General features: G+C 64.7%; 206 protein-coding genes, 1 other RNA gene, 1 pseudogene and 1 riboswitch (2 of these 209 running past the window's edge). Of the genes and pseudogenes, 111 read left to right on the forward strand and 97 right to left on the reverse strand.

Features of this window, described 5'->3' with window-relative positions:
- On the forward strand, window positions 1–65 hold the 3' end of the coding sequence (locus tag BLV07_RS02365; protein WP_091879100.1) for an ATP-dependent helicase. It extends 2,509 nt beyond the left edge of the window; the window shows 65 of its 2,574 coding nt (coding positions 2,510–2,574); its start codon lies off the left edge, out of view; its stop codon occupies window positions 63–65.
- A gap of 27 nt (window positions 66–92) precedes the next feature.
- Here BLV07_RS02365 and BLV07_RS02370 read toward each other — a convergent pair whose 3' ends face one another.
- A complete protein-coding gene (locus tag BLV07_RS02370; RefSeq protein WP_091879103.1) occupies window positions 93–422 on the reverse strand; it encodes a hypothetical protein in 330 nt (109 codons plus the stop codon).
- Between the two features lie 558 nt (window positions 423–980).
- Here BLV07_RS02370 and BLV07_RS02375 point away from each other — a divergent pair.
- The 8 genes from BLV07_RS02375 to BLV07_RS02410 all read left to right on the forward strand — a co-directional run bounded on the left by BLV07_RS02375 (window position 981) and on the right by BLV07_RS02410 (window position 6,751).
- Window positions 981–1,271: a type II toxin-antitoxin system HicB family antitoxin gene (locus tag BLV07_RS02375; RefSeq protein ID WP_091879105.1), complete on the forward strand. Its 291-nt coding sequence runs from the start codon at window positions 981–983 to the stop codon at window positions 1,269–1,271.
- Between the two features lie 89 nt (window positions 1,272–1,360).
- A complete protein-coding gene (locus BLV07_RS02380; RefSeq protein ID WP_091879108.1) occupies window positions 1,361–1,777 on the forward strand; it encodes a hypothetical protein in 417 nt (138 codons plus the stop codon).
- The gene (locus tag BLV07_RS02385; RefSeq protein ID WP_091879111.1) at window positions 1,777–2,445 is read left to right on the forward strand and encodes an OmpA family protein; all 669 of its coding nucleotides are present in this window, start codon (window positions 1,777–1,779) and stop codon (window positions 2,443–2,445) included. The genes BLV07_RS02380 and BLV07_RS02385 overlap by 1 nt, the downstream gene beginning before the upstream one ends.
- Before the next feature lie 174 nt (window positions 2,446–2,619).
- Window positions 2,620–3,138, forward strand: coding sequence for an Mpo1 family 2-hydroxy fatty acid dioxygenase (locus BLV07_RS02390; protein WP_176945338.1), 519 nt, complete (start codon window positions 2,620–2,622; stop codon window positions 3,136–3,138).
- A gap of 30 nt (window positions 3,139–3,168) precedes the next feature.
- Window positions 3,169–4,200, forward strand: coding sequence for an NAD-dependent epimerase/dehydratase family protein (locus tag BLV07_RS02395; RefSeq protein WP_091879117.1), 1,032 nt, complete (start codon window positions 3,169–3,171; stop codon window positions 4,198–4,200).
- Between the two features lie 27 nt (window positions 4,201–4,227).
- On the forward strand, window positions 4,228–4,854 hold the full coding sequence (locus BLV07_RS02400; RefSeq protein WP_091879119.1) for a methyltransferase family protein: 627 nt from the start codon (window positions 4,228–4,230) through the stop codon (window positions 4,852–4,854).
- Between the two features lie 240 nt (window positions 4,855–5,094).
- Window positions 5,095–5,304, forward strand: a complete 210-nt coding sequence (locus tag BLV07_RS02405) for a hypothetical protein (protein ID WP_091879123.1) — start codon at window positions 5,095–5,097, stop codon at window positions 5,302–5,304.
- Between the two features lie 142 nt (window positions 5,305–5,446).
- On the forward strand, window positions 5,447–6,751 hold the full coding sequence (locus BLV07_RS02410; protein ID WP_091879126.1) for a PQQ-dependent sugar dehydrogenase: 1,305 nt from the start codon (window positions 5,447–5,449) through the stop codon (window positions 6,749–6,751).
- Between the two features lie 2 nt (window positions 6,752–6,753).
- On the opposite strand, the gene BLV07_RS02415 is transcribed toward BLV07_RS02410, so the two are convergent.
- Entirely contained in the window at window positions 6,754–7,578 is an 825-nt protein-coding gene (locus BLV07_RS02415; RefSeq protein ID WP_091879129.1) for an aspartate dehydrogenase, read from the reverse strand.
- A 37-nt stretch (window positions 7,579–7,615) separates the two neighbouring features.
- Window positions 7,616–8,530: a LysR family transcriptional regulator gene (locus tag BLV07_RS02420; RefSeq protein ID WP_091879132.1), complete on the reverse strand. Its 915-nt coding sequence runs from the start codon at window positions 8,528–8,530 to the stop codon at window positions 7,616–7,618.
- Between the two features lie 153 nt (window positions 8,531–8,683).
- Between BLV07_RS02420 and BLV07_RS02425 the strand changes: the two genes are divergently transcribed.
- A complete protein-coding gene (locus tag BLV07_RS02425; RefSeq protein ID WP_091879135.1) occupies window positions 8,684–9,982 on the forward strand; it encodes an MFS transporter in 1,299 nt (432 codons plus the stop codon).
- A 20-nt stretch (window positions 9,983–10,002) separates the two neighbouring features.
- Window positions 10,003–11,076 (forward strand): tartrate dehydrogenase, encoded by a 1,074-nt coding sequence (locus BLV07_RS02430; protein ID WP_091879138.1) that lies wholly within the window; start codon window positions 10,003–10,005, stop codon window positions 11,074–11,076.
- 195 nt (window positions 11,077–11,271) lie between these two features.
- Here BLV07_RS02430 and BLV07_RS02440 read toward each other — a convergent pair whose 3' ends face one another.
- Together BLV07_RS02440 and BLV07_RS02445 are read right to left on the reverse strand one after the other, a co-directional pair.
- The gene (locus tag BLV07_RS02440) at window positions 11,272–12,207 is read right to left on the reverse strand and encodes a LysM peptidoglycan-binding domain-containing protein (protein WP_176945296.1); all 936 of its coding nucleotides are present in this window, start codon (window positions 12,205–12,207) and stop codon (window positions 11,272–11,274) included.
- Between the two features lie 180 nt (window positions 12,208–12,387).
- Window positions 12,388–12,867 (reverse strand): MarR family winged helix-turn-helix transcriptional regulator, encoded by a 480-nt coding sequence (locus tag BLV07_RS02445; RefSeq protein WP_091880303.1) that lies wholly within the window; start codon window positions 12,865–12,867, stop codon window positions 12,388–12,390.
- Window positions 12,868–12,980: 113 nt separating this feature from the next.
- On the opposite strand from BLV07_RS02445, the gene BLV07_RS02450 reads away from it, so the two are divergent.
- The gene (locus tag BLV07_RS02450) at window positions 12,981–14,189 is read left to right on the forward strand and encodes an ABC transporter substrate-binding protein (protein ID WP_091879144.1); all 1,209 of its coding nucleotides are present in this window, start codon (window positions 12,981–12,983) and stop codon (window positions 14,187–14,189) included.
- A 16-nt stretch (window positions 14,190–14,205) separates the two neighbouring features.
- Complete coding sequence (locus BLV07_RS02455; protein WP_091879147.1) at window positions 14,206–15,384, forward strand: cytochrome P450; 1,179 nt, start codon at window positions 14,206–14,208, stop codon at window positions 15,382–15,384.
- A gap of 27 nt (window positions 15,385–15,411) precedes the next feature.
- On the opposite strand, the gene BLV07_RS02460 is transcribed toward BLV07_RS02455, so the two are convergent.
- The gene (locus tag BLV07_RS02460; protein WP_091879150.1) at window positions 15,412–16,032 is read right to left on the reverse strand and encodes a CGNR zinc finger domain-containing protein; all 621 of its coding nucleotides are present in this window, start codon (window positions 16,030–16,032) and stop codon (window positions 15,412–15,414) included.
- A 129-nt stretch (window positions 16,033–16,161) separates the two neighbouring features.
- Between BLV07_RS02460 and BLV07_RS02465 the strand changes: the two genes are divergently transcribed.
- Window positions 16,162–17,013, forward strand: a complete 852-nt coding sequence (locus BLV07_RS02465) for an alpha/beta fold hydrolase (RefSeq protein WP_091879153.1) — start codon at window positions 16,162–16,164, stop codon at window positions 17,011–17,013.
- Window positions 17,014–17,027: 14 nt separating this feature from the next.
- The gene (locus tag BLV07_RS02470; RefSeq protein WP_091879155.1) at window positions 17,028–17,633 is read left to right on the forward strand and encodes a TMEM175 family protein; all 606 of its coding nucleotides are present in this window, start codon (window positions 17,028–17,030) and stop codon (window positions 17,631–17,633) included.
- Between the two features lie 22 nt (window positions 17,634–17,655).
- On the opposite strand, the gene BLV07_RS02475 is transcribed toward BLV07_RS02470, so the two are convergent.
- Window positions 17,656–18,375: a hypothetical protein gene (locus BLV07_RS02475; protein WP_091879158.1), complete on the reverse strand. Its 720-nt coding sequence runs from the start codon at window positions 18,373–18,375 to the stop codon at window positions 17,656–17,658.
- Window positions 18,376–18,662: 287 nt separating this feature from the next.
- On the opposite strand from BLV07_RS02475, the gene BLV07_RS02480 reads away from it, so the two are divergent.
- Window positions 18,663–19,586: an ABC transporter ATP-binding protein gene (locus BLV07_RS02480; RefSeq protein ID WP_091879161.1), complete on the forward strand. Its 924-nt coding sequence runs from the start codon at window positions 18,663–18,665 to the stop codon at window positions 19,584–19,586.
- Window positions 19,583–20,344 carry an ABC transporter permease gene (locus BLV07_RS02485; RefSeq protein WP_091879164.1) on the forward strand — a complete coding sequence of 254 codons (762 nt, stop codon included), beginning with the start codon at window positions 19,583–19,585 and terminating at the stop codon, window positions 20,342–20,344. Before BLV07_RS02480 ends, BLV07_RS02485 begins: the two co-directional genes overlap by 4 nt.
- A 106-nt stretch (window positions 20,345–20,450) precedes the next feature.
- Here the strand turns inward: BLV07_RS02485 and BLV07_RS02490 are convergent, their stop codons facing one another.
- Window positions 20,451–20,777, reverse strand: coding sequence for a hypothetical protein (locus BLV07_RS02490; protein ID WP_091880306.1), 327 nt, complete (start codon window positions 20,775–20,777; stop codon window positions 20,451–20,453).
- Between the two features lie 280 nt (window positions 20,778–21,057).
- On the opposite strand from BLV07_RS02490, the gene BLV07_RS02500 reads away from it, so the two are divergent.
- Together BLV07_RS02500 and BLV07_RS02505 are read left to right on the forward strand one after the other, a co-directional pair.
- On the forward strand, window positions 21,058–21,870 hold the full coding sequence (locus BLV07_RS02500) for a L,D-transpeptidase (RefSeq protein ID WP_091879167.1): 813 nt from the start codon (window positions 21,058–21,060) through the stop codon (window positions 21,868–21,870).
- Between the two features lie 124 nt (window positions 21,871–21,994).
- Entirely contained in the window at window positions 21,995–22,930 is a 936-nt protein-coding gene (locus tag BLV07_RS02505) for a glycerophosphodiester phosphodiesterase (protein ID WP_244550946.1), read from the forward strand.
- 113 nt (window positions 22,931–23,043) lie between these two features.
- Here BLV07_RS02505 and BLV07_RS02510 read toward each other — a convergent pair whose 3' ends face one another.
- A complete protein-coding gene (locus BLV07_RS02510) occupies window positions 23,044–25,323 on the reverse strand; it encodes a fused MFS/spermidine synthase (RefSeq protein WP_091879173.1) in 2,280 nt (759 codons plus the stop codon).
- A gap of 288 nt (window positions 25,324–25,611) precedes the next feature.
- On the opposite strand from BLV07_RS02510, the gene BLV07_RS02515 reads away from it, so the two are divergent.
- On the forward strand, window positions 25,612–27,222 hold the full coding sequence (locus BLV07_RS02515) for a phytoene desaturase family protein (protein WP_091879175.1): 1,611 nt from the start codon (window positions 25,612–25,614) through the stop codon (window positions 27,220–27,222).
- A gap of 288 nt (window positions 27,223–27,510) precedes the next feature.
- Here the strand turns inward: BLV07_RS02515 and BLV07_RS02520 are convergent.
- A pseudogene (locus BLV07_RS02520) lies at window positions 27,511–27,657 on the reverse strand (Flp family type IVb pilin); the annotation flags it as partial.
- A gap of 67 nt (window positions 27,658–27,724) precedes the next feature.
- Between BLV07_RS02520 and BLV07_RS02525 the strand changes: the two are divergent.
- A complete protein-coding gene (locus BLV07_RS02525) occupies window positions 27,725–28,612 on the forward strand; it encodes a 50S ribosomal protein L11 methyltransferase (protein ID WP_091880312.1) in 888 nt (295 codons plus the stop codon).
- 124 nt (window positions 28,613–28,736) lie between these two features.
- Here the strand turns inward: BLV07_RS02525 and BLV07_RS02530 are convergent, their stop codons facing one another.
- Window positions 28,737–28,916 carry a hypothetical protein gene (locus BLV07_RS02530; RefSeq protein ID WP_091879178.1) on the reverse strand — a complete coding sequence of 60 codons (180 nt, stop codon included), beginning with the start codon at window positions 28,914–28,916 and terminating at the stop codon, window positions 28,737–28,739.
- Between the two features lie 186 nt (window positions 28,917–29,102).
- Here BLV07_RS02530 and BLV07_RS02535 point away from each other — a divergent pair, with 186 nt between their 5' ends.
- On the forward strand, window positions 29,103–30,932 hold the full coding sequence (locus tag BLV07_RS02535) for an aminopeptidase P family protein (protein ID WP_091879181.1): 1,830 nt from the start codon (window positions 29,103–29,105) through the stop codon (window positions 30,930–30,932).
- 278 nt (window positions 30,933–31,210) lie between these two features.
- On the forward strand, window positions 31,211–32,485 hold the full coding sequence (locus BLV07_RS02540) for a multidrug effflux MFS transporter (RefSeq protein ID WP_091879184.1): 1,275 nt from the start codon (window positions 31,211–31,213) through the stop codon (window positions 32,483–32,485).
- Between the two features lie 180 nt (window positions 32,486–32,665).
- On the opposite strand, the gene ligA is transcribed toward BLV07_RS02540, so the two are convergent.
- The 20 genes from ligA to rsmH all read right to left on the reverse strand — a co-directional run bounded on the left by ligA (window position 32,666) and on the right by rsmH (window position 58,890).
- On the reverse strand, window positions 32,666–34,819 hold the full coding sequence (gene ligA / locus BLV07_RS02545; RefSeq protein WP_091879187.1) for an NAD-dependent DNA ligase LigA: 2,154 nt from the start codon (window positions 34,817–34,819) through the stop codon (window positions 32,666–32,668).
- Window positions 34,820–34,972: 153 nt separating this feature from the next.
- The gene (gene recN / locus BLV07_RS02550; protein ID WP_091879190.1) at window positions 34,973–36,646 is read right to left on the reverse strand and encodes a DNA repair protein RecN; all 1,674 of its coding nucleotides are present in this window, start codon (window positions 36,644–36,646) and stop codon (window positions 34,973–34,975) included.
- Between the two features lie 13 nt (window positions 36,647–36,659).
- A complete protein-coding gene (locus tag BLV07_RS02555) occupies window positions 36,660–37,550 on the reverse strand; it encodes an outer membrane protein assembly factor BamD (protein ID WP_091880315.1) in 891 nt (296 codons plus the stop codon).
- Window positions 37,551–37,793: 243 nt separating this feature from the next.
- Window positions 37,794–38,756 (reverse strand): UDP-3-O-acyl-N-acetylglucosamine deacetylase, encoded by a 963-nt coding sequence (gene lpxC / locus BLV07_RS02560; protein WP_091879194.1) that lies wholly within the window; start codon window positions 38,754–38,756, stop codon window positions 37,794–37,796.
- 361 nt (window positions 38,757–39,117) lie between these two features.
- Entirely contained in the window at window positions 39,118–40,911 is a 1,794-nt protein-coding gene (gene ftsZ / locus BLV07_RS02565; protein WP_091879196.1) for a cell division protein FtsZ, read from the reverse strand.
- 90 nt (window positions 40,912–41,001) lie between these two features.
- Complete coding sequence (gene ftsA, locus BLV07_RS02570; protein WP_091879199.1) at window positions 41,002–42,324, reverse strand: cell division protein FtsA; 1,323 nt, start codon at window positions 42,322–42,324, stop codon at window positions 41,002–41,004.
- Entirely contained in the window at window positions 42,321–43,349 is a 1,029-nt protein-coding gene (locus BLV07_RS02575; RefSeq protein ID WP_091879202.1) for a cell division protein FtsQ/DivIB, read from the reverse strand. Before BLV07_RS02575 ends, ftsA begins: the two co-directional genes overlap by 4 nt.
- A 351-nt stretch (window positions 43,350–43,700) precedes the next feature.
- On the reverse strand, window positions 43,701–44,687 hold the full coding sequence (locus BLV07_RS02580) for a D-alanine--D-alanine ligase family protein (protein WP_091879204.1): 987 nt from the start codon (window positions 44,685–44,687) through the stop codon (window positions 43,701–43,703).
- Between the two features lie 22 nt (window positions 44,688–44,709).
- Entirely contained in the window at window positions 44,710–45,630 is a 921-nt protein-coding gene (gene murB / locus BLV07_RS02585; RefSeq protein WP_091879207.1) for a UDP-N-acetylmuramate dehydrogenase, read from the reverse strand.
- Between the two features lie 4 nt (window positions 45,631–45,634).
- Window positions 45,635–47,038: a UDP-N-acetylmuramate--L-alanine ligase gene (gene murC, locus BLV07_RS02590; protein WP_091879210.1), complete on the reverse strand. Its 1,404-nt coding sequence runs from the start codon at window positions 47,036–47,038 to the stop codon at window positions 45,635–45,637.
- 123 nt (window positions 47,039–47,161) lie between these two features.
- Complete coding sequence (gene murG, locus BLV07_RS02595; RefSeq protein ID WP_091879213.1) at window positions 47,162–48,262, reverse strand: undecaprenyldiphospho-muramoylpentapeptide beta-N-acetylglucosaminyltransferase; 1,101 nt, start codon at window positions 48,260–48,262, stop codon at window positions 47,162–47,164.
- Window positions 48,263–48,380: 118 nt separating this feature from the next.
- On the reverse strand, window positions 48,381–49,532 hold the full coding sequence (gene ftsW, locus BLV07_RS02600; RefSeq protein ID WP_091879216.1) for a putative lipid II flippase FtsW: 1,152 nt from the start codon (window positions 49,530–49,532) through the stop codon (window positions 48,381–48,383).
- A 212-nt stretch (window positions 49,533–49,744) separates the two neighbouring features.
- On the reverse strand, window positions 49,745–50,149 hold the full coding sequence (locus tag BLV07_RS02605; protein ID WP_091879219.1) for a hypothetical protein: 405 nt from the start codon (window positions 50,147–50,149) through the stop codon (window positions 49,745–49,747).
- A gap of 2 nt (window positions 50,150–50,151) precedes the next feature.
- Window positions 50,152–51,552, reverse strand: a complete 1,401-nt coding sequence (gene murD, locus BLV07_RS02610) for a UDP-N-acetylmuramoyl-L-alanine--D-glutamate ligase (RefSeq protein ID WP_091879222.1) — start codon at window positions 51,550–51,552, stop codon at window positions 50,152–50,154.
- Window positions 51,553–51,562: 10 nt separating this feature from the next.
- The gene (gene mraY, locus BLV07_RS02615; RefSeq protein WP_091879224.1) at window positions 51,563–52,666 is read right to left on the reverse strand and encodes a phospho-N-acetylmuramoyl-pentapeptide-transferase; all 1,104 of its coding nucleotides are present in this window, start codon (window positions 52,664–52,666) and stop codon (window positions 51,563–51,565) included.
- Window positions 52,667–52,835: 169 nt separating this feature from the next.
- Entirely contained in the window at window positions 52,836–54,215 is a 1,380-nt protein-coding gene (locus tag BLV07_RS02620) for a UDP-N-acetylmuramoyl-tripeptide--D-alanyl-D-alanine ligase (RefSeq protein WP_091879227.1), read from the reverse strand.
- On the reverse strand, window positions 54,212–55,669 hold the full coding sequence (locus tag BLV07_RS02625; RefSeq protein WP_091879230.1) for a UDP-N-acetylmuramoyl-L-alanyl-D-glutamate--2,6-diaminopimelate ligase: 1,458 nt from the start codon (window positions 55,667–55,669) through the stop codon (window positions 54,212–54,214). The genes BLV07_RS02620 and BLV07_RS02625 overlap by 4 nt, the downstream gene beginning before the upstream one ends.
- Before the next feature lie 84 nt (window positions 55,670–55,753).
- Window positions 55,754–57,508, reverse strand: a complete 1,755-nt coding sequence (locus BLV07_RS02630; RefSeq protein ID WP_091879233.1) for a peptidoglycan D,D-transpeptidase FtsI family protein — start codon at window positions 57,506–57,508, stop codon at window positions 55,754–55,756.
- Window positions 57,505–57,897, reverse strand: coding sequence for a cell division protein FtsL (gene ftsL / locus BLV07_RS02635; RefSeq protein WP_091879235.1), 393 nt, complete (start codon window positions 57,895–57,897; stop codon window positions 57,505–57,507). The genes BLV07_RS02630 and ftsL overlap by 4 nt, the downstream gene beginning before the upstream one ends.
- Window positions 57,898–57,900: 3 nt before the next feature.
- Window positions 57,901–58,890 (reverse strand): 16S rRNA (cytosine(1402)-N(4))-methyltransferase RsmH, encoded by a 990-nt coding sequence (gene rsmH, locus BLV07_RS02640; protein ID WP_176945297.1) that lies wholly within the window; start codon window positions 58,888–58,890, stop codon window positions 57,901–57,903.
- A 444-nt stretch (window positions 58,891–59,334) separates the two neighbouring features.
- Between rsmH and BLV07_RS02645 the strand changes: the two genes are divergently transcribed.
- Window positions 59,335–60,198, forward strand: a complete 864-nt coding sequence (locus BLV07_RS02645) for an N-acetylmuramoyl-L-alanine amidase (protein ID WP_176945298.1) — start codon at window positions 59,335–59,337, stop codon at window positions 60,196–60,198.
- 155 nt (window positions 60,199–60,353) lie between these two features.
- On the opposite strand, the gene BLV07_RS02650 is transcribed toward BLV07_RS02645, so the two are convergent.
- Both BLV07_RS02650 and BLV07_RS02655 read right to left on the reverse strand, forming a co-directional pair.
- Entirely contained in the window at window positions 60,354–61,586 is a 1,233-nt protein-coding gene (locus BLV07_RS02650) for an RNA polymerase sigma factor (RefSeq protein WP_091879241.1), read from the reverse strand.
- Between the two features lie 76 nt (window positions 61,587–61,662).
- A complete protein-coding gene (locus BLV07_RS02655) occupies window positions 61,663–62,016 on the reverse strand; it encodes a YciI family protein (RefSeq protein WP_091879244.1) in 354 nt (117 codons plus the stop codon).
- A gap of 150 nt (window positions 62,017–62,166) precedes the next feature.
- Here BLV07_RS02655 and rnpB point away from each other — a divergent pair.
- Window positions 62,167–62,647, forward strand: an RNA gene (gene rnpB / locus BLV07_RS02660) — RNase P RNA component class A.
- Window positions 62,648–62,925: 278 nt separating this feature from the next.
- Here the strand turns inward: rnpB and BLV07_RS02665 are convergent.
- On the reverse strand, window positions 62,926–63,354 hold the full coding sequence (locus BLV07_RS02665) for a DUF983 domain-containing protein (protein WP_091879247.1): 429 nt from the start codon (window positions 63,352–63,354) through the stop codon (window positions 62,926–62,928).
- Window positions 63,355–63,433: 79 nt separating this feature from the next.
- Here BLV07_RS02665 and BLV07_RS02670 point away from each other — a divergent pair, with 79 nt between their 5' ends.
- Window positions 63,434–64,804: an aminotransferase-like domain-containing protein gene (locus BLV07_RS02670; protein ID WP_176945299.1), complete on the forward strand. Its 1,371-nt coding sequence runs from the start codon at window positions 63,434–63,436 to the stop codon at window positions 64,802–64,804.
- 22 nt (window positions 64,805–64,826) lie between these two features.
- On the opposite strand, the gene BLV07_RS02675 is transcribed toward BLV07_RS02670, so the two are convergent.
- On the reverse strand, window positions 64,827–65,087 hold the full coding sequence (locus BLV07_RS02675; protein ID WP_176945300.1) for a hypothetical protein: 261 nt from the start codon (window positions 65,085–65,087) through the stop codon (window positions 64,827–64,829).
- Between the two features lie 229 nt (window positions 65,088–65,316).
- Here BLV07_RS02675 and BLV07_RS02680 point away from each other — a divergent pair, with 229 nt between their 5' ends.
- Window positions 65,317–66,060: a sulfite exporter TauE/SafE family protein gene (locus BLV07_RS02680; protein WP_091880321.1), complete on the forward strand. Its 744-nt coding sequence runs from the start codon at window positions 65,317–65,319 to the stop codon at window positions 66,058–66,060.
- 97 nt (window positions 66,061–66,157) lie between these two features.
- On the opposite strand, the gene BLV07_RS02685 is transcribed toward BLV07_RS02680, so the two are convergent.
- From BLV07_RS02685 to BLV07_RS02700, 5 genes are all read right to left on the reverse strand, one after another.
- Window positions 66,158–67,564 (reverse strand): MATE family efflux transporter, encoded by a 1,407-nt coding sequence (locus tag BLV07_RS02685; protein WP_091879256.1) that lies wholly within the window; start codon window positions 67,562–67,564, stop codon window positions 66,158–66,160.
- A gap of 53 nt (window positions 67,565–67,617) precedes the next feature.
- Entirely contained in the window at window positions 67,618–69,417 is a 1,800-nt protein-coding gene (locus tag BLV07_RS02690) for an ABC transporter ATP-binding protein (RefSeq protein ID WP_176945301.1), read from the reverse strand.
- Between the two features lie 72 nt (window positions 69,418–69,489).
- A complete protein-coding gene (locus BLV07_RS47325) occupies window positions 69,490–69,654 on the reverse strand; it encodes a hypothetical protein (protein ID WP_176945302.1) in 165 nt (54 codons plus the stop codon).
- Between the two features lie 253 nt (window positions 69,655–69,907).
- Window positions 69,908–71,491, reverse strand: a complete 1,584-nt coding sequence (locus BLV07_RS02695) for a DHA2 family efflux MFS transporter permease subunit (protein ID WP_091879262.1) — start codon at window positions 71,489–71,491, stop codon at window positions 69,908–69,910.
- A gap of 199 nt (window positions 71,492–71,690) precedes the next feature.
- Entirely contained in the window at window positions 71,691–73,007 is a 1,317-nt protein-coding gene (locus BLV07_RS02700) for an HlyD family secretion protein (protein ID WP_091879265.1), read from the reverse strand.
- Between the two features lie 197 nt (window positions 73,008–73,204).
- Here BLV07_RS02700 and BLV07_RS02705 point away from each other — a divergent pair, with 197 nt between their 5' ends.
- Both BLV07_RS02705 and BLV07_RS02710 read left to right on the forward strand, forming a co-directional pair.
- Window positions 73,205–73,837 carry a TetR/AcrR family transcriptional regulator gene (locus BLV07_RS02705; RefSeq protein ID WP_091879267.1) on the forward strand — a complete coding sequence of 211 codons (633 nt, stop codon included), beginning with the start codon at window positions 73,205–73,207 and terminating at the stop codon, window positions 73,835–73,837.
- Between the two features lie 54 nt (window positions 73,838–73,891).
- Window positions 73,892–74,233 carry a DUF6665 family protein gene (locus BLV07_RS02710; protein WP_091879270.1) on the forward strand — a complete coding sequence of 114 codons (342 nt, stop codon included), beginning with the start codon at window positions 73,892–73,894 and terminating at the stop codon, window positions 74,231–74,233.
- 109 nt (window positions 74,234–74,342) lie between these two features.
- Here BLV07_RS02710 and BLV07_RS02715 read toward each other — a convergent pair whose 3' ends face one another.
- Window positions 74,343–75,554 carry an extensin-like domain-containing protein gene (locus tag BLV07_RS02715; protein ID WP_091879273.1) on the reverse strand — a complete coding sequence of 404 codons (1,212 nt, stop codon included), beginning with the start codon at window positions 75,552–75,554 and terminating at the stop codon, window positions 74,343–74,345.
- A gap of 470 nt (window positions 75,555–76,024) precedes the next feature.
- Window positions 76,025–76,894: a DUF2147 domain-containing protein gene (locus BLV07_RS02725; RefSeq protein ID WP_091880324.1), complete on the reverse strand. Its 870-nt coding sequence runs from the start codon at window positions 76,892–76,894 to the stop codon at window positions 76,025–76,027.
- A gap of 183 nt (window positions 76,895–77,077) precedes the next feature.
- Here BLV07_RS02725 and BLV07_RS02730 point away from each other — a divergent pair, with 183 nt between their 5' ends.
- Both BLV07_RS02730 and BLV07_RS02735 read left to right on the forward strand, forming a co-directional pair.
- Complete coding sequence (locus BLV07_RS02730) at window positions 77,078–77,869, forward strand: DUF2147 domain-containing protein (RefSeq protein ID WP_091879276.1); 792 nt, start codon at window positions 77,078–77,080, stop codon at window positions 77,867–77,869.
- A gap of 225 nt (window positions 77,870–78,094) precedes the next feature.
- Window positions 78,095–79,486 (forward strand): FecR family protein, encoded by a 1,392-nt coding sequence (locus BLV07_RS02735; RefSeq protein ID WP_244550960.1) that lies wholly within the window; start codon window positions 78,095–78,097, stop codon window positions 79,484–79,486.
- Window positions 79,487–79,736: 250 nt separating this feature from the next.
- On the opposite strand, the gene BLV07_RS02745 is transcribed toward BLV07_RS02735, so the two are convergent.
- Together BLV07_RS02745 and asd are read right to left on the reverse strand one after the other, a co-directional pair.
- Complete coding sequence (locus tag BLV07_RS02745; RefSeq protein ID WP_091879286.1) at window positions 79,737–80,297, reverse strand: NUDIX hydrolase; 561 nt, start codon at window positions 80,295–80,297, stop codon at window positions 79,737–79,739.
- A 63-nt stretch (window positions 80,298–80,360) separates the two neighbouring features.
- Window positions 80,361–81,224 carry an archaetidylserine decarboxylase gene (gene asd, locus BLV07_RS02750; RefSeq protein ID WP_091879289.1) on the reverse strand — a complete coding sequence of 288 codons (864 nt, stop codon included), beginning with the start codon at window positions 81,222–81,224 and terminating at the stop codon, window positions 80,361–80,363.
- A gap of 35 nt (window positions 81,225–81,259) precedes the next feature.
- On the opposite strand from asd, the gene BLV07_RS02755 reads away from it, so the two are divergent.
- Window positions 81,260–82,924: an aminotransferase class III-fold pyridoxal phosphate-dependent enzyme gene (locus tag BLV07_RS02755; protein WP_091879292.1), complete on the forward strand. Its 1,665-nt coding sequence runs from the start codon at window positions 81,260–81,262 to the stop codon at window positions 82,922–82,924.
- A 290-nt stretch (window positions 82,925–83,214) separates the two neighbouring features.
- On the opposite strand, the gene BLV07_RS02760 is transcribed toward BLV07_RS02755, so the two are convergent.
- The 3 genes from BLV07_RS02760 to BLV07_RS02770 all read right to left on the reverse strand — a co-directional run bounded on the left by BLV07_RS02760 (window position 83,215) and on the right by BLV07_RS02770 (window position 85,771).
- Window positions 83,215–83,874 carry a hypothetical protein gene (locus tag BLV07_RS02760; protein ID WP_091879295.1) on the reverse strand — a complete coding sequence of 220 codons (660 nt, stop codon included), beginning with the start codon at window positions 83,872–83,874 and terminating at the stop codon, window positions 83,215–83,217.
- Window positions 83,875–83,995: 121 nt separating this feature from the next.
- The gene (locus BLV07_RS02765) at window positions 83,996–84,685 is read right to left on the reverse strand and encodes a class I SAM-dependent methyltransferase (protein ID WP_036003432.1); all 690 of its coding nucleotides are present in this window, start codon (window positions 84,683–84,685) and stop codon (window positions 83,996–83,998) included.
- A 33-nt stretch (window positions 84,686–84,718) separates the two neighbouring features.
- Window positions 84,719–85,771 carry a glycosyltransferase family 4 protein gene (locus BLV07_RS02770; protein ID WP_176945304.1) on the reverse strand — a complete coding sequence of 351 codons (1,053 nt, stop codon included), beginning with the start codon at window positions 85,769–85,771 and terminating at the stop codon, window positions 84,719–84,721.
- A gap of 275 nt (window positions 85,772–86,046) precedes the next feature.
- Here BLV07_RS02770 and BLV07_RS02775 point away from each other — a divergent pair, with 275 nt between their 5' ends.
- Together BLV07_RS02775 and BLV07_RS02780 are read left to right on the forward strand one after the other, a co-directional pair.
- Window positions 86,047–86,763, forward strand: a complete 717-nt coding sequence (locus BLV07_RS02775; protein ID WP_091879300.1) for a L,D-transpeptidase — start codon at window positions 86,047–86,049, stop codon at window positions 86,761–86,763.
- 99 nt (window positions 86,764–86,862) lie between these two features.
- Window positions 86,863–87,297 (forward strand): c-type cytochrome, encoded by a 435-nt coding sequence (locus tag BLV07_RS02780; RefSeq protein WP_091879303.1) that lies wholly within the window; start codon window positions 86,863–86,865, stop codon window positions 87,295–87,297.
- Between the two features lie 68 nt (window positions 87,298–87,365).
- On the opposite strand, the gene BLV07_RS02785 is transcribed toward BLV07_RS02780, so the two are convergent.
- Both BLV07_RS02785 and BLV07_RS02790 read right to left on the reverse strand, forming a co-directional pair.
- Entirely contained in the window at window positions 87,366–87,647 is a 282-nt protein-coding gene (locus BLV07_RS02785) for a hypothetical protein (RefSeq protein WP_091879306.1), read from the reverse strand.
- Window positions 87,644–88,438, reverse strand: a complete 795-nt coding sequence (locus BLV07_RS02790) for a DUF899 domain-containing protein (RefSeq protein WP_091879309.1) — start codon at window positions 88,436–88,438, stop codon at window positions 87,644–87,646. The genes BLV07_RS02785 and BLV07_RS02790 overlap by 4 nt, the downstream gene beginning before the upstream one ends.
- Before the next feature lie 150 nt (window positions 88,439–88,588).
- On the opposite strand from BLV07_RS02790, the gene BLV07_RS02795 reads away from it, so the two are divergent.
- The 8 genes from BLV07_RS02795 (at window position 88,589) to BLV07_RS02830 (ending at window position 98,361) form a co-directional block, all read left to right on the forward strand.
- Window positions 88,589–89,809, forward strand: a complete 1,221-nt coding sequence (locus BLV07_RS02795) for a response regulator transcription factor (RefSeq protein ID WP_091879312.1) — start codon at window positions 88,589–88,591, stop codon at window positions 89,807–89,809.
- 29 nt (window positions 89,810–89,838) lie between these two features.
- On the forward strand, window positions 89,839–90,477 hold the full coding sequence (locus BLV07_RS02800; protein WP_091879315.1) for a Vgb family protein: 639 nt from the start codon (window positions 89,839–89,841) through the stop codon (window positions 90,475–90,477).
- Between the two features lie 141 nt (window positions 90,478–90,618).
- Window positions 90,619–92,187 carry a DUF4403 family protein gene (locus BLV07_RS02805; protein WP_091879318.1) on the forward strand — a complete coding sequence of 523 codons (1,569 nt, stop codon included), beginning with the start codon at window positions 90,619–90,621 and terminating at the stop codon, window positions 92,185–92,187.
- Window positions 92,188–92,291: 104 nt separating this feature from the next.
- A complete protein-coding gene (locus tag BLV07_RS02810) occupies window positions 92,292–93,401 on the forward strand; it encodes an ABC transporter ATP-binding protein (protein ID WP_091879321.1) in 1,110 nt (369 codons plus the stop codon).
- Between the two features lie 84 nt (window positions 93,402–93,485).
- Complete coding sequence (locus BLV07_RS02815; protein WP_091879324.1) at window positions 93,486–94,544, forward strand: ABC transporter substrate-binding protein; 1,059 nt, start codon at window positions 93,486–93,488, stop codon at window positions 94,542–94,544.
- A gap of 284 nt (window positions 94,545–94,828) precedes the next feature.
- Window positions 94,829–96,091 carry an ABC transporter permease gene (locus BLV07_RS02820; protein WP_091879327.1) on the forward strand — a complete coding sequence of 421 codons (1,263 nt, stop codon included), beginning with the start codon at window positions 94,829–94,831 and terminating at the stop codon, window positions 96,089–96,091.
- Complete coding sequence (locus tag BLV07_RS02825; RefSeq protein WP_176945305.1) at window positions 96,088–96,918, forward strand: ABC transporter permease; 831 nt, start codon at window positions 96,088–96,090, stop codon at window positions 96,916–96,918. Before BLV07_RS02820 ends, BLV07_RS02825 begins: the two co-directional genes overlap by 4 nt.
- 228 nt (window positions 96,919–97,146) lie before the next feature.
- The gene (locus tag BLV07_RS02830) at window positions 97,147–98,361 is read left to right on the forward strand and encodes an ABC transporter substrate-binding protein (protein WP_091879330.1); all 1,215 of its coding nucleotides are present in this window, start codon (window positions 97,147–97,149) and stop codon (window positions 98,359–98,361) included.
- A 130-nt stretch (window positions 98,362–98,491) separates the two neighbouring features.
- Here BLV07_RS02830 and BLV07_RS02835 read toward each other — a convergent pair whose 3' ends face one another.
- Together BLV07_RS02835 and BLV07_RS02840 are read right to left on the reverse strand one after the other, a co-directional pair.
- Entirely contained in the window at window positions 98,492–99,007 is a 516-nt protein-coding gene (locus BLV07_RS02835; RefSeq protein ID WP_091879333.1) for a PRC-barrel domain-containing protein, read from the reverse strand.
- A gap of 226 nt (window positions 99,008–99,233) precedes the next feature.
- Window positions 99,234–99,806 (reverse strand): hypothetical protein, encoded by a 573-nt coding sequence (locus BLV07_RS02840; RefSeq protein ID WP_176945306.1) that lies wholly within the window; start codon window positions 99,804–99,806, stop codon window positions 99,234–99,236.
- A 180-nt stretch (window positions 99,807–99,986) separates the two neighbouring features.
- On the opposite strand from BLV07_RS02840, the gene BLV07_RS02845 reads away from it, so the two are divergent.
- Both BLV07_RS02845 and BLV07_RS02850 read left to right on the forward strand, forming a co-directional pair.
- Window positions 99,987–100,727 (forward strand): response regulator, encoded by a 741-nt coding sequence (locus tag BLV07_RS02845; RefSeq protein WP_091879339.1) that lies wholly within the window; start codon window positions 99,987–99,989, stop codon window positions 100,725–100,727.
- A gap of 14 nt (window positions 100,728–100,741) precedes the next feature.
- The gene (locus tag BLV07_RS02850; RefSeq protein WP_091879342.1) at window positions 100,742–102,061 is read left to right on the forward strand and encodes an ATP-binding protein; all 1,320 of its coding nucleotides are present in this window, start codon (window positions 100,742–100,744) and stop codon (window positions 102,059–102,061) included.
- A gap of 6 nt (window positions 102,062–102,067) precedes the next feature.
- Here the strand turns inward: BLV07_RS02850 and BLV07_RS02855 are convergent, their stop codons facing one another.
- On the reverse strand, window positions 102,068–102,268 hold the full coding sequence (locus tag BLV07_RS02855; protein ID WP_091879345.1) for a hypothetical protein: 201 nt from the start codon (window positions 102,266–102,268) through the stop codon (window positions 102,068–102,070).
- A 229-nt stretch (window positions 102,269–102,497) separates the two neighbouring features.
- On the opposite strand from BLV07_RS02855, the gene BLV07_RS02860 reads away from it, so the two are divergent.
- From BLV07_RS02860 to BLV07_RS02905, 10 genes are all read left to right on the forward strand, one after another.
- Window positions 102,498–103,034, forward strand: coding sequence for a lytic transglycosylase domain-containing protein (locus BLV07_RS02860; RefSeq protein ID WP_091879348.1), 537 nt, complete (start codon window positions 102,498–102,500; stop codon window positions 103,032–103,034).
- 77 nt (window positions 103,035–103,111) lie between these two features.
- Window positions 103,112–103,240: riboswitch (TPP riboswitch) on the forward strand.
- The gene (locus BLV07_RS02865) at window positions 103,228–104,238 is read left to right on the forward strand and encodes an FAD-dependent oxidoreductase (RefSeq protein ID WP_091879352.1); all 1,011 of its coding nucleotides are present in this window, start codon (window positions 103,228–103,230) and stop codon (window positions 104,236–104,238) included. It overlaps the preceding riboswitch by 13 nt.
- Window positions 104,229–104,426: a sulfur carrier protein ThiS gene (thiS, locus tag BLV07_RS02870; protein WP_091879355.1), complete on the forward strand. Its 198-nt coding sequence runs from the start codon at window positions 104,229–104,231 to the stop codon at window positions 104,424–104,426. Before BLV07_RS02865 ends, thiS begins: the two co-directional genes overlap by 10 nt.
- A gap of 169 nt (window positions 104,427–104,595) precedes the next feature.
- Window positions 104,596–105,378 (forward strand): thiazole synthase, encoded by a 783-nt coding sequence (locus BLV07_RS02875; protein WP_091879358.1) that lies wholly within the window; start codon window positions 104,596–104,598, stop codon window positions 105,376–105,378.
- A complete protein-coding gene (locus BLV07_RS02880; protein WP_091879361.1) occupies window positions 105,365–105,973 on the forward strand; it encodes a thiamine phosphate synthase in 609 nt (202 codons plus the stop codon). Before BLV07_RS02875 ends, BLV07_RS02880 begins: the two co-directional genes overlap by 14 nt.
- Window positions 105,974–106,156: 183 nt before the next feature.
- Entirely contained in the window at window positions 106,157–108,055 is a 1,899-nt protein-coding gene (thiC, locus tag BLV07_RS02885; RefSeq protein WP_091879364.1) for a phosphomethylpyrimidine synthase ThiC, read from the forward strand.
- Between the two features lie 69 nt (window positions 108,056–108,124).
- Window positions 108,125–108,685: a hypothetical protein gene (locus BLV07_RS02890; RefSeq protein WP_143035337.1), complete on the forward strand. Its 561-nt coding sequence runs from the start codon at window positions 108,125–108,127 to the stop codon at window positions 108,683–108,685.
- Between the two features lie 40 nt (window positions 108,686–108,725).
- On the forward strand, window positions 108,726–109,238 hold the full coding sequence (locus BLV07_RS02895) for a mismatch-specific DNA-glycosylase (protein WP_091879369.1): 513 nt from the start codon (window positions 108,726–108,728) through the stop codon (window positions 109,236–109,238).
- A 440-nt stretch (window positions 109,239–109,678) separates the two neighbouring features.
- Window positions 109,679–110,326 (forward strand): glutathione S-transferase family protein, encoded by a 648-nt coding sequence (locus tag BLV07_RS02900; RefSeq protein ID WP_091879372.1) that lies wholly within the window; start codon window positions 109,679–109,681, stop codon window positions 110,324–110,326.
- 250 nt (window positions 110,327–110,576) lie between these two features.
- Window positions 110,577–111,272, forward strand: coding sequence for a glutathione S-transferase family protein (locus tag BLV07_RS02905; protein WP_176945307.1), 696 nt, complete (start codon window positions 110,577–110,579; stop codon window positions 111,270–111,272).
- 83 nt (window positions 111,273–111,355) lie between these two features.
- On the opposite strand, the gene BLV07_RS02910 is transcribed toward BLV07_RS02905, so the two are convergent.
- Window positions 111,356–111,790, reverse strand: coding sequence for a hypothetical protein (locus BLV07_RS02910; protein WP_091879378.1), 435 nt, complete (start codon window positions 111,788–111,790; stop codon window positions 111,356–111,358).
- A gap of 459 nt (window positions 111,791–112,249) precedes the next feature.
- Between BLV07_RS02910 and BLV07_RS02920 the strand changes: the two genes are divergently transcribed.
- The 3 genes from BLV07_RS02920 (at window position 112,250) to BLV07_RS02930 (ending at window position 113,544) form a co-directional block, all read left to right on the forward strand.
- Window positions 112,250–112,633, forward strand: a complete 384-nt coding sequence (locus BLV07_RS02920) for a RidA family protein (RefSeq protein ID WP_091879384.1) — start codon at window positions 112,250–112,252, stop codon at window positions 112,631–112,633.
- A 157-nt stretch (window positions 112,634–112,790) separates the two neighbouring features.
- Complete coding sequence (locus tag BLV07_RS02925) at window positions 112,791–113,051, forward strand: hypothetical protein (protein WP_091879387.1); 261 nt, start codon at window positions 112,791–112,793, stop codon at window positions 113,049–113,051.
- Between the two features lie 241 nt (window positions 113,052–113,292).
- Window positions 113,293–113,544, forward strand: coding sequence for a hypothetical protein (locus BLV07_RS02930; protein ID WP_091879390.1), 252 nt, complete (start codon window positions 113,293–113,295; stop codon window positions 113,542–113,544).
- 190 nt (window positions 113,545–113,734) lie between these two features.
- On the opposite strand, the gene BLV07_RS02935 is transcribed toward BLV07_RS02930, so the two are convergent.
- Window positions 113,735–114,220: a molecular chaperone DnaJ gene (locus tag BLV07_RS02935; protein ID WP_091879393.1), complete on the reverse strand. Its 486-nt coding sequence runs from the start codon at window positions 114,218–114,220 to the stop codon at window positions 113,735–113,737.
- 111 nt (window positions 114,221–114,331) lie between these two features.
- Between BLV07_RS02935 and BLV07_RS02940 the strand changes: the two genes are divergently transcribed.
- The 3 genes from BLV07_RS02940 (at window position 114,332) to BLV07_RS02950 (ending at window position 116,348) form a co-directional block, all read left to right on the forward strand.
- Window positions 114,332–115,099, forward strand: coding sequence for an SDR family NAD(P)-dependent oxidoreductase (locus BLV07_RS02940; RefSeq protein ID WP_091879395.1), 768 nt, complete (start codon window positions 114,332–114,334; stop codon window positions 115,097–115,099).
- A gap of 370 nt (window positions 115,100–115,469) precedes the next feature.
- A complete protein-coding gene (locus BLV07_RS02945; protein ID WP_091879398.1) occupies window positions 115,470–115,718 on the forward strand; it encodes a helix-turn-helix domain-containing protein in 249 nt (82 codons plus the stop codon).
- 108 nt (window positions 115,719–115,826) lie between these two features.
- Entirely contained in the window at window positions 115,827–116,348 is a 522-nt protein-coding gene (locus BLV07_RS02950; RefSeq protein ID WP_091879401.1) for a collagen-like domain-containing protein, read from the forward strand.
- A gap of 9 nt (window positions 116,349–116,357) precedes the next feature.
- On the opposite strand, the gene BLV07_RS02955 is transcribed toward BLV07_RS02950, so the two are convergent.
- Both BLV07_RS02955 and BLV07_RS02960 read right to left on the reverse strand, forming a co-directional pair.
- Window positions 116,358–116,570, reverse strand: coding sequence for a hypothetical protein (locus tag BLV07_RS02955; protein WP_091880329.1), 213 nt, complete (start codon window positions 116,568–116,570; stop codon window positions 116,358–116,360).
- A gap of 97 nt (window positions 116,571–116,667) precedes the next feature.
- Window positions 116,668–116,934: a DUF2277 domain-containing protein gene (locus BLV07_RS02960; RefSeq protein ID WP_091879404.1), complete on the reverse strand. Its 267-nt coding sequence runs from the start codon at window positions 116,932–116,934 to the stop codon at window positions 116,668–116,670.
- A 122-nt stretch (window positions 116,935–117,056) separates the two neighbouring features.
- Here BLV07_RS02960 and BLV07_RS02965 point away from each other — a divergent pair, with 122 nt between their 5' ends.
- From BLV07_RS02965 to BLV07_RS02975, 3 genes are all read left to right on the forward strand, one after another.
- Window positions 117,057–118,118 carry an alpha/beta fold hydrolase gene (locus BLV07_RS02965; protein ID WP_091879407.1) on the forward strand — a complete coding sequence of 354 codons (1,062 nt, stop codon included), beginning with the start codon at window positions 117,057–117,059 and terminating at the stop codon, window positions 118,116–118,118.
- Between the two features lie 166 nt (window positions 118,119–118,284).
- Entirely contained in the window at window positions 118,285–118,629 is a 345-nt protein-coding gene (locus tag BLV07_RS02970) for a hypothetical protein (protein ID WP_091879410.1), read from the forward strand.
- Between the two features lie 72 nt (window positions 118,630–118,701).
- On the forward strand, window positions 118,702–119,304 hold the full coding sequence (locus tag BLV07_RS02975; RefSeq protein ID WP_091879413.1) for an MSMEG_1061 family FMN-dependent PPOX-type flavoprotein: 603 nt from the start codon (window positions 118,702–118,704) through the stop codon (window positions 119,302–119,304).
- A gap of 180 nt (window positions 119,305–119,484) precedes the next feature.
- Here the strand turns inward: BLV07_RS02975 and bfr are convergent, their stop codons facing one another.
- The 3 genes from bfr to BLV07_RS02990 all read right to left on the reverse strand — a co-directional run bounded on the left by bfr (window position 119,485) and on the right by BLV07_RS02990 (window position 120,849).
- Window positions 119,485–119,973, reverse strand: coding sequence for a bacterioferritin (gene bfr / locus BLV07_RS02980; protein WP_091879416.1), 489 nt, complete (start codon window positions 119,971–119,973; stop codon window positions 119,485–119,487).
- A 133-nt stretch (window positions 119,974–120,106) separates the two neighbouring features.
- Window positions 120,107–120,379 (reverse strand): (2Fe-2S)-binding protein, encoded by a 273-nt coding sequence (locus BLV07_RS02985; protein WP_091879419.1) that lies wholly within the window; start codon window positions 120,377–120,379, stop codon window positions 120,107–120,109.
- Between the two features lie 161 nt (window positions 120,380–120,540).
- Window positions 120,541–120,849, reverse strand: a complete 309-nt coding sequence (locus BLV07_RS02990; RefSeq protein WP_091880331.1) for a hypothetical protein — start codon at window positions 120,847–120,849, stop codon at window positions 120,541–120,543.
- Window positions 120,850–120,980: 131 nt separating this feature from the next.
- On the opposite strand from BLV07_RS02990, the gene BLV07_RS02995 reads away from it, so the two are divergent.
- Window positions 120,981–121,304, forward strand: coding sequence for a hypothetical protein (locus tag BLV07_RS02995; protein ID WP_091879422.1), 324 nt, complete (start codon window positions 120,981–120,983; stop codon window positions 121,302–121,304).
- 212 nt (window positions 121,305–121,516) lie between these two features.
- Window positions 121,517–121,798 (forward strand): hypothetical protein, encoded by a 282-nt coding sequence (locus BLV07_RS03000; RefSeq protein WP_091879425.1) that lies wholly within the window; start codon window positions 121,517–121,519, stop codon window positions 121,796–121,798.
- A gap of 89 nt (window positions 121,799–121,887) precedes the next feature.
- Here the strand turns inward: BLV07_RS03000 and BLV07_RS03005 are convergent, their stop codons facing one another.
- Complete coding sequence (locus tag BLV07_RS03005; protein WP_091879428.1) at window positions 121,888–123,114, reverse strand: lytic murein transglycosylase; 1,227 nt, start codon at window positions 123,112–123,114, stop codon at window positions 121,888–121,890.
- 7 nt (window positions 123,115–123,121) lie between these two features.
- Window positions 123,122–124,771, reverse strand: coding sequence for an energy-dependent translational throttle protein EttA (ettA, locus tag BLV07_RS03010; protein ID WP_091879432.1), 1,650 nt, complete (start codon window positions 124,769–124,771; stop codon window positions 123,122–123,124).
- Window positions 124,772–125,004: 233 nt separating this feature from the next.
- Here ettA and BLV07_RS03015 point away from each other — a divergent pair, with 233 nt between their 5' ends.
- Window positions 125,005–125,220 carry a hypothetical protein gene (locus tag BLV07_RS03015; RefSeq protein ID WP_091879435.1) on the forward strand — a complete coding sequence of 72 codons (216 nt, stop codon included), beginning with the start codon at window positions 125,005–125,007 and terminating at the stop codon, window positions 125,218–125,220.
- Window positions 125,221–125,351: 131 nt separating this feature from the next.
- Window positions 125,352–126,314: a D-2-hydroxyacid dehydrogenase family protein gene (locus tag BLV07_RS03020; RefSeq protein WP_091879438.1), complete on the forward strand. Its 963-nt coding sequence runs from the start codon at window positions 125,352–125,354 to the stop codon at window positions 126,312–126,314.
- An 88-nt stretch (window positions 126,315–126,402) separates the two neighbouring features.
- Here BLV07_RS03020 and BLV07_RS03025 read toward each other — a convergent pair whose 3' ends face one another.
- On the reverse strand, window positions 126,403–127,602 hold the full coding sequence (locus BLV07_RS03025) for a L,D-transpeptidase family protein (protein ID WP_176945308.1): 1,200 nt from the start codon (window positions 127,600–127,602) through the stop codon (window positions 126,403–126,405).
- 199 nt (window positions 127,603–127,801) lie between these two features.
- Window positions 127,802–127,924 carry a hypothetical protein gene (locus BLV07_RS49685; protein WP_256477639.1) on the reverse strand — a complete coding sequence of 41 codons (123 nt, stop codon included), beginning with the start codon at window positions 127,922–127,924 and terminating at the stop codon, window positions 127,802–127,804.
- 43 nt (window positions 127,925–127,967) lie between these two features.
- Between BLV07_RS49685 and BLV07_RS03030 the strand changes: the two genes are divergently transcribed.
- Window positions 127,968–128,759, forward strand: coding sequence for a hypothetical protein (locus BLV07_RS03030; RefSeq protein WP_091879444.1), 792 nt, complete (start codon window positions 127,968–127,970; stop codon window positions 128,757–128,759).
- A gap of 179 nt (window positions 128,760–128,938) precedes the next feature.
- Here BLV07_RS03030 and sseA read toward each other — a convergent pair whose 3' ends face one another.
- From sseA to BLV07_RS03045, 3 genes are all read right to left on the reverse strand, one after another.
- Entirely contained in the window at window positions 128,939–129,793 is an 855-nt protein-coding gene (gene sseA, locus BLV07_RS03035; protein WP_091879447.1) for a 3-mercaptopyruvate sulfurtransferase, read from the reverse strand.
- Between the two features lie 204 nt (window positions 129,794–129,997).
- Window positions 129,998–130,411, reverse strand: a complete 414-nt coding sequence (locus tag BLV07_RS03040) for a rhodanese-like domain-containing protein (protein ID WP_091879449.1) — start codon at window positions 130,409–130,411, stop codon at window positions 129,998–130,000.
- Between the two features lie 242 nt (window positions 130,412–130,653).
- Window positions 130,654–131,829, reverse strand: coding sequence for a vWA domain-containing protein (locus tag BLV07_RS03045; protein ID WP_091879452.1), 1,176 nt, complete (start codon window positions 131,827–131,829; stop codon window positions 130,654–130,656).
- Between the two features lie 123 nt (window positions 131,830–131,952).
- On the opposite strand from BLV07_RS03045, the gene BLV07_RS03050 reads away from it, so the two are divergent.
- Together BLV07_RS03050 and BLV07_RS03055 are read left to right on the forward strand one after the other, a co-directional pair.
- Entirely contained in the window at window positions 131,953–132,198 is a 246-nt protein-coding gene (locus BLV07_RS03050) for a GlsB/YeaQ/YmgE family stress response membrane protein (RefSeq protein ID WP_091879455.1), read from the forward strand.
- A gap of 95 nt (window positions 132,199–132,293) precedes the next feature.
- Window positions 132,294–133,136 carry an AAA family ATPase gene (locus BLV07_RS03055; protein WP_091879457.1) on the forward strand — a complete coding sequence of 281 codons (843 nt, stop codon included), beginning with the start codon at window positions 132,294–132,296 and terminating at the stop codon, window positions 133,134–133,136.
- 1,486 nt (window positions 133,137–134,622) lie between these two features.
- On the opposite strand, the gene BLV07_RS03075 is transcribed toward BLV07_RS03055, so the two are convergent.
- The 4 genes from BLV07_RS03075 to BLV07_RS03090 form a co-directional block, all read right to left on the reverse strand.
- On the reverse strand, window positions 134,623–136,278 hold the full coding sequence (locus BLV07_RS03075) for a GMC family oxidoreductase (protein WP_091880335.1): 1,656 nt from the start codon (window positions 136,276–136,278) through the stop codon (window positions 134,623–134,625).
- A 120-nt stretch (window positions 136,279–136,398) separates the two neighbouring features.
- On the reverse strand, window positions 136,399–136,992 hold the full coding sequence (locus BLV07_RS03080; RefSeq protein WP_091879462.1) for a GNAT family N-acetyltransferase: 594 nt from the start codon (window positions 136,990–136,992) through the stop codon (window positions 136,399–136,401).
- Between the two features lie 138 nt (window positions 136,993–137,130).
- Entirely contained in the window at window positions 137,131–138,057 is a 927-nt protein-coding gene (locus BLV07_RS03085) for an SMP-30/gluconolactonase/LRE family protein (RefSeq protein WP_091879465.1), read from the reverse strand.
- A gap of 135 nt (window positions 138,058–138,192) precedes the next feature.
- Window positions 138,193–139,026 (reverse strand): AraC family transcriptional regulator, encoded by an 834-nt coding sequence (locus BLV07_RS03090; RefSeq protein ID WP_176945339.1) that lies wholly within the window; start codon window positions 139,024–139,026, stop codon window positions 138,193–138,195.
- A gap of 180 nt (window positions 139,027–139,206) precedes the next feature.
- On the opposite strand from BLV07_RS03090, the gene BLV07_RS03095 reads away from it, so the two are divergent.
- A complete protein-coding gene (locus BLV07_RS03095) occupies window positions 139,207–140,310 on the forward strand; it encodes a mandelate racemase/muconate lactonizing enzyme family protein (RefSeq protein ID WP_091879468.1) in 1,104 nt (367 codons plus the stop codon).
- Window positions 140,311–140,319: 9 nt separating this feature from the next.
- Here BLV07_RS03095 and BLV07_RS03100 read toward each other — a convergent pair whose 3' ends face one another.
- A complete protein-coding gene (locus tag BLV07_RS03100; protein WP_091879471.1) occupies window positions 140,320–140,679 on the reverse strand; it encodes a hypothetical protein in 360 nt (119 codons plus the stop codon).
- 184 nt (window positions 140,680–140,863) lie between these two features.
- Between BLV07_RS03100 and BLV07_RS03105 the strand changes: the two genes are divergently transcribed.
- Window positions 140,864–141,088: a hypothetical protein gene (locus BLV07_RS03105; RefSeq protein WP_091879473.1), complete on the forward strand. Its 225-nt coding sequence runs from the start codon at window positions 140,864–140,866 to the stop codon at window positions 141,086–141,088.
- 292 nt (window positions 141,089–141,380) lie between these two features.
- On the opposite strand, the gene BLV07_RS03110 is transcribed toward BLV07_RS03105, so the two are convergent.
- The gene (locus BLV07_RS03110) at window positions 141,381–142,037 is read right to left on the reverse strand and encodes a glutathione S-transferase family protein (RefSeq protein ID WP_091879477.1); all 657 of its coding nucleotides are present in this window, start codon (window positions 142,035–142,037) and stop codon (window positions 141,381–141,383) included.
- Window positions 142,038–142,205: 168 nt separating this feature from the next.
- On the opposite strand from BLV07_RS03110, the gene BLV07_RS03115 reads away from it, so the two are divergent.
- Window positions 142,206–143,429 (forward strand): polyhydroxyalkanoate depolymerase, encoded by a 1,224-nt coding sequence (locus BLV07_RS03115; protein WP_091879480.1) that lies wholly within the window; start codon window positions 142,206–142,208, stop codon window positions 143,427–143,429.
- Between the two features lie 34 nt (window positions 143,430–143,463).
- Here BLV07_RS03115 and BLV07_RS03120 read toward each other — a convergent pair whose 3' ends face one another.
- The 8 genes from BLV07_RS03120 to BLV07_RS03160 all read right to left on the reverse strand — a co-directional run bounded on the left by BLV07_RS03120 (window position 143,464) and on the right by BLV07_RS03160 (window position 155,965).
- A complete protein-coding gene (locus BLV07_RS03120) occupies window positions 143,464–146,793 on the reverse strand; it encodes an adenylate/guanylate cyclase domain-containing protein (RefSeq protein ID WP_176945309.1) in 3,330 nt (1,109 codons plus the stop codon).
- 310 nt (window positions 146,794–147,103) lie between these two features.
- Entirely contained in the window at window positions 147,104–147,619 is a 516-nt protein-coding gene (locus BLV07_RS03125; protein WP_091879486.1) for a hypothetical protein, read from the reverse strand.
- 371 nt (window positions 147,620–147,990) lie between these two features.
- Window positions 147,991–149,862, reverse strand: a complete 1,872-nt coding sequence (locus tag BLV07_RS03130; RefSeq protein ID WP_091879488.1) for an ABC transporter ATP-binding protein — start codon at window positions 149,860–149,862, stop codon at window positions 147,991–147,993.
- Between the two features lie 252 nt (window positions 149,863–150,114).
- On the reverse strand, window positions 150,115–151,041 hold the full coding sequence (locus BLV07_RS03140; RefSeq protein WP_091879493.1) for a 2-hydroxyacid dehydrogenase: 927 nt from the start codon (window positions 151,039–151,041) through the stop codon (window positions 150,115–150,117).
- Window positions 151,042–151,047: 6 nt separating this feature from the next.
- Window positions 151,048–152,376 carry an NAD(P)/FAD-dependent oxidoreductase gene (locus BLV07_RS03145; protein ID WP_091879496.1) on the reverse strand — a complete coding sequence of 443 codons (1,329 nt, stop codon included), beginning with the start codon at window positions 152,374–152,376 and terminating at the stop codon, window positions 151,048–151,050.
- Between the two features lie 40 nt (window positions 152,377–152,416).
- Entirely contained in the window at window positions 152,417–153,292 is an 876-nt protein-coding gene (locus BLV07_RS03150; RefSeq protein WP_091879499.1) for an ABC transporter permease, read from the reverse strand.
- A 3-nt stretch (window positions 153,293–153,295) separates the two neighbouring features.
- Complete coding sequence (locus tag BLV07_RS03155; protein WP_091879502.1) at window positions 153,296–154,246, reverse strand: ABC transporter permease; 951 nt, start codon at window positions 154,244–154,246, stop codon at window positions 153,296–153,298.
- A 27-nt stretch (window positions 154,247–154,273) separates the two neighbouring features.
- Window positions 154,274–155,965 carry a peptide ABC transporter substrate-binding protein gene (locus tag BLV07_RS03160; protein ID WP_091879504.1) on the reverse strand — a complete coding sequence of 564 codons (1,692 nt, stop codon included), beginning with the start codon at window positions 155,963–155,965 and terminating at the stop codon, window positions 154,274–154,276.
- Between the two features lie 218 nt (window positions 155,966–156,183).
- Between BLV07_RS03160 and BLV07_RS03165 the strand changes: the two genes are divergently transcribed.
- Both BLV07_RS03165 and BLV07_RS03170 read left to right on the forward strand, forming a co-directional pair.
- Window positions 156,184–156,816 (forward strand): cupin domain-containing protein, encoded by a 633-nt coding sequence (locus BLV07_RS03165; protein ID WP_091879507.1) that lies wholly within the window; start codon window positions 156,184–156,186, stop codon window positions 156,814–156,816.
- A gap of 152 nt (window positions 156,817–156,968) precedes the next feature.
- On the forward strand, window positions 156,969–158,837 hold the full coding sequence (locus tag BLV07_RS03170; RefSeq protein ID WP_091879510.1) for an ATP-binding protein: 1,869 nt from the start codon (window positions 156,969–156,971) through the stop codon (window positions 158,835–158,837).
- 208 nt (window positions 158,838–159,045) lie between these two features.
- Here the strand turns inward: BLV07_RS03170 and BLV07_RS03175 are convergent, their stop codons facing one another.
- Window positions 159,046–160,071 carry an AraC family transcriptional regulator gene (locus tag BLV07_RS03175; protein ID WP_091879513.1) on the reverse strand — a complete coding sequence of 342 codons (1,026 nt, stop codon included), beginning with the start codon at window positions 160,069–160,071 and terminating at the stop codon, window positions 159,046–159,048.
- A 187-nt stretch (window positions 160,072–160,258) separates the two neighbouring features.
- Between BLV07_RS03175 and BLV07_RS03180 the strand changes: the two genes are divergently transcribed.
- Entirely contained in the window at window positions 160,259–160,708 is a 450-nt protein-coding gene (locus BLV07_RS03180) for a cupin domain-containing protein (RefSeq protein ID WP_024339447.1), read from the forward strand.
- Between the two features lie 106 nt (window positions 160,709–160,814).
- Window positions 160,815–162,305: a flavin-containing monooxygenase gene (locus tag BLV07_RS03185; protein WP_091879516.1), complete on the forward strand. Its 1,491-nt coding sequence runs from the start codon at window positions 160,815–160,817 to the stop codon at window positions 162,303–162,305.
- Here the strand turns inward: BLV07_RS03185 and BLV07_RS03190 are convergent.
- Complete coding sequence (locus BLV07_RS03190; RefSeq protein WP_091880341.1) at window positions 162,290–163,015, reverse strand: GntR family transcriptional regulator; 726 nt, start codon at window positions 163,013–163,015, stop codon at window positions 162,290–162,292. The two genes, BLV07_RS03185 and BLV07_RS03190, sit on opposite strands and share 16 nt — an antisense overlap.
- A gap of 175 nt (window positions 163,016–163,190) precedes the next feature.
- On the opposite strand from BLV07_RS03190, the gene BLV07_RS03195 reads away from it, so the two are divergent.
- The 5 genes from BLV07_RS03195 (at window position 163,191) to BLV07_RS03215 (ending at window position 169,135) form a co-directional block, all read left to right on the forward strand.
- Window positions 163,191–164,093, forward strand: coding sequence for a VOC family protein (locus tag BLV07_RS03195; RefSeq protein WP_091879519.1), 903 nt, complete (start codon window positions 163,191–163,193; stop codon window positions 164,091–164,093).
- Window positions 164,090–165,697: a bifunctional 3-(3-hydroxy-phenyl)propionate/3-hydroxycinnamic acid hydroxylase gene (locus tag BLV07_RS03200; protein WP_091879523.1), complete on the forward strand. Its 1,608-nt coding sequence runs from the start codon at window positions 164,090–164,092 to the stop codon at window positions 165,695–165,697. The genes BLV07_RS03195 and BLV07_RS03200 overlap by 4 nt, the downstream gene beginning before the upstream one ends.
- Complete coding sequence (locus BLV07_RS03205) at window positions 165,694–166,542, forward strand: fumarylacetoacetate hydrolase family protein (RefSeq protein WP_091879525.1); 849 nt, start codon at window positions 165,694–165,696, stop codon at window positions 166,540–166,542. Before BLV07_RS03200 ends, BLV07_RS03205 begins: the two co-directional genes overlap by 4 nt.
- A 93-nt stretch (window positions 166,543–166,635) precedes the next feature.
- Window positions 166,636–167,961 (forward strand): MFS transporter, encoded by a 1,326-nt coding sequence (locus BLV07_RS03210; protein WP_091879528.1) that lies wholly within the window; start codon window positions 166,636–166,638, stop codon window positions 167,959–167,961.
- Window positions 167,962–168,064: 103 nt separating this feature from the next.
- On the forward strand, window positions 168,065–169,135 hold the full coding sequence (locus tag BLV07_RS03215; RefSeq protein WP_091879530.1) for a hypothetical protein: 1,071 nt from the start codon (window positions 168,065–168,067) through the stop codon (window positions 169,133–169,135).
- Between the two features lie 29 nt (window positions 169,136–169,164).
- On the opposite strand, the gene BLV07_RS03220 is transcribed toward BLV07_RS03215, so the two are convergent.
- Entirely contained in the window at window positions 169,165–169,956 is a 792-nt protein-coding gene (locus BLV07_RS03220; protein WP_091879533.1) for an ABC transporter substrate-binding protein, read from the reverse strand.
- A gap of 234 nt (window positions 169,957–170,190) precedes the next feature.
- Here BLV07_RS03220 and BLV07_RS03225 point away from each other — a divergent pair, with 234 nt between their 5' ends.
- Together BLV07_RS03225 and BLV07_RS03230 are read left to right on the forward strand one after the other, a co-directional pair.
- A complete protein-coding gene (locus BLV07_RS03225) occupies window positions 170,191–171,384 on the forward strand; it encodes an efflux RND transporter periplasmic adaptor subunit (protein WP_091879536.1) in 1,194 nt (397 codons plus the stop codon).
- 11 nt (window positions 171,385–171,395) lie between these two features.
- Window positions 171,396–174,554, forward strand: a complete 3,159-nt coding sequence (locus BLV07_RS03230) for an efflux RND transporter permease subunit (protein ID WP_091879540.1) — start codon at window positions 171,396–171,398, stop codon at window positions 174,552–174,554.
- Window positions 174,555–174,756: 202 nt separating this feature from the next.
- Here BLV07_RS03230 and BLV07_RS03235 read toward each other — a convergent pair whose 3' ends face one another.
- Window positions 174,757–177,018, reverse strand: coding sequence for a cation:proton antiporter domain-containing protein (locus BLV07_RS03235; protein ID WP_091879543.1), 2,262 nt, complete (start codon window positions 177,016–177,018; stop codon window positions 174,757–174,759).
- A gap of 403 nt (window positions 177,019–177,421) precedes the next feature.
- A complete protein-coding gene (locus tag BLV07_RS03240) occupies window positions 177,422–178,594 on the reverse strand; it encodes an MFS transporter (RefSeq protein ID WP_091879546.1) in 1,173 nt (390 codons plus the stop codon).
- Window positions 178,595–178,653: 59 nt separating this feature from the next.
- Between BLV07_RS03240 and BLV07_RS03245 the strand changes: the two genes are divergently transcribed.
- Entirely contained in the window at window positions 178,654–179,505 is an 852-nt protein-coding gene (locus BLV07_RS03245) for an AraC family transcriptional regulator (protein ID WP_176945310.1), read from the forward strand.
- A 182-nt stretch (window positions 179,506–179,687) separates the two neighbouring features.
- Window positions 179,688–181,040 carry a malonyl-CoA decarboxylase gene (locus BLV07_RS03250; protein WP_091879552.1) on the forward strand — a complete coding sequence of 451 codons (1,353 nt, stop codon included), beginning with the start codon at window positions 179,688–179,690 and terminating at the stop codon, window positions 181,038–181,040.
- A gap of 183 nt (window positions 181,041–181,223) precedes the next feature.
- On the opposite strand, the gene tarD is transcribed toward BLV07_RS03250, so the two are convergent.
- From tarD to BLV07_RS03280, 5 genes are all read right to left on the reverse strand, one after another.
- Entirely contained in the window at window positions 181,224–182,393 is a 1,170-nt protein-coding gene (gene tarD, locus BLV07_RS03255) for a D(-)-tartrate dehydratase (RefSeq protein WP_091879555.1), read from the reverse strand.
- Window positions 182,394–182,534: 141 nt separating this feature from the next.
- Window positions 182,535–182,777 carry a DUF3297 family protein gene (locus BLV07_RS03265; protein WP_035730878.1) on the reverse strand — a complete coding sequence of 81 codons (243 nt, stop codon included), beginning with the start codon at window positions 182,775–182,777 and terminating at the stop codon, window positions 182,535–182,537.
- An 11-nt stretch (window positions 182,778–182,788) separates the two neighbouring features.
- Complete coding sequence (locus BLV07_RS03270) at window positions 182,789–183,265, reverse strand: glutathione peroxidase (protein WP_091879564.1); 477 nt, start codon at window positions 183,263–183,265, stop codon at window positions 182,789–182,791.
- A 2-nt stretch (window positions 183,266–183,267) separates the two neighbouring features.
- On the reverse strand, window positions 183,268–184,668 hold the full coding sequence (locus BLV07_RS03275; RefSeq protein ID WP_091880345.1) for an amidase family protein: 1,401 nt from the start codon (window positions 184,666–184,668) through the stop codon (window positions 183,268–183,270).
- Between the two features lie 227 nt (window positions 184,669–184,895).
- Complete coding sequence (locus BLV07_RS03280) at window positions 184,896–185,153, reverse strand: DUF6894 family protein (RefSeq protein ID WP_091879566.1); 258 nt, start codon at window positions 185,151–185,153, stop codon at window positions 184,896–184,898.
- Window positions 185,154–185,415: 262 nt separating this feature from the next.
- On the opposite strand from BLV07_RS03280, the gene pqqA reads away from it, so the two are divergent.
- The 10 genes from pqqA to BLV07_RS03330 all read left to right on the forward strand — a co-directional run bounded on the left by pqqA (window position 185,416) and on the right by BLV07_RS03330 (window position 195,514).
- A complete protein-coding gene (gene pqqA, locus BLV07_RS03285; RefSeq protein WP_007595659.1) occupies window positions 185,416–185,496 on the forward strand; it encodes a pyrroloquinoline quinone precursor peptide PqqA in 81 nt (26 codons plus the stop codon).
- A gap of 129 nt (window positions 185,497–185,625) precedes the next feature.
- The gene (pqqB, locus tag BLV07_RS03290) at window positions 185,626–186,555 is read left to right on the forward strand and encodes a pyrroloquinoline quinone biosynthesis protein PqqB (RefSeq protein ID WP_091879569.1); all 930 of its coding nucleotides are present in this window, start codon (window positions 185,626–185,628) and stop codon (window positions 186,553–186,555) included.
- The gene (gene pqqC, locus BLV07_RS03295) at window positions 186,552–187,331 is read left to right on the forward strand and encodes a pyrroloquinoline-quinone synthase PqqC (RefSeq protein WP_091879572.1); all 780 of its coding nucleotides are present in this window, start codon (window positions 186,552–186,554) and stop codon (window positions 187,329–187,331) included. Before pqqB ends, pqqC begins: the two co-directional genes overlap by 4 nt.
- Window positions 187,332–187,343: 12 nt before the next feature.
- Window positions 187,344–187,655, forward strand: a complete 312-nt coding sequence (pqqD, locus tag BLV07_RS03300) for a pyrroloquinoline quinone biosynthesis peptide chaperone PqqD (RefSeq protein WP_091879575.1) — start codon at window positions 187,344–187,346, stop codon at window positions 187,653–187,655.
- Window positions 187,652–188,851: a pyrroloquinoline quinone biosynthesis protein PqqE gene (gene pqqE, locus BLV07_RS03305; RefSeq protein ID WP_091879578.1), complete on the forward strand. Its 1,200-nt coding sequence runs from the start codon at window positions 187,652–187,654 to the stop codon at window positions 188,849–188,851. The genes pqqD and pqqE overlap by 4 nt, the downstream gene beginning before the upstream one ends.
- Window positions 188,841–189,827: a prolyl aminopeptidase gene (gene pip / locus BLV07_RS03310; RefSeq protein WP_091879581.1), complete on the forward strand. Its 987-nt coding sequence runs from the start codon at window positions 188,841–188,843 to the stop codon at window positions 189,825–189,827. Before pqqE ends, pip begins: the two co-directional genes overlap by 11 nt.
- 13 nt (window positions 189,828–189,840) lie before the next feature.
- The gene (locus tag BLV07_RS03315; RefSeq protein ID WP_091879584.1) at window positions 189,841–190,518 is read left to right on the forward strand and encodes a DUF4286 family protein; all 678 of its coding nucleotides are present in this window, start codon (window positions 189,841–189,843) and stop codon (window positions 190,516–190,518) included.
- A gap of 327 nt (window positions 190,519–190,845) precedes the next feature.
- On the forward strand, window positions 190,846–192,645 hold the full coding sequence (locus tag BLV07_RS03320; RefSeq protein ID WP_091879587.1) for an FAD-dependent oxidoreductase: 1,800 nt from the start codon (window positions 190,846–190,848) through the stop codon (window positions 192,643–192,645).
- Window positions 192,615–194,462 (forward strand): 2-oxoacid:acceptor oxidoreductase subunit alpha, encoded by a 1,848-nt coding sequence (locus BLV07_RS03325; protein ID WP_176945311.1) that lies wholly within the window; start codon window positions 192,615–192,617, stop codon window positions 194,460–194,462. The genes BLV07_RS03320 and BLV07_RS03325 overlap by 31 nt, the downstream gene beginning before the upstream one ends.
- The gene (locus tag BLV07_RS03330) at window positions 194,459–195,514 is read left to right on the forward strand and encodes a 2-oxoacid:ferredoxin oxidoreductase subunit beta (RefSeq protein WP_091879593.1); all 1,056 of its coding nucleotides are present in this window, start codon (window positions 194,459–194,461) and stop codon (window positions 195,512–195,514) included. The genes BLV07_RS03325 and BLV07_RS03330 overlap by 4 nt, the downstream gene beginning before the upstream one ends.
- Here BLV07_RS03330 and BLV07_RS03335 read toward each other — a convergent pair whose 3' ends face one another.
- Together BLV07_RS03335 and BLV07_RS03340 are read right to left on the reverse strand one after the other, a co-directional pair.
- The gene (locus BLV07_RS03335) at window positions 195,515–195,964 is read right to left on the reverse strand and encodes a DUF4399 domain-containing protein (protein ID WP_091879596.1); all 450 of its coding nucleotides are present in this window, start codon (window positions 195,962–195,964) and stop codon (window positions 195,515–195,517) included. It abuts the gene before it with no gap.
- A 17-nt stretch (window positions 195,965–195,981) separates the two neighbouring features.
- A complete protein-coding gene (locus tag BLV07_RS03340; protein WP_091879599.1) occupies window positions 195,982–197,508 on the reverse strand; it encodes an SUMF1/EgtB/PvdO family nonheme iron enzyme in 1,527 nt (508 codons plus the stop codon).
- 321 nt (window positions 197,509–197,829) lie between these two features.
- Here BLV07_RS03340 and BLV07_RS03345 point away from each other — a divergent pair, with 321 nt between their 5' ends.
- The 6 genes from BLV07_RS03345 to BLV07_RS03370 all read left to right on the forward strand — a co-directional run bounded on the left by BLV07_RS03345 (window position 197,830) and on the right by BLV07_RS03370 (window position 200,592).
- The gene (locus BLV07_RS03345) at window positions 197,830–198,450 is read left to right on the forward strand and encodes a hypothetical protein (RefSeq protein WP_091879602.1); all 621 of its coding nucleotides are present in this window, start codon (window positions 197,830–197,832) and stop codon (window positions 198,448–198,450) included.
- 37 nt (window positions 198,451–198,487) lie between these two features.
- A complete protein-coding gene (locus tag BLV07_RS03350) occupies window positions 198,488–198,937 on the forward strand; it encodes a DsrE family protein (RefSeq protein WP_091879604.1) in 450 nt (149 codons plus the stop codon).
- 212 nt (window positions 198,938–199,149) lie between these two features.
- The gene (locus BLV07_RS03355; RefSeq protein ID WP_091879607.1) at window positions 199,150–199,473 is read left to right on the forward strand and encodes an ArsR/SmtB family transcription factor; all 324 of its coding nucleotides are present in this window, start codon (window positions 199,150–199,152) and stop codon (window positions 199,471–199,473) included.
- Window positions 199,470–199,889 carry an SRPBCC family protein gene (locus tag BLV07_RS03360; RefSeq protein ID WP_091879610.1) on the forward strand — a complete coding sequence of 140 codons (420 nt, stop codon included), beginning with the start codon at window positions 199,470–199,472 and terminating at the stop codon, window positions 199,887–199,889. Before BLV07_RS03355 ends, BLV07_RS03360 begins: the two co-directional genes overlap by 4 nt.
- Before the next feature lie 42 nt (window positions 199,890–199,931).
- On the forward strand, window positions 199,932–200,135 hold the full coding sequence (locus BLV07_RS03365) for a hypothetical protein (protein WP_176945312.1): 204 nt from the start codon (window positions 199,932–199,934) through the stop codon (window positions 200,133–200,135).
- 13 nt (window positions 200,136–200,148) lie between these two features.
- Complete coding sequence (locus BLV07_RS03370; protein ID WP_091880347.1) at window positions 200,149–200,592, forward strand: DUF1801 domain-containing protein; 444 nt, start codon at window positions 200,149–200,151, stop codon at window positions 200,590–200,592.
- A 373-nt stretch (window positions 200,593–200,965) separates the two neighbouring features.
- On the opposite strand, the gene BLV07_RS03375 is transcribed toward BLV07_RS03370, so the two are convergent.
- From BLV07_RS03375 to BLV07_RS03385, 3 genes are read right to left on the reverse strand one after another with little or no spacing between them, the layout of a single operon-like run.
- The gene (locus tag BLV07_RS03375; protein ID WP_091879616.1) at window positions 200,966–202,507 is read right to left on the reverse strand and encodes a SpoVR family protein; all 1,542 of its coding nucleotides are present in this window, start codon (window positions 202,505–202,507) and stop codon (window positions 200,966–200,968) included.
- Complete coding sequence (locus BLV07_RS03380; RefSeq protein ID WP_176945340.1) at window positions 202,504–203,781, reverse strand: YeaH/YhbH family protein; 1,278 nt, start codon at window positions 203,779–203,781, stop codon at window positions 202,504–202,506. Before BLV07_RS03380 ends, BLV07_RS03375 begins: the two co-directional genes overlap by 4 nt.
- Window positions 203,782–203,800: 19 nt before the next feature.
- Window positions 203,801–205,744: a PrkA family serine protein kinase gene (locus BLV07_RS03385; RefSeq protein ID WP_091879622.1), complete on the reverse strand. Its 1,944-nt coding sequence runs from the start codon at window positions 205,742–205,744 to the stop codon at window positions 203,801–203,803.
- An 807-nt stretch (window positions 205,745–206,551) separates the two neighbouring features.
- On the opposite strand from BLV07_RS03385, the gene BLV07_RS03395 reads away from it, so the two are divergent.
- The 6 genes from BLV07_RS03395 to BLV07_RS03420 are packed head-to-tail and all read left to right on the forward strand — an operon-like array spanning window position 206,552 to window position 214,076.
- The gene (locus tag BLV07_RS03395) at window positions 206,552–209,401 is read left to right on the forward strand and encodes a bifunctional transaldolase/phosoglucose isomerase (protein WP_091879625.1); all 2,850 of its coding nucleotides are present in this window, start codon (window positions 206,552–206,554) and stop codon (window positions 209,399–209,401) included.
- A 13-nt stretch (window positions 209,402–209,414) separates the two neighbouring features.
- Complete coding sequence (gene gnd / locus BLV07_RS03400) at window positions 209,415–210,413, forward strand: phosphogluconate dehydrogenase (NAD(+)-dependent, decarboxylating) (protein ID WP_091879628.1); 999 nt, start codon at window positions 209,415–209,417, stop codon at window positions 210,411–210,413.
- 28 nt (window positions 210,414–210,441) lie between these two features.
- Complete coding sequence (gene zwf / locus BLV07_RS03405; protein ID WP_091879631.1) at window positions 210,442–211,953, forward strand: glucose-6-phosphate dehydrogenase; 1,512 nt, start codon at window positions 210,442–210,444, stop codon at window positions 211,951–211,953.
- Window positions 211,950–212,699, forward strand: a complete 750-nt coding sequence (gene pgl / locus BLV07_RS03410) for a 6-phosphogluconolactonase (protein ID WP_176945313.1) — start codon at window positions 211,950–211,952, stop codon at window positions 212,697–212,699. Before zwf ends, pgl begins: the two co-directional genes overlap by 4 nt.
- Window positions 212,686–213,216 carry a gluconokinase gene (locus tag BLV07_RS03415; RefSeq protein ID WP_091879637.1) on the forward strand — a complete coding sequence of 177 codons (531 nt, stop codon included), beginning with the start codon at window positions 212,686–212,688 and terminating at the stop codon, window positions 213,214–213,216. The genes pgl and BLV07_RS03415 overlap by 14 nt, the downstream gene beginning before the upstream one ends.
- 47 nt (window positions 213,217–213,263) lie before the next feature.
- Window positions 213,264–214,076 (forward strand): HAD family hydrolase, encoded by an 813-nt coding sequence (locus BLV07_RS03420; protein ID WP_091879640.1) that lies wholly within the window; start codon window positions 213,264–213,266, stop codon window positions 214,074–214,076.
- 206 nt (window positions 214,077–214,282) lie between these two features.
- On the opposite strand, the gene BLV07_RS03425 is transcribed toward BLV07_RS03420, so the two are convergent.
- Together BLV07_RS03425 and malQ are read right to left on the reverse strand one after the other, a co-directional pair.
- Window positions 214,283–216,082, reverse strand: coding sequence for a glycoside hydrolase family 15 protein (locus BLV07_RS03425; RefSeq protein WP_091879643.1), 1,800 nt, complete (start codon window positions 216,080–216,082; stop codon window positions 214,283–214,285).
- Between the two features lie 30 nt (window positions 216,083–216,112).
- Entirely contained in the window at window positions 216,113–218,074 is a 1,962-nt protein-coding gene (gene malQ / locus BLV07_RS03430; protein ID WP_091879646.1) for a 4-alpha-glucanotransferase, read from the reverse strand.
- A 205-nt stretch (window positions 218,075–218,279) separates the two neighbouring features.
- Between malQ and BLV07_RS03435 the strand changes: the two genes are divergently transcribed.
- The 3 genes in view from BLV07_RS03435 to glgB are tightly spaced (at most 11 nt apart) and all read left to right on the forward strand, a layout consistent with a single transcriptional unit that may run on beyond the window.
- Window positions 218,280–220,229 (forward strand): maltotransferase domain-containing protein, encoded by a 1,950-nt coding sequence (locus BLV07_RS03435; protein ID WP_091879649.1) that lies wholly within the window; start codon window positions 218,280–218,282, stop codon window positions 220,227–220,229.
- An 11-nt stretch (window positions 220,230–220,240) separates the two neighbouring features.
- The gene (gene treS, locus BLV07_RS03440; protein WP_091879652.1) at window positions 220,241–223,534 is read left to right on the forward strand and encodes a maltose alpha-D-glucosyltransferase; all 3,294 of its coding nucleotides are present in this window, start codon (window positions 220,241–220,243) and stop codon (window positions 223,532–223,534) included.
- A protein-coding gene (glgB, locus tag BLV07_RS03445; RefSeq protein WP_176945314.1) for a 1,4-alpha-glucan branching protein GlgB crosses the window boundary here: on the forward strand, window positions 223,527–225,607 show its 5' portion. The gene runs 58 nt beyond the window's last position; only the first 2,081 of its 2,139 coding nucleotides appear in the window; the start codon lies at window positions 223,527–223,529; the stop codon falls past the right edge of the window. Before treS ends, glgB begins: the two co-directional genes overlap by 8 nt.

Below are 225,607 nucleotides of genomic sequence, written 5' to 3' on the forward strand. Positions count from 1 at the left end.
TCACCATCGCCTTCGACAAGGCCGGTGAGAAGAAGGTCGTGGACAGCTTTGTGCAGCGGGCGTGATCAGGCCCTGTAGACAAGGCGTTCCATTCAACCGTTCAAGATGTTCGCTCCCTGGTCGTAGATCAGCTGGTCGACGTGCCCGGCACCCGGTGCAATTTCGAGTCTCCAGCCCAGCGCGACGCCGAGGCTTTTGGCCAACTGGGTGCAATGTTCGAAATGCCAGAGACCACGGGCAAGGCGGTGCGGCCCTTGGGCCATCGCCTCGTCCCACCGCGGCAAATCGGGGGCGTCCGGGTCGTTGTCGGCATCGCCCAGCAAGATGACAAGGGAGCGCCCCAGATACCTCCGCAAATGACTTGTGTTGAGGCCAATCCCTCCCATGCCGTCTGGATAATCCATACTGAGGTTCGGCAGCATGTAGCCTCCGCAGTTGGCGGCAACGGCAAGGTCAACGGAAGCGGCCTCGTTGAGAGCGAGATAGCGCAGGACAAATTGGGCACCCGCGGAATTGCCGAACAGGCCGAAGGTGTCGCAGCTGGACCCGGTGAAATAGCCGGTCGATCACCCCGAAATTCCAATAATCGCGCGGCAGGAGCGAGTTGTCGGGTGGTGGCCGTCGCACGCCGCCGAAATTGTACGCGTGGACGCCTGGGAACTGGTCCGGATCGAACTCGGGCACCAGCACGATTTGCCCGTTGCGTTCGGCTTGCGGTGCGAGAAGATCGCGAAACTCCGCAGCGGCACGATCGACGCCATGCATCGCGATGATGATGCGCGTGTGCCGAGTGCTCGATCGAGGGCAAAACGAAAAGACCCGCATCGAACGTGGCGAGGGGGCGGCGCCGTCATCATGAAACACGAACGAGCCGGCGCCTTCAGCCAGAGTCAATTTGCTCAATTGCTTACCTCCCCAGATGCAGTATCCATAATTGAACCAAACCCAGCGGCACAACCTTCGGGGCCACCAGTCCTGCCATGCCTCACTACATCGCCATCATCGAGGATGCCGGCCCGGACGACGTCGTCGGCGTCTGGTTTCCGGACCTGCCCGGCTGCATCTCCGGCGGCGATGACGTCGACGAGGCCCTTGAGAATGCGCCCGAGGCGCTCGCGCTCTATGCGCAGGACCTGCTCGACGACGGCCGGCAGCTTCCTCCGCCGCGGACGCTGGCCGAGCTCGAGGCCGATCCGGAATTTGCCGACGATCTCAGGAACCACATGGTCGCCCGGATCGAATTTCCCTCCCGCGCGGATACCGCGGAGTGAGGACTGTTCGCCGCACTGGCCGGACTCTCGACAGTTCTGGTCCGAACAGCTCTTGACCATCGCGAACTTCCCCGTATCAGATGCAACCCATGGTCCGGGGCTCCATCACATTGATCGTGCTTGTATTGGGGATGCCGTCGCTTGCCGCGGCGGAGACCATGAGCTTTGGCGATTCGATCGGAAAACTGGCGGCGAGCTGCGGTGCGGAAATCGTCGCCAATTGCCGCGGCGTCAATCCCGATTCGACCCGGCTGAAGGAGTGCCTGTCGCGCAACCGCGACGTGCTGTCCCCGCAGTGCCAGAGCGACTATCTCGGCGTCTTCGACGCCATCCAGAAGCGCGTTGCCGCGCGCGTCACGGTGGCGAACGCCTGCCAGCGCGAAATCGTCAAGGTCTGCGGCGGCTCGACCAAGGAGACCAGCAAGTCGATCCCCTGCCTGGTCTCGACGCCAAAGGGCATCAGCAACAACTGCCTGAAGGCCGTCGACGACGCGGGGTATCGCTGATGCGCGCGAAGGGGCTCTCCACCGCCGGATTAGGAATCGCGCTGGGCTTCGTGCTGCTCGCGGGCGCGGCCCGCGCGCAGACGGCGGCGCCGACCCGCGACGACATCGTCGGCAAGCTCAACCATTTCGAGGAAGCCGCCGAGGTCGACCTTCCCGCGCTGAAGCAGCAGGTGATGGAGCGCGCCAAGGCCAGGATCAAGAACGATCCCGGTCCGGTGAACCGGCCGCTGATCGCGCCTGATCTCGCCAAGCTGCCTGCCTTCAACGCACAGATCCAGTTCGACGCCGACACGCCGATCATCCAGCCGGCATCCTACCAGACCGTCGGCCGCATCGCGGACGCGCTGGTTCATTCCTCGCTGCTGCCCTACACCTTCCTGATCGTCGGCCATGTCGAATCCAACTCGAAAACGCGCGAGGCCAATGCGATCCTGAGCCAGCGCCGGGCAGATGCGATCCGCGACGTGCTGGTGAACACGTTCAAGATCTCGACCAAGCGGCTGCATCCGATCGGCCTCGGCGAGGAGCAGCTTCTCGACCGGGCCAAGCCGACTTCGGCCGTCAACGGCCAGTTGCAGATCCTGACCTATGCCAAGCTGCCGGAGGAGCCTGCGCGTCCGGCTGCGGCACCTGCGCCTGCGGCGAAAAAGCCCGCCAAGAAACGCTGAGCGAACGCGGCTTCGCGCTGACGGAACCCTTTGAAGTTCTAGCCATTTTGTGATCTGTCTCACAGCGCAACAGCGCGGTCTCGCGCGACAATAGCGCCGGTTTGTGCACCGCCCTATCAGGTGCTATAGCCTCTGTTCGCCCCTTCCCCCGACCCCGTGCTGCATGAGACCGAAATGGGTGGCTTTTTTCAGCGCCAACTTGCCGTCTACGTCGAGTACCATCGCGATCCCCGGAACACGGCGATGCATGTGGTCGGCATCCTCCTGCTGTTCACCGGCGCTGTCATGCCGTTGACACTGGTCAAGCTGCCGCTGTTCGGATTCGATGTCAGCCTCGCGGTGATCCTGGCGCTGCCGGTTCTGATTTACTGGCTGCTGCTCGATCTGGGGCTCGGGCTCGGCATTCTGGCCGTCTCCATTGTGCTGTTTTCGATTGCGACCGCCATCGCGGCGCAAGTCAGCATTGTGGCGATGTGGGCGATTTTCGCCACGCTGGTCGTGCTCGGCCTCGCCGCGCAGACCATCGGCCACAAGGTTTTTGAGGGGCGCGAGGCCTCGTTGTTCACTTTTCCTTCGCATCTTTTGCTTGGGCCGATGTTCGTGATGGCAAAATTATTCATTGCACTGGGCTTCCGTCGCGACCTTGCCGCGATTCTGGGGCCTCTTCCGACCAATTCCCTTTCGACTCGATAACTTCCAGAAGCGAAACAGCAAACCGTCTTCATGGCTCTCGTACTGGTTACCGGTGGCAGCGGCTTCATCGGACATCATCTCGTAGAAGCGCTCCGCGCCCGTGGGCAGCGGGTGCGTGTTCTCGATGTTCGTCCGCCGGCCGCGGCGAACGCGGATGTCGAATATGCCCATGGCTCGGTGCTGGACCGCGATGCGGTCGATGCCGCGCTGGCCGGCGTCGATCAGGTCTATCACCTCGCCGGCCTGCCCGGCATGTGGGCCGCCAACAAGCAGGACTTTCACGAGGTCAATTGCCGCGGCACCGAGATCGTGCTCGCGGCCGCGATGAAGCGCGGCGTGTCGCGCTTCCTGCACTGCTCGACCGAATCGATCCTGTTCCCCTATTCCGACCTCAACGGTGTTCCCGCCGAGGAGGCGCTGCAGCCAGCCGATGCGATGCCCGGCGCCTATACGCGCTCGAAGTCGCTCGCCGAGCATTGCGCCGCGAAAGCCGCGGCCAGCGGCTTTCCGCTCGTGATCGGCACGCCGACCATGCCGATCGGCGCAGCCGACCACAATCTGACGCCGCCGACCGCGATGCTGTGGTACTTCCTCCAGAAGAAGGTGCAGCCGCATCTCAACTTCCTGGTCAACCTCGTCGATGTCCGCGACGTCGCCATGGGTCTCGTGCTGACCATGGAGCGTGGCCGCATCGGCCACCGCTACATTCTCGGCGGCGACTGCGTCCCGCTCGGCAACATCCTGCGCATGATGTCGGCGATGAGCGGCCGCCGGCAGTTTCCGGTCGTCGTGCCCGGCAGGATCGCCGAACTCTCCGCGATCATGCTTGAATACATCGCCGATCACATCACGCGCCGGCCGCCGAACGGCACCGCCGAGGGCGTGCGCATCGCGCTGGCCGCGAGCGATCTCTCGATCGGCAAGGCCCGCACCGAGCTCGGCTATTCGCCGCGTCCGATCGAGCCGGTCTTGCGCGAAACCATCACCCACCTTCTCGCCCGCGGCGGCCTGCCCGCCTCCGGCGCCATCGAGCATCACGCGCTCTCCTCGCGCGCGAGCTGAGCGCTCCGCCCAACGCAAAGAACCTTCATGTCCTTCGATTTCAGCAAGCTTCTCTCTGTCGCCTGGGGTGGTTGGACCACGACCTGGCCGACGCAACTGCTCGCCCTGATCTGGCTCGCCTGGCTCGCCAGCTGGGTCGGCGCCTCGTTCTGGCAGGGCCGCACCCAGAAGCAGGTGATGACGCTGGAGTCCGGCCGCTATCGGATCCCGATCCTGGTCGGCGGCATCCTGTTCACGCCGTGGACGGCCGAAGTGCTGAACGAGAAGCCGCTCTGGGTGTTCAGCAACACCGGCGTCTACATCACGGCCCTGATCGTGCTCGCCGGCATCTCCTTCACCTGGTGGGGACGGCTGCATCTCGGAAAATTCTGGTCCAACACCATCACCCACAAGGAAGACCATCGCGTCATCGACACGGGTCCCTACGGCATCGTGCGCCACCCGATCTACACCGGGCTGATCGCGGGCATGCTCGCGACCGGGATCGCGGTCGGCACCGTGACCGCGATCCTCGGCGCCATCCTGATCTCGCTCGGCATGTGGCAGAAGGGGCGGATGGAAGAAGTGTTCTTGTCCAAGGAGCTCGGCGAAGACGCCTACGGCGCCTATTGCCGCCGCGTGCCGATGATCATCCCGTTCCTGTCGCCGCGGTGACGAAGAGGCCGCCACATCCTCCGATGTCGTCCTGGCGAAAGCCAGGACCCATTACCCCAGGGAGGAGTTTGGCGGAGAGCCGCCGTCCGGTACTCCCACCGCGCCACAACCGATAGATTCCGCGGTATGGGTCCTGGCTTTCGCCAGGACGACGCTGTGGAGGCAGTGCGCCTCGCCGGGAACCGCCGCTCCCTGCCCCCGTTACCCCTCGAACCTGCACCACCCGCAGAGCATCGAGCCATGTCGGATGCCTACGATTATTTTCGCGAGCACGCGATTGCCGCCGTCCGCAAGGCGCGGGTGTTGCCGCCCGGGTGGCCGAAGCGAAAGCAGCGCACGGTGGCGCGGGTCTATCACCTCCCGTCCAAGGAGGCCGCGCTCAGACCGAACATCCGTCACCTCGATGATGTTCGCGCGGCACAGCGCCTCGAGCGGCAAATCGGCCGCTGATCTCCGCGCACAGCCCGTCGGCGTTCGTCCCATGCAAATTCGATCGGCTGCCATTCCAAGGGAATAGAGCCCGGCGGCATGCCGCACAGGTTGACGTCTGTCCCGTCAACCAGTTGGATGCGCGCGCACACAGGGGCTTCTCATGACGTTTTCAAGCATCTTTGCGCAGTTCGTTGCGCTCCTCGGCGGCATCGCGCTGCAATGGCGCAAGCTGTCGGGCACCGAGCCGGCACCCGCCTGGGGAGAGACGCCTGCGATCCCCGAGGCGAAACCGCAAGGCGCGATCCCGACGCTGAAGATGCCGACCGCGCGCGGCTGGAGCGAGGGCCAGAAGCCGACCGTCGCACCCGGGCTCAAGGTCGATGCGTTCGCGACCGGGCTCGATCATCCGCGCTGGATCGAGGTGCTGCCCAATGGCGACGTGCTGATCGCGGAAGCGACGCAGATCGCCGGCCCCCCGCGCACCGTGTTTCACTATGCGATGCAGGCGACGATGCGGCGCGCCGCAGCGCTCGGCGTTTCCGCCAACCGCATCACGCTCTTGCGCGACAAGGACGGCGACGGCGTCGCGGAGGTTCGCGGCGCCTTCATGGAAAACCTCAGCCAGCCGTTCGGCATGGCGCTGGTCGGCGACACCTTCTATGTCGGCAACACCGATGGTGTGATGGCGTTTCCTTACGTCGCCAATGCCGACCGCATCACCGCGCCGGGCAAGCGGCTCACGACCTTCAAGCCGGGCGGCCACTGGACCCGCAGCCTGCTCGCGAGCCCCGACGGCAAAAAACTTTATGCCGGTGTCGGCTCGCTCACCAACATCGCCGAGATGGGCATGGAGGTCGAAGAAGGCCGCGCCGCGGTCTACGAGCTCGACCTCGTCGCCGGCACGCATCGCATTTTTGGCGCGGGCCTGCGCAATCCCGTGGGACTCGCGTGGGAGCCAACGACGGACGTGCTCTGGACCGTTGTCAACGAGCGCGACGGCCTCGGCGACGAGACGCCGCCGGACTATCTGACCTCGGTGCGCGACGGCGGCTTCTATGGCTGGCCCTATTGCTACTGGGGCAAGACGGTGGACGACCGCGTGCCGCAGGATCCGGCGATGGTCGCCAAGGCGCTTCAACCGGACTACGCGCTCGGCGGCCACACCGCTTCGCTCGGCCTGTGCTGGATGCCCGCAGGGACCCTGCCCGGCTTCCCCGACGGACTGGTGATCGGCCAGCACGGCTCATGGAATCGCAGCAAGCTGTCGGGCTATAAGCTGGTGTTCATTCCGTTCGAGAACGGCAAGCCGTCCGGCCCCGGTCGCGACATCCTGTCGGGCTTCCTGTCCCCGGACGAGAAGGAATCCTACGGCCGCCCGGTCGGCGTCGTGATCGGCCCCGACAAGAAGTCGCTGCTGATGGCCGACGACGTCGGCAACGTGATCTGGCGCGTGACGGGGGCTTAAACTCAAGTCCCCACACACAACGTGGCGCGCTGCTTGCGCAGCAGCGCGATCACCGACAGTGCGGTGATCAGGCCGGTCTTGGGATTTTCGGACGGGATGTTCTCGATGGACATCGAGAAGCGAGCGGAATCCGCCTCGACCTCGATGCGATGAACGTTGCGCGTCACGGTCGGGTCAGCCCAGATCTGCACCTGCGTGCGGTCGGGCCCGACGCCTGCAAGCGACAGCGCGACGGCGACGTTGAGATTGGCCGGAAAACCCTTTGCGGCCTCGCGCGCGGTGCCCTCGAACAGCTTGAGCGGTTCGCGTAGCTTGTCGATATCGATATTGTTCTCGACGATGAACGGCGCGCCCTTCAAGCCATCGATCGGCTTGCGCGTCACCATCTTCACCGAATGAATGATGCCGATCGCGGCGGCATTGACGGCATCGAGCCCGATCAGCGCGCCGGTCGGCACGATGATGCGGCCACCATTGGCACGGGCGAGATCGACGAGATCGAAATTGTCGAGCAGCCCGCCGACGCTGACCACGACCGCGGCCTTGCCACGCCTGACCGCAGGCTCGACGATCTCGCGCAGATGCCGGCTCGGCGCACACTCCACCACTATGTCGGCTACTTCGCCGAGCTGGTCGATCGGCAAGACCCGCGGCGGGCGGCGCAGGCCGCCGAGAAACGCCTGATGCTTGGCGGGATCGCGCATGGCCACCGCCGACAGTGTCAGTCCTTCGATGCCCTGGTCGAGCGCGGTCGCGATCTTGGTGCCGATCGAGCCCAATCCCGCAATGGCAACCCGCAACTCGCCCGACGCTCTCCGTTCAGCCATCGCACCCACCTTTGATCCGAGCTTTCGTCATAGCGCCTCAGGCCTCCCGCGCATAGCTGCGCAGGCGCGCCTCCAGCACCGCCAGCATGGCGTCGCGGGCCGGATCGCGCGAGCCGCGCAGCCATGCGGCGGCGAGCGGCAGCCGGCCGACCGGGCCGACCTGCTTCGGCCGGAGCGGCACGAAGCGTACGCCCGTCACCGCCATCCGTGCGGTCCAGCGCGGCACGATCGCAACGCCGAGCCGGGTTGCGACCAGGTTGATGATGGTCTGCTTCTCATCGGCGACCTGCACCATGCGCGGTGTCAGGCCGGCCTGCTCGAACAGCTTCATCGTGAGGTCGTGGCTGTGTGGCCGCGAGCGGCGGTCCGGCACCAACATCGCCTCGTCGGCGATGTCAGCCAGCCTGATCGACGTCCTCTTGGCCAGCGGATGCCGCTGCGGGAACGCCACGATCGCCGTCTCCTGGAGTAGATCGCGAAATTCGAGCCGTTTGTCGGCGCGGTCGGGCGGACGCACGAAGGCGAGATCGAGGGCGCCGGTCAGGATCTTCGGCAGCAGCCGGATCGTCTTGTCTTCGAGGAGCTGCACCGCGATGTCAGGATGCTTGTCGCGGAAGTCGCGCAGCAGCGGCGGCAGCAATCCCGCGGCCGCGCTGTCGATGGCGCCGACGCGGAGCCGCCGCGCGCCTGCGCGTGAGCGGTTGCGCAAATTGCTCTCGACCGCCTCGACTCGGGCCAGGATGGCGCGAGCATCGCGCAGCAGCGTCGCGCCGTCCTCGGTGAGCGACACCGCGCGCGTCGTCCGCGCGAACAGCCGCGTGCCCAGATCCTCCTCGAGCAGCCTGATCTGGCGGCCGAGCGCGGAGGGCAGCATCTGGAGCTGCTGCGCCGCGCGGCCGAAATGCAGCTGTTCGGCCGCCGCCACGAAGCAGCGAAGCTGATGCAATTCCATTCGCCGGTCCTCTGATCCTCCCCATGATTATATCATTTTTTTGTATAAACCAGCGCCAATTGAGTCTGCAGCTTGCTCCCGCCTAGGCTCGTCGCCGGCATGGGCCCTCCGGCCCGCCGACACAACGATAAACCGGGATTGCAGGAGGCCAGGGTGGCGAGCGAGATTCAGACGCGCGTGCTGCGCAAGATCACCTTGCGCATCGTTCCCTTCATCATGTTGCTGTACTTCGTCGCCTTCATCGACCGCGTCAACATCGGCTTCGCGTCGCTGACGATGAACAAGGACATCGGCCTGTCGCCGGCGGTCTATGGCTTCGGTGCCGGCATCTTCTTCTGGGGCTATTTCCTGTTCGAGGTGCCCTCCAACATCATCCTGCACAAGATCGGCGCACGGATCTGGATCGCACGGGTGATGATCACCTGGGGCATGGTCTCGGCGGCGATGGCGTTCGTGCAAGGGCCGACCAGCTTCTACGTGCTGCGCTTCCTGCTCGGCGTCGCCGAAGCCGGCTTCTTTCCGGGCATCATCCTCTATCTGTCCTACTGGTTTCCGGCGCGCCAGCGCGCCGCGGTGACCGCGCTGTTCATGGCGGCCGCGCCGCTCTCGACCGTGCTGGGCTCGCCGATATCAGGTGCACTGCTGGAGATGGACGGAATGCTCGGCTTCAAGGGCTGGCAATGGCTGTTCGTGCTGGAGGCGCTGCCGGCCGTGCTGCTCGGCTTCGTCGTGCTGGGCTTTTTGACCGACCGTCCCGAGAAGGCGAAATGGCTTGCCGAGGACGAGCGGCGCTGGCTGGTCGAGACCATGAACGTCGAGACCACCAGCAAGGCCGCGACCGCAAGCCACAGCATCTGGCGCGGGCTCGCCGATCCCCGCGTGTTGGCGTTGTCGCTGATCTATTTCGGCACTTCGGCCGGCCTCTATACGCTCGGCGTCTGGGCGCCGCAGATCATCAAGCAGTTTGGCCTATCCTCGCTTCAGGTCGGCTTTCTCAATGCGCTGCCGGCAACGGCCGCCGTCATCGCCATGATCCTGTGGGCGCGGCACTCGGACCGCACCGACGAGCGCACCTGGCACGTTGTGTGGGCCTGCCTGATCGCCGCCGCGGGCCTCGCCTATGCTGGTCTCGCGGCCGGCATTGTCGCCGTGCTGGTCGCGCTGACGCTGGTCAATATCGGCATCTCCTCGGCAAAACCGCCGCTGTGGAGCATGCCGACGCTGTTCCTGTCCGGTCCTGCGGCCGCGGCCGGCATTGCCACCATCAACTCGATCGGCAATCTCGGCGGCTTCGTCGGTCCGGCGATGATCGGCTGGATCAAGGACCAGACCGGCAGTTTTGTCGGCGGGCTTTACTTCGTCGCCGGCCTGCTCGTTCTCTCTGCGGTCCTCACCCTGCTATTGTCGCGCGCGCAACCCGCGCCCGTCGAACCCGTCCCGCAATCCCACTGATCTCTCAACGGAGCATTCTCATGCGCACCCATTCGATCGCAGCCATTCCCGCCGACGGGATCGGTCCCGAGGTCATCTCGGCGGGAATCCGCGTGCTGGAGGCGCTGGCAAAACGCAGCGGCGACCTCGCCTTCAACGTCAAAACGTTCGACTGGGGCTCGGACTATTACAAGAAGCACGGCGTGATGATGCCGGCCGATGGGCTCACCGAGCTGAAGAAATTCGACGCGATCTATTTCGGCGCGGTCGGTGCGCCCGACGTGCCCGACCACATCACGCTGTGGGGACTGCGCCTGCCGATCTGCCAGGGCTTCGACCAATACGCCAACGTGCGGCCGACCAAAATTTTGCCGGGCGTCGCCTCGCCGCTGCGCAATGTCGGCGTCGGCGATCTCGACTGGGTGATCGTGCGCGAGAATTCGGAAGGCGAATATGCCGGCATGGGCGGCCGCGCCCACAAGGGCCTGCCGGAAGAAGTCGGCACCGAAGTCGCGGTCTTCACCCGCGTCGGCGTCACCCGCATCATGCGATATGCCTTCCAGCTCGCGCAGTCGCGTCCGCGCAAGCTGCTCACGGTCGTGACCAAGTCGAACGCGCAACGCCATGGCATGGTGATGTGGGACGAGATCGCGGCCGAGGTCGCCGGTGATTTTCCCGACGTCAGCTGGGACAAGATGCTGGTCGACGCCATGACGGTGCGCATGACGCTGCATCCGAAGAGCCTCGACACCATCGTGGCGACCAATCTGCACGCCGACATCCTCTCCGATCTCGCCGGCGCGCTCGCCGGAAGCCTCGGCGTCGCGCCGACCGGCAACATCGATCCGCAGCGCCGCTTCCCCTCGATGTTCGAGCCGATCCACGGCTCGGCCTTCGACATCACCGGCAAAGGCATCGCCAACCCGGTCGCGACGTTCTGGACCGGTGCGCAGATGCTCGAGCATCTCGGCGAGAAGGACGCGGCCTCGCGGCTGATGGCCGCCGTCGAGCGCGTCTGCGCCGCCGGCGTCCTGACGCCTGATGTCGGCGGCAAGGCGACGACGAAGGAAGTGACCGACGCCGTGATCGACGCGATTCACGGGTCGAATGTGTGAGGTCGTTGCCGCTATTGAGACTAGTCTTGCCGCTGGCTCCCTGCACCTCTCCCGCTTGCGGGAGAGGTCGCGCTGAAGGCGCGGGTGAGGGCTCTCTCCTCTCGGGGGTTCTCGCTTGTGGAGACACCCTCTCCCCAACCCTCCCCCGCAAGCGGGGAAGGGAGCGCACCGCCTTCGTGACTACGATTAGAAGCCCTACCTCCGCCCGGCTGGCGGCGGCATCGCCATCGCTGCGGCCGGCTCTGGCGGTGTCAGATGGCGCGGGACGATAATGGTCTGGCCGGGCGTGAGCTGCGCGTCCTCTGCAAGCGAATTGCTCTGCGCGAGCGACCACAGCGGCACGCGGTTGGCGGCGGCGATGCTCTCCATGGTGTCGCCGCGACGAACCGGCAGCCGAACGCCGCTGTCCCACAATTCAACCAGCGTATCGGCGGGCACGAGATAGCGCAGCGGCACGGCATCGGCCTGGGTCTGCGGTGGGATGCGCGGCAACTTCGTGACCATCTCGACGATCTGGCGATGGATGTCGTCGGACTTCTCGATGTTGATGTGCGAGACGCGCGCGTTTTCCTTCAGATCATAGCTGGCATAATGACCGCGAAAACCGGGCACGGCCACGACGTCGCCGCCGCCGAGCACGCTGTCGGACAGGAAGATGTTGATGAAGCGCTCGACATTGAGCGGCACGTCGCCGGTCGCATGCGCGGGATCGATGGCGATGACGAGGCTGATCGGGATGTTCTCCTTGGCCGCCATCTCGGCGATGACGATCGAGCACAGCCCGCCCATGGAGTGCCCGATCAGCACGATCGGCGCCGCCTTCTCCTTGTAGCTGGCGATGACCCGGTTGCCGATCAGCCGGCACAGGGTGAATTCGTAGACGTCGGCGGAGAAGCCGGCCTGCGTCAGCTTCTCGCCGAGCCGGTCCATGCCGGTCGAGAAGATCGGGCCCATGGCGCCGCGGAACAGATAAACCTTCGGCGGCGGCAATGGCTCGAACGGCGGTGGCGGCGGCGCGGCGGGGACGGCCGCAGTGGTCTTGGACTTGGCCGGTGAGGCCGCGGCCATGCCGCTGCTCAAGGCGAGCAGCGCAACCGCTGCCAGCACGACTAGTCGCCTCACATGAATCATCCGTCCAGCAGTCCCGCCACGGGGAGGCAGTGGCCTCCCCCGCGGGCTTAGTGACCACCGATTGGGTGGATTTTGGGGCACGGAACCGGCTGCAGCCCCTCCGAAACCCGTCGAGCTGCCGCGCCTTCGCGGGAGATGACAGCTTTGCGACGATCGGCCTCAGGTTGTCCCAGCGAGGGGCTAGAGCGGCAGAATCCGGTTCAGCAAGTCGAGCAGCGTACGCTGCTCGGCCTCGCTGAGCGGCGCCAGCATCCTTTCATTGTAGGGCTGCGTCAGCCTTGCCCCCTCGGCAATGAGCTTTGCGCCCTTTGGCGTCAGCATCAGTTCGACGGCACGGCGATCGGACTTCGAGCGGTTGCGCTTGATGAAGCCGGACGATTCGAGCTCGTTCAGGATCTTGATCAGGTTCGGCAGGCGCAGGCGGAGCACGCTGGCAAGGCTACTGGGGGGAACGCCAGGATTGTCGCGAATGACGGCGAAGATCGCATAGGTCGCGGGCGTCAGGCCCAAGGCGGCGAACTCCTCGTAGAAGCCTTCGAAGAATTTCAGCTGCGCAAGGCGCAGCATGAAGCCGGGCGTCCGCTGAAGCGCGCGCAGATCCAGCGATGTCTCCAATTGCTGAGCGGACTTCGCTCCGGGTCGTAACGCTTTCGAGCTCATGATCCTCAATCCACCGCGGCCGGCCATAAGCCAGCCGAATTGACACTCTCAAAAATAGCTATAAAATATAACTATTATTCAGCGGCACCAAGACCGCACATGGGAGGGAGACAATGAACAGCAAATTCCTGCATAAATTATGCATGTTGGCCGCGGTGCTGACGGCCGCACCGGCGTTCGCCCAGGATGTCGTGAAGATCGGCATCCTGAACGACCAATCGGGTCCGTTCGCGAGCTATCAGGGCATCGGCTCGGTCATCGCCGCCAAGATGGCGGTCGAGGACTATGGCGGAAAGGCCGGCGGCAAGCCGGTCGAGGTCGTCGCGGCCGACCATCAGAACAAGACCGACATCGGCATTGGCATCGCCAGGCGCTGGTACGAGAACGATGGCGTCGACGCGATCTTCGACATTCCGAACTCGTCGATCGCTCTCGCTGTCGCCGGCATGAGCACCGAGAAGAACAAGGTCTTCGTCGGATCGGGGGCCGGAACGGTGCTCCTGACCGGCGAGAAATGCACGCCGAACACCGTGCACTGGACCTACGACACCTACGCCTATGGGCGCGGCCTCGGCAAGGCGATCGTGCAACAGGGCGGCAAGAAGTGGTTCTTCATCACCGCGGACTACGCCTTCGGTCATGACCTGGAGAAGCAGGCGGCGGAGGCCGTGAAAGCATCCGGTGGCGAGGTGCTCGGCAGCGTGCGGCATCCACTGGGAACGGCCGACTACGCCTCGTTCCTGCTCCAGGCGCAGGCGTCGGGCGCGAACGTCATCGGCTTTGCCAATGCCGGCGACGACACCATCACGTCGATGAAGCAGGCCGCCGAATTCGGGCTGACCAAGGACCACAAGCTGGCCGGACTGATCCTCGGCATGAACGGCCTGCCCGCACTCGGACTGAAATTTGCGCAGGGCGCGCAGATCATGAACCCGTTCTACTGGGATCTGAACGACGGCACGCGTGCTTTCGCAAAACGTTTCGCCGAACGCATTCCTTCGAAGGCCTATCCGAACGACATGCAGGCCGGCGTCTATGCTTCGGTCATTCACTATCTCAAGGCAGTCGACAAGGTCGGCGGCGCCAAGGACGGCAAGGCGGTGGTGGCGGCGATGAAGCAGATGCCGACCGACGACCCGCTGTTCGGCAAGGGCTACATCCGCAAGGACGGACGCAAGATCCATCCGCTCTACCTTTTGCAGGTCAAGGCTCCCGACGAGTCGACCTCCGCCTGGGATCTGTTGAAGGTGGTCGCCACGGTGAAGGGTGAGGACGCGTTCCGCTCCGAGAGCGAAGGCCAGTGCCGGCTGACGAAACAATAGCCGTTGGGAGCTGACCATGAGCGGCATTGCATCGAGTCCGGTTGACCCGTTTGCGCCTGACTTCCTGATCGACCCCTATCCTGCCTATGAGGCGCTGCGCGCGCTCGGGCCTGCGTTCGCGCTGGAACGCTACGGCGTATGGGCCATGGCAGGCTATGCCGAGGTCGAGCCGGCCCTGAAGGACTGGAAGACGTTCATCAGTGGCGAGGGCGTCGGGCTGCACGGGATGAACCCCGCGCTGCCAAAGCCGCTCACGCTCCAGATCGATCCGCCCGATCACGACAAGGGCCGGCGGGTTCTCGGCCGCACGCTGTCTCCCGGCGTCGCAAGGAAGCTGCGCGAGACGTTTCAGCGGGAAGCGGAGAAGAAGGTGTCGGAGCTGATCGACAGAGGCTCATTCGATGCCGTTACCGATCTCGCCGAAGCCTATCCGATGAAGGTGTTTCCGGATGCGATCGGCATCCGGCCGGACGGCCGTGAGAAGCTGCTGGCCTGGAGCACGTTCGTGTTCGACAGCTTTGGCCCTGACAACGAGATGCTGGCCGGATCGCGCAAGGCAGGTCTCGCGGCCCAGAGCTGGATCATGGAATGTTGCGCGCGAGATGCGCTACGGCCCGACGGGCTCGGCATGATGATCTACCAGGCAGCCGACGAGGGTGAGATCACCGAGCATGAGGCGACGCATCTGGTGCGGCCGTTCCTCACTGCCGGGATCGACACCACCGTCAACGGCATCGGCAACACCCTGCTCGCGCTCGCCACCCATCCGGATGAATATCGCAAGCTTCACCACAGACCGGAGCTGGCGCGCAATGCCTTCGAGGAAGGCCTGCGTTACGATACACCGGTGCAGACGTTCTTTCGCACCACCTCGCGCGACGTCGAGATCGGCGGCGGCGTGATCCCGGCGCATCGCAAGGTGCTGCTGTTCATGGCCTCCGCCAACCACGATCCCGCGCGCTGGGACAGACCTGATAGGTTCGACGTCGAACGGGTCGCGACCGGCCATGTCGGCTTCGGCGCCGGCATTCACGCCTGCGTCGGCCAGATGATCGCGCGTCTGGAAGGCGAATTGATCTTCAGCGAGCTCGCAAGGCGCGTGAAGACCATCGAGCTCACGGCAGAGCCGAAGCGCAGGCTCAACAATTCCCTGCGCGGCCTTGCCAGCATGCCGGTTCGCGTCGCGGCGGCCTGACTGCGTCGCATGTAGCGCCGCGGTCGGTCACTGCCGGCTCTTGAGCCGGCTGCGGTGTGCGGCCTGCTTGGCCCGATTGCCGCAGATCGCCATTGTGCACCATCGCCGCGCCCGCCTTCGGGTATGGTCGGCGAACAGCATCGTGCAGTTATGACCCTCGCATGCCTTCACGTCGGAAAAATCCTCCTCGCAGACAAATTTCGCCAACGCTTCCCCGATCGGCAGCAGCAGGGATTCGGGTGATCGCCAGCGCCGCAACCTGAGCAGCGCAAGACCGTCACCCTGCTCACCGTTGCGCGGCACGATCTGCCTGAACGCCTCATCGCGCTCCAGGACGCCGTTCAGCGGGCCAAGCTCATGCAACGCCTTCGCAGTGAGCGGCCGGCCGGCGTGTGCCTGAACGAAACCGCGAAACCACTCACGCAAGGCACGGGCCTGAGCCGCGACCTTGTCGAGCTCGCCCGGCATCGCGCGCGCCTTCAGCGCGCGCAGCTCATCCGCCGGCACCAGCTTCGCCTGTGCCAGCCAGTCGACCAGACCTTCGCCATCGTCGAGCCAATCGACCGGCGTATCGACCGGTGTCGCCACCGAGTTGAGGAAATCAAGGCCGAGCGAGTCGGCGATGAACATGGCGGGCGGTCTGTCCATGAGCGGTCCCTGTGCGGTCCGAAAGCTGCGATTTAAGTAACCTCTAAAACGGCTATTGACAAGTTACGCCGCAGGTTAATAACCTCTAAGTATCGCTTGATCTGGTTATGCCAGCAATGGAGATCGGCCATGACCCCGACCACCTACCGCACCGCAGACGTCGATGGCTTCAAGGTGTTCTATCGCGAGGCCGGCCCCGCCGGCGCGCCGAAGCTCCTCCTGCTGCACGGCTTCCCTAGCGCGGGACACATGTTCCGCGACCTCATCCCGCAGCTTGCAGACCGGTTTCACATCGTGGCGCCGGACCTTCCCGGTTTCGGCCAGTCCGACATGCCCGCACGCGACACCTTCCGCTACACGTTCGACAACGTCGCGCGCGTGATCGAGCGTTTCACCGAAGTGGTCGGCTTCGATCGCTTCGCAATCTATGTGTTCGACTATGGCGCGCCGACGGGCTTTCGGCTGGCACTCAGCCATCCCGAGCGGATCACGGCCATCATTTCGCAGAACGGTAATGCCTATGAGGAGGGCCTCAGCGAAGGCTGGACTCCGATCAAGGCCTATTGGCTAGACCCTTCACCGTCCAATCGCGAGGCGCTGCGCGCCTTGCTCACGCCGGAGGCCACGCGCTGGCAGTACACGCATGGCGTTCCCGATCCGGCCGTGGTGTCGCCGGACGGCCAGAACCTCGACAATTTCTATCTCGCGCGCCCCGGCGCCGACGACGTGCAGCTCGATCTGTTCGGCGACTACAAGAGCAACGTCGCGCTCTATCCGTCATTCCAAAGCTATTTCCGCACTCACAAGCCGCCGTTCCTCGCGGCCTGGGGCAAGAACGATCCGTTCTTCATCCCGCCCGGCGCCGAGGCATTCAAGCGCGACAATCCCAATGCAGTGGTGCAATTCTTCGACACCGGTCACTTTGCGCTGGAAACCCATGCGAAGGAGATCGCGCAAAGCATTCGCGCGTTCTTGAAATAACGGAAGCTGTCGCCATGGCCCATGCGAGACGATCTCCGGAACGGCTCAGCGCATTTTCGGACGGCGTGTTCGCGGTCCTGATTACGGTGCTCGTGCTGGAGCTTCGTCCGCCGGAAATCCCGACCTTTGCGGCATTGCTGGCGCTGTGGCCGACGTGGCTCTCTTATGCCGTCAGTTACGTCTTCATCGCGATCGTCTGGGCCAACCATCACCATCTGATGCGCTATGCGAGCGAAGCGACGCCGCGACTGATGTGGTTCAACTTCGCGCATCTGTTCTCGGTGTCGCTGCTGCCGCTCTCCACCGCCTGGATGGCGGTGAGCGAGCTCGCACCGCAGCCGGTCGCGTTCTACGCCGCGGTGTTCTTCCTGGTGAACGCGACCTATGTCGCGCTGATCTGGGATCTCGTCGGACGAGCGCCGGACAACGAGGTCGCGCCGCGGGAGCGCAAGATCATGCGCGTCCGCTCGATCGTGACCCTCGGCGTCTTCGCGCTCGCGGCCGTGGTCGCCTTGCGCTTCCCTGTCGCCGGGCTTGCGATGTGTTGCTGCTGCCTGATCGTCTATCTGAGACCGGAGGCACCGGGTGCCGAGGACGGCACGCCGGACAAGTCCCAGTGAGACAGCACCGTGGCAGAAATCGCTAATTCCGCGCCGGAGCCGCTGCGGCCGCCGAGCGCGCCCGCCCGGGTGTGCCGGGTTGCGCGACTGGAGCTGCCGGGGCGCGCGAGCGCATGATCGCGGCGTCGATCTCGGCGATGACGCGACGCTGGATCGCCTCGTTCTTGTCGATCGAGATATGGCCGACGCCCGTGCCGCGTACGTCGACATTGTCGAGCTTGCCGCGCAGGCCAGCGGCAGCCCGCACCGGCTCGCCGGGACCATCGCCAATATAGATGTTGATGTAACGCTCGGCGCCGGTCGACAGCTTGGTCTTGAACACGGAGTCGAGGCCGATCGCGAGCTTCACGGGAACGCCGAGCTGGTTGAGCTTGGCGATCATGTCCGGCAGCGCGGTCGCGCCGGAGGAATGACCGACCAGGATGATGGTCTTGAGGCGGCCGGCCTTGTAGGCGGTCGCGGCTTCATCGGCGAGCGAGGACCAAGAGACGAAATTGGCGACGGTCACCGGGATGCCCTGCGCCTGGAGCCGGGCGCCGATCGTGTCGAGCCCAAGCGAGAAGATGTTGAGCACGCCCCGGAGCAGGTAGACATGCGTGGTCGCTGTCGCGGCCTGGCTCGGCGCGGCCTTGGCACCGGTCGGGCTGATGGCAACAACTGACAGCAGGAGCAGGGCCATCGCCCACACACGGAGGGCGGACAACTGGCTGGCGCCGGCGGTGTGACGGCCGTTCGGTCTCATCGATGTTTTCCCTGGGGACAATACGCTTCGCGATTGGCCGGAATCGTAGCCACGGCCTGCTCGCAGACGCAACAAAGAGCCGCGTGAGCGACAATCTTAGCCGCACGCCGTGACCATCGCGCAACACTTGCCTGAAACCTGCCACCGAAGGGCCGGTTTTGAGACCATTTTTCTCCGGGGAATTGCGGCCCGGCAAGGGCGTTCCTATCTCAGGGCTCCGCTGACCCGCCTTCGCGGCAGGTTCCAGCCTCCCTCCCCCAGCTTTTGCCCCTAGCCTTGCGGCCATCATGTCCTCCATCATTTCCGTCGCCAATTTGTCGAAGACCTATGGGTCCGACTTCAAGGCGCTCAAGAACGTCAATCTCGACATCAAGCGCGGCGAGATTTTTGCGCTGCTCGGGCCGAACGGCGCGGGCAAGACCACACTGATCTCCATCATCTGCGGCATCGCCAATCCGAGCGAGGGCCGCGTCCTCGTCGGCGGCGAAGACATCCAGACCTCCTACCGCAAGGCGCGCTCGCTGATCGGCCTCGTGCCGCAGGAGCTGCACACCGACGCCTTCGAGAGCGTGTGGGCGACGGTGAGCTTCTCCCGCGGCCTGTTCGGCAAGCCGAAGAATCCTGATCATATCGAGAAGGTCCTGAAGGACCTCTCGCTCTGGGACAAGAAGGACAACAAGATCATCACGCTGTCCGGCGGCATGAAGCGCCGCGTGATGATCGCAAAAGCACTATCGCACGAGCCGCAGATCCTGTTCCTGGACGAGCCGACCGCCGGGGTCGACGTCGAGCTGCGCAAGGGCATGTGGGAGGTGGTGCGCACCCTTCAGCAGTCCGGCGTCACCATCATCCTCACCACGCACTACATCGAGGAAGCCGAGGAGATGGCCGATCGCATCGGCGTCATCAACAAGGGCGAGATCGTGCTGGTCGAGGACAAGACGACCTTGATGCAGAAGCTCGGCAAGAAGCGGCTGACGCTGCATCTGCAGGGCAAGCTCGATGCGCTCCCGGACAGCCTCAAGCACTACAAGCTCGACCTCTGCGACAGCGGCGCGACGCTGGTCTACGATTACGACACCAAGGGCGAGCGCACCGGCATCACCAGCCTGCTCGGCGACCTCCGCACCGCCGGCATCCGCTTCAACGATCTCGACACGACGCAATCGTCGCTCGAGGACATCTTCGTCGATCTCGTGAGGACGTCATGAATCACCGCGCCATCCGCGCCATCTATCTGTTCGAAATGGCGCGCACCTGGCGCACGCTGCTGCAAAGCATCGTCTCGCCTGTGGTCTCGACCTCGCTCTATTTCGTGGTGTTCGGCGCCGCGATCGGCTCGCGCATCAGCCAGGTCGAGGGCGTCAGCTACGGCACCTTCATCGTGCCGGGCCTGATCATGCTCTCGGTGCTGACGCAGAGCATCGCGAATGCCTCGTTCGGCATCTACTTCCCGAAATTCACCGGCACGATCTACGAGATCCTGTCGGCGCCGATCTCCTATTTCGAGATCGTGCTCGGCTATGTCGGCGCGGCCGCGACCAAGTCGATCATCCTCGGCCTGATCATCCTCGCCACCGCCGGGCTGTTCGTGCCGCTGCACATCCATCATCCGGTCTGGATGCTGGCCTTCCTGGTGCTGACGGCGGTGACCTTCAGCCTGTTCGGCTTCATCATCGGCATCTGGGCCGACGGCTTCGAGAAGCTGCAGATGATCCCGATGCTGGTGGTGACGCCGCTGACCTTCCTCGGCGGCAGCTTCTATTCCATCGACATGCTGCCAGCCGGCTGGCGCACGGTGGCGCTGCTCAACCCGGTCGTCTATCTGATCTCGGGCTTCCGCTGGAGCTTCTATGAGATCGCGGATGTCAGCGTGTCCGTCAGCATCGGCATGACGCTGGCGTTCCTGGTGGCCTGCCTGGTCGTGATCTGGTGGATTTTCCGCACGGGGTATCGGCTGAAGAATTGATGGAGATACGTAGCCCGGATGGAGCGTCAGCGTAATCCGGGACCGTCGTAGCCTCATGCGACAGCAGCCCCGGATTGCGCTGCGCTCCATCCGGGCTACGACGACATCACCGATAGCAATGGAAGCGGTGGTAACCGTCATAATAGCCGTGGCAGCGGTGGCGGTAGTGACGGTGGGGAATGCCGAGCACGCCCTCGACAGCACCGACAGCGCCGCCGACACCGGCACCAACGACACCGCCGACCGCGCCGCCTACGGGGCCGGCAATCCGGTTACCTTCATAAGAGCCTTCCTGGGCGCCGCGCACGATGCCCTGGGCGTGGCCGGCTTGCGGTAGCGACAACAGCGCGAGCAGGATGGCGGCGGCTGCGAACAGCAGGCGGATGGGCAAACCGGCCGGCAATTGCGCGGCGGCGATACGGGCTTTGTTCATCTTCGATCCCAAAGGATGAATGGCAGCGAGCGCTGCCCTGTGAAGGATGGCCATGACCAACGCACCGAGCGGCCAAATGGTTGCGCCTTTGTGACGAATTGTCGGTGTTGTGAACGCACGTCCGGCTCGCGAAAATGTCAGCGCCGCCGCGAGCCACGCGGCACAAAGCGGCCTTGCTTACGCCCTGCATCGCGTTAACGATGGACGGCTAGGCCGCTGGAACGAAAGCCGGATTGCAGGCATAGTGCACGACGGGGGACGGAGAGCCGCGGCGCCTAGCATGAACAGGCCGGAGGCCAGAAGTCCGATGCGTTCGTTTTTGATTGCTTTCACCTCCCTGATGTTTTTGAGCGCGGGCGCCGCGCAGGCCAAGGTCGAGATCACCATCGACAAGGACAATCAGCAGATGACCGTCGCGGTCGATGGCGTCGCGCGCTATCACTGGCCGGTGTCGACCGGCATCCCCTCGCGCGAGACACCGAACGGCGCGTTCCGCGCCTTCCGCATGGAAGAGGATCACTACTCCAAGGAATTCGACGACGCGCCGATGCCGCACGCAATCTTCTTCACCAAGATCGGGCATGCCATCCACGGCACCGACTCGGTCGGCCGGCTCGGCTCGCCGGCATCGCATGGCTGCGTGCGGCTGTCGCGCCAGAATGCCTCGACGCTCTATGCACTGGTGCAGCAGCAGGGCGTGCTCAACACCACGGTGACGCTGACCGGCTCGGCGCAGGTGGCGCTGGCGCGCAATCCGCGCGGCCGCAACGCCAATGCAGTTGCCCGCGCGCCGCAGCCGGCCGAGGAGCAGTACAGCGCCGCCGGCGATCCCGTGAACCTGGCGCCGCCGGCGCAGCCCGCCCGCCGCTACATGCCGCAGGACGACAATTACATCTATCCGGCTGACGGCAGCGACACCGGCGCGCGCTATCCGGCGCCGCGCTCGGCCGGCCGCCCGCTGTATGACGCGCAGGTCTATCAGCAGCAGCAGCCGCGCCCCTATTACGACCAGGGCTATGGCCAGCAGGGCTCCTACTATCAGCCACAGCCCCGGCAAGTTTATCAGCCGCGCGGCTATTACTACCAGAACTGAGGCAGCCGTCTTCGTCACCGCCTTCGGCGGTCGGCACGAACAATAGATTGCTATTCGAGGCACCATGCCAACACGTGCCACGACCGCACTAGCTGTGCTCTGGGTTTTGATGGCGGGAGGGGCCATGGCATCGGATTTGGCCTTCGATCTCGAGGCGCATCGCGGCGGGCGGGCGCTGCTGCCGGAAAACACCCTGCCGGCCTTTGCCAACGCGCTGTCGATGGGCGTGGACACGCTGGAGCTCGACGTCGGTGTGACCGCGGACGGCGAAGTCGTCGTTTCGCATGAGCGCGGGCTCAATCCGGATCTCGCGCGCGGCCCCGACGGGGCCTACATCACTGCGCCCGGCACCCCGTTCGTGAAACTGCGGCTCAACGAGGTCAGGACCTATGACGTCGGCCGGATCCGGCCCGATAGCGCCTACGCGAGACAATTTCCTGACCAGCGCGCGATGCCGGGGACCCGCATTCCCACCTTGAGTGAGCTGTTCGCACTGGTGCGCAAATCCGGCAACACCCGCGTGCGCTTCAACATCGAGACCAAGATCGATCCGAACCATCCGGACCAATCTCTCGACCCGCAGGCTTTCGTCACCAGACTGCTCAGCCTGATCGAGGCCGAAAAATTTTCCGACCGCGTCATGATCCAGTCGTTCGACTGGAGGACGTTGCAGCTCGTGCAACAGCAAGCACCGAAGATACCGACGGTGTACCTCACGCTCCAGCGCGGCTCAGGCCAGACGGTGGCGCTCGACAAAGCCACCAACTGGACGGCGGGCTTCAATCCGGCCGATCACGGCGGCTCGCTGCCGCGGACGATCAAGGCCGCGGGCGGCGCGGTCTGGTCGCCATATTTTGGCGATGTGACCCCGGCGCTCATCTCGGAGGCCCGCGGAGTTGGACTGCGCGTTGTGGTGTGGACGGTCAACAAGCCCGAAGACATGGCGCGCATGATCGAGCTTGGCGTCGACGGCATCATCTCCGATAGGCCGGACCTGTTGCGGCAGATCGCCGCCGAGAAAGGAATTGCACTGCCGGCGGGCACGCCGGTGGAGCCGTAGAACCGACCCGCCTTGTAGCCCGGATGGAGCGAAGCGCAATCCGGGAGCAGTGCCCCGTCACGCCGAAGCGGCCCCGGATTGCGCTTCGCTCCATCCGGGCTACGAAAAGGTCCCTATTCCCCGTCCCTTAAGCGCCGATACAGCGCGCCCAGAATATTGGAATAGTCGTCGCTCCAGACCCGCACCCTGTCGTCAGCTTCGGTCTGCTCCCATGACTTCGAGGAGGCGAGCTTGCCGATGTCGGCCTCCTCCCGCGCAGAGATGACGACGTCGGTCGAGAAGATGTAATCGGAATCGCGCCCAGAATCCTCGTTGAAGACCCAGCTCGTGAGATCGTTGGCATCCGCAATGCCGACCACGACGGTCTCCAGATCGAGATGCCGGTTGGAGACGTGCATCACCACGGCACCGTGCGGGGCGAGCTTGTCCTTGTAGATCTTCATCGCCTCCTTGGTCGCAAGATGAATCGGGATCGCATCGGACGAATAGGCATCGACGATGATGAGGTCGTAGGCGCCGTCGGGCTCCTTTGCAAACGTGAGCCGCGCATCGCCGATCACCGGATTCAGATCCGGCAGGCAGTTCGAGATGTAGCGGAAATTTTTGGGGTCACGCGCCGCATCGACCATGGACTGGTCGATCTCGAAGAATTTCCAACTCTCCCCTCGCTCAGCAGCACAGGCAAGCGTGCCCGAGCCAACACCGATCGCGGCGACCTTCAGCGGCGCGCCCTTGCGCTCGCGGATCGCGCTGACGGCCTGACCGATGCCGCCGTCCTTGTGATAGTAGGTGATCGGCTCGGGCCGACCGGTGACCGGCGTGCCGTTACTGTTGCGGAAGCGCTCCGCGCCGTGGATCGTGGTGCCGTGCATCAGTACGTGGAAATAGCCGCCGGGCGTCTCCACGATCTTGTGCACCCCGAAGAAGCTTCGTACCGTGGTGACGCGCCCCTCGTCCGCGGGATAAACCCGGATCAACGCCAGCGCGAGTACAACGGTCGCAAAAATCTTCCAGCGGTCGGCGTTGAACGTCAACGCCAGCAGCGCGGCGAGCACGCCGACGGCGCCGGCCACCCAGACGCGGTGGTCCTCCAACCAGATCGAGAGCCCGCCTGTCGCATAGGACGGCACAACGAGCGCCGCCGCGAGCGCGGCGAGCGCCAGCCAATACCATCGAACGAGGCCGGCGAGGCGCTCGTTAGCAGGCGGTCGGCACAGCGCGGCAAGCGCAATCAGGATCGGATATTCGGCGATCCACGAGAAGGTGAACGGCGCGACGAGCCCTGCGAACAGGCCGCCAACCATGCCGCCGAACGACAGCGCGACATAGAAGCCGGTGAGATATTTGGCCGCCGGCCGCGTCCGCGCCAGTTCGCCGTGGCAGGCCATGGCGATGACGAAGAAACACAATTGATGACCGCCGAGCGTAAGCAGCAAATTCTGCTCCCCGCCGAAAGCCAGCAGGACAACCACGCCCGCGATCGCGACCGGCTGCAGCATCAGCATCCATTTGTGCCGCAGCAGCGGACGCGACTGGAACACGACGACCCAGGTGAGCAGATACAGCGACAGCGGCAGCACCCACAAAAGCGGCGCCGCCGCGACGTCGGTGGAGATGTGCGCGGTCACCGCGATGAGCAGGCCCGACGGCACCGCGGCCAGGAAGATCCAGCGCAGCCGCGTCACCAGACCAGGCGCCGGCGCATTCACCTCCTCCGTTCGCGCATCCGCCGCCGTCAGCTGCGGCGAGCGCAACAGCAGCATGCCGCAGCCAGCGATCAGCAGGATCAAGAGGCCATAGCCGGCGGTCCAGAACCGGTTCTGCGCGTGCAGCGTGAACATCGGCTCCAGCAGGAACGGATAGGACAGCAGCGCGAGGAAGCTGCCGATGTTGGAGGAGGCATAAAGGAAATAGGGATCGTGCCCGGCGGGATGGCCGGTGCGGACGAACCAGGCTTGCAACAGCGGATTGTTGGCGGCGAGCGCGAAGAACGGCAATCCGATCGAGACCACGAACAGGCCGAGCAGCCAGACCGCATAGCCCGAAGCGGGCGGCTCGCCGTAGGCGGAGGCGATTCCGAGCGGCAGCGTCGCGAAGGCCGCAACCAGCAGCACCAGATGCACTGCAACCGGAACGATGCGGTTTTTGACCTGCATCAACAGATGCGCATAGGCGTAACCCGCGAGCAGCAGCGACTGGAAGAATACCATCGCCACCGACCACACCGCCGGCGAGCCGCCGAGCCGCGGCAGCACCATCTTGGTGAACAGCGGCTGCACCGAGAACAGCAAGAGCGCACTGACGAAGATCGCGGCGGTGTAGACCGTCAGCAGCAGCCGGTTGCGCGAGGCAGACGATTGCTCCGTGGCGGCGGGTTGCACGATCGAATCCATGGGAGCTCCGGCAAAAGCGTTTTCCAGCGAAGTGGGCACCGGTTCGCGCGAGAAAACGCGTCGGACAATGCCCCCGGCGGGCGCCGGACGGGCGCAATGGAGCACAAGGCGCCTGAACGGGCAATAAAGCGTCGCGTGATGCGAGGAATGCTTGATATAGAGATGTCATTCCGGGGCGCCTCGACGAGGCGAACTGGGGTGCGCCACGGCGCACCTGAGAATCTCGAGATTTCGGGTCTGGTCCTTCGGACCATCCCGGAATGACAATGGAACAAATTTGAACCCTTCATGAGCGAAACCGACGTCGTCATCATCGGCGCTGGCCATAACGGCCTCACCTGCGCAGCCTATCTCGCAATGGCGGGCCTGCGCGTGCGCGTGGTCGAGCGCCGCAAGGTGGTCGGCGGGGCGGCGGTCACAGAGGAGTTTCACCCCGGATTCCGGAATTCGGTCGCGGCCTACACCGTGAGCCTGCTCAATCCGCAGGTGATCCGCGACTTGAATCTTGCGGAACAAGGCCTGCGCATCGTCGAACGGCGCGCGCAGAATTTTCTGCCCGCGCCGGACGGCAGCTATCTCCTCACCGGCGAGGGGCGGACGAAAGATTCCGTCGCGCGGCTGAGCGCGCATGACGCCGATGCGCTCGACGGTTTCACGCGCGAGCTGGAAGAGATCGCCGACGTGCTCAGGCAATTCGTGCTGCGCGCGCCGCCGAACCTGGTTGACGGCTTTGGCACGCGCGCGATCCGTGAGGCCATGAATGCGTTGAAGACAGCCAACATCCTGCGCGATCTCACGCTGGAGCAGAGCCGCAGCCTGCTCGACCTCTTCACCCGCTCCGCCGGCGAGATGCTGGACGAGCGTTTCGAGCACGACCTCGTAAAAGCGCTGTTCGGCTTCGATGCCATCGTCGGCAACTATGCCAGCCCCTACGCGGCGGGTTCGGCCTATGTGATGCTGCATCACGCCTTCGGCGAGGTGAACGGCAAGAAGGGCGTCTGGGGCCACGCCATCGGCGGCATGGGCGCGATCACGCAGGCCATGGCGCGCACCGCGCAGCACCGCGGCGTCGTGATCGACACCGACGCGGGCGTGCGCGAGATCATCGTCGAGCGCGACCGCGCGGTCGGCGTCGTACTGGAGAACGGCACGGCCATCCGCGCCAAATATGTCGCAGCCAACGTCAATCCGAAGCTGCTCTATACGCGGCTGATCGCGGCCGACGCCCTGCCCCACGAGTTCCTCGCGCGCATCCGGCACTGGAAGAACGGCTCCGGCACCTTCCGCATGAACGTGGCACTGGACCGCCTGCCCTCGTTCACGGCGCTACCGGATGAAGGCGATCATCTCACCTCGGGCATCATCCTGGCACCGAGCCTCGGCTACATGGACCGCGCGTATCTCGATGCGCGCGCGCAGGGCTGGAGCCGAGAGCCCGTCGTCGAAATGCTGATCCCCTCGACGCTCGACGACACGCTGGCGCCCGAAGGAAAACACGTCGCGAGCTTGTTCTGCCAGCATGTCGCACCAGAGCTTCCCGATGGAAAGTCGTGGGACGACCATCGCGAGGAGGTCGCCGATCTCATGATCGCGACGGTGGACAAATATGCCCCGGGCTTTGCGGCGAGCGTGCTCGGCCGCCAGATCCTCTCACCGCTGGATCTCGAACGGCAGTTCGGCCTTTTGGGTGGAGATATCTTCCACGGCGCGCTGACGCTGAACCAGCTGTTCTCGGCGCGGCCGATGCTGGGCCATGCCGACTATCGCGGCCCGCTGAAGGGCCTCTACCATTGCGGCTCCGGCGCCCATCCCGGCGGCGGCGTCACCGGTGCTCCGGGCCACAACGCCGCACAGGCGATTCTGAGGGATCACCGATCGCTGTTCGGAAGCCGTGGGTAGGTCTGTGGATGAGCTGTGGACAGGCTGTCGCGAGATATGTGGTCAAGAAGAGGATGCTCAGGGACGGGCGGGCGGGGCAGGCCTGGGGAAAGGCAGTGGAGAACCAAGGGGCAATTGCGGGAAGAGTCCGTGGATAGCCGTCGTACAAGCTGCGGACAACCTGTGGAGACCGCTTGAGAATCACGCCTAGCAAAAACGATCTCGCCCGCCAGGAGGCAATCCCCATCGCGGGTGTTAAGTCAAAAACAGCTTATGAAGTAGACCCGGCTGGGAAATGGGAGGCGGAAATTACTTCAAAGAGGTGCTAATCGAACCGAACTTCTCGTTCATCGTGCTGCCCAGGCTGTTCACCACGGTGGTGATCGCGAGCGCGATACCGGCTGCGATCAGACCGTATTCGATCGCAGTTGCACCGGACTCGTCCGACCAGAATCTGCGAGCCGCGACTTATGCTGAAAAATTGGGAACAAAAGTTCCAAAATTGAACCCGACGGAACCCAGGATGCAACCCTCCCCTACTCATCGCGCCAGCTTCTCGATCGGCAGCGAGGCCGCCGCCAGGCGTGTCGTCGACGTGCTCACCGAGGTGTTTTTCGAGGGGGATGCGGCGGTCGCCGCCTTCGAGCGGCCGGACGGCCAATGGGACGTCACGCTGCATTTTGCCGCCGCGCCGGACCAGGCATGCCTGCGCGAACTCGTTGCAACTTCAGCAGGAAATGAGATCGCGGAGACGCTCGCCTTCGATATCGTCGAGGCCAAGGACTGGGTCAAAGCGAGCCTAGAAGACCTCGTGCCGGTCCCGGCCGGCCGTTTCGTGGTGCACGGCAGCCATGACCGCGACCGGGTGGCGGCGAACAAGCTCAAGATCGAGATCGAGGCGGCGCTTGCCTTCGGCACCGGCCACCACGGCACCACCCGCGGCTGTTTACTGCTGCTTGACCATGTCCTGAAAAGCGCACGGCCGAGGCGCGTGCTCGACCTCGGCACCGGGACCGGCGTGCTGGCGATCGCCGCGGCCAAGGCGTTGCATCGCGCAGTGCTTGCCTCCGACATCGACCCACCGTCGGTGCGGGTGGCGACAGAGAATGCGGCGCTGAATGACGTTGGTAACCATGTGCGGGTGATCCGTGCCACCGGCTTCGCCGCACCGGATTTTGGCAAATGCGGTCCGTTCGACCTGGTGTTGGCCAACATCCTTGCCAATCCATTGCGGCAATTGGCGAGCCCGATGGCGCGGCATCTCGCGCCCGGCGGGCGCCTCATCCTCTCCGGCCTGTTGACTCATCAGGCCCCCGCCGTGATCGCCGCCTACCGCGCGCGCGGTCTCGTGCCGCTGCGGCATCTGCGGATCGAGGGATGGAGCAGTTTGTTGCTGCGGAAACTCTCGTAGGGTGGGTTAGCGTCAGCGTAACCCACCTCTTCTCTCGCAACGATCAAAGTGGTGGGTTACGCCTAGCGGACCGCGCTTCGCGCAACCGCTACACTAACCCACCCTACAAAATCTCGGCGCCGCGCTACTCCGCCGGCTTCTCGTCCTTGCGCATCGTGCGCTCATCCCGCAACGTCCGCCTCGCGCGGCGCTCGGCGAAACGATCGATCATCTGGCTGATGAGGCCGCGCGGCTTCTTCGGTGTCGCCACAATCGGGGCGCGACGCACCGGCGGCGAAATCTTCTCAAATGTGAACGATGCCATCGTGTGTCCCCTCGCCGTTGAGATGAACCACTTGCTCGAATTTCCCTGTTGTCCGGACGAAGCGCAACTGCCGCACCCTTTACTCCACTCCATTCGAATGGAACTATTTCAAGCACAGTCCATGCCAGATGCGACGCAAATGCGTCTAGATTGCGGACTGATCCCCATGATCCTAAAGTGATCCACATGTTCGAAGCGCACTTCCAGACATTCGAGGAGCCCGAGGCCGGCGTCGCATTGGCGGCGCGCCTTGCTGCACTCCGCGAAGAACTCGCCCGCCGCAAGCTGACCGGATTCGTGATCCCCCGCGCCGACCAGCAGCAGAATGAGTATGTGCCGCCGTCGGAAGAGCGGCTCGCCTGGCTGACCGGCTTCACTGGATCGGCTGGTTTGGCGGTGGTCCTGACCCAGGAGGCTGCGATCTTCGTCGACGGCCGCTATACGCTGCAGGCTGCCAAGCAAGTCGATGCGAAGGCCTGGGCGGTGGAATCGCTGATCGATCCGCCGCCGGAGAGCTGGGTGTCGGCGCACTTGAAGCCCGGCGACCGCCTCGGATTTGATCCGTGGCTGCACACTTCTTCAGCAGCCGAGCGCTTGTCCGCCGCCTGCGCCAAGGCGGGCGCTGAACTCGTTGCGGTCGACAGCAATCCGGTCGACGCGATTTGGCACGATCGACCGCAGCCTCCCCTCGCGCCGGTGACCGTGCACGGAATGCAACATGCCGGCCTCACTGAAGCCGACAAGCTGACACAGATCAGAGGCGAAATCGCCAAGCTCGGCGTCGATGCGCTGGTGGTGTCGGACAGCCATGCCGTGGCCTGGACCTTCAACATCCGTGGCGCCGACGTCGCGCATACGCCGTTGCCGCTGTCCTATGCGCTGGTGCCGAAGGACGGACGGCCGACGATCTTCATCGACCACCGCAAGCTCTCCAATCTCACGCGCGACCATCTCGAACAATCCGCCGACGTGCGCGAGCACGATACGATGGCGCCGACGCTGATGGCGCTGGCCAAGAGCGGCGCCGCAATCGCGCTCGACAATGCCACGGCGGCCGACGCGCTCAGCCGGCTGATTGCAGGCGCTGGCGGCAAGCCGGTGCGCGGCAGCGACCCGATTGCGCTGCTCAAGGCGGTGAAGAACGCGACCGAGATCAAGGGCACGAAGACCGCACATGTGCGCGACGCCGTGGCGCTGGCGCGCTTCCTCGCATGGATCGATCGCGAGGCGGGAAGCGGCAAGCTCACCGAGATCGACGCGGTCGAGGCGCTGGAGACGTTCCGCCGCGACACCGGCGCGCTGAAGGACGTTTCGTTCCCGACCATCTCGGGCACCGGTCCGAACGGCGCCATCGTGCACTACCGCGTCACCCGCAAGAGCAACCGGCGGATCGCACCCGGCGACCTGCTGCTGATCGATTCCGGCGCGCAATATGAAGACGGCACCACCGACGTCACCCGCACCATGGCCGTGGGCGAGCCGACGGCGGAGATGCGCGACCGCTTCACCCGCGTGCTGCGCGGCCATATCGCGATTGCGCGCGCGGTCTTCCCCGACGGCACCACCGGCGCGCAGCTCGACACGCTGGCGCGGCAATATCTGTGGGCCGCCGGCGTCGATTTCGAGCACGGCACCGGCCACGGCGTCGGCAGCTATCTCTCGGTGCATGAGGGGCCGGCGCGGATCTCGAAGCTCGGCACCACGCCGCTCAAGCGCGGCATGATCCTGTCCAACGAGCCCGGCTACTACAAAACCGACGGCTTCGGCATCCGCATCGAGAACCTCGAGCTGGTGGTCGCCCTCGACATCAACGGTGCCGAGAAGCCGATGAATGCGTTCGAGACGCTGACGCTGGCACCGATCGACCGCCGGCTGATCGATGTGGCGATGCTGAGCCGCGATGAGCTCGACTGGCTCAATGCGTATCATGCGCGGGTCAGGGCCGAGGTGCGGCCGGCGCTTGATGAAGCGACCAAGGCCTGGCTCGATCAGACAACGGCGGAGCTGAAGCCGTAAGTTCGGTGCGCATGGCGCTAGGCGATTTGCGCAACGCTGCCTGCTCCACTACAGCCGTCCCCCCGCGAAGGCGGGCATCGCCGCAGCTTCTCCGCATACGACATCTGTCTCTGGAATACTGGATTCCCCGCCTTCGCGGGGAATGACAGCGGAGGCCGGGGCGGTCATCGCGCCGTCATCATAACCATCCCGGAATCCGTATAGCCGCATTCCGAAACGCCGATATCCGTCTTGCACGAGCGCGCTACAGTCGATTCGAATTCGAAAGACGGATACGTATGCACGGCATGATCAGCAAGCCGCCGGGAGCGGCGACCAACCTCGCGACGTCGCGCTTGGTGCTCCTGCTCTTGGTGGTCATGACCGGGATCGCGCCGATCTCGCTTTACATGCTGGTTCCGGCGCTGCCGGTGCTGGCGACCAATTTCGGCAGCGACATCTCGATCGCGCAGATGACAGTGTCGCTCTACATGGTCGGCATCGCGCTGTCGCAGCTCATCATGGGGCCGCTGTCGGACCGGTTCGGCCGGCGCCCGGTACTGCTTGGAGGGCTGGCGCTGATGATAGCTGCCAGCGTCGCCTGCATCTTCGCGCAAAACCTGCCGCAGCTGATCGCCGCGCGCTTCTTCCAGGCGCTGGGCGGAGCCGCCGGCATGGTGGTGAGCCGCGCCATCATCCGCGACATCTACGAGCGCGATCGCGTCGCCTCGATGATCAGCCTCGTGGTCGCTGCCCTGATGATCGGACAGATGGTCTCCCCGCTCACCGGCGGCCTGATCGAGACCGCGTTCGGCTGGCGCGCGATCTTCTACGCCATCACGATCGCCGCGATCATCGTCGCCGTCGGCATCGCGGTGGCGCTGCCGGAGACGCGCCGCAGCCGCGCCGCCGGCAGCGGCTTTCGCGGCGACGTCGGCATCCTGATCCGCAACCGCGCCTTCGTCGGTTCCGTGATGTGCCAGGTGCTGGCCTCGCAGATCATCTTCACCTTCGCCGGTGGCGGTCCCTACATCGTGGTGACGCAGATGGGCCGCAGCAGCGCCGAATATGGCGCATGGTTCGCGACCTCGGGCTTTGCGTTCCTCGTCGGCAATCTGCTCTGCGTGCGCTTTGCGCCGCGGCACTCGCTGGAGAAGCTGATCTGGTTCGGGCTTGCGCTCCAGCTCTGCGGCAGCCTGCTGAACCTGATATGGAGCTTCGCCGGCTGGAACGAGGCGCCCGGCTGGCTGTTCGGCACGCAGATGATCGTGATGGCTGGCAACGCCTTCGTGATGGCGAATTCAGCCGCCGGCGCCATCAGCATCCGTCCCGAAGCCGCCGGCACCGCGTCGGGCGCAATGGGCTTCCTCCAGCAGGGTATCGGCGCACTGATGTCGCAATTCGGCGCCTATCTCGGCGGCCACTCCGCCACCACGCTGCCGCTGACCTCCGCGGTCCTCGCGATCTCGCTGCTCTGCGCCTGCACGATGATCTTCGTCGTCCCCCGCCGCGAAGTCATGGTCAGCGAGAAGCTGATTGAGCAGGCCGAGGAGGAAGAGACGGGGATGATGTGAGGGGGCGCGGGACCGTCCCCACCCTGGCTGTCATGCCCCGCCTAGTGCGCAATTGCGCACGGGGGCGGGGCATCCAGTACGCCGCGGCCTCTCGGTTCAATTACCACCGTCTCTGGAATACTGGATCGCCCGGTCAAGCCGGGCGATGACAGCGGAGTGAGTAGCACCAGAGCGTGAAGCTCACTCCCCGATCAGCTTCAGCCACTCGTCCTCGGTCAGTACCTTGACGCCGTGCTTGTTGGCTTCCGCGAGCTTCGAGCCGGCGCCGGGACCGGCCACCACGAGATCGGTCTTCTTCGACACCGAGCCCGACACCTTGGCACCGAGCCGCTCCGCGGTTGCCTTGGCCTCGTCCCGCGTCATCTTCTCCAGCGAGCCGGTGAACACCACGGTCTTGCCGGCGACGGCCGAATTGCTCTTCGGCTTCTCGGCGTCGACGATCTCGACTTCCTTGGACAGCCGCTCGACGATGCCGCGATTGTGGCTCTCGCCGAAATAGTCGGCGATGCTCTTGATGACGGTGTCGCCGATCTGGTCGAGCGCGTCCATGTCCGCCATCGCCTCCTCGTCGCCCTTGGCAACCTTGAGGCAGGCGTCGTGAAAGGCATCCCAGGAGCCGTAGCCGCGCGCCAGCGCCAGCGCCGTGGTCTCGCCGACATGGCGCATGCCGAGCGCATAGACGAAGCGCTCCAGCGCGATTTTCCGCCGGCTCTCGATGGCGCCGAACAGATTTCGCACCGACGTTGCACCGTAGCCCTCGATCTGTTCGAGCTTGAGTTTTGAGTTGCGCTCCTCCAGCGTGAAGATGTCAGCAGGCTCCTTCACCCACCCCTCATCGAAGAAATACTGGAGCTGCTTCTCCCCCAATCCGTCGATGTCGAAGGCGCGGCGCGAGACGAACAGCTTGAGATGCTCGATCTTCTGATAGGGGCAGGCGAACTCGCCGGTGCAGCGGGCGCGCGAGCCCTCCTCGCCGGTCGCCGTCTCCTCACGCGTGACGTCGGTGTGAAGCGGACACGGGCACTTCTTCGGAAAGTGAAATTCCTTGGCGGTCTTCGGCCGCTTGTCGAGGACGACGTCGACCACCTGGGGGATGACGTCGCCCGCGCGCTGAATCACCACCGTGTCGCCGATGCGGATGTCGCGGCCCTCGCGCAGCACCTCGCCCTTGTTGCCGATGCCCTTGATGTAGTCCTCATTGTGCAGCGTGACGTTCTGCACGATCACGCCCCCGACGCCGACCGGTTCGAGCTTGCCGACCGGCGTGAACGAGCCGGTGCGGCCGACCTGGATTTCAATGTCGCGCAGCACCGTCATGGCACGTTCGGCCGGGAATTTGTGCGCAATGCCCCAACGCGGCGTGCGCGAGACGAAGCCGAGCCGCTCCTGCCAGTCGATCCGGTCGACCTTGTAGACGACGCCATCGATGTCGTAGTCGAGCCTTGCGCGCTGCTCTTCGATCGAGTGATGGAACGCGAGCAGCTCCTCGATCGAGTGACACAGCTTGGTCAGCGGATTGGTCTTGAAGCCGCAACGCTCGAACCAGCCGATCATGCCGCTCTGCGTGCCCTCGGGCATCGCGCTCATCTGGCCCCAGGCATAGGCGAAGAAACCGAGGGGGCGCGAGGCGGTGATGGTCGGATCCTTCTGCCGCAGAGAGCCTGCGGCCGAGTTGCGCGGATTGGCAAAGATGGTGTCGCCGGCGGCCTTCTGCCGCTCATTGAGCGCCAGAAACGCCCTCTTGGTCATGTAGACCTCGCCGCGCACCTCGCAGATATCGGGGACGTTGCGGCCCTTCAGCTTCTGCGGCACGTCTTCGAGCGTGCGGATGTTGGCGGTGACGTCCTCGCCTACCGCGCCGTCGCCGCGCGTCGCGGCCGTGATGAGTTCACCGCCCTCATAGCGCAGCGACATCGACAGGCCGTCGATCTTGGGTTCGGCGGAGAAATTGACCTGGTCGTCGCCGAGCTTCAGGAAGCGCGCGATACGGCCGACGAAGTCGCGCACGTCCTCTTCGGCAAAGGCGTTGTCGAGCGACAGCATCGGGAGGGCGTGCCGGACCTTCCTGAAGCGGCCCGACGGCGCCGCGCCGACCTTCTGCGACGGCGACTCCGCGCTGACGAACTCCGGAAAGCGCTTTTCGATGGCGTTGAGGCGCTGCCGCAACGCATCGTATTCGGCGTCGGTAACGGTGGGCGCGTCCTCTTGATAGTAGCGCTCGTTGTGCCCCTCGATCTCGAGCGCCAGCCGCTTGTGCTCGACCTTGGCCTGCGTCTGGGTGAGGTCGGCGACGTCGCGAGGCGGTGTTGCTTTGGATTTTGCTGCTCTGGCCATGGTGCTTGGATACGACGGAGCGGGCGGGAGGGTAAAGGTGGTTACGTTTGCGTGCCCCGGGCGCAGCGCAGCGCTTCTTCGGCGGTGCGCTGCAGAGCCGGGGCCCATGCGCGGCATTCTGGGTCCCGGCTCTTCGGCCGGGACAAGAGAGCGTCAAGCCGTCGCCGCCTTGAGCAGCCGTTCTGCGGCTGCCCTGGCTTCCGCCGTGATTTCGGCACCGGCCAGCATCCGCGCGATCTCCTCGCGGCGGTGGTCGGCGGCCAGTGCATTGACGCGGGTGGCGACGCGCTTGCCCTTGTCGAGGGCGTCCTTGGAGATCAAGAGATGCTGGTCGGCGCGGGCGGCGACCTGCGGGGCGTGGGTCACGGCCATCACCTGCACCTTACCGGCAAGCCGCGCCAGGCGCCCGCCGATGGCATCGGCAACCGCACCGCCGACGCCGGTGTCGATCTCGTCGAACACCAGGGTCGGCGCCGAGCCGCGGTCCGACAGCACGACCTTGAGGGCCAGCAGGAAGCGCGAGAGCTCGCCGCCGGAGGCGACCTTCATCATGGGCCCCGGCTTGGTACCCGGGTTGGTCTGCACCCAGAACTCGACGCGATCGAAACCCTGCGGCCCCGGTGAGGCCTCGTCGGTCTCGACCTGGGTCATGAATTTTGCGCGTTCGAGCTTGAGCGGGGCGAGCTCGGCGTTGACGGCCTTGTTGAGCTTCTCCGCCGATTTCTGCCGCGCCAGCGACAATTTCTTGGCGGCGGCCGCATAGCGGCTATCTGCCTCGATCGCGGCCTGCTCCAGCTTCTTCAGCCGCGAGGCGCCGGCATCGATCAGCACGACGTCGGCGGCATATTTGGCGGCAAGCGCGGCGAGGCCATCCACCGGCGTCGAATATTTGCGTGACGCCGCACGCAAAGCAAAAAGCCGCTCCTCGATGCGTTCGAGCTCGGCAGGATCGAAATCGGTTGCGGCCAAGGCCGCCTGGAGATGCTGGTCGGCTTCCTCCAGCGCGTTGATCGCGGCGTCGATCGCCTTCACCGCCGGCTCGACCAGCGCTGGCGAGTTGACGCCGCGCCGTTCCAGCCGGCGCACCGCGGCCGACAGCGCCGCGACCGGCGAATGATTGCCGCCAACCGCCTCCTGCGCCTCGCGCAAATCGGAAGCGATCTTTTCGCCCTGCATCATGGTGGTGCGGCGCGAAGCCAGCGAGGTCTCTTCGCCGTCCTTGGGCGCGAGCTGCTTCAGCTCGTCGGAGGCATGGCGCAGATAATCGGCCTCGCGCGCGGCGCGCTCCATGCCGGCGCGATGCTCCTCAAGCTCGGTATTGGCGGTGCGGCGGGCGTCCCAGAGCGCTTCCACGGCGGCGACGTCCTTTTCGAGGCCGGAAAAGGCGTCGAGCAGGCGACGATGGGTGGCTGCATCGACCAGCGCGCGCTCGTCGTGCTGGCCATGGATCTCGACCAGGGCGGCACCGACCGCCTTCAGCGTCTGCACGCTGATCGACTGGTCGTTGATGAAGGCGCGGGTGCGGCCGTCGGCGAGCTGCACGCGGCGGAGAATCATCTCACCGGTGTCGTCCAGGCCGTTCTCGGCCAGGATCTTCGTCGCGGGGTGATTCTTGGGGACATCGAACATGGCGGTGACCTGCCCCTGCTCCGCACCGTGGCGCACGAGGCCGGCGTCGCCGCGGCCGCCGAGCGCCAGTGCAAAGGCATCGAGCAGGATGGATTTGCCCGCACCGGTCTCGCCGGTCAAAACCGCAAGGCCGGTGGCGAATTCGATATCGAGCCGTTCGATCAGGACGATGTCACGGATCGACAGACGCGCCAGCATGGAACCAAATTTCCTAGCCGAGACCCATCTTCTTGAAGGTCCGGCTGATCCAAGACCCCTGATTCTCGCTCGGTTCGAGACCGCCGGATTTTACAAGATTATAGGCGTCCTTGTACCAGCGGCTGTCAGGAAAATTGTGCCCGAGCACGGCCGCCGCGGTCTGCGCCTCGCCGACGATGCCGATCGCCATATAGGCCTCGGTGAGCCGGAACAGCGCCTCCTCGACATGGCGGGTGGTCTGGTACTGCGTGACGACGGTCTTGTAGCGGTTGATCGCCGCCGTGTAGTCGCGCTTCTGCGCGTAGTAGCGGCCGACATTCATTTCCTTGCCGGCGAGCTGGTCGCGCGCACCCTCGATCTTGGCCTTGGCCGAGGTGGCATATTCCGAGTTCGGATATTTGCGCACCACCTCTTCCAGCGCGGCGATCGCCTTCTCGGTACGGGCCTGGTCGCGGCTGATGTCCGGGATCTGGTCGTAATGCGAGGCGGCGATCAGGTATTGCGCATAGGCCGCATCCGGGCTGCCGGGATGCAGCGTGACATAGCGGGTGGCAGCGCCGATGCAGCCGTCATAGTCGCCGCCCTGGTAGGACGCATAAGCGGACATCAGCAGCGATTTGCGAGCCCACTCGGAATAAGGATGCTGGCGGTCGACCTCTTCGAACTTCTTGTTCGCCGCCTTCATGTCCTTCTTCTCGTTCATGAGGTACAGGCCCTCATTGTAGATCTTGTCGGCGGGCTCCTCGACGAAGGTGTCGTCCTTGGCGGTGAACTTGTCCCAGAGCGAGCCGGTGCCACAGCCGGCCAGCGGCAGCGCGAGCAGGATGAAGGTGACGGCGTGAAGCAGGCCGCGGGCTCGAGACGAGACCGGGAGATATCCGCGCGTCATACGCTGTGCCGACATGAGTTTTGCCTTGACGCCCTGTGATGCGGTGCCCGCCAGCCCATGAACCCCGTCATGGGCGCGAAATGTGACCGTGGTGCCTGCCATGCGACCACGCCGATCTATCCGAAAAACGATCTTTAACGAACCGGATAGGCAGGCATTTCGCCCGGATTAAGGCGAAACTGCCGCAATGCTAGTCGATCATGGTTACCAGGAATTTCCCGGGGGCAGTTGCAACCCGTACCTGCGACAACAGGTCCGTCAGGACACGTCCGGCCCGTAGGCCGCAGCGATCCGGCCACCGACGATGCCGCGACCAACTTCGCCCTGGGGACGCGTGGTGCGGCGGGCCGCTTCGCCCTCGACCACCCGCCAGGCGGTACGGTCGGCCAGCAGCGCGGTCAGGACGGCGTGGTTGAGCTTGTGGCCGCCACGCACCGAGCGGTAAGCGCCAAGCAGCGGCAGGCCGGCCAGCGCGAGGTCGCCGATCACGTCCAGCACCTTGTGGCGGGCACATTCGTCGGCGTAGCGCAGGCCCTCAGTGTTGAGCAGCCGCTCATCGTCGAACACGACGGTGTTGTCGAAGGAGGCGCCGAGGGCATAGCCGGCGCTCCAGAGCCGCGCGACATCGCCCATCAGGCCGAAAGTCCGAGCGCGGCCAACTTCGCGGCGGAAACGCTCGGCGCTGAGGTCGAAAGCGTAGCTCTGCTGGCCGATGACGGGGTTGGTGAAGTCGATTTCGACCTCAGCGCGGAACCCGTTGGCGTAGGGCCTGATCTCGCCGAAGGAATCGCCGATCTTGACCGAAATCGGCTTCAAAATCTGAATGAAGCGGCGCTGGGCCGATTGGGTGACGATGCCGGCCTGATCGATCGCCGCAATGAAGGCGGCGGCGCTGCCGTCCATGATCGGCACTTCGGGCCCGTCGATCTCGATCGTGGCGTTGTCGACACCCATGCCCCGCAGTGCAGCGAGCACGTGCTCGGCGGTGGACACCAGCGGGCCATCGCGATCGCCGAGGACGGTGGCGAAGTCGGTTGCAATCACCTGCTCGGCGGTGGCCTGAACTTCGCGGTCACTTCCCTCGAGTCCGGTGCGGACAAAAATAAAACCTGCGTCGACAGGCGCAGGCCCAAGCGTGAGAGTGACGGGAAGACCGGAATGAACGCCTACGCCTGCCACGGAGGCTTGCGCACGAAGCGTTGTTTGCCGGCTAAATTTCATCAGGAACCGCCCCACTACGACCACTGCGACTTATACGAGACCCGCCTGGCCGGTCAGTGCCGACGTCCCGCGAATCCGTATCCCCAAGTCACGGCAAACCATAGTCACTGCCCCAAACAGCGCCAACTCACGCTTTTTTACCGATTGTTACCCCAAACCTGCCGTATTCGCGCCAAGGCTTAACCAAATTGCGCCGAGGTTTGGGGCCATCATCGGCAGTTTTACTGAACCACCGAATGCGTAATTAATGATTTAAAATCAGTTGCTTGGCTGCGCAATCCGGATATGCACGGGACCAAAGGAAAGGTCCCGGCAAGCTTGTTGCCGGGACCTTTTTTCGTCTGCCTTATTGTAACAATCCTCAGGTCGCCTGCCGCCGCAGGAAGGCCGGGATATCAAGATGGTCGTCTCCCTGTGGCGCCGGCGCAACAGGCGCGGGGCGGCCATGCATGTCCAGGCCCTGCGGCGCGGGACGGCGAGCATACTCCGATACCGGTTCGGTAGCCGCGATCTGCTGCGCCACGGTCTTCTGCGGCCGGCGATCGGGCAGCGGCGGCATCGCGGGACCGGCGGTGCGAGCGGCGATCGGCGCTTCGCTCTCCTCGTCGCGACGGCCGAGGCCGACATTGGCGAGACGCTGGAGCAGCGACAGGCGGGTCTTCTGCGGGGTCTCTTCCTCGACCTCGCCGCGGGCCTGGCGAAGCTCGGCCTGGGCCGGCATCGGCAGTTCCTCGATGCGTGGCATCCGCGGCGCACGGACCGGTGCACGCTCGGCCTGCGGCGGGATGAAGGTTTCCGGCGTCATCGGCTCCTGCATGGCGAGCGGGGCCTGCTCGGGCTCCGGGAACAGGGTCGGCTTCTGCGCGATCGGGCGCACGGTGACATCGCCGTAGGTCTGCATCGGCGCGGGCGCCTGCGGGACGTCCGCGACGGCGGCGGCGATGGCGGCGAGCGCAGCACGCTCGACGTTCGGACGGGGCGCCGCAGCGGCCGGAGCCGGCGCGGCCGCCGGGACCTGCCCCTCCAGCTTCTGGGCGCGTTCGGCCAGACGCTGATTGTCGGCACGGAGCCGCGCGGTCAGGTCGGCGAGACGGCTCTCGGCAGCAGCGGCCGGAGCGGCAGCCTGCTGCGCCTGCGGTGCCGGGTTCGCGACGGGAGCGGAGGTCGCCTGGCTGTTGCGGGCGATCGCGGCCTGCTCGATGCCCGTGGCAACGACCGAGACGCGGATCAGGCCGTCGAGGGCTTCGTCGAAGGTCGCGCCGACGATGATGTTGGCGTCCTGGTCGACTTCCTCGCGGATGCGGGTCGCGGCTTCGTCGACCTCGAACAAAGTGAGGTCCTTGCCGCCGGTGATGGAAATGAGGAGGCCCTTGGCGCCCTTCATCGAGCTATCGTCGATCAGCGGATTGGCGATCGCGGCTTCCGCGGCGGTCAGCGCGCGCTTGTCGCCGGAGGCTTCGCCGGTGCCCATCATCGCCTTGCCCATCTCACGCATGACGGCGCGGACGTCGGCGAAGTCGAGATTGATCAGGCCTTCCTTGACCATCAGGTCGGTGATGCAGGCAACGCCCGAATAGAGCACCTGGTCGGCCATCGCGAACGCGTCGGCGAAGGTGGTCTTCTCGTTGGCGACCCGGAACAGGTTCTGGTTCGGGATGATCAGGAGGGTGTCGACCACCTTGTGAAGCTCGTTGATGCCGGCTTCAGCGGTGCGCATGCGGCGGCCGCCCTCGAAGTGGAACGGCTTGGTGACGACGCCGACGGTGAGGATGCCCATGTCGCGCGCTGTCTTGGCGATGACGGGGGCAGCGCCGGTGCCGGTGCCGCCGCCCATGCCGGCGGTGACGAACACCATGTTGGCGCCGGAGAGATGGTCGCGCAGCTCGTCGATCACCTCTTCCGCCGCCGCGGCGCCGACATTCGGCTGCGAGCCGGCGCCGAGGCCTTGGGTGACTGCGGTGCCCATCTGCACGATGCGCTGCGCCTTCGACATCGTCAGCGCCTGCGCGTCGGTGTTGGCGACCACGAAGTCGACGCCCTGGAGGCCCGCCGTGATCATGTTGTTGACGGCGTTGCCGCCGGCGCCGCCGACGCCGAACACGGTGATCCGGGGCTTCAGTTCGTGAATATCAGGAACATTGATGCTGATGGTCATGGTTGCTGCCTCTCGATCACGCGCGCGTGGGTTCGCCCCGGCCGGCGGCCGCGGGAGTTGGTGAAAATCGACAATTGCGGAAAGCGGTCATCAGAAGCCCTCGCGTAGCCATCGTCCGACCTTTCCAAAATATCCGCCGGTCCCTGTCTTGACCTGCTGCCGCGTATGCCGCGGTTCGACATGTTCGAGGTGAACATATTGCGGGTAGACGAGAAGTCCGGCCGGCACCGCGAACGCGGCATTCTTCGCCTCGTTGGGCAGCCGGCCGAAGCCGAGCGGACGTCCGACCCGCACGGGCCGGCCGAGAATCTGGGTGCCGAGTTCGACGAGGCCGGTCAGCTGCGAAGCGCCGCCCGAGAGCACGACGCGGCCGTTGGGCTCTGAGGCGAAGGGCGAATCCTTCAGCTTGTCCCGAACCATTTCGAAGACTTCCTCGGCACGGTGCTTGACGATGTTGGCGATAGTGGCGCGGGAGACGATCTGCGGCAGATCCTGCTCGTCACCGGCTGTCGGCACAGACATCAGCTCACGCGAGTCCGATCCGCCGGTGATGACGGTCCCATATAAAGTCTTGATTCGCTCGGCATCGGCAATGGTCGCGGAGAGTCCGCGTGCGAGATCCATCGTGATGTGTTGCCCGCCGACCGCAAAACCCGCCGCATGCACGAAACGGCCGCCGGAATAGACCGCGATCGTGGTGGTGCCGGCGCCCATCTCGACGACTGCGGCGCCGAGATCGGCCTCGTCGTCGGTCAGCACCGACAGGCCGGCCACATAGGGGCTCGCGGCCATGGCTTCGACATTGATGTGGCAGCGTTCCACCGCCAGCATCAGGTTCCGTGCCACGGTGGCGTCGCAGGTGACGACGTTCATGTCGACGCCGAACTGGTGCGCAACCATGCCGCGGGGATCGCGGATGCCTTTGACGCCATCGAGCGTGTAGCCGACCGGCAGGGCGTGCAGCACGGTGCGGCCTTCGCCGGTGGCATGGCGCATGCCGGTGGAGGTGACGCGGCTGACGTCGGCCTGAGTCACGGCGCCGCCGCGGATGTCGGCGGCGGCCTCGACCAGCTGGCCGGAGAGCCGGCCACCGGACACGGACAGCAGCACGGACTCGACCCGCACCTTGGCCATCTTCTCCGCGAGCCCGACGGCCTGGCGCACCGCCTGCTCACATTCGGTAAGATCGATCACCGCGCCGGCCTTCATGCCGCGCGACTGGATCTGGCTGTAGCCGATCAATTCCACCGCGTGGGTGCGGCCGCGCAACGCGTCGCTCGGCGGCGACGGCTTCAGCCGCGCGATCATGCAGGCGATCTTGCTGGTGCCGATATCGAGGCAGGCGACGATGCCGCCGCGCTTGTGCGGCATCGGGCGTGTCTTCGGCGTCTGGGTGCGATCGAGACCGGTCATGCGGAATCCCCGGCCTTCTTTTTCTTCTTGTCCTTGAACTGCTCCTCGCGCGCCTTGGCGGCGTCGTCGGACAGCTGCACCACCAGACGATCGGGCAGGCGCATGTCGACGGCGACGATGTCGCGGGAGAACAGCCTGTCCTCCTTGTCGAGCTTGGACAGCATCGCAAGGGCGTTGCCGACATCCTGCTCGGGCAGGCGGATGTCGAGACCATCCTTGAGCCTCAGGTTCCAGCGCCGCTCGCCGACGAAAATCGCGGCTTTCGTCACCGAATTGACCTGCGGATAGCGCGCCAGCAGGGCGAGGAAATCGCGGGCCTGGGTGTCGGCGCCCTTGCCGACCACGAGCGGCAGCGACAGGAAGCGGCGGGAGACATAGGGTTCGAGCACGGCGCCGTCATCGGCGATCACGGAGAGCCGGCCGGCCTCCTGCCACAGCGCGAACGCCTTGCGCTCGGTGAGCTCGATCATGAGCTGGCCCGGATAGAGCTTCAGCACGGTCGCGTCCGCGATCCAGGGATTGGCCTTGAGCTTGTCGCGCACCGCGTCGGCGTCGAGGAACAGCAGCGAGGAGCGGCCGCTGACGCCGCCGATCGCGAGGATCTCGTCCTGGGTGAGCTGCTTGCGGCCGTTGATCACGACGGAGGTGATGCGGAAGCCGGCGGAATTGGCCAGCGCGTTGCGGGCGTCGTTGACCGCAGTGATGAAATCCTGGAGATGGCCGCCCTTGACGATGCCGAAGCCGCAGCTTCCGATCAGGAGCAGCACGGTCATGCTGATCCCGACCCGGTGCGGCAGATAGCGCTCGACCAGCGCGACCATGCGCGGCGGCGGTTCGCGCTCGACGATGGCCTTGGTCTTGGCCTTGTCCTTGGCGGCGGCGCGCGCCGCCTCGAGTCTTTCCTGGCGCTTGTCCTGCACCCACTCGCGCAGAAGCACGACCGCTCCGATAGCGGCCGCCTTCAGGTCAGCTTGGGGCCTCAGCGATCTCAGAAACGACCGGGTGAGGCTTCCTGCACCATCCATTGCACGAGCTCGTCAACAAGTTTGGCCGCGACATCGCGCGGGTCCTGGCGAACATGACGTCTCGGACTTGCCGGGCCGGGTGCTGGTCTTCAGCAGAAGAAAACCTCTCCCCTTCAAAGCGTTCGCTGGAGGTGACATCACCGCAAACAGCTCACGCGCCGGCAGCCAAAGCGCCATATGCGCCGCCAGCGTTAACCTTCGGACGTCCTGGTAAACAAAAGGTAAAATTCGTTAACGCGGGATGCTTTTTGCCCCGCGATATCTGGCATTTATGCCGCGATATCCGGCATTTTACCGGTTTTTGACCCCAAATCGGGCCGTTTCGGCCTTTCGGCCGTTAACCAGTCCTAATTATTTCCGGGCCCGCTGCTCGGCGAGCTCGATCAGGCCACGCAGGAAGTCGACGAACGCGATGCCCTCGGCCTTCAGCGCCTTGGGGTAGAGCGAAGAGTTCGTCAGCCCGGGGAGCGTGTTGGTCTCGAGATAAACGAGGCCCCTGTCCGAGACGATGAAGTCCGAGCGGGAATAGCCGGCACAGGACATCGCCCGATGCGCCGCCATCGCCTGCTCCTTCAGCGCGGCGGTGATCTCGGGTGCAAAACGGCCGGGGCAGATCTCCTGGGTCGACTTCAAAAGATATTTCGCGGCGTAGTCGAAACTGCCCTCGCCCGGAATGATCTCGATCGGCGGCAGCGCGATGATCGAGCCATCGGTGCGCTCCAGCACGCCGCAGGTCGCCTCGACGCCGGCGACGTAGGGCTCGATGACGTACTCCTCGTGCTTCGCCGCGTTGCGGACGGCGACGAGATCCTGCTTGGCGTTGACGAAGATCAGGCCGTAGCTCGATCCGTCCCGCGCCGGCTTTGCGATCAGCCGACCATATTCGGCGAAAGCCTCGTCAATGTTGTCGAGCGCGACGTTTGCCGGCGGCGTCACGCCGCCGAGCGCGGCGAAATGCTTGGCAGCGATCTTGTCGAAGGCGAGATGCGAGGAGGCCGAGCCCGATCCGGTGAAGGCCACGCCGCGCGCCTCACACATCACCTGCAATTCGCCGTTCTCGGCGCGCCCGCCATGCAGGCCGAGCACCAGCACCCGGCCTTCCGCCTTGGCCTGGTCGAGCGCCTGCGCCAGCGGGATGCCACGCGTGCCGGGCTTGAACTCGTCCTCGAACGGACGGGCATGTTCGAGCAGTTGTTTCGACTGCACGACATGCACCCTGTCCTCGACATCCCACCACCACAGATCGGCCTCGGGCAGCGCCTGATGCAGCGCCTGGGCTGAGGCGACCGAAACCAGACGTTCGCGGTTGGAGCCGCCGAAGAGGATGGTGATGCGCATGTGCTCTCGTCGCCTGTCCAGGTTAGCCGGGAATTCCGATCCGCTTGATTTCCCAGTGTAGCTCAATTCCGGAATTCGCTTTCACGCGTTCGCGCACCGTCTCGCCCAGCGTCTCGATATCGTGCGCGGTGGCCTCGCCGGTGTTGATCAGGAAATTGCAGTGCATCTCCGAGACCTGCGCACCGCCGACGCGCAAGCCGCGGCAGCCGGCCGCGTCGATCAGCTTCCAGGCGGAATGGCCGGGCGGATTCTTGAAGGTCGAGCCGCCGGTCTTCTCGCGGATCGGCTGCGCTGTCTCGCGATGGGTCTGCACCTCCGCCATGCGCGCGCGGATCGCATCACTATCCCTGATCTCGCCGCGAAAGCGCGCGGAGGTGAAGATGATGGAGGGATCGACGCCGCTGTTGCGGTAGACGAACTTCATATCGGCGTTGGAGAACACGTGCTTGCTGCCGTCGCGCGCGACGCCCCTCGCCTCGATCAACACGTCCTTGGTCTCCCCGCCATTGGCGCCCGCATTCATGCGCAGCGCGCCGCCGATCGTGCCGGGAATGCCGAAATAGAATTCGAGCCCGCCGATATTGGCGGAGACCGCAACTTCCGCCACGCGCTTGTCGAGCGCCGCCGCGCCCGCGGTGACGATATCGCCGCTCGCGCTCGTCTCGCCGAAGGCGCGCGGTGCGAGACGAATCACCACACCCGCAATGCCGCCGTCGCGCACGATGAGGTTGGAGCCGACGCCGACGACATAGACGGGAATGTCGGACGCGAGATGCGCGAGGAAGTAGGCGAGGTCGTCCTCGTCAGCCGGGGTGAACAGCACCTGTGCCGGACCGCCGACGCGAAACCAGGTGAGCTCGGCGAGCGACTGGTTGGCGAGCAGCCGACCGCGAAGATCAGGCATCGCGGCCTTTAGCGAGGGGGTGATGTCGGGGAAGCTCACCGGCCTACCCCAGCGCCTTCAATTCGTCCGGCAACGCGTACGCCCATTGCGTGATGTTGCCGGCCCCCAGGCACACGACGAGATCACCTGGCTTCGCCAATCCCTTGACGATGCCCGCGAGCGCCGAAGCCGCCGGCAGCGGGATCACCTCGCGATGGCCGTGGGCGCGCAGGCCCGCCACGAAATGATCGCGGTCGATACCTTCGATCGGCGCTTCGCCGGCGGCATAGACGTCGGCGACTACAACCGCGTCCGCATCGTTGAAGCAGGTGCAGAATTCCTCGAACAGCGATTGCAGGCGGGTGTAGCGATGTGGCTGCACCACGGCGATCACCTTGCCGGTGTAGGAATCGCGCGCCGCTTTCAGCACGGCCGCGATCTCCACGGGGTGATGGCCGTAATCGTCGATCACGGTGACGCCGTTCCACTCGCCGGTCTTGGTGAAGCGCCGCTTGACACCGCCGAAGCCTGCGATGGCGCTGCGGATCTTGTCGTCGGAAACACCAAGCGTGTGCGCAACTGCAATCGCCGCCGTCGCGTTCGAGGCGTTGTGCCGACCCGGCATCGGCAGCGCGAGGTCGGCGATCTCGTGCACAGCCCCGCTCTTGCGATCGCGGATGACGACCTTGAATTTCGAGCCGCCGCCGCCCGCCGTGAGGTCGACCAGCCGCGCATCGGCCTGCGGATTCTCGCCGTAAGTGATGATGCGGCGATCCTCGATCTTGCCGACGAGGCTCTGCACCACGGGATGATCGATGCACATCACGGCGAAGCCGTAGAACGGCAGGTTCTCGACGAAATGGCGGAACGCATCCTGTACGGCATCGAAGGTCTTGAAATGATCGAGATGTTCGGGGTCGACATTGGTGACGATCGCGACATCGGTCGGCAGCTTCAGGAACGTACCGTCACTCTCGTCGGCTTCCACCACCATCCAGTCGCCGGCGCCGAGCCGCGCGTTGGAGCCGTAGGCGTTGATGATGCCGCCGTTGATCACGGTCGGATCGAGCCCGCCGGCATCGAGCAACGTTGCGACCATCGTGGTCGTCGTGGTCTTGCCGTGGGTGCCGGCAATCGCGACGCAGCTCTTCAGCCGCATCAGCTCGGCCAGCATCTCGGCGCGACGCACCACGGGAATGCGCCGTTCGCGCGCCGCCATCAATTCCGGATTGTCGCGCTTGATCGCGGTAGAGATCACTACGACCTCAGCGCCGTCGACATTCTCCGCCTTGTGGCCGACCGAGACCTTCGCGCCCTTCTTGCGCAGCCGGTCGAGATTGTAATTGTCGGCGGCGTCGGAGCCCTGCACGGCATAGCCGAGATTGACCAGCACCTCGGCGATGCCGCTCATGCCGATTCCGCCGATCCCGACGAAGTGGATGGGTCCGATCTCGCGCGGCAGTCTCATACTCTGTTCCCTGACCTCGCCGCCCCCGAAGGCGGCATCTGGCGAAGGTCACGGCCAAATCAGCCGCGCGCCTTTCCTACTGGATGCCCCGCTTTAGAAGGCGAAGACAAGGGCTTTTTCGCGTCAGATTCCCGCGACTTTGACCACGAGATCCGCCAGCCGCTCGGCCGCGTCGAGCCGGCCGGCGCCGCGGGCGGCGTCGGCCATGGCGGCAAGACGCGCCGGCTCGGCGGCGAAGGCGGAGATTTCGGCGGCAAGGCGGTCCGGCGTGAACTCGGTCTGCGGGATGCGGATGGCGCCATCGACCTTGACCAGCACGCCGGCATTGGCGAACTGATCCTGGTCGATCGAGCCCGGCAGCGGCACCAGGATCGAGGGCCGCCCGATCGCGGCAAGCTCGGCGACCGTGCCCGCGCCGGAGCGCGACACCACCAGATGGTTGGAGGCAAGCCGCGCCGGCAAATCCGTGAAGAAGGGCGCGAGCTCGACCCTGATCTTGAGCTTGTCGTAGACCGCGCGCACGCGGCTCATGTCCTCTTCGCGCACCTGCTGGGTCAGGACGAGGCGGCTCCACAGCGCAGGCTCGAGCCGCTCGATCGCGCCCGGCACGATATCGGCCATGATGCGCGCGCCCTGACTGCCGCCGACGACGAGCAAGCGGAGCGGACCGTTCACGTCAGGCGTGATATATTTTACCGCAGCGGCCGCGAGGATCGCCGGCCGCATCGGCGTGCCGACGGTCGTGGTCTTAGCCGATAGCGCCGGATCGCGGTCGAGCACGCCGGGCAAGGACGTCGCGATGGCGCGGACACGGCTCGACAGGAATCGGTTGGCGCGGCCGAGCACGGCGTTGGCGTCGTGGATGATCCCGGGCACGCCGGCGAATTTCGCCGCGACCAGCGGCGGCAGCGTCGGATAGCCGCCGAAGCCGACGACAGCGACAGGCTTCAATCGCTTGATCAGAGCGTAGGCAGAGAGCGTGCCGACGGCGAGCGTGAGGCCGGCATAGGCAAGCTGGAATGGATTGCGGCCGCGCGCAGTCTCGCTCGAGACGACGTCGATCATGTCCTTGCTGAACAGCCCGCTATAGCGCAGCGCGCGCTCGTCGGTGACGAGGCGGACGCGAAAGCCGCGCCGGATCAATTCGACGCCGAGCGCCTCGGCCGGAAACAGATGACCGCCGGTGCCGCCCGCGGCGAGAAGAATCAGGGGGGACGTGTCCATAGCGGAGGGTTTTACAAGGTCTTTCTCGTCATTGCGAGCGAAGCGAAGCAATCCAGACTACCTCCGCGGAGACAGTCTGGATTGCTTCGTCGCAAGAGCTCCTCGCAATGACGACGAATTACGCGTAACTCCGCATTGCCTCGGCGCGGCCGCTCGCCTCGACCTCGGTGCGCGGGCGTAGCCGTGTCAGCGCCAGCATCATGCCGACGCCATAGGCGAGCGACACGATCGAGGAGCCTCCATAGGAGATGAACGGCAGCGTCATGCCCTTGGCGGGGATGAGCTGGAGGTTGACCGACATGTTGATCGCGGCCTGGACGCCGAACAGGATCGCAAGGCCCGAGGCCGCAAAGCGCGAGAACATGTCCTCATTGGCATAGGCGCGCGACAGCGTGCGGATGACGACGAAGGCGAACAGCGCCAGCATCGCCAGGCACAGGATGATGCCGAACTCTTCGGCGGCGACCGCGAACACGAAGTCGGTGTGGCTGTCCGGCAGGCTGCGCTTGGCGATGCCCTCGCCCGGTCCGAGGCCGAACCAGCCGCCATTGTAGAAGGCTTCCATGGCGGTATCGACCTGGAAGGTGTCGCCGGAGGCCGGATTCATGAAGCGCCTGATGCGGCCCGCTACGTGGGGAACAAAAAGGTAGGCACTGAACAGGCCGGCCGCGGCGGCGCCCGCAAGGCCGAACACCCAGATCATGCGCATCCCTGCGATGAAGAACAGCGAGCCCCACACCATCAGGATCAGCATGGTCTGGCCGAAGTCCGGCTCCATCACCAACAGCGCGACCAGCGTCAAGAGCAGCGCCAGCGCCATCGAGGTCGCCGGCATCTCTGGCCGCTTGGTCGATTCCGCGAACAGCCAGGCCGCGATGACGACGAATGACGGCTTTGCGATCTCGGAGGCCTGGATGTTGATGCCGAGCAGCGTGATCCAGCGCCGAGAGCCCTTCACCTCGGGGCCGATCGCGAGCGTCACCACGATCAGGATGATGCTGATGGTGAAGATGATCAGCGCGCTGCGGCGGATCGCGCGCGGCGAGAGGAACGAGACGCCTAGCAGCACCAGGCAGGACGGGAGGAGGAACATCACGTGGCGGCTGAAGAAATGGAAGGGATCGAGCCCGATGCGGGTGGCAACCGGCGGGCTCGCCGCCAGCGACAGGATCACGCCCGTGAGCATCAGCGCCAGGATGGCGCCCATCAGCGGCTTGTCGACGGTCCACCACCACTCGGAAAAGGGGGTGCGTTCTTCACGGGAGAGCATGGGCGGCCGCTTTCGGACAGAGGTCCGTCCATTGGTCGCCGAGGTTGGTTACCGGGGGGTTAAGGAATCATTCAAGTTTTGAAGAGTCTCGTGCCCCGGACGCAGCGCAGCGCCCTTGCGGTGCGCTGCAGAGCCGGGGCCCATCGTGGCTTCTGGGTCCCGGCTCTGCGGAGCGTCACTTCGTGCCGCACCGCGTCCGGGACACGAGGGCCCTACTCGTAGCTGATCGTAACATCCCCCGCGCGTTCATCGCGCTTGTAGATCTGGTCAGGCCCGGGAATGAAACCGATCCTGACCGCCCGCTCAGTACTCCAGGCGACGACGGGATCGAGATGCCCGCGCACGCTGACAAAGGTCGGCGTGCTCTCAGGCGAGAACGTTCGCCCGCGAGCTATGATGCTGGCTTGCGTGCTGTCGGGCACCGTCGCTCCGCACGACTTCCAGACCACGACGACCAACTGGCTACCGCTTGGCGAGGCGAACGCGCGCTGGCGAACGACGCGGCATGCGCCGAATCCGCTCATGACATTGTCGATGATGACAACGAAGACAAAACCCGCAACGACCGGGACAGTAAGAGCAGCGACGGCAATTCCGATCCAGCGTCGCCGCGACATCCTCACACCACCGGCTTCACGCCCGGCAGCGCTTGCACCAGCTCGCGGAACTTGGTGCCGCGGATCTCGAAATTGCGGTACTGGTCGAAGGAGGCGCAAGCGGGCGACAGCAGCACGACTGCGTCGGTGAGCCCTGAGGCTTCTGCGTCGCGCGCGGCGTGCTCGACGGCAACGTCCAGCGTCTGGCTAATCTCGTGCGCAACCTCGCTGCCCAGCGTTCCCGAAAATTCCTGCGCGGCCTCGCCGATCAGATAGGCTTTGCGAATGCGCGGGAAGAAGCCGGTCAGGCTGGTGATGCCGCCCGCCTTCGGCTTGCCGCCCGCGATCCAGAAGATGTCGGCGAAGGACGACAGCGCGTGCGCGGTGGCGTCGGCATTGGTGCCCTTGGAATCGTTGACGAACAGCACGTTGCCGCGGCAGCCGACCTGCTCCATGCGATGGGCAAGGCCCGGAAAGCTGCGCAGGCCGCTCTGGAGCACATCGAGATTGATGCCCATCGCGAGCGCGGCGGCGGCGGCGCAGGCGGCATTCTGCGCGTTGTGCTGGCCGCGCAGCGAGCCGATGCCGCCGAGCGCGGCGATCTCGCTGCGGGCACCGCTCGAGGTGCGCACGATGTTGCCGTGCTCGACATGGATGCCGCTCGCCAGCGGATTCTTGACGGAGATGCGCACCACGTTCTTGCCGGCGCGGTCGAGCCGATCGGCGATGTCACGGCAAAACCCGTCGTCGACGCCAACGATCGAGGTGCCGCCCGCCTGCACATTGGCGACGAGGCGCTCTTTCACCGCGGCGTAATGCGCGATCGTGCCGTGACGGTCGAGATGGTCCTCGCTGACATTGAGCAGGATGCCGAGGGACGGATCAAGCGAGGGCGTGAGGTCGATCTGATAGGACGACATCTCGATAACGTGGACACGGCCCATGCGCGGCGGCTCCAGCGACAGGATCGCGGTGCCGATATTGCCGCCCATCTGGGTGTCGTAGCCGGCGACTTTCGTCAGGTGCGCGATCAGCGCCGTCGTGGTCGACTTGCCATTGGTGCCGGTGATGGCGACGAACGGCGCCTCCGGCGCGTGACGACGCCGCTCGCGGCAGAACAGCTCGATGTCGCCGATCACCTCGACGCCCGCCTCGCGCGCCTTCAGCACGCTCCAGTGTGGCACCGGATGGGTCAGCGGCACGCCGGGCGCCAGCACGAGCGCGGCGAAACTCGCCCAGGAGATGTTGCGCAAATCCGCGGTGACGAAACCGGCCTGCGCCGCCTTGGCGACGTTCTCGGCATTGTCGTCGGCGGCGATCACCTCGGCACCACCGGCTTTCAACGCATGGCAGGAGGCGAGCCCCGAACCGCCGAGGCCGAACACAGCGACAGTCTTGCCGGCAAAGGATGTGACCGGGATCATCGCGCGACCGTCAGCGCAGCTTCAGGGTGGAGAGCCCGGCGAGCGCCAGCATCACCGAGATGATCCAGAAGCGGATCACGATCTGCGGCTCGGTCCAGCCGAGCTGCTCGAAATGATGATGGATCGGCGCCATGCGGAAGATGCGTTTTCCGGTGAGCTTGAACGACACCACCTGCACGATGACGGAGACCGCCTCCAGCACGAACAGGCCGCCGATCACCGCGAGCACGATCTCGTGCTTCACCGCGACCGCGATGGCGCCGAGCATGCCTCCGAGCGCGAGCGAGCCGGTGTCGCCCATGAAGATCGAAGCCGGCGGCGCGTTGAACCAGAGGAAGCCGAGCCCGGCGCCCAATAGCGCGCCGCAGAGCACGGCGAGTTCGCCGGTGCCCGCGACATATTTGATCTGGAGATATTCGGCGAACACGGCGTTGCCGGCGAGATAAGCGATCATCGCAAAGCTCGCGGTCGCAATCATCACCGGCACGATGGCGAGGCCGTCGAGACCGTCGGTGAGGTTCACCGCGTTGCCGGAGCCGACGATGACGAAGGCGCCGAAGATGACGAAGAACCAGCCGAAATGCAGCACCGTGTCCTTCAGGAACGGAATCGTCAGCGCGGTCGACGCGGGATCGCGGTTCAGCCGCACCAGCGCGTAGCAGGCAACCAGCGCGATGGCCGCCTCGATCAGCAGGCGAAGCTTGCTGCCGAACCCGGTCGTGGTCTGCTTGGTGACCTTGAGGTAATCGTCATAGAAGCCGACGAAGCCGAAGCCGAGCGTCACCGCGAGCACAATCCAGACATAGGGGTTGAGCGGATTGGCCCACAGCACCGTGCCGACGGTGAGGCCGGACAGGATCATCAGCCCACCCATGGTGGGCGTGCCCTTCTTGGCGAGGTGCGATTGCGGACCGTCGGTGCGGATCGGCTGGCCCTTGCCCTGCCGGATGCGCAAATGATCAATGATCCAGGGTCCGAACAGGAACACGAACAGCGCGCCGGTGACGACGGCGCCGCCGGTGCGGAAGGTGATGTAGCGGAAGACGTTCAGGAAGGTGCGAAATGCACCGAAGCCCGGAAATGTGTTGGAGAGCTCGATCAGCCAGTAAAACATTCAGACGGTCCTATGGCGCCTTTGCATGCGCGGCCTTGGCATTGTTCTTGGCCTCAACGTGCCTCACGCGCATTCGCTGGCCTTCATCATCGGGGCGGGCGCGACCTCAGGGACAACGCACGGCTTCGCACCGCAAAGGGGGATTCGGGAACAGCGCCTTCCAAGCAGTTTACGCCTTTGCCTGCAAGGCGGCCACCAGGCCCGGCACAAACTTGTTGACCCAGAACATCTTCTTGCTGCCCTTGACAACCACGACGTCGCCTGCCTTCAGCAGGCGCGCAACCTCGTCCGGCTTCAGCGTGACGGGATCGTCGTGCCAGCCGAGCCCCTTGCTTGACGGCAGCACGTCGAAGAGGTGGCGCATCAGGGGCCCAACGCAATAGACGCCGTCGATGCCTTCGAGATGCTTGGCGAGGCCGATGTGGTAGCTTGGTGCGTCAGCGCCCAGCTCTAGCATGTCGCCGAGCACCGCAATGCGGCGCCCGCCAGTCATGTTGCGCGCCTGCAGGCTTTGCAGCGCAGCAGCGACGCTGGCCGGGTTGCCGTTGAAACTGTCGTCGATCACGGTGATGCCGCCGACCGCCTGCTCGACGCCGCGGCCGGTCATGATGCCGACCCGGTCGAGTTTGATCGCAAGCGTCGCCGCATCGAGGTTCGCCGCGCGGATCGCGGCGAGCGCGGCCAGCGCATTCTGCACGCGGTGCGGCGCGCCCGGCGTGAGGCTGAAGGCGATCTCCTTCTTGCCGAGCCTGGCCACGACCTGCCAGCTCTCGCCATGCGGGGCGTGCGCGATCTCGTGCACCTCGGCATGCTCGCCGAAGCGCACCACCGTACCTTTCCAATCCGGCGCCTTGATCCCGGCGGGCAGCACCAGCACGCCGTCCTCGGGCAGGCCGAGCGCGATCGAGACCTTCTCGCGCCTGATCGCTTCGAGCGAGCCGAGCTTTTCCAAATGCACCGGCTGGACGTTGACGACGAGCGCGACCGTCGGCCGGGTCAACTCGCTGAGCCGCGCGATTTCGCCGGGCTGGTTCATGCCCATCTCGACGATCCAGAGGCTGGCGTCTCGCCTGGCGTTGCACAGCGTCAGCGGCACGCCCCAGAAATTGTTGAAGCTCGACGGGCTGGCATAGGCGTTGGGGTAAGCGGCCAGAAACTCCTTGGTGCTGGTCTTGCCGGCGCTGCCGGTGAGCCCGATCACCGGACCGCCAAAGCGCGCGCGCGCGGCGCGCGCAAGTCCCCACAGGCCGTCGATCAGTGTGTCCTTCACGACGATCTGGGGAATGCGGATGCCCGCGATCTCGTGCGGCACGATCATCGCGACCGCTCCGGAGGCTTCCGCCTTGTCCGCGAACTCCCAGCCGTCACGCGCGCTGGCGAAGGCGGAGACGAAGCCACCGCTTGGCGTGCCGCTCAGCGCGACGAACAGGCTGCCCGGTTTCACCAGGCGGCTGTCCTGGGTGACGAAATCGATCGGCGTATCCGGGAATGATCCACCGACGCCCAGCGCGCGCGCCACCTCGGCAACCGTCCATATCGGCGCGCTCATGCAATCCTCGATGCTAGTGCGGCGGCGACCGCCTCGTGATCACTGAAGGGCAGCACCTCGCCGCCGACGATCTGCCCGGTCTCGTGGCCCTTGCCGGCGATGAGGAGCGCATCGCCCTCCTGCAAGTCCTCGATCGCCGCGCGGATCGCAGCAGTGCGGTCGCCGATTTCGCGAGCCCCCTTCGCGGTCGCGAGGATCGCGGCGCGGATCGCTTCCGGCTTCTCGCTGCGCGGATTGTCGTCGGTGATGATGACGCCGTCGGCATTCTCGGCCGCGATCTCGCCCATGATCGGCCGCTTGCCGGCATCGCGATCGCCACCGGCGCCGAACACGACGATCAGCTTGCGCCTGGCGTAGGGACGCAGCGCCTGCAAAGCCTTCGCCAGCGCATCGGGCTTATGCGCGTAGTCGACGAAGATCGGCGCGCCGTTGCGCTCGCCGACGCGTTCGAGCCGGCCCTTGGCGCCTTCGAGATGTTCGAGGCTCGCGAACACGTTTGCCGCATCGCTGCCGGTGCCGATGGCAAGGCCGGCAGACACCAGCGCGTTCTCGATCTGGAACTCGCCGACCAGCGGCAGCCGAACCTCATACCGCTTGCCGCAATGCTCGAGCGCGAGCGCTTGCGAAAAGCCCTCGACCTCGGCATCGGCGAGACGAATGCCCTCGCCTGCGCCGTCGCCGTTGCGGCCGACCGCCATCACGCGCAGGCCGCGCGCCTTCGCCGCGTCGATGACGTCCACTGAACAATCATTATCGGCCGAGATCACCGCTGCTCCATCAGGCGGGACCAGTTCGCGGAACAGGCGGAGCTTGGCCGCGAGGTAATGCGCAACGGTCGGATGATAATCCATGTGGTCGCGCGAGAGATTGGTGAAGCCGCCGGCGCAGACGCGCACGCCGTCGAGGCGGTACTGGTCGAGCCCGTGCGAGGACGCCTCGAAGGCGAGATGCGTCACGCCGTCGCGCGCGATCTCGTCGATCTGCCGGTGCAGCGCGATCGGGTCCGGCGTCGTCAGCGAGCCGTAGACGGTGCGCTTGGGCGAGACGAGGCCGATAGTGCCGATGCTGGCGGAGGCATGCCCCAGCCGCTCCCAGATCTGGCGCGTGAAGGCTGCGACGGAGGTCTTGCCGCTGGTGCCGGTCACCGCGGCAATCGTCGCGGGCTGTGCGGGAAAGAATCTTGCCGCGGCGAGCGCCAGAGCGCGGCGCGGATTGGCGACCGTGACGAACGGCACCTTGCTGCCATCAGGCGCATGGTCGCCGACGACGGCCACCGCGCCTGCCGCGACCGCAGCATCGATGAAGCGCGCGCCGTCGGTCTTGCTGCCCGCGAGAGCGAAGAAGAGATCGCCCGGCCTGACCTGCCGGCTGTCGAGCGCAAGGCCGCTCACATCGAGCGCCGCGGCAGCGGGCTCGATTGCGGCATCATTGCCTAGCAGTTCGCGCAGCTTCATGGTGTTCCAGTCGACATGCCGTGCCGGAAAGCCGAATCTTCGGAAAAGCCCCGACTCAGCAGCGGCAACGGCCTACCCGGTTGATTACTGGGTTGTCCTGGATGCTGCAAGAATAAGGCGGTCGGACGGCGGCAGGTCGAACCGCGGCTCGACGCCCAGAAGCGGCGCGATTCGCTCGATCACCTTGCCGCCGGTCGGCACCGCGTTCCAGCCGGACGTGATGAAACCCTTGGTTTCAGGAATCGCCTGCGGCTCGTCCAGCATGATCAGGATGTGATATTTCGGATCGTCGCAGGGCATGACCGCAGTGAAGGAGTTGAGCACCCGCTTCTTGGCATAGCGGCCGTTGATGACCTTCTCGGACGTACCGGTCTTGCCGCCGACGTAATAGCCCTTGATGTCAGCGGTCTTGGCGGTACCGATCTCGGCATTGAGCCGCATCAGATACCGCATCTTGTCGCTGGTGTCCTGCTTGATCACGCGCTTGGCCAGCGCCGCCGCTTCCGCTTCGCTGCGCTTCATGAAGGTCGGCGGAATCAAATAGCCGCCGTTCACCAGCGCGTTGATGCCCATCACCGCCTGGAGCGGCGCCACCGAGAGACCCTGGCCGAAGGCTGCCGTGACCGTGTTCAGCTCGCTCCAGCGGCGCGGGATCAGCGGCGCCGCGCTCTCCGGCAGCTCGGTGCGCAGCCGCGTCAACTGGCCCATCTTGGCGAGGAACGCCTTGTGCGCCTCGACGCCCTGGCTGAGCGCGATCCGCGCCGCGCCGATGTTGGACGAGTAGGTGAACACTTCCTTGGTGTTGATGAAACGCCCGAGCGGATGGCTGTCATGGATGGTGAATTTGCCATAGTGCAGGTTTCCGCGCGCATCCCACGACGAGTTCAGGTTGATCTTGCCGGAATCGAGCGCCATCGCCAGCGTGAACGCCTTGAAGGTCGAGCCCATCTCGTAGACGCCGGTGGTCAGGCGGTTGATGCGGTCGGGGTCGTGCGCTTCCTTCGGATTGTTGGGATCGAAGTCCGGCAGCGAGACCATCGCCACGATCTCGCCGGTCTTGACGTTGGAGACGATGCCGGAGGCGGCCTTGGCGTGGAACTTGTCCTTGGCCTTCAACAGCTCGTCGCGGAGCGCGTGCTCGACGCGCAGATCGACCGAGAGCTCGATCGGCTTTTGCAACCGGTCGGTGGCAAAGCCGGCGCGATGGAGATCGGCGAGCCCTTGATTATCGAGCCACTTCTCCAGGCCGGCGATGCCCTGGTTGTCGATATTGACGAGACCGATGAGGTGGGCGACCTCGTTGCCGGTGGGGTAGACGCGCTTGTTCTCGCGCAGGAAGCCGATGCCGGGAATGCCGAGCTTGTGGATGTCCTGCTGCTGCTTCGGCGTGACCTCGCGCTTGAGCCAGACAAAACCCTTGCGCGTCTTCAGGCGCTCGCGCACCTCGGCCTCGTCGAGGTCGGGCACGGTGGCGGTCAAAAGCTCGATCGCCTCGTCCTTGTCGATGATGCGGCGCGGCTCGCCGAACAGGCTCGCCGCCTTGACGTCGGTTGCCAGGATCGCACCGTTGCGGTCGACGATGTCGGGTCGCGCGGTCGCGACCACCTCCTGTGCCGCGGCGCGGCGGGCGCCGTGAGCGTCGGCGCCGATCGCGAACATCACGAGGCGGCCGCCGATCAGGGCATAGACCGAGGCGAAGGCGAGCATTGCGAGGCCAACGCGCGCGCGCGCCTTCGCGGCGCGATCGACATTGCGCCCGTAGAGCAGGCTGCGGATCAGCCGCTGCCGCCAAGGCTCGGTCTGCTTTTCCATGGGTTTTGCCGGGATCGGAGCGCTCATTGATTGTCCTCCGGCTGAGGCACGGAGCCCGTCACGGTCTCAGGATCGCTCGCGGCTTCGATGGTGTTGAGCATCGCTCCGATCGGGTCGGGCTCGCCCGGCCTGAACATCCGTGGCGGGCGCTCCGGCAGGTTCTTCAGCGAGTCATATTGCGTGCCGTTGACCGGCTTGAGCGACAGATGCCGGTCGGACAATCCTTGCAGGCGCAGCGGCGCATCGAGCTTGGCCCATTCGGCGCGCAGCGAGGCAATCGCATCCCGCTGTTCCCGGATCTCCGCATGCAGCCGCAGCACCTTCTCGGTGCGCGCGGTGGAGTCCATCTTGATCCGGTAGACATGGGCCGCCGCGAAGATCAGCGCGCCGATGACGAGGAGGTGGATGAAGCGCATGCGCTAGCCGCCCCTCATGACGTCGGAGAGTCTTGGCCATGACGATGGCTCCCCATCGTCATGCGCGGGCGCCGAGGTGCGCTCGGCGGCGCGCAGCTTTGCGGAGCGCGCACGCGGGTTATGCGCCACTTCGTCTTCACCGGCGACGACCGGCCGCCGCGTCAGCAGCTGGAAGCTCGGCGCGGCCTGCGCGACTTCCGGCAGATGCCGCGAGCCGCCGCCGCTCTTGGAACGTGAGGCGAGAAAATTCTTGACGATGCGGTCTTCCAGCGAATGGAACGAGACCACGACGAGGCGGCCGCCGGGCTTGAGCACGCGTTCGGCCGCAGCGAGCGCCGTCTGGAGTTCCTCGAGCTCTTCGTTGACGAAGATGCGCAGCGCCTGGAACGTCCGCGTCGCCGGGTGAATGTCCCCGGGCTTCGAGCGCACGACCCTGCCGACGAGATCGGCGAGCGCGCGCGTGGTCGTGAACGGCGTCTCCTGACGATCTGCAACGATGGCACGGGCGATGCGCCGCGAATGCCGCTCCTCGCCGAAGAGATAGATGATGTCGGCGAGATCGCCTTCGGAGGCGCGCGCGACGACGTCCGCCGCGGTCGGGCCCGCCTGCCCCATCCGCATGTCGAGCGGACCGTCGAGACGGAAGGAGAAGCCGCGTGCTGCCTGGTCGAGCTGCATCGAGGACACGCCGACATCCATCACGACGCCATCGACGGTGTCGACGCCCTGCGCCACGCAGACCTCGGCGAGGTTGGAGAAGCGGTCTTCGACCAGCGTGAGCCGGCCGGCGGAGCGTTCGACGAGCTCGGCACCGCCAGCGATCGCAGTACGATCGCGGTCGATCGCAATGAGCCGGGTTCCCGGCACATCGAGAATGGCGCGGCTGTAGCCGCCGGCGCCGAAAGTGGCATCAACATAGATGCCACCTTCGCGCGGGGCGAGATGGTCGATGGCCTCGCGGCCGAGAACCGGAATGTGCGGAGCCGAGCTCATGCGCCACGCCTGCCGAACGCCCAGCCTGACGTCGATGCCAGATCGGGAACGAAACAGCCCATGACGCCTCGAATGATTCTGCGTCGCGGCGGTTCCACGACAAGGCCCTCGTCCTACATGATTACCGAGTCCGGTCGTCCCGGGCGGCAAACCCAGTGTTCCCAGCGAATTTTGTCGGGCAGCCATGGGATTTCGAGCCAAAATACGCTTTGGCCGCCTCCGGACGCGGGTCGGCACTTCATCTCTCAGTAACGGCCCTTAGCGTTAAGAAAGCGTTGATCGGCTCGCGACAAGTCGAAAAGGTGACGCCGTGGTGATGCTTCATCCACACACATACGCCAAAATGCATCCGTTAACCGCGCCGCGCGATTGCGCGTGGCCGAGGGTAAAGGAATAGTAAAGAGAAGGGCTTGGCCCACACTCTCCGTCCAACTCGAGCTGTCCATGCCGTCCGGTTCGTCCACGCCGTCTGGATCTGATTCGAAGCGTCAACGCGTGCTCCCGGTTCCCAAGGCCGCGGCGGGCATGCGGACGTTCGATCCGGATTCCTCGATCGTCTCCGATATCATCCCTTCGCCGAACCATGGCGAGCGCGCCAAGGGACGCCAGCCGGACATGATCGTGCTGCACTACACCGGCATGCCCGATGTCGAGGGCGCGCTGGCGCGGCTGTGCACGGCGGGGACCGACGTGTCGGCGCATTACGTCGTGCTGGAGGACGGCCGCATCGTGCAATGCGTGCCCGAGGCCAGGCGCGCCTGGCACGCCGGCGTCTCGTCCTGGGCCGGCGAGGACGACATCAACTCCTGCTCGATCGGCATCGAGATCATCAATCGCGGCCATGACTGGGGCTATCCGGAGTATCCGCTGCGCCAGATCGCCGCCGTGATCGCGCTGTGCCGCGGCATCATGCTCCGCCGCAAGGTGCCGCCGCACCGGGTGCTCGGCCATTCCGACGTCGCACCCGCGCGCAAGAAGGATCCCGGCGAAAAATTTCCGTGGCATTCGCTGGCCAATTCCGGCGTTGGCCACTGGGTGACGCCCGCCCCGGTCGTGCGCGGCGAGACCCTGATGCTCGGCACCATCAGCGACGCCGTGCTGAGCATGCAGCAGGCGCTCGCCAGATACGGCTACGGCGTGCCGCTGACCGGCAAATACGATGCCGCGACCATGGAAGTCATCACCGCCTTCCAGCGACACTTCCGCCCGGCCCGTCTGGATGGTGTCGCCGATCATTCGACGCTGTCGACATTGCAGGCGTTGCTGGCGAGCTTGCCGCAAGAGGGGACGGCTGTCGCGTCGAAGTGACGACGACGGGCACATGCTTCGTCATTGCGAGGAGCTCTTGCGACGAAGCAATCCAGACTGTTCCGGCAGAAAGGCTCTGGATTGCTTCGCGGAGCCTGTTATCGGGCCGCGCTTCGCGCGGACCCGTTGGCTCACAATGACGGAGCTCGTGGCGACTATCCCATCTCCCTCACCCGTCGCGCATACAGCCGCCGCAATGGCTCCAGCTGTGTCGCCTCCGTCGCCGCCCGATACGCCTCGCGCGCCTCGTCCTTGCGGCCGAGCCGCCGCAACAGATCCGCGCGCACCGCGGGCAACAGCTCGTAGCCATCAAGCCCGCCGCGCGCGGTGATCGCGTCGACAAGAGCGAGCGCACGTGAAGGTCCATCAACCATCGACACCGCCGCGGCATGATTCAGCTCGATCACCGGCGAGGGACTGATGCGTAGCAGCACCTCGTAGAGCCCCGCAATCTGCGGCCAATCGGTCTCCTCAAAGCTGTTCGCGCGTGCATGCAGCGCCGCGATCGCGGCTTGCACGGCATAGGGTTGCGGGCGGCTGGGTAGGCGCAGCGCGTCCTCCACCAGAAGCAGGCCCTCCTCGATCTGCGCGCGATCCCACAGCGAGCGATCCTGTTCCTCTAGCAGCACGATATCGCCGGCCGGTGTCTCGCGCCCGCCGCGGCGCGCATCGTGCAGCAGCATCAACGCCAGCAGGCCCTTGATGCCGGCGCGATCGGGCATCAACCGGTCGAGCAGGCGGCCGAGCCGGATCGCCTCGACGGCGAAATCGGGCCGCATCAGGCCCGTACCCGAGGTCGCCACGTAGCCTTCGGTGAAGACGAGATAGATCACGGCGAGCACGCCGTCGAGCCGCAGCGCCAGCGCGTCGCGCTCCGGCACTTCGTAAGGAATACCGGCGAGGCGGATCTTCTGCTTGGCGCGAACGAGGCGCTGGGCCATCGCCTCCTCGCTGACGAGAAAGGCGCGCGCCACCTGCGCGGTGGAGAGCCCGCACACGGTGCGCAGCGTCAGCGCGATCTGGACTTCGGCTGCGAACGCGGGATGGCAGCAGGTGAAGATCAACCTCAGCATGTCGTCGTCGAGCATGGCCGGCGGCTCGTCAGGCGCTTGCGCGTTCAGCTCGAGCTCGTGCACCAGCGCTTGCTGCTTGCCGCGAAAGATGGCCCGGCGGCGAATGCGGTCGATCGCCTTGTTGCGGGCGACATTGACCAGCCAGGCGCGCGGATTGTCGGGGACCTCGCAGGCCGGCCAGCGTTCCAGCGCGACGGCGAAGGCGTCCTGAAGCGAATCCTCGGCGAGATCGAAATCACCGACGAGGCGGATCAGCGTGGCCAGCGCCCGCCCCGCCTCGTCACGGAAGATGGCTTCGATCTCGGAAGGGGTCATGTCACACGATCACTCTCCTCCCGTCATTCCCGGGCGCGGCAAGGCCGCGAGCCCGGAATGACGAAGGTGAGAGTTGTCACTTCTCATACACCCAGATCGGCCGCACCTCGATCGACCCAATGCGCGCGCTGGGAATCCGCGCCGCAATCTCGATCGCGGCGTCGAGATCCTTGGCCTCGATCAGATAGTAGCCGCCGAGCTGCTCGCGCGTTTCCGCGAACGGACCGTCGGTCGTCAGCGTCTTGCCGTCGCGCACGCGCACCGTCGTCGCGGTCGTGGTCGGCCGGAGCCGATCGCCGGCCTTGAAATTGCCGTTCCGGATGATGGATTGCGTGAAGGCCTCATATTCCGCCGACATCTTCTGAGTGGTTCCCGTGTCAATCTTCGCGTACTCGGCCTCGTTCTGGTAGATCATCAGCAGATACTGCATCGCTTCACTCCTATTGTTCGGCTGTGTTGCCGACATCCAGTCGAACGGGGCACGCTCCAAACGACATCTTCAGGATAAATTATTTCGGGCGAGGCGTGCGCGGCGATATCGGCTTGACGGAACCGTCACCAATGCTCCATGCGTAAACCGTCAGTCGGCCGGACGGCCGCTCCGGCAGGGGCCGAAAGGCCGCCGGGGAGGAAAGTCCGGGCTCCCTTGACATGCGGTGCCGGATAACGTCCGGCGGGGGTAACCCCAGGGAAAGTGCCACAGAAAACGAACCGCCCGCCTTCGCCCCTTCGGGGCTATGGCGTGACAAGCCCGCGAGGCTCGCCACGCCGAAGCAGCGCAAGCTGCATAGGCGGGTAAGGGTGAAAAGGTGCGGTAAGAGCGCACCGCGGCTGCGGCAACGGAGCCGGCATGGTAAACCCCACCGGGAGCAAAACCGAATAGGGACGGCGTAGCGGGCTGTTCGCGCAAGCGATAACGCCGCGGGGCGATGTCAGGCCCGCCGTCCGGGTAGGTTGCCCGAGGCCATGTGCAAACATGACCCCAGAGGAATGGCCGTCACGTACCGTTCGCGCAAGCGGGCGGTGCCCTACAGAACCCGGCTTACAGGCCGGCTGATATTCTAAAGCGTTTTCGAGCGAAGTGGGTTTCCGGTTCGCGTGAAGAAAACGTCTTGCTAAGGAAGCAACGAGGGGTTCGGCGTGAATGCGCCGGGCCCCTCACCATTTTAGGGGCAAGCGCGCAGCCATTTAAATGGTGTCATTCCGGGGGGCGCGAAGCGAGAGCCCGGAATCCATCGGACGGCACAGTTGGTGGAGGAATGGATTCCGGGTTCGTGCTGCGCACGCCCCGGAATGACGATGTAGCGGCCGGCCGCGCAATGTAGACGCTGCGGCCACGTTAGGCCGCGCGCGTATTCGCCTTTACGATGACGGGTGCAAGCTCGCCGGCCTCGCGCCGCAGCTTGCTCGCCTCGAAACCGTGCATGCCAAGCTGCCATTGCAGCCCGACGATGGCGCCCTTGGTCGGCTGCAGTAATGCGAGCGAGGCGAACAGGGTCACCGGCAGCCACAGCGCGAGTTGCAGCCAGAGTGCCGGCGCGTAGGCCGTCTCGACCGCGAGGATCGCCGGCACCACGAGATGGCCGACGACGACCATCACGAGATAGGCAGGAAAGTCGTCTGCGCGCTGGTGGAACAACTCCTCGCAGCAGTGGTCGCAAGCGTGAGCCACTTTCAGGAAACGGCCGAACATGTGCCCTTCCCCGCAATTCGGACATTTGCCGCTGAAACCGCGCCACATCGCCTTTGCCAGAGAGACCGTCGCCATGACCACACCTCTTCCTTTTCAACGATCCATACAATAATATCTTGCATCCATACATTCAAAGGATATGGGCCTATATTGCATGGATTGGACCCCTACAATCTCGGAGCTCTCCGGCCCGCGCTACCAGCGCATCGTCGAGGCCATGGAGGCCGACATCGCCGCAGGGAGGCTGGTGCGCGGCCAGCAATTGCCGACGCAGCGCGCACTCGCAAAAGCGCTCGGCATCGATCTCACGACGGTGACACGCGCCTACACCGAGGCGCGGCGCCGCGGCATCATGGAGGCCCGGGTCGGACAAGGCTCGTTCGTATCGGAGACCAGCGCGCGCCGTGCGGTCGACATGCCGCATCCCGTCGCGATTGATCTCTCGATGAATGTGCCGCCGCATCCGCTGGAGGCGCAGCTCGACGAGCGCATCATCGCCGGAATGGAGTCGATCCGCGCGCAATCGGGCCTGACGGCGCATCTCAACTATCAACCGCCCGGCGGCAGCGCGCATGAGCGCGAGATCGCAGCGCGCTGGATGCGCGCACGCGTTCCGCATGCACATGCCGACAGGTTGGTGATCTTTCCGGGCGCGCAAACGATCCTGTTCAACCTGCTCGCTCATCTCGCGCGGCCCGGCGAAATCGTGCTGACGGAAACGCTCACCTTTCCCGGCATCAAGGCCGCCGCCGCACGGCTCGGCGTCAAGCTCATCGGTGTCGCCATGGACGACGGCGGCATCCTGCCCGACGCGCTGGCGAAGGCCTGCCGCGCGCACAGCCCGAAGGCCGTCTATCTCACTCCGACGCTGCACAATCCGACCACGGCGACATTGTCCGCCGAGCGGCGTCACGCCATCGCAAAGATCATCAGCGATGCCGGTACGACGCTGATCGAGGACGACGCCTACGGGCTGCTCGATCGCTCGGCATCGCCGATCGCGAACCTCATTCCGGAGCGGACTTATCTCGCGACCACGCTGTCAAAATGCATCGCGCCGGCGCTGCGCGTCGCCTATTTGCTGGCACCCGACAACGACGCGCAGCAGACGATGCGCAGCCATTTGCAGGCCACCGTGCAGATGCCGGCGCCGCTGATGGTCGCGCTGGTCACGCATTGGATCGAGACCGGCATTGCCGATCGCATCATCACCGCCATCCGCAACGAGGCAGTCGGCCGCCAACAGCTCGCGCAGCGGGCGCTGAAGGGGTTTCAGTTCCTGGCCAAGCCCGCCGCTCATCATCTCTGGCTGCCGCTGCCGGAGGGCCGGTCCGATGTCGCGGGGCATCTCTTGCGGCATGGACTCGCGGTGGTCGCCGGCGAAGCCTTCACGGTCGACGGGACACCACCGCATGCGGCACGCGTCTCGCTGGGGGCGGCACGCAACAGATCGGAATTGACGGAAGCGCTGCGCATCCTGGTCGGCGTGCTGCACGAGCCCGCCGACACCAGGCAGATCGTCTAGACTCTTTATTGATGAGGACGACTTATTGATGATGACGACGGTGGCGTGGGCGAACCACCGGCGCAACGGCTGCAGGATAAGCCGCATAGGCCTCGCTCGGGGCCACCGCCTCGCCGCGGGCTGCGTGGCCCGCGGGCGTGAGCTGGCCGCCATTGAGCACATCGCGGTCGGGATGCGCGGCCTGATAGGCTGCAGGCTCGGAAAACTGCGCCTGCGCCAATGTCGGCGTCAGGGCGGCGGCCGATAACAGCGCGGCCGCAACGGCAATGTTCATGCGGGTCATGATCATGCTCCATCATCTCATCAGGGACGGTGCGGCGTGACGCCCGGCAGGCCCCAAGATTAAAGTACGAGCGTCATGTAGGCACGTCTTCCGCGAACGCCCGCCCCTGGGGATCACGCTTGCGTGCGGCTTTGAAATTGACCTTCGCGGCCGCATCTGTGCTATGCGCCAGATGATGATCAAAAGCGGGATCGCGTTCGGCATCGCCGCTAACGACAGGAAATGATTGGTGGAAACGTCCACTTACGCGCTGCTGCTGTTCGGCGCGCTGGCCGGCGGCTTCGTCTCGGGACTGGCCGGCTTCGGCACGGCACTGATGGCGCTCGGCATCTGGCTCTATGTGCTGCCGCCATCGCTCGCGGTGCCGCTGGTGCTGATCTGCTCGGTGATCGCGCAAACCTCAACGCTACCGTCGATGTGGAAGAGTTTTGACCTCTCGCTGGTCTGGCCGTTCCTGATCGGCGGACTGATCGGCGTGCCGCTGGGAACGATAATGGTCGCCTCCGCCGATCCAAAAGTGTTCAAGCTGAGCGTCGGCGTGCTGCTCCTGATCTTCTCGAGCGCGCTGTATCTGAACAAGAGGCCGCTCGCGATCAAGTTCGGCGGCCGCATTGCCGACGGCTCGATCGGCTTTGCCGGCGGCATTCTTGGCGGCCTCGCCGGACTGTCGGGCCCGCTGCCGATCCTGTGGGCCAACATCCGCGGCTGGAACAAGCACGAGCGGCGCGGCATCTTCCAGCTCTTCAATTTCACGGTGCTCGCGACCGCGCTGGCGTTGCAGACCGCCTCGGGCCTCGTCGAACTCAAAGTGGTCTGGCTCGCGCTGGTCGCGTTTCCGGGCACACTGATCGGCGCATGGGCCGGCGCGCGGGTCTATCACGCCCTGAGCGACAAGCATTTTGGCGATGTCGTGCTCGGCCTCCTGTTCCTGTCGGGCCTCGGTCTCGTCTGGAATAGTGTTGGCACGCACTAAAGCATGATCCGCAAAAGTGCGGAGCGGTTTTCCGAAAAGATCATGCTCAAACAACAAGCTAAAGCGCGATGACGATTCATCCCAATCTCATCGCGCTTTAGGCGGGCACGCGTGCGGGAGGCGCGACTGGCTCGGCCCCCGCCTGCTCCATGGGTTGCTCCGGACGGGGCGATACCAGTCGCTTCATGAATTCGCGGCGCAACAACCACAAGCTCAGCGCAGCCTGGAGCGTCGTCGCAGCGATCGACAAGTACCACACGTGCTCCATGCGGAAGCCCGGCCGCGTCGACAGCCAGATCGCCGGCAGCGAATAAGTGAACACGCGCGTCGCCGAGCTCAAGAGCGCCGGCTTGGTGTTACCAAGGCCCTGGAACATGCTCGAGCAGGTGAAGATCAGGCCCTGCGCCACCATGTTGAGCGAGATGATCCGCAGGAACAGGAAGGCGATCTCCATCGTCTCCCGGTCGTTCGAGAATCCGGCGAGCAGCAATTCCGGCTTCAGCTGCGCAAGAATCATGAAGCCGATCATCACGACGGTGGTGATCAGCGCCGCCTTGACGAAGGTTTCGCGCACGCGCGCGCCGTTTGCAGCGCCGACGTTCTGGCCGGCGATCGGCCCGGCCGCCAGCGCGACCGCAAGCGCCGGCATCTGGATCAGGCCGAGCACCCGCTGTCCGATGCCGAATCCCGCCTGCGCCGCCGCACCGAAATCGCGCAACACGTAGTAGACCACCGCCATGAGGATGAACATCATCGCGAATTCGCCGCCGGCGGGCAGCCCGACATTGAGGATGCGCTTCAAATGGCGCGGCTGCGGGCGCCACTGCGCCGCGTCGAACGCGACGTAGCGCTCGACCTTGCGGAAGTACGCCAGCAGCATCAGAACGCCGATCGCCACCGCGATCGAGCTTGCCAGCCCCGCGCCGGCAACGCCGAGTGCGTAGCCCGTGCCACAGCCCGCGATCAGCACCGGCGCCAGCGCAATATTGATGACGACCGCGAGCGCCTGCACCAGCATGGCGGGACGCACGATGCCGGTCGCGCGCAGCGCAGACGCCATCACCTGTGTGGCGAATTGCAGCGCGAGCGCCGGCATGAACCACAACAGATAGATGGTCCCAGCCTCGATCGTCGCCTCGTCCGCGGCAATCGAACGCATGTAGAGGCGCGACAGTGCTGCGCCCATGGCCAGAGTCAGCAGGCCGAACAGCACAGACAGTGCGATCGCCTGGTTGAAGATCAAATTGGCATCCTGTCGATCCTTGCGTCCCACCGCATGTGCGATCAGCGCAACGGTGCCGACGCCGAGCACCTGCATCAGCGCGTTGACGAGAAATCCGGCGTTGCCGGCCGCGGCGACGCCCGCGACCGCTGCATCGCCCAGTCCCGACACGAAGTACAGGTCGACCAGCTGGCAGACCATGATCGTGACCATGCCGACCATGATCGGAGGGGCCATGGCCAGGATGTGTCTCACGATGGAGCCGTTCGTCAGGTCTTTCATGTCAGTCCATCCTTGGCGCCGTAACATCGGGACGTTCGCCCCTGCCGCGCGCCTCATTCCGCTGCTGCGATATGTCCGAGCTCCACCACCTGGCGCTCGAACAGGCCGCGATAGATGCCGCCGGGCTTGGCCGCGAGCAGAGCATGCGTGCCCTGCTCGACGATCTCGCCGCGGTCGAACACCAGGATGCGATCGAGGCTGCGCACCGTCGACAGGCGGTGCGCGATCACGATCGAGGTGCGGCCCTTCATCAGCCGCTCCATCGCCTGTTGGATCAGCGCCTCAGATTCCGAATCAAGGCTCGAGGTCGCCTCGTCCAGGATCAGCACCGGCGCATCCGCCAGGAAGGCGCGCGCTAGCGCCACGCGCTGCCGCTCGCCACCCGACAGCTTTACGCCGCGTTCGCCGACCAGCGTGCCGTAGCCCTTGGGCAGGCGCAGAATGAAGTCGTGCGCGTTCGCAAGCCGCGCCGCATGCTCGATCGCCTGCAGGCTGGCACCCGGACGGCCATAGGCGATGTTCTCGGCGAGCGAGCGGTGGAACAGGATCGGCTCCTGCTGCACGATCGCGATCTGGCTGCGCAGCGATTGCTGCGTCGCGAGCGCGATGTCCTGCCCGTCGATCAGCACGCGGCCGCCGGAGACGTCGTAAAGCCGCTGCACCAGCTTGACGAAGGTCGTCTTGCCGGAGCCGGAGCGGCCGACGAGTCCGACCCGTTCGCCGGCGCGGATCGTCAGCGACAGCCCGTCATACAGCGGCGCGCGATGGCCGCCATAATGGAACGTGACGTCGTCGAACACGATCTCGCCGCCCTCGATCGCGATCGGCCGCGCATCGGAAGCATCCGCAATGCCGACCGGCTCGTCGTGGATCGCCACCAGCTCGTCCATGTCGTTGACCGAGCGCTGGAGGTTGTTGATATGCATGCCGACGTCGCGCAAGTAAGCGTGGATGACGTAGTAGCTCGTCAGCACATAGGTGACGTCGCCGGGCGAGGCGTGACCTGACATCCACAGCAGCACCGATCCGCCGATTACGGACGCGCGCAGGCACAGCAGCAAGGAGAGCTGCGACATGGCTGTGTAATTGTAGCGCAGCCAGGTCCGCCGCACGCGCACGCGCCAGCGGCCAACGACGCGCGCGAGCCGCGCATCCTCGCGCAGCTCTGCGCCGAACGACTTCACCACGGCGTTGCAGGTCAGCGCGTCCGCCAGCGTGCCTCCGACCTTGGTGTCCCAGGCATTGGAGACGCGCGCCGCCGGCGCGATGTAGCGGGTCGAGAACACCACCGTGATCGTGACGTAGAAGATCGCCCCGAGCGCGATCACCAGGCCGAGCGAGGCCCAATGCAAGCCGATCAGGACCATCGAGCCGATCAGCACCAGCAGCGAGGGCGCCAGCGCCAGCAGAATGGTGTCGTTGAGCAGGTCGAGCGCCCACATGCCGCGCGTGATCTTGCGCACCGTGGAGCCTGCAAAGGAGTTCGCGTGCCAATCGGTCGAGAAGCGCTGCACGCGCGTGAACGCATCCTGCGCGACGTCGGACATGATCTTCAGCGTGAACGGCACGATCGCCTGGAGGCCGACGAGCCTCAGCACCATCGAGGCCGCGCCCAGCGCCACGATGGCGCCGAATGCCACCAGCGCCGCGTGGCGCGCATCCGGATCCGATGGGCCGCGCGTCAGCGCATCGACCAGATGCCCTGAGAACACCGGCATGAACAGGTCGGCGATGGTCGCACCCAAGAGGCCGCCGGCCACGATGAGGCCGCGCCCGGGCTGCTGCAGCCAGTGCCGGAACACGAAGGGCAGCACCAAACGGATCGCGGCGGGCTTTTTGGACAGAGCGGTCATGACATCATCCGGCCGCTCGCGCAGGCCGGCTCCATCGATGGACGCAGGCCGGCCGCGAGGGCCGAAACGGCGTCACTCAAAACTGACTTTGACTTGGGAAGCGGAGCGATCGGGGCGCTTGGCCGAAACCTTGGCCCAATCGAAGCTGGCGGAAAGGGCCTCTAGGAGGCCGAGCACATACCGAGCCAGAACATCGAGCGCGGGCGTGCGATCTGCGAATGCGACGAAATCATGCAAATCTCTCCCCGGTTCGATTGAATGAGGTGCGCTTTATAGATGTGTCGTTTGCGATTTGCAACGGGGCTCGCGCGAGATCACGCATGAGTGTTGCAATTTGGTGCGCCTTTGCGCGTAAACGCCACTCAACCTCCGCGGTCATGCCCCGCGGAGGCGGGGCATCCAGTATTCCAGAGGCGGTAGTATTTCAATCGATAAGCCGCGGCGTACTGGATCGCCCGCCTTCGCGGGCGATGACATCGAGAGTGCCGCGTCAATGCGCGTCGCCGCCGCCGGTCATCGCGGCCGGCTTGTTCAGCAGCGCGACCAATAGGCTGAGGCCGAGATAGAACAGCGTCAGCATGAAGAAGGCGTCGCCGAAGCTCATCACCACGGCCTGGCGGTGCACGAGCTGCGACAGCTGCTTCATCGCCATCAGCGTGGAATCGCCGAGCCCCTGGAATTTCTGCATGAACATGGTCAGGGTTTCGGTCGCAGTCGCGTTGCCCCAGGTCACGCGCTCCTGCAGGCGCGTGATGTGCAGATCGGTGCGATCGTTGAGCACGGTGTTGATGATGGCGAGCCCGACCGCGCCGCCGAGATTGCGCATCAGGTTGAACAGGCCGCTCGCGTTCTTCACCCGATCAGGCGCCAGCGTGCCGAGCGCGATGTTGTTGGTCGGCACCATCGCGAACATCATGCCGATGCCGCGCAGGATCTGCGGCACCAGCAACTCGTAGAAATCGTAGTCGCGGGTGATCCAGGTCATCTGGTAGGAGCCGATCGCGAACACGACGAGGCCGAACGCGATCATGTAGCGCATGTCGAACTTCACCATGAGACGGCCGACCAGCGGCGCGACCAGGAACATGGTGATGCCGGAGACGAACATGGTCTCGCCGATCATCAGCGCGCTGTAGCCGCGCACTTCGGCGAGATAGCGCGGATAGATATAGGTCAGGCCATAGAGGCCGATACCGATGCAGAACTGGAGCAGGCAGCCGATCGCGAAGTTGCGGTTGGAGAAGGTGCGCAAATTGACGATCGGCTCGGCCGCCGTGAAGACGCGCCAGAAGAAGGCGATCGCCGAGATCGCGCAGATCCAGGCGCAGATCGCCACCGAGGTGTCCTGCAGCCATTCATATTGCGGACCTTCCTCCAGCACATATTCCAGCGTGCCGAGAAAGCCGGCCATGAACAGCAGGCCCCACCAGTCGAAGCGGTCGAGCAGCTCGAAATGCGGCTCGTCGAAATCGACCAGCGCCAGCACGCCCAAGGTGATGCTGATGCCGGGCACGACGTTGATGAAGAACAGCCAGTTCCACGACATCAGGTCGGTGATGTAGCCGCCGACGGTCGGCCCAATGGTCGGGGCCAGCGTAGCGACGAGACCGATGATGGGACCGACGATGTGGAATTTCGTGCGCGGGAAGACGGTATAGGCCGAGGCGAACACCGTCGGGATCATGCCGGCGCCGAGGAAGCCTTGCAGCGCGCGCCAGAGGATCATCTCCTCGATCGTGGAGGCGAAGCCGCAGAGCAGGCTCGAGAAGGTGAAGCCGGCGGCCGAGATCGCGAACAACAGCCGCGTACCGAAAGCGCGCGATAGAAATCCCGACAGCGGGATCGCGATCACTTCGGCGATCAGATACGCAGTCTGGACCCAGGAGACTTCGCTGGAGCTCGCCGACAGGCCGGCCTGAATCTCGCTCAGGGAGGCCGAGACGATCTGGATGTCCAGGATCGACATGAACATCCCGAACACCATGATGATGAAGGCAAACAGCCGCTTCGGCGCGATGCGCTCCGATGCGGGATCCGCCATCATGGCAGGTGAAGCGGTGGTGGCGTTGGCCATGGTGTCAGCTCAGATGCAAGCTGCGAGCTCTCTTCACCTCTCCCGCTTGCGGGAGAGGTCGACGCGCTCGCAGAGCGCGGCGGGTGAGGACTCTATCCTCTTGGGGAGTCTCGCTAGCAGAGATACCCTCTCCCGCAAGCGGGAGAGGGAGCGCAGCTGTACTCGGAGCTAGAGTGTCGCGAGTCATGAGTGATCAATCCTACTGCGGGTGGATCGCGGTGGGATCGTCGAGATCGACCTCGCTGTCGGCGTCGGCCGCGCCTTTGTTGGTGTCGACGGTGGCGTAGACCGACATGCCGGCGCGGAGCAGGTTCTGCTTCGCCACCGACTTCGGCACGCGGATGCGCACCGGCACGCGCTGCACGATCTTGGTGAAATTGCCGGTGGCATTGTCAGGCGGCAGCAGCGTGAACACCGAACCTGCGCCCGCCGCGATGCTGTCGACCACGCCCGAGAACTTGCGCATGCCGTAGGCATCGACCTTGATCGTCACCGGCTGGCCGGGACGGATGCGCTTGAGCTGCGTTTCCTTGAAATTGGCGTCGATATAGACGGCATCGAGCGGCACGACGTTGCCGAGGCGCTGGCCGACCGCGACGAAATCGCCGGCGCTGACCAGGCGATTGGAGAACGTGCCGTCGACCGGTGCGCGCACCGCGGTGAAGCTGAGGTCGCGCTCGGCCTTGGCGAGCGTGGTCTTGAGCTCGGCGAGTTGGGCCTGCGCTTCGGCCTGCTGCGCCTTGGCGACGTCGACATTGCTGACCGCGACGTCATAGGCGGCCTGCGCAGCCTTGACCGCGGCGGCGCCCTGATCGCGTCCGGCTTCCGAGCTCTCGAACACGGCGCGCGAGGCAAACCCCTTGTTGCTCAGCGCCTGCTGACGCTCATAATCGAGATCGGCGCGCTTGAGGCCCGCCTCAGCCGAGACGAGCTGCGCCTTGGCCTGCGCGACCTGGCTGTCGAGCGCGGCAACCTGGCGGCCGATGCGATCGATCGTGGCCTGCTGGGTCGCGATCTTGGTCGCGGCGGCATCGACCGCGATCTTGTAGTCGCCGTCGTCGATGCGGAAGACGACGTCGCCGGCGCGAACCGGCGTGTTATCGCCGGCGAGGATCGAGGAGATGTGACCGGCGACGCGCGCGCCGAGCATGGTGTTGTTGGCGCGGACATAGGCGTCGTCGGTGGAGATGTAGAAGCGGCCGACCAGCGTGTAGTAGCCGGCATAGCTCGCGACCGCGAGCGCCAGCAGCAAGCCAACGCCCATCAGGACGAATTTGCGCTTGCCGGATTTGGGCGCGCCGGCAGCGGCGCTATCGGCAGGTGCAGCCGGGGCCGCCCTGTCGGGCGCGGGCTTCTCGGCCACCTCGGCGGTACGGCGCCTGGTTTCCTCGGCCACATGAGAGCGCAATTGCTCGGCCAGGACGGCGGGTTTCTCGGTCGCAGCGTCACCGCCGGTCTGCTCGTCCACCGCTTCCTGGCGAAGAACGCGCGCAGCCTGGTCTCTCGATACGGCCATAAAGGCCTCCCCAAAAAAGCGCGACCAAGGGCAGGCCGTCGTGCGGCCTGTTTCCTCTCGCCCATCTCAAATATCATTGACCGAACCGTTCGGTCAATATACATAATGTTCCCGTCCGGGACCCTACGGGCCCGAATCCTTATATTTGCGTTTCATGGTGCCAGACCCGATCCAAAACCTTCCGAGACCCTAAACCAATGGTTGTAGCTGCCAGCGAACATCTGCACGTCCTCCACGAGGAGGACAGCTCCAAGCGCCGCCAGATCCTGGACGGGGCTCGCAAGGTGTTCATGGCGCTCGGTTTCGACGGCGCCAGCATGGGCGAGATCGCGCGCGCCGCGCAGGTCTCCAAGGGCACGCTCTACGTCTACTTCGCCGACAAATGCGCGCTGTTCGAAGCCATCCTCGAAGAGGAGGCGCTCCAGCACGGCCAGGTCGTGTTCAATTTCGATCCCGCGCGCGATGCCGAAACCACGCTGAAGGAGTTCGGCCGGGCCTACATCCATCTGCTCTGCCGCCCCGGCGGCGGATCGGCGATCCGCACCGTGATGGCGATCGCCGAGCGCATGCCCGATGTCGGCCGCCGCTACTATGGGCGGGTGCTGGACAAGACCATCAACCGCCTCTCCGAGTATCTCAGAGCCCATGTCGGCTCCGGTGACCTCGATATCGACGATTGCGATCTTGCTGCCTCGCAATTCATGGAACTCTGCAAGGCTTCACTGTTCCTGCCCTTCGTCTTCCAGGCCGCGCCTGCGCCATCGGAACAACGGATGACCGAGGTGGTCGACAGCGCGACGCGGATGTTCCTGGCGGCGTACCGGAAGTAACGGCAAGCAGGCCGCGCGTTGCGCAGGCCGGCGCCGCGGCCCTATATTGCGGCCATGTCTCGTGATCTTCGCCCGCCGGTCGATATCCTCCATTATGAGATCGTCCAGGAACAGGCCTCGGCGCTTGGACGGATGGGTCGCGCGCTCGAACAGACGCTGACGCGTCTGCGCGAGTTCGACGCCGCCCACGCGCTCTCGGAGACGCCGGCCTCGCTGCAACCGGCGAGGCGCAGGCTGGTCGCGGAAGCCGGCCAGGCGCTCTGGATGTTCGTGGTGCAACGGGAGGCGTCCGGCTTGCGCGACAGCCGCCACATCATGCGGACCTACAGCGTTCCCGGCGAGGTGCAGCAGTGCATGGGGCTGGTCCCCGTACCATCGAAGCCGACGTCGACATGATCTGCTAATTAGGTCGAACTATGCCCATCGTAGCCCGCATGGAGCGAAGCGGAATGCGGGGATACCTGTCCCGGATTGCGCTTCATCCGGCTACAGGGTTTTGCAAGCCTCAATCGTCGGCGTAGTCGTCCTCTTCGCGCTTGTGCGCGGTGCTCTTGCGGCCGAGCGAACCAGTCACGGAGGGATCGCGCGCGTTCGCATATGGACTGCGTGACTGCGCACGCGCGGCGACCTCTTCGCCGGAGACGGCGGCAGGCTGGCAGATCAGGCGACGGCTGGCGCGGCGCATCAGGTCGACGTGGATGTGATCGTAGTGATAGACGTTCGAGCCCGGCGCGAGCACCGTGGTGAAATGCGCGCAGGCGCCGGACTGCACGTCGCGCAAAAACCCCTGCTCTTCCGGCATGCCGCGCCAGCCGTCCTTCACGGTGACGCGGCGGCCGTCGGCGAGCACGAAGGCGGATATGTCGAGCGCATTGCCGAAGGCGTGCTCGGAGATGTGGGCGCGCGAATTGCCGTTCATGCCGCGGCAGGAATAGGCTGAGATCTGCTTGATCTCGGCGACGCGGACGCCGAACCAGCGCATGGCCGAGGGCTGCACGGTGTCGGCGAGCCAGCGGTCGAGCTCGGACACGATCGGACAGGCCAGCGTTGCAGTCGGCTTGATCGCAACGGGACCGACGGCGGTGACGGGATTGCCCTGTGCCGGGCCAAGACGCGGCAACGGCTGCTGCGCGGGCGCCTGCGAGTAAGGCGCCGGACCGGCCGGCCGCGCCGGATAGCTCGGCGCATTCATGTAGCGCGCAGCACCCGCCGCATCAGTGCCCTCGGGAGGCAGGTCGATCTCGTCTTCCTGCGGCGCCACGCCGGGCGCGTTCAACGACATCGGACCGGTTGAGCTGCCATAGCCGAAAGGCTGTTGCACTGCGCTCTCGGGGTAATTCGATCGCTGCGGATAGGAGGAGGCCGGATAATTCTGGCTCTGCGGATAGTTCGATCGCGGCTGCGTCACCGGCCAGCGCGGCTGGTTGCCGATGTTCGCCGGCGGACGCAGTTCCTCGTCGGCAAAGCCGTAGCTGCTGGAGGCTTCGCCGATGGCGGCGACCTTGAGCGGAAATTCGGCGCCGCACTGGCCGGGGCCGGAGATCGGGTCGATGCGGACGATGTCCGCACTCTCCTTGACCGCCCCCGATTTCAGGCACGCCGCTTCCGCCTCGGCCCGCCACGGTTCGCGTTCGGCCTGAAAGAAGCCGCGTCCGCAACCCGCTAGCGAAACAAGGACGATGGAGCCGACGAGATACAAACGAACTCCGCGCGTCATGAACGCACGTTCGGCGAATTTACTTAAAGACTCTTCAACGTGTCGATTTCAGCCTTCTTTAACCATACCGGCCCGCGCGCGCGGAAATGCTGCCGGGCTGAGCGACAGCAAGACTGCCTTTTTCGGCAAGAGACTTTCTGTTAACCATAAAGCTCGCGCCCAAGGCGGCGCGACAGCGGGACCGATCTCATGACGTTCGCCGACAGATTGAGCATTATCACCGCGTACCTCGCCATGGCCTTCGTCGGCGCCATCGTGCTCGGCATGATTTAGCGGCTCAAACGTAAGACGGTGTCTCTCTTCCCTTCTCCCCTTGTGGGAGAAGGTGGCGCGAAGCGCCGGATGAGGGGTCTCTATCCTCGCGCGCTTCTGGTGGAGACAGACCCCTCACCCCAGTGAGCCCGCGTCGACCAGCGGAGCTGCCCTCTCCCACAAGGGCGAGGGCACAACAATGCGCATCTCTCGATGAGCTACGACCGCGTACCCCACTGCTGCGACGTCGTGACCACCTTCTCCTGCCGCTCCTCAACACGCGTCCAGTCGTTGCCGGAGCAGAAGAAGCGGCCGAGGGCACAGGCTTCGACGTGCAGCTTGCCGGGGCTCTTCAGCGTCATCGTCGCGTAATAGGTGTTGCCGCTGGAGCGGCTATAGATGCTGCCGGTCCAGGCGTCGTGCGATTTCGGCTTCATGTTGACGAGAACGCTCTCGCCTCGGTTTGAGGCCTCGCTCAGCGCGTAACCGCACAGTGCCGGTCCGCAGCGCTCGATGCGAACGGTGCCGTTGGCGCCAGCGCTCTCCCACTCGCCGAGCGGCATATAGCCCTCGTCGTCGCTGCGCTGTGCGACTGTTGCGGTCTGCTTGATGTCGGGCCTCGGGACGATGACCGGCGGCGCGACGCGCGGCGGATCGAGCGCAACAATCTTCGGCGGGTCTACGCGCTGCAAATCAACCCGCGGCGGATTGAGGCCCGACCCCTTGAGTCTTGGCGCCGGCGGCAACACAACGGGCTGCGACGTCGTCGCGGCAAGGACGGGAGGCGCTGGTGGCGGCACGACCGCAGTCGCTTGTGGCGGCCGGACCGGCGCCGCCGGACAAACCGGCTGCGGTGCCTGGACCACCGGCGCGGGCGCCGGCTGCGAGACCGGTGCTGTGCTGACGGCTTCTGTCGGCCGGAGGCTGCGACTGGACACCGAAACACAGGAAGCAGATCGGCAATTGCGCGGTGCGTCGACATGAAACCGGTGGCCGCCGATGGAGAACGAATAGGAACCGGCCTGGGCGGCGGGCGCAATCGCCATCAAGGCGATCAATGTGCCAAGCGAAGTCGCAAGCCGCTGCATCGACGCCTCCCTCTCTGTCGCGGCGACGTTACCCGGATGAAGATTGGCCAAATGTGCGCCGGCTCACGCAAGCCGGCGTGACGTTTGTCACGGAAGACAGGACGGCACCGTCGTAGGGTCGAACCACGCTCAGTCACCAGCGACATCAGTCCATACCGGGACCACGCAATTTCGGAGGTCGTCATGAACAAGCTGACCATCGCCGCCACCGCGCTCTTCCTTGCTTCGACCGCCGCCGCGCATGCCGGCAATTCGATCTCGTTCCAGATCGAAGGCCAGCACATCCGCATCGAGACGCCGCGCAACTGCGCCTCGCTCAATTGCGTGACCATCGTCGCGCCGGGCCTGTCGGACAAGCCGATCAAGCTGAACAACATCAACCTCAAGGGCCTTGGCGGCTCCAACGACGATGACGTCGACACCACGCCGGCTCCGGCGACCACGACTGCACAGCCCGCGCCGACTCCGGTGCAGCAGCAGCCCGTGCCGCAGGCGCCGGTCCAGGCGGCTGCGCCCGCCGTTGCCGCCCCCACAGCCCCCGCCGCGAGCGTTGCCGCCGCTCCGTCCGTCGGCGTCGACAATACGCAGCCTGCGCCTGTTACCGCGCCTGCTCCCGTTGCCGCGCCCGCTCCCGTCGCTGCGGCTCCCGCGCCGGCCCCGGCGCCGGTTGCGGCGGCGACTGTGGCGGCACCGAACTCGCCGATCGGCGTGTGGGCGACCGAAGAGAACAAGGGCAATGTCCGTGTCGAGCAGTGCGGTCCCAATCTCTGTGGTTACGCCGAGAAGACCAACGCGCGTATCCTGATCAACATGAAGCCCGAGGGCTCGAAATGGAGTGGCCGCATCCACGATCCCGATTCCGGCCGCAATTACGACTCGACCATCGCGATGAAGGGCCCGAATCTGATGCGCGTGCAGGGCTGCGCCTTCGGCGGCATGTTCTGTGGCGGTCAGACCTGGAAGCGCGTGAGCTGACGCTGGAGGCATCATCCCCGATTGCGCAATTACGCAATGGGGGCGATGCGAAGCATCGAGCCCGGGATCTCATGCCACAAGCTCGCACAACAATTTCAAGATTCCCCAGATGCGCAAATGCGCATCTGGGGTTCGCGATTTCGTGTTCATCCGTCATTCAGCTGTCCCCGGCTGAAATCCGCAGCTCTCACCTCGCGTTCTCACCGGGATCTCCTCGTGACTTCATTGGCAGCCTGGCGCCGCTTCGTGTTTGCGCTCGCCCTGCTGGCCTTGCTGCCGGCCGGCGCGAGCGTGACGTTCGCAGCCGACTCGATCGAGTTTGCGCAGGCACAGCCGCAAGCACAGCCGATACCCGCCCCCTCCCCGACACCGTCGGCCTCTCCCAGCCCCGCCACAGACGCGCAGCCCACCGCCGTCGAGCCGATCGGCAACGTCGCGACCGTGACGGGGATCGCGACCGTGATCCGCGACAAGAACTCGTATCCGCTGCGCGTGCGCGACGACATCTATCTCAACGACGTCGTGCAGACCTCGTCGAACTCCTCGCTCGGCATCACCTTCAACGACGCCACCACGTTCAACCTCTCGGCCAGCGCCAGGATCACCATCGACAATTACGTCTATGAGGACGGCGGCAAGCAGAACGCCGCGATCTTCGACGTCGGCAAGGGCACGGTCGCTTTCGTTGCCGCAGCGGTGGCGAAGACCGGCGACATGAAGATCACGACGCCGACCGCGACGCTCGGCATCCGCGGCACCACCGGCGTCGTCGATGTGCCGGAAGGCGCGGCGGCGAACAGGGCGAGCAATGTCAACATCAAGCTCTATCCCGACGCAGACGGCCGGGTCGGGCACATCGACGTCGACGACCGCAGCAGCGGCGCGCGGCTCGGCGCGCTGACGCAAGCAGCGAGCGGTTTTGCGATCCGGCCGGGTACAGGCGGCGCGGGCGGCGTCATGCGCTTTGCCGCGGTGCCGATCACGATTCCGCCGCAGCAGATCGCGCGCGACCGCGGCTTCGTCAGCCAGGTGCATCTGGCGCAGACCACGGGCCGGCAGATCGTCACCGAGCAGCGCGACTTCCGCCGCGCCAATCCCGGTGCGCTCAGCCGCATTCCGCGACCGCTCCACCCGCAACAGCAGCAATTGCGGCCGAACGCGCCGCCGGGCCAACAGCCGCAGCGGCCGAACGGCCAGCCCGGCCAGAATTTCCGTCCGGGTCAGCAGCAGCCGGGTACGCCGAACCGGCAAGGCGCGCAGCCACCGCAGCGGCAGGGCCAAGGCGGCGCGGTACAGCCGGGTGGCCAGCGCGCGGGTCAGGGGCAACAGCAGCGACAAGGTGCGCAGCAGCAGGGGCTGCAAGGTCAAGGCCAGCAAGGCGAGGTTCGGCCGCCAGGAGCGCCACGCACCGGGCAAGGCGCCCAGCCCGGTGGCGTACAGCAGACGCAGCCGCAAGCACCGCGCACGGGATTGCGGCCCGGTCAGCCAGCACAGCCACCTGCGGCCCAACAGCCAGGCGGCATCCAACGTCAAGGCGGCTTCCAGCAGCGCCTCCCTGGCGCACAACGCCCCGCAGCGCCGCGCAAACCGGCGCCGAAGGAGAAGGAGCGGCGGTGACCCTTCCTTCTCCCCTTCGTGTGCGCGAAGCTGCATCGTCAGCGCGGCGGCGGTTCTGAGGAAATCGTGCGAAAGAAGCCCGCTCCGCCGCCTCCTCGTCATTGCGAGGAGCCCTTGCGACGAAGCAATCCAGAATCTTTCTGCGGAGAGATTCTGGATTGCTTCGCTGCGCTCGCAATGACGAGTTGGAAGGAGCTGGCGTTACCGCACTAACTTGCAGATGCCGTTTTGCCCAGCATGCGGCGCGCGCTCATGCGTCGCCGCGCAGCCACGCCTTCACCTTCTGCAACAAACCATGCCGCAATTCATCGACCGACGCGGCCTCGGCAGGTGTCAGCTTCTGCAGGGCCGCATCGATACCGTCGGGCACAGGCGGCGTCGGCTCGGGAGCGGCCGCCAGCCCCGCAGTCGCGAGCGCGATCGGACCAACGTGTGTCAGGAACGCGCGCTCATACTCGCGCGAGAGGCGGGCGATCGCATCGTCCAGCGTCAGCCAGTCGACCGCCTTGATGTCGTTCATCAGTTTGCGGACTGGCCCGCCGTCAGCCTCCATCCGCCAGAAATGCACGACCTTGGAGCGCCCGCCGGATTGATAAACGAGCGTGCCCAGAAATTCGCGCACGGCGACATCGTGGCCGGTCTCCTCCAGCACCTCGCGGTGCGCGGCTTCCTTGGGCGTCTCGCCGTCGTCGAGCTTGCCCTTGGGCAAGACCCATTCGTTGCGCTTGCGCTGGCGCACGACTGCAATCAGCGGCGTCGAACCACGCCGCAGCACGATACCACCCGCCGCCATCACCGGCGCCCGCGCCATCGCTCATATCCAGTATCGTTATCCCCGCGGACGATATAGGCGGCGGGCGCGGCGGATTGAAGGCTACTTTCTGTTCAGCAGCGCCTGACCTGCACGAATGCGTGTGCCCTCCGCGATGCCGTCGCAGAACGTGAAATCGCCCGGCGCGAGGATGATGATGGTCGAGCCGTGCTCGAACCAGCCGAGCTCCTCGCCCTTGCTCACGTTGACGTCGCAAGGGAAATTGACCGGGCCGCGGGTCTGCGCGTTCAGCACCATGTCGAGGAAGTGCAGGCGGATGCTCGCGACCAGGATGGCGGCGACCGGCACCAGCGTCACGGCTTCGCCGGTCGACAAATGCGTGCGGATGACCGCGCGCTCGTTCTTGCAGAACAGCCGCTCGACCCGCTTCAGCGCGATCGGATTGACGTTCCAGACATCGCCATGAATCAGCGTGACGCGCTGGATATGCGCGTCATAGGGCGCGTGGAAGCGGTGATACATGCTCGAGGTCAGCCGCAGCGTGACGAAGCTTCCGTTGCGATGCTGGTCGACGAGAGCGGAATCGCCGACGAGGTCGAGCAGCGAGTAAGGCGCGCCCTTGACCTGAAACAGCTCGGTGTCGGCGATCCGGCCATGGGCGCCGACAATGCCGTCCGAGGGGCTGGCGACAATGGAAGCGTCCGGATCAAAGGGACGCAGGCCCGGCTTGAGCTCCCGGGTGAAGCAGTCATGCAGGCTCTTGAAATGGGTCTTGCGCGCCTCCGACAGGTCGAGGTCGGAGAACAGCTTCCACAGCGCGATCGAGAAGTCCCGCACCAGCGGGTTCTCGATCTTGGAGAACCAGCCCATGAAGCGGGTCAGCGCGGCCCGGGGGATGCGGTTGGTCAACAGGAAGTTGAGGTCTTCCTGCTGGGTGAAAGAGGCGATGAGGGCTTTGACTGTCATGAATCTGTCAGCTCGCAGTATTAGCGCTTGTTGTCATGGAAACGACACTCCCGATTCTCTCGATGTCCGTGGCCGCCGCAGCCTCCGCTGCCGCCGTCCTCCCGAAGATCAAGGCGCGGGTCGAACTCTCCCGCGCCAAGCACCGCTCGCTCGCGGGGCACTCCAAGATGTCGCGCCGCGTGGCGCGGCTGCTCCCGTTCTACGAGTTCGAGGGCGACAAGTACTTCGGCTGCGACGGCGCGCCTGCCAACGTCGTGGCTCAGCGCCAGGACGCCTTCTTCCGCCTCGCCAAGCTTTACGCCGAGCGCTACCCCAAGGGCCGCGCGATGACGAAGGAAGCGGCGGAGACGATCTCCGACCTGAACTTCACCGAGAGCTATCGCGTGCCGTTCCAGTTCTCGCGCCTCGTCCGCGAGCATCTGGGCACCTCGACCTTCATGGAATCCTCCAGCGGCGTCACCGTCACGGATGTCGATGGCAACATCTCCTACGACCTCACGGGGTCCTACGGCGTCAACATCTTCGGCAATGACTTCTACAAGGAGTGCATCGAGGGCTCCGAGAAGCGCGCCCATGCGCTCGGCCCCGTGCTCGGCCCCTACCACCCCGTCATCCTCGAGAATGTGCAGCGGCTCTGCCAGATCTCCGGCCTCGACGAGGTCTCGTTCCACATGTCCGGCACCGAAGCCGTGATGCAGGCGGTGCGGCTCGCGCGCTACCACACCAAGCGCGCGCATCTCGTTCGCTTCGCCGGCGCCTATCACGGCTGGTGGGGCGACGTGCAGCCCGGCGTCGGCAATCCTATCCCTGCGCACGAGACCTACACCCTCGCCGAGATGTCGGAGAAGACGCTGCACGTGCTGCGGACGCGCAAGGACATCGCCTGCGTGCTGGTCAACCCGCTCCAGGGCCTGCATCCGAACGCCAATGCGCCCGGCGATTCCTCCCTGGTCGATTCCTCCCGCGGCGGCGATTTCGATCGCGCGGCATATACGGAGTGGCTGAAAAAGCTGCGCGAAGTCTGCACCGAACGTGGCATCGTGCTGATCTTCGACGAGGTGTTCGTCGGCTTCCGTCTCGCCGCCGGCGGCGCCCAGGAATATTTCGGCGTACGCGCCGACATGGTGACCTACGGCAAGAGCCTCGCTGGCGGCCTGCCGGTCGGCGTGGTCTGCGGCAAACGCGAGTTGATGCGCCGCTTCCGCGACGATCGCCCCGCCGACATCTGCTTTGCCCGCGGCACCTTCAACTCGCATCCCTACGTCATGACGGCGATGGACGAGTTCTTGAGCCGTCTCGCCAGCCCCAACTTCCGCGCCGTCTATGACAGGCTGGAGGAGACCTGGAACGGCCGCGTCCAGAAGCTCAACCGGATGATGACCGAGGCCGACCTGCCGGTGCAGTTCGCCAACTTCTCGTCGATCTGGACGGTGAAATACACCACGCCGTCCCGCTACAATTGGATGCTGCAATACTACCTGCGTGCGGAGGGCCTGGCGCTGAGCTGGGTCGGCACCGGCCGGCTGATCTTCAGCCTCAACTACACCGACGCCGACTTCACCGAGGTCGCCGAACGCTTCGTCCGCGCGGCGCAGAAGATGAAGGCCGATGGCTTCTGGTGGCACGACGGCGTGCTCACCAACAAGAACATCAAGCGGCAGATCCTGAAAGAGATGCTGGCCAAGCGCTTCGGGCGCTGAGGCTTTCTCACACTTAGCCCCGAGCACCGCCCGCCCTTCTCCCTCGCCCCGCTTGCGGGGAGAGGGTCGGGGCGAGGGGGACTCTCCGCGCGCGCTGTGGAAGTTGGCGAACGACCATCTAGCAGCACCCCCGCGGAGACTCCCCCTCACCCGGATCACATCTGCGATGCGATCCGGCCTCTCCCCGCACGCGGGGAGAGGCGAAGAAGCCCCCAAGACGTGGATGCCCGGGACGAGCCCGGGCATGACGCAACCAATTGACATCGGAGTATTGGATATGCGCAGCGCGCTCAGGCGTGCTGCTCTTCGAGCGTGGGCTCGCCGATGAGGCCCAGCGTGTGCTCGGGGTTGAGGTGCAGGCCGGGGTCCATCAGCTCGCCGCGCATCAGCGCGAGCGGGGCTTTGTGATAGAGCATCAAATCGTGGAACGGGTCGGTCAGGATCTTGGTCATCCAGACGAGGCCGGTCTCGACGTCGCGAATGAAGAACAGGTGCACGGTGCGGAACAAGAGGCCGCCGCCGCCGACCACGAGCCAGATCTTGGCGACCTGCCGCATGAAATCGGTCGCGCTCGCCCAGGGTGTGAACAGGCCGAACAGCGTGGGATCGGCGACCAGCACCAGCGGCGAGAGCGCCCAGATCGCCATCAGCACCACCTTGCGCTGAAGGTTGTAGCCGACCTTGATCTCTTCCTTGTACTCGTGCGTCGCCTGGTTGATGTGGTCGTAGTCATGCGGCTCGAAGAAGAAGTGACCGGCCTGGCGCGAGGTCATCGAGACCAGCCAGCCGACCAGCCCGGAGACCACGGGATCGATGAACAGCCAGACATAGGCAAAGAGGAAGCTCAGCGCGCTGACGAAGTGCAGGCTCTGATTGATGCGGCTGTGGTGATAGTAGCGATGGTCGTCCCAGCGCTGGATGCGCAGCTGCTCGAGATAATTCTTGATCATGCTCTTCCCCAAAATGCTTTCGGGTACGGGATTTAAAGGGATTCGATGTACGCCGTGTGACATCATCATTTTGTCATGTGACGATGTGCAGCGGCGCGATGACGCACGCGGACGCGTAAGCTCACGCCGCCTTGGCGACGTCGACCTTGCGGAAGCGCACCAGCGAGAAGTGCCCGAGCGGCGGAATCAGGCGGCGCTCGGCGAGTTCGATGCCGTGGGCGCCGGCCAGCCATTTGGCGTAACGCGACCAGGCGAACTCGGCGGTGCGGAAGCCGAGCGGACGCACCACCGGCTGGAGCTTCTGCTCGATGAAGCGGCGCATGCCGGTATCGGCGCTGACGCGGGTGAGGATGATCAGCTCGCCGCCCGGGCGCAGCACGCGGGCGAATTCGTCAAGCGCCTTTTCCGGATTCGGCACGGCGGTGACGACATATTGCGCCATCACCACGTCGAAGGAATTGTCGGGGAACTCGAGCTTCTCGGCATCCATCACCGCGAGACCCTCGACGTTCTTCAGCTTCTGCTCCGTCACGCGGCGGCGCGCCTTGTCGAGCATCGCTTCCGAGATGTCGGTGCCGAAGATGCGCAGGTTCGGCGCATAGAGCGGCAGCGAGATGCCGGTACCGACGCCGACCTCGAGCACCCGGCCGCCGATCTTGTTGGTGGCCGCAATCGCGGCCTGCCGGCCCTTGGCGAACACGCCGCCGAACACGAGGTCGTAGACCGGCGCCCAACGGTCATAGGCCTGCTCGACCGTGCCGCGGGTGAGGTCGAGCTGCTGGGTGCCGTCAAGGTTCATGATCTTAGCCATCGATGAGGTTCTCGCTGTGGTTCTAATTGAAGATCAACCGCGCACCGGCCGCCGCGCCATGCGAGGCGAGGTGCGCAAGACGCGACTGGGCTGAAGTGAGGTGAGATTGCCGACGAACTGGCGCGCGCTGTTCTCCCAGGAGCGTTCCAGCGCGAAATTGCGGCAGGTCTCGCGCGACATCGTGAGCGCGCGCAGGCACGCGGTTCGCAGATCGTGGTCGATCGCGCCGATCGGATGACCGGCGATGACGTCCTTTGGTCCCGTCACCGGAAAAGCGGCAACCGGCGTGCCGCAGGCGAGAGCTTCCAGTTGCACCACGCCGAAAGTGTCAGTCAGGCTCGGAAACACGAAGACGTCGGCCGCGGCGAGATGCGCGGTGAGATCCGCCCCCTTCTTCTCGCCGAGGAAGACGGCGCCGGGGTATTTCTTTTCCAGCGCGGCCTTCTGCGGGCCGTCGCCGACGACGACCTTGGTGCCGGGCAGGTCGAGCGAAAGGAAGGCTTCGAGATTCTTCTCCACCGCGACGCGGCCCATCGTCATGAAGATCGGGCGCGGCAGGTCGAGCTGAGCCGGGCTGTCGGGATGGAACAGCTCGGTGTTGACGCCGCGCGTCCAGAACCCGAGCCGCTTGAAGCCGCGTTCGGACAGCTCCTGCCGCAGCGAGGGCGTCGCCACCATGGTCATCGCGGCGGCATCGTGGAAGTGGCGCAGCACGGCATAACCGATGCTCGCGGGGATGCCGGTCCGCACCGAGACATATTCGGGAAAGCGCGTCGTATAGGAGGTGGTGAAGGCGAGCCGGTTGCGCCGGCAATAGACCCGCGCGGCCCAGCCGATCGGGCCTTCGGTCGCGATGTGCAGCGCGTCCGGCGCGGCTTTCTCGATCCGCCGCGCGATCTCCTTACCCGTAGGCAGCGCGATGCGCAGGCCTGGATAGGTCGGCAGCGGCCATGACGGAAAGCCTTCCGGGGTCAGGAAGTCGATCTCGACATCGAGAGCCTTGGCCGCGTTCGCCAGCGAGGTCAGCGTCCGCACCACACCGTTGACCTGCGGATGCCAGGCGTCGGTCGCGATTAATACCCGCATGGGAAAATCCCGAGAGTTTGATGATTCTCGGTTTCCGACCATCAACGAAGGATATTTCAGGCGTATGACGTCACAGAAGTGTCGGCCCACTGTTTTGTTCGTTAACGGGTCCGCGCGGCCACGAAACTGTCATGAAACAATCCTTGCGGCCGTGAAACCGTTTTCGGTTTTCCGCGCAAATGTCCCGAAACGTTTTGCCGTTAAGTGATCCACCCAACGGAGCACCGGTAGCGGTGCCGCGGTGAGCAAAAACACCGAGCAAACAGGGGCGATCAATGTTCAATCTGGACACGTTCAAGAATTATTCGCGCGTCGTTGCTTTTGGCGCAGTGGCGATCTCCGCATTCGCGTTCGCAGGTGCAGCCAACGCCGCGCCGGTGCAGCTCTTCCCCTTCTTCCAGCCGCTGCCGCCGATGACCGCGCCGCAGCCGCTTCAGCCCTATCAGCCCTACCAGACCACGCCTTATCAGGCCGCGCCGTCCGAGGATCAGGACGCGGTCGAGATGCCGGCCCGCTTCCGCCGCCAGACCGTTTCCTATGCAACGCGCGAGGCGCCGGGCACCATCATCATCGATACGCCCAACACCTATCTCTATTACGTGCTCGGCAACGGACAGGCGCTGCGCTACGGCATCGGTGTCGGGCGCGACGGCTTCACCTGGTCCGGCATCCAGTCGGTGAGCAAGAAGGCCGAGTGGCCGGATTGGACCCCGCCGCCGGAGATGATCGCCCGCCAGCCCTATCTGCCGCGCCACATGGCCGGCGGCCCCGGCAATCCGTTGGGAGCCCGCGCCATGTATCTCGGCAGCACCATCTATCGCATCCACGGCACCAACGCGCCCGAGACCATCGGCAAGCACGTCTCCTCCGGCTGCATCCGCATGACCAACGACGACGTCACCGACCTCTACGCCCGCGTCAACGTCGGCACCAAGGTGATCGTGCTGCCGATGACGGAGCGGCGAGCGGAACTCGGAGCTGCGACGCGCTGAGCGACAGGACATTGTGACGCAAACGGTCCCGGAACCCACCGGGGCCGTTTTCGTTTGCCCTCGACATCCCGAAGCGCGCTTGCTGTGGCGCGATCCCCGATGGAGGCGCAGATGCGAGCACGCCTGCAACTTTCGTCAAGCGCATGGCTGCGCGCGATCGGCACCGGGGCACTGACGCTGCTCCTGTCACCACCACTCCTCTCGTTCGCGCAGCAGCCGGCGAGCGACGACGCGGCCCACCAGGCCTTCAACAATTCCTGCCGCACCTGCCACTCCGTGAAAGAGGGCGACAATCGCCTCGGTCCCAATCTCAACAAGATCGTCGGACGCAAGGCCGGCTCGCTGCCGAACTACAATTACTCGTCATCAATGAAGGAAGCCGGCTTCGTCTGGGACCAGGACAAGCTCACCCGCTTCATGGTCAAGCCGGACGAGGTCGTGTCCGGCCACAAGATGCAGCCCTATGGCGGCATCTCGGCGGAGGAAGCGGCCAAGGTGGTTGCCTATCTGCAGGCGGCGGGCGGCTCGCAATAAGAGGCCGGACACATCGCGCCATTTTGGTGTGGCGCATCCTTCGAGACGCTCGCCGTTGGCGGGCTCCTTCAGGAGGGCTCGCCCCCGCGCCTTCGTTCCGCAATCAACCGCAGCCACGCCGCGGAATGAAACGCGCTCATCAACAGATACATCGGCACCATGCCAATGAGCGCGGATCCCTGGCCGGCAGAGCAGAGCATGTCCGCCGGACCGCCGCCGAGCACGGCGGTCAGCAGGGCCATGATCGCGAAGGTCGGCGTGGCCGCCAGCCCCAGCCATCTGGCGAGGTGACGCGCGGCCGCGATGCTGTCGCGGTTGACGCTGGCGGCCGCGCTGACGGGAGAGGTCATTTCCTTTCTCCCGCGGCCTCCTCGCGAAAGGCTTTCTCGCCGGCGTCCGAGATCTCGACCCACTTCTTGTCGGGCGCCGCGCCTTCCGTGTAGCTGTCGTGCCAATTCCACCATTTGTAGGTCGGCGTCTGCGGATAGCCCTTCGGCGAATCCTCCCAGACCTCCTGCCGGCCGAGCGGCGTGATGTCGAGATAGTTCCAGGTGCCGCCCATCTGCTCGTCGCCCCGGCTCTTGACGAAATAGGTGCGGAAGACGCGGTTGCCGTCACGGTAGAACACGTTGGTCCCATGCCATTCGTCGACGCCGAAATCGGCGTCGAAGCTGTCGGTGATAGTGACCCAGGGCATGGTCCAGCCCATCCGCTGCTTCAGCCGCGCGATATCGGCTTGCGGCGCGCGCGATGCGAAGACGAGGGTGGTGTCGCGGGCATTGAGATGCGCGACATGGGCGACCTGGTCGGCGACCATGGAGCAGCCCCGGCACGCATGATCGGGCCAGCCGAACACACCGGGCTCGAAGAAGGCGCGGTAGACGATCAATTGCCGCCGGCCCTGAAATAGGTCGACCAGACTGACCTTGCCGCCGGGGCCCTCGAACGCATAGGTTTTGTCCACTGCCATCCACGGCATACGCCGCCGCTCGGCGGCCAGGGCATCGCGGGCACGGGTATGCGCCTTTTCCTTCACGAGCAGTTGCAGACGAGCTGCCTCCCAGTCCTGCGGCGACACCACCGGCGGTGTTTGCATGGCGGAATGTCCAGTATTCCCTGCGTTTTCAACTGATGTCATCATGGCTCTCCAAACCTCTTGCCTGGGCGGTCATTCCGCGTCGCGTTATGACAGACGCGGAACAGCTCGCCCCTTACCGCACATCGTCGGTCGTAAACTGTTTCTGGCACCGGACGGTTGCGCGGTGGGAGTAACAAGTGTGGCGGGATTTGCATGGAGTCGCTGATCACGGCCGCGGCGCGCGCGCTCGAAGCGGGCGATCCGCTCGGTGCACTGAACCGCGTCGCCTTACGCAACGACGCGCCGTCGCTGGCGCTGCGCGGCATCGCGATGGCGCAGCTCGGCGATCTCGCCAAGGCCAAGATGCTGCTGCGGAGCGCCGCACGTGCCTTCGGTCCGAGAGAGGCGGTGGCGCGCGCGAGGTGCATCGTGGCCGAGGCCGAGATCGCGCTCGTCTCGCGCGATCTGAATTGGCCGGTGAAGACGCTCGCGGCCGCGCGGGCGACACTCGCAAAGCATGGCGATCTCGGCAATGCCGCCCATGCCGGTCACATCGAGGCCCGCCGCCTTCTTCTGGTCGGGCGCCTCGACGAAGCCGAGCGCACGCTGGCGGCGCTCGGCGCATCACCACTGCCGCCTGCATCTCAGGTCGTCCGCGAACTCGTGCTCGCCGGCATCGCAATCCGGCGGCTCAGAACCAAAGATGCGCGGGCGGCGCTCGACCGCGCCGCCGACGCGGCGCGGTTAGCCGGGATTCCAGTGCTCACGGCCGAAGTCGAAAGTGCGAACCTCGTCCTCGACACGCCCGCGGCGCGCCTGATCGCACGCGGCAAGGAGCATCCGCTGTTGCTCGGCCAGGTCGAAGCGCTGGCGGCATCCCAGGCGCTCGTCGTGGACACATTCCATCACACCGTTCGCAAGGGAGGCATCGTCGTGTCGCTCGGGACCCGGCCGGTGCTGTTCGCGCTCGCCCGCCCCCTGGCACAGGCGTGGCCCGCGGACGTGTCCCGAGAGGCACTGATGAACGCGGCATTTCAGGCGAAGCACGCCGATGAATCGCATCGCGCCCGGCTGCGGGTCGAGATCGGCCGGCTCCGCGCCAAGCTCAAGCCTCTTGCCGACGTAAGCGCGACCAAGCAGGGCTTTGCGCTGACACCGCGCAAGACGCGACAGGTTCTTGTGCTGGCGCGGCCGGTCGAGGAGAAGCACGCCGCGGTGCTCGCCTTCCTCTCCGACGGCGAACCCTGGTCGAGCTCGGCGCTCGCGCTGGCGCTTGGAACGAGCGCGCGCACCGTGCAGCGCGCGCTCGAAGAGCTCGCGCGATCGCACAAGGTGCAGTCCTTCGGACACGGAAGGGCGCGGCGCTGGATGACCCCGCCCGTCCCGGGTTTCCCGACAGGCTTGTTACTCCCCACGCCGCTCCTGAAGACGTAAGGTGAGGTCACATCACAGGGATCGAGCACATGAAGCGTTCAGCCGCCGAGATCATCAGGGAGTATGGGCCTTTCGCGGGCGTCGAAGCCGTGCATGGCGTCACCTATGACGGCACGCATGTCTGGTTCGCATCCGGCGACAAGCTGAACGCGGTCGATCCGGCCGACGGCAAGATTGCGCGCTCCATCGATGTCGCTGCGCATGCGGGCACGGCGTTCGACGGCCGGCATCTGTTCCAGATCGCCGAGGATCGCATCCAGAAGGTCGACGCCGCCACCGGCAAGGTGCTCAGCACGATCCCTTCACCCGGCGGCGGTGGCGATTCCGGATTGGCCTGGGCCGAAGGCTCGCTCTGGGTCGGGCAATATCGCGAGCGCAAGATCCATCAGGTCGATCCCGAAACGGGAAAGGTCCTCCGCACCATCGAGAGCAAGCGCTTCGTCACCGGCGTGACCTGGGTCGATGGCGAGCTCTGGCATGGCACCTGGGAGAACGAGGAGAGCGACGTGCGGCGGATCGACCCAGATACGGGCAAGGTGCTCGAGCAGCTCGACCTGCCCGCCGGGACGATGGTTTCGGGTTTGGAGTCCGATGGCGGCGATCGCTTCTTCTGCGGCGGCGGTGGTCGCGGCAATGTGAGGGCGGTCCGTCGTCCCCGGCGCAGCTAGCCTCGCGATCACGGTTTGAATGCGCGGCAACGACGGGTTCGCATCCGTTAACCTGTTCGCCCCAATTCCACCCCATCCTTGCGCTCTAGCGCCCTTCTCGCCTGCCCTGTAGACTTCTGCCCCGGGCGGCCTGGGGGATTGATGGGACTGACGCTGAACCTGAAGACTATCCTGATCGCCGTCGTGGTGCTCGCGGCGTCGTTCTTCATCAGCCTGAAGGCGATGGACTTGCTGTCGCCGCAGCCGACCAATTCGGCGCCGCCGGTCGCGCAACTGCCGCCGCTGCCGCCGGCCTCGAAGAGCTCCATCGTGATCGCGCCGGTCGCGATCGCGCTGTCGGCGATCCGCGAGCAGGCCGAGAAGGCCTCGCCGCGCAATTTCGCAGGGAAGGCCGACAATCCGATCTCGCAGATCCTGGAGAACGCCGACATCGGCTGGTCCGCAACCCGCGGTCCGATGGCGGCAAACGGCGACAAGGACGTGCTGACGCTGTCGACGCCGCTCACCGGCAAGCTCAACGTGACGGGATCGCTGTCCTCGAAAGCCACAGGCGCCCTTGGCGACGCGCTCGGCAGCGTGCTCGGCGGTGACGCGGCGAAACGGATCGGCGCCGTCAACATCAAGAACCTGAACGCCAGCGCCGAGATCAAGGGCAACGTCGTCGTCACCTCTCGCCCGAAGCTCGCGGCCGCCTGGCATCTCGAGCCCAATCTCGGCGCGCAGGTCAATCTCGGCGACACCAACCTCTCGGTCGCAGGCGCCAAGGTCAACGTGCCGGCGCAGGTGAAGCCGCTGATCGACAAGAATGTCGGCGAGCAGATTAACGCGGTCTCCGAGCGCATCCGCAACGATCCTTCGCTGCGGGAGAACGCGAAAGCGCAATGGGCCAAGGCCTGCCGCTCGATCCCGCTGCAAGGCTCGAGTTCATCGGCCGCACTGCCGCCGCTCTGGCTCGAGATGAAGCCGGTGCGCGCGATCGCGGCACAGCCGCGCGTCGATGCGCAAGCGGTGACGCTGCTGCTCGGCCTCGAGGCCGAGACGCGCGTGACCTCGACGCCGACCAAGCCGGAGTGTCCGTTTCCCGACAAGATCTCGATCGTGCCGCCGACAGGCACCGGCGTGAACATCGGCGTGCCGATCGACGTGCCCTTCACAGAGATCAACAAGCTGATCGCGGCGCAGATGGTCGGCCATACCTATCCCGAGGACGGCTCCGGTCCGGTCGACGTCACCGTGAAGACCGTCAACGTAATCCCCTCGGGCGACCGCCTGCTGATCTCGCTGCTGGTGCGCGCCAAGGAGAAGAAGAGCTGGTTTGGCCTCGGCGCCGAGGCGACCGTGCACATCTGGGGCCGGCCGATGCTCGACCAGGCGGAGCAGACGCTGCGGCTCGCCGACATCCAGCTCGCGGTTGAGTCCGAGGCCGCGTTCGGCCTGTTAGGAGCCGCGGCGCGCGCCGTGGTGCCACAGATGCAGCAGGCCCTGCTGCAGAAGGCGACGCTCGACCTGAAGCCGATCGCCGCCAATGCCCGCGAAAAGATCGCCGCCGCGATCGCCGACTACCAGAAGAGCGAGGACGGCCTCAAGGTCGAAGCCAAGATCGACAGCCTGACGCTTGCCGACATCGCCTTCGATTCCAAGACCCTGCGCGTGGTGGCCGAAGCCGGCGGCTCGCTGAACGTCTATGTGACGAAGCTGTCGGGGATGTAGCTCGCCTTCGCTCATCGGGTCCGTGCGGCTTGGTCGCTTGCACCGCTGGCATTCTCGTCGGAGGATGCTAATCTCGGCACTGTAGGGGACAACGCGAGGACGACATGGAAGCCGGCATGGTCACGCCTGCGCCGGCACTGGTGCGCTTTTCCGGCATTCAGAAGACCTACGATGGCGAGCACCTCGTGGTGAAGAACCTCGACCTCGAAATCAGGAAGGGCGAGTTCATCACCCTGCTCGGCCCGTCTGGCTCGGGCAAGACGACCACGCTAATGATGCTCGCTGGCTTCGAGGTTCCCACTCATGGCGAGATCTACCTCGCTGGCCGGCCGATCAAGAACGTGCCGCCACACAGGCGCGACATCGGCATGGTGTTCCAGAACTATGCCTTGTTTCCGCACCTGACGATCGCGGAGAATATCGCCTTCCCGCTATCCGTTCGCAAAATCAACAAGGCGGAAGCGCAGGAGCGCGTGAGGGCGGCGTTGCGCATGATCAAGATGGAAACCCTGGCGCAGCGGCGGCCCGGGCAGCTGTCCGGCGGTCAGCAGCAGCGCGTCGCGCTGGCCCGCGCGCTGGTTTTCAACCCGCAGCTCGTTCTGATGGACGAGCCCTTGGGCGCCCTGGACAAGCGCCTGCGAGAGCAGATGCAACTGGAGATCAAGCAACTGCACCAGACGATGGGCATCACCGTCGTCTACGTCACCCACGATCAGAGCGAAGCGCTCACCATGTCGGACCGCATCGCGGTGTTCAACGACGGCATCGTGCAGCAGATCGACAAACCCGACGCGCTGTATGAGCATCCGGTGAACAGCTTCGTCGCCCACTTCATCGGCGAGAACAATGTGCTGGCCGGCACCGTCGAGACGGTCGACAAGGACTATTGCCGCGTCGCGCTGGCTGGTGGCGCTGCCGTGACCGCACGGGCGGTCAACGTATCAGGCGCCGGCGCGCCGACTTCCCTGTCGGTGCGGCCGGAGCGGATCGCCATTGTCCTGGATGGCATCTCCAGCGAGGGACCGAACCGCCTGCCGGCCAGGGTGCAGAACACCATCTATCTCGGCGACCACGCGCTTGCGGTGCTCGACGTCGCCGGCAACGGGGAGTTCATGGTCAAGCTTCAGCCGGGGGCATATGACAGCCTGAGACATGGCGACAGCGTGTTCATCACCTTCCGCCCCGAGGACTGCCTGGCCCTTGATCCCGTGTGATTCAATCCTGCAGCACGTCTTTGGCGCAAGTGGACCGGCATCGATCAACCTCAACGCAACGCAGATGAAGAAGGAACAAGGACCATGCTAAAGCGCAACATTGGCAAGATTGCTCTGGGTTTCGCCGCGGCGTTCACCGCCAGCGCTGCGCTGGTCACGGTTGCGCAGGCGCGTGACCTCACCGTCGTGTCGTGGGGCGGGGCGTATCAGGATGCCCAGAAGAAGGTCTATTTCGAGCCGTTCAAGAAGGCGGCCGGAATTCCGATGAACGACGAGTCCTGGGACGGCGGCGTCGGGGTGCTGCGCGCCAAGGTGCAGGGTGGCGCCGCAACCTGGGACGTCGTCCAGGTCGAGAGCGACGAACTCGCGGTCGGCTGCGAGGAAGGCCTGTTCGAGAAGATGGACTATTCCAAGATCGGCGGCGAGGCCGCCTATATCCCGCCGTCAGTCAATCCCTGCGGTGTCGGCGCCATCCTCTACGATTTCGTTCTCGGCTACGACAAGGACAAGCTGAAACAGGCCCCGGGCGGCTGGGCCGACTTCTTCGACACCAAGAAGATTCCGGGCAAGCGCGGCCTGCGTCAGGGCCCGAAGACCACGCTGGAGATCGCTCTCATGGCCGACGGCGTCGCACCGAAGGACGTCTACAAGGTGCTGGCGACCGACGAGGGCATCGATCGCGCCTTCAAGAAGTTGGACACCATCAAGGGCGACATCGTCTGGTGGAAGGCCGGCGCCCAGCCGCCGCAATTGCTCGCTTCCGGCGAGGTGGCGATGACCTCGGTCTACAACGGCCGCATCGACACCGCGAACAAGAACGAGAAGAAGAATTTTGGCATGGTGTGGGACGGAGCGCTGTTCACCCTCGACAGTTGGGTCATCCTGAAGGGGAGCCCGAACAAGGACGCGGCCTACAAGTTCCTGGACTTCGCCGGCAAGGCGGAGAATCAGTCCAGGCTGTCGGAGAACATTGCTTATGGCACCTCGAACAAGGACGCAGCCGCTCGGCTGCAGCCCGCCGTTCTGAAGGAACTGCCGACGGCGCCTGATAACATCAAGAACGCGGTCGAGATCAACGTTGGCTTCTGGCTCGAGAACATCGACCGCCTGACCGAGCGCTTCAACAAATGGGCAGCAAAATAGCGCGTGACCGGAACCGACATACGGGAGCAGGTAGAGGGTGCGTCGCGGGCAACGCGCCCGTGATGCATCCTTCGAGACGCCCGCCTACGGCGGGCCCTCAGGATGAGGACGGAGTGTGCGGCAGCGGTGTCACAGCAGGCGCCAATGTCGATGAGCCTCATCCTGAGGAGACCGCGAAGCGGTCGTCTCGAAGGACGAGGCGCTTGCTCAGGCCGATCGACAAGGCCACATGCGATTGCCCGGCCTGAAGTGGCGAAGGATGTGCAGTCAAAGAGGCTCGCAGCATGACAGCAACACCCGCGATCGGCGCAGATGCCCAGACCGAGGTGCCCCTCAAGCGCCGATTGAAGCGTGCCGAGCGGGCGCGCCAGGTCAAGGCATTGGCGCTGGTGCTGCCGCTTCTCGTCTTCCTGCTTTTCACCTTCGCAGGCCCGATCGCCGGGATGCTGTGGCGCTCGGTCGATGACAGGGAGGTGCGTCAGGTTCTGCCCCAAACCGTCGCTGCTCTCGCGAGCTGGGACGGCAAGGACCTGCCGGACGAAAAGGCCTTTGCTGCGCTGGCAAGCGACATCCTGGCGGCGCGCGCCTCCGGCACCATGGCCATTGCGGCCAAGCGGCTGAACTACGCACTGAACGGCTTCCGCACCATCCTGACCAGCACGGCACGCAATCTGAAGGCGGTGCCGGAGCGAGGGACGGCTAAGGAGACGCTGGGCAAGATCAATCCGGCCTGGCGCGAACGCGGCACCTGGACGACGATCAAGGACGCCAGTGGCCCATTGACCGGCTTCTACCTGCTGGCGGCGCTCGACCTCACCCGGAACATGGACGGCGCGATCGTCGCGGCCCCGCCGGATCAGGCCATTTACCGCAACGTATTCACCCGCACCTTCATCATCAGCCTCAGCGTCACGGCACTCTGCCTGATCCTCGGCTTCCCGGTCGCCTATCTGCTGGCGACGCTGCCGCCCGGCCGGTCGAACCTGCTGATGATCTTCGTCCTGCTACCGTTCTGGACGTCGCTTCTGGTCCGCACCTGCGCCTGGATCGTGCTGTTGCAGAGCAAGGGCGTCGTGAACGACAGCCTGCACTGGCTTGGCATCATCGACGAGCCGTTGCGCCTGATCTACAACCGCTTCGGTGTCTGCGTGGCGATGACACACGTTCTCCTGCCGTTCATGATCCTGCCGCTCTACAGCAGCATGAAGGCGATCTCGCCTGCTTACATGCGTGCCGCCGCCTCGCTCGGTGCGCCGCCAGTCACCGCCTTCCTGCGCATCTACCTGCCTCAAACGCTACCCGGTATCGGTGCCGGAAGCCTGCTCGTCTTCATCCTGGCGCTCGGCTACTACATCACACCGGCACTCGTCGGCGGCGCCGCCGATCAAATGATCAGCTACTTCATCGCGCTCTACACGACCGAGACGGCCAATTGGGGCCTCGCCTCGGCGTTGGGTGCGGTGCTGCTGCTCGCCACTCTTCTGCTCGCTCTCCTCTACGGAAAGCTGGTGCAGGGGCAGCAGGTCACGGGAGGAATGAAGAATTGAGCGATGATCCCTCCCTCCGCACGCCGAGCCAACGTATCGCATGGACCGCGACCATCGTCGTCTCCACGCTGGTGTTCATCTTCCTGATCGCGCCAATCCTGGCGATCATGCCGCTGTCCTTCAGCTCGGGCTCATACCTGACCTATCCGCTGCCCGGCCTCTCCTTGCGCTGGTACGACGATTTCATCAATTCGCCGCGCTGGATGAATTCGCTGAAGAACAGCATCATCATAGGCGTCGCCTCGACCCTGCTGTCCATGGTGCTCGGCACATTGGCCGCGCTGGGACTGGCGCAGTGGAAGAGCCGGTTCAAACCGCTCGTGCTGGCCTTCGTGCTGTCGCCGGTCGTCGTGCCCGGCGTCATCACCGCGGTCGGTCTCTATTTCTTCTTCGCCCCGATCGGACTGACCGGCAGCTATCTCGGCTTGATCCTGGCCCACACCGCGCTGGCGACGCCCTTTGTGGTGATCACGGTCGGCGCGACGCTGCAAAGCTTCGACACCAATCTGGCGCGCGCCGCCGCCTCACTCGGCGCCTCGCCGCTCTACGCGTTCCGCCGCGTGATTCTGCCACTGATCCTGCCCGGCCTCGCGTCGGGTGCGCTGTTCGCCTTCGCGACCAGCTTCGATGAGGTGGTGATCGTGCTGTTCATGGCAGGTCCCGAGCAGCGCACCCTGCCGCGCGAGATGTTCGCCGGCATCCGCGAGAACATCAGCCCGACGATCACGGCCGCGGCGGTGATGCTGACGACGGTATCGATCATCCTCCTCGCGACCATGGAAGGCTTGCGCCGACGGAACGAGCGGCTCAAGGGCCGTGGCGGCTAGGCGACGTTCGTCTTCCTTTTCCCGCGAGCGTCGCTGCCCTCTCCCGCAAGGGGAGAGGGCACAGCAATGCGCCATCGTGACGTTGCGATATTCCTCCTCCCGGGAACACCACCCGCCCTTTCTTTTTTGCATTCTGCTATGGCGCGGATCGCTTAGCTGCGCCTGCAGATAGCCGTTAAAACTCCTCCCGCAACAAAGCCCAAACAACAACACACAGGGAAAAACAACATGCAAAAACTCAGTGTCGCGATCGCAGCTGGCCTCGCTCTGGCCGCAACATCCGGCGCCGCGCAGGCGCAGATTTCCGACGACATCGTCAAAATCGGCGTGCTCACGGACATGTCGAGCCTCTATGCGGACGCGACCGGCAAGGGGTCGCTCGCCGCCGTCGAGATGGCGGTCGCCGACTACGGCGGCAAGGTCGCGGGCAAGCCGGTCGCGGTCGTCGCCGCCGATCACCAGAACAAGCCCGATGTCGGCGTCAACATCGCCCGCAACTGGTACGACAACGACAAAGTCGACGCGATCTTCGACGTTCCGACCTCCTCGGTGGCGCTGCCGGTCTCGGCGCTGACGCGCGAGAAGAACAGGATCAACATCAATTCCGGCGGAGGCTCGTCCGACATCACCGGCACCGCGTGCTCGCCCAACACGGTGCACTGGACCTACGACACCTATGCGCTGTCGAACGTCGCCGGCAAGGCGATGGTCAAGCGCGGCGAGGACAGCTGGTTCTTCGTCACGGCCGACTACGCTTTCGGCATGGCGCTCCAGCGCGACGCCGCCAACGTGGTCAAGGAGAGCGGCGGCAAGGTGCTCGGCGAGGTCCGCCATCCGCTCAACTCATCGGACTTCTCCTCCTTCCTGCTCCAGGCCCAGGCCTCCAAGGCCAAGGTGGTCGCGCTGGCGAATGCCGGCGGCGACACCACCAATGCCTTGAAGCAGGCTTCCGAGTTCGGCCTGACCCAGGGCGGCCAGAAGATGATCGCGCTGCTGCAGGAGATCACCGACACGCATTCGCTCGGCATCAAGGCGACGCAAGGCCTGATCGTCACCGACGCCTTCTACTGGGACATGAACGAGGAGACGCGGGCCTTTTCGAAGCGCTTCAACGAGAAGGTCGGGCATATGCCGACCATGATCCAGGCCGGCCTTTATTCGGCGACCCTGCACTATCTGAAGGCGATCGACGCCATCAAGACCGACGAGGCGCCGAAGGTAATGGAACAGATGCGCAAGACACCGATCAACGACTTCTTCGCCAGGAACGGCAAGATCCGCATCGACGGCCGCATGGTCCACGACATGTATCTGTTCGAGGTCAAGAAACCCGAGGAATCCAAGGGCGAGTGGGACCTCTACAAGCTGATCGCCACCGTGCCCGGCGACGAGGCGTTCCGTCCGCTCGACAAGGGCGGCTGCCCGATGGTGACGGGGCATTGAACTGCGCTCGTCGTCACTGCGAGCTACGCAATTTTGTCGCGAGCTCCTCGCAATGACGGGGACGAAAAGACACGACAGCGCGCCCAGTGAAAACCGGGCGCGCTTCGTCTAGGCAGTTACGCGAGCCGCATTACTCCGAATACTTGAACTCGGGCATGCCCTTCAGCTCGTCCTTGCTGGCGTTGAACACGGCATGATCCGGATACCATTTCGACGCGGACGAGGTCGTCGCGGTCTTGTCGGTTCCGGTCGCTGCGCCAGTCGTCGTGGTCGAGGCCGGCCGGCCGGGTGGGCTGGTGGCCGGGGCGCTGTAGGCGATGGCCTCGTTGGTGAACTTCAGCTTCTCGTAGGGCACCGCGACCAGATGCTCGCCCATGCCGAGGAAGCCGCCGACGCCGATCACGGCGATCTTGATGTTACCGTTCTTGTCCATCAAGAGGTCGTTGATCGAGCCGATGTTCTCGTTGGCCTCGTTATAGACCTTGACGCCCGACATTTTCGACACGCGCCACTGGTCGGACGCGCTCGTCGTCGTGGCGGTAGCCGCGGTCGGCGCCTTGTCGGTGGTGGCGGTCGGCGCTTGCGCGAACGCCACGGTCGCAAGCAGTGCTGTGCCGGCGAGGCCGGCAACAATCGTCTTCATCATGTTGTCCTCTCCTTCAGAAACCTCGTGCGGAGAAAACAGCGCTGATCACGCGCGGTTCCGTGCGCGCGGCAATTTCGTCGCGCAATGCGCGAGCCGAAAATCACGGCAAGGCACGTTCCTGCGTCACCCAGGAACATGTTGCGGCGCACGGTTCCCCGCCGACGATCATGCGCCCTGGGTGAAGCATGATCGCGGCGGGGAACGCGCCGACCCAGCGTCGCCCAGGTCAGCTCTTGTAGTCGATCAGCAGCGCGGAGAAGCTCGAGCCGCTCGACGCGCTGCCATTGGCACCGTAGGACGACGCCGACGATTGCGATTGCTGCAGCGCCTGGAGGAATTGCTGGAGGATTTCCGCGGTCGTTGCGTCAGCCGACGTGCTGTTGGTCGAATCCGTGGTCGTCGACGAATCCGAATTAGCATCATCCGGCGGCGGGCCGGGCGGTGGTCCGCCTGCCCCACCGGGGCCGCCTGCCCCGCCGGGGCCATTGGCGAAGGCGGACTGAAACACGCTCTTCAGCTCCTCGGCCTGATCCGAGGTCAGCGTCCCGTTCGACACCTCGTTCGAGATGAGGTCGTCGATCTTCGACTGCATCTCGTCCTTGGAGGGACGCGTGCCGCTCGATTGGTCGCTCGACCGGCTCTGCTGGAGTGCGGTGTCGATGTCGGTCAGCGCGGTCGAGAGCGCAGACTGGTCTGACGACGAGATCGTGCCGGCGGAGACTTGCGATTGCAATTCCTGCTGCAGCCGCTGCAGCGGCGACTGGTAGCTGCCGGCGGAGGCCGCCGAAATCGAGGTCATGATGGCTCCGTGGATCTTGCGGGGTTTCGTGGCGAACGGCACCACGGTATGGTTAACGGCCTTAACGAGATCTTGCCGCTCCACTGCCCGGTCATGTCCCGGCATTGCGACGGGGCCGCTGGAAACACTCTGAAACAAAAATCTTCGCCATTTGGCCCGAATCTTGGACAAACAAAGCGCATGGCCATTCCCAATCCCAACATCCTGGTCGTCGAGGACGACCGCGAAACCCGGACGTTGATTGCGAAGTACCTGCGCAACAACGCCTGCAACGTCACCGCCGTGAGCGACGGCCGCGAGATGTCGCGCGCCATGGCCGACCATCGCGTCGACCTGATCATCCTCGACGTCATGCTGCCGGGCGAGGACGGCCTCAGCCTGTGCCGCAAGGTGCGCGCGGAGGCGCAGACGCCGATCATCATGCTGACCGCGCGTGGCGAGGACGTCGACCGCATCGTCGGCCTCGAGATGGGCGCGGACGACTATCTGCCGAAACCGTTCAACCCGCGCGAGCTGCTCGCCCGCATCAACGCGGTGCTGCGCCGCCAGGCCGCAGCGCAGGCGGCGAGCACGATCGAAGGCGCCTCCACGCTCGCCTTCGAGGGCTGGCGTATCGACCTGCGCCTGCGCGAATTGCGCAATCCGGAAGGCGCGCGCGTCGCGGTCACCAGCGCCGAATTCGATCTGCTCAGGACGTTCTGCGAGCGGCCCGGCCGCGTGCTGTCGCGCGACAGCCTGCTCGACCTCACGCAGGGACGCAACACCGGCTCGTTCGAGCGCTCCATCGACGTGCTGGTCAGCCGCATCCGCCGCAAGATCGAGCCCAATCCGGCCGATCCCACCATCATCAAGACGGTGCGCTCCGGCGGCTATCTGTTCACGCCGAGGACGGAAGCGGTGACCGCGCCCCTGAGCAGCTGAAGGGCGCGCCGACGATGAAGCCGTTCGGATTCTTCCACCTCAAGGGGATCGGCGGGCAGATCGCCGCGCTGGTGCTGGCTTCGACCGTCGCGCTGCATCTCGTCGTCACCACCGCCTTCCTGATCAGCCGGCCGGACCGCCCGGACACGCCGCCGGACGGCGCCCATCAATTGACCGATGCTGCGCTGCTGCTCGGCGCGGCCGATGCCAGCGAGCGACCGCGCCTCGTCGCCGACCTCGCGCGCGCCTTCCCCAGGCTCGGCATCGAGATGCTCGCCCCCGGGTCGGTGATCGAGTCAGGCGACGGCGCCCACCTGTTCGGGATGCGCCGTCATCTCGGGCGCGGCTACAAGGTGATGCAGCTCGCCGCCGAGGGTCGCGCACACCGCGTCGCCGTCGAATTGCCCGACGGCGCCGTGATCGCCGGCCGCGTCGACGGCGGCCCGCGGCCGTGGTTCTGGGGCGCACCATGGCTGGTGACGCTGATGACCGCCTTCATCTGTATCACCGTGCTCGGCCTGTGGGCGGCGCGTGCGCTGGCCGCGCCGCTGTCGTCCTTCGCCAAGGCCGCGGAGAATTTCAGCCTGGACGGCACCGCCGAGCCGCTGCCCGAGCGCGGCCCGGAGGAGATCCGTTCGGTCGCGCGCGCGCTCAACCGCATGCACGAGCGGATCGCGCGGCTGATGTCGGATCGCACGCGGATGCTGGCCGCGATCAGCCACGATCTGCGCACACCGATCACGCGCCTGAGGCTGCGCGCCGAGTTCATCGAGGACGAAGGCAACCGCAAGCGCATGCTGATCGACCTCGACCAGATGCGCTCGATGCTGGAATCCGTGCTGTCGCTGCTGCGCAACGACCGCAAGATCGAGGCGGTGACGCTGGTCGACATCGCCAGCACCCTGCAGCTCGTCGCCGACCAGTTCGGCGACATGGGCCATGTCGTGCATTATGACGGGCCGGCGTCCGCGACCGCCGCCGCACGGCCCGACGATCTGCATCGCGGCGTCACCAACCTCGTCGAGAACGCGGTGCGCTTCGGCGCCGAGGTGACGATCCGCCTCGACGTCTCGGGCACGACACTCGTCATCGACGTCGAGGACGATGGCCCCGGCATCTCGGATGCGCGCAAGCAGGAGATGCTGGAGCCGTTCGTGCGCGGCGACGATGCCCGCACCATGGACGAGTCCACCGGCTTCGGGCTCGGCCTGTCGATCGCGCGCGCGATCGCACTCGCCCATGGCGGCGAGTTGTCGCTGCACGACCGCGAGCCGCATGGCTTGATCGTGCGGATGCAATTGCCGATCTGGCAGGAGCCGCGGCTGGCGGCGTAGCGCGCCTCAAGCCGCGAGCGGCGGGTGCACCACGGCCTCGCGCTCGAAGATCGCCACCGCCTCGAAGCGGTAGCCGCAGGCGTGGCAACTCCAGAGATAGGAAACGCGGCCTTCGCCCGGCTCGATCCAGTCCGGGAACGGGATTGGCGTGCCGCACTGTGCACAGGGGTTCTGTGTGGGAATGTCGTCGATGTCTGCCGGGGTCATGGACGTCCTCCCGCATGCTGCTTTGACGAGCGATTTTTGGGCGGAGACACGAATGGACAGACCAGCTGTCGCGTAAGGCACGCCGCCAGCTCCAAACTTAACCTAGGTTTGAGTCGTAAAAGCGACGGCCCAACGAAAATCGCCGGAGGCGGCGTTTCGCCACATCATCGCCGTGTTCCCACGGCCTAACCCGCTCGGGTGCAGGTCCGTTCTGCCAAGGAATATTTCGATGAAAATTTTACGCGTTGCCGCGCTGCTCGCGGCCGGATTGACATTGCCGCAGGCCGCATTCGCCGGCGAAGCCGAATATGCCGAGATGGTCGCGGCCCATGCCCGCGCCAACGGCGTGCCGGAGGCGCTGGTGCACCGCGTGATCATGCGCGAGAGCCGCTATCAGCCGGGCCTCGTCGGCCGTGGCGGCACCATCGGGCTGATGCAGATCAAGCTCGCGACCGCCCGCGGGGTCGGCTACACCGGCGATGCCGCAGGTCTGCGCGATCCCAACACCAATCTCACTTATGCGGTCAAATATCTCGCCGGCGCCTATCGCGCCGCCAACGGCGATCACGCCCGAGCCGTGCGTTATTTCGCGGGCGGCTATTACTACGTCGCAAAGCGGCAGCGCCAGGAGGCCGTGCAGGTCGCCAATATGGGCGAGACCTGGCTCGAGCCGAACGGCAACCCGCAGCCGATGTTCGGCACCGCCCCGCACAGGAAGCTGGCCCAGCGCGTCCGCAACGCGCGGGCGCAGGTTCCCACACGCTAATCCGCCGTCATGGCCGGGCTTGACCCGGGCATGACGAACGCTCCGCGTTGACACCAGCGCCCACTGGCATACATTAGAGCCGTTCCGAGGGGTGCTCCGAGGAGGAGCTGAGATACCGCTAAATGGGCAATACCGCCCAGGACCGCGGTGACCCTTTGAACCTGATCCGGGTCATGCCGGCGAAGGGACAGGGATGTACCAGACCACCAAGCGGCCGGATTCACCGGTATCCATCATCGGCGCAGGCATCGCAGGGGCTTGGCAGGCCTTGCTGTTCGCGCAGGCCGGCCATGCCGTGACGTTACACGAGCGTGGTGACGCCGCCATGACCGACGCCACCAGCCATTGGGCCGGCGGCATGCTCGCGCCCTATTGCGAGGCGGAGGTCGCCGAACCCATCATCAGCCGCCTCGGCCTGCGCTCCCTCGACATCTGGCGCCGCGAATTGCCGGAAACGCCGTTCAACGGCTCGCTCGTCGTCGCCCATCCCCGCGAGCGCAACGATTTCGAGCGCTTTGCCCGGATGACCGAGGGCCACGAGCGGCTCGATGCCGCCGGCCTCGCCGCGCTGGAGCCGTCGCTGGAGGGCCGCTTCCGCGAGGCCCTGTTCTTCCCGAGCGAGGGCCATGTCGAGCCGCGCCGCGTGCTGCCCAAGCTGCACGAGCGCATCCGCGCCGCCGGCGGCTCCATCAAATTCTCCAGCGACGTTTCAGCCAAAGACCTCGACGGCATCGTGATCGACTGCCGCGGCCTTTCCGCGCGCGACGAGCAGCCTGACTTACGCGGCGTCAAGGGCGAGATGATCCTGATCGAGACAGGCGAGGTGCAGCTTGCGCGTCCGGTGCGGCTGATCCATCCGCGCTGGCCGCTCTACGTGATCCCGCGCGAGGACAAACTGTTCATGCTGGGCGCGACCTCGATCGAGGCCGAGGACACCGGCGTCAGCGTGCGCTCGGCGCTGGAGCTGTTAGGGGCCGCCTACGCGGTGCATCCGGCCTTCGGCGAAGCCCGCATCGTCGAATTCGGCTCCGGCCTGCGTCCCGCCTTTCCCGATAATTTGCCGCGCATCGGCATTCGCGACGGCAAGATCAGCGTCAACGGGCTCTACCGTCACGGCTTCCTGCTCGCGCCGGCGCTCGCCGAGCTGACACTTGCCTACGTCCAGCGCGGCCAGATCGACAACGAGGTGATGCAGTGCGGGTGATCGTCAACGGCGAGCAGCGCGAGGTGGCTTCAGTCAGCGTCGACGCGCTGCTCACCGAGCTCGACTACGAGGGCACCCATTTCGCCATCGCGCTCAATTACGACGTCGTGCCGAAAAGCCGCTGGGCGGAGACGCAGCTGAGGGCCGGCGACGAGATCGAGATCATCACGCCGCGGCAGGGAGGGTGAGGGAGATGAAGGCACGCTCTCTCCACGAGTCGTCCCGGCGAAGGCCGGGACCCATAACCACAGGCTTGCGTTGTGGCGAATGGTCTCTGCCGTTGTGCCTCAAGCAAGATCACGCGGTATGGGTCCCGGCCTTCGCCGGGACGACATTTGTTTTTGAGGAAACACCGACATGGTGACCTTCTACGGCAAGACCTTCTCTTCCCGCCTGCTGATCGGCAGCGCGCTCTATCCCTCGCCGGCGATCATGCAGGCCGCGATCCGCGCCTCCGGCTCCAACATCGTCACGGTGTCGCTGCGGCGCGAGGCCGCCGGCGGCAAGACCGGGGACGCGTTCTGGAAGCTGATCCGCGAGCTCGACGTCACCGTGCTGCCGAACACCGCCGGCTGCCGCAGCGTGCGCGAGGCAGTGACGACCGCAAAACTCGCGCGCGAATTGTTCGGCACGAGCTGGATCAAGCTGGAAGTCATCGCCGACAACGACACGCTGCAGCCCGACGTCGTCGGCCTGGTCGAGGCCGCCAGCATCCTGATCAAGGACGGCTTTGAGGTCTTCCCCTATTGCACCGAGGATCTCTCGGTTGCGAACCGCCTGGTCGATGCCGGCTGCAAGGTGGTGATGCCATGGGCAGCCCCGATCGGCAGCGCCAAGGGGATCATCAATCGCGATGCGCTCAAGCTGCTGCGCGAGCGACTGCCCGACATCACGCTGGTGGTCGACGCCGGCTTAGGGGCGCCGAGCCACGCCGCGCACGCGCTCGAGCTCGGCTACGACGCCGTGCTGCTCAACACCGCCATCGCCAAAGCCGCCGACCCCGTCGCGATGGCCAACGCCTTCCGTCTCGGCGTCGAGGCCGGCCGCACCGCTTACGAAGCCGGGCTGATGAACGCCCGCGACTTCGCCTCCCCCTCCACTCCTGTCGTTGGGACCCCGTTCTGGCATGCCGTATCCTGATCGTTTCTATCCCGTCGTCGACAGCCTTAAATGGGTCGAGCGCCTGACGAAACTCGGCGTCGGCACCATTCAGCTGCGCGCTAAAGAGCTGAACGACGCCGATGCGCTGCAGATCGTCACGGACGCGCTGGCGATCACCAAGGACACGCAGACCAGGCTCGTCGTGAACGACTATTGGCGCGCGGCGGTCGTTGCCGGCGCAAAATATCTGCATCTCGGCCAGGAGGATCTCGCCGACGCCGACCTCAAGGCGATCCGCGAGGCCGGGCTGTCGCTCGGCATCTCCACCCATGACGACGACGAGCTTGCGACGGCGCTCAAAGCCAAGCCCGACTACGTCGCGCTCGGCCCGATCTTCTTCACCACGCTCAAATCGATGCGCTTCGAGCCGCAGGGCATTCCAAAAATCACGGAATGGAAGCAGCGCATCGGCAACATTCCGCTGGTCGCGATCGGCGGCATCAAGTTCGAGCACGCCGCGGAGATCTTTGCCGCAGGCGCGGATTCGATCGCCGTCGTGTCCGACGTCACCCAGAACGCCAATCCCGATGCCCGCGTGCGGCAGTGGCTCGGCCTAACGGTGGAGGCTGCGTGATGCATGTCCCGCTCTCTCCACCCCACACTCCACTGTCATCGCCCGGCTTGACCGGGCGATCCAGTACGCCGCGCCTTCTCGGCTCCAGCCGCACCGCCGCGGAGTACTGGATCCCCGCTTTCGCGGGGATGACAGCTGTAATCGACGCTCGCGCAGCGAAACTAACGAACTAAGGAGGCCCCCATGAACATCCGCTCCAACCCCGACAAGACAATCCCCGCCGTCACCACCGGCCCGCTTCCCTCCTCGCGAAAGATCTTCGCGGCTCCCGACGCCGCGCCCGACCTGCGCGTGCCGCTGCGCGAGATCATCCTCTCGGAAGGTGCCGGCGAGCCGAACCTGCCGGTCTATGACACTTCGGGCCCCTACACCGACCCGTCCATCACCATCGACGTCAACGCCGGCCTTGCCCGCAATCGCAAGCAATGGGTGCTGGAGCGCGGTGGCGTCGAGGAATATGAGGGCCGGCAGATCAAGCCGGAGGACAATGGCAGCGTCTCCACCGACAAGGCTGCGCGCGCCTTCTCGGCCTATCACAAACCCTTACGCGGCCTCGACGGCCACAAGGTGACGCAGCTCGAATTCGCCCGCGCCGGCATCATCACCAAAGAGATGATCTACGTCGCCGCCCGCGAAAATCTCGGCCGGAAAGCACAGCTCGAACGCGCCGAAGCCGCACTCGCCGACGGCGAAAGCTTTGGTGCCTCCGTGCCCGCCTTCATCACGCCGGAGTTCGTGCGCGACGAGATCGCGCGCGGCCGCGCCATCATCCCCTCCAACATCAACCACTCCGAGCTCGAGCCGATGATCATCGGCCGCAACTTCCTGACCAAGATCAACGCCAATATCGGCAACTCGGCAGTGACCTCGTCGGTCGAGGAAGAGGTCGAGAAGATGGTGTGGGCGATCCGCTGGGGCGCCGACACTGTGATGGACCTTTCCACGGGGCGCAACATCCACACCACCCGCGAATGGATCTTGCGCAACTCGCCGGTGCCGATCGGCACCGTGCCGATCTACCAGGCGCTGGAGAAGTGCAACGGCGATCCGGTGCAGCTGACCTGGGAGCTCTACAAGGACACCTTGATCGAGCAGTGCGAGCAGGGCGTCGACTATTTCACCATCCACGCCGGCGTGCGCCTGCAATACATCCACCTCACCGCCAACCGCGTCACCGGCATCGTCTCGCGCGGCGGCTCGATCATGGCGAAGTGGTGCCTGGCGCATCACAAGGAAAGCTTCCTCTATACGCATTTCGACGAGATCTGCGACCTCATGCGCAAGTATGACGTCTCGTTCTCGCTCGGCGACGGCCTGCGTCCGGGCTCGATCGCGGACGCCAACGACCGCGCGCAATTCGCCGAACTCGAGACGCTGGGCGAGCTCACGAAGATCGCGTGGGACAAGGGCTGCCAGGTCATGATCGAAGGCCCCGGCCACATCCCGATGCACAAGATCAAGATCAACATGGACAAGCAGCTGAAGGAATGCGGCGAAGCGCCGTTCTACACGCTTGGACCGCTGACCACCGACATCGCACCGGGCTATGACCACATCACCTCAGGCATCGGTGCCGCCATGATCGGCTGGTTCGGCTGCGCGATGCTCTGCTACGTCACGCCGAAGGAGCATCTCGGCCTGCCCGACCGCAACGACGTCAAGGTGGGCGTCATCACCTACAAGATCGCGGCGCACGCCTCCGATCTCGCCAAGGGCCACCCGGCGGCGCAACTGCGCGACGACGCGCTCTCCCGCGCCCGCTTCGACTTCCGCTGGACCGACCAGTTCAACCTCGGCCTCGATCCGGATACCGCCAAGAACTTCCACGACGAGACCCTGCCGAAGGAAGCTCACAAGGTCGCCCATTTCTGCTCGATGTGCGGGCCAAAATTCTGCTCGATGAAGATCACGCAGGATGTGCGGGATTATGCCGCGACGCTGAACGATCCGAACTCGGTGGGGATGTCGATGGCCGGCACGGTCGAGGACGGCATGGCGAAGATGAGCGAGAAGTTCAAGGAGATGGGCAGCAATGTGTATCTCGATGCGGAGAAAGTGAAGGAGAGCAATCGGGTGTTGTGAGGCGTCTGATGCTGGCTTTGGGGACGACAACCGTCGTCCCCAAAGCTGGAAAAGCGATGTGAACCGGCCATGCGGTTTGAAATATTGCCAGGACTGCCCTCGTACGGCCCGCCGGCGATCTCTTTGACCGAGCGCGGTGAGCACGAGTTTCGTGAAGGTTTGGTTGTCCGGTTTTATCCAAAGAATTCCGATCCATGGGTCGGCAACTTCCTTGGAGGCATGGCGGACTACTCCACCGTGCTCGACCATCCCAACGGAACGGACGTGGTCGTCGTCGCTTGGGGCAACACCTGCATTATCGATCCGGAATATCATGTCATTCGAGATCGCGTCGCACCTGATACCTGGCGCGCAATTCCTGTACCTTCTCTTGGACTAGTCGTTTTCCAAGGCGTGGTCGATTTCAGCGTGGTGCGGTCTGACAACTCGCGATGGACTAGCCCGCGGATTTCATGGGATAGCTTCCGCAAAATCAATGTTCATGAATCCAAACTTACTGGGGAAGCTTGGACGCCCATCGGAGATGCTTGGGTGCCCTTCACCCTCGATCTTCTGACCGGCTCCTGCACCGACGGAATCTATGAAATGGATATGGCTCGGGCATCGCATGTGACGCGCATAGTGGACTAGCGTGCCCCGCGGCTTAACTAACTTTCTTGGGACGTTGGAATTGTCCGCTTACGCCTCGGACCGCCTCCCGGACCAGCTCCGTCCCAACCTCCGTCTCGTCTTCGTCGGCACCGCCGCCTCGACGCGTTCGGCGGAGCTCGGGCACTACTATGCCCATCCCGGCAACCGCTTCTGGCGCGCGATCCATGAGGCCGGGATCACGCCGCGGCGCTATCAGCCGGGCGAGTTCGCAGCGCTGATCGAGCTCGGGATCGGCTTCACCGATCTCTCCAAGTCGGGCGCCGGGATGGATCACCAGATCGCGGCAGAGACGATCGACGTGCCGGGGTTCAGGGCCAAGATCGAAAAGTATCGGCCGCAGACGATTGCGTTCACGAGCAAAAAGGCGGCGAGTTTGTTTTACGGCAGGCCGTCGCGCGGGATTGCACTAGGACGGCAGAAGCGGGATGAATGTCCGGCCGAGGTGTTCGTGCTGCCGTCGCCGTCGGGCGCGGCGTCGGGGCATTGGACGCTGGAGCCGTGGAGGGAGTTGGCGGCTTGGATCAAGTCGTAGGGTGGGCAAAGGCGCTCTTGCGCCGTGCCCACCATCTCTCCACGCAATCCGGTAGAGCGGTGGGCACGGCGCGCGAGGAACGCGCCTTTGCCCACCCTACGAGACCGCTTGCGAGGCGGGCAGCTCACCCCGCACGCCCACTCGTCGTCCTGGCGAAAGCCAGGACCCATTACCCCAGGGAAAAGTTTGGCGAAGACTCGCGGTCCGGTACTGCGATCGTGCGCACCCGATAGATTCCGCGGTATGGGTCCTGGCTTTCGCCAGGACGACACCGGTGGATTGGCTGGCAACTCGTAGCCCGGATGAGCGAAGCGATATCCGGGGACGGCGGTTGACCCGCATGTCGCTTCGCTCATGCGGGCTACAGGTTCTATGAACTACCCTGTCGGAATCCGCCCCACCCGTTCGTCCTCTGGATACATCACGCCCGGAGCCCCCCGATGCCCACCATCACCGCCTTCGAAAACTCGCCCGACCGCGGCCGCGGGCAGGCCCGCGACATGCGGGTCCGTTGGGCGCTGGAGGAAGTCGGCCAGCCCTACGACGTCCGTCTCGTCTCGTTCGAGCAGATGAAGCAGTCGGAGCACCGTGCGCTGCATCCGTTCGGGCAGATCCCGACCTTCGAGGACGGCGATCTCGCCCTGTTCGAGTCCGGCGCGATCGTGCTCCATATCGCCGAGCGTCATGCCGGACTGCTGCCAGTCGATGTAAATGCGAGGAGCCGTGCGATCGCGTGGATGTTTGCTGCACTCAGCACGCTGGAGCCGCCGATCGTCGAGCTCGCGATGGCGATGCTGTTCGAGCGCGACAGGAGCTGGTACGCGGAGCGCCTGCCCATGCTTCAAGATCGCGTCCGTATCAGGCTCGGCGAACTGTCCCGCCACCTCGGCGATGCCGACTGGCTCGATGGCGCCTTCAGCGTCGGCGATCTCCTGATGGTGACGGTGCTGCGCAGGTTGAACACATCGGGCCTCCTGGACGAATATCCTGAGATCGCCGCCTATGTCGCCCGCGGCGAAGCGCGGCCGGCTTTCAGGCGGGCGTTCGAGGCGCAGCTGGCGGTGTTCAACGCCGCATCGCGTTCGTAGGGGCAAGGTTCGGAATGGTGCCGCACACTCAGTCGTCGTCCCGGCGCAGGCCGGGACCCATACTCCCAGGGAGAGGTTTGGCGAAGACTCGTCGTTCGGTACTACGCCCGCCCACAACACATAGATCACGCGGTATGGGTCCCGGCCTGCGCCGGGACGACACCGTGGATGTGACGACTTCCGCGGGCCATTGCGTCCATCTCGGCGCCCTTGCATTCTAGGCTCCGCCAACCCAGAGGAGCCGCCGCCCATGCTGAACCTCTATTCCTACCCAGAGCTGTTCGGCGTCGCCGACAACAACGGCTACGGCCTCAAGGTCTATGCCTTCTTCAAGCTCGCGGGCGTGCCGTTCGTGCACGAGCACGTCTTCGATGCCTCCGCCGCGCCGCGCGGGCAGCTGCCCTACATCATCGACGACGGCGAGACCATCGGCGACAGCGAGACCATCATCGCGCATGCGATCGCAAAATATCTCCTCACCATCGATGCCTTGCTGTCACCGGAACAGCGGCGCACCAATCATCTCGTCACGCGCATGCTGGACGATCTCTACTGGGTGATGTCCTATTCGCGCTGGAAGGACGAGCGCTATTATCCCGCATTCCGCGATGCCTTCATCGCGCAGCATCCGCAGATCGACGCGGCCGGGTTCGAGAAGGCCAAGGCCTACAACGCGCAGCGCTATCATTACCAGGGCATCGGCCGCTACACGCCCGAGCAGGCTTACGCGCGGGGGCTTGCCGATCTCAAGGTGCTGGCCGAGATCGTGCCGGCTGCCGGCTACGTGCATGGCGCGGCGCCAACGAGCATCGATGCCGGCATCTACGGCTTCATCGCCAACATCCACTATTTTCCGATCCCGACGCCGCTGAAGGCCTTCGTCGAAGCGCACGCAAACCTGGTCGCGCATTGCGAGCGGATTCATGCGGCGGTGACGGCAGCGTAGCCCGGATGAGCGAAGCGACATCCGGGGCCGAGAGCCGACCCGCATGTCGCTGTCGCTCATGCGGGCTACAGATTGAGGCGCCCCTACCGCATCGTGATCGCAAGCCCGCTGAGATCCGCATTCGCCATCAACCCGACCTGCCGGCCGGTCAATTCCAGCACCGCGCCCTTCTGGTTGGTCAGCACGATGGCGCGGGCGCCGGCGCCGACGGCAAGGCCGGCACCGGCGGCGCCGTAGACGCCGGCAACATCCGAGGGACGGTTGATGTTGGAGACGCGGCCGCGCAGCACGGTTTTCGAGCCGCCGAACACGAGGCCGTAGTCGAGCCCGCCGGTGGAGAGCCCATAGGTGCGGCCGCGGAAGTTGAGCACGCCGCTCCCGCCCGAGCCGCCGATGATCCAGCCTGCCTTGTAGATCGTCAGCGTCACGAAACCGCTATCGGCCCGTGCCGCCGTCGAGAGGCCAGCCAGGGCGGCGATGGCAACCAGCGCGGCGCGGAAGGTGGATGCGAGCTTCATGGGGATCTCCGGGGGCTATTTTTCAAGGCAGGATTCGAATCAGATGCGACAAATCTATCCGATCGATCGCGGCGGCAACATGATTGCGCGGTGCATGAGGTGTGAGGAATGAGGCGTGAGGCGTGAAATGCGGCAACGCATTCAACTGTCATCGCCCGCGCAGGCGGGCGATCCAGTACTCCGAGACAGTTGTGATCGAATCGACGGGCCGCGGCGTACTGGATGCCCCGGTCAAGCCGGGGCATGACAGAGGAGTTTCGTCCACAAAAGCAATCTCGCCATCATGCAATTCTGCCCGTGTTTTGCCCGACGAGTCAACTTTTATTTCGGGCTTACCGAAAGCGCTGATGAGCTTGGCCTTTTCTACTGTGCATGGGGTTGTTTTCGCATTTTTTGTTTTGAGCGGCCCCGGCCTGCCGCTACGCTCATGCGTCTATCGACCATCCCCGAGGTGATCCCATGCCGATCCAGCATTTCGCGCCCCCGCCGCATGTCAAGGCACCGCCGCTGTCTTTTGCCACCCGCGTTGGCGATCTCCTGTTCGTCTCCGGCATTCCCGGCTTCGACGCCAATGGTGCGCTGCCCGATGGGTTCGAGGCGCAGTTCGCCAACGTCGTCGTCAACATCAAGCGGGTGCTGGTCGATGCGGGCGCGAGCATGCACGACCTCGTCAAGGTCAACGTGCTCCTGACCCGCGCCTCGGACGTGGCCGCCATGAACGCGCTCTATGCCGGCGCCTTCGGCCCGCCGCCGTACCCCGCGCGCACGACTTGCGTGGTGCAGGCGCTGCCAGATCCGAAGATGCTGATCGAGATCGAGGCGGTGGCGTCGCTTTCGAAGTGAGCAACGCTTAAGCACGTGTGACTTGTCGGGCACGCGGCCAAACCAAATGCGCGGCAGCAACTGACATGTCCGTGAACGGCCGCTCCCCGGCTTGCAAAGGCCCTGCTTTTCCCGCACGAATTTTCGGATCCCACTTCCCCCCACAAGGAGATACTTCATGCGTCGCGCACTTGCGCTCTGTGCCGTTGCCGGCATCGCTTCGTCCGTGTTCGCCGTGCCCGCCTCGGCGAAGGTCGGCTATTACGTGATCCGCTGGGACAACACCGGCATCTGTCAGGTCTGGAACGAGGACCTGCAGTACAAGCCGTTCCAGTGGGGGGTGTCGACCTACAAGGTCGTCAGCAAGCCGCTCCCGACTTTCCAGGAAGCGTCGGACCTCCAGATCAAGATGCGGTCGGACCGCCGTTGCACGCTCTGAACTGACGCAACGGATCGGATTTGAAGGGCGGGTCGCGCGAGCGATCCGTCCTTTGTCTTTTTGCAGCGGCCTTGGCTTTTTCCAGCCAAAATCGCGCATTTTCCCGCGCGCCCGCTTTGAACCTGACCGGCCGGCGGAACTACTCACATCTTGTCCGGGGCGCAGGCCCAAAAGCGTCCCGCACCGGCCCTCCCATCATTGTCGGGAGGCGCATCCCATCTTTCATTTTGAGGAGCTGATCATGCGTCGTATTTCCGTGCTCTGCGCTGCCGTCGGTCTTGCCGTCACTGCGTTCGTCGCTGCGAGCCCTGCCGAAGCCAGCTATCACCTGATCCGCTGGCAGGACACCGGCTTCTGCCAGATCTGGGACGAGAGCATCCCGACCACGCCGTGGCCGTCCGACTATTCCCGCGTCAGCGCGACCGTGCCGACCTTCGGCGATGCGCTGATGTTGAAGGATCAGGCGCTCATGAACGGCCACTGCACCTGGTAACAATTCGATCGGCGGACGAAGAACCGGGCAAGGACCTCGCGTCCTTGTCCGCGCTTTTTTTTCGAGCTGCGTGAGCAGAAATCGTAGGGTGGGCAAAGCGGAAGCGTGCCCACCAATTTCATCCGTGAAGAAAATGGTGGGCACGGCTCTTTGCGCCTTTGCCCACCCTACGAGATATCGCCAGGCGCTCTCACGCGTCCTTGTGCGCGCCGGGATGGATCAGGATGTCGCGCGCGGCGGCGAGGTCGATGAAGGCTTGCGCGCTGCCGCCATGGTCGGGATGCATGCCCTTGGCGGCGCGGCGATAGGCTTGATTGATATCCTCGCAAGTGAGCTGCACGGCGAGCGGCAGGCCGAGCACCTTGCGGGCGCGATCCTCGCTCGACAGCTTCTTCGGCATGGCATTGCGGCGACCGAAGCGCGGTGCGGTCAGATCATGAATGACCTCGAGCACCACGCTGATGCGGCGCTGGGCTGCCAGCGTGACGCTGTGATCGTCATTGTCGACGGCCTGGCGCAACACCGGAAGCGCCTGCTCCGCCGCCTGGCGCAGTGTGACGTCGCTGCTCATCCGCGCGATCTCGGCCACGAGCCGGCCGGCCTCGGCCCAGTCGGCGGACTGCGCCGACCGCAGGCGTTCGAGTGCGAGTTTCCAGGATTCAAGCCGTTCCATCATGCGCGCAACGTTTAGCAATGAAGATCAGTATGCCAAGGCCGCCGTTTCCGACCCCTTAATTTCGAGTTAGCTTTTCGTGAAACTTCGAAACGAAAACGGGAGGAAACTGTCATGGCATTGCTCGCAAACCACATCGCCGTCGTCACCGGCGCCGGTTCCGGCATCGGCCGGGCGATCGCGGCCGGCTATGCGCGGGAAGGCGCGCAAGTGGTGCTGCTCGACGTCAATGCCGACACGATCGCGGAGGCCGCCCAGGAGATCCGCAAGGCGGGCGGCAAGGCCGAGAGCTTTGCGCTGGACGTGACCAAGCGTGACGATTGCTTCGCGCTGGCAAAGCAAGTCGCGGACAAGGTCGGGCAGGTCTCGATCCTCGTCAACAATGCCGGCATCACCCGCCGCAACGCCTTCACCGCCGAGACGGAGACGGTGGCGAAGGACTGGAACGACATCATCTCGCTCAATCTCAACGGCGTCTTCAACATGACGCAGGCGTTCCTCGCGCCCCTGCGCGCGAGCAAGGGCCGCATCGTCAATATCGGCTCGATCCAGTCCTTCGTGCATCTGCGCACGCCGAGCTCGGCGGCCTATACAACCTCGAAGCACGGCGTGCTCGGCTTCACCAAGGCGCTCGCGGTCGAGCTCGGCAAGGAAGGCGTGCGCGTCAACGCGATCGGGCCCGGCTTCATCGAGACCAACATCAACGCCAATGTGCGCGCAACCAATCCGGCGCTGGTGCAGGCCTTCGTCGATCACACTCCGCTGGCGCGCACCGGCAAGCCCGAGGACATCGTGGGACCCGCGATCTTCCTGGCCTCGGATCTGTCGGCCTATGTCACGGGAACGATCGTGATGGTGGACGGCGGATACCGGACGGTGTGAGCGGGCGCGGAAGCTCTTACCACTGGCTCAGTGTCATCGTCCGCGCAGGCGGACGATCCAGTATCCCAGAGGCCGTTGTGGGATACGGAAGGACCGCGGCCTACTGGCTGCCCCGCCTCCGCGGGGCATGACAGCGGAGGATGTGGCAGCGCGGGGCATGACAGCCGCGTCGCGCAAGATGGGCCCGCATCACCATGCATCCCGCGCCAATCGCGGCGGCTTCGCGGCATTCCTGAGGTCAATTGGTGCGATCGCCCGCGGTTAACTTTTCATTAACCAAACCAGACCACCGTGGATCTACGGCTTGGGGGTCGTTTGTTCTCGATCCGCTTCCAACGGTGGAAGCGGGCGTTGATCGGGGAGTGTATTGATGACCACTGTTCATGTCGCTGCGTCCGAACCGGGCGCGCAATTCCTTGCACCGAACCAGATCGTTCCGTTGCTGATCGGCGCCACCGTCGACGAGGTCGAGCGCGAGCTCGTGCTTCAGACGCTGGCGCGCTGCGACGGCAACCGCACGCGCGCCTCGCGCGTGCTCGGCCTGTCGGTGCGCACGCTGCGCAACAAGATCCGGCTCTATGCCGCCTCCGGAATCGAAGTGCCCGCCTATCAGGATTAGCGCGCGGTGCCGATCGATGTTGCCCGATCCCGTGCGATACGCGGGCGGAATTGCTGCTGTCGTCAAACGCCGCTAAGTAGCTTGCTTCCGTGAAAGGGGAGCAGTGGCGTGGCAGACGATCAGGGACGACGGCAGGGACTTCAGGGACCGCGCGGGCGGCAGGGCGAGCCGGGACGGCCGGGACCGCAGGGTCATCCGGGCCGGCGCGGCCCCGACGGCGCGCGCGGCAAGCCGGGTCCGCAAGGCAAGCCGGGGCCGATCGGAAAGGCCGGACCGCCAGGCAAGGCCGGTCCGCAAGGCAAGCAGGGCGAAGCCGGTCCGCGCGGACCGGCGGGCGCGCAGGGGCCTGTCGGACCGCAGGGGCCCGCAGGGCCGCAAGGCCCGCGCGGCGAGGCCGGGCCACCCGGTCAATTGCCGTCGATCGAACAGGTGCTGCCGTGGCTCGAGCAGCTGTTCGACGCCTGGGACGAACGGCGCCGCCAGCGCGAGCGTGAAGCCGCCGAGCGCGAGGCGCTGGAGGCCGCCGTGCAGGAGACTGACGGGCCGATCGCCGATGATGGGAGCGACGAAGGCGAAGGCGACACTCGCGGAAAGAAGAAGAAAAAGAAGAAGCGCGGCAACAAGGGCTAGCAGACGAGCCTATTCCTCGTTTTCGCGTCGCGGGAGCATGCCCATGCGCTCGAACTGCCAACGCATGGCCCGATACCAGAGATAGCCGACCGCGGCGCCGCACAGGGCGAGGATGATCGTGTTCACGCTCGAGAAGGAGCCGCTCCACCACATCATCCAGGCGGTCCACAGCACCGTGAGGGTGACGGCACCTGCTTTCAAGGGAAGAAGGGGGCGGCTCATGATCATGCTCCGGGTTGTCGAAACCCCGGCGGACATCATCGCGCAGTAAGTAGCGCTCTTCCGTGAGCCAAATCACGGAATGGGCTCTCTGGGATCGCTAACCAAACCTCAGCCGCGAGCGCTCCTTGGCCTTTTCCGCCTCGACCTCGCGGTCGCGCGCCGGCGCATGGGTGTGCAGCGAGCTCAACAGCCGCCGCGCGGCCTCCGATACCTCCGCCACTGCGCGCTCGAACACCTCTTCATTGGCCTGTGACGGCTTGTTGAAGCCGGACAGCTTTCGCACGAACTGGAGCGCGCTGGCGTGGATCTCGTCCTCCGTCGCCGGTGGTTCGAAGTTGAACAGCGTCTTGATGTTACGGCACATGCAGTCTCTCCGGATATGTCCAAGGACGATCGGCGGCGACGAAATCCTACATCCTTCCCCGCACTTCTGTTAAGTTCCGCGGCAACGCGGCCGCCGAATACGAGCCGCTCGGGGAGAGGATCATGAGAGCTTCTTGCGCGGCCTTGTCGGCCGTTCTTCTATCCATTTCGACATCGGTCCTGGCAGCCGACTATCCGACGCCGAAGCAGGGCGACTGGATCGCCAAGGATTTCAAGTTCCACACCGGCGAGACCATGCCGGAACTGCGGCTGCACTACACCACCGTCGGCGAGCCGAGCGGCCAAGCTGTGCTGGTGCTGCACGGAACAGGCGGCTCGGGAGCAAGCATGCTGTCGCCCGCTTTTGCCGGCGAGCTGTTCGGCGCTGGGCAACCACTCGACGCCTCCAAATACTACATCATCATTCCCGACAGTATCGGCCACGGCAAATCGTCAAAACCGTCCGACGGGATGAAGACGAGCTTCCCGAAATACGACTACGACGACATGGTCGAAGCGCAATATCGCCTGGTGACCGAAGGCCTCGGCGTCAAGCATCTGCGGCTCGTCATCGGCAATTCGATGGGCGGCATGCACACTTGGTTGTGGGGCGAGAAATATCCGAGCGCGATGGACGCGCTGATCCCGATGGCCTCGCAGCCGACCGAGATGGCCTCGCGCAACTGGATGCTGCGGCGGATTATGCTCGACACCATCCGCAACGATCCCGACTACAATGGCGGCAATTACACCAGCCAGCCGCGCATGATGAAATACGCCATCACGGCCTATGGCATCGCCAGCATCGGCGGCACGCTGGCCTATCAATCGCAGGCGCCGACGGCAGCCAAGGCCGACAAGATCGTCGACGATCGGCTCGCGACACCGATCACGGCGGATGCCAACGACTTCGTCTATCAGTGGGAGTCTTCGCACGACTACAATGCCGGCGAGAAGCTGGAGCAAATCGAAGCGTCGCTGTTGCTGATCAATTCCGCCGATGACGAGCGCAATCCGCCCGAGACCGGCATCACGGACGCTGCGATGAAGCGAGTCAAGAACGCCCGCCTCTTCCTGATCCCCGCAAGCGCCGAGACGCGCGGCCACGGAACCACCGGCAATGCGAAATTCTACAGCGAGCAGATTCGGCAATTGCTGAAGATAGCGCCGCAGCGGACCATGTAGGAGCGCCACGCGCGCCATCTCGCAACGCATCATATGCAGCGCTCGACGCCGCATATTATTTGAGCATGCATTGAGCTGACGGCTCGGGCTTAATCGCGCCAACGAAACGAATCGATGCGCGGGACAATCGCGCGCCTTTGGTACGGCACGCGATGAGGAGGATCGCATGCGCATGCTCGCACTGTGCGTTGGGCTGGCTGCACTGACGAGCGCCGCGTTCGCGTTCGACAATGGGCAATATGACCACGTCCCGCCCGACATCCGCGGCTGGTTCAAGAGTGTGATCGCGCCGAACGGCGTGCCCTGCTGCGACATTTCCGACGGCCATCGCACCGAATACGACGTACGTGGCGGGGCCTATTGGGTGCCGATCGAAGGACAATGGATGGAGGTGCCCGAGCGCGCCATCATCCGCGACCGCGGCAATCCGGTCGGTCAGGCCGTGGTGTGGTACGTCCACCACCGCGGCGCCATAATCATCAGCTGCTTCGTGCCGGCCGATGCGGTCTAGCGCGATGGATTTCGTTGGCTGGAGGCGCCTGATCGGTTAGCTTGAGGCCAAGCCGAAAGCGGAGGCACGCCGTTGACCGATCTTAGCGCCGAAGACCTCGCCACCATCTATGCCAAACCGTCGCCGCGCGTCATTGCGAAAGCGCGTCCGGCGATCGATGCCCATGCGAAGAAATTCATCGAGATGTCGCCGTTCTGCGTGCTCGCGACATCGGGAGCGGACGGCAGCGTCGACGCATCGCCGCGCGGCGGCGGCATCGGCTTCGTCCACGTCGCCGGTCCCAACCAGCTGTTGATGCCCGACCGCTCCGGCAACAACCGGATCGACAGTTTTCGCAACGTCGTCGAAGGCTCTGGCTTCGTGCATCTGCTGTTCTTCGTGCCAGGGATCGACGAGACACTGCGCGTCGGCGGACGCGGCACGCTGTCGGCCGATCCGGATCTGCTCGCCGCGATGGTGGAATTCGGCAAGCCGCCGCGCGCGGTGCTGAACGTCGCCGTCAGCGAGGTCTATTTCCATTGCGGCAAGGCGCTGATGCGCTCGAAGCTATGGTCGTCGGAGAAGGTGCTGCGCTCGGTGATGCCGAGCATCATCGAGGTTATTCACGACCAGACGGGCTTGGGTGAACCGCAGAGTCAGGAGAGCGTGGAAGAACTCTACAAGACGCAGTTGTAGCCGGTGCGACAACCCACAGTGTCGCCCCGGACAAGCGCAGCGCAGATCCGGGATCCATAGCCACAGGGAGTGGTTTGGCGAAGACTCGGAGTTACCAGTTGCGCGCTACGACCACTTCCTGTGCTGATGGGTCCCGGCGTTCGCCGGGACGACACGGGAGTATGCGGCCAGTGCCGGAGCTCAGTGCCCCTCGCCTTCGAGACCGCCGACGTGCTTCTGGGTGTAGAGCTCGAGGCCGATACGGCCGATCAGGTCGAGCTGGGTTTCGAGGAAGTCGATATGGTGCTCCTCGTCGCTCATCAGCTTCTCGAACAGGTCACGCGTGACGTAGTCCTTGGCGCCATGGCAGTAGGTCGCCGCTTCCTGGTAGAGCGCCCGCGCGCTCATCTCGGCGGCGAGGTCGCATTCGATGATCTCTTTGACGTTCTGGCCGATGCGCAGGGGATCGAGCACCTGCATGTTCGGGAAGCCATCGAGGAACAGGATGCGCGCGGTGAGCTTGTCGGCGTGCTCCATCTCCTCAATGGACTCCTTGCGCCAGACCTTGGCCATGTCCAGGAGGCCCCAATTGTCGAGGAAACGGTAGTGCAGCCAGTACTGGTTGATCGCAGTCAGCTCGTGACGCAGCGCCTTGTTGAGATAGTCGATGACTTTTGGGTCGGCCTGCATGGTTCACTCCAGCTCTTGCAATCCAAATCGGCCCCAAACCGAGTTTAGAATGCTTCTAAATGAATTTGCGGACGACGGCAACCGGCTGGGGGGACGCAGCCGGGGGAAAGCTCAGCCAGCGTTGAGGAAGTTTTCAGCAGGCCGCGAGCGCGAACTGGGCCGGTTCGGCCGGTTCGTCGTTGGCGGCCACGGCGTGGCTGTGCGGACAGCCGGCACAGCAGGATTGGGCGCAGGGGCCAAGCGCTTCGTCGATGATGGTCTTGATGGTCCGGGCACAGCGGCCGCATTCGGCGCTACAACCGAGGCATCCATAAACCTGCTTGGCATGGCGCACGGCGTCGTCGGACTCGGCGACGGCGGCGCGGATGTCGTCATCGCTCAGTACGTTACAGGAACAAACGATCATGGAAGCGGCAGGCCCTTCGGTGATGCACCATCATCGATATTTAAGGGGCCGGCCGGATGCAAAAGGAAAAACTGGTATTTGAAGCTATTCCAAACTGGCCCGCAAACATCCTAGAACGGCTCTAAAATAGGGTGTTGCGTTCGATCAAGATTGCGGCGGACCTAGTCGCCACCACCGCCTCCCCCGCCATCACCGCCGCCACCGCAATCCCCGCCGCTGCTGCCGCTATCGCTGCTGGAACAGCTGCCGCCATCAGTCGAGCTCCCCGAACTGTCACTGGAAAACCAGCTTCCCAGCGAGAAGCCATCGCTCGTCCCCGAATAGCTGTCACCGCCGCTACTCCCTCCATCGTTGCCGACCGCGGCGCGGGAGCGCCGACCGCGGTTCTGGAGGTGTGTGATCCAGCCGTAGCCGATCGCGAAAACGATCCCGGCAGCAATCAATGCATTGATCATCGCGTTGCCCATCATCGTGTCCTGTGTGGAGCTGCGGTCCATACCAGTCTGTCGTACCCGGCAAGGGTGCCGTTCATTGATCATTCAAGCGAAGTATGGAACTCTGCTGCCAAAGAGTTCCCGCGTGATTGTGTGAAAGGTCAACAATGAAGAAGTCGCTCCTGGCAATTGCTGCCATCGTCACTCTGGCCCTGACGGCCGGAACACCGGCCCATGCGCAGCGCGGCGTCGCTGCAGGCGTGGCGGCCGGGATCATCGGCGGCGCCATTGTCGGTGGCGCGCTGGCTTCCCCGTATTATTACGGACCCGGCCCCGGCTATTACGAACCGGGCTACTATCCGCCCCGCTACTACGCCCCCGGCCCGGGCTATGTTGCTGACGACTATTACGGCGGCGGCTGCGTCTGGCAGAAGCAGCGCTTCTGGGACGGCTACGCCTGGCGCGTCCGCCGCGTCAGAGTCTGCGGCTGAGCCGCCCCTGAACCGGTTCAGTACGGATGCGCCGTTCATCTCGGGGCCCGAAAAAGACCGCTTTTTCTCGTCACAGCTCCGTGTGCGTTTACCGTGGATTGACCATTTGCGCGCTTGCTAGCCCAACGGCCAATTCCATCAGAGTGTGCGTGAACCTTTGAAACCCGGGCACCTCTAACAAGGGGAGCCCATCTCCCAGGAGAGCCCTGAGCATGAAGAAGACTTTAGTTGCCGCCCTCACGGTTGCGACGGTCGCCGGTTCGCTGGTGACCGCCACTCCGCCCGCCAAAGCCGGTGACGGCGTCGGCGCCGGCATCGCAGCCGGCCTGATCGGCGGCGCGATCGTTGGCGGCGCCATCGCGTCGAGCCGCCCCGCTTATGGCGGCCCCGTTTACGTGGCCGAGCCCCCGCCGCCGGCGCCCTGCTACTGGCGTCGTGAGCGGTATTGGGACGGCTACGGCTGGGTCAGCCGGCCGGTTCGCGTCTGCTACTGATCTGATCGTTACGCGCGCATTCGCGCTGCGATCGAAGCCCGGCCGAGCATCTCGGCCGGGCTTTTTCTTTTGGCCGAAGTCGAGAACCGTTATCGCGCTGCCTGGATCGAGCGCAGCACCTCTTCACTTGGCCAGCAATCGACCTTGAGGCCCGCCGACTTCTGATAGGCGCCGAGCGCGGCGCGGGTCTGCATGCCCGCCTTACCGTCGATCTTGTCCTTGTAGAGTCCGGCGCGCGTGAGCCCGCGCTGCATGGTCTCGACGTCTTTCGTGCGCAACTGCTTCGAAGCCGACCAGGGCGTTGCGAATGGCAGCGGGCTCATCATGCGGTCGCTGAGATGGCCGACGAACAGCACGTAGAGATCGGAGAAATTGTATTCCTTGATGACGAAGTAGTTCTTCGTGCTCAGGAACGACGGACCGTAGATGCCCTCCGGCTGCAGCAGCGAGGCCGGCTGCGCCTGTTCGGCCGCGCTGAGCTTCTGCCCACGCACCGGCACAAAACCTTCGCGCAGCCATTGGCCGATTGGCTTCGTCACCTCGGGCACACCGGTGGTGCAATCGACCTTGGCCGGTGCCTGCACCTCGTAGGCCCAGCGCACACCGCTTTGCCAGCCCTTGTTGACGAGCTGCTGCGCAGCGGACGCCAGCGCATCCGGCACCGAATGCCAGATGTCGATGCGGCCGTCGCCGTCGAAGTCGACGCCGTGCTTGTAATATTCGGAAGGCAGGAATTGCGTGAGACCAGTCGCGCCGGCCCAGGACGAGCGCATGTCCTTGCGCGTGACCACACCCTCGCCGAGGATCTTGAGCGCGAGGATGAACTCGTTGCGGTACTGATCCTTGCGGCGTCCGACATAGGCCTGCGTTGCCAGCACGCGGACGAGATCGTAAGGCAGCGTGTAGCGGCCATAGTCTGTCTCGCGGCCCCAGATCGCGAGCATGACGGTCGCAGGAACGCCTGAGCTCTTCTCGATCTCGGTCAGCGCGGTGCGATATTTTTGCAGCAGTCGCTGCCCCTCACCTGCAAGCCGCGCGATCGAGGCTTCTTTGACGTAGTCGGCGGGCACCTGCACGAACTCGGCCTGCGACGGTGCGCCGGTCGCTGGCCGCCCCGGCAGGATCAGATCGGGCAGCTTGTAGTCAGGCTCGAGCCAGCGTATCTGCTCCTCGAACGTCGCGCGCGACACGCCTTCGGCCTGCGCCTCCGGCCAGAGCGAGACGATGAATTGCGTGAAGGCGGCGTCGGCGGCGCGGGCGGGCGACTGAGCACAGGTGATCGCAATCACCGCAGCGATGAGCGCCCGCCGCATCATGCCGAGATCACCGCGTCAGCTTCTTGTACTTCACGCGGTGCGGAATGATGCTGTCCTGGCCGAGCCGGCGCATCTTGTCCTTCTCGTAGTCCTGGAAGTTGCCCTCGAACCATTCGACGTGGCTGTCGCCTTCGAAGGCCAGAATGTGGGTCGCGATGCGGTCGAGGAACCAGCGATCGTGGCTGATGATGACGGCACAGCCGGCGAAATCCTCCAGCGCCTCTTCGAGCGCGCGCAGCGTGTCGACGTCGAGATCGTTGGTCGGCTCGTCGAGCAGCAGCACGTTGGCGCCGGACTTCAGCATCTTGGCGAGATGGACGCGGTTGCGTTCACCACCGGAGAGCGCACCGACCTTCTTCTGCTGGTCGGCGCCCTTGAAGTTGAACGAGGAGCAATAGCCGCGCGAATTGACTTCCTTCTTGCCGAGCAGGATCAGCTCGTTGCCGCCGGAGATCTCCTCCCAAACGGTCTTCTTGCCGTCGAGCGCGTCGCGCGATTGGTCGACATAGCCGAGATGCACGGTCTCGCCGACCGTGATCGTGCCCTTGTCCGGCGTTTCCTGCTCGGTGATCATCTTGAACAGCGTGGTCTTGCCGGCGCCGTTGGCACCGATCACACCGACGATGCCGCCGGGCGGCAGCTTGAAGGTGAGATCGTCGATCAGGAGGCGATCGCCATAGCCTTTGCTGAGGCCCTCGAAATCGACCACGTTGGCGCCGAGGCGCTCGGCGACCGGGATGATGATCTGCGCGGTCTGGGTCTGCTTCTCGCTCGCCTGCTTGAGCAGCTCCTCATAGCGCTGGTAGCGCGCCTTCGACTTGGCTTGGCGTGCCTTTGGCGAGGACGCCACCCATTCCTGCTCGCGGGCCAGCGTTTTCTGGTGCGCGGCTTCTTCGCGGCCTTCCTGCTCGAGGCGCTTCTGCTTCTGCACCAGCCAGGACGAATAGTTGCCCTCGTAGGGAATGCCGCGGCCGCGATCGAGCTCGAGGATCCAGCCCGTGACATTGTCGAGGAAGTAGCGGTCGTGGGTGACGATCAGGATCGCACCGGGATAGTTGCGCAAATGGCCTTCGAGCCAGGATACCGATTCTGCGTCGAGATGGTTGGTCGGCTCGTCCAGCAGCAAGAGCTCGGGCTGGTCGAGCAGCAAGCGGCACAGTGCGACGCGGCGGCGCTCACCGCCCGAGAGTTTCGTCACGTCGGCATCGTCGGGCGGGCAGCGCAGTGCGTCCATGGCCTGGTCGACCTTGCTGTCGAGATCCCAGAGGCCCTGCGCCTCGATCTCGTCCTGCAGCTTGGTCATCTCGTCGGCGGTCTCGTCCGAATAATTGACCGCAAGCTCGTTGTAGCGGTCGAGGATCGCCTTCTGCTTGGCGACGCCCTGCATGACGTTCTCGCGCACGGAAAGCTTGGGATCGAGATGCGGCTCCTGCTCGAGATAACCGACGCGGGCGCCTTCGGCGACCCAGGCTTCACCGGTGTATTCCTTGTCGAGGCCGGCCATGATCTTGAGCAGGGTCGACTTGCCCGAGCCGTTGACGCCGAGCACGCCGATCTTGGCGTCCGGATAGAAGCTCAGATGGATGTTATCGAGCACCTTCCGGGTCGGGTAGCTCTTGGTCAGGCCCTGCATGAAATAGATGAACTGGCGCGCCATCGGTCCCGTGAAACCTTCGATTTGAGGAAATTTGCTTGCCGCCGATGTAGCGATCCCGTCCCCAAAGGGCAATGTTTTCCGTCCGTTCACCACGGATGAATACGGTTCGGACACCATCCGGACGCAGATCCGGACAATTGAAACCATCTTTTAATAAATCAGGCCAAAGCTCGGTTTCGCGCGGAAACAGCGCCACCCGCTCAGAACGAACGGGAGCACAGCGAGGCCGCATCATGGCTCTGATCGAGACCAACTCTTTTCATGTTCCGGCAGAAGCCGGCCACGTCTCCGGATTCGTCTCCGATATCCAGAGCTTCTGGAAGCGCTTCTTCGCCACCGCCTTCAACCCGTACCGGCCGGAATTGCACTACATGCGCGGCCCCGGCCCGGCCTGGCGCGCCAAGCACGGCATGGATGCACCGTTCCGCCTGAAGCCCCGCGACCTCTGAGCGACGACCTCCTATCGGATTTTTGAAGACGCTAGCTGCTTGCGCGCGAGGCTGATTGCGCGCAACCATGGCCCGGTTCCGACGAGGGCGCCCCCGCTCGCGCCGTCACCTCTCGCCATGGATGAACGCTGATGACGCGCCTGCGCTGTGCAATTCTCGACGACTATTTCAACCTCGCCCTCGACGTCGCCGACTGGCCAAAGCTCTCCGACCGCATCGACGTCACCGTGTTCAGCCACCCATTTGCTTCCGAGCAGGCCGCGGCGAGCGCGCTGGCCGATTTCGAGATCATCTGCGCGATGCGCGAGCGCACGGCATTCCCCAAGGGCCTGTTCGACAAGCTGCCGAAGCTGAAGCTGCTCTTGACCTCCGGCATGCGCAACGCCTCCATCGACATGGACGCTGCGAAGGCGCGTGGCGTCGCCATCGGCGGCACGCAATATTCGCGCGATCCCACCGCCCCGCTCACCATGGGCCTGATCCTGGAGCTGACCCGCGGCATCGGCCGCGAGAATGCGCGCATGCATGCCGGCGAGCCCTGGCAGACCTTTGCCGGCGTCGAGATCGAAGGACTGACGCTCGGCATCGTTGGGCTCGGCAAGCTCGGCAGCAAGATGGCGGGGATTGCGAAGGCGTTCGGCATGAACGTGATCGCCTGGAGCCCAAACCTCACGCCGGAGAAGTGCAAGGAGGCCGGCGTCGGCTACGCCAGCAAGGAGGAACTGTTCGCCAAGGCCGATATCATCACCATCCACGTGGTGCTGAGCGAGCGCTCGCGCGGGCTGGTCGGCCGCGCCGATCTCGCGCGGATGAAGCCGACCGCCTTCCTCGTCAACACCGCGCGCGGGCCGATCGTGGACGAGCAGGCGCTGCTCGAGGCCTTGCAGCAGAGGAGGATCGCAGGTGCAGGCTTGGATGTGTTCTCGGTCGAGCCGCTGCCGGTCGACCATCCCTTCCGCAAGCTCGACAATCTCGTGCTGACGCCGCATCTCGGCTACGCGACCGCGGACGGCTTGCGCATCCATTACGGGCAGATGGTCGAGGCGATCGACGCCTTCACCAAGGGCGGCGAGCTGCCGCGGAAGCTGGCCTGAAACGACACTGGCCTGAAACGACGATGGCCTGAAACGACAATGGGCGTGCCAAGGCACGCCCATTGCAATTCGAATGCGCGCGAAGCGCTTAGCGCACGGTGACCGGCGCGGGCAGCGGCGGCACCACCGTCGGCTGCGTGCCCGGGACCGGGCCAGCCTGGGCGGCCATTGGCGCCGGACCAGCAGCGCTCGGCGTTGGCGCGGCGGAGGCGGTCGCCGTTCCCGGCTGCGGGCCGCCCGGCAGCACCACCACACGGGTGCCGACCTTGACGCGGTCGAACAGGTCGGAGACGTCCTCGTTCAGCATGCCGATACAGCCGGAGGAAACGAACTTGCCGATCGTCGAGGGCTGATTGGTGCCGTGGATGCGGTAGACGGTCGAGCCGAGATACATCGCGCGGGCGCCGAGCGGGTTGCCGGGGCCGCCGGCCATGAAGCGCGGCAGATAGGGCTGGCGCTCGATCATCTCGGTCGGCGGATGCCAATCCGGCCACTCGGCCTTGCGGGTGATCTTCTGTACGCCGGTCCAGGTGAAGCCGTCGCGGCCGACGCGGACGCCGTAGCGGATCGCACGGCCGTTGCCGAGCACGTAATAGAGGTAGGTGTTCGGCGTATCGACCACGAGCGTGCCGGCCGGCTCCTTGGTCTGGAACGCGACTTCCTGGCGGCGCAGGTTCTGAGGCAACTGCGCCGGCGCAGCATCGGGCTGCTCCTCGGGCGGCAACGACGCGACCGTCATCGGCCGGCCGTCGGCGCCGACGGGCGGCTGCCCAGCCTGGACCGTACCGGTCGCGGCGGGACCACCGACGGCCTCCGGCGGACGCAGGCCGTCATTGGCCGGTGCCTGGCCCTGACCCGGACGATCGGCATAGATCACCGGGGGCGGACCGGCGGGCCGGCCATAGCGGGGATCGTCGGGCGACATCACGGGGCCTTGCGGCGCCGCGGCCGAATAGGCCGGAGCGCCAGCCGGACGGCCATAACGCGGATCATCCGGCGACATCACCGGCCCCTGCGGCGGGGCCGCCGAATAGACCGGAGGCGCGCCGGCCGGGCGGCCGTAGCGCGGATCGTCCGCCGGGCCGGGCGCCGGCAGCGAGGTCTGCGGCATCGCGTCGTCGTCTTCGTCCAGCGCGTCGAAATTCGGCGTGCGATCGCCTGGGCGATATTCAGCCGGGGCGCCATAGCTCGGCGCCTGCTGGACCGGATAGCTCTGAGCCTGCGCGAGCGAGGTTCCCGCCGCAGCGACTGTCGCGGCAGCGCATATCGTCAGAAAATGTTTGATCATCATCGCTCTTGTATAGTCCCCAAGCCCGATCGGACCGTTAACGGCCAGATGACCGAAGATAGCGGCACATTCAAGACATATCAGGCGTATTTGCGCCGGATTTGCCGATTTGTGATCCGCAAGACTACCGTTGCCCCTTTGCATCACGGGGGAGAAATCGCATCACGCCATCAATTGCCGGAGTTTTCGGGCCCGAATTTTAGGGAACGGCGGAGAGGCGTTGCGATATGGTCGAATCAGCCTGATTCGTCACCGCTTTGAGCTCCGATCCCGGCGTGGCGAAGGCGGCAATCAGTACCGTCACCGCGTTCAGATGGCTCATGGGCCCTGGCCCCAACCCGGGGCGGAAATTCGTAACCCGACCGATGCTTCCCGGCTTTCGCTTCCTGTTTGCCGCGATCCTGCTGTCAACCTCCATCCTGGTGTTCGGCCTAGGGGCCGCCGCGCTGCTGCGGGCGAGCCATGAGCAGTATGTCAGCAACCCCGCCTGGCGGAACGGCCCGCAGGAGCAGGTGTTTCAGCAGGCTCCCGAGCCGGCTCAACCGGTGCTCGCGGTATTGCAGCCGGAGCCGGAGGTGACCGTCGAGCCCACCCCGTCGCTGCGTGACCAGATACCGACCATCGGCTTGCCGGCGAACGGGCCCGAGCAAGTCGCCACGCCGACGACCGAGACCGACGTTCAGCCCCAGATCACTGAAGCCGCGCCTGAAGCCCAGACTCCGACCACCGAACCGGCCACACCCGAGCCGACGGCGGACGCCACAGCGCCAGCGGCCACCGACACGCTCACCCCGGCCGACACCACGGCATCGATTCCCGAGACGCAGCCTGCTGCTGCCGCGACCGCCAGCGAGCCGGTGCCGGCTGATTCCAGTGTTACCCCTGATGCCGGTGTTGCCCAGGCCTCCTCGGCGCTCGATGCCGCCGCGGCCAAGATGGCCGCGCTGAACGATCCGGCGGCGACGTCCGTGAAGGATCCACCGGCGAAAGCCAAGGCGGACATCAAGGCGGACAGCAAGGCGACCAAGCGCAAGGCGAAGGCCAAGAAACGGCACCGCGTGGTGCAGCGTCCGCCGCCTCAGCAATTGCAGCAGCAACTCGATCCGTTCGGACGTCAGCAGCCGGCGTTCGCCACAACAACTGCGCGCACACGCTGACGCTCCTTCTTCGCCTCTCCCCGCTTGCGGGGAGAGGCCGGATTGCATCGAAGATGCAATCCGGGTGAGGGGGACTCTCCGCGAGTCTCGCTCTCACCTCCCCTGCTGGGACTCCCCCTCACCCCAACCCTCTCCCCGCAAGCGGGGCGAGGGAGTGAACCGTCGCTGCGGCGACGAGGTTACGCCGGCCCGGTCGCGATCGGCGGGCCGCCGGCCTGGCCCCATTCCGACCACGAGCCGTCATAGAGCGCGGTGTCGGTGATGCCGAGGCGATAGAGCGCAAGCGTCAGCACGCCGGCCGAGACGCCCGAGCCGCAGCTCGTCACGATTGGCGCATCTAGCTTGACGCCGGCGCCGGTGAAGGCGGCGCGGAGATCGTCGAGCGGCTTCATCGTGCCGGTCGCGGCATCGAACAGGAGATTGTAGGGCACGTTGCGGGCGCCGGGGATGTGGCCGGAGCGGATGCCCGGCCGCGGCTCCGGCGCACGGCCCTCGAAACGGTCGGCGGCGCGTGCGTCGATTACCTGCTCGGCGTGGCTTGCGACGTTAGCGATCAGCTGCTGCATGCTGCGCACGCGCTTTGCATCGTAGCTCGCCTTGAACGTCGCGGGCTTCGGCTTCACCTCGCCGCTCTCGACGGGGCGGCCCTCAGCGCGCCACTTCTTCAGGCCGCCATTGAGGATGCGCACATTGCCGTGGCCGTAGGACAGGAACATCCACCATGCGCGGGGCGCCGCAACCCAGCCGCCGGCATCGTAGATCACGACGGTGTCGGCATTGGAAATGCCGAGATTGCCGATGTCGCGGCCGAACTGCTCGGCGCTCGGAAACATGTGCGGCAGCGGATTGGAATGATCCGACACCGCATCGACGTCGAAGAACACGGCGCCGGGCAGATGCGCGGCGAGATAATCGTCCTTCGGCAGCGGCAGCACGCCGGGCAGCTTGAAGCTGGCGTCGAGCACCTTGACGTTGGCGTCGTTGATGTGGGCGGCAAGCCATTCGGTGGAGACGAGGGGATCGGTGGGGGTCATCTGTCTTTCCTTGCAGTCATTCCGGGGCGTGCAGAGCGCGAGTGAGATTGAAGCAGCGCGCGTCAAACTCTGCTGTCATCGCCCGGCTTGACCGGGCGATCCAGTACTCCGAGACGATTGTGATTCAATCGATAGGCTGCGGCGTACTGGATTCCCCGCCTTCGCGGGGAATGACAGCGGAGATTGGAGCAACGGCGAAGCACCTCACCCCTTCTTCTTCGGCTCCCATTGCTCGGTCGGCCCGCCGGCATCGCGCCAGGCGGCGTAGCCGCCGGCGATGTGGGCGACGGGCTTCAATCCCATGTCCTGCGCGGTCTTGGCGGCGAGCGCGGAGCGCAGGCCGCCGGCGCAGTGGAAGACGAACTTCTTGTCCTCCTGGAAGATCGGTTTCGCGTAGGGGCTCTGCGGATCGATCCAGAATTCGAGCATGCCGCGGGTGCAGGCGAACGCGCCGGGGATGCGGCCCTCGCGCTCGATCTCGCGGGGGTCGCGGATGTCGACGATGACGACGTCGCCGTTCTTGGAGATCTCGATGGCGTCCTTGGCGCTGAGCGTCTCGATCTCGGCATTGGCCTCGTCGATCAGCGCCTTGATGCCGCGGGTGATGGTCTGGGGCATGTGGTTCTCCCTCTTGTTACGTCGTCGCCCCAGGCGATCTGCCGGAGGCGGAGGTCACCTCTCCCGCTTGCGGGAGAGGTCGACGCGCCCCGGGCGATGCGAAGCATCGTCCCGAGCGCGGCGGGTGAGGGCTCTCTCCTCTTGGGGAGCCTCGCTCGTGGAGAGACCCTCTCCCCAGCCCTCCCCCGCAAGCGGGGGAGGGAGCGCAGTCCCGTCGCCGATCGAGCCGGACTAACTATGCATCAGTGCGTCAACTCCTTCATCGCCCCCTCAAGTCCCTCGATCGTGATCGGGTACATGCGGTTGGCGAAGATGCGTTTGATGATGGTGGTCGATTCCGAATAGTCCCAATGCTTCTGCTGCACCGGGTTCAGCCACACCGCATGCGGATAGGTGCGGATGATGCGATCGAGCCAGACCGAGCCGGGCTCCTCGTTGACGTGCTCGACCGAGCCGCCCGGCACCATGATCTCGTAAGGGCTCATCGAAGCGTCGCCGACGAACACGACCTTGTAGTCGTGCGGGTATTTGTGCAGCACGTCCCAGGTCGGCGTGCGGTCGGTGAAGCGGCGCTTGTTCTGCTTCCACACGCCTTCATAGAGGCAGTTGTGGAAGTAGAAGTATTCCATGTGCTTGAACTCGCTCTTCGCCGCCGAGAACAGCTCCTCGACCTGCTCGATATGCGCGTCCATCGAGCCGCCGATGTCGAAGAACACCAAAAGCTTCACCGCATTGCGCCGCTCGGGGCGCATGTGCACGTCGAGATAGCCGTGATTGGCGGTCTCGCGGATCGTGGTGTCGAGATCGAGTTCGTCAGGCGCACCGGTGCGCGCGAACTTGCGCAGGCGGCGCAGCGCCACCTTGATGTTGCGGATGCCGAGCTCGACATTGCCGTCAAGATCCTTGAACTCGCGCTTGTCCCATACCTTCACGGCGCGGTTGTTGCGGTTTCTCTCCTGGCCGATGCGCACGCCTTCAGGGTTGTAGCCGTGGGCGCCGAACGGCGAGGTGCCGGCGGTGCCGATCCACTTCGAGCCGCCCTGGTGCCGGCCCTTCTGCTCCTCGAGCCGCTTCTTCAACGTCTCCATGAGCTTGTCCCAGCCCATGGCCTCGATCTGTTTCTTCTCTTCCTCGGTGAGGTACTTTTCGGCGAGCTTCTTCAGCCACTCCTCGGGGATCTCCGCCTTCTCCATGGCGTCGAGCAGGTTTTCAAGCCCCTTGAACACCGTGCCGAAGACGCGATCGAACTTGTCGAGGTTGCGCTCGTCCTTCACCAGCGAGGCCCGCGACAGATAGTAGAAATTCTCGACCGTGTAGTCCGCGAGGTCAGCGTCGAGCGCCTCCATCAGCGTGAGGTATTCGCGCAGCGTCACAGGGACCTGCGCGTCGCGCAGAGAGGTGAAGAATTGCAGGAACATGGATGACAGATTGCCCGTCAGGTGGCGAACGTCAAGGGGCGCAGGCCACTGCTCCGCGCTGGACCGGGAGGCTTTTTGCTCTAGAATTGGCCGCCTCGAGGGGTTGTTTGGGGGACGTTTGCAATGGGAATTGTCGCAGCACTCATCATCGGCGCCATCGCCGGCTGGCTGGCGGGCAAGATTGTCCACGGGGCGGGATTTGGGCTGATCGGCAACATGGTCGTCGGCATCATCGGCGCGCTGGTGGCGAGCTGGGTGCTGCCGCAGCTGCATATCGCGCTCGCCACCGGCACGGTCGGCGCCATCGTGGACGCCACGATTGGCGCGGTGATTGTGCTGGTCATCCTTTCGCTGATAAGACGGGTCTGAAAGCCTGACCGAACCAGGAACGGCCGCCACGCGCGGCCGTTCCCTTGTCGCGACCGGGGCCTGCGCCTCACGCCGACGATACCCAAGGACACGCAATGAAATTTACGGGCACCAAGGACTATGTTGCGACCGACGATCTCAAGGTCGCCGTCAACGCCTCGATCGTGCTGGAGCGCCCGCTCCTGGTGAAGGGCGAGCCCGGCACCGGCAAGACCGTACTGGCCGAGGAAGTGGCGAAGGCGCTGAACGCGCCGCTTTTGACTTGGCACATCAAGTCCACCACCAAGGCGCAGCAGGGCCTGTACGAATACGACGCGGTATCGCGCCTGCGTGACAGCCAGCTCGGCGACGCCCGCGTGTCCGACATCAGGAACTACATCAAGCGCGGCAAGCTCTGGGAAGCCTTCACCAGCGAGCAGCGCCCGGTGCTGCTGATCGACGAGATCGACAAGGCCGATATCGAATTCCCGAACGACCTGCTGCTCGAGCTCGACCGCATGGAATTCCATGTCTACGAGACTGGCGAGACGATCAAGGCCAAGCAGCGCCCGATCATGATGATCACCTCCAACAACGAGAAGGAGCTGCCGGACGCTTTCCTGCGCCGCTGCTTCTTCCACTACATCAAGTTCCCCGATGCCGACACGATGGGCCGCATCGTCGACGTCCACTTCCCCGGCATCAAGAAGCGCCTCGTCGAGGAGGCGCTGCGCATCTTCTTCGAGGTGCGCGAGGTGCCCGGCCTGAAGAAGAAGCCGTCGACGTCGGAGCTGCTCGACTGGCTCAAGCTGCTGCTCAACGAGGACATGAGCGTCGAGCAACTGCGCGAGCGCGACCCGCGCAAACTGATCCCGCCGCTGCACGGCGCGCTGCTCAAGAACGAGCAGGACGTGCACCTGTTCGAGCGGCTGGCGTTTTTGAGCCGAAGGGAAGTGTAGGGCGCGCGGCCGACACATTCTCGGTGTCGTCCCGGCGAAGGCCGGGACCCAAACTGCGTGATCTATCGATTGCGGATGGTCGGCGTACCGAACTACCAATATTCGCAAAACCACTCCCTGGGGTAATAGGTCCTGGCTTTCGCCAGGACGACGTGTTGGACATCGGCATCGCTCCCAAGTGACACCGTCATTCCCCGCGAAGGCGGGGAATCCAGTACGCCGAGGCGTCTCGGCTCAATCACAATCGCCTCTGGATACTGGATCGCCCGGTCGAGCCGGGCGATGACAGTGTGTGGCGCGCGCCTGCCCCCCATCGTCATTGCGAGCGTAGCGAAGCAATCCAGAATCCCTCCGCGGAAAGATTCTGGATTGCTTCGTCGCAAGGGCTCCTCGCAATGACGGAGCAAGGGGCATTGGCGTCGTTCTCCAAACAGCGCTGTCATTCCCCGCGAAGGCGGGGAATCCAGTATGCCGCGGCGTCTCGGCTCAATCACGAGCGCCTCTGGAATACTGGATCGCCCGGTCAAGCCGGGCGATGACAGTGTGTGGCGCGCGCCTGCCTCCCCTTCGTCATTGCGAGCGCAGCGACTTGTCCGCCGAAGCCTTGGCGTAGGCGGAAGCAATCCAGAATCCCCCCGCGGCGGCAGTCTGGATTGCTTCGCTACGCTCGCAATGACGGAGCAAGGGGCATTGGGTCGCTCTCCGGCTCACGTTCTGAACTGCAGACACACGTTCGCATCCTCGCGGCGCATTTCGCCCGAGCTTTGCTCTCTCCATCGCCCCCAAAGAAAGAGGGCGCAGGGAAGGCCGGGTGCCGGCTGGCACCCACGGTCCGCTGCGAAGGCACACGCAGAAAAACTGCACAGCGGCATACAGGTGAAGCCCAACACACGGCCTTCCCTGCGCAGTGGTTGGACGGCTTATGCCGCGCTCTCCCGGGAGCCGAGTTCGTTCTGGCCTCCCTCACCCCAGCGAAAGTCGCCGGCATCGCGCCGGTTGACGCAAATGCCGCATCCGCCAAGGCTTGACCGTAGCAACGACGGCCAGGACCACACGGTTTTGCCGTACGCACGGTTCGCTATTCGTCGCAGTTTTTCCAGCCCTGTCGACGGAGCCGGAAACTTGCTGGCGAGACGAACCTGACAGCGCCGCTCGTCTACACGAAGCCTTGGGGCTCACGGAGAGCAATCCGCCCTGCCCTTGACCTCTCGTGCCGACGCTGCCGCGTCCACCGCAACCCGGCCCGCGTTTCGAACGACCTCGCGAACCGCCCCTCTTCCTCGGGGCCGGGCTGTTCCGACTTATGCCGCAATTCCGAATTTCGGTAAAGTGGAATATTTTTGCGCGGAGGGGTTGACGGGTGTCGGGGTGTTTTGCCCGACGGGCAACAAAGGTTTCGTAGGGTGGGCAAAGCGAAAGCGTGCCCACCACTCCTCTCGCAACGACGGAGCGACGGTGGGCACGGCGCTTCGCGCCTTTGCCCACCCTACGCTGCTGTGCCCACCGCTGTGTCCGGAATCCGCGCCGCTTCCATCGGCTGCTTGCCGCGGATCAAATCCGAGGCGCGGTCGGCGATCATCATGGTTGACGCATTCAGGTTCGCCGAGATCATGCGCGGCATGACCGACGCGTCGATCACGCGCAGGCCCTCCAACCCGTGGACGCGGAGTTGGTCGTCGACGACGGCCCAGGTGGAATCCGCCGGACCCATGCGGCAGGTGCACCCGGGGTGGAAGGTGGTGGTGCCGCGCTGGGTGGCGGCGTGCAAAAATTCGTCGTCGGTGTTGACGTTCGGGCCGGGGAAATCCTCGTAGGCGTAATAGGGCGAGAGCGGCGCAGATTTCAGCAAGCGCCGTGCGAGCTTCATGCCGCCGACGATGACGCGACGGTCGAGCTCGGCGTCGAGATAATTGGTCTGGATGATCGGCGGCGCGAACGGATCGGCCGAGCGGATGTGGACATAGCCGCGGCTCTCGGGGCGTTGCTGCCAGGAGGCCACCGTCATGCCGGGCTCGTCCTCGAGCTGGCCCTGCACGCCCTCCTTGTAGCTCGCCGGCGTGAAGGTGAGTTGCAAGTCGGAGCTCTCGGCGCTCTCGCCGGAGTGCCAGAAGCAATAGACCATGGTCGGCGACAGCGAGAGCAGGCCGCGGCGCGCGGTCGCCCATTTCAGCGCCTCGATCCACAGCGAGAAGCCGCGGCGAAGCTCGTTGATGGTCTTGATGTCCTTCACCCGCGCCACCGTGCGCGGCGCGTAATGATCCTGAAGGCCCTCGCCGACCGGCAGTGCGTGGCGCACCTGGATGCCGTGGGCCTGCAACAGATCGGGCGAGCCGACACCGGAGAGCTGCAGGAGCTGCGGCGAATTATAGGTGCCGCCGGAAAGGATCACTTCCTTGTTGGCGCGCACCTCGACGGGATGACCGCCACGGCCGCCCTTCATGTAGCGCACGCCGACGGCGCGCTTGCCTTCAAAAATGATCTCGGTCGCATGCGCGTGGGTGTGCACGTGCACGTTGGGACGCTTCATCGCGGGCCTGAGGAAGGCGGTGGCGCCGGAGACGCGCAGCCCGTTGTTGATGGTGCGCTGGCAGTAGGACACGCCTTCCTGGGTCTTGCCGTTGTAGTCGGGGTTGCGGGGGATGCCGAGCGAGACCGCGCCTTCCATGAAGGCTTCGCAGAGCGGATCGCGCCACTCCATCGTGGTGACGGTGAGGCTGCCCTCGCGGCCGCGATAGAGCGCCTCGCCCTCGCCGACCCGCTTCTCCAGCCGCCGGAAATAGGGCAGCACGTCGGCATAGCCCCAGCCGCGATTGCCCATCTGCGCCCAGGTGTCGAAATCCATGCGCTGGCCGCGGTTGTAGATGTGGCCGTTGATCGAGGAGGAGCCGCCGAGCGTCTTGCCGCGCGGCGCATAGATGCTGCGGCCGCCAGTCCAGGGCCCCGGCTCCTGCTGGTAGGCCCAGTTGATGCTCTTCATGTGGAAGGTCTTGATGAAGCCCGCCGGCAGGTGGATGTAGGGGTGCCAGTCGGAAGGGCCTGCCTCCAGCACGCAGACGCTGGTCGCGGGGTCTTCGCTCAGCCGGCTGGCGAGCACGCAACCGGCCGAGCCCGCTCCGACGATCACATAATCAAATCTGTCCATGGTGGCAGCGTCCTTGGCGCGCAATGAGTCTCACTTGAATCGGTGCCGGAACTGGGCGCTCCTCACCTCTCCCCATGGGAGAGGTGACCGAGCGAGCAGCAAATCTGGAGCACATTATAGCTAGCGCGGCTTGTCGTTGAGTTGAAATTCGAGATGCGCCTGCACCGTCGGCCATTCGGCGGCGGTGATGCTGTAGACCACGGTGTCGCGCAGCGTGCCGTTCGGCCCGACCTGGTGGCTGCGCAAAATGCCGTCCTGCTTGGCGCCGAGGCGCTCGATGGCGCGGCGGCTCTGGTGGTTGAAGAAATGCGTGCGGAACTCGACCGCGATGCAGTTCAGGGTTTCGAAGGCATGCCGCAGCAGCAGGAGCTTGCATTGGGTATTGAGCGGGCCGCGCTGCGCGCTCTTGCCGTACCAGGTCGAGCCGATCTCGACCCGGCGGTTGGCAGCATCGATGTTCATGTAGGTGGTCATGCCGACGATCCTGCCGGCGGCATCGAACACCGTGAACGGCAGCATCGAGCCTGCGGCCTGCAGGCCGAGGCGCCGGTCGATCTCCTTGCCCATGTTCTCCGGCAGTGGGATCGCCGTGTACCAGAGTTTCGACAGCTCGCCGTCCTTGACGGCCTCGACCAGCCCCTCCCGATGCTGATGCGACAGCGGCTCGAGACGGGCGTGCTGTCCGCGCAGGGTGATGGGGTCGGGCCAGGGCATTGAAAGTCTCTCCTTGCGTCATTGCGAGCGAAGCGAAGCAATCCAGAGTCTTACGGCGGAGGCAGTCTGGATTGCTTCGTCGCCAGCGCAAAATTGCTTCGCAATTTTGTCGCGGGCTCCTCGCAATGACGGCCTGGCTCACTTGTTCAAGAAATTCAACGGCAAACCGCCGCGCGGCCAGTCCATGGCGATCAGCTCGCCCTTGCCTGACAGGGTGATGTAGGCGGTCTTCAGCTCGGGGCCGCCGAAGGCGATGTTGGTGGTGACGCGGTCGCCGGTCGGAACCTGCTCCACCAGGGTGCCGTCGGGCGCGATCACCGAGATGCAGCCGGAGACGAGGGTGGCGACGCAGACATTGCCATTCGCCTCCACCGCGAGCGAGTCGAACATCTGGTAGCCGCCGAGGCCGCAGATCGGCTTGCCCCGCTCGCCGCGATAGATCACCTCGCGCGGCTTCAGCGTGCCCGGCGCGGAGAGCTCATAGGCCCAGAGCCGGCCTGTCGGTGTCTCCGCGATGTAGACCGTGTTCTCGTCCGGCGAGAGCCCGATGCCGTTCGCGGGCAACACGCCATGCACGATCTCGACGATCTCGGTCATGCCGGGCTTGAGATAGTAGATGCCGCCGACATCCATTTCGCGCGCGCGGCGTTTGCCGAGGTCCGAGAACCAGAGGCCGCCCTGCTTGTCGAACACGAGATCATTGGGGCCGCGCAGATCGTGCTCGCCGCATCTGGTCACGACGGTCTCGACCTTGCCGGATTGCAGATCGACGCGCTGGATCGAGCCGCCGCGGTAATCGTCCGGCTGCGGGCCCGGCATGATCATCTTGCCGGCCGGGAGCCAGGAGAAGCCGCCATTGTTGCAGATGTAGATCTTGCCGTCGGGCCCGAGCGCGGCGCCATTGGGGCCGCCCGGCACCTTCGCGACGATCTCCTTGCGGCCATCGGGATAAACGCGGGTCAGGCGCTGGCCGCGGATCTCCACCAGCACGACCGAACCGTCCGGCATCACGACCGGCCCTTCTGGAAATTCGAGGTCGGTGGCAAGAACGCGGACGTTGGACATGTTGGGACCCTCCCGGCTGCTTGTTATGACTTGCACGGGATGTCCGGCACGGGCCCACACGCAAGATTTGCCTGCGGTTATGACAAAGTCGCCGGGGCTTGCCAAGCAAGCGGGATGGTATGCCAGCCTTGCGCGCTACTCCTTCACCGGCAACCAGATCTCGAAGCCGCCATTTCCGGTTGCTGGATCGAACTTTTCGTCATAGCGCTCGAAGTTCGGTGCGTCCGCGGCTTTGAGGCCGGAGGCCGGCAGCCATTGATTCCAGATCGTGTTGACGGTGCGGCGGATCGAGGCGACGTGATCGGTGTGGGTAAAGACGGCGTAGCGCTGCTCGGGGATGCGAATGCGGCCGAAGCGACGCGGCAGGTCCGAGAAATCGGCGACCTCGACGCCGGCGATGTAGTCGAAATTGCCGGCATCATCGCCATTGCAGCAAACGCCGTAGGCGACGTTGCCGACGCGGGCGGGAATGTCGGCGACCTCCTGGTGAAAGCGGTGCCATAGACCGGGGATCATGGCGCCGTTGTCGCAGGAGATGCGCTCGGCGGGACCGGCGACCAGGAAGGCCTTTGCGGTTTCGAAACGCGGCGGGGCAAGATGGTCGAGCATGGTGGAGTCCATGAGGATCGGCTCCTGAAGCTTGAGGTGGCTGACGCATGTCGCGGCCCGCACGGCTTCGGGCGTGGTGCCGAACTGGTCGCGGAACGCGCGGGTGAATGCTTCGTGCGAGCCGTAATCCGCCTCCAGCGCCAGTGACAGGATGTCCGGCGCACCGTTCGCAAGACTGCGCGCGGCTTCCGTCAGCCGCCGCGCGCGCACGTAACGCATCACCGGAAGACCGGTGGCTGCGGCAAACGCGCGCACGATGTGGAACCGCGACACGCCTGAGATCGCAGCGATCTCGTCGAGCGTCATCGGCTCGGCCAGATGGCTCTCGATATACCAGAGCGCGCGCTGGGCTGGGTTCACGGTGGTCGTCCTCGTTCGAAGCACGGTCATGATGCGCAGCATGCCGCCGGGTCGCTTGATCGGCATTGCGGTCCTGACATGAGGATAGCCGGGCAACGGCTACTGGCAACATCCGGGCATCCGTGGCTACACTCCCGGGTCTCTGAAACCGCTCACCAGAAAGCACGGAGGAACCGCGTCATGGAAATTACAGATGTGCGGGCGCACCATATCCGCATCCCCTATGACGCCGGTGTCGCCAGCTTTCGCCAGGGCGCTTCCGCAATTACCGCGCTCGACATGGTGCTGGTCGAGGTCACGACCGATGCCGGGCTGACCGGCTGGGGCGATGCCTTCGCCTATGTCTGCCCCCGCACCACGCGCAGCGCCGTCGAGGAGATGATTGCACCGCAGGCGCGTGGGCTGAAGGTGCCTGACGCGGCCGGCATCCCAGGGGTCATGGAGCAGATCCAGCGCAACCTGCACCTGTTCGGCCGCTACGGCGTCACCATGTTCGCGATCTCCGGGCTCGACATCGCGCTGTGGGACCTTGCCGCCAAAGTGGAAGGCGTGCCGGTCCACCGCTTGCTCGGCGAGACCAGGCGCACGGCCATTCCCGCTTACGCGAGCCTGCTGCGGATCGGCTCGCCCGACAACATCGCCGCCGAATGCAGGAAGGCGCTCGCGCTCGGCTATGGCGCCATCAAGCTGCACGAGACCACGACACCTGCGGTGTTCGCTGCACGCGAGGCGATCGGGCCGACCATTCCGCTGATGGTCGACATGAACTGCCCGCTCACCGCCGAGCAGGCGATCGCGTTTGCGAAGACATGTGCGGACGCGAAACCGATGTTCCTGGAGGAGCCGGTCTGGCCGCCGGAGGATTTTGCCGCGCTCGCCGAGGTCCGCAGCAAGGGCGGGCTCGACGTTGCCGCCGGCGAGAACGCCTGCACGGAATATCAATTCCGCCAGATGATGAATGCGGGCGCGGTGAGCCATGCGCAGCCCTCAGTGATCAAGGTCGGCGGCATCACGGAGTTTCTGAAGGTCGCGGCGCTGGCCGATCAGTTCGGCGTCAAGATCGTGCCGCACTCTCCTTATTTCGGTCCGGGCCTGCTGGCGACGCTGCATCTCTTGGCACTGCGCGAGGACGGGCTCGTCGAGATGTTCTACTTGAAACGCGAGGCCTGCCTCTGGGGCGGCCGCGCCGATGTCGATGCGACCGGCCATGTCGCAGTGCCGAATGGCCCTGGACTTGGCTACGAGCCCGATCGCGGCGTGATGGAGCGATATCGCGTCGCGTGATCGCCGCGCTTATTTCGTAGCGTCCTTCGCCGCCGCCGGCGCGTCCTGCTTCTTCTTCGCATCGTCGCCCGTCTTCACTTGGGCGGCCTGGAGATCGGCGAGCGTCTTCTGCAAGCCGGCGAGGCTCGTCTTCAGCGTGTCGATCTGGCGATTGGCCGCGTCCAGCTTCTGCTGATGATCGAGCGTGAGCTTGGTGATAGACTTCTGCAGGAAGTCGACATTGCTCTGGAGGCAGCTCGTGCGCCGCTCCATGGTCTTCTCGACGGTGCAGATCTCGATGCCGGGCACGTCCTGCGCGCGGAGCGACAGCGGCGCCAGCGCTGCGAGCAGCAACATTGCGAAACAGACGCCGGCGCTTCGGAGCAGCATGAAAGGTTCCTCGTCAATCGATCACATCAATGTGCGCTTTTTGCGCGCAAGCGCGTGAGGCTACCACACTCGTACCGCATTCTCGCGTGAGCTTGCGCCTGTTCCCTGGGACGGGGAGCGATGATCGGCACGCGGAAAGAAGTGGGCGTTCTTTCCGCGGCTTTGTTTAGGGGAGATTTTTGGAATGGCAACGCGCGATAGACGTCTGGCGGAATTCGATGGCACCGGAGAACCACCACCCGGCCTTGCGGTCGAAGTGTTGTGCGAGGACCACAGCGGAACGTATCAGCTGCCGTTCGCCTGCCGTTATGTGGAGGGACGCTGGCGCAACCACGAGGCCGGCATCGCGGTCGAAGCGACCGTCATCGGCTGGCGTCTGCCGCGCGTGAAGCAGCGCGGCGCCGCCTGACGGCGATCTGTGTTTCAAAATGCGACGGGGCCGCGCTCCCGCTTTAACCTTCGGAACGCGGCCTGAACGAATCACGTCCGAATCGGCCGTAGGGCTTCGTACGCATCTGTTCACGGCTAGATGTCGCCAGCCGGCCGCCCGCGCGCACAATATCTGCGCAGCGCAGGATTGGATTTGGGCCGCGTATTGGCGGCAAAAGTTAACCGCATCAAGGGCATGGCGAGGGCACGCCACGTGCCTGCCGGGCGACGGTCCCCAGCCCCCGAAACGGGCAGGACCGCGCGAGACCTGCCTAATATTCGACCTCGAGCTCCTCGATCTCGGCCGGCTCTTCCCGCGCCGCCGCGATCCATTCCTGCATCTCGGGCATGGCCATAATGATGTCGGCATAGGCCTTCAGCGGCGGCGCAAGCTTGACGTCATAGGTGACGAAGCGCGTCACCACGGGAGCGTACATCGCATCCGCCATGGTGCGCCGCTCGCCGAACAGGAAAGGACCGCCCGATTTCTCCAGGCAGTCGCGCCAGATGAACCAGACTCGGTCGATGTCGGCCTGCGCGCGCGACCAGATCTTGAAGCCGGGAAAGTGTCCCTTCAGGTTGACCGGCAGCGAGGCGCGCAGCGTGGTGAAGCCGGAATGGATTTCACCCGAGATCGAGCGGCAATGCGCGCGCTGGATGCGGTCACCAGGCAGCAGCCCGGCGTCCGGCATCACCTCGTTGAGATATTCGGCGATCGCCAGCGTATCCCACACCACGGCGCCCTCGTGCCGCAGGCACGGCACCAGGATCGAGGACGACAGCAGCAGGATTTCGGCGCGCGCGGACGGATCGTCTGGCGCGGTGACGATCTCCTCGAAATCGAGCCCGGAAAATTTCGTCAGCAGCCAGCCACGCAGCGACCAGGACGAGTAGTTCTTGCTGCTGATGGTCAGTGTCGCCTTCGCCATTTGGCCCTTCCCTGCGCCTGATCTCGACACCCGCTCGCGCCACGGGCGTGCCCATGAGCTGTGCTTCCCGCAACATGAAGAGCAAGCGATGTGCCAGTTTCGAGGGCGGCCCGGCTCCCGCTTGGCTTCGATATTGCATAATCGCCCGGGACAAGTGGGCGTTTCAGTATGATGTCGATGTATTATCAGGCCTTCCAGAACCATATGGACCTGACCGCGCCATGGCGGGCGGGGGCCTCGTCCGCGCTCAAATTCCTCAACCTGGTCCCGCAGGGCGTGTCGCATCAGGTGGTCGGCCGGCTCTCGGCGGCGCTGGAGCTGATCTCGCGCTCCACCCTCACCTATAATCGCCCGGCCTACGGCATCGACAGCGTGATGGTGGGCAATCGCGAAGTCGCCGTCACCGAGGAGATCGCCTACGCGACGCCGTTCGGCTCGCTGCTGCACTTTCGCAAGGACGGCGTGGGCGAGCAGCCGCGCATGCTGCTGGTGGCGCCGATGTCGGGCCATTTCGCCACGCTCTTGCGCGGCACCGTGAAGACGCTGCTCCAGGACCACGACGTCTACATCACCGACTGGCACAATCCGCGGGACATTCCCCGCAGCGAGGGCCGCTTCGGGCTCGACGACTACACCGAGCATCTCATCGATTTCCTCGGACAGCTCGGCCCGCGCCCGCACATGGTGGCGATCTGCCAACCATCGGTCTCCGCGCTCGCGGCCGCCGCGATCATGTGCGAGGACAACCACCCCTCGCGGCCGGCGACGCTGACGCTGATGGCCGGGCCGATCGACACCCGCATCCAGCCGACGAGGGTCAACGACTTCGCCAAGAGCAAACCGATCGAATGGTTCGAGCGCAACCTGATCAATTACGTGCCGATGCAGTGCCGCGGCGCCTTGCGCAAAGTCTATCCCGGCTTCGTGCAGCTCACCGCCTTCGTGTCGATGAATCTCGAGCGCCACATCAAGCAGCATCTCGACCTCGCCAACCACATCGCCAAAGGCGAGAAGGACAAGGCCGCCAGCATCAAAACCTTCTACGACGAATATTTCGCGGTGATGGACCTTCCGGCGGAGTTCTACATCGAGACCGTGCGCGACGTGTTCCAGGAGCACCTGTTGCCGCAGGGCAGGCTGATGCATCGGGGACGCCCGGTGAACACCAAGGCCGTCGGCCGCATGGGGCTGATGACGGTCGAGGGCGAGAAGGACGACATCTGCTCGATCGGCCAGACCCTCGCCGCGCAGGACCTCTGCACCGGCGTACGCGCCTATCGCCGCGTCCACCACATGCAGGCCGGCGTCGGCCATTACGGCGTGTTCTCGGGCAAGCGCTGGAACAACGAGATCTATCCGCTGCTGCGGGATTTCGTGCACGTCAATTCGTGACAGTCATCGCCTAGCCCCCAAGGCGCCAGCGGGGTCACGGCGCGTGCTTGAGCAGCTCTTTCGCTTCTGTGATTTCGGGAAGATTTCGCTCCGCATCGAATTCGGCGAGCACGGAAACGAGCAGTTCGGATACCGCGCACGCTCGACCATGCGTCTTGTGCAGGCGCGCAAGTCCAAGGGCGCTGCGCAGCTCGAACGTCTTCGCCTGCTGGCCTCGTGCGATGTCCAGCGCTCGCGTGAGGGCATTCTCGGCACCGGAATCGTCGGGAGGGTCACGGCGCAACAAAAGCTCGCCGTGGACGCGGTGCAGCTCGGCATCGAGCCAACGCTGACCGGATTGCTCCGCCCATGCAATCAGCTCACTCAAGATTTCGAGCCCGGTTTCGACTTGGCCCACCTCTGCGTCCGCCATGGCGACATGCATTCCCCAAAACGGTTCACAGAGGTAGCAGTCATTCTCATGCAGCAAGGTCCAGCCGCGGCGCATTTCTGCCAGCCCGGCCGTTCGCTCGCCGGCACGCCACTTGGCGAGGCCATTCAGGTAGGTGCCGGCGGCCACATAGAGCGGCATCGTGTGGTCGCGCGCGAGACCGAGCGCCAGGATCGTCTCGGTTTGCTGCAACAAGCCCCCGCACAGTCCGTCGAACACCGCGCGATGAACAAGCGCATTGGCCTGGGAAAGCGCCCGTTGTTCTCCGGAAGCGCGCACCGCTTCGGCGGCGAGTTGGCGTGCGCGGCCGATGCTGCCCAGCGGCCAGAGTACCAAGGCAAGAAACCTCATGATCACGAACGGAAGATCCAGCGCGGAAGCCCTGAACATCGCCGGATCCGGCTCGGCACCATAGATATCCAGTGCTTGCTCGAGATGCCTCCGCGCCTTCAAGTAGTCACCACCGAACCAGCAGGTAACCCCGCCCGTCCAATGGGCAACGATGGCGGCCACCGGTGAGTTCGGCCGTCGTTCAGCGGCGCTCATGATGGCATCCGCCAGCTCCCGCATCGGAGCGAGCTCGCCGTGTGTCAGGCAGGCATTGAAGAGGCCCGAATGGACCGGCGCAAGTTCAACGGGATCATTGATGTCGGCTGCGAACTGTCGGGCGCGCGTCCATGCGGCGACCGTTTCGGGAGCGCTGTGCCCGAGGCTGCCGCGCAATGCACGGCCATATGCGATTTGAAGATGCAGCCTGCTCATCGTGCGGCGGGGCTCATCGGGCAGTTGATCCGCCGTCGCAACCGCCTTGCCGAGATGCGCGATCGCCTCGGAATAGGCCGAGCGTTTTAGCGCCTGCTGGCCCGCCTTGCGCCACCATTCGAGCGCGACCTCGCTCAGCCCCGCCTCGGTGAAGTGATGTGCCAGAACTTCCGGCTCGGTCTCGGCCACGATCGGAAACTTCTCGCGCAGGACATCACCGATGCGCTTGTGAAGCAGCTGCCGTTTGCTCCTGAGCAGACCTTCATAGGCTGCTTCCTGAACGAGAGCGTGCCTGAAGCTATAGTTTGCTTCGGGCGGAGCCCCGTGACGCACCAGCAGTTCCGCCTCTTCGAGCTGCGCTAGCGCGGCGGTCAGCGTCAGATCATCGCGTCCCGCCACATATCTCAGTAGCGCGTATGAAAAGTCGCGGCCGATGGCGGCGCCGATTTGCGCCACCTCCTTGACTGGAGCCAGCCGGTCGAGCCGCGCCATCAGCGAATCCTGCAGCGTCGCGGGAATAGCGAGCGGCGGGAGCGGACTATCGAGGCGATAACGCCCGGCGTCTTCGACGAGCAATCCGGATTCCAGCACCATCTTGGTGAGTTCTTCGACGAATAGCGGGACGCCATCCGTCTTGTCGATGATCTGCTTCATCATCTCCCGTGGCAGCTGGCGGCCGACGGTCACCTGCTCGACCAGCGCACGCGTGTCCTGCGGGTCTAGTCGGTCGAGCCGCAACAGACTGACGTTGGCAAGGCCCGACCAGGAGGGCTCGAACTCCGGCCGGGATGTCGTGAGCACGAGTATCGGCAGTCCCCTGATCCGATCAACCGCAAGATCGAGCAGTTCAAGTGTCGTGGCATCGGCCCAGTGCATATCCTCGCAGATGATCAGCAGCGGTTGCTCGCGCGCCAGCCCCTCAAGCTGATCGAGCAGGGCGGCAAATGTCTGTCGCCGCTGTTGCGCCGGGCTCAACCCAAGCGGCGGACAATGGTCGCCGGTTGGAATCGAAAGAAGAGCCGCAATCAGCGGTGTCGCTTGGGCAACCTGCTGCGTTCCAAGCGCCAGCATGGCCTCGAGCTTGTCGAGCTTTTGCCCGGGCGTGTCGTCCGGGCGGATGCCGGCGGCGCGCTCGAGCTGCGCGACAAAGGGATGAAGCGCACTGTTGGTGTGGTAGGGCGAACACTGATATCGCACCCGGCGGTGCGTCCCCAACGCGGGGCTTTCCGACAGCGTTGCGACCATGCGCGACTTGCCGATGCCCGCTTCGCCCGAAATCAACAGCATCTGGCCTCGCCCCTGCCATGCCAGTTGCTGGCGCGAGAGCGCGAATTCGATCTCCTGCTTGCGGCCGACAAAGCCGATCGAGCGCGCAGCACGAACCGCCTCGAAGCGACTCTCCGATGCGGTCGTTCCCTCGACCGCCCAGACCGCGATGGGTTCGGCTATCCCCTTGACCTCGCGGCGGCCGAGATTACGAAGCGCGAAGAGATCGCCCAGCAGCCGGCGCGTCGACGAGGCAACGACGACCGCTCCCGGCTCCGCCAGGCTCTGGAGCCGGGCAGCAAGGTTCGGTGTATCGCCGATCGTTCCGTGCTCCTCTGACGCATCTCCGCTGACGAGGTCGCCGACCACCACAAGTCCGGTCGCGATTGCGATCCGCAGTTCGACCCGTTCGTCGGCGCTTGTCTTGAGTTGCCCGACCGCAGAGATGATGTCGAGGCCCGCTCGCACTGCCCGCTCCGCATCATCCTCGTGGGCGCGAGGATAGCCGAAATAGACGAGTATTCCGTCACCAACGAACCTGGCTATCCTGCCGTCGTAAGCAGCGATGACGCTCGCGCAGGCGGCGCGGTAGGCGCGGATCACTTCCCACATATCCTCGGGATCGAGCCGCGCCGAGAGCGCAGTCGAGCCGACCAGATCGCAAAACATAACGGTGAGGTGACGCCGCTCGGCGTCTTGAGGAGGAGCGGGCGATGCGATCAGCGCGGCTGGATCGAGGTCGGCAATAGCACGCAGCATTTTGCGGCGATGGCCGAGCAGCACTCCGAGCTTCTCGAAGTCGTCGTCCATCAGTTCGGGAAGGACGCCCATGTCGATCCCATTTTGGGCAAAACGCTCTGCGTATTGCCCAAGCCCCAGCTTCTCGAGCCACTCCGCAATCTGCATTGGCTCCACCGATCGTGCGGTTGGCGGTTAGCAGAATTTTGGACCACGGCACGCGGGAACAATATCCCAACGCCACCATGATCGCACGCCTTGTTTGTTGCGCGACAACTTAGGTTGCTCGGTACGCTTCCAAGCAGGAACGTCGTTCGATGCGAACGTCTGCGCTACTAAAAATCGTCTGCACGTAGCATCGAACGACAGAGGTTCCGATCGTCAATGACTCCTTCAGATCTGAAGCCGAATCCGGCACCCGGGCTTTTGCCCACGCCAAGATGCCCGGCATGCGCTTTTTCCGCGAGGACAGTCGTCTTCACTCCTTGTCCATGGTCACTTCGTAGCTGCGCGCCATCGCTCCTGCCGCAACTTGAAGCGAAGAACCGACGATCCAACAGGCCGCAACAGAGACAATCAGGCCATTGGGAAGGCTTTGATCAAGGACAAGGATGCTGACGGACAGAGCTGCTGCAATCGCCGCGCTGAACGTCCCGGCCGCACTCATGATCTCAACCGCCTCGGACCCATTGTATTGCTCCGAGGTGCTCGAAATCGACTTCCGAGCGAACGTCCGAGACAAATCAATTCCAATATAGAAGCTGACAGCTCCGTAGATCATCATGAGCAGCACGATCCAGCCGCTTTCAAACAGTCCGCCTTTCTGACGTAACAGGGTTGCACCCACATAGAGGCCGCAAGTGGCCCCAACGGCTGCGAGCCCAATTCTTTCAAGAAGGTGGGCTGCCTTGATAAGACTCGAACGGGCGATCCGATAATTGCCGGCGTGTCTTGTCTGCGAAAATGCACTGGAAACTTCGTTGCTGATCTTCATTGGGGGCTCCTTGGTAAGTAGCAGCCTACCGGCCGACCCCGAACAGAAGCTGCGTAAACACGTTTCGCGATGCCCTGATTCCAATTTTTGAAAAGATCTGTGCTGAGTGTTGGGACTGGCTTGCTCGTGACCAAGACGAGAGCCAATCCAAAGCTGCGAGCATCCGGCTTCGCAGGCATTGCATCTCACCCGTGTCTGTCAGTTAGCTCCGGGTGTGGCAATTTCTTGCGGGAGTCATAGCTCGAAAAGAAAGTGATGGAATATGAGACGGTTCACATGTCGCAGTTCCCTGTCGCTCCATCCGGTCACGATTTCAGGAGCCCGTATCGTCGCGCACTCGGCAGCGCAGGAGCAGGAACTGAAAGTTGCGCTCAGTTAGCCGACCATTCCTCGCCCCAGACCTGCACGACGTGGCCGGGCGACAATTCGCGATATTGCCGGCGAGGCGGCTGGTAATCCGGCGCGCGCACCGGGCTTCTGATCTCGTCGTTGGAAGCCTCGCGCCTGGTGCCGCGGCGCGATGGATCGGGCACCGGCACGGCAGCCATCAGCTTCTTCGTGTAGGGATGCTGCGGATTGCCGAACACGGATGCGCGCGGACCGATTTCGACGATCTCGCCGAGATACATCACCGCGACGCGGTGGCTCATGCGCTCGACCACCGCGATGTCGTGGGAAATGAAGAGATAGGCAAGGCCCATGCTGGCCTGAAGGTCGAGCATCAGGTTCACGACCTGCGCCTTGACCGAGACGTCGAGCGCCGAGACCGCCTCGTCCGCGACGATCAGCTTCGGCCCCAGCGCAAGCGCACGCGCGATGCAGATGCGCTGGCGCTGGCCGCCGGAGAATTCATGCGGGAAACGCGCGGCCATGTCGGCAGTCAAGCCGACGCGCACGAGCAGATCGGCGACCTTGTCGCGCGCCTGCGACGCCGACGCGAGCCCGTTGGCGAGCAATGGTGCCGCGATCGCCGTCCCTACCGACATGCGCGGATTGAGGCTCGCGAACGGATCCTGGAACACGATCTGCATGTGCTTGCGGAAATCGCGTAAAGCTCGGCCGTTCATGGCGAGCACGTCCTGGCCATCGATCAGGACGGTGCCACTGTCCGGCTCGAGCAGCCTGAGAATCGAGCGGCCTGTCGTCGACTTGCCGCAACCGGATTCGCCGACCAGCGCCAGCGTCTCGCCGGCGCGCAAGGTGAAGGAGATGTTCTCGACCGCGTGGACACGGCCCGAGACCTTTCCAAACAGGCCCGAGCGGATCGGAAAGCGCGTGGTTAGATTGGCGACTTCGAGCAACGGACGCTCGGCGGTCGAGACCGTGTCGGGCGTCTCCACCGGCTCGTCCGAAGTGCCCGAGACTTTGTCGACGATGGGAAAACGCATCGGCCGCTCACGTCCGTCCATCGAGCCGAGGCGCGGCACGGCGGCGAGCAGTGCGCGGGTATAGGGATGCGACGGAGCGGCGAAGATGCGCGACGTCGCGTCGGTTTCGACCGCCTGCCCGCCATACATCACCACGGTACGATCAGCGATCTCGGCGACCACGCCCATGTCGTGGGTGATGAAGAGGATCGACATCCCCTCCTCCTGCTGAAGCTCCTTCAGCAGTTCCAGGATCTGCGCCTGGATGGTGACATCGAGTGCGGTGGTCGGCTCATCCGCGATCAGGAGCTTCGGCTTGCAGGCCAGCGCCATCGCGATCATCACGCGCTGGCGCATGCCGCCGGAGAAGCGATGCGGATGCTCGTGGAAGCGCGATGTCGCCGCGGGAATGCGGACGCGATCGAGCAGGCGGATGGTCTCGGCCTCCGCCGCCGCACGCGACAGGCCGCGATGCTGGATCAGCGCTTCCGCAATCTGGAAGCCGATGGTGAGCACCGGATTGAGGCTCGTCATCGGCTCCTGGAAGATCATCGCGACGTCGTTGCCGCGAATGTCCTTCATGCCCGCTTCGGGCAGCACGAGGAGATCGCGGCCGGCCAGCACGATGCGGCCCTCGACGCGACCAATCTCCTGCGGAATGAGCCGCATGATCGAGAGCGCGGTGACGCTCTTGCCCGAACCGGACTCGCCGACGATTGCAACGGTCTCCTTAGGGGCGATGTCGAACGACACGTTGCGGACGACAGGGATCCATTGCCGGTCGAGCATGAAGGAGGTGGTGAGGCCGGCAACCGACAGCACAGGCGCCTGCGCTTCGGCAACGAGTTGATCAGGTGCGTTTGCGCCGGTGCTCATGCGAAGCACCAGGAGCTTTGCGAAATGAGACTGGATCGTGCCGCAAAGAAGGTGCGCTCCCTCCCCCGCTTGCGGGGGAGGGCTGGGGAGAGGGTGCTTCCACAATGAAGGACCCCCAAGAGGAGAGACCCCTCACCCGGCGCTTCGCGCCGACCTGTCCCGCATCCGCCTTCGCCAAGGCTTCGGCGGACAAGAGCGGGAGAGGTGAACTGAGCTCGTGGCTGCGCTGATGTTCCCATCACCATCTCAACCTCAATAACCGCGGCTACGGTCGACGAGGCCCGGCAGATCTTCGCCGCGGCGGTGGCGTGCGATGACGTCGAGCACGAAATCGACGGCCGTATCCGGCGTGGTCATGCTGGCATTGTGCGGCGTCAGCAGGATGCGCGGATGGCTCCAGAACGGATGGCCCGCGGGCAGCGGCTCGGGCTCGGCGACGTCGAGAACGGCGCCCGAGAGCGCGCCACTGTCGAGCGCGGCGAGGAAATCGGCTTCGACGAGATGCGCGCCACGGCCGACATTGGCGAGAGAGGCACCGCGCGGCAGGCGCGCGAACAGGTCCGCGTTCAAGATACAGCGGGTCTCGCCGGTCAGCGGCAGCAGGCAGACGAGGATGTCAGTCTGCGACAGAAAGTCCGGCAGCGAGCCCGCGCCCGAATAGCAGGTGATGCCCTCGATCTCGCGCGGCGAGCGATTCCAGCCGAGCAGCGGGAAGCCGAACGCCTTGAGCCGATCGAGCACGGCCTGGCCGAGCTGGCCGAGCCCCATCACGCCGACACGCCGCCGCTTCGCCGGCGTGATCCGGATCTCGCGCCAGACCTGCTCCTTCTGCTGATTGATAAAGTGGAGGAGATCACGATGCAGGCCGAGCACGGCCATGGTGACGTATTCCACCATAGTCTCGGCGATGCCGGGCTCCAGCATGCGGACGAGCGGAATATGCGCCGGAAGCTTTGTGGCGTCGAATTGATCGACACCCGCGCCGACCGAGAAGACCAGTTCGAGATTCGGAAACGTCGTGGCGATATCCTCCGGCGGCACCCACGCCACCAGATAACTGATATCAGCGGGATCGCCGATGTCGGGCCAGAGCCGGAACGGCAGATGCGGCGCGCGCTCCGCAAAGAAGCGCGCCCACTCGGCGCCGCGAATCATGTTGGCCTTGTAGAGAACCGTCATGCCGCCTCAAAACGGGCTGACCGGCGCGAGCCGCCGGCCGTCGATCATGCGCTTGTGGCTGTAAGCCACCGGGTCGACCAGCGGTGTCGAGCCGGTCACGATATCGGCGGCGAGCTTGCCGGCCGCGGGACCAATGCCGAAGCCATGACCGGAGAAGCCGGTGGCGAGGAAGAAGCCGGGCAAGGCATCTACCGGCGAGATCACGGGGATCGTATCTGGCGTGCAGTCGATGGTGCCGCCCCAGGCTTCCGCGATCTCGATGTCCTTCAATTCCGGATTCGAACGGATCAGCGACGCTAGCGCCGCATTGACCAGCGACATGTCGGGCGCCGGATCACGCACGCGTTCGGCCTCGAACGGCGACGGCTTGTCAAAGCTCCAGCTGGTGCCGCGCACGAGCTGGTCGAAGAACGACTTGCCGAACGACAATTTCAACCCGTTCTTGCGATGCTGATAGGTCGGCCAGAAGGTGCGGGCGTAGCGGAACAGGTCGGGTGACAGCTCGACCGTGCCGCGGTTGCGCAGCGCCAGCGTAAAGCCGCCGTCGAGACGGCGGCGGATGCAGTAGAAATCGGTGCCGAGCGCGCCGGAGGTGATCTCCGGCCCCGGCGTGGTCCGACATGCCGTGGCGTTGACGAGACCGATCGGCAGCTCGATGCCGTGACGACGGCAGAACAGCGACGACCATGCGCCGCCCGCCAGCAGCACGGACTGCGTGCGAATGATGCCCTTCTCGGTGACGACGGCGCTGACTCGTCCTCCCTGAGTCTCCAGTCCGCGCGCGGCGCAGCCCTGATGGATGGTGACGCCGTGCTTTCGCGCGGCAGTGGCGAGCGCCGGCACGGCCATCGACGGCTCCGCGCGGCCGTCGCTCGGCGTGTGCAGGCCGCCGACCCATTTGTCGGCATTGCCTGGCATGTGTTCGGCGATCTCGGCCGGCGTCAGGATGGTGGAGTGGACCTGCTGCTCGCGCGCGACCGCGGCCCAGCGTTCCCAGCTCGCAAGCTCGTCCTTGCTCTTGGTCAGGAACAGCACGCCGGTGCGGCGGAAGCCGGCATCGACACCGGCGTCGTTCTGCATGTCCTCCCACAGCCGCAGCGCCTCACGTGCGAGTGGAATTTCCTCGCGCGCGCGGCCCTGTTGGCGGCACCAGCCCCAATTGCGGCTCGACTGTTCGCCGCCGACATGGCCCTTCTCGACCAGCGCGACGGAAAGGCCCTTCTTCGCCAGATGATAGGCCGCGGACACGCCGATCACGCCGCCGCCGATGACGACGACATCCGCCTGTGCCGGCAGGCGTTCATCGCTGTTTATACGGTTGAGCGGCGGGGACATGGGGCACTCCTGGACTTCAGTTCGAACGGACCTGGGCTCGTCATGGGATGTTCATTCGCGGATCGAGCGCATCGCGCAGGCCGTCACCGAGGAAGTTGAAGCTCGTCACCGCCAGCGTGATGGCGACGCCCGGCGCGATCGCAAGCCATGGCGCGCTGGTGAGATAGATCTGGGCGTTGTTGAGCATGTTGCCCCAGCTCGCAGCCGGCGGCTGGATGCCGTAGCCGAGATAGCTGACATAGGATTCGAGCAGGATCGCCTTGGCGACGTTCAGCGTCGCCGCGACCACGATCGGCGCGATCGCGTTGGGCACGAGCTCGCGGAACATGATCCGCAGGTTCGAGGAGCCGAAGGCGAGCGCGGCGACCGCAAACTCACGCTCCCGCAGCGAGCGCACCTGCGCTTCGACGACGCGGGCGACGCTCATCCACGCCGTCGCTGCGATCAGCACGGTGGTGGTGACGAGGCCGGGTTCGGTGAGCGCCGCCAGCGCGAGCAGCAGGAAGATGGTCGGGAAGCACAGCACGGCGTCAACGAGCCGCATCAGCACCGCGCCGACCACGCCGCCATGGAAGCCAGCGAAGGCGCCGACGACGATGCCGACCGCCATCGCGATCACCATCGCCACGATGCCGATCGAGAGCGAGACGCGGCCGCCCATCATCAAGCGCGCCAGCACGTCGCGGCCGAGCTCGTCGGTGCCGAGGATGTGTGCACCCGACAGCGGCGGCGCGAACCGCTTCATGACGTCGATATAGGTGTCATCGAATGGCAAGAGATAAGGACCAAACGCCGAGCCGAGGACGAGCACCAGAATGATCACGGCGCCCGCGAGCGCCAGCCGATGCCGGCGGAAACGCCGCCACGCGGCCTGGCCGGGGGCGGGCTGAACTGTGGAAAGGGTCGCGGTCGCCATCGCCTAGCCCACCCGGATGCGCGGATCGACGACGGCATAGAAGATGTCGGCGAGCAACGAGCCGATCAGCACCATGGTCGCCGAGAACATCAAGATGCCCATCACCACGGGGTAGTCACGATAGCCGATGGAATCGAGGAACAGGCGCCCCATGCCGGGCCAGGTGAAGACGGTCTCGGCCACCAGCGCGCCACCAAGCAGCGTCGGAAACTGAAGGCCGGCGACCGTGATCATCGGCAGCAGCGCGTTCCGCAGCGCGTGCACCGTGAGGATCCGCCATTCCGGCATGCCCTTGGCGCGGGCGGTGCGGATGTAGTCCTGGTTGATGACCTCGAGCATCGAGGAACGCATGAAGCGGCCCCACATCGCGGTCTCGACCAGCGCCAGCACCAAGGCCGGCGCGATCAGGTGATGCAACAGGTCGAGGAATGAGCCATCGCCGACGGTCTCGCGGTTACCGGCCGGCAGCCAGCCGAGCTTCACCGAGAACACGTAGATGGTGACGAGGCCGAACCAGAAGGTCGGGATCGACAGTGCGATCATCGCGCCGACGGTTGCGAGCGTGTCGAACAACGAATAACGGCGCAGCGCACCCAGCACCCCGATCCAGCAGCCGAGCAGCACCGCGATGATGGTCGCCGTCGCCATCAGTTCCAGCGTGGCGCCGAGATGCGAGGAGATCACCGACAGCACCGCCTCGCCGTCGCGATAGGAGCGGCCCCAGTCACCCCGCACCATGCGACCGAACCAGTCGAGATACTGGATCGGCAACGGGCGATCGAGCCCGAGCTGCTTGGTGACGCGGTCGAGGTCTTCCTGCGTCATCTGCGCGGAGGCCGCGAATTGCGACAGCGGACCGCCGGGCGCCAGGTGCAGGATGGCAAAGCCGATTCCCGAGACGATCACCAGCAGCATGAGCGCCTGGGCCAGGCGGTTGACGACGTAACGGGCCATCTCAGGCTGCCCTGCACACCTGATAGATCAGGCCCAGTACCATTCGCGGATGTTCCAGCAGTTGATGGAGGTGTTGATGTTGGGACGGAAGCCTTGCAGCCTCTCCTTCACGCCCTCGGCGATGAAGCCCTGGAACAGCGGCAGGATGGCGAGATCATTGCGGATCAGCTTTTGCAGGTCGCCATAGGTCGTCTTGCGCTGGGCGATCTCAAACTGCTTGGCGCCGTCGCCGAGGAGACGATCCGCCTCGGGGCTCCTGTATTGATAGGTGTTGTAGCCGCGGCCGCCCTTGGCCGGAATGGCACCGGAGCCGAAGCGCGGCGTCACGTCGGGATCGCTCCCGAGCATGAAGTTCACGGACACCAGCACTGAATTGAATTTCGACTGCTGCCAGAAGTCGCCCCAGATCACGGCGGCCGGCATGTTGTTGACGCGCATCGCAGCGCCGATCGCACGCCAGTCCTGGATCAGGAGCTGCTGGGTCTGCTCGCGCACCGCATTGCCTGATGTCGTCGAGTTGGTGAACTCGAGCTTGACCCCGCCCTTCTCGCGCACGCCACCGGAGCCGCGAACCCATCCAGCGGCATCGAGCAGCGCGTTGGCCTTGGCGGGATCGTATTTGTGTTGCGGCAGCCCCTGCTGGAACGACCAGGCCTGCTGCGGCACGAAGCTCTCCGTCTGCGTCGGCAGGCCGTAATAGAGCGCATCGATGATCGCCTGCTTGTTGATGGCGAGATAGAGCGCCTCGCGCACCGCGCGGTCGGCAAAGGGACCGAACTCCAGATTGGGCGCGATATGCTCCACCGAAGAGGTCGAGGAGACGACGATCTTGCGCCCCTTCAGTGTCTTCGCCTCCTGCACGAAGTTCGGCAGGATGCCCTGCAGCCCGGTGTAGTCGACCTGGCCGGTGCGGAACTGGGTGTAGAGCACGGTGAGATCAGGAATGTATTTGAAGACCACGCGTTCGACGTACGGCCCCTTGCCGTGATAGCCGGTGTGGGCATTGAGCAGGATATGGTCGCCGGGCACGCGCTCGCCCCAGCGGAACGGCCCGGTGCCGACAGGCGCATTGTGGAATGGTGAGGCGTTCGGATCGGACACCTTCTCAAGGATGTGCTTGGGCACGATGAAGGTCAGCGATCCCAGGATCGACATGTAGGGCGAATAGGGAGCTTCCATTCGCCAGTGGATTTCGTCGGGCGCGACGACCTTGATGTCCTTGACCAGGCTGTGACCGACGCGGCTGCGGGCGCGGAAATCGGGATTGTTGATCAGCTCGAGCGAGAACTTGACGTCGTCGGCCGTGAATGGCGTGCCGTCATGCCACTTCACGTCGCTGCGCAGCTTGATCTTCCAGGTCAGACCGTCGGCCGACAGGCCGCCATTCTCGATGGTCGGAACCTCGCGCGCGAGGTCAGGAACGAAATTGCCGGCAGGATCGATGAACCAGAGCAGAGAGAACACCTGCCACCAGACGCCCTGATCGACCTCGATGCCGGGCATCAAGGGATGAAAGACGGTCGGCTCCTGCGACAGCGCTGCGATCACTTGCCCGCGCGGCTTGTCCGGCGGATTGGTCGGGCGCTCGACCTGCGCGAAGGCATTGCCTGCAAGGGTCCATCCTGCCGCGGCGCCGGCCCCAAGCTGGAAGAACTGACGGCGATTCGGAATGCCGAGATGCACTGCTCCAACGCCGAACTTGCCGGTGCCGTCTGCCATGGCCACTCTCCGTTGTCGCACGCGGCACCGTCCCCCGCGCCCCGAGACCCCGGCGAAGGGACAGGAGTGGGCTTTAGTGCTTCTAAATTTTTCAGCCAAAATTTCATCACGACTAAATACAGCTGTCAATCGCATTGCTAGAATGCGCGACTTTTTCACCCTGACTAAAGCCTCGGACTGATGCGGTGCGGGCTTGAGATGATGCATGGGAGAGCGACATGGATGGTCGCGGCGATACGAAGGATCCGAAGGACGCTCCGGCGATCGAGGCCGACGATGCGGTCGACCAGCGCCTCGGCGAGACCGTGCGGCTGCTGCGCCAGCGCGCGGGCCTCTCGATCCAGGACGTCGCCAACAAGACCGGCCTCTCCACCGGCATGATCAGCCAGCTCGAGCGCGCCCGCGCCATGCCGTCGATCCGCACGCTGCGCCTGCTCAGCATCGCGCTCGACGTTCCGATCTCCTATTTCTTCGAGAGCAGCGATCCCGCCGACGTGCAGCGCTACATCGTGCGCAAGAATAACCGGCGGCTGCTGCGGCTCACCGCCAGCGGCGTGGTCAAGGAGGCGCTCACGCCTGATGGCAAGGGCCAGCTCGAACTCTACGAGCTCACGCTCAATCCCGGCGCCTCGTCCGGCACCGACTTCCTGCAACACACCGGCGAGAAGGCCGGCTACATCCTCGCGGGCAGCCTGCGGCTGTGGCTCGACAACCAGGCTCATGTGCTGGAGGCCGGCGACAGCTTTCGCTTTCCGAGCATCGTGCCGCACATGTTCGACAACCCGACCCAGCAGGTGGCACGCGTGATCTGGGTGACGACGCTGCGCCAGACCGATCCGCCGGCGGGATGACGCGGTACTCCCTCTCCTGAAGGGACCCGCCGCCCGCTACCACCGTAAATTGCCCCTCGACGGAGCCACGCGGAGTCTGTAGCTCACATCAAGCCGGACGTCGCCGACGGAGCGGCCGGGCGGTCCGCGGTTGGCGTCTTTGGTGTGAGACCATGAAACTCAGGGGGCTTCTGACACTTGCGATGGCCGCCCAGGTCATCGTGACCGCTGCGGCCCTTCTCGCTTCCTACGCCGTGACCGGCGGCGCTGGCTTCGGCACGGCCCAGCTTGTCGCCCTGCTGGTGAGTGCGGCAATCGCGGTGCTGCTCGCGCGGCTCTGCACGCGCGCCATCGAGACGTCAGAGGCAAAACGCGCCGCCGCGAAATCGGCCGCACTGTCGCAAGCGCGCAGCGACAGTGCGCAGATGACGCAAGCCGTCATCAGGACCGCACTCGATGCCTTCATTCAGATCGACGACAGCGGTGTCGTGCTGGAGTGGAGCCTTCAGGCCGAGGCCCTGACCGGATGGACGCGTGAGGAGGCTCTCGGCGCCGATGTCGTCGATCTCATCGTCGCCGAGCCGCTCCGCGCCGCCTTCAGGCAGCGCATGGCGCGACTCGTTCCGGAATTGTCGGCCGCACCAAGCGGCATGCGCTTCGAGGTCAGCCTGATCCACAGGAACGGCGACCGCATCCTGACCGAGGCGTCCAGCACGGTGTTGCGGATAGGAGAGCGCTCCATCATCAATACCTTCGTCAGGGATATCACCCATAAGCGCGCTGCCGAGGAGCAATTGATCCAGGCCCAGAAGATGGAGGCGGTCGGCCAGCTCACCGGCGGCATCGCGCACGAATTCAACAACATGCTCACCGTGATCACCGGCACGATCGAGATCCTCGCCGACGCCGTCAAGGACAACCCTCCGCTTGCGACCATCACCAAGCTGATCAGCGAAGCCGCCGACCGCGGCGCCGCGCTGACATCGAGCCTACTCTCCTTTGCCCGCAAGCAGGCGCTCCAGCCGGCCGAGATCGACGTCAACGAGCTGATCGAGAAACTGGCAAAGCTGCTGCTGGCGACCTTCGACAAGAAGATCGAGATCGTGACCAGGCTTGGCGGCAACGTCTGGCTCGCCTATGCCGACCGCGGCCAACTGAGCTCGGCGTTGCTCAACCTCGCAATCAACGCTCGCGATGCGATGCCGGACGACGGCAAGCTGACGCTGACGACGCGCAACGTCGTGTTTGGCGTCCGCGAAGCGGTGGCGGTCGGCGCCGGCTATGCCGGCGACTATGTCGAGATCGAGATCGCCGACACCGGCACCGGCATTCCGCAGGCCATCCTCGAGCGCATCTTCGATCCGTTCTTCTCGACCAAGGAGGTCGGCAAGGGTACGGGGCTCGGGCTCAGCATGGTGTTCGGCTTCGTCAAGCAGTCCGGCGGCGGCATCAAGGTCGCGTCCGAAGAAGGAAGCGGCACGGTGTTCACGATCTACCTGCCGAAGGCGGAGACGAGCGCGCTTCGCCCGACCGGCTATGACGACCGCAAGATCGTCGGGGGTAAGGAAACCGTCCTTTGCGTCGAGGACGACCGCGACGTCCGCCGCTACGTCACGGTCCAGCTCAAGAGCCTCGGCTATAAGGTCATCCCCGCCGCCAATGCGGCCGAAGCGCTTGCCGTTTCGGCCGAAGGCACCGCGTTCGACCTGCTCTTCACCGACATCGTGATGGCCGGCGGCATGAACGGACGGGAGCTCGCCGAGCAAATGGTGGCCGCGCGACCGTCCCTGCGGGTGCTGTTCACCTCCGGATACGCCTACGATTCGCTGCATACGCAGGGACGCGCCACGATGGGCGCACCGCTCTTGCGAAAGCCCTATCGCAAGGCCGAGCTCGCACGCATGCTGCGCCGCTGTCTCGACACCGCAGTCGATTCCGCCGGCGATGCGATCCCGACGCCCTACTCCGTGCAGGCTGACGTCGAGGCTTTTCTGCGCAGGCAGGCGGCCGAAGACAACGGCCCAACGCGACCGCGGAAGTAGGCCTCGCGCCGAAGGCTCACCTCTCCCGCAGGGAGAGGTCGGATCGCATCGTAAGAGGCGATCCGGGTGAGGGGTTCAAGTCTCACTGGGTACCGCGGCCCCTCACCCGGATTGCACTGGACGATGCTTCGCATCGCCAGACAATCCGACCCCTCCCCGCTGGGGAGAGATGGACACGGACCGCCGCCCGGGCCCAACTTCACCACGGCTAACTCATCCTTCGCCGCAACGTCGCCGAAGGCGTCTCGCCGAATTTTTCGCGGTAGGCGCCAGCCATGCGGCCGAGATGGGTGAAGCCGAGATCGAAAGCGATCTCGGTGATGGAGGCATCGAGCGAAGCCTGCGCGAGGCGGGCGTTCAGGCCGGCAAGGCGCATGTCGAGCAGCATCTGCGAGATCGAGAGGCCGAAGTGACGGCGGAAGCCGAGCTGGAGCGCGCGGATGCCGATGCCGGAGGCGCAGGCGAGCTGTGCGAGGTCGAGCGGCTCGCCGGCATTGTCCGAAAGATGATCCCGCGCGGCGCGGAGCGCGCGTGGCAGACGCTCGGCCCGGCCCGAAAACGTCCTGATCGCATCCGACAGGTCATGCCGCTGGCCATTGAGGAGGTGATCGAGGAGAACCTCGCGCCAATCGGCCATCGCGACCGGTGACAGCCTGCCGGCGGGACCGAGACGTTCGGCGAGCGTCATCAGCTCGGCAAGGCTGGCCCGCAACGCCCGCCCGGACGGCGCGTCCAGGTCGATCACAGGATCGAACTCGACCGTGCCGGCTGCCCTGCCCGACAGCGCCGCGGCGCGCTGCTCGACCATGCGGCGATCGAGCAGCAGGATCGCTTGCGCGCAGTCGGCCCAGGTCATGCGCGTCGGGATCGTCGGCGACAGCAGTGACGCCGTCCTGTCCGGCACGGCATCGAGCTCGCAGGCGCCGGCACGAATGCGGGCGGTGCCCGTGAGCGGGACTTGGACCAGGAAGAAGCGTTCGAGGCAGCCGGGATCGATGCTGACCGATCCGCCATAGGCGACATAGTTGATGGAAAAGCCTGCGAATGCCGCGCAATTGTGCCGGGCGGAGAAGCCGGCGGCGCGCGCACGCGTCGGCTTGAGATCGTGCGGACAGAAGATGCGTCCGATCTGCTCGGCTGCTTCGTCGACGTCGTCCGTGGTGACGCGGGCGAAATCCGCAAGCCGTTCGGCTGCGAATGGTCTCGCGCTCATTTCCAGCACGGCTGCGGACATCGTCGACCACGCTTCGCGTCACGGAATTGCTTTAAGCCTATAATAGTTCCGTGACAGCGAAAAGGGCCGCATCCACAAAATCGTCGTGCTGCATGGCAACAGCCGTTGCGGATTCGTTTAGCGGATAGACAGGCGGGCCACGACTGGCCGATGCTCCATCCCCGCCGGAATCCATGAGGAGGCGAGCATGACTGCACTCGAAAAGGGCATTACTGCAAACGGCACGGGCTATGGCGGCAAGAGCTGGAACATCCTGGGCCAGGTCTATTTCCCCAAGGCCGTGACCGACTCCACCTTCGCGTTCGAGACCAACAGCGATCCCGGCCAGTTCGTGCCGGTGCACATCCATCCGACCCAGGACGAGTTCATCCTGGTGCAGGAGGGCACGCTCGACCTCAAGCTCGACGGCCAATGGGTCAAGGCCCATGCCGGCGACCTCGTGCGCATGCCGCGCGGCATCCCGCACGGCTATTTCAACAAGTCCGACAAGCCGTGCCGCGCGCTGTTCTGGGTCTCGCCGATGCAGAAGCTGGAGGCGCTGTTCAATCAGCTGCACAACCTGACCGACCCCGCCGAGGTCGTGCGCATCTCGGCCCTGCACGAGGTCGACTTCCTGCCGCCCGAGGCCAACGACTAGGCGGCCCACCTCCTCGTCACTTTCATCTGCTTGCAGCTCCGCCGGCCGCGCCTTGCGGCCGAACGTGGCCGCTTGCGCGCGAAACACACTGATTGCGAGCAAACCCATGATCACTCCGAAGCATGTCTGCGTGATCGGCGCCGGCGTCTCCGGCCTTGCCGCCGCAAAAGCGTTCTCCATCCGCGGTCACCGCGTCACCATCATCGAGCGCAGCGGCGATCTCGGCGGCGTCTGGGAGCCGGCGCGCTCCTATCCCGAAGTGCAGACCCAGAGCCCGAAGGAGCTCTACCGCTACACCGACCGCGCCATGCCGGACGCCTATCCGGAATGGCCGACCGGGCCGCAGGTCCACGCCTATCTCGCCGACTACGCGAAGAGTTTTGGCCTCGACCGCATGCTACGCCTCAACACCGAGATCGCGGGGATGGCGCGGCGCGCCGACGGCAAACCGGGCTGGACGCTCGCGCTGCGCGGCAAGGACGGCGCGACCTCGCAGGAGGACTTCGATTTCATCGCGGTGTGCACCGGTCAGTTTAACGAACCGCGCGAGCTGCATTGCCCTAGCGAGGACGGCTTTCTGGCACAGGGCGGCCAGATCCTGCATTCATCGAAATACAACGATGCCGCCCTGGCAAAGGGACGCCGCGTCGTCGTGCTCGGCGGCTCGAAATCCGCGACCGACATCGCCGTGAACGCAGTCAAGGCAGGCGCGCGCGAGGTGACGATCGTGATGCGCGAGCCGGTCTGGCGCATCCCCTATTTCATCGGCGGGCTCGTGAACTTCAAGCGCATCCTCTACATCCGCGCGCAGGAGGAGATGTTTCCCGGCTGGGGCATCAGCACGATGACCCGGCTCGCGCACCGCCTCGCCGCGCCGCTGGTTTGGGCGAACTGGCGCGGGCTGGAGAGCCTGTTGAAGGCGCAGCTTAAGCTCAACCGGTGCAACATGGTCCCGAAGGAGCGGATCGAGGACGGCGTCAACTGCTCTGTGCCGATCGCAACGCCGGGCTTCTATCCCATGGTCGCCGACGGCCGCATCAAGGCCGTGTTCGGCACGTTCGATCATTATGACGGCGACAGCATCGTGATGAGCGGCGGCGAGCGCATCGGCGCCGACATTGCCGTGCTCGCGATCGGCTACAAGCTCGGCGTCCCGTTCCTGCCCTCGGCCTACCAGCAAAAGCTGGTCGATGCGGATGGGCAGTACCGGCTCTATCGCCTGATCGCCAACCCTGATCTGCCCGAGCTCGGCTTCGTCGGCTTCAACTCGTCATTCTGCACCGTGCTCTGCGCCGATCTCGCCGCCAACTGGCTGGTGCGCTATGCCGACGGCCAGCTCGCCAACCAGCCGACCGCGCAAGCCATGCGCGACAACATCGAGATGATGCTGCACTTCAAACGCGTCGAACGGCCGGCCGCGGGCGTCTATGGCGGCCTGTGTGTCGCGCCGTATCACTATCGCCATTTCGACGAGCTGATGGCCGACATTGGCGCGAAGAACCAGAAGCGCGGCGGGCTCGCCGGGCGGTTCCAGCCGCCGGACGCGGATGCCTATGCCAAGTTCCTGGCCACGGCGCCGGACTATCGCGCGGCGTAAGGCGTGTCGGACTTAGGCAGCACCGTCTCGAGATCCGAATCGATCACATCCGCCGTGCGCTGATAGTGCTGCTGCAGCAGCGCGACGGCATCGTCGGTCTTCCGGTCGAGCACGGCCTGGAGGATCTGTGCATGCTCGGTCCCGATCTTCCGGACCGGGTAGGCCTTCGCGATCGACATCATGCGATAGCGGTAGAGCCGGTCGGCAAGCTGCTCGCAGAAGCCGAGCAGCGGGCGCGAGCCGCACAGGCCAATCAGCGTCGCGTGAAACGCGCGGTGCGCCTTCTCCCACTCCGGATTGTCCGCGAACTTTTCCGGATCGAGCGAACGCGGCGTGCGGTCGAGGCGGTGATGCGTCACCAGAAGCGCCTCCTCCCATTCTTGCGTCGCGTTCTGCATGGATTCGCGCAAGGCCAGCCCTTCGACCCAGCAGCGCGTCTTGGTCAATTCCCGGAGCTCGTCCTTGCTGACCGGCTTCACGTAGAAGCCGCGCTGCTCCATGCCGACGACGAACTCCTCGGTGGTGAGACGGTTGAGCGCCTCGCGGAGCGGGGTCTGCCCGACATTGTAATGCTCCATCAGGAAGCGCGACTGGAGCTTGCGTCCGGGCGCAAGGCGCGTGGTCAGGATGTCGGCCTTGAGGCGGGCATAGATGCTCGTCGCCAGCGTCGCCGGCGCGTCGGTCTTCGGGCTCGACAGGTCTGAGCTCATGGCGTCCCACTGATTCATCGAGATTTTTTGTACAACAGGCTGCAAGCACCAATAATTTATAAATTTCGTCTTTACGGATAGATTTATATAGATTAATCGTTCGCCAACAACAACCGGCTTGGTGGGCGATCCGCGGCTATTCGGGTGCGGCCCTCTGCCTTGACGAGGAAGCCCGATGTCCGATTTTCCGGTGGTCGCGTTGCGCAGCGTCGAGATTGCGACGCCGCGCCTTGGCGTCTCCGCCGACTTCTATACGAAGGTCTGGGGCCTCGATGTCGCGGCCGAAGCCGAGGGCACGGTCTATCTCGCCGCGACGGGCGCGGATTTCCACGTTCTCGAACTCTCGCAAGGCGAACGAGCTGCGCTGTGCAAGACCACTTTTCGCGTCCGCTCGCGCGACGATCTCGACCGCCTGTTCGCGCGCGCACGCGAGGCGGACTGCGAGATCATCACGCCGCCCGCGCCATCGCACGCGCCGTCGGGCGGCACGCACTTCGTGATCCGCGAGCCGCAGGGCTGCCGCATAGAGTTCGTCCACGGCGATCGCACCAAGACGGCGCGCATCGTGGCTGACCGTGCCGAGCGGCTCGCCCACGTCAACATCAACAGCGCCGACATCGAAAAGCTCTCGACGTTCTATCAGCAGGTGCTCGGCTTTCGCCTGACCGACCGCTCGAAGCTGATGGCATTCCTGTGCTGCAACAGCGACCACCACGCCGTCGTGCTCGCGGAAGCACCAAGCAACGGCCTCAACCACATCGCTTTCCTGATGCCGGATCTGGAATCGGTGATGCGCGGCTCCGGCCGCATGATTGATCACGGCTTTCCGATCGGCTGGGGCGTCGGCCGGCACGGCCCCGGCGACAACGTGTTCGCCTATTTCGTCGATCCGGACGGGGTCGTCATCGAATACACCGCCGAAGTCCTCCAGGTCGACGACAGCTATCGCGCGAAGGGACCGGCGGAATGGATCTGGCCGCCGGGACGCACCGACCAATGGGGCATTGCGCCGCCCAAGAGCGAAGCCTGCAAGACCGCGCAACTCTCCGTGCTCTTCGACACGGATCGCCGCACATGACGATGTCCGCCGCCACCACGGATTGCGATGTGCTTATCGTCGGCTTCGGACCGACCGGCGCCGTCGCGACCGGGCTGCTCGGCCGTCTTGGCCATCGCACGCTCGTCATCGATCGCCTCACCGACATCTACGACAAGCCACGTGCGATCGCGCTCGACCACGAGATCTTTCGTCACTTCGACAATATGGGATTGGCCGAAGCGATCGCGCCCCATGTCGAGCCCTTCACCGCCTCCGAGCATTTTGGCGTCGACGGTCAATTGATCCGGCGCGTCCACATGGTCGAAAAGCCCTACCCGCTCGGCTACACGCCCAGCATGGTGTTCAGCCAGCCGCCGGTCGAGGCCGAGTTGCGCCGTCACGCCTTGAGCTTTTCCTGTGTCCGCGCCGAGCTCGGCGTCGAGCTGGTCGATCTCGTGCAGCGGACAGACCGCGTCGGGGCGACGTTGAAGGATGCGGCAGGACAATCGCGGACGGTGACGGCGCGTTACGTCCTCGGCTGCGATGGTGCCTCGAGCACGGTGCGACAGATCGCCGGCATCGCGCTCGAAGACCTGATCTTCGATGAGCCCTGGCTCGTGGTCGACGTGCGGGTCAACGAGGACGCGCTCGCAAAACTGCCGCAGAACTCCGCGCAGTTCTGCAATCCGGCGCGCCCCGTCAGCTTCCTGATCGGCCCCAACAACCATCGTCGCTGGGAGATCATGCTGCTGCCGGGCGAAGACCCCAGGCAGATGGAGCGGCCGGAAAATGTGTGGAAGCGGCTCGCGCCCTGGCTCGCGCCGGAGGATGGCGAATTGTGGCGCGCGGCATCCTATCGTTTCCACGCCCTGGTAGCCGCTGATTGGCGCAACGATCGCATCATCATCGCCGGCGATGCCGCGCATCAACAGCCACCCTTCATCGGCCAGGGCATGTGCCAGGGCCTGCGCGATGCGACCAATCTCGTCTGGAAGCTCGATTCCGTGCTGAGGGGCGTCTCGCCCGACGTCCTGCTCGACAGCTACACCGCCGAGCGCAAGCAGCACGTGATCGAGCTGACCGGCAAGATCAAGGCGATCGGCCAGTCGATCTGCGAGCGTGATCCGGCCGCCGCGCGACGCCGCGATGCGCAGATCCTGATTGCAGGCCGCGGCAAGCCGCTCGAAATCACGCGGCAGGAGATCATCCCGCCGCTCCGCACGGGCTTCCTGGCCGATCAGGATGGAGCCGCGCGCGGCAGCTTGTTTCCGCAGCCTCAGGTCCTGCACGATGGCGCGCCTTGCCTGCTCGACAAGATCACCGGGCCCCGCTTGCGCGTGCTCATCGACGGCCGCCGCAGCGAGGCCCCCTCCCTCATGGCGCTCTGCGCCGCTTATCCGGAATTGATCGCAACGACAATCGCGCCTGCCGGCGCCGATGCATCCGGCGTGCTCCAAGAGAGCGACAGTGTGCTGGCCGGCTGGTTCGACCGCCACGGCGTCCTCGCCGCGATCGTACGGCCCGATCATTACGTGTTCGGGGCGGCGCGCAACGCGGCCGAGCTCGGCAGTCTCTTGCGCGAGGTCACTTCGCGCCTGCACGGCCATCCCGATCCGGATTTCAAAATGGAGAAGACAGCATGAAACTCGCGACCGTTGCGATCGACGGACGGACGACCTGGGGCCTTGTCGAGGGCAGCAATTTCCTCGATGCCGGCGCCGTGCTCGCCACCCGCTATGCCGATCTGAGGGCCGCCATCGCCGGTGCGCTCGCAGGCGTCGCGGACGCGAAGCCCAAGGCGGCCGCCACGCCGCTTGCGGGGCTGAGCTGGCTGCCGGTCGTTCCGAACCCGGACAAGATCCTGTGCGTCGGCCTGAACTACGAGACGCACCGGAAGGAAACCGGCCGCCCCGAGGTCGAGCACCCCACCATCTTCTCGCGCTATTCCAACAGTCAAACCGGGCATCTGAAGCCCATCATCCGGCCGCGCGTCTCGACCCATCTCGACTTCGAGGGCGAGCTCGCGGTCATCATCGGCAAGGGCGGGCGATACATCTCCCGCAGCGAGGCGATGGGTCACGTTGCCGGCTACGCCTGCTACAACGACGGCAGCATCCGCGATTTCCAGCGCCACACCCACCAGTTCACGCCGGGCAAGAATTTTCCCGATACCGGCGCGTTCGGCCCGTGGATGATGACGCCGGACGAGCTCGGCGAGCTCGGCGAGCTCAAGCTCACCACACGTCTCAACGGGCAGGTCGTGCAAGAAACGCAGATCAAGCACATGATCTTCGATATCCCGCGCCAGATCGAATATTGCTCGACCTTCACCCGGCTCGAGCCCGGCGACGTCATCGTCAGCGGCACGCCCGGCGGTGTCGGCGCCAAGCGCACCCCGCCGCTCTGGATGAAGCCCGGCGACGTCGTCGAGGTCGAGGTCGAGAAGCTCGCAATCCTGCGCAATCCCGTCGTCGACGAGGCGCGGTGAGCGATCCGGCGGCGGCGAGGCCTGCCTCGTTCCGCCGCCAGCCCGGCGCGCCCGATGTGAGACGACATAAGCAAAAGCAGAGAGGGGAAACGTATGAGCAACACTGCCGAGGTCATCACCGGGGCGACCAGTCGCGCCGGGGCGGCGCCAATCACGCCGGCGTTCCGTAAGCTCGTGATCGCATCCTCGCTCGGATCGGTGATCGAACACTATGATTTCTTCATCTATGCCTTCACCGCTCCGATCGTGTTCGACCGCTTCTTCTTTCCAAAGATGGATTCGACGGCGAGCATGCTGGCGGTTTACGCGACGTTTGCAGTCGGCTTCGTCGCCCGCCCGCTCGGCGGCATGGTGTTCGGCCATTACGGCGATCAACTCGGCCGCAAGGCGATGCTGACGATCACTTTCGTGCTGATGGGTGTCGCGAGCTTCCTGATCGGCTGCCTGCCGAGCTACGATTCGATCGGGCTCCTGGCGCCGATCGCGCTGGTCGCCTTGCGCTTCGTGCAGGGGTTTGCCTTCGGCGGCGAATACATGAACGCGGTGTCGCTGACGCTGGAGAATGCGCCGTCGGCAAGACGCGGCTTCTTCGCCTCCTTTGTCAACGCGTCCGGTCCGATCGGCGTGATCCTGGCCTCCGGCTTCATCGCCTTGCTCGGCTTCGTCTCGACCCCGCAAGACTTTGCGCAATGGGTCTGGCGCGTGCCCTTCGTACTCAGCCTCGTCCTCGTGGTGCTCGGCACCTACATCCGCCTCCAGGTCGACGAGTCGACCCTTTTCAAGGCGGTCCAGGCCTCAGCCGCGCGGCCGAAGGCACCACTGCTCGACGTGGCGCGGTTGTGGAAGAAGTCGGTGCTGTTCGGCTGCCTCGCCAATATGGCGCACAGCACGTTCCAGTACATGAGCACGGTCTTCGTGCTCGGCTATGCCGTCAAGACGCTCGGCATGGCGCAATCCAGCGTCACCTTCGGGACCATGGTCGCCAACGTGCTGGAAATGTGCATGGTGCCGCTGATCGCGGCCTATTCGGACCGCTTGGGCCGCCGTCCGTTCATCGCGATCGGCATCCTGCTGGCGGCGGCGTGGTACCCGATCTACTTCCAGCTCGTCGCGACAAAGGACCCGACACTGCTCGTCATGGGCCTGGTCGTCTCGATCGGAATCATTCACGCCCTGATGTTTGCGCCGGAAGCAGCCTTCACGGCGGAGCAGTTTCCGACAGAGGTTCGCGTCAGCGGCTCCTCGCTCGGCAAGCAGCTCGGCATCATCCTGGGCGGCGGCATCGCGCCCCTGGTCGGCACCGCCCTGATGGGATCGAGCGGCAGCTTCACCCCTGTGATCCTCTATTTCGAGGCGATCGCGGCCTGCGCCTTCATCGGCATCCTGCTCGCCCCGGAAAGTTCGAAACGCGCGCTATAGGTGGAGAGGGCAGCCGTCGGCTCGGGAGAGATTGCATCTCGCCAGCCTCCGCGTCTGATGCTTACGTTCCGTGGCGACGATTCGACAGCTGCCGGGGAACCGCATGGGACCGAGACACCTTGTTGCCGCTGCCTTGACGGCGCTCGCCCTCTTGACGGCACCCGCCGTCGGACAGCAGGGCACGCTCACGGCAAAACAATCCGAGGCGCTCGCCGCCTATGACCGCGCGCTCGCCGACTTCAGGTCGGTCCTGGCCGAGCGGCGGCGCCAGATCGAGGCGAAGCAGCCGCTGCCAAACCTGCCGGGACAGGCGCTGTATCTGGCGCGTGTCGCCGTCATCAGCACCTACAAGGATCTCACCGACGCCATTCCCGCTAGAATCGGAAAGCCCAATAAGTTCGAGATTCCTCCTGCCTATTTCGACGCCGACATCGAGCCTTTGATCGACGAATATTCGAAACTGTTCGACATCATGGAGGCGCCGCCCGCCAATGCGCAGAACTCGGTAACGCCGTTCAAGGACGTCGTCGATCTCGCCTCGGCGATCGCGCGTGCCAAGGGGCTTGCACCCGACCACGCGGACGCTGCGGGGCGCATCAGCCTCGGGCTGTTCTTCGCCGAGACCAACGGCAAGCAGAATGTCCGCAACGGACGCTCGAACACCTATATGGGCAGCTTCCAGACCGGCCCCTCCGAGGACCGCAACGGCCGCAGGAAATGGGAGGCCATCAAGGGCGAGATCGCAGCGATCGATCCAGGACTGAGCGCGCGCGACGACAAGGAGGAGGCGCGCGCCCGCGGCACCGATCACCGCTTCAATCATTGGACCAATGTGCGCGACGGCCTGATGAACGCGCATGCCGATCTGTTCCGGGAGATCCCGGGGATCGTGAAGACGCTGCCCGACCCGATCGACCACATGAAGCTATTCGAGTTGATCCAGATCGTGCCCACCCCGACCAGGTCCGCGCTCAAGTCGGGCGACCTCCTGAACTACAGGGTGTCCAGCCCCACGATCATGAAGCACCTGCGCAACAACAGCATCTTTGCTTTCGGACAGGCCGACCGCGCGCGAGCCTCCGCAAGCTTCCGCGAGATCCTTGCCGCGATGTGGCTGTTCAACCGAAAATTCGAGCGCGCGATGGCGAAGTACGCGGAGATGAAGGGGCGCTGACAGATCGGCGCGCCGCAACATGGGTCATACTACTCCGTCCGGATCGGCGAATCCTTCAGGCCGTTGTTGTCGTAGGCCTTGCGTAGCGTGCCGTTCGTGGTGGCCTCCGTCATGAATTTGGTGACGAACGCCAATGCCTGGCTGTGGCCGCGCGGGACGGCGACAGCGGTCACGGTCTTCTTGAAGGTCTCGTCCAGCACACGCGTACCCGGAATCTTCTGCGCCATCTTGTTGAGCTGGTCGCGCGACAGCGCGAAGGCATCGATCTCGCCGCTCTTCAGCAGGCCGAAGATCTCGTCATAGGTCTGATAGCCCGTGACTTTCGCGCTCTTTAAATGCGCGATGGCGCCGCGCATGGTGGTGGTGGCGTTGACGGCCGCGACCTTGATGCCCACCTGGTCAAGCGTGGCAAAATTGGTGATGTTCGAACCGGGCTTGACGATGTAGGTGGCGTCCGCGACCTCGTAGATCGGGCCGAACATCATCTTGGTCTCGCGCTCGGGATCTTTGGGAAGCCAAGTGACGTCCCATGTGCCTTTCGACGCGGCGTCGGTGATCTGGCCGGAATTCTGGTGCACGACATATTCGGCGGGCACGCCGAGTTGTGCCGCCAACTCCTTGCCGAGATCGACGGGAACGCCGGCATAGCCGGCCTCGGTCTTGGTCGACCAGAACGCACCGCCCGCCGGGCTGATCGCGATCGCAACCCGCAGCTTGCCGGTCGGCGCGATCTCGTCCTTCAGGCCATCAGCTAGCGCGGGCATGGCGACCGCCGCTGCGAGAACGAGGCCGGCAAGGGCCGACTGGAGCGACGTAGGCATGTCATGGTCTCCTCACCTTTTCTTCTTCCGATGCATCACGCCGGTCACATGGCCTTTGACACAATTCTGGTCGATCGTGCGCTCAGTGAAAAGCCATTTGTCATGACAAACCTGTCAAAGGCCACGCCGCCGTTTGCAGTGCAAGGCCGCTGACTGCCATGGCTATGGTGTTCCACGGACGGGCATTTGTTGGTAGCCTGCCGCACCGACAGACAGCAACCCGGGGGCCACCGAATGACACGCTCGAATCCCGCATCTCCCGCACGACGTAAGGAAGCGTGGAGACATGTCGGGCGGGCCTTGGCAACGGCAACCGCGGTGATCGCGCTCGCCGGCTGTGAGGACAAGAATACGTTCGTGGCGCCGCCGCCGGCCAAGGTGGACGTGGCGATGCCGGTGCAACGCGCCGTAACGCGCTATATCGAGGCGACCGGCAACACCGCGCCGATCAAGAGCGTTGATCTCGTCGCGCGCGTGCAAGGTTTTCTGCAATCGATCGACTATCAGGACGGCACCTTCGTCAAGCAGGGCACCCAGCTCTTCACCATCGAGCCGGAAACCTACAAGCTCAAAGTCGAGCAGGCGAAGGCCGCCGAGGTCGGCGCGCAGGCCACCGTCAAGCAGGCAGAAGCCGATTACAAGCGCCAGGTCGAGCTCGTGCAGCGCCAGGCGGTCTCACAGTCCACCCTCGACACGTCGACATCCACCCGCGACAACGCTCAGGCCAGTCTGCAGCAGGCCCAGGTCAATACCAGGCTCGCCGAGGTCAATTACAGCTATACCAGGGTGACGGCGCCGTTCGACGGCATCGTCAGCGCGCACTTGGTCTCGGTCGGCGAGCTCGTCGGCGTCTCCTCTCCGACCCAGCTCGCGCAGATCGTCGCGCTGGACCCGATCTGGGTGAACTTCACGGTCAACGAGCAGGATGTGCTGCGCATCCGCGCCGAAGCGGCTCGCCGCGGGCTGACCGTCGCCGACCTCAAACAGTTGCCGATCCAGGTGGGCCTCCAGACCGAGACCGGCTATCCGCATGAAGGCCACCTCGACTACGTCTCGCCGACCCTCAATACATCGACGGGCACGCTCGCGGTGCGCGGCGTCGTGCCCAACGACAAACGGGTGCTGCTGCCCGGCTATTTCGTTCGCGTCCGCGTGCCCTTCGACCAGGAGAAGAGCGCCCTGCTCGTCCCCGACACCGCACTCGGCAGCGACCAGGGCGGCCGCTACCTGCTCGTGGTCAACGGCGACAATTTCGTCGAGCAGCGCAAGGTGCAGATCGGTCCCGTCGACAATGGCCTGCGCGTGATCGAGAGCGGCCTGAAGCCAGACGACCGCGTGGTGATCGCAGGATTGCTGCGGGTGATCCCGGGCCAGAAGATCGACCCGCAAGTGACAAAGATCGAGCAGCCGCAGGCCTCTGCCAAGTAGGAGCGCCGGCCATGATTTCAAAATTCTTCATCGAGCGGCCGGTCCTCTCGAACGTCATCGCGCTGCTGATGATCCTGATCGGCGGCGTCGCGCTGTTCAATCTCGCTATCGCGCAATATCCCGATGTGGTGCCGCCGACCGTGCAGGTGACCACGCGCTATCCCGGCGCCAGCGCCAAGACCGTGATCGACACCGTGGCGCTGCCGATCGAGCAGCAGGTCAACGGCGTCGAGGACATGCTCTACATGCAGTCCTACAGCGGCTCCGACGGCACCTATACGCTGACCGTGACCTTCAAGATCGGCACCGACCTCAATTTCGCGCAGGTGCTGGTGCAGAACCGCGTCTCCAGCGCGCTGGCGCAATTACCGCAGGCGGTGCAGAACCAGGGCGTCACCGTGCAGAAGCGGTCGACCTCGATCCTGCTATTCGTGACGCTGACCTCGCCCGACGCGAAGTACGACAGCCTCTATTTGAGCAACTACGCCACCATCAACATCCGCGACGAACTCTCCCGCCTGCCCGGCGTCGGCAACGTCACGGTGTTCGGCGCCGGCCAGTATTCGATGCGGGTCTGGCTCGATCCCAACAAGCTGCAGGTCCGTGGCCTGGTGCCGCAGGATGTCATCAACGCAATCCAGCAGCAGAGCCAGCAAGTCTCCGCCGGCCAGGTCGGCGCGCCGCCGACGCCGCCGGGACAGGCGTTCCAGTACACGCTCAACGTCAACGGCCGGCTCGACGACACCAGCCAGTTCGAGAACATCATCGTCAAATCGGGCACCAGCGGCGACGTCACGCGGGTGCGCGACGTCGGCTGGGTCGAGCTCGGCGCACAGACCTACAGCCAGATCTTCTCGCTCAACAAGCAGCCAGCCGTCGGCATCGGCGTATTCCAGTCGCCCGGCGCGAACGCGCTCCAGGTCGAGCAGGCGGTCGAGAAGAAGATGGCGGAGCTCGCCAAGCGCTTCCCCGAAGGCATCAAATACGACACGCCGTTCGACACCACCAAGTTCGTGCAGGCCTCGGTGCACGAGGTCTACATGACGCTGATCGAGGCCGGCCTGTTGGTACTGGTCGTGATCCTGGTGTTCTTGCAGGACTGGCGCGCCATGCTGGTGCCGGCGACGACCGTGCCGGTGACCATCATCGGCGCGTTCGCCGCGATGGCGGCGCTCGGCTTCACCATCAACATGTCGACGCTGTTCGCGATCGTGCTCGCGATCGGCATCGTGGTCGACGACGCCATCGTCGTGGTCGAAGGCGCCGCCCACAACATCGAGCAGGGCATGAACGGCCACGACGCCGCGATCAAGGCGATGGACCAGCTGTTCGCGCCGATCGTCGGCATCACCCTGGTGCTGATTTCGGTGTTTCTGCCGGCCTCGTTCCTCGCCGGATTGACCGGGCGCATCTATTCACAGTTCGCGCTGGTGATCGCGGCGACCGCGCTTCTCTCCGCCATCAACGCGGCGACCTTGAAGCCGACGCAGTGTGCGCTCTGGCTGCGGCCGGCGGTGCCGCCGGAGCGGCGCAATTTCTTCTACCGCGGCTTCAACGCCGTCTATAACCGGCTCGAGCGCGGTTACACGCGGCTGATCGGCTTCCTGGTCAGGCACGCCACCGTCTCGGTCGCGGTGGCGCTGGTCCTGATCGGAATCGGCGGCTACGGCCTGTCGCGGGTGCCGACCGGCTTCCTGCCGATCGAGGACCAGGGCTATCTGATCGCCGCCGTGCAGCTGCCCGACGGCGCCGCGCTAGAGCGAACCCAGACGGTGCTCGACAGAGCGAGTGAGCTGATCAAGGACACCCCAGGCGTCCAGCAGGTCATCACCATCGCCGGCATCTCCGCGCTCGACAACAGCGCGAGCCTTGCCAATGCCGGCGTCGCCTACATCATCCTGAAGGACTGGGAGGCCCGCAAAGGGCCCGGCGAGGATCTGCGCTCGCTGGTGTACGGGCTCAACGACAAGCTCGCGACCATCATGGAGGCGCGCACCATCGTGCTGCCGCCGCCGCCGATCCAGGGCATCGGCAACGCCGCCGGCTTCTCGATGCAGGTCGAGCTGCGCGACGGCAACAGCGATTTCGCCAAGCTGCAGGCCATCACCGGGGCGATGGTCAGTAACGGCCAGAGCCAGAGCGCGCTGCAGCGCGTGCAATCCTCGTTCCGCTCGTCAGTGCCGCAATTCAACGTCGAGATCGATCGCGTCAAGACCCAGACGCTGCACGTCACCACCGATCAGGTGTTCTCGGCCCTGTCGACTTATCTGGGCTCATCCTACGTCAACCAGTTCAACAAATTCGGCCGCGTGTTCCAGGTCTACACCCAAGCCGATCCGGCGTTCCGCGTCACCGAGCGCGACATCGCCAACATGCAGGTGCGCAACTCGAACGGCGACATGATCCCGATCGGCACCGTCGCCAAGATCACGCCGGCCACCGGCCCGTCGCTGATCAGCCTCTACAACCTCTATCCATCCTCGACCATCATCGGCCTGCCGGCGCAAGGCTATTCCTCCGGCCAGTCGCTGCAGCTGATGGAGGAGATCGCGGACAAGACGCTGCCGCCGGGCACCGGCTATGAATGGACCGCGATGTCCTATCAGGAGAAGGCAGTCTCCAACCAGATCTACTGGGTGTTCGGCCTCGCCATGCTGCTGGTCTATCTCGTGCTCGCCGGCCAGTATGAGAGCTGGTACGCGCCGATCTCGGTGATCCTCGCGGTGCCGCTGTCGCTGCTCGGGCCGATGCTGATCCTCAGCGGCCTCAAGATCGACAACAACCTCTATTGCCAGATCGGCTTGATCCTGCTCATCGCGCTGTCGGCCAAGAACGCGATCCTGATCGTCGAGGTCGGGCTCGAGCTGCACGGCCGCGACGGCAAGCCGCTCCTGGATTCCGCGATCGAGGCGGCGCGCGCCCGCTTCCGTCCGATCCTGATGACCTCGTTCGCCTTCATCCTCGGCGTGGTGCCCCTGGTGCTCGCCACCGGCGCCGGCGCCAGCGCGCGCAAGTCGATCGGCATCACCGTGTTCTCGGGCATGCTGGCCTCGACCTGCCTCGCAGTGCTGTTCGTGCCGGCCTTCTTCGTGGTGGTACAGCGCTTCGAGAATTGGCGCGCGTCGAAGAAAGCGCCGAAGGCGAAGGTGGCCGCGGAGGTGAAGGCGTAGGCTGCTTCGGGTCACCTCTCCCGAAGGGAGAGGTCGGAGCGCATCGAAGATGCGTTCCGGGTGAGGGGTTACAGTCTCACCCGATACTGCGGCCCCTCACCCGGATTGCACTGGACGATGCTTCGCATCGCCAGGCGCAATCCGACCTCTCCCCGCTGGGGAGAGGTGAAGCACTCCGGCCGCAGCCGCAAGTCGAATCAACTCAGGCCTTCTCCGCCGGTGCCTGTCGCGCCTCGCCGCTCGAGACCAGCAGCACGGAGACTTTCGACTGCCTCAACACGGCGGCGGCGACGCCGCCGAAGGAGAGATGGTCGGCCTGGATTCGGTCGACGCCCATGACCACGAGGTCGACGTCGGTGGTGTCGATCTCGCGCAGGATCGCCGCCTCCGGCGCGCGATTCACGCGCAGCGTCGTCGTGATGTCGACGTCGTAGCGGGCGGCGAGATCGCTGGTGTCCTTGAGGATGCCCGTCTCCTGGCTCAATCCGCGAGAGGTGCCGCGCTGCGCGCCCTTGTCGCGCGTCGTCGTCACATAGATCACCCGGAGCGAGCCTGAGCCGGCCTGCGCCAGCGCCACCGCGACCTCGGCGCCGCGCTTGGAGACGCCGCTGCCGGAGACCGGAACGAGGATGTTGAGCGCGTCGGGCACCGGCTGCTTCAAGTGCCTGCCCTTGGCCACCACGATCGCGAGCGGCCCCTCGAACTCGGCGGCGATGTCCTCGATCTTCCGGTCGAAGCGATCCTTGGCGGCAGCGACCTTGTCGATGCCGACGACGAGAAGGTCAAAGCCCTTGCGCGCTTCGTCGGCAATGGTCTCGCCGAGCTCCGCGCGCCTGGTCCGGGTGACGACATCGACGCTGCCGGCACCCTCGTCACCATTGGCGGAGACGGTTGCGGCCGCCTTCTTCACCACGGCTTCGTGGCTGTCGCCCTCGCCCTTGTCCTGCTCCCTGGCGCGCTCGCCGATGTGCAGCACGGTGATTGGCAGGCCGCGCATGCCGGCAATCACGCCCGCGACGTGCGCGGCGAAGGTGGCGTTGACGCTCTCGTCCACTGCGAGCAAGGGACGTTCGAGATTGGCAATGAAGCCGCGCTTCTCGAATTCTTCCCGCTCCAGCCGTTCCTTCTCCTCCTCGTTCACCGGCAGCTTCGCCAGCGCCGCGCGTAGCATCGGCGGCATTGCCATCGTGGTCAGGATCGCCATGGTCACGATCATGGTGAACAGGTTCTGGCTGAGCACGCCGATGGAGAGGCCGATGGTGGCGATGATCACCTCGGTCGAGCCGCGCGCATTCATGCCGCTGGCGAGCGCCAGCGACTCTCTCGCATTCAGCCCGCCCAGGGTGCCGCCGACGAACGCGCCGCCAAATTTGCCGACACTGGCGATCACGACCAGCAGGCCGGTGAGCATCAGGAGATTGGGATCGCGAAGCACCGAGAGGTCGGCGCTGAGCCCGGCGAGGCCGAAGAACACCGGCATGAAGAAGCTCGAGATCAGGCCGCGCAGGCGCTCGTCGATCTGCCGCGTCAGGATCGGAGACTCCCCGACCAGGATGCCGGCGACGAAGGCACCTAGCACGGTGTGGACGCCGATCAGATGCGTGATCATTGCCATGACGCTCATCAACAGCAGGATCACCGTGATGACGGCCGCCGCGCTGACGAGGTTGTCGTTGGCCCAGCGGATCAGCTGGAACACCAGGCGGCGGCCAATGGTGAAGCTGACGGCCAGGAAGGCGAACGTTCCCAGCATGGCCTTGGCCACGGAGGCGATATCGAGCGTGCCGTGCGAGGCCAGGCTGAAGATGACGGCGATGATGATCCAGCCGATGGTGTCGTCGATGACGGCGGTCGCGACGATGATCTGCCCGACATTGCGGCGCATGAAGTTCATCTCGCGAACGACCACGGCGACGATCTTCACCGAGGAGATCGACAGTGCCGTGCCCATGAACAGCGAGGCCACGAGGCGCGCGTGCGGATCGGGCAGCAGCGCATCCGGCAGGAACTCGCCGAGCGCAAAGCCGAAGGCGAAGGGCACGAGGATGCCGGCAATCGAGATCGCGATCGCCGCCCTGCCGACCCTCCGCACCAGCTTGAGGTCGGTCTCCATGCCGGTCAGCAGCAGCAGCAGCAGAATGCCGAACTGGGCGATGCCGTCGATCATCGCCTTCTGCTCGGGCGTCTTCGGGAAGATCGCGTGCTGCGCCTCGGGCCAGATCCAGCCGAACAGCGACGGCCCCAGGATGATGCCGGCGAGCAGTTCGCCCATCACCGAAGGCTGGCCGATGCGCTGCATGATCTCGCCGAGACCGCGGCCGACCCCGATCAGCAAGACGATCTGCGCCACCAGGAGGAATTCGGACGGGCCGGCCGATTTTCCGCCCTCAGCACTCGCCGCAATGGTGGTGAGGACAAGCGCCGCGGGGACAAGGCCGACCGGTCGGAGCAGGCTCCACTGCATGCGGGTGTCATTCCCCCTTCATCTGCCCGGCGAAGCGCCGGGGCGACAGGGATAGAACCCGCGGGAGGCGGAGGGAGTTCCGGCTTTGCGCTGCCGGGCCTTGGGGGTGCTTCAACAAAAAATGCGAAAACAACCCCATGCACAGTAGAACGGCGTTGTTGGCGTTGAGGTTTTCCGGCGGCAACCGGCGTTTGACACGTCGGGCAAAACACCGGCAGAATGGCATCATCGGCAGGCACCAAGCGACGTGCCGCCACATCCCGCATCATTGCGACTGTTCCCCGTCATTGCGAGGAGCTCTTGCGACGAAGCAATCCAGAGTCCCTCCACGGAAAGATTCTGGATTGCTTCGCTGCGCTCGCAATGACGGTGCGGCGTGAGCAGTGCACCTCACGATGGCGCTTCACGCCGCCTGCGGCGTCCGGATCTCGCGCGGCAGGATCAGCGCGGCGGCGATCGCGAGCAGGCAGAGGGCGGCAAAGGCGTGCAGCATGGTGACGAAGCCGCCCTGCTCGTAGAGCCAGGCGACCAGGCCGACCGAGGCACCGGCCGCGGTGAAGCCGACGAAATAGCGCACGGCATAGGCGCGCGAGCGCCACTCTTCCGTGGTGTATTTGCCGACCATGGCGTCGTTCACCGTGACCTGCCCGAACGCGCCCATGACGATGCCGATCGAAACCACGATCAGCGGCAGATTGGACAGGCTTGCGGCCAGATACAGGAACGGCGCCAGCATGAAGGACAGCGGCAGCGCCACCGTCTTCAGCGAATAGCGGTCGAGTAGCCGGCCGATCGTGTACTGCGTCATCGCGCCGAACACGTAGACACCGGCCGCGATGACGCCGAGCAGCGCCGGGCTCTTGGTCAGGTCCGCGAGCCGCTCGGCGAACAGCTTTGGCAGCGCCACGGTCACGGCGTTGAAGGTGGTGGAGATCGCGACCACGACGATCAGCAGCGACAACACCACGCGCCACATGTCCTGCTTGGCGACGCGCGCCTGCGCCGCTGCCTGCTTGGAGCCCTTGCGGTCCTCGTGGACGACGGTCAGCGCAAACGCGATGCCGATCAGGATGGTGACGATGCCGGGAACGATGAAAGCAAACCGCCAGCCGAGATATTGGCCGATCACGCCGGTGACCAGCGCCGAGGAGGCAACACCGAGATTGCCCCAGACGCCGTTGAGCCCCATCTCGCGGCCGAGCTTGTCGGCATAGGACACGATCATCGCGGTGCCGACGGGATGATAGATCGAGGCAAACATGCCGATCGCGAGCAGCGCCGCGCCGAGCTGCGCCGGGGTCTGCACGAAGCCGACCGCGATCATGGAGGCGCCGATGCCGACGAAGAAGATCAGCATCATGTGGCGGCGGCTCCAGCGGTCCCCGAGCCAGCCGGTCAGCAGCGAGCCCGCGCCGAAGGCGACGAAGCCCGGCGTCGCGTAAGGCAAGAGTTCCGAATAGGCCATGCCGAGCGCCGGCCCCATGATGATGACGGCGGCGGCAAAGATCAGCATCGCATAATGGTCGATGAAATGGCCGGCATTGACGAAACTGATGACCCGGCTGGGGCTGTTCATACGAATCCTCTCCTGCTCCGAAATGAGTTATATGTCCTGGGCATGACGGGATGCTGCCAATGACTGTCGTCGAAACGCCAATCCTCCGGGAGGTCCGGGGCAACCACCGCTCGACCGCGGGCGTGCACTTGGTCGCGCGCGACTATCCCAAGGGGTTGCGGATCGACCCGCACTTGCACCGCGAGGCGCAGCTGATCTATGCCGCCAAGGGCACCATGCAGGTGACGACGCCCGGAGGGCGCTGGCTGGTGCCGCCGGACCGCGCGGTCTGGGTGCCCGCCGGGCTCGAGCATGCTATCGACCTGCTCGCCGACATCGAGATGCGCACGCTGTATTTCGACCTGCCCTGGCTGAAGCGCGAGCAGCAATATGAGGGACTGATCAAGGAGTTCGTGGTCCGGGTGTCGCCGCTGCTGCACCAGGCGATCCTGGCCCTGTTCGACGCGGGCAATACCGAGGCGCGGACCGAGCTACTGGTTCGTCTCGTGATGCTGGAATTGCACCAGGCCGAGGATTCCACGACCTTCGTGCCGCTGCCGCGCGAAGTGCGCTGCCGCCGCGCCGCGATGATCGTGCTCGACGATCCCACCGGCCTGCACGACATCGACACGCTGGCGCGCGCGGTTGGAACCTCCGCGCGCACGCTGTCGCGGCTGTTCTCGACGGAAACGCAGCTGAGCTTCAAGAGCTGGTGCCAGCGCGCAAGGATTGCGGCGGCGATCCAGCGGCTATCGACGGATGCGAACGTGTCGGTGAAGCAGCTTGCGACGCAGCTGGGCTATGCCAGTGTGCCGGCGTTCTCGGCGGCGTTCCGGCAGGTGACGGGGCGGACGCCGACGGAGTTTGCCACACACTCAATGTCATCGCCCGCGAAGGCGGGCGATCCAGTATTCCAGAGGCGGCGCGGCTAGAACCGAGAAGCCACAGTGTACTGGATGCCCCGGTCAAGCCAGGTCAAGCCGGGGCATGACAGTGTACCGTGGGCTGCATGGCACCACTAAAGATACAAAATTCCCCTGCTTGATTGTGATCGGCTTCCGCCTAAATCCCATGTAAGCTTCCGCATCGCACAAACCGGAATCGAAAAGTCCAGATGGCCAACGCCTTCTTCTCCGACCTGCTCGCCACCATCTCCGAGCGCGGCCGCACGCTGCTTCGCCGCGGCGACGGCTCGGACACCAAACCAGACGCCGCCGGGCTGATGGCGCTTTGCGACGCGCTGCTCTCGGGCCGGGGCGAAGCCTCGGGCACCGCGATGGCGCGCGAGGTGCTCGATCTCTACCAGGAGCTGGATGCGGCCGGACGCCGCGCTTTCTTCGAGGCGCTGGTGCGCGATTTCGGCCCCGATCGCGAGCGGCTGTCCAAGGCGATCGAGAAATGGCGCGCCAAGCCCACCGACGAGGACGCGAGCTCGCTGCATTTCGCTTCCGAGCCGCGACGGCAGGAGCTGATCCGCCGCCTCAACCGCGCGCCGGGCGGCACCGGCGACCTCGTCAGCATGCGGGCCGATTTGCTCGGCATGATGAACGGGCACACCGATCTCGCTGCGCTCGATCGCGACGTCTCACATCTTCTCTCTTCGTGGTTCAACAGGGGGTTTCTCGTGCTGCGCAGGATCGACTGGTCGACCCCGGCCAACATCCTCGAAAAGATCATCCGTTACGAAGCCGTGCATGAGATCTCTGACTGGGACGATCTGCGCCGCCGCATCGATCCGGTCGACCGCCGCTGCTACGCCTTCTTCCACCCTGCGATGGTCGACGAGCCCTTGATCTTCGTCGAGGTGGCGCTGACCGAGACCATTCCCGGTGCGATTGCGCCACTGCTCGCGGTCGACCGCCAACATCTGCCGATCGAGCGCGCGCGCACTGCCGTGTTCTATTCGATCTCCAACACCCAGCGTGGCCTTGGCGGCATCTCGTTCGGCAGCTTCCTGATCAAGCAGGTGGTCGAGGAGCTGCGCCGCGAGCTGCCGAAGCTCGACACCTTCGTGACGCTCTCGCCGGTTCCGGGCTTCATGCAATGGGTGAAGCAGGACAAGGACCTGCCGCTGTCGGACGAGGACTGCGAGACGCTGAAGCGTCTCGACGATCCCACATGGTTCGAGCATCCCGAGACGACAGCGCTGCTGCGCAGCATTCTGGAGCCGCTCGCGGCGCACTTCTTCCTGAAGGCACGTACGCCGAAGGGCAAGCTGATCGACCCCGTCGCTCGCTTCCATCTCGGCAACGGCGCCCGGCTCGAGCGCATCAACTGGCTAGGGGATCTCTCACCAAAGGGCATGCGCGAGTCCGCCGGCGTCATGGTCAACTACCTCTATCGCCTCGACGACATCGAGAAGAACCACGAAGCCTACGCCAACGACGGCGAGGTCGTGGCGTCCAGCGCGGTGAAGAAGCTGCTGAAGGGCGAAGGACGGCGGCTCTTGGATATGCGGTTGTCGTAGGGGGCCTGAGACGAAGCTCCAGAAACGGTGTCATCGCCCGGCTTGACCGGGCGATCCAGTATCCAGAGGCCGACATTGAAGAGCTCGCTCTCGCCACATCCGCCGCGGCGTACTGGATGCCCCGGACAAGCCGGGGCATGACAGCGGAGTTATTGGAGACGCCATCGCACCCCAGCGCCCCCCCTACTCCGCCAGCGCCTTCATTTCCTTGTAGAGATCCGACTTGCCCTCGAAGCCGATGCCTGCCAGCTCCGGCATGGTGATGTGGCCGTGCTCGACGCGGACACCGTCGGGGAAGCCGCCATAGGGCTGGAACAGGTCGGGGTAGCTTTCGTTGCCGCCTAAGCCCAGGCCGGCGGCGATGTTGAGCGACATCTGGTGGCCGCCATGCGGGATGCAGCGGCTGGGGGACCAACCGTAGGTCTTCAGCACCTCCAGCGTGCGCTGATATTCGCACAGGCCGTAGGACAGTGCGCAGTCGAATTGCAGCCAGTCGCGATCGGGGCGCATGCCGCCGTAGCGGATCAGGTTGCGGGCGTCCTGGTGGCTGAACAGGTTTTCGCCGGTTGCCATTGGGCCGGGATAGAACTCGGCGAGCGCGGCTTGTAGTGCGTAGTCGAGGGGATCGCCGACCTCCTCGTACCAGAACAAGGGATAGTCGCGCAGCATTTTTGCGTAGGCGATGCCGGTCTCGAGGTTGAAGCGGCCGTTGGCGTCGACGGCGAGCTGCGCGTCCTTGCCGATCTCCTTCAGCACCGCCTCGATGCGGGTGCGGTCCTCGTCGATCGGGGCGCCGCCGATCTTCATCTTCACGACGTTGTAGCCGCGGTCGAGATAGCCGCGCATCTCGCCGCGCAGCATCAAGAGGTCCTTGCCGGGATAGTAATAGCCGCCGGCGGCGTAGACGAAGACGCGCGGATTGGCGGTCACGCCGTGACGCTCGGCAAGCAGGCGGAACAGCGGCTTGCCCGCGATCTTCGCCACCGCGTCCCACACCGCCATATCGATGGTGCCGACCGCGACCGAGCGCTCGCCATGGCCGCCCGGCTTCTCGTTGGTCATCATCGCGGCCCAGACCTTGTCGGGGTCGAGATTGTCGCCGGCGGCATTGAGCAGCGAGTTCGGATCAGCTTCGAGAATGCGCGCGGTAAAGCGCTCGCGGATCAGACCGCCCTGCCCGTAACGGCCATTGGAGTTGAAGCCGTAGCCGACGACACGCTTGCCGTCGCGCACCACGTCGGTGACGACGGCGACCAGGCTCGTCGTCATCTTGGTGAAGTCGATATAGGCGTTGCGGATCGGCGAGGAGATCGGTTTGGTGATTTCGCGGACATCGACGATGCGGACGGACATGGGGTTGGCCTCTGGTGGTTATTGTCGTCATTGCGAGGAGCCCTTGCGACGAAGCAATCCAGATCGTCACTGCGGAAAGATTCTGGATTGCTTCGCTTCGCTCGCAATGACGAGGAGAGAGCGGTGCGCGCTCAGCTCGAACTACTTCTTATCCCTGAAATACGGCTCGACCGGACCGTGCACCTTGATGGTCAGCGGGTTGCCATAGCGATCCTTGGCGTTGCCGGCGGTGACGCGGACCCAGCCTTCGCTGATGCAGTATTCCTCGACATTGGTCTTCTCGATGCCCTTGAAGCGGATGCCGACGTCGCGCGCCAGGATGTCCGCGTTGTAATAGGGGCTGTTCGGATCGACCGACAGGCGGTCCGGAAATTCGTCGCTCATGATTGACTCGCTCACAGCAGTGTTTCGATTTGATTGCGCAATCCTTCGGGCCGCGCGGTCGGCGCGTAGCGCGCGACCACCTTGCCGGCACGGTCCACCAGGAATTTGGTGAAATTCCATTTGATGGAGGCGCCCAAGAGTCCGGATTGCTGCCGTTTCAGGTACTCATACAGAGGGTGTGCGTTGGCGCCGTTGACGTCGATCTTCTCGAACAGCGGGAAGGTGACGTCGTAATTGGTCGAACAGAACGCCTGGATCTCGTCCGCCTGCCCCGGCTCCTGCGCGCCGAACTGGTTGCAGGGAAAGCCGAGCACCGAGAAGCCGCGCGGCGACAGATCGCGATAGAGATCCTCCAGCCCGCGATATTGCGGCGTGAAGCCGCATTTGCTCGCGGTGTTGACGATCAGCAGCACCTGTCCCTCGAAACGGCGCATCGGCACCTCCTCGCCGGCGAGCGAGTTGGCCTTGAAGTCGTAGATGGCGGACATCGCTAGCCCACGGGATCGATCGGCGACGGCGGCACGCCGCCGGCCTCGATCGCTTCGCCCGCGAGCAGGCACAGATCCTCGCGGTAGCGGCCGGAGACGATGTGCACGCCGACGGGCGCCTTGCCGACGAGACCGGTGGAGACGACGAGGCCCGGCAAGCCCATGAAGGGAATCGCGATCTGCGGCAGCTGCGCTTCCCAGACGCGCTTGAAGGACTCGTCATCCTTGAGGTCGAGATGATCGGGGAACGGCAGTTCGCCGGAGACCGGCGTCAGCAGCACGGCATATTTTTCGAAGAACAGCATCCATTCGCGGGTTAGCGTCGCGCGGCGGGTCAGCGCCTTCGCGTAATTCGCCTGGTCCATCGGCGTAACCCTGCTGCGGTTACCGCGCAGGCAGGCCAGCGCACCGGGATCGCCCTCGCGCTCGGCCGCCTCTAGCTGCGCCTCGTAGCCATCGCCGAGCCACAGCTTGATCTGCCACTCGACCGCGTCGCGCATGGGCGGCGTGTTCTCTATGACATCAACGGTCCAGCCAGCGCGCTCCAGGCGCTTGCCGGCATCGCTCACCGCCGCCTTCACCTCCGGCGTGGTGGCAAGGCCGCCCGGATTGAGACAGAGCGCGGCACGCTTCGGCCGTGCGGGGCCTTCCAGCGGCACCGGTACGAACCAGGGATCGCGGATGTCGCGGGCCGACATCGCGGCGAGCGAGATGCGCAAGTCGTTGACGGTCCGCGCCAGCGGGCCAGAGACCGCCATGATCTGCGGCCCGATCGGGCGCTCCGGCAGCGCGGGATTGAAAGCGGGAATGCGGCCGAGCGTCGGGCGCAGGCCGTGCACGCCGCAGGCATAGGCGGGATAGCGGATCGAGCCGGCAATGTCGGTGCCGTGGGCGATGTGGCCGATGCCGGCCGCGACCGCCGAGCCGGCACCGCCGGAGGAGCCGCCCGGCGTCAGCGAAGCGTCGCGGGGATTCTTGGTGTCGCCATGGATCAGATTGGTGGTGAACCAGCGGTAGGAAAAGGCCGGACAATTGGTGCGGCCGAGCAGGATGGCGCCGGCTTTGCGGAAATTGGCGACCACCGGATTGTCCTCGCGCGCGATCGCGTCGCGCTGGAGTTTCAGCCCGTTGGTGGTGGCAAAGCCTTCCTGGTCGACATTGGCCTTGATGGTGACGGGCACGCCCGCGAGCACGCCCGGATCTTCGCCCCGCGCGATGGCGGCATCGACGGCGTCAGCCTGCTTGAACACGTCGTCCGGCCGGTGGTCGATCACCGCGTTGAGCGCGGGATTGACGGCGTCCAGGCGGGCGAGACCGGCCTTGGCGGCCTCCCTGGCGGACACCTTTTTGGACTTGACGAGGGCGGCGAGGTCGGCGGCCGACAGGCGCCAGAGATCTTGCATGGCTTGCTCCGTATGACCGGCGTCTTTTAGCGCCGGCAACGCGGCAAAGCCATGCGGATTTCGCAGGGAGGAAGGGCGGGTTTGGTGCCGGATGGTGCCTCATTCTCCGTCATTGCGAGGAGCCCTTGCGACGAAGCAATCCAGACGCCGAGGGATTCTGGATTGCTTCGCTACGCTCGCAATGACGGTGGAGGGAGTTGCGCGCCCCTTACCTGATCCGTGGGCCCCTAATGCCTGGTCGCGGACTGGTCCGGCATGTCCAGGAGCGCCTCGGTGAAGGGAAACTCCAGCACGATCTCCCCCTCGTCATCGGTCACCTCGATGACGGCCTCGAGCAGGGCCGGCTGTGCGCCCTCCGACTTCACCACCTCCAGGATCATCTGGCGCGCGACCTCCCAGGCGCGATCGGGGTTGCGCAGATCCTCGCCGTCAGGATCCACGATCAGTTCGTCGCCGATACGGGTGTTGAAGAAATATCTGGGCATGCCTGATCCAATGGGGTCGCCTGTAGCCGATTGGAAGCCGTTCTATACTCACAACTCGTTTATCCCGACAGGGATCACGACCTATCGGCTTTTTGCGCATGTCATTCGCTCATCTTTACGGCCGCAATGCGCTCTCTTTGCGGTGCAACAATTCCGCCGGCCTACTACCTATGTCCGGGAAAATTTCACTGGCGAACTTCTCCGCCGGCATTAATTTAGCGGGTGGGCGGATACGTCCGGTTTCGCGAAAATGGAGAGCCAAATGGCCTGGAAAGCCCCGAAGATCGTCGAAGTGCCCTGCGGCATGGAAATCAACATGTATGTGAGCGCCACCCGCAAGTAAGCGGCGGGCGATTTCGCGTTCTGCGCCGGTGGATCTTTCAGTCACGACGCGTTGCCGAAAGAAAGAATCTGTGTCGACATTTGCGTCGGCCTGAGATCCACCGGGTATGTTCCCTCCAGGAGACGGATCATGCTTCGCGTCGTCGTCCTGGGCGCCGCAGCCGGCGGCGGAGTGCCGCAATGGAATTGCGGCTGTGAGGGCTGCCGAGCGGCCCGTGCCAGCGGCCATAACCTCTTGCGAACACAGGCGTCGGTCGCCTTCAGCGGCGACGGCGAGCACTGGTTCCTGATCAACGCCTCCCCCGACCTTCGCCAGCAATTGAACGCCACGCCGCAGCTGCACCCGAAGGCGGGCGCGCTGCGCCATACGCCGATTGCCGGCGTGATCCTGACCAACGGCGAAGTGGACGCGGTCGCAGGCCTGCTGTCGATGCGCGAGGGCTCGCCCTTCACGATTTACGCGCATGAGAAGGTGCTGGCGATCCTGAAGGCCAACAGCATCTTCAACGTGCTGAACGAGAAGAACGTGCGGCGCCAGCCGACCGACATCGGCGAGCCGTTCGAGCCGCGACTGCCGGACGGCGCGCGTTCAGGGATCGAGGTGCTGCCGTTCGCGGTGCCCGGCAAGTCGGCCTGGTATCTGGAAGGCAAGGCCCATCCGGGCGGGGAGACCGGCGATGGCGATACGCTGGGCCTGAAGATCACCGACAAGACCAGCGGCAAGTGCTTCTATTTCATCGCGGCCTGCGCCGAGGTCACCGACGCGCTCAAGGCCGAGATCGACGGCGCGGCGCTGGTGTTCTTCGACGGCACGGTCTGGCGCGACGACGAGATGATCAGGGCCGGGCTCGGCCACAAGACCGGCAAGAGCATGGGCCATGTCGCGATGTCCGGCGTCGACGGCGCGATCGCGCGGCTGGCTGACCTCACTATCGACAGGAAGATTTTTCTGCATATCAATAACTCGAATCCGGCGCTGCTGCCCGCTTCACCCGAGCGGAAAGCCACTGAAGAGGCGGGCTGGCAGATACCCGCGGATGGAACGGAGATTGTGCTGTGAATGCCGCGTCACTGACAGGAATGACCGCGCTCTCGATCGGCAAGGACATCAAGCTCACTAGCGCCGAGGAACTCGAGGCGACGCTGCGCCATATCGGGGCGACGCGCTATCACAGCCTGCATCCGTTCCATAAGCTGCTGCACGGCGGCAAGCTCAACAAGGGCCAGGTGCAGGCCTGGGCGCTGAACCGCTACTATTACCAGAGCACCATCCCGATCAAGGACGCGGTGGTGATCTCGCGCTTCCGCGACCGCGCTACGCGCCTGGAATGGCGCCACCGCATCGAGGACCATGACGGCGACGTCGGAAGCGAGGGCGGCATCGAGCGCTGGCTGAAGCTGACCGAAGGCCTCGGCCTCGACACGGCTTACGTGGAATCGACCGAGGGCATCCTGCCGGCGACGCGCTTTGCGGTCGAGGCCTATGTCCACTATTGCCGCGAGAAGACCCCGCTGGAGGCGATCGCCTCCTCGCTCACCGAATTGTTCGCGCCGAACCTGCACGAAGAGCGCATCTCCGGCATGCTGGCGCATTACGACTTCGTCAACCCCGACATCATGAGCTACTTCAAGCGCCGCCTGGCGCAGGCGCCGCGCGATGCCGGCTTTGCGCTCGACTATGTCAAGGCGCATGCCACGACGCCGGAGCAGCGCGCGCAGGTGTGCAACGCGCTGATCTTCAAGACCAACGTGCTCTGGGTGCAGCTCGATGCGCTCTATCACGCCTATGTCGAGGGCCACATTCCGCCGGGCGCTTTCGTGCCCAAAGCGAGTTGAAGAGGAACAGTCATGGCCGGGCCGCGGAACATCAGCGTCAGCGAGGCAAGCCGCCCCGTGCTGCCGCGGCATGCCAAGCTGAAGTATGACGAGACGCGACAAGTCTGGGTGATCCTGGCGCCGGAACGGGTGCTGGCCCCGGACGAGATCGCGGTCGAGGTCTTGCAGCTCTGCGACGGCCAGCGCAATGTCGGCGATGTCGCCGATCATCTGGCGGCGAAATACGTCGCGCCGCGCGAGGCGATCCTCGCCGACGTCATCGTCATGCTGCAGGATCTCGCCGACAAGGGCTTTCTCACGGAGGCCCGGGAGAAGACGTCATGAGCGATGTGCTCGGCAATCCCACCATCCCGCCAGATGTTAGCGACAGCCTCGCGGTGCTGGAGAAGCAGCGCTCGACGGCCGAGACGTTCGGCATTCCGCTCGCCGTGCTGCTCGAGATCACCCACCGCTGCCCGCTGCAATGCCCCTATTGCTCCAACCCGGTCGAGCTCGACCGCTCGAGCAAAGAGCTGACCACCGATGAGTGGAAGAAGGTGTTGAGCGAGCTCGCCGAGATAGGCGTGCTCCAGGTGCATTTCTCCGGCGGCGAGCCGACAGCGCGGAAGGACCTGGTCGAGTTGGTCAAGCATGCCAGCGACGCCGGCCTCTATACCAACCTGATCACCTCGGCCGTGCTGCTGACGCGCGACAAGCTCAGCGATCTCGCGGATGCCGGGCTCTGCCACGTTCAGATCAGCTTCCAGGGCGTCGAAGAGGGCCTCGCCGATCGCGTCGCCGGCTACAGGAACGGGCACCGCAAGAAGCTCGAGGTCGCCAGATGGACGCGCGAGCTCGATCTGCCACTCACCGTGAATGCGGTGATGCACCGGCAGAACCTGCATCAGCTCCCCGACATCATCCAGATGGCGGTCGATCTCGATGCCGACCGGCTCGAGGTCGCCAACGTGCAATATTACGGCTGGGCGCTGAAGAACCGCGCCGCGCTGATGCCGACGGTAGCGCAGCTCGACGAATGCACCCGCCTCGTCGAGGAGGCGCGCGAACGCCTGAAGGGCACACTCGCGATCGACTACGTCGTTCCCGACTATTACGCGCTGCGGCCGAAGAAGTGCATGGGCGGCTGGGGCCGGCAGTTCTTCAACATCTCGCCCGCCGGCAAGGTGCTGCCCTGCCACGCCGCCGAGAGCATCACCGGGCTCGATTTCGAATCCGTGCGCTCCAATCACTCGATCGCCTGGATCTGGCAGAACTCCGACGCCTTCAACCGCTATCGCGGCACCGGCTGGATGAAGGAGCCGTGCAAGTCTTGCGAATTCCGCGAGATCGATTTCGGCGGCTGCCGCTGCCAGGCCTTCGCGCTGACGGGCGATGCCGCCAACACCGATCCGGCTTGCGCGCTGTCGCCGCTGCACGAGACCATCTTCAAGCAGGCCGAGCGCGAGGCCGAGGGCGAGACCAACCGCTTCCTCTATCGCAACTTCGCCGGCGGCACGCTGGAATCCGAGAATGGGACCTGACGCCGACGCGGCCAGCTCGATCAGGCGGGCCGATCCGTTTGCGCCGCTGACCTCTGACATGCTCGATGTCGGCGACGGCTTTGAGCTCTATGTCGAGAGCATCGGCCGCGCCGACGGCATCCCCGCGATCTATCTGCATGGCGGGCCCGGCAGCGGCTGCCAGCCCGACCATCGCCGCCTGTTCGATCCTGATCGCTTCTGCGCCGTGCTGTTCGACCAGCGCGGCTGCGGCCGCAGCCGTCCCAAGGGCTCGCGCGAGCACAACACCACGGTGCATCTGATCGCGGACATGGAGAAGATCCGCGACAAGTTTGGCTTCCAGCGCTGGATGGTGGTCGGTGGCTCCTGGGGCGCGACGCTGGCGCTGGCTTATGCAGAGGCGCATCCCGAGCGCGTCTGTGGCATCGCGCTGCGCGCGACGTTTCTCGGCACGCGGGCGGAGGTCGAGACGGCGTTCACCTCGCGCCTGTCGCAATTCTATCCCGCGCTCTACGAGGATTTTCTCAGCGTGCTACCGCTCGAAGAGCGCGCGCGGCCGGTGGAGGCCTATTGGCGCCGCATCCTCGATGCCGATCCCACCGTGCACGGCCCCGCCGCGCGGGCCTGGCACGACACCGAGCGCACCTTGTCCGAGCACAAGCCCGCCAAGACGCGGCTGGACCTGGCCTCACTGAACGTGTGGCGCACGCTGCCCGCGACGCCGTTCATGGAGGCGCATTATTTCGTCAACGACAGCTTCATGAGCGAGAGCCAGCTGTTGCGGAATGCAGGGCGGCTCGCCGGCATCCCCGGCATCATCGTCCAGGGCCGTTACGATCTGTTGTGCCCGCCCGAGACGTCGCAGGCACTCGCGAAAGTTTGGCCGGATTGCGAGCTTCGCGTCGTGGAAGAAGCCGGACATTCGCTCTATGATGCCGGCGTGCGGGACGCGGTCATGAAGTCGATCGCGGACCTCGCATCGAAGACCGCGCGATAACAGGATAAGAAGAATGCCGCTCGCCGGGAAAGGCATGCTGCTGACGTCGATGAACATCGACGCGGCCGATGAGGCCGATTTCAACCGCTGGTACGATCGCGAGCATCTGGAAGAACGCGTCGCGATCGAGGGATTCCTGGAGGCGCGGCGCTATGTCGCGCATGCCGCCAATCCCAAATATCTCTGCCTGTATTCGACCGCCACGCTCGACGTGCTCGACAGTCCCGCCTACCGGGCGCGGCTCGCGAGCCCGACCGACTGGTCGCGGCAATGCATGGCACGTTTCAAGGACATGCTCCGCGTCGTCGCGCGCATCACCATCAGCAACGGCACCGGACGTGGCACCGCGCTCGGCGTGGTGCGGCTGCGGCCGACACCCGACCACGCAACGCGATGGCGTGATGCTCTGCATGACAAGCTGGCGCCGGACCAGCGCGACGGTATCATCTCCATGCATCTTCTGGAGAGCGAGCCCGAATTGTCGGGTGCAACGGCGGACATTCCGGCGGTGCGCAATGAAGGCGCGCACGACTGGTTCGTGCTGATCGACGGCACGCATGTCGGCGCAGTCTCGGCCGTCATCGCCGAGCGCTTCACCGGCCCCGCCGCCGCGCCCTTGCCGCTTCCCATCTCCGTCGGCACCTACTGCCTGATGTGGGATTTGACCAAGAGCGACATCCCGCGCGGTTAGAGCATGATGAAGTGAGACTAGATCGGTTGGCGGGGCTTCACCTCTCCCCGGAGGGGAGAGGTGAACCATCGGCTCTCATCCGATTTTAGCACACTCACAGGCATCGCAATATGCTGCACCGCACGCACATCGCGCGCGGCGTTAATGCTGTGCGCGCGTAGCTCCCATGAAAGGCGGTGATCGCGCAAATTTGCCGTTGTACTTCGGAGCCGTTCTAATAAGCTAACCCAATGACGTCATTCAGAAACCAGATCGAAGCGCATTAAGCGCTCGCCAAGCTCAAGAAAAGGCCGCGGGGTCTTTGGGGCCTGCGCGGACAGGGTAGGAATGAAACCGACCGACATTGCGGCCCCCGACTACTTTCACAAAGTGGTCGATTGCCAGTGGGCCTGTCCTGCGCACACCCCGGTTCCCGAATATATCCGACTGATCGCACAAGGCCGCTACAGCGACGCCTATATGATCAATTGGAAATCGAACGTGTTCCCCGGAATTCTGGGACGCACCTGCGATCGTCCATGCGAGCCGGCGTGCCGCCGCGGACGCGTCGAGGACAATCCGGTGGCGATTTGCCGCCTCAAGCGCGTCGCCGCCGACTTCAAGGACGACATCAAGCAGCGCCTGCCGCGCCCAGCCGCGAGGAACGGCAAGCGCGTTGCGCTGGTCGGCGGCGGTCCCGCCTCGCTGACGGTGGCGCGCGATCTCGCGCCGCTCGGCTATCACTGCACCGTGTTCGATGCCGATCCCGAAGCGGGCGGCATGATGCGCTCGCAGATCCCGAAATTCCGCCTGCCCAATTCCGTGATCGACGAGGAGACCGGCTACATCCTGGATCTCGGCGTCGACTTCAAGGGCGGCCACCGCATCGACAGCATGAAGGCGCTGCTCGCGGAGAAATACGACGCGATCTTCGTCGGCTCCGGCGCGCCGCGCGGCCGCGAGCTCGACATTCCCGGCCGCAAGGAGGCAGCGGCCAACATCCATATCGGCATCGAGTGGCTGGCCTCGGTCTCGTTCGGCCATACCGACAGAATAGGCAAGCGCGTGATCGTGCTCGGCGGCGGCAACACCGCGATGGATTGCTGCCGCACCGCGCGCCGCCTCGGCGGCGAAGACGTCAAGGTCGTCGTGCGCTCCGGCTTCGAGGAGATGAAGGCCTCGCCCTGGGAAAAGGAAGACGCGATCCTTGAGGACATCCCGATCCTCAACTTCCTCGTCCCCGTCGCCTTCATCCACGACAATGGCAAGCTCACCGGCATCACTTTCCAGAAGGTGAAGGCCGAATACGACGCCAAGGGTCGTCGCAACCTCGTTCCATCAGGCGAGCCCGACCAGACCTTCGAATGCGACGACGTGCTGGTCGCGGTCGGCCAGGAGAACGCCTTTCCTTGGATCGAGCAGGATTGCGGCATCGAGTTCGACAAATGGCACATGCCCAAGGTCGATCCGACGACCTTCGTCTCGACCAATCCAAAGGTGTTCTTCGGCGGTGACGCCGCGTTCGGCCCCAAGAACATCATCTGGGCGGTCGCGCACGGCCATGACGCCGCGCTGTCGATCCACAAGCTGCTCTCGGGTGAGGATGTCAGCGAACGCCCGCTGCCGGAGGTGCAAATCTCCTCGCAGAAGATGGGCATCCACGAATGGAGCTATGACAACGACATCTCCATCGACAAGCGCTTCAAGGTGCCGCATCGCGACAAGGTCGTCGCGCTGAAGGACATCCGCGCCGAGGTTGAGCTCGGCTACGACGTCAAGCTCGCGCTCGGCGAGGCGCATCGCTGCCTGAACTGCGACGTGCAGACCGTGTTCTCGACCTCGCTCTGCATCGAGTGCGATGCTTGCGCCGACATCTGCCCGATGGATTGCATCACCTTCACTGATAACGGCGAGGAAAACGACCTGCGCCAGCGCCTGAAGGCGCCCGCGCCGCATCCGGACCAGGATCTCTACGTCTCCTCGGATCTCAAGACCGGGCGCGTGATGGTGAAGGACGAGGACGTCTGCCTGCATTGCGGGCTGTGCGCCGAGCGTTGTCCCACCGGCGCCTGGGACATGCAGAAATATTTCATCGAGATGACCCACGCAGGTTCGACATGCCCGACAAAAAGCCGCTCAGCAGCGTAAACGACTTCGTCGTCCGCTTCGCCAACGTCAACGGCTCGGGCTCGGCCAGCGCCAACGAGATGTTCGCGCGCGCGATCCTGCGCCATGGCGTGCCGGTTTCCCCGCGCAACATCTTCCCCTCCAACATCCAGGGCCTGCCGACCTGGTACGAGGTGCGGGTGACGGAAGACGGCCATCTCGGCGCCCGCGGCGGCGTCGACATGATGGTGGCGATGAACCCGCAGACCTGGGACAAGGACGTCGCCGGCATCGAGCCCGGCGGCTATCTGTTCTACGATTCCACCAAGCCGATGCCGTCGACCAAATTCCGCGACGACATCACCGTGATCGGCGTGCCGCTCACCGCGATCACCAACTCGACTTACACAGATCCGCGCCAGCGCCAACTGTTTAAGAACATCATCTATCTAGGTAGCCTCAGTGCGCTGCTCGACATGGATCCGAAGCTGATCGAGCAGCTGATCGGCGAGCAGTACAAGGGCAAGGAGAAGCTGCTCTCCTCCAACGTCCACGCGCTGCATCTCGGCCGCGACTGGGCGCTGCAAAACCTGAAATGCCCGATCGGGCTCAGGGTGAAGAAGTCCGACAAGGTCGGCGACCGTATCTTTATCGAGGGCAACAGCGCCGCCGCGCTCGGCGCGGTCTATGGCGGCGCCACCGTGTGCGCCTGGTATCCGATCACGCCGTCCTCGTCGGTGGCGGAGGCCTTTACCGCCCACTGCAAGAAGTACCGCCACGATCCCGAAACCGGCAAGGCGAAATACGCGATCGTACAGGGCGAGGACGAGCTCGCTTCGATTGGTATCGTCATCGGCGCCTCCTGGAACGGCGCCCGCGCCTTCACCGCCACGTCCGGCCCCGGCATTTCGCTGATGACCGAGTTCATCGGCCTCTCATATTTTGCCGAGATCCCGGCCGTGATCATGAACATCCAGCGCGCCGGCCCCTCGACGGGCATGCCGACCCGCACCCAGCAATGCGACATCATCGCCTGCGCCTATGCCTCGCACGGCGACACCAAGCATGTGCTGCTGTTCCCGGAAGATCCCGCCGAGGCGTTCGAATTCGCCGCTGCCGCGTTCGATCTCGCCGAGCGACTGCAGACCACGATCTTCCTGATGCTCGACCTCGACATCGGCATGAACCACCGGCTTTGCCGTCCGTTGAAATGGGACGATGCGCGGCAATATGACCGCGGCAAGATCATGACGGCGGAGATGCTGGAGGAAGGCCGCGACTTCGGCCGCTATCTCGACGTCGATGGCGACGGCATCCCCTACCGCACCTATCCTGGCACGCATGCGACCAAGGGCTCCTACTTCACCCGCGGCACCTCGCGCGACCGTTATGCGCGCTACTCCGAGGAAGGCACGGTCTATGCCGACAACATGCAGCGCCTGGTGCGCAAGTTCGAGACCGCGCAGGACTTGGTGCCGCGGCCGCTGCAGGCCAATGCGGAACGGTCGACCAAATATGGCGTGATCTATTTCGGCTCGACCTCACCGGCGATGGACGAAGCGGTCGGCCTGTTGGAAGCGCGCGGGCACCAGCTCGATCGTCTGCGCATCCGCGCCTTCCCGTTCCACTCCAGCGTGGCGAGCTTCCTCGCCGAGCACGACTTCGTCTATGTGGTCGAGCAGAACCGCGACAGCCAACTCCGCCAGCTCATCGTCAACGAGAACGGCATCGATCCCGTCCGCCTCGTGCCGATCGTGCACTACGACGGCACGCCGATCACCGCCCGCTTCATCGCAAAAGCCATTGGCGACCATCAGGATCACCTCAAGGTGACCCCGCTCCGCAAGGCCGTGTCATGACCTACATCGCAAAGCCGAAATTCCATCATCCGGGCCTGAAGAAGAACGAGCTCGGCTATACCCGCCGCGATTACGAAGGCAAGATCTCGACGCTGTGCGCCGGCTGCGGCCACGATTCGATCACGGCCTCGATCATCGAGGCCTGCTATGAGCTCTCGATCGAGCCGCATCGGGTGGCAAAAATCTCCGGCATCGGCTGCTCGTCGAAGACGCCGGACTATTTCCTCGGCAACTCGCACGGCTTCAACTCCGTGCATGGCCGCATGCCCAGCGTGCTGACCGGCGCCAACCTCGCCAACCGCGATTTGATCTATCTCGGCGTCTCCGGCGACGGCGATTCCGCCTCGATCGGTTTCGGCCAGTTCGCGCATTCGATCCGGCGCGCCGTCAACATGACCTATATCGTCGAGAACAACGGCGTCTATGGCCTGACCAAGGGCCAGTTCTCGGCCACCGCTGACCGCGGCTCGAAATCCAAGAAGGGCGTCACCAACACCGACAACGCGATCGACCTCGTCGCGATCGCGCTGCAGCTCGGGGCAACCTTCGTGGCGCGCAGCTTCTCCGGCGACAAGACCCAGCTCGTGCCGCTGATTGCGGCGGCGATCCGCCACAAGGGCGCGTCGTTCATCGACGTCATCAGCCCCTGCATCGCCTTCAACAACCACGCCGGCTCGACCAAGAGCTTTGACTATGTCCGCGAGCACAATGACGCGGTGAACCGGCTCGACGTGCTGGTCGGCCGCGATCCGATCGCGGTGGACTATGCGCCGGGCACGGTGCAAGTGGTGGAGCAGCATGACGGCACCAAGGTCGCGCTGCGCAAGATCGACGCCGACTACGATCCGCATGACCGTTTGGGCGCGATGACCTTCCTGCAAAAGCACGCAGCCAAGGGGCAGATCGTCACCGGCCTGCTCTATGTCGACCCCGACGCCGAAGACCTGCACGAGCACCTCAACACGGTCGAGACGCCGCTCAATACGCTGGAAGCGGATGCGCTGTGCCCGGGCTCGGCGGTGCTGGACAAGATCAACGCCAGCCTGCGGTGATCATTTACTCCGCGCTGAAGCAAGCGGTCTGACGCGTATCGTGATCTTCTCCGACACGACCGGCGGTACGAACGGATAGTGCTTGGCGTCGCCGAGCACCAGCTGCAGCGTGTGGGTGCCCGGCGGAAGGTCCAGCATGGTTTCGGTCTGCCCTGCGCCGAAATGCAGGTGCGACTTGTCCTGCGGGATCGGCTCCTTGGGATCGATGGGATCATTGACGTCGACCAGCAGATGGTGATGACCGGCGTTCTGGTAGTCATCACCGGCATGCGTCACACCCATGTTGCGTAAGCCGAACCGGACCCAGAATCCACCGCGAACTTTCTGCCCGTCATGCGGCGTGATGAAATAGAGCTTGGCGTCCTTGTGCGCGCTCTTGCCCTGCGAGTAGGCCGCGCCCGGGAGCAATGCGATCGCGGCCGCCAGGGCGGCACAGGAAATGATCTTCATCAAATCTACTCCAGCACTTATGGACTGAGCGCGACACGGAATCCATGCGTGGGGTAACGGACATTGGTGTCGTAACCATCGCGGTTTGACGCCCGGACATATCTTGAATCGTTCTTCCAGGAGCCCGACCGCAGGACATGAGAGCTGCAGTCCGCGCTGCTCCACGCCGAGCCGTCGCTCGGCGCGCCCTGATAGGTCCTGTGCCAGCAGTCCTCGACCCACTGATCGATGCCGCCGCCCATGTCGTAGAGCCCGAATGGATTGGGCTTGAAGCTGCCGACCTTGGCCGGCTGCTCGGCCGCAAGATCACCGCAATCCTTGCACCCGGCCATGCCTGGCTGAAGCTTGTCGCCCCACCAATATTTGGTCTGCGTTCCACTGCGCGCCGCATATTCCCATTCGGCTTCGCTCGGAAGCCGGTAGGGCTTCTTCGTCGCCTGCGCGAGCCAGGCGGCATATTGCTGCGCATCGGTCCAGCTCACATTGCTGACCGGGGAATCATCCTTGCCGGTGGCGGTGAATCCGCACGCCTTGGCGGCGGCGCATTCGTTCCATTCCTGCACAGTCACCGGATATTTTCCGATCGAGAACGGCTTGATCGTGACCTGGTGGACAGGCCGTTCGGTCGGATCGTCATTGCTTCCCATCGCGAAGCTGCCGCCGCGAATGCCGATCATCTCGGGTTCGCGAGGTGGCGTCGCCGATGGGCTGGGCGACGGTGACGGCGACGGAGGGGCAGAAGCCAATGACGGAGATGGTTGCGGCGTCTGCGTCGCCGCCTCGCGCGGCGACGGCTGCGGGATCGGTGACGCGGCCGGGGAAGCGGTTGGCGTGGCGGCCTGCTCGCCCATCCTGCCGGGCTGCGTCAGCACGTACCAAAGCACGTAGCCGGCAATCACCAGCAATGCCGTGATCAGAAGAAATAGCAGGACGCTCTCGCGCCGGCTTCGCGTCCTGCCGACCGCATCGGCATCCGGCAGCACGCGATAGATCCGCACCGGATCGGTGATGTTCTTGACCTTGCGATCCCCGAGCGACTCATAGCCGCACACCACCTTGTGCTTGATCTGCTCGTAGATCGCGCCCGAGATATAGACTTGGCCGGGCTCGGCAATGCCCTCAATGCGCGTGGCGATGTTGACGCCATCGCCATAGACATCGTCCGGCTCTACGATCACATCGCCGAGATTGACGCCAATCCGGTATTCGAGGCGCGAATGCTTCGGAAGCGAGGCGTTGCGGCCGATGAGGTTCTGCTGGATGACGATACTGCAGCGAACGGCCTCAACAGGGCTATCGAAAATGGCGATGAAGCCATCGCCCGTCGTCTTCACCAGACTTCCATGGTGCTCGATGATGGTGGGCTGGATGATATCGCGCTCGATGCGCTTGACGCGGACATGCGTCCCCTCCTCGTCGGCCTGCATGATGCGGCTGTAGGAAGCGATGTCACCGACGATGATCGCCGCAAGACGGCGAGGCATGGGGCCGTGTGGAGGCGGCTCATCCTGGTTGCCGGATCTGAAGTTGCGAATTTCGCCCATGCGGGGGACTCCACAGCTTACAAGGCAGTCCCAGCTTACGACTGCCAAAGGCGGTCGTCTGTGAAAGCTATCACATTGACGAACCAAGACAATGTCGCAGCAATCGCCGGCATCGGGTTCCGAAGCATCAAGGCGCCACACCGCTTGAACCTTCTTGATCCCATCAATGACTAAGACCCGGCGCGAAACCACTGGCCCAAGTCGGCGCCGCGATGCTCGCACGAAGCGACTTCTGAAGCTTGAACGCGATGCACCTCGCCTGCGTCTAACGGACAGGAGTTCTGTCCTGCTGCGGCAGGTTGTCACGCGCTCGAGGTCATCATGAAGCTCTCCATCTTTGCTGCCCTCACTTTGGCTGCGCTAACCAGCGTTGCCCACGCCGATGAGGACAAGGTTCGGGAGACCACAAAGCCAGAAGCCGACGCCTTCAACGCGCGACTCTATGCGGGAGCGCCTGCTGACAAGGCCTATGCCTGCTTCGTCCGCCGCTACGATGCCGAGCATCTGGCGCGGCATCCCAAGCAGAAGGTCGCTTCCATGAAGCTGCTGATCTCGGCGGAAGCCGACAAGGAGGACAAGCAGCTGCACAATTCCTTCCGCCTCGGTTTTCGCTATCGCCATCGCTCGGGCGACTTCGACTCCAGCGGCTCGTGCGGCAGTCATGCGGTGCTTCTCAGTCAGGGGGACGAGGTCCGCATGGGCTGCGGCGTCGACTGCGAGGGCGGCGGGATCGAGGTGGCGCTCTCCAAGGACAACAAGTCCGCGATCATCCGGCTCGAACAGGTCAGGGTCTGGCAGAACAACAAGCCGGATGACGAGGCGGAGCAATCGCTGGTCGCCGGCGCCGACGACAAGATCTTCCGCCTCGACCGCACCGACACCAGCGAGTGCGCATTGCTCGTGACCGACCGCAAGGAACTCGCAGCGCTGCGCCACAAATGATATGTGTCCGGCAAAGTCTTGGTCGAGGGAGAGCGCCATGAATCGCCGGAACATGTTGTGGAGCGCCGTCTCCGCTTTGGGCGCGGCCTTTGGCGCCTCGCGTGCACAAGCCGCCACTGATGCCAACGCGGGCAACAAGCTCAGGGTGGCCTATCACCTCAGCGACGCCGAGAAGGTCAATTTCGTGCTCGGCAACATCCAGAACCACATCGACGGCGTCGGTGGCCCCGACCATGTCACGATCGCGCTGGTGATCCACGGACCGGCGCTGAAGGCGTTTCACGCGGCGCAGGCCACCCCCGACGTCAGCAAGCGTGTCGGTGATTTCTCCAAGGACGGCGTCGAGCTCGCCGCCTGCGGCAACACGATGAAGGCGCAAAACGTCTCACTGAAGGAGTTGTTGCCGGGCTTCGTCAGCGCGGAGAACGGCGGCGTGGTCCGTTTGGCTGAGCTGCAGGCGCAGGGGTATTTGTACCTGCGGCCGTAAGGCTGCGCGGCGCCGCCACGTTTTCCGTCATTGCGAGGAGCCCTTGCGACGAAGCAATCCAGGCTGTCTCTGAGGAGGAATTCTGGATTGCTTCGCTACGCTCGCAATGACGGCGGAGCGCGTTGCGCGAGCGAGAGCCACATCTCGCACTTGACTTACCCATAACTCTATAGTTATGAATTGATCCATAACTTCCTGGTTATGGATCTCGCATGTCCGCCACTCACGACCTCCTATTCAGGACACTCGCCGATCCGACGCGGCGGGCGATCTTCGAACGGCTGTGCCGGGAGGGCGAGCAGACGGTCGGGGCACTGACGGCGCGGTCGGGCGTGTCCCAGCCGGCGGTCTCGAAGCATCTCGGCGCCTTGAAGCAGGCCGGCCTCGTGCGCGACCGCCACGAGGGACGCCAGACCCATTACAGCGCGCAGCCCGGTGCGCTCAATCCGCTGATCGACTGGACCAGCCAGATGGCCGGCTTCTGGCAGAACCGGCTCGATGCGCTCGACGATCTCCTGAAGAGGATGGACCAATGACTGAAACACGCTCCGTAGTCGTCGAACGCGAATTTGCCTTTCCGGCGGATCGGCTCTGGCGCGCGCTGACGCAGCCGCATCTGATCGAGGAATGGCTGATGAAGAACGACTTCAAGCCGGTCGTCGGCCATCGCTTCACTCTGCGCGGCGAATGGGGCGGCGTGCTCGACTGCGAAGTGCTCACCATCGAGCCGCAGAAGACGCTCGCCTACACCTGGAATTTCTCGCATGAGGATGCGGCGTTCGACCTGAAAAGCGTCGTGACCTTCACGCTGACGCCGATCGGCTCCGGTACGCATCTGCGCGTCGAGCAAGCGGGCTTCAGCCCGACGCAGAAGCAGGCTTTTGGCGGCGCGCATGCCGGCTGGAAGCAGTTTTTTGCCAAGCTCGATGAGCTACTGGCGCGGACGGGCTAGCTCCGCCGGCCGTCCATTCCGATCAATGTACAGGGAGGTCCAATGAGCACACACATGTGGATTCGGCAGATTCATCGCTGGCTGTCGATGGCTTTCACGCTCGCCGTCATCGCGAACATCGTGGCGATGATCATTCAGGTCCAGGCGGTGTGGATCGGCTTCCTGGCGCTCGTCCCACTCATTCCGTTGCTCGCGACCGGGTTATATCTGTTCGCGCGGCCCTATGTCAGCCGCAGCAACGCGTGAACGAGGCGAGATGATGAAGAAGGCTGTGACGGCGAAGAAGGCTGGCGCGAAGGAAGCGAATGGGGCTTCCCCCTCCAAGCTGATCGACGGCAGGATCAAGGAGCTTGGCGACTGGCGCGGCGAGATGCTGGGGCGGATCCGTGGCCTGATCAAGGAAGCCGACCCTGATGTCGTCGAGGAATGGAAATGGCGCGGCGTTCCCGTGTGGGAGCACGACGGCATCATCTGCACCGGCGAGACCTACAAGGAAGTGGTGAAGATGACCTTTGCCAAGGGTGCTGCGCTGGAGGATCCCGCGGGGCTATTCAACTCCAGCCTCGACGGCAACGTGCGCCGCGCGATCGATATTCGCGAGGGCGAGAAGATCAACGAGAAGGCGTTGAAGGCGCTTATTCGCGCGGCGGTGGAGTTGAATGCGTCCAAGGCCAAGAAGAAGCCGACCAAACGATCGACCTAGTTTGATGTAAATTCTTGGCGACGGCCAAAGCAACCGCCTCGTCCTTCGAGACGACCGCGCCGCGGTCTCCTCAGGATGAGGCTAATCGGCATCTGTGCCCGTTGAAAGTGCTGCCGCGCATTCCGTCCTCATCCTGAGGGCCCGCCAAAGGCGGGCGTCTCGAAGGATGAGCCGCGGGCTGGCTTCAACCTCTCCCGCTTGCGGGAGAGGTCGCGCCGAAGGCGCGGGTGAGGGCTCTCTCCTCTGGGGGAGTCCCACTGCGGAGACACCCTCTCCCCAGCCCTCCCCCGCAAGCGGGGGAGGGAGCGCATCTGCCTCGCGGTAATCACAAGGGCCAGTTTCATCGCGCTCTAGGAGCTAGCGGCTAGCCTCCTTACGCTACCGCCGCCGGGATCGGGCGCGGGCTTACGACGTATTCGCGCAGGACCTTGTCGTTGGCGTCGACCTCGATCAACGAGACGTCGTAGGTCCAGAGATCGGCCAGGTGCTGAAGCACGCGCTTGGCGTCGGTCTCGTTGAGCTGCGAGCCCTTGATGACGTGGTGATGCAGGATCAGCCGGCGGTCGCCGGAGAGATCGACATCGACCACCTCGATATTGGCGTCGATGAAGCCGACGTCATGCTGCCGCGCCAGCTCGCGGCGGACGCGGCGAAAGCCGCGCTCGTCGTGGATTGCATCGACCCGGATTCCCGCGCGCTCTTCGGGATCGTCATGCAGGTGGAACATGCGGAAGTGCCGCATCAGCCTGGGGCTTAGGAACTGGCCGATAAAACTTTCGTCGCGGTAATTGGCCCAGACGTCGCGCAGCACGCCCATCACGTCGCCCTTGCCGGCAATGTCCGGGAACCATTCGCGGTCCTCGTCGTCCGGTTTGCTGACGATGCGCTCGATGTCCTGCATCACGGCAAAACCGAGCGCATAGGGATTGAAGCCGGAGAAGCGTGGATCGTCGAACTCGGGCTGGAACACCACGTTGGTGTGCGATCCCAGGAATTCGAGGAAGTTGCCGTCGGAGATGCGGCCCCGCTCGTGCAGCATGGTCATGATGCGGTAGTGGACGTAGGTCGCCGTCCCCTCGTTCATAACCTTGGTCTGGCTCTGCGGATAGAAATATTGCGCGATGTGGCGAACGATGCGCAGCAGCTCGCGCTGCCAGGGCGCCAGCCGCGGCGCGCTCTTCTCCAGGAAATAGAGCAAATTCTCCTGCGGCAGGCCGAGCAGCTTGCGGCGGCGTTCGATGCTGAGCGCGGACCGGCTCTTCGCGGCGCCCTTCGGGACTGTGGTGCGCCAGAGGTCGTTGAAGACCTCCTCCTCATGCTGGCGGCGGCGCCCTGCCCGCTTCTCCTCGGCGCGCAAATCGAGCTTCTTCTTGCCGGGATAGCGGTCGATGCCGTGCGACATCAGCGCGTGTGCAGCGTCGAGCGTGCGCTCGACCTCGATGCGGCCGTAGCGCTCTTCGCAGCTTGCGACATAATTCTTGGCGAAGTCGAGATAATCCAGGATGCCGTCAGCATCGGTCCATTGCTTGAACAGATAGTTGTTCTTGAAGAAGTGGTTGTGGCCGAAGGCCGCGTGCGCGATCACCAGCGTCTGCATCGTCGCCGTGTTCTCCTCCATCAGGTAGGAGATGCAGGGCGAGGAGTTGATCACGATCTCATAGGCAAGGCCCATCAGTCCCTTGCGATAGGAGGCCTCGTGAAACGCAAAATGCTTGCCGAACGACCAGTGCTTGTAGAACAAGGGCATGCCGACCGACGAGTACGCGTCCAGCATCTGCTCGGCGGTGATGACCTCGATCTGGTTCGGATAGACGTCGAGGCCGAGATCCTTCAACGCGACCTCCTCGCAGGCATCGGTGATGCGCTGCAAGGTGCGAAAATCCCAATCCGCGCCTTCGAACAAGCGTTCCGTCATGGAGCGGCCTTCTCCTGGCTGGTTTCGCGGCGTTGGAACAGGTCGTGGAACACCGGAAAGATCTCGCTGCGCTCCGAGACCTTGCGCATCGAGAGCGATGCGCCGCCGCTGCGCAGGCGTTCATAGAGGGTCCAGAGCGAGGAATCGGAGAGATCGAAGGCGCTGCCGCCGGACTCGCCGACCTCGAGATAGGCAAAGAACTGGCAGACCGGCAGGATCTTGTCGGTCAGCAGCAGGCCCGTGAGCTCGCCGTCGGAATAGGAATTGTCGCCGTCGGAGGCTTGCGCGGCGTAGATGTTCCAGTCCGCCGGATTGAAACGCTCGCGCACGATCTCGTGCATCGCCTGGAGCGCGCTGGACACCAGCGTGCCGCCCGAGGCCGGGCCGTAGAAGAAGGTCTGCTCGTCGACCTCCTCGGCGCGGTCGGTGTGGCGGATGAAGACGATCTCGACATGCTTGTAGCGGCGCTTCAGGAACACGTAGAGCAGCATGTAGAAGCGCTTGGCCAGATCCTTCATGTGCTCGGACATCGAGCCCGAGACGTCCATCAGGCAGAACATCACGGCCTGCGCCACCGGCCGCGGCACGGTCTCGAAGCGGCGATAGCGGATGTCGAGCGGATCGATGAAGGGGATGCGCTTGGACTTCGCCTTGAGCTTTTCGAGCTTGGCCAGCAGCTCGGCTCGCACGTCCTCGTCGGTGCAGGCGGCGATCTCGGCTTCCAGCTCATCGATCTCGCTCTTGCGGGGACGCCGGAGCGCGATGCGGCGGGCGAGCGCGAGCTGCACCGTCCGGCTCACCGAGATGTTGGCGGGTGAGCCCGAGGTGGTGTAGCCGGCGCGCTGGATGCCCTCGCTCTCGGTCTGCGCGATCTTGCGCTTGGCAAGATCCGGCAGCTCGAGGTCGTCGAGGAAGAGGTCGACGAACTCGTCGCGGCTCAGCACGAAGCGGAACGCGTCCTCGCTATCGCCTTCGCCGGGACCGGAATCCTTGGCGCTGCCCTGGCCGGAGCGCTGGAGATAGTCGCCCTCGATGAACTTCTTGTTGCCGGGCAGCACCATGTCGCGCGTGCCGCCCTCGCGGCGGAAACGCGGCTCGTGCATGCCGTCGAGCGGGATCGTGACCTCACCACCCTCCAGGACATCCTTGATGTCGCGTTCCTGCGAGGTCTTCTTGACGGCGCCCTGCACCAGGGATTTGGCCCGACGCAAGAACCGCTGCCGGTTCTCAAGACTCTTGCCGCCTGGATTCAGGCGCCTGTCAATAATGTGAATGGCCACTGTCCCATCCGCCTTAACCGGCCTGCTTCACGCGCATGTACCATTCGACGAGCCGGCGAACCTGACGCTCGGTGTAGCCGCGCTCCACCATGCGTGCGACGAACTCGCCGTGCTTCTTCTCCGTCTCGCCGTCCTTCTTCGACCCGAAGGAGATGACCGGAAGCAGGTCCTCGACCTGGGAGAATATCCGCTTTTCGATCACGTCGCGAATCTTCTCGTAGGAGGTCCAGGTCGGATTCTTGCCAGCGTTCTGGGCCCGCGAGCGTAACGAGAATTTGACGACCTCGTTGCGGAAGTCCTTCGGGTTGGCAATGCCCGCCGGTTTCTCGATTTTCGTCAGTTCCTGGTTCAACAACTCGCGATCCAGCAGCTGGCCGGTGTCGGGATCCTTGAAGTCCTGATCCTCGATCCAGGCGTCGGCATAGTCGACGTAGCGGTCGAACAGATTCTGGCCGTAATCGGAGTAGGATTCGAGATAGGCCTTCTGGATCTCGTTGCCGATGAATTCGGCATAGCGCGGCGCGAGCTCCGCCTTGATGAATTCGAGATAACGTTTCTCGGTTTCCTCCGGAAGCTGCTCGCGGCGGATCGCCTGTTCCAGCGCGTACATCAGGTGCACGGCGTCGGCGGCGACCTCCTGCGGGTCGTGGTTGAAGGTCGCAGCCAGAACCTTGAAGGCGAAGCGGGTGGAGGCACCGTCCATGCCCTCGTCGACGCCGGCGGCATCGCGATATTCCTGGACGCTGCGCGCCTTCGGATCGGACTCTTTCAGGCTCTCGCCGTCATAGACCCGCATCTTGCCGAACAGGGTGGAGTTCTCGTGCTTGCGCAGGCGCGACATCACCGAGAACCGCGCCAGGGTCTCCAGCGTCGAAGGCGCGCAAGGAGCCGAGGCGAGCTCGGAACCCTGGATCAGCTTCTCGTAGATCTTCTGCTCTTCGGTGACCCTGAGGCAGTACGGCACCTTGATGACGCAGATGCGGTCGATGAACGCCTCGTTGTTCTTGTTGGCCTTGAAGCTCGACCACTCGGCTTCGTTGGAGTGCGCGAGGATGATGCCGGTGAAGGGGATCGCGCCGATATTCTCGGTGCCGATGTAGTTGCCTTCCTGCGTCGCGGTCAGCAACGGATGCAGCATCTTGATCGGCGCCTTGAACATCTCGACGAATTCGAGGATGCCCTGGTTGGCGCGGTTGAGGCCGCCGGAATAGCTGTAGGCGTCGGGATCGTTCTGCGCGTAGGTCTCGAGCTTGCGGATGTCGACCTTGCCGACCAGCGAGGAGATGTCCTGATTGTTCTCATCACCGGGCTCGGTCTTGGCGACCGCGATCTGGCGCAGCCGCGACGGCTGGATCTTGGCAACGCGGAATTGCGAGATGTCGCCGCCGAAGGATTCCAGCCGCTTGTAGCACCACGGGCTCATCAGGCCGGTGAGGCGGCGGCGCGGAATGCCGTACTTCTCCTCCAGCATCGGCCCGAGCTGATCGGGATCGAACAGGCTGAGCGGGCTCTCGAACACGGGCGAGAGTTCGTCGCCGGCCTTCAGCACATAGATAGGCTGCACTTCCATCAGCGACTTCAACCGCTCGGCGAGCGATGATTTGCCGCCGCCAACCGGGCCGAGCAAATAGAGGATCTGCTTGCGCTCTTCGAGGCCTTGCGCGGCGTGACGGAAGAAGCCGACGATGCGCTCGATGGTTTCTTCCATGCCGTAGAAGCCGGCGAAGGCCGGATAGGTGCGGATCGTGCGGTTCAAAAAAATGCGGCCAAGGCGTGGGTCCTTGGCCGTGTCAATCGTCTGAGGCTCACCGATCGCCGCTAGTAGTCGTTCGGCCGCATTCGCGTATTTCATGGGATCGCTTCGACACGATTCCAGATATTCCGCCATCGACATGTCGTGCTGGCTTCTCGCCTCGAACGACCGAGCGAAAGCATTGAATAGAGAATCGTTGTACATGATCCCTCTCCGCGTGAGTTCCGCTACAAGCTGAAACGAAAGCAGTTACCGGACCGTTCCTCAGGCCGTTTCGAATCAGCGTGAGCACATGACGATCATTGGACACCCGGGCGACGACTCGACGCAATGCACAACGTAGGCACTCGTTGAGTTACGAACAGGCACATGCCTGTAATTTGAGCGAATCTACATCCATATTGGCTCATTTCCAGGAAATGTCACTTGGTCGCAACATCCGGGCATTACCGGGGATTGGACCATCCGGCGCTGCAGCATAGCGATCTGCCAGCGGCGATCTTATGACGCTTGTACGGCGAAGCCTTGAGCGCCGCGTTCATCTTCCTGCTGCAATGCAGTGCATGGACCGTCGGCTGCGTGACCGTCGCGGCAAGAGCGCATCAGTGTACCAAAATCGGCCGCAAGGCCGGCGTCGGCTCAGCACGATCATCTTGTGGTCGCGACATTCTTCAGCAGAGATCTCTGCAATCAAATCCGACGGCAGAAATTCATTGCCGATGCGGAGGACTGTCAGTGACAGCGAGCACCACCATGATGTGCGTGCATGCTTCCCCCCGGGCCGGCTGGCGTTACGCAACGAAACCGCCGGCCGAGTCTTCCCAGCCAACGCCCTTTACGCAACACACCCACGGCCGCCTGGATCGCCATGATCGCGACGGAGTTACACCCGAGGGTATGACGCTTATCCTCTTGATTGGTTCCCTCCCGGGAGCATGTAGGCTAGAGGATATCGCGTCAGGACCGGCGCGGAAACCCCTCGCCCGCAGGCTTGGAGATTAAATAAACATCATGAATCCCGTCAAAGAACTGGAAAAGCACGGACAAGCCGTCTGGCTGGACTTCCTGGCCCGCGGCTTCATCGCCAAGGGCGACCTGAAGCGACTGATCGACACCGACGGCGTCAAGGGCGTCACCTCCAATCCCTCGATCTTCGAGAAAGCGATCGGCAGTTCGGACGAATATGACGCCTCGATCGGCAAGGCGCTGAAACGCGGCGACCGGACCGTGGCCGACCTGTTCGAGGCCGTCGCGGTCGAGGACATCCAGAACGCCGCCGACGTGCTGCGCCCGGTCTACGACCGCCTCAATGGAGGCGACGGCTATGTCAGCCTGGAGGTCTCGCCCTATCTGGCGATGGACACGGCCGGCACGGTCGCCGAGGCGCGACGGCTCTGGAAGGACGTCGATCGCAAGAACCTGATGGTGAAGGTGCCGGCGACGCCGGAGGGCCTGCCGGCGATCGAGCAGCTCATTGGCGAGGGCATCAGCATCAACATCACGCTGCTGTTCTCCAAGGAGGTCTATCTTGATGTCGCCGAGGCCTACCTCGCCGGCCTGGAAAAATACGTCGCGGGCGGCGGCGATCCGTCGCATGTGGCGAGCGTCGCGAGCTTCTTCGTCAGCCGGATCGACACCTTGGTCGACAAGCAGCTCGACGAGAAGATCGCCCGCGCCAATGACCCCAGCGAAAAGGAGCGCCTCGCAGCGCTGAAGGGCAAGGTCGCGATCGCCAATGCCAAGCTCGCCTATCAGGACTACAAGCGCCTGTTCTCCGGCCCGCGCTGGGAGAAGCTCGCGGCCAAGGGCGCCAAGCCGCAGCGCATGCTGTGGGCATCCACCGGCACCAAGAACAAGGACTACAGCGACGTCCTCTATGTCGAGGAGCTGATCGGCCCCGACACCATCAACACGATGCCGCCGGCGACGCTGGAGGCGTTCCGCGACCATGGCAAGCTGCGCGACACCCTGGAGGAGAATGTCGACGACGCAAGGCGCGTGCTGGAGGAGCTGGAGCGCTCCGGCATCTCGCTCGATGCGATCACCGAGGAACTCGTCAAGGACGGCGTCAAGCTGTTCGCCGACGCCGCCGACAAGCTCTACGGCGCCGTCGCCCATAAGCGCGCCGTCGTGCTCGGGCCCGCGCTCGACCGCCAGCTTCTCTCGCTCGGTGACGGGCTCGGCAAGGCCGTGGCCAAGAGCACCGAGGAATGGCGCGCATCCGCCAAGATCCGCAGGCTGTGGCAGCGCGACAAGTCGGTCTGGACCGGCACCGATGAGGACAAATGGCTCGGCTGGCTCGACAGCGCCGCCCAGGCCGACATCGCCGACTACGAGGACTATGCGGGCCGCGTGAAGGGCCAAAAATTCTCGGACGCCGTCGTGCTCGGCATGGGCGGATCGAGCCTCGGGCCGGAGGTGCTGGCCGAGACCTTTGGGAAAAAGCCCGGCTTCCCGAAACTGCATGTGCTGGATTCCACCGATCCGGCGCAGGTGCGGGCGATGGAGGCGAAGATCGACATCGCCAACACCGTCTTCATCGTCTCCAGCAAGTCCGGCGGCACCACCGAGCCGAACGCGATGAAGGACTATTTCCATGAGCAGGTTGCCAAGGCGGTCGGGCCGAAGGTGAAGACCGGCCATCGCTTCATCGCGGTCACCGATCCCGGCTCGTCGCTGGAGAAGGCGGCAAAGAAGCTGAACTACGCCCGCATCTTCCATGGCGAGCCCACGATCGGCGGCCGCTATTCGGTGCTCTCGCCGTTCGGCCTGGTGCCGGCGGCGACCGCGGGCATCGACGTCAAGACCTTCGTCAAGCATGCGCTCGCGATGGCCCGCTCCTGCGGGCCGGACGTGCCGCCATCCGAGAACCCGGGCGTACAGCTCGGCCTTGCCATGGGCCTCGCCGGCCTCGAAGGCCGCGACAAGGTGACGATCTTGTCATCGAAGAAGATCGCCGATTTCGGCGCCTGGGCCGAGCAGCTGATCGCGGAATCGACCGGCAAGGAGGGCAAGGGCCTGATCCCGATCGAAGGCGAGCCGCTGGGCGAACCCGCAATCTACGGCAACGACCGGTTCTTCATCGACATCCGCATCGACGGTGAGGCGGACGCCGCCCATGATTCCAAGCTTGCCGCGATCGAGGCGGCCGGCCATCCCGTGGCGCGCATCGTCATGAAGTCGATCGACCATCTCGGCCAGGAGTTCTTCCGCTTCGAGATGGCGACGGCCGTGGCCGGCAGCATTCTCGGCATCAACCCGTTCGACCAACCGGACGTGGAAGCGGCCAAGATCAAGACCCGCGAGCTCACTTCGGAGTTCGAGAAGACCGGCGCCCTGCCGGCCGAGGAGCCGGTGGTCAGCACCGATGAGGCCGATCTCTACACCGATGAGGCCAACGCCACGGCGCTGCGTGCCGCCGGCGCCAATGGCGACCTCACGTCTTGGCTGAAGGCGCATCTGTCGCGCTCGGGTCATGGCGACTATGTCGCCCTGCTCGGCTACATCGCGCGGGACAAGGCGACCATCGACGCGCTCCAGGCCATGCGGCTCGAAGTGCGCGAGAAGCGGCATGTCGCGACCTGCGCTGAGTTCGGACCGCGCTTCTTGCACTCCACGGGGCAGGCCTACAAGGGCGGACCCGACAGCGGCGTGTTCCTCCAGATCACGGCAGACGACGGCAAGGACCTTCCGGTGCCGGGCCAGAAGGCGAGCTTTGGTGTGATCAAGGCGGCGCAGGCGCGCGGCGATTTCGACGTGCTCACCGAACGTGGCCGGCGCGCGCTGCGCGTCCACCTCAAGGGCGGGCTCAAGAAAGGTCTCGTGGCGCTCAATGCGGCGCTTAACGATGCACTGAACTAAAGGAAGCTTTCACATGCAACTCGGCATGATCGGCCTCGGCCGGATGGGCGGCAACATCGTTCGCCGCCTGATGCGTCACGGCCATTCGACCGTGGTCTACGACAAGGACGCCAAGGCCGTCGCCGGCCTGGCCGCGGACGGCGCAGTCGGTTCCGCGACGCTCGAGGAATTCATCTCGAAACTGGAGCGGCCGCGCACGGCCTGGGTGATGCTGCCGGCGGGGCGCATCACCGAGACCACGATCGACACGATCGCGGGCGTGATGCAGGCTGGCGATGTCATCATCGACGGCGGCAACACCTTCTGGCAGGACGACGTCCGCCGCGGCAAGGCGCTGAAGGAGCGCGGCATCCACTATGTCGACGTCGGCACGTCAGGCGGCGTCTGGGGCCTCGACCGCGGCTATTGCATGATGATCGGCGGCGAGAAACCGGTGGTCGACCGGCTCGATCCGATCTTCGCCGCACTGGCGCCCGGTGCCGGCGACATTCCGCGCACGCCGGGGCGCGATGGCCGCGATCCCCGCATCGAGCAGGGCTACATCCATGCAGGCCCCGTCGGGGCCGGCCATTTCGTCAAGATGATCCATAACGGCATCGAATACGGCTTGATGCAGGCCTATGCCGAAGGTTTTGACATCCTCAAGAACGCCAATATCGAGGCGCTGCCGGCGGACCATCGCTACGATTTCGATCTCGCCGACATTGCCGAGGTGTGGCGGCGCGGCAGCGTGATCCCGTCCTGGCTGCTCGACCTCACCTCGACGGCGCTCGCCGATAGCCCGGCATTGTCGGAATATTCCGGCTTCGTCGAGGATTCCGGCGAAGGACGCTGGACCGTGAATGCGGCGATCGACGAGGCGGTGCCTGCCGAGGTCCTGACCGCGGCCCTCTACACACGTTTCCGTTCCCGCAAGGAACACACCTTTGCCGAGAAAATTCTCTCCGCGATGCGCGCAGGGTTCGGCGGTCACAAGGAGCCGAAGCAGCCCGGCGCACCGAAGCCGAAGTAAAACCTACTCAAGCGAAGGCCGACAATTCGTGACAAAAGACCCGCAGCCAAAGCGCAAGCCGGAAAATTGCGCCTTCGTCATCTTTGGCGTGACCGGCGACCTGACCCATCGGCTGGTGATGCCATCGCTCTACAATCTCGCCGCCGAAGACCTTTTGCCGGAGAAATTCTGCGTCGTCGGCGTGGGTCGCAAGGCTCAATCGGATGGCGAGTTGCGTGACAGCCTGATGAAGGGCCTGCGCGAATTTGCAACCCGCCCGGTCGACGACGACGTCGCAAAACAGCTGCTGCAATGCGTGACTTTCGTCGAGGCCGATGCGAAGGATCCGCCCTCCTTCGATCGCTTGCGCGAGCATCTGGATTCGCTGGAATGCGCGCGAGGCACCGGCGGCAACCGGCTGTTCTACCTCGCGACCCCGCCCGCGGCTTTCGCGCCGACCGCGCGCGAGCTCGGACGCACCGGCTTGACGAAGCAGAACGGCGCTTGGCGGCGGCTGGTGATCGAGAAGCCGTTCGGCACCGATCTCGCCTCGGCGCGCGCGCTGAATGCCGAACTGCTGAAGATCATGGACGAGCACCAGATCTACCGGATCGATCATTATCTCGGCAAGGAGACGGTGCAGAACATCCTGGTGCTGCGCTTCGCCAACGGCATGTTCGAGCCGATCTGGAATCGCAACCATATCGACCACGTCCAGATCACGGTGGAGGAGAAGCTCGGCGTCGGCCACCGCGGCGGCTTCTACGATGCCACTGGTGCGCTTCGCGACATGGTGCCGAACCATCTGTTCCAGCTGATGTCGCTGGTGGCGATGGAGCCGCCGAGCCGCTTCGACGCGCATTCGGTCCGCTCCGAGAAGGCCGAAGTGCTCACCGCGATCCAGCGGCCGAGCGAAGAAGAAGCGCTGAAGAGCTCGGTGCGCGCGCAGTATCTCGCGGGCCGCGTCGGCGACGAGGAGATTCCGGACTATCGCACGACGGCGGACGTCAAGCCCGGCAGCACCACCGAAACCTTTGTCGCGCTGAAACTGATGATCGACAATTGGCGCTGGGCCGGCGTGCCGTTCTATTTGCGCACCGGCAAGGCGCTGGGCCACAAGCGCACGGAGGTCGCGATCAAGTTCAAGCAGGCGCCGCTGTCGATGTTCTCAGGCACGACAGTCGACCGCCTGTCGCAGAACTTCCTCACCATCGGCATCGCGCCGACCGAGACCATCGAGCTCCAGTTCAACGCCAAGATCCCGGGACCGAGCGTCACCATCGACGGCGTCGAAATGAAGTTCCGCTATGGTGACTATTTCCGTGCCGATCCCTCGACCGGCTACGAGACGCTGCTCTACGACTGCATGATCGGCGACAACATCCTGTTCCAGCGCGCCGACGGTATCGAGGCGGGATGGCAGGCGGTGCAGCCGTTCCTGGACGCCTGGAAAAGTGCGGGCACCAACGGCATCGAGACCTATCAAGCCGGCAGCGATGGCCCGGCCTGCGCGGACGAACTGCTCCGGCGCGATGGACGAAGCTGGCGGAAGTACTCGTGATGACGGCCGAGCAGCCGAAGCTGATCGTCGCGGCCGACGCCGAGGCGCTGGCGCAGACCGCGGCCGAACGGGTGATGGCGCGGATCGCCGCCAACCCCGCGCGCATCGCAATCTGCCTTACCGGCGGCTCCAGCCCGAAGAAGCTCTATCAGTTGCTCGGCAGCGATGCCTGGCGCGAAAAAATTCCGTGGGAGCGCGTGCACTGGTTCATCGGCGACGAGCGTTTCGTGCCGGAAAGCGATCCCCTCAACAACATGGCAGTGGCCCGCGCGGCATTTCTTGATCGCAGTGCCCCCGCAGGCCATATCCACCCGATCCCGACCACGACCGAAAATCCCGATCGCGCCGCCGAGGCCTATGCGCGCGAGCTGCAAGCCTTCTACGACGCGGACCGGCTCGATCCGGCGCGGCCGCTGTTCGACATGGTCCTGATGGGCGCGGGGCCGGACGGCCACACCGCCTCACTGTTTCCCGGCTATCCCGAAATCGAGGAGACCGAACGCTGGGTCATCGGGGTGCCCAAGGCCAATGTCGCGCCTTTCGTGCCGCGGGTCTCGCTCACCTTGCCCGTTCTGGCCTCCTGCCGCGAAATGCTGTTCGAGATTGCCGGGCACGACAAGCAGGCGATCTTGACGCGCCTCCTCAATGGCGAGACTCTGCCGGCGTTACGCGCGCGCTCGAATGGTGAGACCGTCTGGCTGGTCGACCAGGACGCGCTTCCGGAGGGAATTCGTGGCGGGCGTTGAAGCACCTTGTGCATTGATCGTGATGGGCGTGTCTGGCTCGGGCAAGAGCACGATCGCGGAAGCGCTCCGCCAGCGCCTTGGCTGGCGCTTCGAGGACGGCGACAGCTTTCATCCCGCCAGCAATGTCGAGAAGATGAAGGCGGGCCATCCGCTCACCGACGAAGACCGCTGGCCCTGGCTCAACGCCATCGCCGACGAGATCGCACGGGTCTGCGGGCGCGGCGAGCACGTCATCATCGCCTGCTCGGCGCTGAAACACGCCTATCGTGACGTGCTGCTGCGTGGTCGCGACGACGTCCGCTTCGTCTTCCTGAAGGGCACCAAGGAGCTGATCGCCGAGCGGCTCGCGCACCGCAAGGGTCATTTCATGCCGCCCGAGCTGCTGACCAGCCAGTTCAACACGCTGGAGCCGCCGGAAGCCGGCGAGCACGCCATCACCGTCTCGATCGACGAATCCGTCGAGGCGATCGTGGACGGCGTGGTGCGGCAATTGAGGTTGGGTGGGGCCAGGCGCTGAGGCCAGGAAGCTGAACCTTCAAGAAACCTGAACCTTAAGGTCATGCCATGACGAAGATCTCACTGGTCGTCTCCGACGTCGACGGCACGCTGCTGACCAAGGACAAGACGCTGACGGAGCGTGCGAGGTCTGCCGTGCAGCGGCTGCACCAGGCGGGCATCGGCTTCACCATCACCTCCAGCCGGCCCGCGATCGGCATGCGCTTCCTGATCGAGCCGCTGGCGCTCTGGCTGCCGGTCGGGCCGTTCAATGGCTCCTCGATCGTCGATCCCGAGATGAGACCGGTCGAACAGCACCTCATCGCAGCGGGCGCGGCCGAGCGGTCGTTGCGAATCCTGCGCGAATTCGGCGCCGACGCGTGGCTCTTCACCACCGACAAATGGCTGATCGACAATCCCGAGGGCAGCTATGTCGCGCATGAGCAGCGCACGATCCGCGCCGATCCGACCATCGTGACGGATTTTTCGCCGTACCTTGCGAGCGCCTGCAAGATCGTCGGCGCCAGTGCCGATGCCGCCGGCCTCGAGCGTTGCGAGAAGGCGATGCAGGAGGCGCTCGGCAGCGAGGCCACCGCGGTGCGCTCGCAAACCTACTATCTCGACATCACCCCGCCCGGCTTCAACAAAGGCACCTTCGTGCAGGCCATTGCCAAGCGCGTGGGCATTGCGACCGAGGCCGTCGCGACCATCGGCGACATGCAGAACGACCTCGCGATGTTCCGCGTCAGCGGCGTCTCGATTGCCATGGGCAATGCCACCGACAACGTCAAGGACCACGCCACCCACGTCACCGCGACCAACGAGCAGGATGGTTTTGCCGAGGCGATGGAGATGATCTTGAAGCTGAATGGGGTTGGTTAAGGGGGCTGCCGCTCGTTCACCTCTCCCGTTTGCGGGAGAGGTCGCCGCGTAGCGGCGGGTGAGGGCTTTCTCCTCGTGGGGATTGTCCCATTGTGGAAGCACCCTCTCCCCAACCCTCTCCCGCAAGCGGGAGAGAGGGGGCGCACCTCCGCCCTGGCAGCGATCAAGCCGCATTTCACCGCACTTGGCACTGTTACGCGCTCACCTTACTGCGACCGCTGCACGGCCGGCTTCTCGCTCTCCCGCCTGGCCGCCGACAGATTATGTGCGGTGTTGATCAGTGCGATGTGGGTCAGCGCCTGCGGGAAGTTGCCGGTCTGGCGCCGCGCCACGGAATCGTATTCCTCCGCCAGCAGCCCGACATCGTTCGCGATGCCCACCACGCGATCGAACAAGACTTGCGCCTTGTCGATATTACCCGACAGCACATGGGCATCGGCCAGCCACAGCGTGCATGCCAGGAACGCGCCTTCGAGCGGCGGCTGACCCGCAGGCACCTCGCGCGGATCGTGCCGCAGCACGAAGCCGTCGTGCATCAGGCCTTTCTCGACAGCAGCGATGGTGCCGCAGATGCGCGGATCGGCCGCCGGCAGGAAACCTACCGCCGGCAGCAGCAGCACGCTGGCATCGAGCAGCTTCGTGCCGTATGACTCGACGAACGTGTTTTCGTCCGCGTCGAAACCGTTGTTGCAGACGTCGCGATGAATGGCCTCGCGCAAGGCCCGCCAGTGCAGCAGCGGCGCCTTGAAGCCGAAGGTCTCCGCACTCTTGATGCCGCGGTCGAAGGCGACCCAGGTCATGACTTTGGAGAATACGTAGTGTTTGGGCTGGCCGCGGCGCTCCCAGATGCCGTGATCGGGCCGGTCCCAGACCTCGGCGAGATGATTGAGCACCGCGCATTCCAGCGCCCAGCTCTGCTCATCGAGCTTGAGCTTGGCCATGCGCGATTGATGAAATACATCGATCAGCTCACCATAGACGTCGAGCTGGAGCTGCGCATGCGCGGCATTGCCGATGCGCACCGGCCGGGCGCCACCATAGCCGCCGAGCCAGCCCGCCTCCCATTCCAAGAGCCGCCGATGGCCCCAGATGCCGTACATGATCTGCATGTTCGAGGGCGAGCCGGCGGCGGCGCGCAAGAGCCAATTGTGCCAGGCCAGGGCTTCCTCGGTATAGCCCGAGTTCATCAGCGCAAGCAGCGTGAAGGTGGCATCGCGCAGCCAGCAGAAGCGATAGTCCCAGTTCCTGCTGCCCCCGAGCTTTTCCGGCAATGAGGTGGTGGGTGCCGCCACGATGCCGCCGGTCGGGGCGAAGGTCAGCGCCTTCAGCGTGATCAGCGAACGTACGATGAGATCGTGATAGCCGCCGTCGCGAGTGCAACGGCTGCACCAGTCGTGCCAGAATCTTTCGGTCTCCTGGAGCGCGATCTCCGGGTCGATCGGCGCCGGCGGCTCGATGTGCGAGGGCCCGTAGGTCAGCACGAAGGGTATGGTCTGGCCGGACGTCACCTCGAAGTCAGAAACCGTGGTCAGATCTTCGCCGCGGGTCTCGACAGGCGTGCGCAGCACAATCATGTCCGGGCCGGCGATTGCCATCAGAGAATGATCGATCCGCCGCACCCAGGGAATATCGGCGCCGAAGCCGAAGCGGATGACGAGCTGCATCCGCATCTTCACCGCGCCGCTGATACCGCGGACCAGCCTCACGATGTCGGATGCCTTGCCGCGTGGCGGCATGAAGTCGATCAGCGCGACGGTGCCGCTCTTCGTCTCGATGCGGGTTTCGAGGATGAGGGTATTGCCGAGATAGCGGCGGGACGTAGCGGTGACATCCACGTTCGGTGCGATCAGCCAGCGACCATTCTTGTGCGTGCCGAGGATCGCGGCAAAGCAGGCGTCGGAATCGAAGGCCGGCCAGCACAACCAATCGATCGAGCCGTTGCGCCCGACCAGCGCCGCGGTCTCGCAGTCGCCTATCAGCGCATAGTCCTCGATCCTCTGAGACAATGTCGTTCGAGCCTGAGAAGCCCCGGCTGTTCAACTCCCGCCGGTCAATGAACGTTCCCGCGTCGCAGCCTTCAAAGCCGCGAGATCGACCTTGGTGGCGATCTTGTCGAGTATAACAGGAAGCCGCTGGCGCCAGTTCGGATGCTCGTCGATCGTGCCGGGGATGTTGGGCTGGTCGATCACGCCGAGCAGATCCTCCAGCGACACCGCGAGCAGCCGCGATGGCGTGCGCGACAGAAAGGCGAGCACGGAATAGAGATCGTTGGTGTTGATGCCGTTCTGGCGCAAAATCTCGTCGAGCCTGCCGAGCGCGTCCCAGCGCGCCTGCTCGCTTTCGCCGGGATCGATCCCGAGCGAAAGCTTCATCTTGAGGTCGCTGAAGGAGCGCCAGCCGGCATAGGTCGACAGGTCGTGCGTATTCAGCGTGACGAGTGCGTTGGGCCGGTAGTGGTCGACATTGCGGAAGTGGCCGGCATCGTCGCGCTCGAACATCATGACGAGGTAGGACCAGATGCCGAAATCCTGCATGGTTTCGCGGAAGCCTTCCGGCACCGTGCCGAGGTCCTCGCCGATCACGATGCATTTATGAGCCGCACTCTCGCACGCCACCGCCGCCAGCAGCGCCTCGAACGGCATCTGCACATAGGCACCGTTGTCGGGCTTGAAACCGCGCGGCACCAGATAAAGTCGCTTCAAGCCGAGCACGTGATCGAGCCTGATCGCCCCTGCATGGCGCATCGAGGCCGCGAGCATGTCGGCGAACGGCACGAAGGATTGGGCCTCCAGGCCGCCCGCGTTGAAGCCGGCAAGACCCCAGTCCTGGCCGACGGTATTGAGCACATCGGGCGGCGCGCCGACGGCGAGATGGCGCGAAATCGCCATCTGCTCGTTCCAGGCATCGAAACCATTGGACTGCACGCCGACGGCAACGTCGAGATAGAGCCCGACCGGCATGCCGAGCTGGCTGGCCAGCTCCTTGGCCGCATGCAACTGGCTGTCAGCCGTCCATTGCACGAATTCGACGAACTCGACGTCGCGCATGTCGGACCCATTGCGCAGCGCAGCGCATGTCGCATCGTCGGGCTTTTGCCATTCCACCGGCCATTCCCACCAAGGCACGGTGAAGCGATGACGCAGCACTTCGAAGCAGGCAAAGCGGGACAACAGCGGGCCGCGGGCGGCGCGGAAGGCGTCAAACTCCCGGCGGCGCGCTTCGCTCGCGCTCGTCACGAAACTGTTGAAGGCAGCGCGCAGGCCCAGCCATTTCAACGCTGCCATGTCCGCGTACGGCACACGGTCGCCCTCGCGCAGCCGCGCTGCGGTCGCGGCGGCATCCGGCACGAGGTCGGGCGCAAATTCCGGGATCGCCGCGACGTCGATATAGAGCGGATTGAGAAACAGCCGGCTGTTCGGCGAATAGGGGCTGCAATCGGCGGGGTGGTCGTCGAATAGCACATGCAGCGGATTGAGCCCGACACCGTCGGCCCCCAATTGCTTGGCGAGCCGGACGAGGTCGGCCAAGTCCGTGAAGTCACCGATACCCCAATTGCGGTTGGAGCGGACGCTGTACAGCTGCACGGCGAGCAGCCAGCCGCGGTCGAAATCGCCGCCGAAGGCGCGCTCGGGCGCCACGATCATCGGCACCTCTTCCGTCACACCTTCGGCATCGGTCAGCGTCAAACGGTGATAGCCGAGCGGCAGGCCGGCCGGCCAGGCGATCACGGGCTCGCGCGTCTCGCCTTGCGCGATCGATTTGCCGTTTGCGGCCAATTTCCATTGCAGCGGCGGCGCACCGATGGCCGCCAATTCCGTCCGCGGATGCCCTAAGGCGCGCACCACGACCGGCCCGCCAACGAAGCGGTAAACCCGCTTCTCGGGCAGGGCGTCGAGGATGGATTTGAGGGCCACGGGGTCGGTGACCCGCAGCTTACCCAGGGCATCGATGAATTCGGACTGGACGCCCTTGATCCGGGCTTGAGTTATGAGATCCATTCGGCACGCAGGTTGCAGGCCACCCTTTTGCCGGGGGCATCGATTTAACGAGGCAGCGAAAGACGTTAGTCGGGCTTAACTCACAAACCGCGCCTGCCGTTCCCCGCCGGAACTAATGACACACAAGCGGCTTTTTATATAGGTATCAAGCGTAGGTTCCCGACAAGGGAAACGGGCCCCCTGCTTTCTTGTCAATGGCATCACCGTGAACAAGACAATTCAAACTGTCGAAAGTGCCGCAGCCGGCAGCGCTTTCCTCATCGAAGACATCTATCCCTTGATCGATGGCGGCCGCTTCGCCGTGAAGCGGATCGCGGGCGACCGGGTCGAGGTCTGGGCCGACATCTATCGCGACGGCGATGCGGTGATCGGTGCCGCACTGCTGTGGCGCCATGAGCAGGACCGCGAATGGCAGCGTGAGCCGATGAGCCATCATGGCAATGACCGCTGGTCGGGCGCCTTCGTCCCGACCGAGGCCGGTCAATACATCTACGCCATCGAAGCCTGGACCGACGAGTTCGCCACCTGGTCCCACGGCGTCGCGCGCAAACAACGCTCCGGTGCGGACGTCACTCTCGACGCGATCGAGGGCGCCGGCCTCTTGACCAAGGCGCATGGCGCACGGCAAGACGCAGCAGTGGTCATCATCAGGCAGTGCGAGGACTATCTGCAGAGCGGCGACGTCGGCCCGCTGCTCGCAACCGAGCTCGGCGAAGCCATGGCCGAGAGCCAGTCGCGGCCCGACCTCACCCGCTCGGCCCTTTTTCCGCTGATCATCGACCGCGACAAGGCGCGCTTTGGCGCCTGGTACCAAATGATGCCGCGCAGCCAGAGCCGGATCCCCGGCCAGCATGGCACGCTTCGCGATTGCATCGCCCGCGTGCCCGACATCGCCGCGATGGGTTTTGACGTGCTCTACTTCACGCCGATCCACCCGATCGGCCACACCCGCCGCAAGGGCCGCAACAACAATGCGCAGGTGGCGAGTGCAGGCGATCCAGGCTCGCCCTATGCGATCGGCACGACGGAAGGCGGCCACGATGCGCTGCATCCCGAGCTCGGCACCATCGAGGATTTCCGCGCATTGGTTGCGACCTGCCTGGAATACGGCCTCGAGCTCGCGCTCGACTTCGCCGTGCAATGCTCGCCGGACCATTCCTGGCTGACGCAGCATCCGGAATGGTTCAAGTGGCGGCCGGATCGCTCGGTGCGAACGGCGGATGGCCCCTATTCGGACATCGTCATCCCAGATTTCAACTCCGTCGACAGGGCTGGACTGTGGAACGCGTTTCGCGATGCCATGCTGTTCTGGATCGACCATGGTGTGACCATCTTCGCCATCGACAATCACGACACCGCGCCGCTTCCGTTCTGGGAATGGCTGATCCGCGACATCCGCCGCCGCCACCCCGAGGTGATCCTGTTCTCCAAGACCTTCGCCCGGCCAAAGCTGATGAAGGGCCTCGCCAAGCTCGGCTTTGCGCAGTCCTTCACCTATTTCCCCTGGCGCACCTCGCGGTGGGAGCTGGAGCAATATCTCGGCGAGCTGACGCGCTATCCCGAACGCGACTTCTATCGACCGAACCTGTTCGTCAACACAGCGGACCTGCTGCCCTATCACCTCCAGAGCGGCGAAGCCTGGGCGTTCAAGTCGCGCCTCGCGCTGGCCGCGACGCTGTCGGGCAATTACGGCGTCTACAGCGGCTTCGAGCTCTTGGAGCACGAGGCGATTCCCGGCCGCGAAGAATATCTGGATTCCGAAAAATACCAGATCAAGCAGCGCGACTGGGACAAGCCCGGCAACATCAAGCCCTACATCACCGCGCTCAATCGTATCCGCAACGAGAATGCGGCGCTCCGGCAAACGGCCAATTTGCGCTTCCTCGGCGTGGAGGATGGCGAATCCATTGCCTTCGCCAAGGAGGCAGCCGAGCCCGCCAACACGGTCATCGTCGTGATCGCGCTGTCGCGCCATGTGCGCGAATTCTGGCTGCCGCTCGGCGACATCACCGTTGACGCCGGCGGGCAGCGACACCATGTGACGGCACTCGAAAACCTCCTCACCGGCGAACAGTCCCGCATCGAATGGGGCGGGGTCAGGCTGCGTATCGATCCCGAGCGCGATCCGGCGCTCTTGTTCCGCGGCCTGGCGTAAGGGTTCACGTCATGAATGTTCTGTCTTCCGTCGACACCAAGAAAGCCGAGGCTGCCGAGATCGTGGACGAGCTCTGGTACAAGGACGCCATCATCTACCAGCTCCACGTCAAGGCGTTTGCCGACAGCAACAATGACGGGATCGGCGACTTCGCCGGGCTGACCGAGAAGCTGCCCTATCTCCAGGAGCTCGGCGTCACCGCGCTGTGGCTGCTGCCGTTCTATCCCTCGCCCGGCCGCGACGACGGTTACGACATCGCCGATTACGGCGCGGTCAATCCCGATTTCGGGACGATGAAGGATTTCAAGCGCTTCATCCAGGAGGCGCAGAAGCGGGGCCTGCGCGTCATCACCGAGCTGGTCGTCAATCACACCTCGGACCAGCACAAGTGGTTCAAGCGCGCGCGCCGCAGCCATCCGGGCTCGAGCGCCCGCAACTGGTATGTCTGGAGCGACACCGATCAGAAATACCAGGGCACGCGCATCATCTTCACCGACACGGAGAAGTCGAACTGGACCTGGGACCCCGAGGCCGGCGCCTTCTACTGGCACCGCTTCTTCTCGCACCAGCCGGATCTGAATTTCGACAATCCGCGCGTCGTCAGCGCACTCATCCAGGTGATGAAGCGCTGGCTCGATGCCGGTGTCGACGGCTTCCGGTTGGATGCCATTCCCTATCTGTGCGAGCGCGAAGGCACCTCGAACGAGAACCTGCCCGAGACGCATGCGATCATCAAGCGCCTGCGCCAGGAGCTCGACGCCTACTCCAAGGGCAAGCTGCTGCTGGCCGAGGCCAATCAATGGCCGGAGGACGTGCAAGAATATTTCGGCCGTGGCGACGAGTGCCACATGGCCTATCATTTCCCACTGATGCCGCGGATCTACATGGCGATCGCGCAGGAGGACCGTTTCCCGATCACCGACATCCTGCGCCAGACCCCGGACATCCCGGCGAGCTGCCAATGGGCGCTGTTCCTACGCAATCATGACGAATTGACGCTGGAGATGGTCACCGACGTCGAGCGCGACTATCTCTGGACCACCTACGCCAACGACCCGCGCGCGCGCATCAATGTCGGCATCCGCCGGCGCCTTGCGCCGCTGATGGACAATGACCGCCGCAAGATCGAGCTGATGAACTCGCTGCTGCTGTCCTTCCCCGGCACGCCGATCGTCTACTACGGCGACGAGATTGGCATGGGCGACAACATCTATCTCGGCGACCGCAACGGCGTGCGCACGCCGATGCAGTGGAGCCCGGACCGCAACGGCGGCTTCTCACGCTGCGACCCGGCCCGCCTCTACGCGCCGCTGATCATGGATCCGGTCTACGGCTACGAGTCGGTGAACGTGGAGGCGCAGTCGCGCAGCCTGTCCTCGCTGCTCAGCGCCACCAAGCGGCTGATCTCGGTGCGCAAGTCGACGCTCGCCTTCGGCCGCGGCACCATGACCTTCATCCGCCCGGCCAACCGGGCCGTACTGGCTTATGTGCGGCAGTACCGCGACGAGGTGATCCTCTGCGTCGCCAATTTGTCGCGCGCCGCGCAGGCGACCGAGCTAGATCTGTCGCCCTGGAAGGACCGCATCCCGCAGGAAATGCTCGGCCGCACGCGCTTCCCCGCGATCGGCGAACTGCCCTACATGATCACGCTGGGGCCCTACGGCTTCTACTGGTTCCAGCTTCAGGAGCGCGACAAGTCCGAGCCGGTGACGCCGCGCGCGGTGCCGGAGTTCGAGACGCTGGTGGTGCCGGTGAACTCGAATTGGGTGTCGCTCGCCCGCGAGCGCGGCGTGTTCGAGCGCGACGTGCTGCCGGGATTCCTGTCGCGGACGCGATGGTATCCCGAGCACAATGCCAAGCACATCAAGACCACGCTGACCTCGGCGGCGCCGTTCTGCGACATCGGCGACAACCGGCCCTGGATCGCGTTCTTCGAGACCAAGCAGGGGAACGAGACGACACGCTACGTGCTGCCGTTGCAGATCGAGTGGGTGCGCTTCGATCGCGAACGCTTCAACCCGAAGGCGCTCGCCGCAGTGCGTCAGGGCGCGCGCGAAGGCACGCTGCTCGATGTCGCGACCGAGCAGATCTTCATCGGCCTGTTCCTGCGCAATTTGTCGCAGAACCTGGCAGTGGAAGAGAACAATTTGCGGCTGGAATTCAAGGCGACCAGCCGGTTTGCCGACTACATCATCAAGGAGCCCGAACGCATCCGCGCGATCGAGCAGTCGAACAGCACCGCGCTGATCGACAATCAATACGTCGCCAAGATCTATCGTCGGCTCGAAAGCGGCATCAGTCCCGAGATCGAGATCGGCCACTATCTCACCGAGATCGCCCGCTTTGCCAACACGCCGGCGCTGCTGGGTAGCGTCGAGCTGGTCGAGGGCGAGCAGCGCAGCGCGCTCGGCGTGCTGCATGCCTATGTCGAGAACCAGGGCGACGGCTGGACTGTGACAACGGGCTATCTCGATCGCTATATCGACGAGCAGCGCGTATTGCCGGCGGGCGAAACGCTCCGCGAAACCCAGGAGCAGGCGCCTTATCTGCACTTCATCGCGCAGATCGGCCGGCGGCTCGGCGAGCTGCATGTCGCGCTGGCCGCGGCAAAGCCGGACGAACTCGCTCCGGAGCCGATCGGCTCCTCGTACATCACGCGCCTCGTCTCCGACCTCAAGGCGCGCGCCGAGCGGGTCTTCGAACGGCTGGCCGACAGCCGCGACGGCCTGCGGGAGGCGGATCGGCCGCTGATCGATCAGCTCACGGAGGCCCGCGCGACCCTGCCCGACCGCCTGAATGCGCTATTGCCTTCCGGGATCGGCGGGTTGAACATCCGTCATCATGGCGACTTCCGTCTCGGACAAACTCTGATCGTGAAGGACGATATCTTCATCATCGACTTCGACGGCGATCCGCGTGTGCCATTGGCCGACAAGCGGCGCAAGGCGCCGGCCGCGCGCGACGTCGCGGGCATGATCCACTCGATTGATGTTTCAGTCAACGCGGCTCTCAGTCGCGCGCTGACGGGCGCTTCCGACGAGCAGGGCCGGCTCGCGGCCGCGCTCGACGAATGGCGCGAGCGCGCTACCGCAACCTTCTTGTCCGCCTATCGCGAAACCATGACCGATCGGCGGATTTGGCCGCAAGATCCGCAATCCGCGGAAGGCCTGATAAACTTCTTCCTGCTTGATCAAGCGTTCAACGAAGTAGAGTACGAGCTGTCCCACCGGCCTGAGGGGCTCAATGCGCCGCTGACCGGACTGCTTCGCATTCTGTCCAGTGCCGAGAGCGAAGCCCATGCCTAAACTGCCTGCTGAGGCCTACGCGATCATCGAAGGCCGCCACTCCGATCCCTTCCACTATCTCGGGCTGCATCCCGAGGGCGGTAGAAGCGTGGTGCGCGCCTTTCTCCCCGAAGCCTCCAATGTCGAGGCGGTCGGCGAGCATGGCGAAGTCGCCCCGCTCGACCGCGTGCACGATTCCGGCCTGTTCATCGGGGCCCTGCCCAACGGCTCGAAGCATTACCAGCTGCGCGCGAAATTCGGCGGCAACGTCGTCGAGTTCGAGGACGCCTACCGCTTTCCGCCGATCCTGACCGATTTCGACCTTTATCTGCTCGGCGAAGGCACCCACCAGCGCCTCTACGACAAGCTCGGCGCCCATCCGATGCGGCACGAAGGTGTCGACGGTATCGGCTTCGTGGTGCTGGCGCCGAATGCGCGGCGCGTGTCCGTGGTCGGCGATTTCAATTTGTGGGACGGGCGACGCCATCCCATGCGGGTACGCGGCAGCGGCTATTGGGAACTGTTCATCCCGCATGCGAAGATTGGCGATCACTACAAGTTCGAAGTCATCGGCCCGCATGGCCATATGCTTCCGTTGAAATCCGATCCGCTGGCCTTTGCGAGCGAGGTGCGGCCCAAGTCAGCGTCGATCGTGTTCGACGAGGCGCGCCTGCCGCGGCCGCGGACGGCGCCCGACGGCATCAATGCGCTGTCGGCGCCGATGTCGATCTACGAGGTCCATCTCGGCTCGTGGCGGCGCAAGAACGGCAACGAATGGCTGACTTATCGCGAGCTTGCCGAGCAGTTGCCGGCCTATGCCCGCGACATGGGTTTCACCCATCTCGAATTTCTCCCGGTGAGCGAGCATCCGTTCGACGGCTCCTGGGGTTACCAGCCGACCGGCCTCTATGCCCCGACCAGCCGCTTCGGGAGCCCTGAGGATTTTGCCGTTCTCGTCGATGCCTGCCACCGCGAAGGCGTCGGCGTGCTGCTCGACTGGGTGCCCGGCCACTTCCCGGACGATCCGCACGGGCTAGGTCATTTCGACGGTACCTCGCTCTACGAGCACGCCAACCCGCTCCAGGGGCGCCACCTCGACTGGGGCACGCTGATCTACAATTACGGCCGCACCGAAGTGACGAACTTCCTGGTGTCGAACGCGCTGTTCTGGCTGGAGCGCTACGCGATCGACGGCCTGCGCGTCGATGCCGTGGCATCGATGCTCTATCTCGATTACAGCCGGCCACCCGGCGCGTGGATTCCGAACCAGTATGGCGGGCGGGAGAACATCGAGGCGATCAACTTCCTGCGCCGTTTCAACACGGAAGTCTTCGCCCGCTTCCCGCAGGCGACCACGGCGGCCGAGGAGTCCACCGCCTGGCCTCAGGTCTCACGCCCGGTCGAATTCGGCGGGCTCGGCTTCGGCTACAAGTGGAACATGGGCTGGATGCACGACACGCTGAGCTACATCAGTAAGGATCCGATCTACCGCAAGCACCACCACGGCGAGATCCTGTTCGGCCTGCACTACGCGTTCTCGGAAAACTTCATCCTGCCGCTGTCGCATGACGAGGTCGTGCACGGCAAACGCTCGATCCTCGGCCGCATGCCCGGCGACGAGTGGCAGCGCTTCGCGAACTTGCGCGCCTATTACAGCTTCATGTTCGGCCATCCCGGCAAGAAGCTGTTGTTCATGGGCGCGGAGATCGCGCAGAGCCGCGAATGGAACCATGACCAATCGCTCGACTGGCACCTGCTCGAATACAAGTACCATTCCGGCATCCAGGCGCTGATCCGCGACCTCAACCGGCTCTATCGCGCCGTGCCGGCGCTGCACCAGATGGATTGCGACCAGGCCGGCTTCGAATGGCTGGTCACCGACGACGCCAACCGCAACGTGTTCGCCTGGCTGCGCAGGGGCTTCGACGAGCAAGCGCGGTGCCTGGTGATCGTCAACTTCTCGCCGAACGTCTACCAGAACTATCGCGTTCGCGTGCCCTTTGGCGGCAAGTGGAAGGAAGTGCTCAACTCGGATTCCGCCCACTATGGCGGCAGCAACGTCGGCAACATCGGCGAAGTCCATGCCGAGGGCGG

This window comes from Bradyrhizobium sp. Rc2d, assembly GCF_900099855.1.
In the GTDB taxonomy this organism is placed as follows: Bacteria; Pseudomonadota; Alphaproteobacteria; order Rhizobiales; family Xanthobacteraceae; genus Bradyrhizobium.

What these genes read in the sequence shown, in the direction of transcription:
- BLV07_RS02485 (WP_091879164.1), top strand. Translation starts at nt 19,583, where the DNA reads ATGAATCACCGCGCCATCCGCGCCATCTATCTGTTCGAAATGGCGCGC.
- BLV07_RS02790 (WP_091879309.1), bottom strand. Translation starts at nt 88,438, where the DNA reads ATGATGACATCAGTTGAAAACGCAGGGAATACTGGACATTCCGCCATG.
- BLV07_RS03235 (WP_091879543.1), bottom strand. Translation starts at nt 177,018, where the DNA reads ATGCAGTGGAGCCTGCTCCGACCGGTCGGCCTTGTCCCCGCGGCGCTT.
- BLV07_RS03095 (WP_091879468.1), top strand. Translation starts at nt 139,207, where the DNA reads ATGGAAATTACAGATGTGCGGGCGCACCATATCCGCATCCCCTATGAC.
- BLV07_RS03270 (WP_091879564.1), bottom strand. Translation starts at nt 183,265, where the DNA reads ATGTCCGCCATCTACGACTTCAAGGCCAACTCGCTCGCCGGCGAGGAG.
- BLV07_RS03245 (WP_176945310.1), top strand. Translation starts at nt 178,654, where the DNA reads ATGACTGTCGTCGAAACGCCAATCCTCCGGGAGGTCCGGGGCAACCAC.
- BLV07_RS02620 (WP_091879227.1), bottom strand. Translation starts at nt 54,215, where the DNA reads ATGAGCGCGCCGATATGGACGGTTGCCGAGGTGGCGCGCGCGCTGGGC.
- BLV07_RS02890 (WP_143035337.1), top strand. Translation starts at nt 108,125, where the DNA reads ATGCGGTTTGAAATATTGCCAGGACTGCCCTCGTACGGCCCGCCGGCG.
- BLV07_RS02775 (WP_091879300.1), top strand. Translation starts at nt 86,047, where the DNA reads ATGTTCAATCTGGACACGTTCAAGAATTATTCGCGCGTCGTTGCTTTT.
- BLV07_RS03150 (WP_091879499.1), bottom strand. Translation starts at nt 153,292, where the DNA reads ATGGCGACCGCGACCCTTTCCACAGTTCAGCCCGCCCCCGGCCAGGCC.
- BLV07_RS03125 (WP_091879486.1), bottom strand. Translation starts at nt 147,619, where the DNA reads ATGAAGATCAGCAACGAAGTTTCCAGTGCATTTTCGCAGACAAGACAC.
- BLV07_RS02780 (WP_091879303.1), top strand. Translation starts at nt 86,863, where the DNA reads ATGGAGGCGCAGATGCGAGCACGCCTGCAACTTTCGTCAAGCGCATGG.
- BLV07_RS02525 (WP_091880312.1), top strand. Translation starts at nt 27,725, where the DNA reads ATGCAACCCTCCCCTACTCATCGCGCCAGCTTCTCGATCGGCAGCGAG.
- murD (WP_091879222.1), bottom strand. Translation starts at nt 51,552, where the DNA reads ATGATCCCGGTCACATCCTTTGCCGGCAAGACTGTCGCTGTGTTCGGC.
- BLV07_RS03205 (WP_091879525.1), top strand. Translation starts at nt 165,694, where the DNA reads ATGAAACTCGCGACCGTTGCGATCGACGGACGGACGACCTGGGGCCTT.
- BLV07_RS03185 (WP_091879516.1), top strand. Translation starts at nt 160,815, where the DNA reads ATGATCACTCCGAAGCATGTCTGCGTGATCGGCGCCGGCGTCTCCGGC.
- BLV07_RS03355 (WP_091879607.1), top strand. Translation starts at nt 199,150, where the DNA reads ATGTCCGCCACTCACGACCTCCTATTCAGGACACTCGCCGATCCGACG.
- BLV07_RS03075 (WP_091880335.1), bottom strand. Translation starts at nt 136,278, where the DNA reads ATGGACAGATTTGATTATGTGATCGTCGGAGCGGGCTCGGCCGGTTGC.
- BLV07_RS02420 (WP_091879132.1), bottom strand. Translation starts at nt 8,530, where the DNA reads ATGGAATTGCATCAGCTTCGCTGCTTCGTGGCGGCGGCCGAACAGCTG.
- BLV07_RS02920 (WP_091879384.1), top strand. Translation starts at nt 112,250, where the DNA reads ATGCCGATCCAGCATTTCGCGCCCCCGCCGCATGTCAAGGCACCGCCG.
- BLV07_RS02820 (WP_091879327.1), top strand. Translation starts at nt 94,829, where the DNA reads ATGACAGCAACACCCGCGATCGGCGCAGATGCCCAGACCGAGGTGCCC.
- BLV07_RS02935 (WP_091879393.1), bottom strand. Translation starts at nt 114,220, where the DNA reads ATGATGGAACGGCTTGAATCCTGGAAACTCGCACTCGAACGCCTGCGG.
- BLV07_RS03395 (WP_091879625.1), top strand. Translation starts at nt 206,552, where the DNA reads ATGAATCCCGTCAAAGAACTGGAAAAGCACGGACAAGCCGTCTGGCTG.
- BLV07_RS02850 (WP_091879342.1), top strand. Translation starts at nt 100,742, where the DNA reads ATGAAGCCGTTCGGATTCTTCCACCTCAAGGGGATCGGCGGGCAGATC.
- BLV07_RS02800 (WP_091879315.1), top strand. Translation starts at nt 89,839, where the DNA reads ATGAAGCGTTCAGCCGCCGAGATCATCAGGGAGTATGGGCCTTTCGCG.
- BLV07_RS03230 (WP_091879540.1), top strand. Translation starts at nt 171,396, where the DNA reads ATGATTTCAAAATTCTTCATCGAGCGGCCGGTCCTCTCGAACGTCATC.
- BLV07_RS03020 (WP_091879438.1), top strand. Translation starts at nt 125,352, where the DNA reads ATGACGCGCCTGCGCTGTGCAATTCTCGACGACTATTTCAACCTCGCC.
- BLV07_RS03100 (WP_091879471.1), bottom strand. Translation starts at nt 140,679, where the DNA reads ATGCTGCTCCGAAGCGCCGGCGTCTGTTTCGCAATGTTGCTGCTCGCA.
- BLV07_RS02905 (WP_176945307.1), top strand. Translation starts at nt 110,577, where the DNA reads ATGCTGAACCTCTATTCCTACCCAGAGCTGTTCGGCGTCGCCGACAAC.
- BLV07_RS49685 (WP_256477639.1), bottom strand. Translation starts at nt 127,924, where the DNA reads ATGAGCCATCTGAACGCGGTGACGGTACTGATTGCCGCCTTCGCCACG.
- BLV07_RS02965 (WP_091879407.1), top strand. Translation starts at nt 117,057, where the DNA reads ATGAGAGCTTCTTGCGCGGCCTTGTCGGCCGTTCTTCTATCCATTTCG.
- BLV07_RS03030 (WP_091879444.1), top strand. Translation starts at nt 127,968, where the DNA reads ATGCTTCCCGGCTTTCGCTTCCTGTTTGCCGCGATCCTGCTGTCAACC.
- BLV07_RS02930 (WP_091879390.1), top strand. Translation starts at nt 113,293, where the DNA reads ATGCGTCGTATTTCCGTGCTCTGCGCTGCCGTCGGTCTTGCCGTCACT.
- BLV07_RS03180 (WP_024339447.1), top strand. Translation starts at nt 160,259, where the DNA reads ATGACTGCACTCGAAAAGGGCATTACTGCAAACGGCACGGGCTATGGC.
- BLV07_RS02480 (WP_091879161.1), top strand. Translation starts at nt 18,663, where the DNA reads ATGTCCTCCATCATTTCCGTCGCCAATTTGTCGAAGACCTATGGGTCC.
- BLV07_RS02685 (WP_091879256.1), bottom strand. Translation starts at nt 67,564, where the DNA reads ATGAAAGACCTGACGAACGGCTCCATCGTGAGACACATCCTGGCCATG.
- BLV07_RS03345 (WP_091879602.1), top strand. Translation starts at nt 197,830, where the DNA reads ATGAAGCTCTCCATCTTTGCTGCCCTCACTTTGGCTGCGCTAACCAGC.
- treS (WP_091879652.1), top strand. Translation starts at nt 220,241, where the DNA reads ATGAATGTTCTGTCTTCCGTCGACACCAAGAAAGCCGAGGCTGCCGAG.
- BLV07_RS02655 (WP_091879244.1), bottom strand. Translation starts at nt 62,016, where the DNA reads ATGCAGTATCTGCTGATGATCTACCAGAACGAGGCCGAGTACGCGAAG.
- BLV07_RS02650 (WP_091879241.1), bottom strand. Translation starts at nt 61,586, where the DNA reads ATGACCCCTTCCGAGATCGAAGCCATCTTCCGTGACGAGGCGGGGCGG.
- BLV07_RS02395 (WP_091879117.1), top strand. Translation starts at nt 3,169, where the DNA reads ATGGCTCTCGTACTGGTTACCGGTGGCAGCGGCTTCATCGGACATCAT.
- BLV07_RS02380 (WP_091879108.1), top strand. Translation starts at nt 1,361, where the DNA reads ATGGTCCGGGGCTCCATCACATTGATCGTGCTTGTATTGGGGATGCCG.
- BLV07_RS02845 (WP_091879339.1), top strand. Translation starts at nt 99,987, where the DNA reads ATGGCCATTCCCAATCCCAACATCCTGGTCGTCGAGGACGACCGCGAA.
- BLV07_RS03250 (WP_091879552.1), top strand. Translation starts at nt 179,688, where the DNA reads ATGGCCAACGCCTTCTTCTCCGACCTGCTCGCCACCATCTCCGAGCGC.
- BLV07_RS02530 (WP_091879178.1), bottom strand. Translation starts at nt 28,916, where the DNA reads ATGGCATCGTTCACATTTGAGAAGATTTCGCCGCCGGTGCGTCGCGCC.
- BLV07_RS02555 (WP_091880315.1), bottom strand. Translation starts at nt 37,550, where the DNA reads ATGTCGGCACAGCGTATGACGCGCGGATATCTCCCGGTCTCGTCTCGA.
- BLV07_RS02990 (WP_091880331.1), bottom strand. Translation starts at nt 120,849, where the DNA reads ATGATGGGCAACGCGATGATCAATGCATTGATTGCTGCCGGGATCGTT.
- BLV07_RS02460 (WP_091879150.1), bottom strand. Translation starts at nt 16,032, where the DNA reads ATGGACAGACCGCCCGCCATGTTCATCGCCGACTCGCTCGGCCTTGAT.
- BLV07_RS02760 (WP_091879295.1), bottom strand. Translation starts at nt 83,874, where the DNA reads ATGATCAAGAATTATCTCGAGCAGCTGCGCATCCAGCGCTGGGACGAC.
- BLV07_RS02970 (WP_091879410.1), top strand. Translation starts at nt 118,285, where the DNA reads ATGCGCATGCTCGCACTGTGCGTTGGGCTGGCTGCACTGACGAGCGCC.
- BLV07_RS02770 (WP_176945304.1), bottom strand. Translation starts at nt 85,771, where the DNA reads ATGCGGGTATTAATCGCGACCGACGCCTGGCATCCGCAGGTCAACGGT.
- BLV07_RS02540 (WP_091879184.1), top strand. Translation starts at nt 31,211, where the DNA reads ATGCACGGCATGATCAGCAAGCCGCCGGGAGCGGCGACCAACCTCGCG.
- BLV07_RS02645 (WP_176945298.1), top strand. Translation starts at nt 59,335, where the DNA reads ATGCCGTCCGGTTCGTCCACGCCGTCTGGATCTGATTCGAAGCGTCAA.
- BLV07_RS02500 (WP_091879167.1), top strand. Translation starts at nt 21,058, where the DNA reads ATGAACAGGCCGGAGGCCAGAAGTCCGATGCGTTCGTTTTTGATTGCT.
- BLV07_RS02455 (WP_091879147.1), top strand. Translation starts at nt 14,206, where the DNA reads ATGAGCGGCATTGCATCGAGTCCGGTTGACCCGTTTGCGCCTGACTTC.
- BLV07_RS02860 (WP_091879348.1), top strand. Translation starts at nt 102,498, where the DNA reads ATGAAAATTTTACGCGTTGCCGCGCTGCTCGCGGCCGGATTGACATTG.
- tarD (WP_091879555.1), bottom strand. Translation starts at nt 182,393, where the DNA reads ATGTCCGTCCGCATCGTCGATGTCCGCGAAATCACCAAACCGATCTCC.
- BLV07_RS02630 (WP_091879233.1), bottom strand. Translation starts at nt 57,508, where the DNA reads ATGAGCGCTCCGATCCCGGCAAAACCCATGGAAAAGCAGACCGAGCCT.
- BLV07_RS02900 (WP_091879372.1), top strand. Translation starts at nt 109,679, where the DNA reads ATGCCCACCATCACCGCCTTCGAAAACTCGCCCGACCGCGGCCGCGGG.
- ettA (WP_091879432.1), bottom strand. Translation starts at nt 124,771, where the DNA reads ATGGCGCGCCAGTTCATCTATTTCATGCAGGGCCTGACCAAGAGCTAC.
- BLV07_RS03265 (WP_035730878.1), bottom strand. Translation starts at nt 182,777, where the DNA reads ATGAGCGACGAATTTCCGGACCGCCTGTCGGTCGATCCGAACAGCCCC.
- BLV07_RS03210 (WP_091879528.1), top strand. Translation starts at nt 166,636, where the DNA reads ATGAGCAACACTGCCGAGGTCATCACCGGGGCGACCAGTCGCGCCGGG.
- BLV07_RS03160 (WP_091879504.1), bottom strand. Translation starts at nt 155,965, where the DNA reads ATGGCAGACGGCACCGGCAAGTTCGGCGTTGGAGCAGTGCATCTCGGC.
- ftsL (WP_091879235.1), bottom strand. Translation starts at nt 57,897, where the DNA reads ATGCGCTTCATCCACCTCCTCGTCATCGGCGCGCTGATCTTCGCGGCG.
- BLV07_RS03240 (WP_091879546.1), bottom strand. Translation starts at nt 178,594, where the DNA reads ATGAACAGCCCCAGCCGGGTCATCAGTTTCGTCAATGCCGGCCATTTC.
- ftsA (WP_091879199.1), bottom strand. Translation starts at nt 42,324, where the DNA reads ATGACCGGTCTCGATCGCACCCAGACGCCGAAGACACGCCCGATGCCG.
- BLV07_RS02835 (WP_091879333.1), bottom strand. Translation starts at nt 99,007, where the DNA reads ATGATGAAGACGATTGTTGCCGGCCTCGCCGGCACAGCACTGCTTGCG.
- BLV07_RS03360 (WP_091879610.1), top strand. Translation starts at nt 199,470, where the DNA reads ATGACTGAAACACGCTCCGTAGTCGTCGAACGCGAATTTGCCTTTCCG.
- rsmH (WP_176945297.1), bottom strand. Translation starts at nt 58,890, where the DNA reads ATGAGCTCGGCTCCGCACATTCCGGTTCTCGGCCGCGAGGCCATCGAC.
- BLV07_RS03220 (WP_091879533.1), bottom strand. Translation starts at nt 169,956, where the DNA reads ATGCCTACGTCGCTCCAGTCGGCCCTTGCCGGCCTCGTTCTCGCAGCG.
- BLV07_RS03080 (WP_091879462.1), bottom strand. Translation starts at nt 136,992, where the DNA reads ATGCCCTGGCCCGACCCCATCACCCTGCGCGGACAGCACGCCCGTCTC.
- BLV07_RS02785 (WP_091879306.1), bottom strand. Translation starts at nt 87,647, where the DNA reads ATGACCTCTCCCGTCAGCGCGGCCGCCAGCGTCAACCGCGACAGCATC.
- BLV07_RS02945 (WP_091879398.1), top strand. Translation starts at nt 115,470, where the DNA reads ATGACCACTGTTCATGTCGCTGCGTCCGAACCGGGCGCGCAATTCCTT.
- BLV07_RS02535 (WP_091879181.1), top strand. Translation starts at nt 29,103, where the DNA reads ATGTTCGAAGCGCACTTCCAGACATTCGAGGAGCCCGAGGCCGGCGTC.
- BLV07_RS02715 (WP_091879273.1), bottom strand. Translation starts at nt 75,554, where the DNA reads ATGACGCGCGGAGTTCGTTTGTATCTCGTCGGCTCCATCGTCCTTGTT.
- BLV07_RS02690 (WP_176945301.1), bottom strand. Translation starts at nt 69,417, where the DNA reads ATGACCGCTCTGTCCAAAAAGCCCGCCGCGATCCGTTTGGTGCTGCCC.
- BLV07_RS03350 (WP_091879604.1), top strand. Translation starts at nt 198,488, where the DNA reads ATGAATCGCCGGAACATGTTGTGGAGCGCCGTCTCCGCTTTGGGCGCG.
- BLV07_RS02840 (WP_176945306.1), bottom strand. Translation starts at nt 99,806, where the DNA reads ATGACCTCGATTTCGGCGGCCTCCGCCGGCAGCTACCAGTCGCCGCTG.
- BLV07_RS03015 (WP_091879435.1), top strand. Translation starts at nt 125,005, where the DNA reads ATGGCTCTGATCGAGACCAACTCTTTTCATGTTCCGGCAGAAGCCGGC.
- BLV07_RS03275 (WP_091880345.1), bottom strand. Translation starts at nt 184,668, where the DNA reads ATGCAAGATCTCTGGCGCCTGTCGGCCGCCGACCTCGCCGCCCTCGTC.
- ftsW (WP_091879216.1), bottom strand. Translation starts at nt 49,532, where the DNA reads ATGCTCTCCCGTGAAGAACGCACCCCCTTTTCCGAGTGGTGGTGGACC.
- BLV07_RS02805 (WP_091879318.1), top strand. Translation starts at nt 90,619, where the DNA reads ATGGGACTGACGCTGAACCTGAAGACTATCCTGATCGCCGTCGTGGTG.
- BLV07_RS02670 (WP_176945299.1), top strand. Translation starts at nt 63,434, where the DNA reads ATGGATTGGACCCCTACAATCTCGGAGCTCTCCGGCCCGCGCTACCAG.
- recN (WP_091879190.1), bottom strand. Translation starts at nt 36,646, where the DNA reads ATGCTGGCGCGTCTGTCGATCCGTGACATCGTCCTGATCGAACGGCTC.
- BLV07_RS03165 (WP_091879507.1), top strand. Translation starts at nt 156,184, where the DNA reads ATGGATGGTCGCGGCGATACGAAGGATCCGAAGGACGCTCCGGCGATC.
- mraY (WP_091879224.1), bottom strand. Translation starts at nt 52,666, where the DNA reads ATGTTTTACTGGCTGATCGAGCTCTCCAACACATTTCCGGGCTTCGGT.
- asd (WP_091879289.1), bottom strand. Translation starts at nt 81,224, where the DNA reads ATGACAGTCAAAGCCCTCATCGCCTCTTTCACCCAGCAGGAAGACCTC.
- thiC (WP_091879364.1), top strand. Translation starts at nt 106,157, where the DNA reads ATGAACATCCGCTCCAACCCCGACAAGACAATCCCCGCCGTCACCACC.
- BLV07_RS02625 (WP_091879230.1), bottom strand. Translation starts at nt 55,669, where the DNA reads ATGAAGCTGCGCGAACTGCTAGGCAATGATGCCGCAATCGAGCCCGCT.
- BLV07_RS03190 (WP_091880341.1), bottom strand. Translation starts at nt 163,015, where the DNA reads ATGAGCTCAGACCTGTCGAGCCCGAAGACCGACGCGCCGGCGACGCTG.
- BLV07_RS02985 (WP_091879419.1), bottom strand. Translation starts at nt 120,379, where the DNA reads ATGATCGTTTGTTCCTGTAACGTACTGAGCGATGACGACATCCGCGCC.
- BLV07_RS03025 (WP_176945308.1), bottom strand. Translation starts at nt 127,602, where the DNA reads ATGATCAAACATTTTCTGACGATATGCGCTGCCGCGACAGTCGCTGCG.
- BLV07_RS02925 (WP_091879387.1), top strand. Translation starts at nt 112,791, where the DNA reads ATGCGTCGCGCACTTGCGCTCTGTGCCGTTGCCGGCATCGCTTCGTCC.
- BLV07_RS02675 (WP_176945300.1), bottom strand. Translation starts at nt 65,087, where the DNA reads ATGACCCGCATGAACATTGCCGTTGCGGCCGCGCTGTTATCGGCCGCC.
- BLV07_RS03375 (WP_091879616.1), bottom strand. Translation starts at nt 202,507, where the DNA reads ATGACGGAACGCTTGTTCGAAGGCGCGGATTGGGATTTTCGCACCTTG.
- BLV07_RS02510 (WP_091879173.1), bottom strand. Translation starts at nt 25,323, where the DNA reads ATGGATTCGATCGTGCAACCCGCCGCCACGGAGCAATCGTCTGCCTCG.
- pqqD (WP_091879575.1), top strand. Translation starts at nt 187,344, where the DNA reads ATGGCCGGGCCGCGGAACATCAGCGTCAGCGAGGCAAGCCGCCCCGTG.
- BLV07_RS03420 (WP_091879640.1), top strand. Translation starts at nt 213,264, where the DNA reads ATGACGAAGATCTCACTGGTCGTCTCCGACGTCGACGGCACGCTGCTG.
- BLV07_RS03325 (WP_176945311.1), top strand. Translation starts at nt 192,615, where the DNA reads ATGCCCGACAAAAAGCCGCTCAGCAGCGTAAACGACTTCGTCGTCCGC.
- BLV07_RS02815 (WP_091879324.1), top strand. Translation starts at nt 93,486, where the DNA reads ATGCTAAAGCGCAACATTGGCAAGATTGCTCTGGGTTTCGCCGCGGCG.
- BLV07_RS02390 (WP_176945338.1), top strand. Translation starts at nt 2,620, where the DNA reads ATGGGTGGCTTTTTTCAGCGCCAACTTGCCGTCTACGTCGAGTACCAT.
- BLV07_RS02795 (WP_091879312.1), top strand. Translation starts at nt 88,589, where the DNA reads ATGGAGTCGCTGATCACGGCCGCGGCGCGCGCGCTCGAAGCGGGCGAT.
- BLV07_RS03170 (WP_091879510.1), top strand. Translation starts at nt 156,969, where the DNA reads ATGAAACTCAGGGGGCTTCTGACACTTGCGATGGCCGCCCAGGTCATC.
- BLV07_RS03085 (WP_091879465.1), bottom strand. Translation starts at nt 138,057, where the DNA reads ATGTCCAACGTCCGCGTTCTTGCCACCGACCTCGAATTTCCAGAAGGG.
- BLV07_RS03040 (WP_091879449.1), bottom strand. Translation starts at nt 130,411, where the DNA reads ATGCCCCAGACCATCACCCGCGGCATCAAGGCGCTGATCGACGAGGCC.
- BLV07_RS02855 (WP_091879345.1), bottom strand. Translation starts at nt 102,268, where the DNA reads ATGACCCCGGCAGACATCGACGACATTCCCACACAGAACCCCTGTGCA.
- BLV07_RS02695 (WP_091879262.1), bottom strand. Translation starts at nt 71,491, where the DNA reads ATGGCCAACGCCACCACCGCTTCACCTGCCATGATGGCGGATCCCGCA.
- BLV07_RS03175 (WP_091879513.1), bottom strand. Translation starts at nt 160,071, where the DNA reads ATGTCCGCAGCCGTGCTGGAAATGAGCGCGAGACCATTCGCAGCCGAA.
- BLV07_RS02405 (WP_091879123.1), top strand. Translation starts at nt 5,095, where the DNA reads ATGTCGGATGCCTACGATTATTTTCGCGAGCACGCGATTGCCGCCGTC.
- BLV07_RS03225 (WP_091879536.1), top strand. Translation starts at nt 170,191, where the DNA reads ATGACACGCTCGAATCCCGCATCTCCCGCACGACGTAAGGAAGCGTGG.
- BLV07_RS02700 (WP_091879265.1), bottom strand. Translation starts at nt 73,007, where the DNA reads ATGGCCGTATCGAGAGACCAGGCTGCGCGCGTTCTTCGCCAGGAAGCG.
- BLV07_RS02910 (WP_091879378.1), bottom strand. Translation starts at nt 111,790, where the DNA reads ATGAAGCTCGCATCCACCTTCCGCGCCGCGCTGGTTGCCATCGCCGCC.
- BLV07_RS02755 (WP_091879292.1), top strand. Translation starts at nt 81,260, where the DNA reads ATGGAAACGACACTCCCGATTCTCTCGATGTCCGTGGCCGCCGCAGCC.
- BLV07_RS02450 (WP_091879144.1), top strand. Translation starts at nt 12,981, where the DNA reads ATGAACAGCAAATTCCTGCATAAATTATGCATGTTGGCCGCGGTGCTG.
- BLV07_RS02605 (WP_091879219.1), bottom strand. Translation starts at nt 50,149, where the DNA reads ATGTCGCGGCGACGCTGGATCGGAATTGCCGTCGCTGCTCTTACTGTC.
- BLV07_RS02580 (WP_091879204.1), bottom strand. Translation starts at nt 44,687, where the DNA reads ATGCGCATCACCATCCTCTTCGGCGGCTCCAACCGCGAACGTCTGGTT.
- BLV07_RS03115 (WP_091879480.1), top strand. Translation starts at nt 142,206, where the DNA reads ATGATGTCGATGTATTATCAGGCCTTCCAGAACCATATGGACCTGACC.
- BLV07_RS03215 (WP_091879530.1), top strand. Translation starts at nt 168,065, where the DNA reads ATGGGACCGAGACACCTTGTTGCCGCTGCCTTGACGGCGCTCGCCCTC.
- BLV07_RS02745 (WP_091879286.1), bottom strand. Translation starts at nt 80,297, where the DNA reads ATGGCGCGGGCGCCGGTGATGGCGGCGGGTGGTATCGTGCTGCGGCGT.
- BLV07_RS03140 (WP_091879493.1), bottom strand. Translation starts at nt 151,041, where the DNA reads ATGACGGTTCTCTACAAGGCCAACATGATTCGCGGCGCCGAGTGGGCG.
- BLV07_RS02400 (WP_091879119.1), top strand. Translation starts at nt 4,228, where the DNA reads ATGTCCTTCGATTTCAGCAAGCTTCTCTCTGTCGCCTGGGGTGGTTGG.
- BLV07_RS02490 (WP_091880306.1), bottom strand. Translation starts at nt 20,777, where the DNA reads ATGAACAAAGCCCGTATCGCCGCCGCGCAATTGCCGGCCGGTTTGCCC.
- BLV07_RS02440 (WP_176945296.1), bottom strand. Translation starts at nt 12,207, where the DNA reads ATGATTCATGTGAGGCGACTAGTCGTGCTGGCAGCGGTTGCGCTGCTC.
- BLV07_RS02515 (WP_091879175.1), top strand. Translation starts at nt 25,612, where the DNA reads ATGAGCGAAACCGACGTCGTCATCATCGGCGCTGGCCATAACGGCCTC.
- BLV07_RS03330 (WP_091879593.1), top strand. Translation starts at nt 194,459, where the DNA reads ATGACCTACATCGCAAAGCCGAAATTCCATCATCCGGGCCTGAAGAAG.
- sseA (WP_091879447.1), bottom strand. Translation starts at nt 129,793, where the DNA reads ATGACCCCCACCGATCCCCTCGTCTCCACCGAATGGCTTGCCGCCCAC.
- BLV07_RS03280 (WP_091879566.1), bottom strand. Translation starts at nt 185,153, where the DNA reads ATGCCCAGATATTTCTTCAACACCCGTATCGGCGACGAACTGATCGTG.
- bfr (WP_091879416.1), bottom strand. Translation starts at nt 119,973, where the DNA reads ATGCAGGCCGACCCAAAAGTCATCGACTATCTCAACAAGGCGCTGCGT.
- BLV07_RS03340 (WP_091879599.1), bottom strand. Translation starts at nt 197,508, where the DNA reads ATGGGCGAAATTCGCAACTTCAGATCCGGCAACCAGGATGAGCCGCCT.
- BLV07_RS03055 (WP_091879457.1), top strand. Translation starts at nt 132,294, where the DNA reads ATGAAATTTACGGGCACCAAGGACTATGTTGCGACCGACGATCTCAAG.
- pip (WP_091879581.1), top strand. Translation starts at nt 188,841, where the DNA reads ATGGGACCTGACGCCGACGCGGCCAGCTCGATCAGGCGGGCCGATCCG.
- BLV07_RS02370 (WP_091879103.1), bottom strand. Translation starts at nt 422, where the DNA reads ATGCTGCCGAACCTCAGTATGGATTATCCAGACGGCATGGGAGGGATT.
- BLV07_RS02710 (WP_091879270.1), top strand. Translation starts at nt 73,892, where the DNA reads ATGTCTCGTGATCTTCGCCCGCCGGTCGATATCCTCCATTATGAGATC.
- BLV07_RS02880 (WP_091879361.1), top strand. Translation starts at nt 105,365, where the DNA reads ATGCCGTATCCTGATCGTTTCTATCCCGTCGTCGACAGCCTTAAATGG.
- BLV07_RS03105 (WP_091879473.1), top strand. Translation starts at nt 140,864, where the DNA reads ATGGCAACGCGCGATAGACGTCTGGCGGAATTCGATGGCACCGGAGAA.
- BLV07_RS03110 (WP_091879477.1), bottom strand. Translation starts at nt 142,037, where the DNA reads ATGGCGAAGGCGACACTGACCATCAGCAGCAAGAACTACTCGTCCTGG.
- BLV07_RS02940 (WP_091879395.1), top strand. Translation starts at nt 114,332, where the DNA reads ATGGCATTGCTCGCAAACCACATCGCCGTCGTCACCGGCGCCGGTTCC.
- gnd (WP_091879628.1), top strand. Translation starts at nt 209,415, where the DNA reads ATGCAACTCGGCATGATCGGCCTCGGCCGGATGGGCGGCAACATCGTT.
- BLV07_RS02445 (WP_091880303.1), bottom strand. Translation starts at nt 12,867, where the DNA reads ATGAGCTCGAAAGCGTTACGACCCGGAGCGAAGTCCGCTCAGCAATTG.
- BLV07_RS03315 (WP_091879584.1), top strand. Translation starts at nt 189,841, where the DNA reads ATGCCGCTCGCCGGGAAAGGCATGCTGCTGACGTCGATGAACATCGAC.
- BLV07_RS02865 (WP_091879352.1), top strand. Translation starts at nt 103,228, where the DNA reads ATGTACCAGACCACCAAGCGGCCGGATTCACCGGTATCCATCATCGGC.
- ftsZ (WP_091879196.1), bottom strand. Translation starts at nt 40,911, where the DNA reads ATGACCATCAGCATCAATGTTCCTGATATTCACGAACTGAAGCCCCGG.
- BLV07_RS02875 (WP_091879358.1), top strand. Translation starts at nt 104,596, where the DNA reads ATGGTGACCTTCTACGGCAAGACCTTCTCTTCCCGCCTGCTGATCGGC.
- BLV07_RS03335 (WP_091879596.1), bottom strand. Translation starts at nt 195,964, where the DNA reads ATGAAGATCATTTCCTGTGCCGCCCTGGCGGCCGCGATCGCATTGCTC.
- pqqE (WP_091879578.1), top strand. Translation starts at nt 187,652, where the DNA reads ATGAGCGATGTGCTCGGCAATCCCACCATCCCGCCAGATGTTAGCGAC.
- malQ (WP_091879646.1), bottom strand. Translation starts at nt 218,074, where the DNA reads ATGGATCTCATAACTCAAGCCCGGATCAAGGGCGTCCAGTCCGAATTC.
- BLV07_RS02960 (WP_091879404.1), bottom strand. Translation starts at nt 116,934, where the DNA reads ATGTGCCGTAACATCAAGACGCTGTTCAACTTCGAACCACCGGCGACG.
- BLV07_RS02705 (WP_091879267.1), top strand. Translation starts at nt 73,205, where the DNA reads ATGGTTGTAGCTGCCAGCGAACATCTGCACGTCCTCCACGAGGAGGAC.
- pqqB (WP_091879569.1), top strand. Translation starts at nt 185,626, where the DNA reads ATGCTTCGCGTCGTCGTCCTGGGCGCCGCAGCCGGCGGCGGAGTGCCG.
- BLV07_RS02505 (WP_244550946.1), top strand. Translation starts at nt 21,995, where the DNA reads ATGGCATCGGATTTGGCCTTCGATCTCGAGGCGCATCGCGGCGGGCGG.
- BLV07_RS03195 (WP_091879519.1), top strand. Translation starts at nt 163,191, where the DNA reads ATGTCCGATTTTCCGGTGGTCGCGTTGCGCAGCGTCGAGATTGCGACG.
- BLV07_RS03000 (WP_091879425.1), top strand. Translation starts at nt 121,517, where the DNA reads ATGAAGAAGACTTTAGTTGCCGCCCTCACGGTTGCGACGGTCGCCGGT.
- BLV07_RS03370 (WP_091880347.1), top strand. Translation starts at nt 200,149, where the DNA reads ATGAAGAAGGCTGTGACGGCGAAGAAGGCTGGCGCGAAGGAAGCGAAT.
- BLV07_RS02415 (WP_091879129.1), bottom strand. Translation starts at nt 7,578, where the DNA reads ATGGCTGAACGGAGAGCGTCGGGCGAGTTGCGGGTTGCCATTGCGGGA.
- BLV07_RS03200 (WP_091879523.1), top strand. Translation starts at nt 164,090, where the DNA reads ATGACGATGTCCGCCGCCACCACGGATTGCGATGTGCTTATCGTCGGC.
- BLV07_RS02765 (WP_036003432.1), bottom strand. Translation starts at nt 84,685, where the DNA reads ATGGCTAAGATCATGAACCTTGACGGCACCCAGCAGCTCGACCTCACC.
- BLV07_RS03385 (WP_091879622.1), bottom strand. Translation starts at nt 205,744, where the DNA reads ATGTACAACGATTCTCTATTCAATGCTTTCGCTCGGTCGTTCGAGGCG.
- BLV07_RS02730 (WP_091879276.1), top strand. Translation starts at nt 77,078, where the DNA reads ATGAACAAGCTGACCATCGCCGCCACCGCGCTCTTCCTTGCTTCGACC.
- BLV07_RS02725 (WP_091880324.1), bottom strand. Translation starts at nt 76,894, where the DNA reads ATGCAGCGGCTTGCGACTTCGCTTGGCACATTGATCGCCTTGATGGCG.
- BLV07_RS03050 (WP_091879455.1), top strand. Translation starts at nt 131,953, where the DNA reads ATGGGAATTGTCGCAGCACTCATCATCGGCGCCATCGCCGGCTGGCTG.
- BLV07_RS02430 (WP_091879138.1), top strand. Translation starts at nt 10,003, where the DNA reads ATGCGCACCCATTCGATCGCAGCCATTCCCGCCGACGGGATCGGTCCC.
- murC (WP_091879210.1), bottom strand. Translation starts at nt 47,038, where the DNA reads ATGAGACTGCCGCGCGAGATCGGACCCATCCACTTCGTCGGGATCGGC.
- BLV07_RS03045 (WP_091879452.1), bottom strand. Translation starts at nt 131,829, where the DNA reads ATGTTCCTGCAATTCTTCACCTCTCTGCGCGACGCGCAGGTCCCTGTG.
- BLV07_RS02830 (WP_091879330.1), top strand. Translation starts at nt 97,147, where the DNA reads ATGCAAAAACTCAGTGTCGCGATCGCAGCTGGCCTCGCTCTGGCCGCA.
- BLV07_RS02385 (WP_091879111.1), top strand. Translation starts at nt 1,777, where the DNA reads ATGCGCGCGAAGGGGCTCTCCACCGCCGGATTAGGAATCGCGCTGGGC.
- BLV07_RS02575 (WP_091879202.1), bottom strand. Translation starts at nt 43,349, where the DNA reads ATGGATGGTGCAGGAAGCCTCACCCGGTCGTTTCTGAGATCGCTGAGG.
- BLV07_RS03365 (WP_176945312.1), top strand. Translation starts at nt 199,932, where the DNA reads ATGAGCACACACATGTGGATTCGGCAGATTCATCGCTGGCTGTCGATG.
- BLV07_RS03155 (WP_091879502.1), bottom strand. Translation starts at nt 154,246, where the DNA reads ATGGCCCGTTACGTCGTCAACCGCCTGGCCCAGGCGCTCATGCTGCTG.
- pqqA (WP_007595659.1), top strand. Translation starts at nt 185,416, where the DNA reads ATGGCCTGGAAAGCCCCGAAGATCGTCGAAGTGCCCTGCGGCATGGAA.
- BLV07_RS02665 (WP_091879247.1), bottom strand. Translation starts at nt 63,354, where the DNA reads ATGGCGACGGTCTCTCTGGCAAAGGCGATGTGGCGCGGTTTCAGCGGC.
- lpxC (WP_091879194.1), bottom strand. Translation starts at nt 38,756, where the DNA reads ATGAAATTTAGCCGGCAAACAACGCTTCGTGCGCAAGCCTCCGTGGCA.
- murG (WP_091879213.1), bottom strand. Translation starts at nt 48,262, where the DNA reads ATGGACACGTCCCCCCTGATTCTTCTCGCCGCGGGCGGCACCGGCGGT.
- BLV07_RS02955 (WP_091880329.1), bottom strand. Translation starts at nt 116,570, where the DNA reads ATGAGCCGCCCCCTTCTTCCCTTGAAAGCAGGTGCCGTCACCCTCACG.
- ligA (WP_091879187.1), bottom strand. Translation starts at nt 34,819, where the DNA reads ATGGCCAGAGCAGCAAAATCCAAAGCAACACCGCCTCGCGACGTCGCC.
- BLV07_RS03130 (WP_091879488.1), bottom strand. Translation starts at nt 149,862, where the DNA reads ATGAGCACCGGCGCAAACGCACCTGATCAACTCGTTGCCGAAGCGCAG.
- BLV07_RS02375 (WP_091879105.1), top strand. Translation starts at nt 981, where the DNA reads ATGCCTCACTACATCGCCATCATCGAGGATGCCGGCCCGGACGACGTC.
- BLV07_RS02810 (WP_091879321.1), top strand. Translation starts at nt 92,292, where the DNA reads ATGGAAGCCGGCATGGTCACGCCTGCGCCGGCACTGGTGCGCTTTTCC.
- BLV07_RS03145 (WP_091879496.1), bottom strand. Translation starts at nt 152,376, where the DNA reads ATGTCCCCGCCGCTCAACCGTATAAACAGCGATGAACGCCTGCCGGCA.
- BLV07_RS03005 (WP_091879428.1), bottom strand. Translation starts at nt 123,114, where the DNA reads ATGATGCGGCGGGCGCTCATCGCTGCGGTGATTGCGATCACCTGTGCT.
- BLV07_RS02995 (WP_091879422.1), top strand. Translation starts at nt 120,981, where the DNA reads ATGAAGAAGTCGCTCCTGGCAATTGCTGCCATCGTCACTCTGGCCCTG.
- BLV07_RS02470 (WP_091879155.1), top strand. Translation starts at nt 17,028, where the DNA reads ATGGCCCATGCGAGACGATCTCCGGAACGGCTCAGCGCATTTTCGGAC.
- BLV07_RS02465 (WP_091879153.1), top strand. Translation starts at nt 16,162, where the DNA reads ATGACCCCGACCACCTACCGCACCGCAGACGTCGATGGCTTCAAGGTG.
- BLV07_RS03120 (WP_176945309.1), bottom strand. Translation starts at nt 146,793, where the DNA reads ATGCAGATTGCGGAGTGGCTCGAGAAGCTGGGGCTTGGGCAATACGCA.
- BLV07_RS02410 (WP_091879126.1), top strand. Translation starts at nt 5,447, where the DNA reads ATGACGTTTTCAAGCATCTTTGCGCAGTTCGTTGCGCTCCTCGGCGGC.
- BLV07_RS02475 (WP_091879158.1), bottom strand. Translation starts at nt 18,375, where the DNA reads ATGAGACCGAACGGCCGTCACACCGCCGGCGCCAGCCAGTTGTCCGCC.
- BLV07_RS03320 (WP_091879587.1), top strand. Translation starts at nt 190,846, where the DNA reads ATGAAACCGACCGACATTGCGGCCCCCGACTACTTTCACAAAGTGGTC.